The 226,252-nt window shown below is 72.5% G+C and carries 195 protein-coding genes, 1 tRNA gene, 1 pseudogene and 1 riboswitch; of the genes and pseudogenes, 64 read left to right on the forward strand and 133 right to left on the reverse strand.

The window, feature by feature from the left end:
• The 4 genes and pseudogenes from ASE15_RS20525 to ASE15_RS17825 form a co-directional block, all read right to left on the reverse strand.
• Window positions 1–98, reverse strand: a pseudogene (locus tag ASE15_RS20525) (superoxide dismutase); the annotation flags it as partial.
• A 233-nt stretch (window positions 99–331) separates the two neighbouring features.
• A complete protein-coding gene (locus ASE15_RS17815) occupies window positions 332–973 on the reverse strand; it encodes a 1-acyl-sn-glycerol-3-phosphate acyltransferase (protein WP_056648365.1) in 642 nt (213 codons plus the stop codon).
• 162 nt (window positions 974–1,135) lie between these two features.
• A complete protein-coding gene (locus ASE15_RS17820; protein WP_082618581.1) occupies window positions 1,136–2,743 on the reverse strand; it encodes a PQQ-binding-like beta-propeller repeat protein in 1,608 nt (535 codons plus the stop codon).
• Between the two features lie 43 nt (window positions 2,744–2,786).
• The gene (locus tag ASE15_RS17825; protein ID WP_056648357.1) at window positions 2,787–4,010 is read right to left on the reverse strand and encodes an NYN domain-containing protein; all 1,224 of its coding nucleotides are present in this window, start codon (window positions 4,008–4,010) and stop codon (window positions 2,787–2,789) included.
• Between the two features lie 107 nt (window positions 4,011–4,117).
• Here ASE15_RS17825 and ASE15_RS17830 point away from each other — a divergent pair, with 107 nt between their 5' ends.
• From ASE15_RS17830 to ASE15_RS17840, 3 genes are all read left to right on the forward strand, one after another.
• Complete coding sequence (locus ASE15_RS17830; RefSeq protein ID WP_056764826.1) at window positions 4,118–4,816, forward strand: aspartate/glutamate racemase family protein; 699 nt, start codon at window positions 4,118–4,120, stop codon at window positions 4,814–4,816.
• Between the two features lie 350 nt (window positions 4,817–5,166).
• Window positions 5,167–8,514, forward strand: coding sequence for a discoidin domain-containing protein (locus tag ASE15_RS17835; protein ID WP_056764828.1), 3,348 nt, complete (start codon window positions 5,167–5,169; stop codon window positions 8,512–8,514).
• A 129-nt stretch (window positions 8,515–8,643) separates the two neighbouring features.
• Window positions 8,644–12,048, forward strand: coding sequence for a CARDB domain-containing protein (locus ASE15_RS17840; RefSeq protein ID WP_056764830.1), 3,405 nt, complete (start codon window positions 8,644–8,646; stop codon window positions 12,046–12,048).
• Window positions 12,049–12,150: 102 nt separating this feature from the next.
• On the opposite strand, the gene ASE15_RS17845 is transcribed toward ASE15_RS17840, so the two are convergent.
• Window positions 12,151–13,608 (reverse strand): PQQ-binding-like beta-propeller repeat protein, encoded by a 1,458-nt coding sequence (locus tag ASE15_RS17845; protein ID WP_056764832.1) that lies wholly within the window; start codon window positions 13,606–13,608, stop codon window positions 12,151–12,153.
• Between the two features lie 210 nt (window positions 13,609–13,818).
• Window positions 13,819–13,921, forward strand: a riboswitch (SAM riboswitch).
• A gap of 5 nt (window positions 13,922–13,926) precedes the next feature.
• On the opposite strand from ASE15_RS17845, the gene ASE15_RS21695 reads away from it, so the two are divergent.
• From ASE15_RS21695 to metE, 3 genes are read left to right on the forward strand one after another with little or no spacing between them, the layout of a single operon-like run.
• Window positions 13,927–14,052: a hypothetical protein gene (locus ASE15_RS21695; RefSeq protein ID WP_255354355.1), complete on the forward strand. Its 126-nt coding sequence runs from the start codon at window positions 13,927–13,929 to the stop codon at window positions 14,050–14,052.
• Window positions 14,049–15,098 carry a methylenetetrahydrofolate reductase gene (locus ASE15_RS17850; protein ID WP_056648341.1) on the forward strand — a complete coding sequence of 350 codons (1,050 nt, stop codon included), beginning with the start codon at window positions 14,049–14,051 and terminating at the stop codon, window positions 15,096–15,098. The genes ASE15_RS21695 and ASE15_RS17850 overlap by 4 nt, the downstream gene beginning before the upstream one ends.
• 20 nt (window positions 15,099–15,118) lie before the next feature.
• Complete coding sequence (metE, locus tag ASE15_RS17855; RefSeq protein WP_056764834.1) at window positions 15,119–17,485, forward strand: 5-methyltetrahydropteroyltriglutamate--homocysteine S-methyltransferase; 2,367 nt, start codon at window positions 15,119–15,121, stop codon at window positions 17,483–17,485.
• A 222-nt stretch (window positions 17,486–17,707) separates the two neighbouring features.
• Here metE and ASE15_RS17860 read toward each other — a convergent pair whose 3' ends face one another.
• Both ASE15_RS17860 and ASE15_RS17865 read right to left on the reverse strand, forming a co-directional pair.
• Entirely contained in the window at window positions 17,708–17,917 is a 210-nt protein-coding gene (locus tag ASE15_RS17860) for a hypothetical protein (protein WP_056648334.1), read from the reverse strand.
• A gap of 108 nt (window positions 17,918–18,025) precedes the next feature.
• Window positions 18,026–18,274, reverse strand: a complete 249-nt coding sequence (locus ASE15_RS17865; protein ID WP_056648330.1) for a DUF2630 family protein — start codon at window positions 18,272–18,274, stop codon at window positions 18,026–18,028.
• A 232-nt stretch (window positions 18,275–18,506) separates the two neighbouring features.
• Here ASE15_RS17865 and ASE15_RS17870 point away from each other — a divergent pair, with 232 nt between their 5' ends.
• The gene (locus tag ASE15_RS17870) at window positions 18,507–18,776 is read left to right on the forward strand and encodes a GlsB/YeaQ/YmgE family stress response membrane protein (RefSeq protein WP_056648328.1); all 270 of its coding nucleotides are present in this window, start codon (window positions 18,507–18,509) and stop codon (window positions 18,774–18,776) included.
• A 116-nt stretch (window positions 18,777–18,892) separates the two neighbouring features.
• On the opposite strand, the gene ASE15_RS17875 is transcribed toward ASE15_RS17870, so the two are convergent.
• The 4 genes from ASE15_RS17875 to ASE15_RS17885 are packed head-to-tail and all read right to left on the reverse strand — an operon-like array spanning window position 18,893 to window position 21,907.
• Window positions 18,893–19,165 carry a YHS domain-containing protein gene (locus ASE15_RS17875; protein WP_056648326.1) on the reverse strand — a complete coding sequence of 91 codons (273 nt, stop codon included), beginning with the start codon at window positions 19,163–19,165 and terminating at the stop codon, window positions 18,893–18,895.
• 47 nt (window positions 19,166–19,212) lie between these two features.
• Entirely contained in the window at window positions 19,213–21,483 is a 2,271-nt protein-coding gene (locus ASE15_RS17880) for a cation-translocating P-type ATPase (protein WP_056648323.1), read from the reverse strand.
• Window positions 21,484–21,530: 47 nt separating this feature from the next.
• Window positions 21,531–21,686 (reverse strand): hypothetical protein, encoded by a 156-nt coding sequence (locus tag ASE15_RS20980; protein ID WP_157257447.1) that lies wholly within the window; start codon window positions 21,684–21,686, stop codon window positions 21,531–21,533.
• A gap of 8 nt (window positions 21,687–21,694) precedes the next feature.
• A complete protein-coding gene (locus tag ASE15_RS17885; RefSeq protein WP_056648319.1) occupies window positions 21,695–21,907 on the reverse strand; it encodes a heavy-metal-associated domain-containing protein in 213 nt (70 codons plus the stop codon).
• Window positions 21,908–22,194: 287 nt separating this feature from the next.
• Between ASE15_RS17885 and ASE15_RS17890 the strand changes: the two genes are divergently transcribed.
• On the forward strand, window positions 22,195–23,625 hold the full coding sequence (locus tag ASE15_RS17890; RefSeq protein WP_056648316.1) for an MFS transporter: 1,431 nt from the start codon (window positions 22,195–22,197) through the stop codon (window positions 23,623–23,625).
• 220 nt (window positions 23,626–23,845) lie between these two features.
• Here the strand turns inward: ASE15_RS17890 and ASE15_RS17895 are convergent, their stop codons facing one another.
• Window positions 23,846–24,529 carry a rhomboid-like protein gene (locus tag ASE15_RS17895; RefSeq protein ID WP_056648312.1) on the reverse strand — a complete coding sequence of 228 codons (684 nt, stop codon included), beginning with the start codon at window positions 24,527–24,529 and terminating at the stop codon, window positions 23,846–23,848.
• A 475-nt stretch (window positions 24,530–25,004) separates the two neighbouring features.
• Between ASE15_RS17895 and ASE15_RS17900 the strand changes: the two genes are divergently transcribed.
• The 3 genes from ASE15_RS17900 to ASE15_RS17910 all read left to right on the forward strand — a co-directional run bounded on the left by ASE15_RS17900 (window position 25,005) and on the right by ASE15_RS17910 (window position 28,173).
• The gene (locus tag ASE15_RS17900; RefSeq protein ID WP_056648309.1) at window positions 25,005–25,499 is read left to right on the forward strand and encodes an FBP domain-containing protein; all 495 of its coding nucleotides are present in this window, start codon (window positions 25,005–25,007) and stop codon (window positions 25,497–25,499) included.
• Between the two features lie 95 nt (window positions 25,500–25,594).
• Window positions 25,595–26,002, forward strand: a complete 408-nt coding sequence (locus ASE15_RS17905) for a VOC family protein (protein WP_056648305.1) — start codon at window positions 25,595–25,597, stop codon at window positions 26,000–26,002.
• 134 nt (window positions 26,003–26,136) lie between these two features.
• Window positions 26,137–28,173, forward strand: coding sequence for a beta-galactosidase (locus ASE15_RS17910; RefSeq protein WP_056648299.1), 2,037 nt, complete (start codon window positions 26,137–26,139; stop codon window positions 28,171–28,173).
• Between the two features lie 218 nt (window positions 28,174–28,391).
• On the opposite strand, the gene ASE15_RS17915 is transcribed toward ASE15_RS17910, so the two are convergent.
• Both ASE15_RS17915 and ASE15_RS17920 read right to left on the reverse strand, forming a co-directional pair.
• Window positions 28,392–29,732 (reverse strand): glycoside hydrolase family 30 beta sandwich domain-containing protein, encoded by a 1,341-nt coding sequence (locus tag ASE15_RS17915; RefSeq protein ID WP_056764836.1) that lies wholly within the window; start codon window positions 29,730–29,732, stop codon window positions 28,392–28,394.
• A 127-nt stretch (window positions 29,733–29,859) separates the two neighbouring features.
• Window positions 29,860–31,161, reverse strand: coding sequence for an MFS transporter (locus ASE15_RS17920; RefSeq protein WP_200955915.1), 1,302 nt, complete (start codon window positions 31,159–31,161; stop codon window positions 29,860–29,862).
• Window positions 31,162–31,468: 307 nt separating this feature from the next.
• Here ASE15_RS17920 and ASE15_RS17925 point away from each other — a divergent pair, with 307 nt between their 5' ends.
• The 6 genes from ASE15_RS17925 (at window position 31,469) to ASE15_RS17950 (ending at window position 38,596) form a co-directional block, all read left to right on the forward strand.
• Entirely contained in the window at window positions 31,469–32,113 is a 645-nt protein-coding gene (locus ASE15_RS17925; RefSeq protein ID WP_056648294.1) for a TetR/AcrR family transcriptional regulator, read from the forward strand.
• A gap of 156 nt (window positions 32,114–32,269) precedes the next feature.
• The gene (locus tag ASE15_RS17930) at window positions 32,270–33,793 is read left to right on the forward strand and encodes a glycoside hydrolase family 43 protein (protein WP_056764839.1); all 1,524 of its coding nucleotides are present in this window, start codon (window positions 32,270–32,272) and stop codon (window positions 33,791–33,793) included.
• A 76-nt stretch (window positions 33,794–33,869) separates the two neighbouring features.
• Window positions 33,870–34,793: a PhzF family phenazine biosynthesis protein gene (locus ASE15_RS17935; RefSeq protein ID WP_056764841.1), complete on the forward strand. Its 924-nt coding sequence runs from the start codon at window positions 33,870–33,872 to the stop codon at window positions 34,791–34,793.
• Between the two features lie 67 nt (window positions 34,794–34,860).
• Window positions 34,861–36,309 (forward strand): sugar MFS transporter, encoded by a 1,449-nt coding sequence (locus ASE15_RS17940; protein WP_157277275.1) that lies wholly within the window; start codon window positions 34,861–34,863, stop codon window positions 36,307–36,309.
• A gap of 263 nt (window positions 36,310–36,572) precedes the next feature.
• Window positions 36,573–37,286, forward strand: a complete 714-nt coding sequence (locus tag ASE15_RS17945; RefSeq protein WP_056648283.1) for a LytTR family DNA-binding domain-containing protein — start codon at window positions 36,573–36,575, stop codon at window positions 37,284–37,286.
• Entirely contained in the window at window positions 37,283–38,596 is a 1,314-nt protein-coding gene (locus tag ASE15_RS17950; RefSeq protein WP_056648280.1) for a sensor histidine kinase, read from the forward strand. Before ASE15_RS17945 ends, ASE15_RS17950 begins: the two co-directional genes overlap by 4 nt.
• Window positions 38,597–38,872: 276 nt before the next feature.
• On the opposite strand, the gene ASE15_RS17955 is transcribed toward ASE15_RS17950, so the two are convergent.
• The 4 genes from ASE15_RS17955 to ASE15_RS17970 form a co-directional block, all read right to left on the reverse strand.
• Window positions 38,873–39,901: a glycosyltransferase family 2 protein gene (locus tag ASE15_RS17955; protein ID WP_056764845.1), complete on the reverse strand. Its 1,029-nt coding sequence runs from the start codon at window positions 39,899–39,901 to the stop codon at window positions 38,873–38,875.
• Window positions 39,902–39,915: 14 nt separating this feature from the next.
• A complete protein-coding gene (locus tag ASE15_RS17960; RefSeq protein ID WP_235534539.1) occupies window positions 39,916–40,779 on the reverse strand; it encodes a hypothetical protein in 864 nt (287 codons plus the stop codon).
• On the reverse strand, window positions 40,776–43,175 hold the full coding sequence (locus ASE15_RS17965) for a glycoside hydrolase family 3 C-terminal domain-containing protein (RefSeq protein ID WP_056764847.1): 2,400 nt from the start codon (window positions 43,173–43,175) through the stop codon (window positions 40,776–40,778). Before ASE15_RS17965 ends, ASE15_RS17960 begins: the two co-directional genes overlap by 4 nt.
• 102 nt (window positions 43,176–43,277) lie before the next feature.
• Entirely contained in the window at window positions 43,278–43,955 is a 678-nt protein-coding gene (locus tag ASE15_RS17970; RefSeq protein WP_200955890.1) for a hypothetical protein, read from the reverse strand.
• Between the two features lie 820 nt (window positions 43,956–44,775).
• Here ASE15_RS17970 and ASE15_RS17975 point away from each other — a divergent pair.
• From ASE15_RS17975 to ASE15_RS17995, 5 genes are all read left to right on the forward strand, one after another.
• Complete coding sequence (locus ASE15_RS17975) at window positions 44,776–45,213, forward strand: hypothetical protein (protein WP_056764849.1); 438 nt, start codon at window positions 44,776–44,778, stop codon at window positions 45,211–45,213.
• On the forward strand, window positions 45,210–45,626 hold the full coding sequence (locus tag ASE15_RS17980; protein WP_056646861.1) for a hypothetical protein: 417 nt from the start codon (window positions 45,210–45,212) through the stop codon (window positions 45,624–45,626). Before ASE15_RS17975 ends, ASE15_RS17980 begins: the two co-directional genes overlap by 4 nt.
• Complete coding sequence (locus ASE15_RS17985) at window positions 45,623–46,720, forward strand: DUF6545 domain-containing protein (protein WP_056764851.1); 1,098 nt, start codon at window positions 45,623–45,625, stop codon at window positions 46,718–46,720. The genes ASE15_RS17980 and ASE15_RS17985 overlap by 4 nt, the downstream gene beginning before the upstream one ends.
• Complete coding sequence (locus ASE15_RS17990) at window positions 46,717–47,328, forward strand: hypothetical protein (protein ID WP_056764853.1); 612 nt, start codon at window positions 46,717–46,719, stop codon at window positions 47,326–47,328. The genes ASE15_RS17985 and ASE15_RS17990 overlap by 4 nt, the downstream gene beginning before the upstream one ends.
• Before the next feature lie 204 nt (window positions 47,329–47,532).
• Window positions 47,533–48,162, forward strand: coding sequence for a LysE/ArgO family amino acid transporter (locus tag ASE15_RS17995; protein ID WP_056764855.1), 630 nt, complete (start codon window positions 47,533–47,535; stop codon window positions 48,160–48,162).
• Between the two features lie 10 nt (window positions 48,163–48,172).
• Here ASE15_RS17995 and ASE15_RS18000 read toward each other — a convergent pair whose 3' ends face one another.
• The 16 genes from ASE15_RS18000 to ASE15_RS18075 all read right to left on the reverse strand — a co-directional run bounded on the left by ASE15_RS18000 (window position 48,173) and on the right by ASE15_RS18075 (window position 69,197).
• Window positions 48,173–49,006 carry a nucleotidyltransferase domain-containing protein gene (locus ASE15_RS18000; protein ID WP_056764857.1) on the reverse strand — a complete coding sequence of 278 codons (834 nt, stop codon included), beginning with the start codon at window positions 49,004–49,006 and terminating at the stop codon, window positions 48,173–48,175.
• Window positions 49,007–49,188: 182 nt separating this feature from the next.
• The gene (gene pyk, locus ASE15_RS18005) at window positions 49,189–50,613 is read right to left on the reverse strand and encodes a pyruvate kinase (protein WP_056764859.1); all 1,425 of its coding nucleotides are present in this window, start codon (window positions 50,611–50,613) and stop codon (window positions 49,189–49,191) included.
• A 118-nt stretch (window positions 50,614–50,731) separates the two neighbouring features.
• A complete protein-coding gene (locus tag ASE15_RS18010; RefSeq protein WP_056646882.1) occupies window positions 50,732–52,198 on the reverse strand; it encodes a glutamate synthase subunit beta in 1,467 nt (488 codons plus the stop codon).
• Window positions 52,191–56,750: a glutamate synthase large subunit gene (gene gltB, locus ASE15_RS18015; protein WP_056646885.1), complete on the reverse strand. Its 4,560-nt coding sequence runs from the start codon at window positions 56,748–56,750 to the stop codon at window positions 52,191–52,193. The genes ASE15_RS18010 and gltB overlap by 8 nt, the downstream gene beginning before the upstream one ends.
• Before the next feature lie 141 nt (window positions 56,751–56,891).
• A complete protein-coding gene (gene lgt / locus ASE15_RS18020; RefSeq protein WP_056646889.1) occupies window positions 56,892–57,791 on the reverse strand; it encodes a prolipoprotein diacylglyceryl transferase in 900 nt (299 codons plus the stop codon).
• The gene (gene trpA, locus ASE15_RS18025) at window positions 57,788–58,651 is read right to left on the reverse strand and encodes a tryptophan synthase subunit alpha (RefSeq protein WP_056764862.1); all 864 of its coding nucleotides are present in this window, start codon (window positions 58,649–58,651) and stop codon (window positions 57,788–57,790) included. Before trpA ends, lgt begins: the two co-directional genes overlap by 4 nt.
• Window positions 58,648–59,904, reverse strand: a complete 1,257-nt coding sequence (gene trpB / locus ASE15_RS18030; protein WP_056764865.1) for a tryptophan synthase subunit beta — start codon at window positions 59,902–59,904, stop codon at window positions 58,648–58,650. The genes trpA and trpB overlap by 4 nt, the downstream gene beginning before the upstream one ends.
• A gap of 46 nt (window positions 59,905–59,950) precedes the next feature.
• On the reverse strand, window positions 59,951–60,763 hold the full coding sequence (trpC, locus tag ASE15_RS18035) for an indole-3-glycerol phosphate synthase TrpC (protein WP_056646898.1): 813 nt from the start codon (window positions 60,761–60,763) through the stop codon (window positions 59,951–59,953).
• Between the two features lie 196 nt (window positions 60,764–60,959).
• Window positions 60,960–61,364: a DUF2752 domain-containing protein gene (locus ASE15_RS18040; RefSeq protein ID WP_056765011.1), complete on the reverse strand. Its 405-nt coding sequence runs from the start codon at window positions 61,362–61,364 to the stop codon at window positions 60,960–60,962.
• Window positions 61,365–61,413: 49 nt separating this feature from the next.
• A complete protein-coding gene (locus tag ASE15_RS18045) occupies window positions 61,414–61,989 on the reverse strand; it encodes a DUF4190 domain-containing protein (protein ID WP_056764867.1) in 576 nt (191 codons plus the stop codon).
• A 124-nt stretch (window positions 61,990–62,113) separates the two neighbouring features.
• Window positions 62,114–62,371 carry an HGxxPAAW family protein gene (locus tag ASE15_RS18050; RefSeq protein WP_056646903.1) on the reverse strand — a complete coding sequence of 86 codons (258 nt, stop codon included), beginning with the start codon at window positions 62,369–62,371 and terminating at the stop codon, window positions 62,114–62,116.
• Window positions 62,372–62,451: 80 nt separating this feature from the next.
• On the reverse strand, window positions 62,452–63,201 hold the full coding sequence (locus tag ASE15_RS18055; protein ID WP_056764870.1) for a Trp biosynthesis-associated membrane protein: 750 nt from the start codon (window positions 63,199–63,201) through the stop codon (window positions 62,452–62,454).
• Window positions 63,198–64,784 carry an anthranilate synthase component I gene (locus ASE15_RS18060; protein WP_369800643.1) on the reverse strand — a complete coding sequence of 529 codons (1,587 nt, stop codon included), beginning with the start codon at window positions 64,782–64,784 and terminating at the stop codon, window positions 63,198–63,200. Before ASE15_RS18060 ends, ASE15_RS18055 begins: the two co-directional genes overlap by 4 nt.
• Window positions 64,781–65,164 (reverse strand): phosphoribosyl-AMP cyclohydrolase, encoded by a 384-nt coding sequence (gene hisI, locus ASE15_RS18065; RefSeq protein ID WP_056647261.1) that lies wholly within the window; start codon window positions 65,162–65,164, stop codon window positions 64,781–64,783. The genes ASE15_RS18060 and hisI overlap by 4 nt, the downstream gene beginning before the upstream one ends.
• A gap of 203 nt (window positions 65,165–65,367) precedes the next feature.
• A complete protein-coding gene (locus ASE15_RS18070; RefSeq protein ID WP_056647265.1) occupies window positions 65,368–67,203 on the reverse strand; it encodes an ABC transporter ATP-binding protein in 1,836 nt (611 codons plus the stop codon).
• A 92-nt stretch (window positions 67,204–67,295) separates the two neighbouring features.
• Window positions 67,296–69,197: an ABC transporter ATP-binding protein gene (locus tag ASE15_RS18075; RefSeq protein WP_235534542.1), complete on the reverse strand. Its 1,902-nt coding sequence runs from the start codon at window positions 69,195–69,197 to the stop codon at window positions 67,296–67,298.
• A 339-nt stretch (window positions 69,198–69,536) separates the two neighbouring features.
• Between ASE15_RS18075 and ASE15_RS18080 the strand changes: the two genes are divergently transcribed.
• Window positions 69,537–70,256, forward strand: coding sequence for a TIGR03085 family metal-binding protein (locus tag ASE15_RS18080; RefSeq protein WP_056764872.1), 720 nt, complete (start codon window positions 69,537–69,539; stop codon window positions 70,254–70,256).
• Between the two features lie 91 nt (window positions 70,257–70,347).
• Here ASE15_RS18080 and hisF read toward each other — a convergent pair whose 3' ends face one another.
• The 10 genes from hisF to ASE15_RS18130 form a co-directional block, all read right to left on the reverse strand.
• Window positions 70,348–71,118, reverse strand: a complete 771-nt coding sequence (hisF, locus tag ASE15_RS18085) for an imidazole glycerol phosphate synthase subunit HisF (RefSeq protein ID WP_056646912.1) — start codon at window positions 71,116–71,118, stop codon at window positions 70,348–70,350.
• Window positions 71,119–71,121: 3 nt separating this feature from the next.
• Complete coding sequence (locus ASE15_RS18090; protein ID WP_235534543.1) at window positions 71,122–72,048, reverse strand: FKBP-type peptidyl-prolyl cis-trans isomerase; 927 nt, start codon at window positions 72,046–72,048, stop codon at window positions 71,122–71,124.
• A 93-nt stretch (window positions 72,049–72,141) separates the two neighbouring features.
• Complete coding sequence (pafA, locus tag ASE15_RS18095) at window positions 72,142–73,503, reverse strand: Pup--protein ligase (RefSeq protein WP_056646915.1); 1,362 nt, start codon at window positions 73,501–73,503, stop codon at window positions 72,142–72,144.
• Window positions 73,493–74,224 (reverse strand): proteasome subunit alpha, encoded by a 732-nt coding sequence (prcA, locus tag ASE15_RS18100; protein WP_056646918.1) that lies wholly within the window; start codon window positions 74,222–74,224, stop codon window positions 73,493–73,495. Before prcA ends, pafA begins: the two co-directional genes overlap by 11 nt.
• The gene (gene prcB / locus ASE15_RS18105) at window positions 74,221–75,153 is read right to left on the reverse strand and encodes a proteasome subunit beta (protein WP_056764874.1); all 933 of its coding nucleotides are present in this window, start codon (window positions 75,151–75,153) and stop codon (window positions 74,221–74,223) included. The genes prcA and prcB overlap by 4 nt, the downstream gene beginning before the upstream one ends.
• 20 nt (window positions 75,154–75,173) lie before the next feature.
• A complete protein-coding gene (locus ASE15_RS18110; protein ID WP_056764875.1) occupies window positions 75,174–75,365 on the reverse strand; it encodes a ubiquitin-like protein Pup in 192 nt (63 codons plus the stop codon).
• Between the two features lie 144 nt (window positions 75,366–75,509).
• A complete protein-coding gene (gene dop / locus ASE15_RS18115; RefSeq protein ID WP_056765017.1) occupies window positions 75,510–77,153 on the reverse strand; it encodes a depupylase/deamidase Dop in 1,644 nt (547 codons plus the stop codon).
• A 189-nt stretch (window positions 77,154–77,342) separates the two neighbouring features.
• Window positions 77,343–79,034, reverse strand: a complete 1,692-nt coding sequence (arc, locus tag ASE15_RS18120) for a proteasome ATPase (RefSeq protein ID WP_056764878.1) — start codon at window positions 79,032–79,034, stop codon at window positions 77,343–77,345.
• A gap of 158 nt (window positions 79,035–79,192) precedes the next feature.
• Window positions 79,193–80,353 carry a tRNA (adenine-N1)-methyltransferase gene (locus tag ASE15_RS18125; RefSeq protein WP_082618584.1) on the reverse strand — a complete coding sequence of 387 codons (1,161 nt, stop codon included), beginning with the start codon at window positions 80,351–80,353 and terminating at the stop codon, window positions 79,193–79,195.
• 60 nt (window positions 80,354–80,413) lie between these two features.
• Window positions 80,414–81,580, reverse strand: a complete 1,167-nt coding sequence (locus tag ASE15_RS18130) for a site-2 protease family protein (RefSeq protein WP_235534544.1) — start codon at window positions 81,578–81,580, stop codon at window positions 80,414–80,416.
• Between the two features lie 85 nt (window positions 81,581–81,665).
• Here ASE15_RS18130 and ASE15_RS18135 point away from each other — a divergent pair, with 85 nt between their 5' ends.
• Window positions 81,666–82,604, forward strand: a complete 939-nt coding sequence (locus ASE15_RS18135) for a PD-(D/E)XK nuclease family protein (protein WP_056764881.1) — start codon at window positions 81,666–81,668, stop codon at window positions 82,602–82,604.
• 4 nt (window positions 82,605–82,608) lie between these two features.
• Here ASE15_RS18135 and ASE15_RS18140 read toward each other — a convergent pair whose 3' ends face one another.
• Window positions 82,609–83,352, reverse strand: a complete 744-nt coding sequence (locus ASE15_RS18140; RefSeq protein ID WP_082618585.1) for an HAD family phosphatase — start codon at window positions 83,350–83,352, stop codon at window positions 82,609–82,611.
• A gap of 109 nt (window positions 83,353–83,461) precedes the next feature.
• On the opposite strand from ASE15_RS18140, the gene ASE15_RS18145 reads away from it, so the two are divergent.
• A complete protein-coding gene (locus ASE15_RS18145) occupies window positions 83,462–84,382 on the forward strand; it encodes a PAC2 family protein (protein ID WP_082608563.1) in 921 nt (306 codons plus the stop codon).
• Window positions 84,383–84,495: 113 nt separating this feature from the next.
• Here the strand turns inward: ASE15_RS18145 and mshC are convergent, their stop codons facing one another.
• Entirely contained in the window at window positions 84,496–85,770 is a 1,275-nt protein-coding gene (gene mshC, locus ASE15_RS18150) for a cysteine--1-D-myo-inosityl 2-amino-2-deoxy-alpha-D-glucopyranoside ligase (RefSeq protein ID WP_056764885.1), read from the reverse strand.
• Between the two features lie 120 nt (window positions 85,771–85,890).
• On the opposite strand from mshC, the gene ASE15_RS18155 reads away from it, so the two are divergent.
• Complete coding sequence (locus ASE15_RS18155) at window positions 85,891–87,033, forward strand: CorA family divalent cation transporter (RefSeq protein ID WP_235534546.1); 1,143 nt, start codon at window positions 85,891–85,893, stop codon at window positions 87,031–87,033.
• 4 nt (window positions 87,034–87,037) lie between these two features.
• Here ASE15_RS18155 and ASE15_RS18160 read toward each other — a convergent pair whose 3' ends face one another.
• Window positions 87,038–87,898, reverse strand: coding sequence for an undecaprenyl-diphosphate phosphatase (locus ASE15_RS18160; RefSeq protein WP_056646941.1), 861 nt, complete (start codon window positions 87,896–87,898; stop codon window positions 87,038–87,040).
• 195 nt (window positions 87,899–88,093) lie between these two features.
• Here ASE15_RS18160 and ASE15_RS18165 point away from each other — a divergent pair, with 195 nt between their 5' ends.
• Entirely contained in the window at window positions 88,094–89,062 is a 969-nt protein-coding gene (locus ASE15_RS18165; protein WP_056764887.1) for an aldo/keto reductase, read from the forward strand.
• Window positions 89,063–89,065: 3 nt separating this feature from the next.
• On the opposite strand, the gene ASE15_RS18170 is transcribed toward ASE15_RS18165, so the two are convergent.
• Window positions 89,066–89,416 (reverse strand): hypothetical protein, encoded by a 351-nt coding sequence (locus ASE15_RS18170; protein ID WP_056764889.1) that lies wholly within the window; start codon window positions 89,414–89,416, stop codon window positions 89,066–89,068.
• 112 nt (window positions 89,417–89,528) lie between these two features.
• Here ASE15_RS18170 and ASE15_RS18175 point away from each other — a divergent pair, with 112 nt between their 5' ends.
• Window positions 89,529–89,759, forward strand: a complete 231-nt coding sequence (locus tag ASE15_RS18175) for a DUF5703 family protein (protein WP_056646951.1) — start codon at window positions 89,529–89,531, stop codon at window positions 89,757–89,759.
• A gap of 57 nt (window positions 89,760–89,816) precedes the next feature.
• Here the strand turns inward: ASE15_RS18175 and ASE15_RS18180 are convergent, their stop codons facing one another.
• The 6 genes from ASE15_RS18180 to ASE15_RS18205 all read right to left on the reverse strand — a co-directional run bounded on the left by ASE15_RS18180 (window position 89,817) and on the right by ASE15_RS18205 (window position 98,691).
• On the reverse strand, window positions 89,817–91,160 hold the full coding sequence (locus tag ASE15_RS18180) for a M20/M25/M40 family metallo-hydrolase (RefSeq protein ID WP_056647283.1): 1,344 nt from the start codon (window positions 91,158–91,160) through the stop codon (window positions 89,817–89,819).
• A 93-nt stretch (window positions 91,161–91,253) separates the two neighbouring features.
• On the reverse strand, window positions 91,254–92,975 hold the full coding sequence (locus ASE15_RS18185; protein ID WP_082618586.1) for a multicopper oxidase family protein: 1,722 nt from the start codon (window positions 92,973–92,975) through the stop codon (window positions 91,254–91,256).
• A 211-nt stretch (window positions 92,976–93,186) separates the two neighbouring features.
• Window positions 93,187–95,274: a M3 family metallopeptidase gene (locus ASE15_RS18190; RefSeq protein WP_056764891.1), complete on the reverse strand. Its 2,088-nt coding sequence runs from the start codon at window positions 95,272–95,274 to the stop codon at window positions 93,187–93,189.
• Window positions 95,275–95,370: 96 nt separating this feature from the next.
• Entirely contained in the window at window positions 95,371–96,015 is a 645-nt protein-coding gene (locus ASE15_RS18195) for a GNAT family N-acetyltransferase (RefSeq protein ID WP_056646957.1), read from the reverse strand.
• A 125-nt stretch (window positions 96,016–96,140) separates the two neighbouring features.
• Window positions 96,141–97,256, reverse strand: coding sequence for an alanine dehydrogenase (gene ald, locus ASE15_RS18200; RefSeq protein WP_056764893.1), 1,116 nt, complete (start codon window positions 97,254–97,256; stop codon window positions 96,141–96,143).
• A 226-nt stretch (window positions 97,257–97,482) separates the two neighbouring features.
• Entirely contained in the window at window positions 97,483–98,691 is a 1,209-nt protein-coding gene (locus ASE15_RS18205) for an RtcB family protein (RefSeq protein ID WP_056764895.1), read from the reverse strand.
• Window positions 98,692–98,785: 94 nt separating this feature from the next.
• On the opposite strand from ASE15_RS18205, the gene ASE15_RS18210 reads away from it, so the two are divergent.
• On the forward strand, window positions 98,786–99,268 hold the full coding sequence (locus tag ASE15_RS18210) for a YdeI/OmpD-associated family protein (protein WP_157277276.1): 483 nt from the start codon (window positions 98,786–98,788) through the stop codon (window positions 99,266–99,268).
• A 74-nt stretch (window positions 99,269–99,342) separates the two neighbouring features.
• Here the strand turns inward: ASE15_RS18210 and ASE15_RS18215 are convergent, their stop codons facing one another.
• Window positions 99,343–100,602 carry an AI-2E family transporter gene (locus tag ASE15_RS18215; RefSeq protein WP_369800647.1) on the reverse strand — a complete coding sequence of 420 codons (1,260 nt, stop codon included), beginning with the start codon at window positions 100,600–100,602 and terminating at the stop codon, window positions 99,343–99,345.
• Window positions 100,603–100,830: 228 nt separating this feature from the next.
• Between ASE15_RS18215 and ASE15_RS18220 the strand changes: the two genes are divergently transcribed.
• From ASE15_RS18220 to ASE15_RS21280, 3 genes are all read left to right on the forward strand, one after another.
• Window positions 100,831–100,915, forward strand: a tRNA-Leu gene (locus ASE15_RS18220).
• A 289-nt stretch (window positions 100,916–101,204) separates the two neighbouring features.
• Window positions 101,205–101,966, forward strand: a complete 762-nt coding sequence (locus ASE15_RS18230; RefSeq protein ID WP_056764897.1) for a class E sortase — start codon at window positions 101,205–101,207, stop codon at window positions 101,964–101,966.
• Window positions 101,966–102,124: a hypothetical protein gene (locus tag ASE15_RS21280; RefSeq protein ID WP_169834197.1), complete on the forward strand. Its 159-nt coding sequence runs from the start codon at window positions 101,966–101,968 to the stop codon at window positions 102,122–102,124. The genes ASE15_RS18230 and ASE15_RS21280 overlap by 1 nt, the downstream gene beginning before the upstream one ends.
• Before the next feature lie 69 nt (window positions 102,125–102,193).
• On the opposite strand, the gene ASE15_RS18235 is transcribed toward ASE15_RS21280, so the two are convergent.
• From ASE15_RS18235 to ASE15_RS18270, 8 genes are all read right to left on the reverse strand, one after another.
• On the reverse strand, window positions 102,194–102,628 hold the full coding sequence (locus tag ASE15_RS18235; RefSeq protein ID WP_056646968.1) for a VOC family protein: 435 nt from the start codon (window positions 102,626–102,628) through the stop codon (window positions 102,194–102,196).
• A gap of 100 nt (window positions 102,629–102,728) precedes the next feature.
• The gene (locus ASE15_RS18240; RefSeq protein WP_235534550.1) at window positions 102,729–104,123 is read right to left on the reverse strand and encodes an LssY C-terminal domain-containing protein; all 1,395 of its coding nucleotides are present in this window, start codon (window positions 104,121–104,123) and stop codon (window positions 102,729–102,731) included.
• A gap of 43 nt (window positions 104,124–104,166) precedes the next feature.
• Window positions 104,167–106,182 carry an NAD-dependent DNA ligase LigA gene (gene ligA, locus ASE15_RS18245; RefSeq protein ID WP_162259151.1) on the reverse strand — a complete coding sequence of 672 codons (2,016 nt, stop codon included), beginning with the start codon at window positions 106,180–106,182 and terminating at the stop codon, window positions 104,167–104,169.
• 133 nt (window positions 106,183–106,315) lie between these two features.
• Window positions 106,316–106,618, reverse strand: coding sequence for a hypothetical protein (locus ASE15_RS18250; protein ID WP_056764901.1), 303 nt, complete (start codon window positions 106,616–106,618; stop codon window positions 106,316–106,318).
• A gap of 56 nt (window positions 106,619–106,674) precedes the next feature.
• Window positions 106,675–107,610, reverse strand: a complete 936-nt coding sequence (locus tag ASE15_RS18255; RefSeq protein ID WP_235534552.1) for a DNA-3-methyladenine glycosylase — start codon at window positions 107,608–107,610, stop codon at window positions 106,675–106,677.
• On the reverse strand, window positions 107,607–108,257 hold the full coding sequence (locus ASE15_RS18260; RefSeq protein WP_082618587.1) for a methylated-DNA--[protein]-cysteine S-methyltransferase: 651 nt from the start codon (window positions 108,255–108,257) through the stop codon (window positions 107,607–107,609). Before ASE15_RS18260 ends, ASE15_RS18255 begins: the two co-directional genes overlap by 4 nt.
• Complete coding sequence (locus ASE15_RS18265; RefSeq protein ID WP_056764903.1) at window positions 108,254–108,796, reverse strand: RNA polymerase sigma factor; 543 nt, start codon at window positions 108,794–108,796, stop codon at window positions 108,254–108,256. Before ASE15_RS18265 ends, ASE15_RS18260 begins: the two co-directional genes overlap by 4 nt.
• A 64-nt stretch (window positions 108,797–108,860) precedes the next feature.
• Window positions 108,861–109,355, reverse strand: coding sequence for a methylated-DNA--[protein]-cysteine S-methyltransferase (locus ASE15_RS18270; protein ID WP_056764905.1), 495 nt, complete (start codon window positions 109,353–109,355; stop codon window positions 108,861–108,863).
• Between the two features lie 245 nt (window positions 109,356–109,600).
• Between ASE15_RS18270 and ASE15_RS18275 the strand changes: the two genes are divergently transcribed.
• From ASE15_RS18275 to ASE15_RS18290, 4 genes are all read left to right on the forward strand, one after another.
• Entirely contained in the window at window positions 109,601–110,410 is an 810-nt protein-coding gene (locus ASE15_RS18275; RefSeq protein WP_056764907.1) for a metal-dependent hydrolase, read from the forward strand.
• 205 nt (window positions 110,411–110,615) lie between these two features.
• Window positions 110,616–111,587 (forward strand): serine protein kinase RIO, encoded by a 972-nt coding sequence (locus tag ASE15_RS18280; RefSeq protein WP_235534554.1) that lies wholly within the window; start codon window positions 110,616–110,618, stop codon window positions 111,585–111,587.
• A gap of 57 nt (window positions 111,588–111,644) precedes the next feature.
• Window positions 111,645–112,586, forward strand: coding sequence for a Gfo/Idh/MocA family protein (locus ASE15_RS18285; RefSeq protein WP_056764909.1), 942 nt, complete (start codon window positions 111,645–111,647; stop codon window positions 112,584–112,586).
• Window positions 112,583–112,999: a hypothetical protein gene (locus ASE15_RS18290; protein WP_056646986.1), complete on the forward strand. Its 417-nt coding sequence runs from the start codon at window positions 112,583–112,585 to the stop codon at window positions 112,997–112,999. Before ASE15_RS18285 ends, ASE15_RS18290 begins: the two co-directional genes overlap by 4 nt.
• A gap of 159 nt (window positions 113,000–113,158) precedes the next feature.
• Here the strand turns inward: ASE15_RS18290 and ASE15_RS18295 are convergent, their stop codons facing one another.
• Window positions 113,159–113,551: a DUF952 domain-containing protein gene (locus ASE15_RS18295; protein WP_082618589.1), complete on the reverse strand. Its 393-nt coding sequence runs from the start codon at window positions 113,549–113,551 to the stop codon at window positions 113,159–113,161.
• Between the two features lie 50 nt (window positions 113,552–113,601).
• Here ASE15_RS18295 and ASE15_RS18300 point away from each other — a divergent pair, with 50 nt between their 5' ends.
• The 3 genes from ASE15_RS18300 (at window position 113,602) to ASE15_RS18310 (ending at window position 115,177) form a co-directional block, all read left to right on the forward strand.
• Window positions 113,602–114,243: a TetR/AcrR family transcriptional regulator gene (locus tag ASE15_RS18300; protein WP_056764912.1), complete on the forward strand. Its 642-nt coding sequence runs from the start codon at window positions 113,602–113,604 to the stop codon at window positions 114,241–114,243.
• A gap of 198 nt (window positions 114,244–114,441) precedes the next feature.
• Window positions 114,442–114,702: a hypothetical protein gene (locus tag ASE15_RS18305; protein ID WP_056764914.1), complete on the forward strand. Its 261-nt coding sequence runs from the start codon at window positions 114,442–114,444 to the stop codon at window positions 114,700–114,702.
• Between the two features lie 10 nt (window positions 114,703–114,712).
• Window positions 114,713–115,177, forward strand: coding sequence for a GNAT family N-acetyltransferase (locus ASE15_RS18310; protein WP_056764916.1), 465 nt, complete (start codon window positions 114,713–114,715; stop codon window positions 115,175–115,177).
• A 228-nt stretch (window positions 115,178–115,405) separates the two neighbouring features.
• On the opposite strand, the gene ASE15_RS18315 is transcribed toward ASE15_RS18310, so the two are convergent.
• From ASE15_RS18315 to ASE15_RS18345, 7 genes are all read right to left on the reverse strand, one after another.
• Entirely contained in the window at window positions 115,406–116,218 is an 813-nt protein-coding gene (locus ASE15_RS18315) for a hypothetical protein (protein WP_056764919.1), read from the reverse strand.
• A 5-nt stretch (window positions 116,219–116,223) separates the two neighbouring features.
• Entirely contained in the window at window positions 116,224–116,655 is a 432-nt protein-coding gene (locus ASE15_RS18320; RefSeq protein WP_056764921.1) for a hypothetical protein, read from the reverse strand.
• Window positions 116,656–116,716: 61 nt separating this feature from the next.
• Window positions 116,717–120,526, reverse strand: a complete 3,810-nt coding sequence (locus tag ASE15_RS18325) for an error-prone DNA polymerase (RefSeq protein ID WP_056764925.1) — start codon at window positions 120,524–120,526, stop codon at window positions 116,717–116,719.
• Window positions 120,519–122,225, reverse strand: a complete 1,707-nt coding sequence (locus ASE15_RS18330) for a DNA polymerase Y family protein (RefSeq protein ID WP_056647011.1) — start codon at window positions 122,223–122,225, stop codon at window positions 120,519–120,521. Before ASE15_RS18330 ends, ASE15_RS18325 begins: the two co-directional genes overlap by 8 nt.
• Window positions 122,222–123,028 carry a hypothetical protein gene (locus ASE15_RS18335; protein WP_056764928.1) on the reverse strand — a complete coding sequence of 269 codons (807 nt, stop codon included), beginning with the start codon at window positions 123,026–123,028 and terminating at the stop codon, window positions 122,222–122,224. Before ASE15_RS18335 ends, ASE15_RS18330 begins: the two co-directional genes overlap by 4 nt.
• Window positions 123,029–123,320: 292 nt before the next feature.
• A complete protein-coding gene (locus ASE15_RS18340; RefSeq protein WP_157277279.1) occupies window positions 123,321–123,707 on the reverse strand; it encodes a hypothetical protein in 387 nt (128 codons plus the stop codon).
• A gap of 149 nt (window positions 123,708–123,856) precedes the next feature.
• The gene (locus ASE15_RS18345; protein ID WP_162259153.1) at window positions 123,857–126,550 is read right to left on the reverse strand and encodes a discoidin domain-containing protein; all 2,694 of its coding nucleotides are present in this window, start codon (window positions 126,548–126,550) and stop codon (window positions 123,857–123,859) included.
• A gap of 291 nt (window positions 126,551–126,841) precedes the next feature.
• On the opposite strand from ASE15_RS18345, the gene ASE15_RS18350 reads away from it, so the two are divergent.
• Together ASE15_RS18350 and ASE15_RS18355 are read left to right on the forward strand one after the other, a co-directional pair.
• Entirely contained in the window at window positions 126,842–127,387 is a 546-nt protein-coding gene (locus ASE15_RS18350) for a YbhB/YbcL family Raf kinase inhibitor-like protein (protein WP_056647025.1), read from the forward strand.
• Window positions 127,384–127,977 carry a YbaK/EbsC family protein gene (locus tag ASE15_RS18355; RefSeq protein ID WP_056764941.1) on the forward strand — a complete coding sequence of 198 codons (594 nt, stop codon included), beginning with the start codon at window positions 127,384–127,386 and terminating at the stop codon, window positions 127,975–127,977. Before ASE15_RS18350 ends, ASE15_RS18355 begins: the two co-directional genes overlap by 4 nt.
• Window positions 127,978–128,045: 68 nt before the next feature.
• Here the strand turns inward: ASE15_RS18355 and ASE15_RS18360 are convergent, their stop codons facing one another.
• The 6 genes from ASE15_RS18360 to ASE15_RS18385 all read right to left on the reverse strand — a co-directional run bounded on the left by ASE15_RS18360 (window position 128,046) and on the right by ASE15_RS18385 (window position 135,534).
• Window positions 128,046–128,996 (reverse strand): siderophore-interacting protein, encoded by a 951-nt coding sequence (locus tag ASE15_RS18360; RefSeq protein ID WP_056647297.1) that lies wholly within the window; start codon window positions 128,994–128,996, stop codon window positions 128,046–128,048.
• Window positions 128,997–129,113: 117 nt separating this feature from the next.
• Complete coding sequence (locus ASE15_RS18365; RefSeq protein WP_082618591.1) at window positions 129,114–131,270, reverse strand: iron ABC transporter permease; 2,157 nt, start codon at window positions 131,268–131,270, stop codon at window positions 129,114–129,116.
• Entirely contained in the window at window positions 131,267–132,256 is a 990-nt protein-coding gene (locus ASE15_RS18370; protein ID WP_056647031.1) for an ABC transporter substrate-binding protein, read from the reverse strand. Before ASE15_RS18370 ends, ASE15_RS18365 begins: the two co-directional genes overlap by 4 nt.
• Before the next feature lie 104 nt (window positions 132,257–132,360).
• Window positions 132,361–133,227 (reverse strand): ABC transporter ATP-binding protein, encoded by an 867-nt coding sequence (locus tag ASE15_RS18375; RefSeq protein ID WP_082608569.1) that lies wholly within the window; start codon window positions 133,225–133,227, stop codon window positions 132,361–132,363.
• A gap of 87 nt (window positions 133,228–133,314) precedes the next feature.
• Complete coding sequence (locus ASE15_RS18380) at window positions 133,315–134,184, reverse strand: universal stress protein (RefSeq protein WP_056764945.1); 870 nt, start codon at window positions 134,182–134,184, stop codon at window positions 133,315–133,317.
• 72 nt (window positions 134,185–134,256) lie between these two features.
• Window positions 134,257–135,534: an APC family permease gene (locus ASE15_RS18385; RefSeq protein WP_056764948.1), complete on the reverse strand. Its 1,278-nt coding sequence runs from the start codon at window positions 135,532–135,534 to the stop codon at window positions 134,257–134,259.
• Window positions 135,535–135,863: 329 nt separating this feature from the next.
• On the opposite strand from ASE15_RS18385, the gene aspS reads away from it, so the two are divergent.
• Complete coding sequence (gene aspS / locus ASE15_RS18390; RefSeq protein WP_056764951.1) at window positions 135,864–137,177, forward strand: aspartate--tRNA(Asn) ligase; 1,314 nt, start codon at window positions 135,864–135,866, stop codon at window positions 137,175–137,177.
• 69 nt (window positions 137,178–137,246) lie between these two features.
• On the opposite strand, the gene ASE15_RS18395 is transcribed toward aspS, so the two are convergent.
• The 6 genes from ASE15_RS18395 to ASE15_RS18420 all read right to left on the reverse strand — a co-directional run bounded on the left by ASE15_RS18395 (window position 137,247) and on the right by ASE15_RS18420 (window position 143,840).
• A complete protein-coding gene (locus tag ASE15_RS18395; RefSeq protein ID WP_056764954.1) occupies window positions 137,247–138,716 on the reverse strand; it encodes a cation acetate symporter in 1,470 nt (489 codons plus the stop codon).
• A complete protein-coding gene (locus tag ASE15_RS18400; RefSeq protein WP_157257390.1) occupies window positions 138,713–139,138 on the reverse strand; it encodes a heavy metal transporter in 426 nt (141 codons plus the stop codon). Before ASE15_RS18400 ends, ASE15_RS18395 begins: the two co-directional genes overlap by 4 nt.
• A complete protein-coding gene (locus ASE15_RS18405) occupies window positions 139,135–139,884 on the reverse strand; it encodes a LytTR family DNA-binding domain-containing protein (protein WP_056765037.1) in 750 nt (249 codons plus the stop codon). Before ASE15_RS18405 ends, ASE15_RS18400 begins: the two co-directional genes overlap by 4 nt.
• An 86-nt stretch (window positions 139,885–139,970) precedes the next feature.
• On the reverse strand, window positions 139,971–141,179 hold the full coding sequence (locus ASE15_RS18410; RefSeq protein ID WP_056764957.1) for a sensor histidine kinase: 1,209 nt from the start codon (window positions 141,177–141,179) through the stop codon (window positions 139,971–139,973).
• A 167-nt stretch (window positions 141,180–141,346) separates the two neighbouring features.
• Complete coding sequence (locus ASE15_RS18415) at window positions 141,347–141,544, reverse strand: YbdD/YjiX family protein (RefSeq protein WP_369800645.1); 198 nt, start codon at window positions 141,542–141,544, stop codon at window positions 141,347–141,349.
• A 10-nt stretch (window positions 141,545–141,554) separates the two neighbouring features.
• Entirely contained in the window at window positions 141,555–143,840 is a 2,286-nt protein-coding gene (locus tag ASE15_RS18420) for a carbon starvation CstA family protein (RefSeq protein ID WP_056647058.1), read from the reverse strand.
• Between the two features lie 226 nt (window positions 143,841–144,066).
• Here ASE15_RS18420 and ASE15_RS18425 point away from each other — a divergent pair, with 226 nt between their 5' ends.
• Window positions 144,067–145,671, forward strand: coding sequence for an ABC-F family ATP-binding cassette domain-containing protein (locus tag ASE15_RS18425; protein ID WP_056764961.1), 1,605 nt, complete (start codon window positions 144,067–144,069; stop codon window positions 145,669–145,671).
• Window position 145,672: 1 nt separating this feature from the next.
• Here ASE15_RS18425 and ASE15_RS18430 read toward each other — a convergent pair whose 3' ends face one another.
• Entirely contained in the window at window positions 145,673–146,572 is a 900-nt protein-coding gene (locus ASE15_RS18430) for a glycosyltransferase family 2 protein (RefSeq protein ID WP_056764964.1), read from the reverse strand.
• A 140-nt stretch (window positions 146,573–146,712) separates the two neighbouring features.
• Here ASE15_RS18430 and ASE15_RS18435 point away from each other — a divergent pair, with 140 nt between their 5' ends.
• The gene (locus ASE15_RS18435; RefSeq protein WP_056647067.1) at window positions 146,713–147,309 is read left to right on the forward strand and encodes a DUF4240 domain-containing protein; all 597 of its coding nucleotides are present in this window, start codon (window positions 146,713–146,715) and stop codon (window positions 147,307–147,309) included.
• 128 nt (window positions 147,310–147,437) lie between these two features.
• Here ASE15_RS18435 and ASE15_RS18440 read toward each other — a convergent pair whose 3' ends face one another.
• Entirely contained in the window at window positions 147,438–148,034 is a 597-nt protein-coding gene (locus ASE15_RS18440) for a hypothetical protein (protein WP_056647070.1), read from the reverse strand.
• A gap of 354 nt (window positions 148,035–148,388) precedes the next feature.
• On the opposite strand from ASE15_RS18440, the gene ASE15_RS18445 reads away from it, so the two are divergent.
• Window positions 148,389–149,318, forward strand: a complete 930-nt coding sequence (locus ASE15_RS18445) for a ketopantoate reductase family protein (protein WP_200960580.1) — start codon at window positions 148,389–148,391, stop codon at window positions 149,316–149,318.
• 33 nt (window positions 149,319–149,351) lie between these two features.
• On the opposite strand, the gene ASE15_RS18450 is transcribed toward ASE15_RS18445, so the two are convergent.
• The 8 genes from ASE15_RS18450 to ASE15_RS18485 form a co-directional block, all read right to left on the reverse strand.
• Window positions 149,352–149,777 (reverse strand): hypothetical protein, encoded by a 426-nt coding sequence (locus ASE15_RS18450; RefSeq protein WP_056647072.1) that lies wholly within the window; start codon window positions 149,775–149,777, stop codon window positions 149,352–149,354.
• Window positions 149,778–149,783: 6 nt separating this feature from the next.
• Window positions 149,784–150,038 (reverse strand): hypothetical protein, encoded by a 255-nt coding sequence (locus ASE15_RS18455; RefSeq protein ID WP_056647077.1) that lies wholly within the window; start codon window positions 150,036–150,038, stop codon window positions 149,784–149,786.
• Between the two features lie 41 nt (window positions 150,039–150,079).
• Entirely contained in the window at window positions 150,080–151,126 is a 1,047-nt protein-coding gene (gene moaA, locus ASE15_RS18460; RefSeq protein ID WP_082618601.1) for a GTP 3',8-cyclase MoaA, read from the reverse strand.
• Window positions 151,127–151,245: 119 nt separating this feature from the next.
• Window positions 151,246–151,716 (reverse strand): molybdenum cofactor biosynthesis protein MoaE, encoded by a 471-nt coding sequence (locus ASE15_RS18465; protein WP_056764967.1) that lies wholly within the window; start codon window positions 151,714–151,716, stop codon window positions 151,246–151,248.
• Window positions 151,713–152,420: a respiratory nitrate reductase subunit gamma gene (gene narI, locus ASE15_RS18470; protein WP_056764970.1), complete on the reverse strand. Its 708-nt coding sequence runs from the start codon at window positions 152,418–152,420 to the stop codon at window positions 151,713–151,715. The genes ASE15_RS18465 and narI overlap by 4 nt, the downstream gene beginning before the upstream one ends.
• 3 nt (window positions 152,421–152,423) lie before the next feature.
• Window positions 152,424–153,182: a nitrate reductase molybdenum cofactor assembly chaperone gene (gene narJ, locus ASE15_RS18475; protein WP_157277280.1), complete on the reverse strand. Its 759-nt coding sequence runs from the start codon at window positions 153,180–153,182 to the stop codon at window positions 152,424–152,426.
• Window positions 153,179–154,705 carry a nitrate reductase subunit beta gene (gene narH, locus ASE15_RS18480; protein WP_056764974.1) on the reverse strand — a complete coding sequence of 509 codons (1,527 nt, stop codon included), beginning with the start codon at window positions 154,703–154,705 and terminating at the stop codon, window positions 153,179–153,181. Before narH ends, narJ begins: the two co-directional genes overlap by 4 nt.
• A gap of 1 nt (window position 154,706) precedes the next feature.
• Window positions 154,707–158,483: a nitrate reductase subunit alpha gene (locus ASE15_RS18485; RefSeq protein WP_082618593.1), complete on the reverse strand. Its 3,777-nt coding sequence runs from the start codon at window positions 158,481–158,483 to the stop codon at window positions 154,707–154,709.
• 185 nt (window positions 158,484–158,668) lie between these two features.
• Between ASE15_RS18485 and ASE15_RS18490 the strand changes: the two genes are divergently transcribed.
• Window positions 158,669–159,457 (forward strand): metalloregulator ArsR/SmtB family transcription factor, encoded by a 789-nt coding sequence (locus ASE15_RS18490; RefSeq protein WP_056647089.1) that lies wholly within the window; start codon window positions 158,669–158,671, stop codon window positions 159,455–159,457.
• Window positions 159,458–159,585: 128 nt separating this feature from the next.
• On the opposite strand, the gene ASE15_RS18495 is transcribed toward ASE15_RS18490, so the two are convergent.
• The 4 genes from ASE15_RS18495 to ASE15_RS18510 all read right to left on the reverse strand — a co-directional run bounded on the left by ASE15_RS18495 (window position 159,586) and on the right by ASE15_RS18510 (window position 164,748).
• Window positions 159,586–160,890: an MFS transporter gene (locus ASE15_RS18495; RefSeq protein WP_056647091.1), complete on the reverse strand. Its 1,305-nt coding sequence runs from the start codon at window positions 160,888–160,890 to the stop codon at window positions 159,586–159,588.
• 597 nt (window positions 160,891–161,487) lie between these two features.
• On the reverse strand, window positions 161,488–162,339 hold the full coding sequence (locus tag ASE15_RS18500; RefSeq protein ID WP_056764977.1) for an RNA methyltransferase: 852 nt from the start codon (window positions 162,337–162,339) through the stop codon (window positions 161,488–161,490).
• Window positions 162,340–162,484: 145 nt separating this feature from the next.
• Window positions 162,485–163,744 carry a glycosyltransferase family 2 protein gene (locus ASE15_RS18505; RefSeq protein WP_056764980.1) on the reverse strand — a complete coding sequence of 420 codons (1,260 nt, stop codon included), beginning with the start codon at window positions 163,742–163,744 and terminating at the stop codon, window positions 162,485–162,487.
• A complete protein-coding gene (locus ASE15_RS18510; protein WP_082618594.1) occupies window positions 163,741–164,748 on the reverse strand; it encodes a phosphodiester glycosidase family protein in 1,008 nt (335 codons plus the stop codon). The genes ASE15_RS18505 and ASE15_RS18510 overlap by 4 nt, the downstream gene beginning before the upstream one ends.
• 203 nt (window positions 164,749–164,951) lie before the next feature.
• Between ASE15_RS18510 and ASE15_RS18515 the strand changes: the two genes are divergently transcribed.
• Complete coding sequence (locus ASE15_RS18515) at window positions 164,952–165,395, forward strand: hypothetical protein (protein WP_157257392.1); 444 nt, start codon at window positions 164,952–164,954, stop codon at window positions 165,393–165,395.
• Window positions 165,396–165,613: 218 nt separating this feature from the next.
• Here the strand turns inward: ASE15_RS18515 and ASE15_RS18520 are convergent, their stop codons facing one another.
• From ASE15_RS18520 to ASE15_RS18545, 6 genes are all read right to left on the reverse strand, one after another.
• Entirely contained in the window at window positions 165,614–167,548 is a 1,935-nt protein-coding gene (locus tag ASE15_RS18520) for an ABC transporter ATP-binding protein (protein WP_369800648.1), read from the reverse strand.
• Between the two features lie 200 nt (window positions 167,549–167,748).
• Window positions 167,749–169,488: an ABC transporter ATP-binding protein gene (locus ASE15_RS18525; RefSeq protein WP_056647106.1), complete on the reverse strand. Its 1,740-nt coding sequence runs from the start codon at window positions 169,486–169,488 to the stop codon at window positions 167,749–167,751.
• 146 nt (window positions 169,489–169,634) lie between these two features.
• Window positions 169,635–170,408 (reverse strand): TetR/AcrR family transcriptional regulator, encoded by a 774-nt coding sequence (locus ASE15_RS18530; protein WP_157257393.1) that lies wholly within the window; start codon window positions 170,406–170,408, stop codon window positions 169,635–169,637.
• A 128-nt stretch (window positions 170,409–170,536) separates the two neighbouring features.
• Window positions 170,537–171,772, reverse strand: coding sequence for an SPFH domain-containing protein (locus ASE15_RS18535; RefSeq protein ID WP_056764982.1), 1,236 nt, complete (start codon window positions 171,770–171,772; stop codon window positions 170,537–170,539).
• Window positions 171,773–171,842: 70 nt separating this feature from the next.
• Window positions 171,843–172,292 (reverse strand): NfeD family protein, encoded by a 450-nt coding sequence (locus ASE15_RS18540; protein ID WP_056647117.1) that lies wholly within the window; start codon window positions 172,290–172,292, stop codon window positions 171,843–171,845.
• 157 nt (window positions 172,293–172,449) lie between these two features.
• On the reverse strand, window positions 172,450–173,235 hold the full coding sequence (locus ASE15_RS18545) for an ABC transporter ATP-binding protein (RefSeq protein WP_056764985.1): 786 nt from the start codon (window positions 173,233–173,235) through the stop codon (window positions 172,450–172,452).
• A gap of 27 nt (window positions 173,236–173,262) precedes the next feature.
• On the opposite strand from ASE15_RS18545, the gene ASE15_RS18550 reads away from it, so the two are divergent.
• Window positions 173,263–174,102: a hypothetical protein gene (locus ASE15_RS18550; RefSeq protein WP_056764988.1), complete on the forward strand. Its 840-nt coding sequence runs from the start codon at window positions 173,263–173,265 to the stop codon at window positions 174,100–174,102.
• On the opposite strand, the gene glgA is transcribed toward ASE15_RS18550, so the two are convergent.
• Window positions 174,066–175,286: a glycogen synthase gene (gene glgA, locus ASE15_RS18555; RefSeq protein WP_056647127.1), complete on the reverse strand. Its 1,221-nt coding sequence runs from the start codon at window positions 175,284–175,286 to the stop codon at window positions 174,066–174,068. The genes ASE15_RS18550 and glgA overlap by 37 nt on opposite strands.
• 136 nt (window positions 175,287–175,422) lie before the next feature.
• Between glgA and ASE15_RS18560 the strand changes: the two genes are divergently transcribed.
• Both ASE15_RS18560 and serB read left to right on the forward strand, forming a co-directional pair.
• The gene (locus ASE15_RS18560) at window positions 175,423–176,661 is read left to right on the forward strand and encodes a glucose-1-phosphate adenylyltransferase (protein ID WP_056647129.1); all 1,239 of its coding nucleotides are present in this window, start codon (window positions 175,423–175,425) and stop codon (window positions 176,659–176,661) included.
• The gene (gene serB, locus ASE15_RS18565) at window positions 176,654–177,331 is read left to right on the forward strand and encodes a phosphoserine phosphatase SerB (RefSeq protein ID WP_255354362.1); all 678 of its coding nucleotides are present in this window, start codon (window positions 176,654–176,656) and stop codon (window positions 177,329–177,331) included. Before ASE15_RS18560 ends, serB begins: the two co-directional genes overlap by 8 nt.
• Before the next feature lie 91 nt (window positions 177,332–177,422).
• Here serB and ASE15_RS18570 read toward each other — a convergent pair whose 3' ends face one another.
• The 3 genes from ASE15_RS18570 to ASE15_RS18580 all read right to left on the reverse strand — a co-directional run bounded on the left by ASE15_RS18570 (window position 177,423) and on the right by ASE15_RS18580 (window position 179,633).
• Window positions 177,423–177,992, reverse strand: a complete 570-nt coding sequence (locus ASE15_RS18570) for a histidine phosphatase family protein (protein ID WP_322788294.1) — start codon at window positions 177,990–177,992, stop codon at window positions 177,423–177,425.
• Window positions 177,993–178,006: 14 nt separating this feature from the next.
• Window positions 178,007–178,774, reverse strand: coding sequence for an enoyl-ACP reductase FabI (fabI, locus tag ASE15_RS18575; RefSeq protein ID WP_056647143.1), 768 nt, complete (start codon window positions 178,772–178,774; stop codon window positions 178,007–178,009).
• A gap of 130 nt (window positions 178,775–178,904) precedes the next feature.
• Window positions 178,905–179,633, reverse strand: coding sequence for a beta-ketoacyl-ACP reductase (locus ASE15_RS18580; RefSeq protein WP_056764991.1), 729 nt, complete (start codon window positions 179,631–179,633; stop codon window positions 178,905–178,907).
• 172 nt (window positions 179,634–179,805) lie between these two features.
• Between ASE15_RS18580 and ASE15_RS21700 the strand changes: the two genes are divergently transcribed.
• From ASE15_RS21700 to ASE15_RS18595, 3 genes are read left to right on the forward strand one after another with little or no spacing between them, the layout of a single operon-like run.
• Window positions 179,806–180,273, forward strand: a complete 468-nt coding sequence (locus ASE15_RS21700) for a DUF3099 domain-containing protein (protein WP_255354363.1) — start codon at window positions 179,806–179,808, stop codon at window positions 180,271–180,273.
• Entirely contained in the window at window positions 180,266–180,514 is a 249-nt protein-coding gene (locus ASE15_RS18590; protein ID WP_056647148.1) for a hypothetical protein, read from the forward strand. Before ASE15_RS21700 ends, ASE15_RS18590 begins: the two co-directional genes overlap by 8 nt.
• The gene (locus ASE15_RS18595) at window positions 180,511–181,566 is read left to right on the forward strand and encodes an SURF1 family protein (protein ID WP_235534557.1); all 1,056 of its coding nucleotides are present in this window, start codon (window positions 180,511–180,513) and stop codon (window positions 181,564–181,566) included. The genes ASE15_RS18590 and ASE15_RS18595 overlap by 4 nt, the downstream gene beginning before the upstream one ends.
• Window positions 181,567–181,686: 120 nt before the next feature.
• Here the strand turns inward: ASE15_RS18595 and ASE15_RS18600 are convergent, their stop codons facing one another.
• Window positions 181,687–183,285, reverse strand: coding sequence for an ABC-F family ATP-binding cassette domain-containing protein (locus tag ASE15_RS18600; RefSeq protein ID WP_056647151.1), 1,599 nt, complete (start codon window positions 183,283–183,285; stop codon window positions 181,687–181,689).
• Between the two features lie 479 nt (window positions 183,286–183,764).
• Between ASE15_RS18600 and ASE15_RS18605 the strand changes: the two genes are divergently transcribed.
• Window positions 183,765–184,667 (forward strand): neutral zinc metallopeptidase, encoded by a 903-nt coding sequence (locus ASE15_RS18605; protein ID WP_056764994.1) that lies wholly within the window; start codon window positions 183,765–183,767, stop codon window positions 184,665–184,667.
• 175 nt (window positions 184,668–184,842) lie between these two features.
• Window positions 184,843–185,451 carry a dihydrofolate reductase family protein gene (locus ASE15_RS18610; protein WP_056764998.1) on the forward strand — a complete coding sequence of 203 codons (609 nt, stop codon included), beginning with the start codon at window positions 184,843–184,845 and terminating at the stop codon, window positions 185,449–185,451.
• A 141-nt stretch (window positions 185,452–185,592) separates the two neighbouring features.
• On the opposite strand, the gene ASE15_RS18615 is transcribed toward ASE15_RS18610, so the two are convergent.
• Complete coding sequence (locus ASE15_RS18615; protein WP_056647161.1) at window positions 185,593–187,206, reverse strand: FAD-dependent oxidoreductase; 1,614 nt, start codon at window positions 187,204–187,206, stop codon at window positions 185,593–185,595.
• Window positions 187,207–187,549: 343 nt separating this feature from the next.
• Between ASE15_RS18615 and ASE15_RS18620 the strand changes: the two genes are divergently transcribed.
• Window positions 187,550–188,209 (forward strand): Rid family hydrolase, encoded by a 660-nt coding sequence (locus ASE15_RS18620; protein WP_056647164.1) that lies wholly within the window; start codon window positions 187,550–187,552, stop codon window positions 188,207–188,209.
• A 147-nt stretch (window positions 188,210–188,356) separates the two neighbouring features.
• On the opposite strand, the gene ASE15_RS18625 is transcribed toward ASE15_RS18620, so the two are convergent.
• The 8 genes from ASE15_RS18625 to ASE15_RS18660 form a co-directional block, all read right to left on the reverse strand.
• Window positions 188,357–188,704 carry a metal-sulfur cluster assembly factor gene (locus tag ASE15_RS18625; protein WP_056647167.1) on the reverse strand — a complete coding sequence of 116 codons (348 nt, stop codon included), beginning with the start codon at window positions 188,702–188,704 and terminating at the stop codon, window positions 188,357–188,359.
• Window positions 188,701–189,249 carry a Fe-S cluster assembly sulfur transfer protein SufU gene (sufU, locus tag ASE15_RS18630; RefSeq protein ID WP_056647170.1) on the reverse strand — a complete coding sequence of 183 codons (549 nt, stop codon included), beginning with the start codon at window positions 189,247–189,249 and terminating at the stop codon, window positions 188,701–188,703. Before sufU ends, ASE15_RS18625 begins: the two co-directional genes overlap by 4 nt.
• A 93-nt stretch (window positions 189,250–189,342) precedes the next feature.
• Window positions 189,343–190,641: a cysteine desulfurase gene (locus ASE15_RS18635; protein ID WP_056647173.1), complete on the reverse strand. Its 1,299-nt coding sequence runs from the start codon at window positions 190,639–190,641 to the stop codon at window positions 189,343–189,345.
• 74 nt (window positions 190,642–190,715) lie between these two features.
• Complete coding sequence (sufC, locus tag ASE15_RS18640; protein WP_056647175.1) at window positions 190,716–191,480, reverse strand: Fe-S cluster assembly ATPase SufC; 765 nt, start codon at window positions 191,478–191,480, stop codon at window positions 190,716–190,718.
• Window positions 191,481–191,524: 44 nt separating this feature from the next.
• Window positions 191,525–191,866 carry a non-heme iron oxygenase ferredoxin subunit gene (locus ASE15_RS18645; protein ID WP_056647177.1) on the reverse strand — a complete coding sequence of 114 codons (342 nt, stop codon included), beginning with the start codon at window positions 191,864–191,866 and terminating at the stop codon, window positions 191,525–191,527.
• A gap of 10 nt (window positions 191,867–191,876) precedes the next feature.
• Window positions 191,877–193,109: a Fe-S cluster assembly protein SufD gene (gene sufD, locus ASE15_RS18650; RefSeq protein ID WP_056647179.1), complete on the reverse strand. Its 1,233-nt coding sequence runs from the start codon at window positions 193,107–193,109 to the stop codon at window positions 191,877–191,879.
• Entirely contained in the window at window positions 193,110–194,564 is a 1,455-nt protein-coding gene (sufB, locus tag ASE15_RS18655; protein ID WP_056647181.1) for a Fe-S cluster assembly protein SufB, read from the reverse strand.
• 1 nt (window position 194,565) lies between these two features.
• Window positions 194,566–195,465 (reverse strand): metalloregulator ArsR/SmtB family transcription factor, encoded by a 900-nt coding sequence (locus ASE15_RS18660; RefSeq protein ID WP_056647186.1) that lies wholly within the window; start codon window positions 195,463–195,465, stop codon window positions 194,566–194,568.
• A gap of 171 nt (window positions 195,466–195,636) precedes the next feature.
• Between ASE15_RS18660 and ASE15_RS18665 the strand changes: the two genes are divergently transcribed.
• Both ASE15_RS18665 and ASE15_RS18670 read left to right on the forward strand, forming a co-directional pair.
• Complete coding sequence (locus ASE15_RS18665; RefSeq protein ID WP_056647189.1) at window positions 195,637–196,596, forward strand: ABC transporter ATP-binding protein; 960 nt, start codon at window positions 195,637–195,639, stop codon at window positions 196,594–196,596.
• The gene (locus ASE15_RS18670; RefSeq protein WP_056647191.1) at window positions 196,593–197,408 is read left to right on the forward strand and encodes an ABC transporter permease; all 816 of its coding nucleotides are present in this window, start codon (window positions 196,593–196,595) and stop codon (window positions 197,406–197,408) included. The genes ASE15_RS18665 and ASE15_RS18670 overlap by 4 nt, the downstream gene beginning before the upstream one ends.
• 59 nt (window positions 197,409–197,467) lie before the next feature.
• Here ASE15_RS18670 and ASE15_RS18675 read toward each other — a convergent pair whose 3' ends face one another.
• Window positions 197,468–198,229 (reverse strand): hypothetical protein, encoded by a 762-nt coding sequence (locus tag ASE15_RS18675; protein ID WP_056647194.1) that lies wholly within the window; start codon window positions 198,227–198,229, stop codon window positions 197,468–197,470.
• Window positions 198,230–198,409: 180 nt separating this feature from the next.
• Here ASE15_RS18675 and ASE15_RS18680 point away from each other — a divergent pair, with 180 nt between their 5' ends.
• The 3 genes from ASE15_RS18680 (at window position 198,410) to ASE15_RS18690 (ending at window position 201,412) form a co-directional block, all read left to right on the forward strand.
• The gene (locus ASE15_RS18680; protein WP_056647197.1) at window positions 198,410–199,348 is read left to right on the forward strand and encodes a heme A synthase; all 939 of its coding nucleotides are present in this window, start codon (window positions 198,410–198,412) and stop codon (window positions 199,346–199,348) included.
• Window positions 199,349–199,547: 199 nt separating this feature from the next.
• Entirely contained in the window at window positions 199,548–200,582 is a 1,035-nt protein-coding gene (locus ASE15_RS18685) for an ATP-binding cassette domain-containing protein (RefSeq protein WP_056647202.1), read from the forward strand.
• Complete coding sequence (locus ASE15_RS18690) at window positions 200,579–201,412, forward strand: ABC transporter permease (protein ID WP_056647205.1); 834 nt, start codon at window positions 200,579–200,581, stop codon at window positions 201,410–201,412. Before ASE15_RS18685 ends, ASE15_RS18690 begins: the two co-directional genes overlap by 4 nt.
• A gap of 62 nt (window positions 201,413–201,474) precedes the next feature.
• Here ASE15_RS18690 and ASE15_RS18695 read toward each other — a convergent pair whose 3' ends face one another.
• Window positions 201,475–204,654: a BTAD domain-containing putative transcriptional regulator gene (locus ASE15_RS18695; RefSeq protein WP_157277281.1), complete on the reverse strand. Its 3,180-nt coding sequence runs from the start codon at window positions 204,652–204,654 to the stop codon at window positions 201,475–201,477.
• A gap of 239 nt (window positions 204,655–204,893) precedes the next feature.
• Window positions 204,894–205,523 carry a sugar O-acetyltransferase gene (locus ASE15_RS21750; protein WP_056647211.1) on the reverse strand — a complete coding sequence of 210 codons (630 nt, stop codon included), beginning with the start codon at window positions 205,521–205,523 and terminating at the stop codon, window positions 204,894–204,896.
• A 73-nt stretch (window positions 205,524–205,596) separates the two neighbouring features.
• Here ASE15_RS21750 and ASE15_RS18705 point away from each other — a divergent pair, with 73 nt between their 5' ends.
• Complete coding sequence (locus ASE15_RS18705; protein WP_056647214.1) at window positions 205,597–206,169, forward strand: TetR/AcrR family transcriptional regulator; 573 nt, start codon at window positions 205,597–205,599, stop codon at window positions 206,167–206,169.
• A 173-nt stretch (window positions 206,170–206,342) separates the two neighbouring features.
• Complete coding sequence (locus tag ASE15_RS18710) at window positions 206,343–208,637, forward strand: glycoside hydrolase family 3 N-terminal domain-containing protein (RefSeq protein WP_056647217.1); 2,295 nt, start codon at window positions 206,343–206,345, stop codon at window positions 208,635–208,637.
• Window positions 208,638–208,769: 132 nt separating this feature from the next.
• Here ASE15_RS18710 and ASE15_RS18715 read toward each other — a convergent pair whose 3' ends face one another.
• The 13 genes from ASE15_RS18715 to ASE15_RS18775 all read right to left on the reverse strand — a co-directional run bounded on the left by ASE15_RS18715 (window position 208,770) and on the right by ASE15_RS18775 (window position 225,478).
• Window positions 208,770–211,739, reverse strand: a complete 2,970-nt coding sequence (locus ASE15_RS18715; RefSeq protein WP_056647223.1) for a glycoside hydrolase family 48 protein — start codon at window positions 211,737–211,739, stop codon at window positions 208,770–208,772.
• A 250-nt stretch (window positions 211,740–211,989) separates the two neighbouring features.
• Window positions 211,990–212,634: an NUDIX hydrolase gene (locus ASE15_RS18720; protein ID WP_056647226.1), complete on the reverse strand. Its 645-nt coding sequence runs from the start codon at window positions 212,632–212,634 to the stop codon at window positions 211,990–211,992.
• Window position 212,635: 1 nt separating this feature from the next.
• Complete coding sequence (locus ASE15_RS18725; RefSeq protein WP_056647229.1) at window positions 212,636–214,312, reverse strand: CTP synthase; 1,677 nt, start codon at window positions 214,310–214,312, stop codon at window positions 212,636–212,638.
• 207 nt (window positions 214,313–214,519) lie between these two features.
• Window positions 214,520–216,205 carry a murein biosynthesis integral membrane protein MurJ gene (gene murJ, locus ASE15_RS18730; RefSeq protein ID WP_235534560.1) on the reverse strand — a complete coding sequence of 562 codons (1,686 nt, stop codon included), beginning with the start codon at window positions 216,203–216,205 and terminating at the stop codon, window positions 214,520–214,522.
• Window positions 216,202–217,125 (reverse strand): hypothetical protein, encoded by a 924-nt coding sequence (locus tag ASE15_RS18735; protein ID WP_056647232.1) that lies wholly within the window; start codon window positions 217,123–217,125, stop codon window positions 216,202–216,204. Before ASE15_RS18735 ends, murJ begins: the two co-directional genes overlap by 4 nt.
• A gap of 3 nt (window positions 217,126–217,128) precedes the next feature.
• Window positions 217,129–218,202: a copper transporter gene (locus ASE15_RS18740; RefSeq protein ID WP_056647235.1), complete on the reverse strand. Its 1,074-nt coding sequence runs from the start codon at window positions 218,200–218,202 to the stop codon at window positions 217,129–217,131.
• A gap of 85 nt (window positions 218,203–218,287) precedes the next feature.
• Complete coding sequence (steA, locus tag ASE15_RS18745) at window positions 218,288–219,472, reverse strand: putative cytokinetic ring protein SteA (protein WP_056647238.1); 1,185 nt, start codon at window positions 219,470–219,472, stop codon at window positions 218,288–218,290.
• Window positions 219,473–219,477: 5 nt separating this feature from the next.
• Window positions 219,478–221,226 (reverse strand): DNA repair protein RecN, encoded by a 1,749-nt coding sequence (recN, locus tag ASE15_RS18750; RefSeq protein WP_056765054.1) that lies wholly within the window; start codon window positions 221,224–221,226, stop codon window positions 219,478–219,480.
• A gap of 2 nt (window positions 221,227–221,228) precedes the next feature.
• Window positions 221,229–222,230 carry an NAD kinase gene (locus tag ASE15_RS18755; protein ID WP_056647241.1) on the reverse strand — a complete coding sequence of 334 codons (1,002 nt, stop codon included), beginning with the start codon at window positions 222,228–222,230 and terminating at the stop codon, window positions 221,229–221,231.
• Window positions 222,227–223,294: a TlyA family RNA methyltransferase gene (locus ASE15_RS18760; RefSeq protein WP_082618595.1), complete on the reverse strand. Its 1,068-nt coding sequence runs from the start codon at window positions 223,292–223,294 to the stop codon at window positions 222,227–222,229. Before ASE15_RS18760 ends, ASE15_RS18755 begins: the two co-directional genes overlap by 4 nt.
• 2 nt (window positions 223,295–223,296) lie before the next feature.
• Window positions 223,297–223,527 (reverse strand): hypothetical protein, encoded by a 231-nt coding sequence (locus ASE15_RS18765; protein WP_056647244.1) that lies wholly within the window; start codon window positions 223,525–223,527, stop codon window positions 223,297–223,299.
• A 113-nt stretch (window positions 223,528–223,640) separates the two neighbouring features.
• Window positions 223,641–224,657: an HAD-IIA family hydrolase gene (locus ASE15_RS18770; protein WP_056765002.1), complete on the reverse strand. Its 1,017-nt coding sequence runs from the start codon at window positions 224,655–224,657 to the stop codon at window positions 223,641–223,643.
• Window positions 224,654–225,478: a hypothetical protein gene (locus ASE15_RS18775; protein WP_056647251.1), complete on the reverse strand. Its 825-nt coding sequence runs from the start codon at window positions 225,476–225,478 to the stop codon at window positions 224,654–224,656. Before ASE15_RS18775 ends, ASE15_RS18770 begins: the two co-directional genes overlap by 4 nt.
• Window positions 225,479–225,502: 24 nt before the next feature.
• Here ASE15_RS18775 and ASE15_RS21620 point away from each other — a divergent pair.
• The coding region (locus ASE15_RS21620; RefSeq protein ID WP_235534561.1) for a hypothetical protein at window positions 225,503–226,252 on the forward strand (750 nt) is incomplete at its 3' end.

Below are 226,252 nucleotides of genomic sequence, written 5' to 3' on the forward strand. Positions count from 1 at the left end.
TGGTGCTTGGAGTGGTGCAGCTCCATGATGCGGCCGGAGATGTGGGGCTCGAGTGCGCCGTAGTCGTACGACAGCTCGGGAAGGGTGTAGACAGCCATGGTGAGTCCTCTCGTTCGGTGTCGGCCACGCTAGGACCTCAACCTGGGTTGAGGTCAAGTCGGACGCCCCGGGTCGCGGCCGCGGCGGATGGACCCGCTCGGCACGATCCCTGGGGCACGTGGCCCTGCCCCGAGCACATCATGACCGGGCGCGACCTGCACGTCCTTCTCAGGAACGGGCGTGTCCCGGTGGCAGACCGCGGTACGTCAGGTGGCGAGACAGGTGGCGAGACTCAGCTCGCGCGCTGCTGGCCGCTCATCGCGTGGATCGACTCCATGACCTGGTCGGTGAGCTCGCGCCGCGCCTGCGCGGGCTTGCCCGAGGTGATCTGGCGCGCGGGCTCGATGGGCTTGCCGAACTCGACCGTCACGCGGTGGATGCGCGGGAGGCGCGCGCCGACGGGCTGGACCTTGTCGGTGCCCTTGATCGCGACGGGGACGATCGGCGCGTGGCCCGCGAGCGCGAGCCAGGCGACACCGGTGTGCCCCTTGTGGAGCTTGCCGTCGCGCGAGCGCGTGCCCTCGGGGTAGATCCCGAAGGCACCCCCGTTGTTGAGCACCTCGAGCGCGTCCTCGAGCGAGCGCTGCCCGGCACGCGGGTCGTCGCGCTGCACGGGGATGTGGCCGAGGGTCGTGAAGAACCAGCGCGAGACGCGCCCCTTGAGCCCGGTGCCCGTGAAGTACTCGGCCTTGGCGAGGAACGTGACGTGCCGGGGAGCGACGATCGGGATGAGCAGCGAGTCCACGAACGAGAGGTGGTTGCTCGCGAGGATCACGGGCCCGCGCCGGGGGATGTTGTTCAGACCGGTCACGCGTGGCCTCAGGAACGCGTAGGCCAGGAGCGACAGGATCAGCTTCAGCACCCGGTAAGTCATCCGTACATTGTGCACCGACGTGCAGGGGTGCCCGACGACGACCGCCCGCCCGGGCGTGGTGCGCGGTGGCCGCGCGGCGGACCACCGGGGAGAACGCCCGGGATTGCACAGATGTTCACGGCGCCTGGTTCGGCGCGCACCCCGCGACCGCTCAGGGTCTCGTCAACCGAACGCGACGACCGTCCCGTTCTTCGTGCCGAACACGCCGCCACCGACCGCGAAGAGGCTCCACGCGTCGACGGGCACCTGCTCCTCCCACCGTGTGCTCCCGTCGACCACGTCGATCGACACCCAGCGGGACTGCGCGCCGTTGTCCGAGCTGTAGGCGATCGTCAGCCCGCCGCGGCTCGCGAAGGCCGCCGTGACCTGGCCGCTCGCCGTTCCGACCGCGGAGTCCTTCCACACCCACACCTCCTCGCCCGTGGCCGTGTCCACGGCCACCGCGCCCGGGTAGGACGAGATGACGGTCAGATCGCGAGTGACGAGGAGAACCTGGGTGGCGTAGCCCGAGAAGGTCCACAGCTCGTCACCCGCCTCGTCGAGCGCCACGAACCCGGGTCCTCTCCTCGAGAACAGCAAGGGCGGTCCCGTACCGTCCGTCGCGAGGGACTCCATGAGCTCGCCCTCGACGCTCCAGAGCGCCGTCCCGTCGGTGTCCAGGAGCTCGGAGTCGGTCATCCCGGCCCGGACGAGTCGACCGTCACGGATCTGCTGCACGCGGGTCAGCTCCGTGGAGAGGACCGTCCCGTCGGTCGACAGGCTGGCGTTCACGTCGCACCCGAGGAGCATGAGGACTCCGCCCGTCTCGTAGAGCTGCACCACGTCCCAGCCGTCGGCCGACGGGCTGCCCTCCTGGTAGGCCATGCACGAGCTGTCGCCCTCGTCGGACGTGCGCGTGGGCACGGTCTGCGTCCAGCGCACCTCGCCCGTGCGGGCGTCCTCGACGAGCACGACGACGTCACGTCCGTCCCGTACCACCCGCGCCAGGTCACCGGTCGAGAGCACCGCGGCGTTTCCTCGGGCGGGGTCCAGAGCACGCTCGGCCATGGTCCTCCCGTCCAGCCCGAGGACCGTGACCGTGCTCGGGGGGAGCGTGAAGGCCGGGGCGGCCTCCTCTGCCTCGGCCCAGCCCAGGCACGTGACCGACCGCGCGTCGAGGGCGTCGGCCGACGGACCACCAGAGGCGCCGCACTGCACGGACCCCAGGCCGTCGCGCCGCCACGCCTCTGCGCCCGTCGTGCGGTCGTACGCGACGAGCGCGCCCTCGGCGGCGACGACGAAGAGCTCGCCCGCCGCGAGCGGCCAGGCCTCACCGACGTCGACGGTCCACAGCTCGCGCGGTGGTCGCTCGAGCCCGACGACGCCACCGGGCACCGCCCGCAGCAGCGCCTCGGCCTGCCGGGCACGCACCACGTCCACGAGGGTCAGGCCGCCGAGCACCAGGACGAGCGCGGCCGCGACCCCGCCGAGGAGCACGCGTCGGCGCTTCCGGGCCTTCAGGTCGGTCGGCCCGTCCTCATGGGCGGCCCCGTCGGACCCCGACGCGCCCGGCACGGCACCGGCCTCACCTTCCTCGCCCGGCGAACCCGCGGCGACGTCCGCGCCCGGGCGCGCGGCGCCGTCGGGCAGGGGCGTGCCGTGGACTCCTGGCACGCCACCGGGCGCGTCCCAGCCCCCGGGCAGCGGCACGAAGAGGTCGTCACCGTCGTCCAGGTCGTCGACCACCTCGAAGGTGATCGGGCGAGGTTGCTCTCGGCGTCGAAAGGGCACGCCCGGAGCCTAGCTCCCGGGCGTGCCCTCGTGACGGGTCCGCTCAGCGCGACGCGACGGTGACCAGGTAGTCGTCGGCGTCGTCGTCCCAGCGCAGCTCGATCGCGCCCGCGGTCTGCGCGGCCTTGCAGAACTGGAGGAAGCTGCGGTAGCCGAGCGCCTTCTCGCTGAAGTCCGGCCGCTTCTTGCGGAGCTGGTTCTTGAGGCCCGACAGCGGCGCCGAGTCGCCCTGCTCCCCCACGACCGTGCGCAGCAGCGCGAAGTCGTCGCCCGCGTGCCCGCGCTCGGGCAGCGAGACCTCGGGGTCTCCCGTCGCGGGGCCCGCGCTGAGCTGCACCACTCCGCGCTCCTCGAGGTAGCGCAGGAACTCCCCGAAGTTGCGGAAGCCGTAGTCGGCCTCGCTGAACGTGGGGTCCTTGCGCAGCAGGGTGCGCTTGAGCGTCGAGGCCACGACGGCCCCGCTCGACGAGCTCGACAGGTCCGCGAGGGTCTGCGCGACGAGGACCGCGAGGTCCTCGTCCTCGGACGCGGACGACGCGCCGTGCCCGACGGCGGACTCGAGCTCGGCCTCGACGTCCAGCGGGACGGGCGTGGGCTCGGGCAGCGAAGGTACAGGCTCGGTGGCCGTCTCCGTGGCCGATGCGGGCGGCGTCGCGGACCCGCCCGAGGGAGCGGCCGAGGCCTTGCTCGAGGAGCTCGACGAACCCGACGACCTTCCCGAGGACTTGCGCGCCGTGCTGCGGTTCGAGCTGTTCGAGGACCGCTTGCGCTCGACGGGCTCGTCGGGGATCTCGACCCCCTCGAGGCGGTCGTAGAAGAGGAACTCGTCGCACGCAGGCGGCAGCAGCTTGGACGTCGAGTTCTCGACGCCGATCCCGATCACGCGCTTGTTGAGCTCGCGCAGCTTGTGCACGAGGGGCGAGAAGTCGCTGTCCCCTGTGCACATGACGAACGTCGAGATGTACTCGCGCTCGAACGCCATCTCGATCGCGTCGACGACCATCTTGATGTCGGCGGCGTTCTTGCGCGAGGCCCCCATGCGCTGGGGCATCTCGATGAGCTCGACCTGGTGGCGGGTCAGGGAGCGTCGGTCCTCGTCGAAGTAGGACCAGTCGGCATAGGCGCGGCGGACCACGACCCGACCGCGCGCGGCGAGCGCGTCGGCGATCGGCTTGAAGTCGAAGGTCATCCCGCCCAGATGGTCGCGCGCACCCAGCGCGAGGTTGTCGTAGTCGAGGAAGACGGCCAGACGTTCTTCGGTGTCCATGTCCGCCAGGGTATGGCCCGGGCGGGGCGAACGCCCATCCGCCGGGGCGGCCGGGTGGCGGAGCGCGGGGCCTCGTCCGGCCGCGAGCGCCGCGCTAGCATCGGTCGGTGCGCAAGATCGGGCTGCTGGGTGGCATGAGCTGGGAGAGTTCTGCCCTCTACTACGCCGTCATCAACGAGGGCGTGAAGGATCGCCTCGGCGGGCTGCACTCGGCGCGCTGCGTGCTGGGGTCGGTCGACTTCGCCGAGGTCGAGGAGATGCAGTCGACGGGCGACTGGGAGGCCGCGGGCGCGCTGCTCGCCGCCGAGGCCGTGGCGCTGGAGCGCGCAGGTGCCGAGCTCCTCGTCCTGTGCACCAACACCATGCACAAGGTCGCCGACGCGATCGAGCGCGCGGTCGGCATCCCGCTGCTCCACCTCGCCGACGTGACGGCTCAGGCCGTGCTCGCTGCGGGGCTCAGGACGGTCGCCCTCCTCGGGACGCGCTTCACCATGGAGGAGGCCTTCTACCGCGACCGGCTCGCGGGCCACGGCCTCCAGGTCCTGGTCCCCGGCGCCGACGACCGGTCGACGGTCGACCGCGTGATCTACCAGGAGCTCGTGCTCGGCGAGGTGCGCGACGCGTCGCGCGACGCCTTCCGTCGCATCATCGACGAGCTCGCCTCGCGCGGGGCCGAGGGTGTGATCCTCGGGTGCACCGAGATCGAGCTGCTCGTCGGGCCCGCGGACAGCGCGCTCCCGACCTTCCCGACCACGCGCCTGCACGCCGAGGCCGCGGTCCGCGAGGCCCTCGCCCCCCTCGCCTGAGCGCACCGACTTCCCCCCTTCTCGGCCAGTGCGGGCGCGGCCGCGCGGCCGCCCGCCCTGGCGCGCGGGGACATGTTGGGACATGAACCCCCTCTGCGCCAGTTTTCCGACACTTGTTGACGTTTCACCCACCCCTCAGTAGCGTTCTTGCTGAGTTGATGCAAGAACTGAACAGTTGTCTGCTCGAAGTGGAGCAGATGGCTGCAACTCTCGAAGGATCAGCCAGTCGAGCAGCCCGGGATCCCCGGGCCACGCCTGCGCCTTCAGGGCCTCAGCGATGGAGCGAGGCCGGTCTGGCACGGGGCTCGCCCTACCACCGTCACCGTTGACGGGAGATCGAGGACCTACCGATGAGAAGTCCACGCACGTCACTCCGGCTGCTCGCAGCAGCCACCAGCGCCACCCTGCTCCTACCGTTCGCCCTGGCGACGTCGGCCGCCGCGGCTCCCGTCGTCCTCTCGGCGGGCAAGCCCGCCGCGGCGAGCAGCAACAGCTCGCCCTACCTGGCGGGCAACCTCACCGACGGCAACCAGGGCACCTACTGGGAGTCCGCGAACGGCGCGTTCCCCCAGTGGGCGCAGGTCGACCTCGGGTCGGCGGCCTCCGTCGAGGACCTGGTGCTCAAGCTCCCGGCCGGCTGGGGAGCACGGACCCAGACCATCACGCTCCAGTCCAGCACCGACGGCTCGTCGTACAGCACCCTCAAGGCGAGCGCCGCGTACACGTTCGACCCCACCTCGGGGAACACCGTGACGGTCGACGTGCCCGACACGTCCGCGCGGTACGTCCGTGCGAGCGTCTCGGCCAACACCGGCTGGCCGGCCGGGCAGCTCTCGGAGCTCGAGGTCCGCGGGACGGCCGGGACCGGCGGGGGCACCGACCCCGGCGGCCCGGGCACCCCGCCGACCGGCACCGACCTCGCCCAGGGCAAGCCCGTCGAGGGCTCCTCGACCGAGTGGACCTTCGTGGCGTCGAACGCCACCGACGGGAACCCGGCGACCTACTGGGAGGGGGCGGGCGGGCAGTACCCGAGCACCCTCACCGTGGGGCTGGGGTCCGACGTGGCGCTCAGCGACGTCGTCGTGAAGGTGCCTCCGGCGGCCGCCTGGTCGGCCCGCACCCAGACCTTCGAGATCCAGGGCCGGGCCCAGACCGGCGGGGCGTGGACCACGCTCAAGGCCTCGGCCGCCTACCGGTTCGATCCCTCGACCGGCAACTCGGTGTCCGTCCCCGTGAGCGGCACCGCGGCCGACGTCCGGCTGCGCTTCACGGGCAACACCGGTTCGGGCAACGGTCAGGTCGCCGAGCTGCAGGTCTACGGCACCCCGGCGTCCAACCCCGACCTCACCGTCACAGGGGTCACGGCGACCCCGGTGTCCCCGCTCGAGTCGGACGCCATCACCCTGACGGCGACGGTCAAGAACATCGGGACCAAGGCGTCGGCCGCGACCGACGTGGCCTTCACGCTCGACGGGCAGACCGTGACGACCAAGCCCGTCGGGGCGATTGCCGCCGGCGCGCAGTCCGTCGTCACCGCGAGCATCGGCAGCCGGACGGCGGGCTCCTACGCGATCGGGGCCGCCGCCGACGCGGCGAAGACCGTGGTCGAGCAGGACGAGTCCAACAACGCCTACACGCACCCGACCCGGCTGGTCGTCACGGCCGTGCCGAGCTCCGACCTGATCCCCACCCTGACCTGGAACCCCAGCAACCCCGCGGCCGGCAGCACCGTCACGTTCACGGCGACGCTCGCCAACCAGGGCAACATCGCCTCGGCCGCCGGCAGCCACGGCGTGACCGTCACGCTCAGGGACACGGCGACGGGCGCCACGGTCAAGACGCTCACGGGGAGCGTCTCCGGGTCCGTCGCGGTCGGCGCGACCAGCGCGGGCGTGAACCTGGGCACCTGGGTCGCGGGCGACGGCAGCTACGACGCGACCGTGGTCGTCGCGGCGGACGCCCACGAGGTCGCGGCCAAGCAGGCCAACAACACCGCGACGCGGTCGCTCTTCGTCGGGCGTGGCGCGAACATGCCCTACGACACCTACGAGGCGGAGGACGGCGTCGTGGGCGGGGGCGCACAGGTCGTCGGGCCCAACCGGACCGTCGGTGACATCGCCGGCGAGGCGTCGGGCCGCAGGGCGGTCACCCTGAACACGACGGGCGCCTACGTCGAGTGGACCACCAAGGCTCCGACCAACACGCTCGTGACCCGGTTCTCGATCCCCGACTCGACGGGCGGCGGCGGGACCGACGCGACGCTCGACGTCTACGTCGACGGGCAGCTCCTCAAGACCCTCGACCTCACGTCGCGGTACGCGTGGCTCTACGGCAACGAGACCAACCCCGGCAACCAGCCCGGGGCCGGCGGCCCCCGTCACATCTACGACGAGACCAGCGTCCTGCTCGGGACCACCGTCCCGGCCGGCGCGAAGATCAGGCTCCAGAAGTCCGCGAGCAACACCTCCCGCTACGCGATCGACTTCGTCGACCTCGAGCTCGCGACGGCGCAGCCCAACCCGAACCCCGTCGCGTACGTCCAGCCCGCGGGCTTCACGCACCAGGCGGTCCAGAACGCCCTCGACAAGGTCCGCATGGACACGACCGGCACCCTCAAGGGCGTCTACCTCCCGGCCGGCGACTACCAGACCGCGAGCAAGTTCCAGGTCTACGGCAAGGCCGTCGACGTCGTGGGCGCGGGCCCCTGGTTCACGCGCTTCTTCGCCCCGGCGTCCCAGGAGAACACCGACATCGGCTTCCGGGCCGAGGGCACGGCCAACGGCTCGGCGTTCCGCGACTTCGCCTACTTCGGGAACTACACGTCACGCATCGACGGGCCGGGCAAGGTCTTCGACTTCGCGAACGTCAAGGACATGACGATCGACAACATCTGGGTCGAGCACATGATCTGCATGTTCTGGGCGTCCAACATGGACGACTCGGAGATCAAGAACTCCCGCATCCGCAACACGTTCGCGGACGCGCTCAACATGACCAACGGCAGCGCGAACAACCACGTGCACAACAGCTCGGCCCGAGGCACCGGGGACGACTCGTTCGCGCTCTTCGCGGCGACCGACTCGGGAGGCAGCGGACAGCAGGGCAACGTGTTCGAGAACCTCACGTCGACGCTCACCTGGCGTGCGGCCGGCCTCGCGGTCTACGGGGGGCAGGACAACACGTTCCGCAACTTCTACATCGCGGACACCCTCGTCTACTCGGGCGTGACGATCAGCTCGCTCGACTTCGGCTACCCGATGGAAGGGTTCGGCCCCCTGCCGACGACGTTCGACGGCATCACCGTGGTGCGGTCGGGCGGGCACTTCTGGGGCTCCCAGACGTTCCCGGCGGTCTGGCTGTTCTCGGCGTCGAAGAAGTTCAGCGCGATCCGGGTCAACGACCTCGACATCGTCGACCCGACCTACGCCGGGATCATGTTCCAGACGAACTACGTGGGGTCCACCCCGCAGAACCCGTTCCAGGACACGGTCCTCTCGAACGTCTCGATCACCGGTGCCCGCAAGAGCGGCGACCAGTTCGACGCCAAGTCCGGCTTCGGCATCTGGGTCAACGAGGCGGCCGAGGCCGGCCAGGGTCCGGCGGTCGGCTCGGTCACGTTCAACAACCTGCAGATGAGCAACAACGTCCAGGACATCAAGAACACGACGTCGACGTTCACGATCGTCCGCAACCCGTAGCGGCCGATCCCCGACGGCGGGCGGCCGGCCACTCTCCGGCCGCCCGTCGTCGGGCCCCCGGGGTGGTCGTCCCCGACCACCCCGCACCCGGAAGACCGACCCGCCCTGGGCGGGAGATCAAGGACGATCATGAGAACACCGTTGAAGCACCTGGTCGTGGTGAGCACCGCGATCGCGCTCGTCGTACCGCTCGGCGCGGCGGCCGTGGCACAGGCCGCGCCCCCCGCACCGACCAACCTGGCCGTCGGCAAGCCCGTCGCGGCCTCGTCGGTCACGCAGAGCTATGCGGCCTCGAACGCGAACGACGACAGCACCAGCACCTACTGGGAGGGCGCGGGCGGGCAGTACCCCTCGCACCTGACCGTCAGCCTCGGCAAGGACGCCGACCTCGACCGCGTCGTGGTCAAGCTGCCGCCGCCCTCCGCCTGGTCCTCACGGAACCAGACCTTCTCGCTGCTCGGCCGCGCCGAGGGCGCGACGACCTTCACGACCCTCAAGGCCTCGGCGGCCTACGCGTTCGACCCGGCGACGGGCAACAGCGTCGCGATCCCGGTCTCGGCCGAGGTCGCGGACGTCCGCCTCGCCTTCACGGGCAACACGGGGGCGGCGAACGCGCAGGTCGCCGAGCTCCAGGTCTGGGGCACGTCCGACGGGTCGGGCGAGCCGACGCCCGAGCCCACCGAGACCCCCACGGACCCGACCGGGACCAACCATGCCAAGAGCCGGCCTGCCGTCGCCTCCTCGACCGAGTGGCAGTTCGCGGCGGGCAACGCCGTCGACGGGCAGCCGAGCACCTACTGGGAGGGCGCGGGCGGGCAGTACCCCTCGACGCTCGACGTGCAGCTCGCCTCCCCGACCGAGGTCAGCACCGTGACCGTCAGGCTGAACCCTGACGCCGCCTGGGGTCCGCGCACGCAGACCTTCTCGGTGTGGGGCAGGTCCGGGACCGGGTCCTGGCAGCAGCTCAAGGCCTCTGCGGCCTACGCGTTCGCGCCCTCGACCGGGAACACCCGCAGCATCACGGTGGCAGGGAGCGTCACCGACGTGCGGCTCCAGTTCACGGCCAACACCGGCGCGGGCAACGGCCAGGTCGCCGAGCTCGAGGTCTACGGCACCCCGGCCGCCAACCCGAACCTGACCGTCACGGCGGTCGGCGCGACACCGGCCGCGCCCGACGCGACGACCCCCGTCGCGCTCACGGCGACGGTCAGGAACACGGGCGACCGCGCATCGGCGGCGACCACGCTGGACGTCACGGCCAACGGCCAGAAGGTCGGCTCGGCCGCGGTCGGTGCGCTCCAGCCCGGCGCGTCGACCCAGGTCACGGTCGCGATCGGCGCCCGTCCCGCGGGCCAGTACACGATCGGTGCGGTCGTGGACCCGACGAACACCGTGGTCGAGAAGGACGAGACCGACAACGCCTTCACGTCCCCGACGAAGCTCGTCGTGGGCGAGGCGCCCGGGCCGGACCTCGAGATCGTCTCGGTCTCGTCCACCCCGGCCAACCCCGCCGTCGGTGCGGCCGTGACGTTCTCGGTGCAGGTGCGCAACCGCGGCGACCAGCCCGTCCCGGCCGGTTCGGTGACGCGCGTCGTCGCCGGCTCGACCACGCTCAGCGGCACGACGCCGGCCATCGCCGCGGGCGCGACCGTCACGGTCTCCCCGAGCGGCTCGTGGACCGCGACCAACGGCGGGGCCACCGTGACGGCCACTGCCGACGCGACCGGCGTCGTCGCCGAGACGAACGAGAACAACAACACGGGCACGCTCACCGTGACCGTGGGCCGCGGCGCGGCCGTCCCGTACACGACGTACGAGGCGGAGGAGGGCCAGTACACGGGCACGCTGCTCCAGGCCGACCCGCTGCGCACGTTCGGGCACACGAACTTCGCCTCGGAGTCGTCGGGCCGTGAGTCCGTGCGCCTCACCAGCACGGGCCAGTACGTCCAGCTCACCTCGACCAGCGCGACGAACTCGATCGTCGTGCGCAGCTCGATCCCCGACGCCCCCGGGGGCGGCGGCCAGGAGAAGACCATCAGCCTCTACGCGGACGGCCAGTTCGTGCAGAAGCTGACCCTGTCCTCGAAGCACTCCTGGCTCTACGGCACCTCCGACGGGCCCGAGTCGCTGAGCAACACGCCCAGCGGTGACGCGCGTCGTCTCTTCGACGAGTCCCACGCGCTGCTCGGCCGGTCCTTCCCGGCGGGCACGGTGTTCACGCTCCAGCGCGACGCCGGGGACGACGCGGCGTTCTACATCATCGACCTCGTCGAGCTCGAGCAGGTCGCTCCCCCGACCGCCAAGCCCGCACAGTGCACGTCGATCACCGAGTACGGCGCCGTGCCGAACGACGGGCTCGAGGACACGGCCGCCATCCAGGCCGCGGTCACCGCGAACCAGAACGGCGAGATCGAGTGCGTGTGGATCCCGGCGGGGCAGTGGCGCCAGGAGAAGAAGATCCTGACCGACGACCCGCTGAACCGCGGCATGCACAACCAGGTGGGCATCAGCGACGTGACGATCCGCGGCGCCGGCATGTGGCACTCGCAGCTCTACACGCTCCTCGAGCCGCACCTCGCCCCGGGCGTCATCAACCACCCGCACGAGGGCAACTTCGGGTTCGACATCGACGACAACGTCCAGATCTCCGACATCGCGATCTTCGGGTCCGGCCGGATCCGCGGCAACAACGCCCAGGAGGAGGGTGGCGTCGGCCTCAACGGCCGGTTCGGCAAGAACACGAAGATCAGCAACGTGTGGATCGAGCACGCGAACGTCGGAGTGTGGGTCGGTCGCGACTACGACAACATCCCCGAGCTGTGGGGGCCGGCCGACGGGCTGCAGCTCACCGGCATGCGCATCCGCAACACCTACGCGGACGGCATCAACTTCAGCAACGGGACGCGCAACTCGCTCGTCGTCAACTCGACGTTCCGCACCACGGGCGACGACGCGCTCGCCGTCTGGGCCAACCCCTACGTCAAGGACCGCACCGTCGACGTCGCCCACAGCAACGCGTTCCGCAACAACACGGTCCAGCTGCCGTGGCGCGCCAACGGCATCGCGATCTACGGCGGCTACGACAACTCGATCGAGAACAACCTGATCTCCGACACCGCGAACTACCCCGGCATCATGCTGGCGACCGACCACTCCCCGCTGCCGTTCTCCGGGACGACGCTCATCGCCAACAACGGGCTCTACCGCACGGGCGGGGCGTTCTGGAACGAGGACCAGGAGTTCGGTGCGATCACGCTGTTCCCGCAGACGCACGACATCACGGGCGTGATCATCCGCGACACCGACGTCTACGACTCGACCTACGACGGGATCCAGTTCAAGAACGGCGGCGGGAGCATGCCCGACGTCCGGATCTCGAACGTCCGCATCGACGGGTCGCAGAACGGGTCCGGGATCCTCGCGATGAGCGGGGCGCGCGGCAACGCGATCCTGTCGGGCGTCACCATCACCAACTCCGGTGAGGGGGACATCGACAAGGAGCCCGGCTCGCAGTTCGTCATCTCGGGGAGCTGACCGAGGAGCTCGACCGTCGTGCGGTGCCAGGGGGTCCTGGCACCGCACGACGGCGTCGCGCAGCTCGTCGGGTCGACCGCGGGGCCCGGCGGCCCGGCACTCTCATCCCAGCCCGGTGATCGCCGACCGGTCGAACCGCAACCGCCCGTCCGCGGCCAGGAACGCCTCAGGATCCCCGCCGTGCTCCTGGGTCCACCGGACATCGCCCGTCGCTTGGTCGAGCGCCACCACGGTGTATCCCCCCGACGCGGCCGGCCCCACCAGGATCGCCGTGGCCCCGTCGGCGCCGGTGCCACCGACGCGCTGCGGCAGAGCGTCCGAGAGCGGGCCGACGACGCGACGCCACCGCTCGTCGCCCGTCACGGCGTCGAGCGCGACGGTCTCCCGGTCGATGGTCTGCACGATCACGACGTCCGCGGTCCGGACGAGAACCTGCCGCGCCGCGACCTGTGCGGTCCAGGCCGTCGCGCCGCCGGGGTGCAGCGCGAGCAACGCGTCGCCCTGGTCCAGCAGGATCAGGTCCTGGGTCGTCCCGTGGTGCGCGCCGCCCTCGAGCAGCAGTCCCTCGCTCGTCCACCGCACCGTACCGTCTGCCGCCAGGGCGTCGGCCGGGCCCGCCACAGCGGTACCCGACGACCGGAGGAACGTCCCGTCACCCAGCGCGGCAACCGTCGTCAGAGCCAGGGGCTCGTCGACGACCAGGCCGTCGGCGGTCAGGAACGACCAGACCCCGCAGCCGAACACCGTGACCACCCCTGACCGGACCTCGGTCCGCAGGACGCCCCCCACCGATCCCTCGCACGTCCACTCCAGGCCGGACTCCCGCACGGTCAGCCGCTGCTCCCACGCGACCTCGCCCGTCCGCACGTCGGTGGCGCGCACCACGGCCCCTGCCGCGTCCCTGCTCGCCTGGAGCACCACGCCACCGACCCCGACGGTCGGGGTCCCCGCCGCCAGGTCGAGCACGCCGTCGGCCACCACCGAGCCGTCGAGGCTCACGAGCCGGGCGGTCACCTCGTCGGCAGCGGTCTCGAGGCACACGACGAACCTCGCCGTCCCGTCCCCGACAGCGGATTCGGTCGAGCCGGCCGTGGACTCCGTGCTCGCGCTGCAGTCCTGCCCCGCGAGCTCGTCGAGCCGCCAGCTCTCGGTGCCCGTCCCGACGTCGAACCCCGCGAGACCGGAGCGGCCCGGCACCACCAGCAGGTCGTCGACGACGAAGGGCGTCCCGCCGTCGGTCGTGACGCTCCACAGGTCGCGTGGCGCGTGGCTCAGGTCGAGCACGCCGCCGTCGGTCCGCTCGATCGCCTCGTGCGTGTCGTCCTGCGTCGACGCTCTGTCCACGAGCACCACGGCGAGCGCGACCCCGACCGCGGCGACGCCGAGCACGAGGCCCGCGCGCCGACGTCGGGTCTGCGGGGAGCGCCCACGGCGCGCCGGGCGGGCCGGTCCCCCCTGCCCTCCAGCCGGGTCCGGCCCGCCCGGCGCGTCGAGGTCGTTCCCCTCCGCAGAGTCGTCGAGCACGAACGTGACGGTCTGCTGGCTGCGGCGGCGGGGCACGCTCGGAGCCTAGTGGTCACGGACGGGCGCCCCGACCTCCCCCGGGACGACCGACGGGCGTACGTTGGGAGAGCGCCCGCGGGACCGACGGAGCACCGCGCGGGAGTGCGCGAGAACCGCGAAACGGGTCGAATCCGCACCGCCAGACCCTTCTGTCTCACTCTTCGAGCAGATACTGGCTCAGATCATGGATTCCCCCTACGATCGTCAACACCATCCAGAGCGGTCGAGAGTCCTGGCTCGTTGACACCGCAGCAACCCCCCAACGGAAGCCTCCCGCGGGTACGGGTGCTACAGCCAGGTTCGATGGAGCGATTCATGACCGAGGCATCTTTCCGCGCAACCCCGCACCGCGGGGTCCTGTGCACCGTCCACCGCGCCCCGCGCACGGCCACCGTGGTCACCGCCGGCGCGCCCCTCGCCCTCCCGGCGGTCGCCCGATGAGCATCGTCGACCTGGGGCACTTCGGGCACGAGGCACCGCGACCCACGGTGTCGTTCGAGCTCATGCCCCCGCGCCGCCCCGACGCCGCGCCCAAGTTCTGGGAGACCGCGCGCCGGCTCGTCGCGACCTCGCCCGACTTCGTGTCGGTCACCTACGGCGCGGCCGGCACGGACCGCGAGACCTCGCGCCGCGTCATCAGCCAGCTCCTGCACGGCACGCCCGTGCTGCCCATCGCGCACCTGACCTGCGTGGGTGCCTCGCGCGAGGACGTCGAGGACGTCATCACGGACTTCCTCGACGCGGGAGTGCGCAGCTTCCTCGCCCTGCGCGGGGACCCGCCGCGCGACCAGCCCGACTGGCGCCCCGCCGAGGACGGCGTGCGGTCGAGCACCGAGCTCGTGGCCCTGCTGCGCGAGGTCGAGGCCGCGCGCTGCGCCGCGAGCCCGAGCGTCGCGCTGCGCGGCGCGGCCCGCCCCCTGACCATCGCGGTCGCGACGTTCCCCGACGGCAACCTCGCCGCGGGCACGAGCCGCACCCAGGAGGTGCGCCGCCTCTGGCAGAAGCAGCAGGCCGGAGCGGACTTCGCGATCACGCAGCTCTTCTACGAAGCGTCGTCCTACATCGACTTCGTCGCCGAGGCGCGCGCCGCCGGCGTGACCATCCCGATCCTCGCGGGCCTCCTGCCCATGACGGACCCGGCCCGCCTCGCACGCGTCGAGGAGCTCACGGGGGTCCCCGCGCCGCGTCGCGTCGTCGAGGCCCTCGAGGCGGAACCGGACCCGGCCGCGCGCCACGCGCTGGGCATCCGGCACTCGGTCGAGCTCGCTCGCCAGGTCCTCGCGGCCGGCGCGCCCGGCCTCCACATCTACACCTTCAACAAGCACCAAGCCGCTCTAGACCTGCTCGAGGGAGTCGACCTCGGCGGTGGGGCAGCGGGGGACGCCAGCGGCGTCTCGTCCCGCACCCCCGACCTGGCCAGCGGGCCGTGGGTCTCCGGCACTCCCCTTCCCTCCTCCGAGCCTGCCCTGGGCAGCGCATCGGTCTGACCAGTTCAGAGGTATTCACCATGAGTGCACCCACGTTCCCCTCCGGTTCCGTCCTCGGCTACCCCCGCATCGGCCCGCGCCGCGAGCTCAAGAAGGCCGTCGAGTCCTTCTGGGCCGGCAGGACCACGGCCGACGAGCTCGAGGCCACGGCCTCGGCGCTGCGCGTCGCGGCCGCCCAGCGTCTCGTCGACCTGGGCCTCGACGCCTCGTCGGGCGCCGTGCCCGGCTCGTTCTCCTACTACGACCAGGTGCTCGACGTCGTCGCTCTCCTCGGGGCGGTCCCGTCGCGCTTCGCGTCGCTCACCGACGAGAAGGGCGCGCTGGACCTCGCGGGCTACTTCACGGTCGCGCGCGGCGCGGGCGAGGACGCTCCGCTCGAGATGACCAAGTGGTTCGACACGAACTACCACTACCTGGTCCCCGAGATCAGCGAGTCCACGCCGTTCCGCTTCGCGGACGACCGCATCGTGCGCCAGTTCGTCGAGGCCAAGGCCGCGGGCGTCGTGACCCGTCCCGTCGTCGTCGGGCCCGTCACGTTCCTCGCGCTGTCCAAGGCCGCCGACGACAGCGCGCCCGGCTTCAGCCCGCTCTCGCGCCTCGCGGACGTCCTGCCCGTGTACGTCGAGCTGCTGCGCGCCCTGGCCGCGGCCGGTGCACCGTGGGTGCAGCTCGACGAGCCCGCGCTCGTGTCCGACTCGATCGACGTGCCGGCCGCCGAGGTCCACGCCGCGATCACCGAGGCGTACCGGGTGCTCGCGACCGAGCTCGCGGTGGGTACCGAGCGTCCCGCGATCCTCGTGGGGGCACCGTTCGGCGGGCTCGTCGGCTCCGGGCAGGACGGCCTCGACGGCCTCGCTCTCCTGGCCGCGTCCGACGTCGAGGCGATCTCGCTCGACCTCGTCAAGGGCGCCGTCCCGGCGGGCCCCGTCGCGGGCCTCGCGGACAAGACCGTCGTCGCGGGCGTGATCGACGGCCACAACATCTGGCGCGCCGACCTCACCGCGAAGCTCGACGTCCTCGACGCGGTGCGCGGGCTGGGTGCCGGCGCCGTGTCGGTCGGCAGCTCGACCTCCCTCCTGCACGTCCCGCACGACGTCGAAGCCGAGGACTGGACGAACGGCTCGATCGACGCCCGCCTGCGTGACTGGCTCGCGTTCGCCGACCAGAAGGTCGGCGAGATCGCGATCCTCGCCCGGGCACTGACCGAGGGGCGTGACGCGGTCGCCGAGCAGATCGAGGCGTCCCGCGCCGCGGTGGCCTCGCGCGCGGTGGCGAGCGGCGTCGTCGTGCCTGCGGTGCGCGAGCGCGCCGCAGCCCTGACCGAGGGCGACTTCTCGCGCGGCGACTACGCCGAGCGCGCGGCTGCCCAGCAGGCCAAGCTGAACCTCCCGCTGCTGCCGACCACGACCATCGGGTCGTTCCCGCAGACCCCGGAGATCCGCCGGGCGCGCGCGCTCAACGTCAAGGGCGAGCTGTCCGACGTCGACTACACGACCGCGATGCAGGACGAGATCCGCCGCGTGGTCGAGCTCCAGGAGCAGATCGGCCTGGACGTCCTGGTGCACGGCGAGCCCGAGCGCAACGACATGGTCCAGTACTTCGCGGAGAACCTCGACGGGTTCGCCGTCACCGCGAACGGCTGGGTCCAGTCCTACGGCTCGCGCTGCGTGCGCCCGCCGATCCTGTGGGGCGACGTCACGCGTCCCGCCCCCATCACGGTCGACTGGTCGACGTTCACGGCCTCGCTCACCGAGAAGCCGGTCAAGGGCATGCTGACCGGTCCGGTCACGATCCTCGCGTGGTCGTTCGTGCGCGACGACCAGCCGCTCGGCGACACGGCCAACCAGGTGGGCCTGGCGCTGCGCGACGAGATCGCGGACCTCGAGGCGGCCGGCATCGGCATCATCCAGGTCGACGAGCCCGCGCTGCGCGAGCTCCTCCCGCTGCGCAAGGACGACCAGGCCGCGTACCTCGACTGGTCGGTGAGCTCGTTCCGCCTCGCGACCGCGGGCGTCGAGGCCGAGACGCAGATCCACACGCACCTGTGCTACTCGGAGTTCGGCGAGGTCATCGGGGCGATCGACGGGCTCGACGCCGACGTGACGTCGGTCGAGGCCGCGCGCTCGCGCATGGAGATCGTGCCCGAGCTGGCCGAGGCCGGCTACGCCCGCGGGATCGGCCCGGGTGTCTACGACATCCACTCGCCGCGCGTCCCCTCGACCGAGGAGGTCACCGACCTCCTCGAGCTCGCGGTGAAGTCGATCGACTCGCGCCTCGTGTGGGTCAACCCCGACTGCGGTCTGAAGACGCGTCGCTACGAGGAGACCGTGGCCTCCCTCGAGAACCTCGTCTCGGCGACGAACGCGGTGCGCGCCCAGCTCGGCTGACGCTCGGGACACCCGGGGAGGTCTTCGCGGGCTCGAGCCTGCCCGAGGAGAGCGTGGCCACGAAGGTAGGCACTGCCTGAGATCGGCACCGCCTCACATGGACACCGCCCCACAGCGACACCGCCCGCGGCCCCGGCCGCGCGGCGGACGGAAGCCGCCGGGACGGACGAGGGGCCCAGCACCGTGCGGTGCTGGGCCCCTCGTCGTGCGTGCCGTCCGGCGTCAGCGGTCCCGGCCGGCCATCGGGATGAAGCAGCCGAGCGTGACCAGCGCGAGGCCCGCGGAGAAGATCCAGGCGTGGCCCGACTCGACCGTGAAGGCCCACCCGAAGGCGACCATCCCGCCCACGAACAGGATGAACGCCACGAGGAAGCGGGCGACGGCCCCGGCTCGCTCGGTGGCCTCGTTGCGCTGCGTCGTCTGGCTGCTCATGCTCTTCGCTCCGTACTGGTCGTGTCGTTCGGTGGGGTCTCGCGGGGTTCCCCCGCGCGAGCGGGGGGCGTCTGCCCGACGACGTCACGCACGCGAGGCGTCCGGCCGTCAGTCCAGGTAGTGCTCCACCGTACCGGCATCCCGGATCGACGCGGCATCCGGGTCACTCCCGAACTCCCTCGCGGCGTCGCGCTGTCTCAGCAGGTCCCAGCACTGGTCGAGCTCGGTCTCGATCGCGCGGAGCCGCACGTGCTCCTCCGACGCGGTGATCTCCCCACCGGCGAGCTCGTCGCGCAGGCGCCGCTCCTCCGCCACCAGGTCGCCGATGTACTGCCGGATCCCTCGGTCCTCGGTCATTCCCCCACGGTACGACCGGGGCGCGGCGCGCGCCCGACGGGTCGCCCACCGGTGTGCAGTCCGCGCGCACGGGGACGCGCGGTGCCACCGCCGACTGCTCGTCGCAACCCGAATCACCCGGAACGTGACGTGTCCGACGATCTGCGCCATTCGACGTGCGAGCCGCGCGGAACGCTGTCAAGGTAGGTGCTTACCGGCCAATAAGGCACATTCGGGACAAAAGGAGAATGACATGGGCTTCATCGCATTCATCGTTCTGGGACTGCTCGCCGGACTCATCGCTCGCGCCATCCTCCCGGGCAAGCAGACCGGGTCGATCCTCATGACGATCCTCCTCGGCATCGTCGGTGCGCTGCTCGGCGGCTGGCTCGGGAGCGTCCTGTTCTCGGCGCCCCTCGAGGAGTTCTTCTCGATCCAGACGTGGCTGCTCGCGATCGTCGGCTCGGTCATCGTGCTGGGCATCTACGGCGCGGTGCGCGGGCGCAACGGTCGTACCGCCTGACCGACCCGCTCCCCCAGGCCGTCACCGCGCGCTCGTCGCGCCCCGTCCGGCCGCGGTGGCAGAGCGAAGGGCCCGCTTCCTCGTCCTGAGGAGGCGGGCCCTTCGTGCGTCCGCCGCTACGCCACGCCCGCGGCGTACCGGGCGGGGTCCGCGTCGAACGCAGGCCCGCACCCGGCGCAGCAGAAGTAGTACCGCTCGCCCTCGTGGTCGCGATACAGGCCCGCCGCTTCGGCAGCCTTCTTGCTGACCGCGCTCCCGACCATGACCGGGCAGGTCGTCATGTCGTCGCTCGCCGCTCCGGGAACGGTCTCGGAGCCTGTGCCCGCCACGTCCGGGTCGGCCGTGCCGGTGCTGCAACAGCTCGTGGGCGCCGGGGGTTCGTTCGTCATCGTGGGTGATTCCCTTCGTGGTTCCAGTGGGTGTGAGGGTCGGGGCGTCACGGTCTGGCGACGCTCCGGAACCCGCGCAGGCGCAGGCTGTTGCCGACGACGAAGACGCTCGACAACGCCATCGCCGCCCCTGCGAGCATGGGGTTGAGCATGCCGAGCGCCGCGACGGGGATGGCCGCGACGTTGTAGGCGAAGGCCCAGAAGAGGTTGGTCTTGATCGTCCCGAGCGTCTTGCGGGACAGGCGGATCGCGTCGACCGCGCTCCGCAGGTCGCCGCGCACGAGCGTGATGTCGGACGCCTCGATCGCGACGTCGGCACCCGTGCCCATGGCGAGCCCGAGGTCGGCCTGGGCGAGGGCGGGGGCGTCGTTGACGCCGTCACCGATCATCGCGACGGTCTTCCCCTCGCGCTGGAGGCGGGTCACCACGTCGACCTTGTCCTTCGGGAGGACCTCGGCGATGACCTCGTCGATACCTACCTCCGCGGCGATCCGCCGGGCGACGGCCTCGTTGTCGCCGGTGAGCAGCACGGGGGTCAGCCCGATGCCCTTGAGCTGCGCGATCGCCTCGGCGCTCGTCGGCCGGACCGTGTCGGCCACGACGAGGATGCCTCGCGCCCGACCGTCCCACCCCACCGCGACGACCGTCTTGCCCTCGCCCTCGGCGCGGGCCTTGGTGGCGGCCAGACCGTGGCTCAGCTCCTGCGACCACTCGGCGAGCAGCGACTCGCGGCCCACCAGGACGGCATGGCCGTCGACGACGCCCTGCACGCCCTTGCCCTCGACGTTCGCGAAGTCCTCGGGTGTCGGCAGGGCACCGACCTCCTGCGTGGCGCCCTTGGCGACCGCCTGAGCGATCGGGTGCTCGGACGCGTCCTCGAGCGCGCCGGCGAGCCGGAGCAGCTCGGCACGATCGACCCCGGGCTCGACGAGCACGTCGACGAGCGTCATCCTGCCGGTCGTGACCGTGCCCGTCTTGTCCAGTACGACGGTGTCGATCGTGCGGGTGGACTCGAGCACCTCCGGGCCCTTGATGAGGATGCCCATCTGCGCGCCGCGGCCGGTGCCGACCAGGAGAGCGGTCGGTGTGGCGAGCCCCAGGGCGCAGGGGCACGCGATCACGAGGACCGCGACCGCCGCGGTGAACGCCGCGGTCACGGGGAACCCGGCGCCCAGCCAGCCCCCCAGCGTGAGGGCCGCGACCACGATCACGACCGGGACGAACACGCCGGAGATCCTGTCGGCCAGACGCTGCACCTCGGCCTTGCCGGTCTGGGCGTCCTCGACGAGCCGGGCCATCTGCGCGAGCTGCGTGTCCGACCCGATCCGGGTCGCACGGACCACGAGCCGACCGCCCGCGTTCGTCGTGGCGCCGGTGACGGTGTCTCCCGCGGAGACCTCGACCGGTACCGACTCCCCGGTGAGCATGGACTCGTCCACGGCGGACGTGCCGGTCACCACGACGCCGTCCGTGGCGATCTTCTCGCCCGGGCGGACGACGAACTCGTCGCCGACCTGCAGGTCCTCGACGGGGATCTTGGTCTCGACCTCTCCGCGCAGGACCGAGACCTCCTTCGCGCCGAGCTCGAGCAGTGCGCGCAGAGCCGCGCCGGCCTGCTTCTTGGAGCGCTTCTCGAAGTACCGGCCGGCGAGGATGAACATCGTGACCCCGGCCCCCACCTCGAGGTAGATGTTCGCCGCACCGTCGGACGGTGCCAGCGAGAGCTCGAACGGGTGCGTCATGCCCGGGGTGCCCGCGGTGCCGAAGAACAGCGCGTACAGCGACCACAGGAACGCCGCGGAGGTGCCCATCGAGATCAGGGTGTCCATCGTCGCGGCGCCGTGCTTGAGGTTCACCCACGCCGCCTTGTGGAACGGCCAGGCCGCCCACACGATCACGGGCGAGGCGAGCGCGAGCGACGCCCACTGCCAGTACGTGAACTGCCAGGCCGGGACCATGGCCATCGCGATGACCGGCACGGTCAGCACGACCGCTCCGATCAGACGGTGGCGCAGCGAGGTCAGCTCGGGGTCGTCCTCCTCACCTCCTCCTGCGGGTCCTCCGTCCTTGCGCCCGCCTCGGGGCGCGGGCAGGGCGGCGGTGTACCCGGTCTTCTCGACCTCGGCGATCAGCACCGCCGGGTCGTACCCGTCCGGGACCGTGACCCTGGCCTTCTCGGTCGCGTAGTTCACGGTCGCGACCACCCCGTCGAGCGTGTTCAGCTTCTTCTCGATCCGCATCGCGCAGGACGCGCAGGTCATCCCACCGATCTCCAGCTCGACCCCTGTGGTCACGCCCGCGGGCGCTGTTGTGCTCATGTGCAGCTCCTTCTCTCGACTGGTGGGAATGGGTCGGGCCCTTTGGGTCAGGGGCCCTGCGGGTGCGAGACGTCGCCGTGCCCGCCCGTCTCGGTCCCCCCGTTCCAGCCGGCCACGGCACTCTCCGGCACGACGGCGCCGGCGACGCCGAACGCGCTGCCGAAGGCCACGACGAGCCCGAGCCCGTAGAGGGTCAGTCGCACACCGGTCCTCATGCCGATCGCACGGCCGAGTAGCCGGCCTCCTCGACCGCGGCCAGGACCTGCGCGTCGTCGACGGGCTGGGGTCCCGTCACGACGAGCCGACCCGTCTGCGCGCTCACCTGGATGTCCTCGACCCCGGCGACCTGTCCGACCTCCTCGCGGATCGACAGCTCGCAGTGGCCGCACGTCATGCCCGACACCTGGTACTCGTTCGTGGCCATCGCGGAGCCTCCCTCTCGTGAATCGATACCCCCACCGGGTACCTCTGGACCGTGAATGTATACCCCTTGGGGGTATAGCGCAAGCACGACCCTCCCCCGGGGCTCGCGACAGGGAAGCGCCTCGAGCGATCAGCGAGGACTGGACGGTCAGATACCCCTATGGGGTAGTTCCAGGTCGAGCCGGAAGCCGCTCATCAGCGTGTTCGCCCATCCTTGACACCCATACCCCCTATGGGTATAGGTTCTGCGACGCCGGGCCCGCCGGCCGTTCCTCAGGAGGAGAGCTCATGTCTACCCATCCACCCCTGTCGCCGACGAAGCGGTGGCTCGGCCTGGCGTTGATCGCCACGGCGCAGTTCGTCGTCATCATGGACACGTCGATCATCGGCGTCGCGCTGCCGGACATCCAGAGAGATCTCGGGTTCACGCCGGAGTCCTTGTCGTGGGTGTTCAACGCCTACGTGGTCGCGTTCGGCGGCCTGCTCCTGCTGGGCGGCCGCCTCGCCGACGTGTTCGGTGCCCGGAAGATCTTCGCGCTGGGCTGGGTCGTGCTGATCGTCGGATCGATCCTGGCGGGAGCCGCGAGCAGCATCGGGCTCGAGATCACGGGCCGCGCGATCCAGGGCGCCGGTTCCGCGATGATCGCGCCCGCCGCACTGACCCTGCTGATGATGCTCTTCGGCGGGAGCCGTGACCTCCCCAAGGCCTTTGCGGTCTACGGCGCAGCGGCTCCGGTCGGAGGCAGCGCCGGGGTCTTCCTCGGAGGGGTCCTCACCGAGTACGCGAGCTGGCCCTGGGTCTTCTACGTGACCGTGCCGATCGCGGTCCTCGTGCTCGCGTTCACCGCGACGACGCTCCCGCGCACCCCCCGGAAGCCCTCGGGCTCGATCGACGTCGCCGGGGCGCTCACCGTGACGGCCGGGCTCGCTGCTGTCGTCTACGCCGTGGTCAACGCCCCGGAGGTCGGCTGGCTCACCGCACCCACCCTCGGCGTGCTGGCCGGAGGCATCGGCCTGCTCGGCATCTTCTTCGTCATCCAGGCACGAAGCCGCAACCCGCTGCTCCGCCTCGGGCTGCTCCGCGCTCCCCAGCTCGGCGCGGCGAACGGGGCGCAGCTCCTGCTGGGGGCCGCGTGGGTCTCGATGTGGTTCTTCCTGAACCTCTACCTGCAGCAGGTCCTCGGTGCGAGCTCCTTCGCGGCGGGCGCTGCGCTCCTCCCGATGACCGGTCTCGTCGTGCTGGTCATGCTGGCCTGGGCTCCGCGGCTCCAGCAGAGGTTCGGCGCGCGGTCGCTCGTCGTGACGGGCCTCCTCCTGCTGGCGGCCGGACTCGTGTGGCTCTCGTTCGTCCGTCCTGACGGCAGCTACGTGGTCGACGTCCTGCCCGCGTCGCTCCTGGCAGCGCTCGGCATGTCCCTCGCGTTCGTCCCCTCGCTCGGCACCGCCATCAACGCCGCACCCGCGGCCGAGACGGGCGTCGCGTCGGGCCTCGTGAGCACGAGCTATCAGATCGGTTCCGCCCTCGGGCTCGCGGCGCTCACGGCCGTCGTCCACGTCGTCTCCGGTACCGACCCCTCACGGGTCGACCTGACCCAGGGGTACTCCGCGGCGTTCGTCGGGGCGGGAGCCCTCGCCCTGGTCGGAGCGGTCGTGACGGCCGTCGCGATGTCGAGGCCCCGCGTGCCCGTCGCCGCGTCCGACGGAACGATCGGCCGCTAGCCGCCGGCTCCGCGACGAAGGTCGCAGGGCGCCTCGCACGACGGCCGAGCCCGCTCGACGCCGGGGTCCGGGTCCACACGGCAGAGATGCCCGGTGGCCCCGGGCCGCGGCCCCCGCCCGGCCCACCAGGTCCGGGAGCGGGCGGGCGGCCCGCAGCCACCCGCCCGGCCGGGCCACCCCACCCGGCCGGGCCACCCGACGCCAGATCCCCCGAGCAGGGTCACCGTCCTGGGATGTCGCCCGCCCACCCGGCCGCCTGCCGCGTCCGCCCCGCGACGAACGCGACGGTGAGCCCGATGACCAGCGCGGTCGTGTGCCCCACCGCCGTGAAGCTCCGCGCCAGGAACCCGGGGCCGACCCAGTACACGACGACGAACGCGATCCACCACCAGCGCCACCGACGCGGCACCACCACGGTGAGGAACCCCATCACGGTCGCCATGACGTAGCTGACCCCGACGTCGTCGACCCTCGCGACGCCCGGGTTGACGAACCCGTGGAAGATCCCTGTCGTCAGGACCATGGCCGTGAAGACCGTCGCCCCGACGTGCCCCATGAACCCGACCGCGAGCGCCCCGAGCCGACCGACGAAGCGCTGTGCGTAGGCCAGCACCACGAGGAGCTGGACCACCAGGAGCACCTCGCCCGCGCTCGAGATGACGAACGCGCTCGCGAGGAGCACCGAGAAGGGGCGGTCGCGGAGGTTCGCAAGGTTGGTGCTCGTGTCCTCCAGGACCTGGTCGCGGGTCCCCTCGGGGAGGAACCACAGCACGGCCGCGACCACGAGGACCACGGAGCAGTAGGCGATCGCGAGGTCGGCCCGGCGGACGGTACGCCACACGTCGGTCAGCGCGTGGCGCACGAGCTGCGGGGCGCTCGCGCTCCCCGTCGGGGCGTCCGTCATCTCGCCACCGTACGTCGGGGCGGGCCGGCGAGCGCTCCGAGGGTGCCCCCGCCCGCCCGCCGCCCGCGGTCGCCCGGCGCGACCACGACGGAGGGTGACCGATATCCCCTGGGGCTGCTCCGCCGTCGGGCGTACCATCGACGGAGAGCTGTGCCGTGGGACGAGCCCACGGCCACCTGATCTTGGAGCGCATCACGATGCAGCGAGGAAGCGGGGCGGCCGTCCTGGCCTGCTCGGGCGCGGGCCGGACGCCCGCCCAGCACGCCTGACGCCCCACGGCGCCACCCCCGACGGACCGCACGGTCACGTCGGCCGATCGGCGTACCTCGGCGGACGTCCCGTCCCCCGGTGACTTCGTGTCGCCGGACGGACCGGCCCCCTCCTGCCGTCGCTCGACGCACGCACCTGCCGACCCTCGTCGGCCGAGCAGCGCGCCGCGCTCACGACGGCCCCTCCGTACGAGAGTGGTAGAACCATGAACCCCCTGACCGAGAAGCAGATCCGCGCGTCCTTCGTGAACGCCTCGCGCCGTGAGGCGTCCCAGCTCACGCTCCCCTCCGACCTGGCGGACCTGCGCTGGGACCGCCTCGACTACCTCGGATGGGTCGACCGCAAGGCGCCGCTGCGCGCCTACGTCGTCCTGACCGTCGACGACGCCCTGGTGGGTCTCGCGCTGCGCGCCCCCGAGGGCACGGCGTCGCGTCGCCGCGCGGTGTGCGCGTGGTGCGAGGACGTCATCGCGACCGACGACGTGTCGCTGTACGTCGTGCGCCGCGCCGGCACGGCCGGTCGCAACGGCGACACGATCGGCACCCTGATCTGCACGGAGTTCGGCTGCTCCAGGAACGTGCGCCGCAAGCCGACCATCGTCGAGGCCGGGCAGGACCCGGCCGGGCTCGTCGAGCGACGCATCGCGGGCCTGCGCGAGCGGTCCGTGAAGTTCACGCGCGAGGTCCTGCGCGAGGTCTGACCGCGCGCGGTCATGTTTCGCGGGCCGGTGCCGGGCGTCCGGCACCGCCCCGCGGTCGCCACACCCGGGACACCTGTCGCGGCTAGGCTCCCGTCATGCTCCGCCTCGAGAACGCCACGTACCTCGTCCACGACCTCGACGACGCCATCGCCTTCTTCACGGACGCGCTCGGCTTCACGCTGCGCCAGGACGAGACCTTCGAGGGCGGGTGGCGCCGCGTCGTCGTCGGCCCGGGTGCCGGGACCGACGCGGACGGCGAGGGCACGGGCCTGGTCCTTGCCCTCGCGACGTCCGACGACGCGCGCGCCCGCGTGGGGCGGCAGGCGGGCGACGAGGTCGCCTTCTTCCTCCAGACCGACGACTTCGCGGCCCAGCACGCGCGCATGCTCGCGCACGGGGTGCGCTTCCGCGAGGAGCCCCGCCACGAGGCCTACGGGACGGTCGCGATCTTCGAGGACCTGTACGGCACGGCGTGGGACCTCATCCAGCCGCCGCACGCCTGACCTGCCGCACGGTGGGACGCTCTCGCCCGCGGTCACCCCACGGTTTCACTACCGAGTAGATACTCGGTAGTGTCGGTCGTGGTGCCACGGCCCCCGACGACGTGGGGCACCGGCCACGCGACGAAGGGTGAGAGATGGACAAGATCTTCTACGGCACGGCCTACTACGACGAGTACCTGCCGTACGACCGCATCGCCACGGACACGACGATGATGACCGAGGCCGGGCACACCGTGATCCGCATCGCGGAGTCGACGTGGAGCACGCTCGAGCCCCAGCCCGGGGTCCTGGACTTCTCGCACGTCGACCGCGCTCTCGACGCCGCGGCCCGCGCCGGGCTCGACGTGATCGTCGGCACCCCGACCTACGCCGTGCCCGCGTGGCTCGTCGCGTCCTACCCCGAGGTGCTCGCCGAGACGAGCACGGGCCGCGGGCGCTACGGCGCGCGCCAGATCATGGACATCACGCACCCCGCGTTCCGGCTGCACGCCGAGCGCATCATCCGTGCGCTCGTGGACCACACGGCGCAGCACCCCGCGGTCGTCGGCTTCCAGCTCGACAACGAGACCAAGTTCTACGACACCGCGTCGCCCGCGGTGCAGCGCTCGTTCGTCAAGCACCTGCGCACGCTGTTCGACGACGACCTCGGCGCGCTCAACGAGGCGTACGGGCTCGACTACTGGTCCAACCGCGTCGACGCGTGGGAGGACTTCCCCGACGTGCGCGGCACGGTCAACGGCTCGCTCGGCGCAGCGTTCGACCGCTACCGCCGCGGGCTGGTCGACGAGTACCTGGGCTGGCAGGCCCAGATCGTGCGCGAGTACGCGCGCGACGACCAGTTCCTCACGCAGAACTTCGACTTCGACTGGTCGCCCGGCTGGTCCTACGGCCTGCAGCCCGCGGTCGACCACTTCAGCGCGGCGCGGACGGTCGACGTGGCCGGGGTCGACATCTACCACCCCACGCAGTCGCGCCTCACGGGCAAGGAGATCGCGTTCGGCGGCGACATGACCCGCTCGATCAAGGACGGTGCGAGCTACCTCGTCCTCGAGACCCAGGCGCAGGGCCAGATGGGCTGGCTGCCCTACCCGGGCCAGCTCCGCCTCCAGGCCTACAGCCACCTCGCGTCCGGCGCGTTCGGCGTCATGTACTGGCACTGGCACTCGATCCACAACTCGTTCGAGACGTACTGGAAGGGCCTGCTCTCGCACGACCTCGAGCCCAACCCCACGTACGAGGAGTCGGGGGTCGTCGGGCGCGAGTGGGCCGAGCACGGCCAGTCGCTGCTGCACCTGCGCAAGACGAACCGTGTCGCGATCATGGTCAGCAACGAGGCCCTCACCGCGCTGCGCTGGTTCACGCTCGAGACGGGGTTCATCGACGGGGTCTTCGGCTCGTCGATCGGCTACAACGACGTGCTGCGCTGGGTCTACGACGCCCTGTTCGACCTGAACGTCGAGGTGGACTTCGTCCCGCCGCACGTCGAGGACCTCTCCCAGTACGCGATGGTCGTGACACCCGCCCTGTACACGACCCCCGAGTCGACCCTCGCGACGCTGCGCGCGTACGTCGAGCAGGGCGGCCACCTGGTCTCGACGTTCCGCACCGCAGTCGCCGACGAGCACGTCAAGGTCTGGCACGACCGCGCGCCCCACGGGCTCACGGACGTGTTCGGCATGACCTACAACCAGTTCACGACGCCCGACGGCGCCCGCCTCGCCCCCGCAGGCCGGCTCGCCGACGCGGTCGACGGCACGCCCGAGGCCCGGACGCTGCTCGAGCTCCTGCGGCCCGAGGGGGCCGAGGTCCTCGCGACCTACGACCACCCCGCCTGGGGCGAGTACGCCGCGATCACGCGCCACCGCTTCGGTGGGGGCACCGCGACGTACCTCGGCACCATGACCGAGCCCGAGGTCCTGCGCGACGTGCTCGGCGCCCTGCTGCGCGACGCCGACCTGTGGTCGTGGCCCCAGGACCTCGCGGGTCGCGTCACGGTCCGTCGAGGCACCAACAGCCGTGGCCGGGAGCTGACGTACCTGCTCAACTACTCGGCGAGCACGGTCGAGGTCCCGTCCCCGGTCACCGCGACCTCGGTGCTCGACGGCGCCCGGGTCACCGAGGGCGACGTGCTCGCCGTCGGGCCGTGGGACCTGGTGGTCCTCGAGGGCTGACCCCGCCGCGCACGACGCCCGACGGCGAAGGCCGGTCGCCCCTCCTGCGGGAGGGGCGACCGGCCGTCGTGCTCCGCGGCCGTGCCCGGTTTCCGCGGATGTCCGGCCCCCCGCGGGTTCCCGACGCACGGTCAGGTGCACCGTTGCGCAGGGGCGCGCGGCGCCGGGCACGGCTCCGCCCTCCGCCCCGGCGGGGACGGAGGGCGGAGGGTGGCCCGTCAGGCCGGGACGACGAACGTGTTGAGCGAGCGCGGCGCGAGCGTCGCGGTGAACGACCGCGACCCGTCCTCGGGGTCGGTGAACGAGAACTGCTCGGCGCGGTCGAGCGCGTTCTGCACGACCACGGCCACCGAGCCGTCCGGGTTCTCGTAGGCCGACCCCTGGGCCGCGAACCGACCCGTGGTGCCCAGCCGGACGGCGCCGGGGCGCACGCCCGCGCTGTAGTGCTTGAGCACGTAGTACTCCGGGTTCCGGGTGAACGTGCGCGCGGCCGGGTCGACCGTCACGAGCGAGTTCTGCGGCCAGCCCCACGTGCTCAGCCCGCCGGGCTCGAGCGCCATGTTCCAGTACGTGTATCCCGTCGCGCCGTGCTGCAGGTAGTGGCGCACCAGGTGGAAGACGTACTCGGCGTCCTGCCACGCGTTGTCGCCGAACCCGCACTCGGACTCGGTCTGCATGATGTCGAGCTCGGGCCACGCCTCGTGCGTGCGGGCGATCGCGTGCTGCCCGGCCCACTGGTAGCCGACGCCCGCGAGATGACGGCGGGCCTCGTCGTCGAACAGGATGTTGTCGACGAAGCGCGCGTAGTTCGTGAGCTTCTGCCCGGCGGCCGTGAACGCCATGTCCTCGGGGCCGTTGAGCGTGCCCAGGTAGATGTCGACGTCGAGCCCCGACGCCTCGACGACCGGGCCCAGGTGGTCGCGCACGAACGTGCGCAGCTGCTCCGAGCTCCACACGCACGACGGGAACTTCTGGTCCGCGAAGACCTCGTTCTGGATGTGGACCTGGTCCACGCGGATCCCCCGCGCCGCGTACTCCTCCACGAACCGCACGAAGTAGCGTGCGTACGCGTCGAGGTTCTCGGGCGTCATGACGAGCGTGCCGAAGTTGTACGCGGGCGGGTTCTTCATCCACGTGGGCGGGCTCCACGGCGAGCAGTGCAGCACCATGTCGTCCTGGTAGCGCTGCGCCTGGCGGATGTAGGGGATGACCGCCTCCTCGTCGCGCTCGACGCTGAAGTGCTCGAGCGCGAGGTCGCCGGGCACCTCGTCGTAGCTGTACCAGGACGACGCGAAGTCGTTGGCCCCGATCGCCGACCGGTTGACCCGCAGGTTGAGCTCGTCGGGGTGGAAGAGCTCGCGGTAGACCTGCTCCTGGTCCGCCTCCGAGAGCGAGGAGATCGCGCGGTACCCGAGCTCGTTGAACGTGCCGCCGAACCCGCGGATCGGTCGGCCGCGCGCACCCGTCAGGGTCAGTCCGCGGTCGGCCGTCGCTCCGGGGGTGGGCTCACCTCCGTCCTGCCAGCGTGCGTCGTCGGTCGAGGTCACCCAGGTGGTCACGTCGTTCTCCTCAGGGATCGGGCGGGGCGGGCCCAGCGGGCCCGAGCGGGCAGAGCAGTGGTGCGGCAGTGGTGCGGCAGTGGTGCGGCAGTGGTGTGGCGGTAGGGCGTGGCGGGAGCGGGCAGGCTCAGCGCACGCTCTTGATGCGCGTGATGAAGAACGCGCCGAGCAGGGCCGCGACGATCGAGACCGGGAAGACGAGCGAGTAGCTACCGGTCGCGACCACGAGCGCCGAGGTGACGAGCGGGCCGACGGTCTGCCCGGCCGTCGTCGAGAGGTTGAGGATGCCGAGGTCCTTGCCGGCCTCCTCGTCGTTCGGGAGGACGTCGACGTTGAGGGCCTGGTCCACCGAGGTGTAGACGCCGTAGCCGAACCCGGCGATGCCCGCGAACAGGAACATGCCCATGGGCGAGGGCCAGATCCACGGCATCGCGATACCCACCGCGAAGAGCACGCTCGAGACCACGACGGGCAGCTTGCGGCGCCCGATCCGGTCCGAGATCGGCCCTGCGACCACGGCGCCGAGCAGCGAGACGACGAGCAGGATGCCGGACATCGTGGCGATCGTGACGGCCGACTCCGCGACGGTCTGACCCACGTGGTCCTGCACGATGTAGAGCTGGTAGGCCATGATCATCTGGTAGCTGACCAGCATGAACAGGCGCCCCGCGAACGCGAGATAGAAGTCCGGGGCCTTGCGCGGCGGACGGAACGAGAGCAGCAGCTCCTTGAGCCCGCCGGCCGCGGGGGGCAGGTCCTGTGCCGAGCGCTCGCGCGGCCAGACGACGAGCGCGACGACCGCGCCGCCGATCATGAAGGCGCCACCGAGCACGAACCCGGGCACGGCGTTGGTGATGAACAGCGCGCCGACGAGCGAGCCGAGCGGGGCACCGGCCGCGAGGCCACCGCCGTAGAACGCGGACATGGTGCCGCGCAGGCTCTTGGGCACGCGGTCTGCGAGCACCGCGACCGCGGGGGCGAGCATCATGTTGAGGCCGACCATGCTCAGGCAGTAGGCCAGCGTGATGAGCCCTGCGCTGGGCAGGAAGCCGACCAGGGTCAGCGAGACGCCGCCCAGGACGGCGCCGCCGAGGATCCAGGGGGCGCGGCGGCCGAACCGGCTGCGCGTGCGGTCCGAGAGGTTGCCGAACACGAGGTTCGACACGAGCGAGACGATCGCCGTGATCGCGCTGATCGACCCGAGGAGGGTCTCGGGCGACTCGACGCCGATGTCCCGCAGACGCTGGGGCAGGAGGACGGCCGCGACGATCTGGAGGCCCACGATCCACAGGAGGCCGAACGCCAGGAAGCCGGCGCCGAACCGGAGGACGCGGCCGCGCGTCAGGGGGCGCCCGGTGTCGGGAGCAAGATCCTCGGTCATGCTCTGCGCCGAGGGGTCGTCCACCGTGACGACGGGGTGTGCATCCATGTCAACCTTCTTTGGTCGAGGCAGCTCGTTCTGCCGTTGGCGCGGGGTCGGACAACTCCACGCCGAGCCGTCGATACCCGGTACGGAAGAGCCTTACCGAGTACCTACTAGATAGAAGGGAACGTAGGACTCCCCCGGCGAGGCTGTCAACTCCCCGAGCGCCCCGAGGTGCCCCGCGGAACGGCCGGCTCCACATCGCGAGACACCCGCCGTCACCCGGCTCTCCACAGACGGCCGGGCGCCGCAGGGCCCACCTCCGCGGCCCCCTGCCCTCGGCCCTGACCTGCGGGTGCGCTAGCGTCAGGGAATGCCCAGCACCACGCAGGAGACCCCTCGCCGCCGCGTCCGCCTGACCCCTGACGAGAGGCGTGCGCAGATCCTCGAGGCCGCCGCGCGGATCGTCGCCGAGAAGGGCTTCTACGGTCTGTCGCTCCAGGACGTGTGCGACGCCGTCGGGCTCTCCCAGCCCGGCCTGCTGCACTACGTGCGCAACAAGGAGGGGCTGCTCCAGCTGCTCGTCGAGCAGCGGTACGACCGCCGCTTCGACCCCGACGACTTCATCGCGACGGGAGACCCCGCCGCGACCCACCCCGACGGCGTCTCGCTCCCCGCGTACCTGCGCTACCTGGTGCGGAACAACGCGCGCACCCCCGAGCTCATCCGCCTCTACATGGTGCTCGGCGCCGAGGCCGCCTCGCCCGAGCACCCGGCCCACGAGTACTTCTCGCAGCGCCCCGACGGCGTGTGGTGGCTCTACTCGCAGACCACCTGGCGCCTGCCCCCCGAGGTCGGGCCCTGGGAGGACCAGCGCGGCCTGGTCGAGATGTGCATCGAGGCCATGGACGGGGTCCAGGTCCGGCTCTTCCGCGACCCGCCGGTCGAGCTCGAGGACCAGTGGGCCCGGTTCGAGCAGGTCCTGTTCCCCTCGCCCGTGTGGGACGACTACCGCTGAGGAGCCGCACACCAAGCGTTACCGGTCGGTAGGCTTTCGGGGTACGCTACCGAGTAACCACTCGGTAGGAATTCAGGTCGAGGTCGACCGTGGCACGTCGCCGACGACGGTCGGGCTCACGCCTGCGCCTGCTCCCCACCACCGAAGGACCGCTCCGTGCGCAATCCCCTGATCCCTGGCTTCCACCCCGACCCCAGCGTGTGCCGCGTGGGCGACGAGTACTTCATCGCGACGTCCACGTTCGAGTACCTCCCGGGCATCCCGATCTTCCGGTCGACCGACCTCGAGCACGTCGAGCTCCTGACCCACGTCGCGGTGCGCGACGGTCAGCTCGGCACGACCGGCGTGCCGACCGGCGGAGGCACCTGGGCCCCCACGATCCGGCACCACGACGGCAAGTTCTACCTGGTCGTGCCGGACATGATGGGCACGGGGCGGGGCAACGTCCTCTTCACGGCCGACGACCCGGCCGGCCCGTGGTCCGACGGGGTCGTCATGGACGTGTTCGGCATCGACCCCGACATCGCCTGGGACGACGAGGGCACGTGCTACATCACCATGTCGGGCCTCGGGTTCGAGGAGGACGGCACGGCGGTCCACCTCGGCATCACCCAGGTCCGGCTCGACACCGAGACAGGGGCCGCGCTGAGCGAGCCGCGCCCGCTGTGGTCGGGCACGGGCGGCATGTTCCCCGAGGCGCCGCACCTCTACCAGGTGGGCGACCACTGGTACCTCATGATCGCCGAGGGCGGCACCGAGCGCGGGCACGCCGTGACGATCGCGCGCGGCCCGTCGCCCGAGGGGCCGTTCGAGGGGTGCCCGCACAACCCGCTCGTCACGGCGCGCGGTTCCGACCGCCCCGTGCAGAACACGGGCCACGGCGACCTGGTCCAGCTTCCCGACGGTTCGTGGGCCATGATGCTGCTGGGCACGCGCCCGCGCTCCATGACGCGAGCGTTCGCCCCCATGGGCCGCGAGACCTTCATCACCCCCGTGACCTGGGACGACGAGGGGTGGCCGCACGCCGAGCCCGTGGTGCTCGACGAACGGCACGAGCCGGTCGAGCACACGGTCACCTTCCCGTCCGACGCGCCGTCGTCGCTCGACGGGTTCGACGGCGAGGTCGTCGCCGTGCGCGCCTTCCCCCGGGACGTCGCCGACCTGGAGGCCCGCCCGGGGTGGGCCCGGCTGCGCGGCACGGGCGAGGGCATGGAGGCGACCCACCCGACCTTCCTGGGGATCAGGCAGGTCACCGAGGCCTGCACCGTGACCACGACCGTCGACGTCTCCGAGGGCGCGGGCGGCCTGTCGATGCGCTACGACGAGAGCTCGCACCTCGACCTCGAGGCGACGACCGACGTCGTGACCCTGACGATGACGGCCCGCGGCCTCGCCCAGTCCTGGAGCCGTGAGCGCACCAGCCCCGACGAGCCGGCGCGCCTGCGCATCGTCGCGGACCCGCCGCTCGTCGGCAAGGCCGTGCTGGGCGCCTCGTGCGACCGCCTGCGCGGCGAGGTCTGGGAGGACGGCGGGTGGGTCGAGGTCGGCGGGGTCGACGGCGCGTTCCTCTCCTCGGACTTCTGCGAGTCGTTCACCGGTCGGGTCGTGGGCCCGTACGCCCGCGAGGGCGTCGTCGACGTCGCCGAGATCGCGTACGCCGGTCAGGACGTCGTGCGCTGAGGCACACGACACCCGCGCCGGGTCGGCGGTTGCCGACCCGGCGCGCCGACGCGGGCCGGGCGGTAGCGTCGGACGCATGACCCTTCCGCCCCGGAACCGCCCGTTCTCGCAGGTCGACGTCTTCACGACGACCCCCTACCGGGGCAACCCGGTCGCGGTGGTGCGTGACGCCGTCGGGCTGGAGGACGACCAGATGGCCGCGTTCGCCCGCTGGACCAACCTCTCCGAGACCACGTTCCTGCTCCCCCCGTCCGCCGAGGGCGCGGCCGCGGGAGCCGACTACCGCCTGCGCATCTTCACGCCCGCGGGCGAGCTCCCGTTCGCGGGGCACCCGACGCTCGGCTCGTGCCACGCGTGGCTCGCAGCGGGCGGGACGCCGCGCGAGCCGGGGGTCGTGGTCCAGGAGTGCGGGATCGGCCTGGTGCCGCTGCGCCGCGATGCGTCGTCCGCCCCGCCCGACGGCGGAGCCGCCCCGGGTGGTCGGCTCGCCTTCGCGGCGCCCGGCCTCCTCACGGACGAGCCCGTCGACCTCTCGACCCTCGCTGCGATCACGCGCGCGCTCGGTCTCGAGGCGCGCGACGTCGTCGACCACCGGTTCCTCGACAACGGGCCCGGGTGGCGCGTGCTCCTGCTCGGCTCGGCCGAGAAGGTCCTCACCCTCGACCCCGACTTCACGGGGCTGGGCGACCTGGCGATCGGCGTCGTCGGGCCGTACGCCGCGCTCGGCGACGGGCGCTACGACGGACCAGACGGCGCGGCGGTCGAGGTGCGCGGCTACGCGCTCGACATGGGCATCCCCGAGGACCCGGTCACGGGAAGCCTCAACGCGGTCGTCGGGCAGTGGCTCATGCCCGACGGGCTGCTCCCGCAGGCGTACGTCGCGAGCCAGGGGACGGCGCTCGGGCGGGCCGGGCGCGTCCACGTGACGCGCGACGACTCGCAGACGGTGTGGGTCGGCGGCGACGCCGTGACGTGCATCGAGGGGACCGTGCTGCTCTGAGCCCGGCGTCGTCCCGCCCAGGGAAACAGTGAGAGAGCGCGATCCCACGCGGCATAGAGTTCATCCAATGTCAGGAAACCTTGCAGTCGGTCGCGCCCGCTGGTCGTTGATGGCGCTCTTCGCGCTCTTCGGCATCGTGGGCACGAGCTGGATGACGCGGCTGCCCTCGATCCGCGACGCGCTCGGGGTCTCCTCGGCCCAGCTCGGGCTGATCCTCATCGTGGGCGCGGTCGGCGCCCTGTTCGCGGTGGTCTCGACGGGCGCGATCGTGTCCCGGTTCGGCAGCCGCAGCACCCTCGTGGCGGCCACGGCCCTCAACCTCGTGGCCCTGCTGCTCGTCGCATGGGGCACCGCGGCGGGCAGCGTCGGCATCTTCGCGGTCGGCGCCTTCCTCAACGGCGTGAGCGGTGCGCTCATGAACGTGCCCATCAACCTCAACGGCGCGCTCGTCGAGCAGCAGGTGGGGCGCGCGATCCTGCCGCACTTCCACGCGGCCTTCTCGATCGGTGCGGGCGCGGGCGCCCTCGTGGGTGCAGCGTTCTCCGCAGCCCACATCCACATCTCGGTGCAGCTCGTGATCGTCACGGTCGCGGTCGCGGTCGCGCGCGCCGTGACGATCGGACCCGCGACGGTGTTCGCTCCCGAGCGTCGGGCCGGTGCCACGACCACGCCGGGCGTGAGCCCGGCCGACCTCGAGCACGACCTCGCCGAGTCCCCCGCGGGCGGTGCGACCGAGCCCGCGGTGTCGGGGGCCGTCGTCGACGCGGCGGACGGCGCGTCCGGCGCGGAGGCATCGCGAGCCGCCGCCGGAGCCGCCTCGGCCGGTGCGACCGGGGGCTCCGACGGTGGCAGCACCGCCCGAGGCGCCCGGGACGTCCGGGCCACGGCGCAGAAGCCGCCCCGGCGCGGCGCGGGCATGCGCTCGGCCCTGTCCGCGTGGCGCGAGCCGCGGACCATCCTCATCGGCCTGGTCCTGCTGGCTTCGTCGCTGTCCGAGGGGTCGGCGGGCAACTGGCTCTCGATCGCCATGGTCGACGGTTTCGAGGTGCGCGAGGCGGTGGGCGCCATGGCCTACGGGACGTTCGTGGGTGCCATGACCGTCTTCCGCTTCGCCGGGACGGGCCTCATCGACCGGTTCGGTCGCGTCACGGTGCTGCGTGCCTCGGGCGTCTCGGCCCTCGTGGGCCTCCTGCTGTTCGGCCTGGCCCCGCAGATCTGGCTCGCATGGTGCGGGATCGTGCTGTGGGGCTGCGGCGCAGCCCTGGCCAACCCGATCGCGATCGCCGCGGCGTCCGACGACCCGCTGCGCTCGCCCGCACGCGTGTCCGTCGTGACGTCGTTCAGCTCGTTCGCCCAGCTCACCGCTCCCCCGGTGCTGGGCCTGCTCGCCGACGAGATCGGGGGCCGCTACGCACTCCTGACCATCTGCGCGGCCATGGTGCTGAGCCTCGCGCTCGCCGGTCAGGTCAGGCCGCTGCCTCGTGAGGCCAGGTCGCTCGTGCCCGAGCGCGCGTGACCGGGCCCGGGCGACTCGTGGTGCGCACCGCCGGAGCGGCCGGGCCTGCCGGGGTTGTCGGGCCCTTCGGCGGTGCCCGCACACCGCCCGACGACACGGTCTGACGGCCACTTCGGCGGGAGGCGCCGCACCCGGCGCGACGTCGGCCGCCCCACCGCCGAGCATCACCTCATGAGATGCCCGAATCCGCCTGTTCGCACGGATTCCAGCCCGTCCATGCTTGGTATCTTGGGGGGTCACCCCAGAGGAGGTCGAGCAGTCCAATGATCCGCATCGGCGTGGTCGACGACGAGTCGGCGAGCAGGCAGATCGTGCTCGATCACCTCGATCGCTACCAGGCGGAGAACGACGTGACGTTCGACGTCCGCACGTTCACCGACGGACGCGAGCTCGTCACGGGGTATCGACCCGAGTTCGACATCCTGTTCCTCGACGTCCAGATGAACGACCTCGACGGCCTGGACACCGCCCGGCACATCCGCACGCTCGACACGCGGGTCGTCATCGTGTTCGTCACCAACATGGCCCAGTACGCGATCCACGGCTACGAGGTCGACGCCCTGAGCTATCTCGTCAAGCCCGTCCCCTGGTTCGCGTTCTCCCAGGAGCTGCGCCGCAGCATCGAGCGCGTCCGGCGCAGCGGGACCGACTCGGTCATGCTGACCGTGAACGGCGAGCTGGCCCGCGTCGACCTGCTCGACGTCGTCTACGTCGAGAGCATCAAGCACCGGGTGGTCGTGCACGCGGTCGACCGGACGTACTCGTTCACGGGCACCCTCAAGGCGTTCGAGGCCGACCTCGGCGAGAAGGGGTTCTTCCGGAGCAACAGCTGCTACCTGGTGAACATGCGCCACGTGACGGCCGTCAAGCAGAGCACGTGCGTCATGCTCGGCGGGGACGAGCTCCAGATCAGCCGCCCGCGCAAGCGCGCGTTCCTCGATGCGCTCGCCGACCACGTCGGAGGGCACGTCGCGTGATCGGGGATCTCCCGACCGACATCCCCCGCGGTTTCACGGCCTTCGCCGAGTGGTCCGCGTGCCTCGTCTACATCCTGCTCCTGCGCAAGCGGTTCACCCCGCCGGTCCTGGCGCTGTCCCTCGGCCTGGGCCTGGGCCTCCTGTGGGCCGTCCAGACGTTCGCGGACGGGCTGCCGATCGCCCTGTGGACAGCCGGCATGGCGATGGCCGTGGCCGCGATGTTCGGCGTGGTCGTGGTGTGTGCCGACGTCTCGACGCGCGAGGCCGGGTACTTCACGGCGCGCGCGTTCGTGCTCGCCGAGCTGGTCGCGTCGCTCCACTGGCAGCTCTACAGCTATGCCGTGGACCAGGGCTTCACGGGGGTCGGCATCCAGGTGGGGCTGCTGGTCCTGGTGTACGGCGCGGCCTTCACCGCGGCCTACCTCATCGAGCGGAGACACTTCCCGCCCGACCAGCGACTCGAGGTCGACCGGCGCGGCCTGCTGAGCGCAGCCTCGATCGCCGCCGTCACGTTCCTCATGAGCAACGTGAGCTTCGTGAGCTCGAACACGCCGTTCAGCGCGCAGTTCGGTCCCGAGATCTTCTACATCCGCACGCTCGTCGACCTCGCGGGGTACGTCGCTCTCTATGCGCAGCAGGGGCAGCGGCTCGAGCTCCAGCGCGCGGTCGAGGTCGAGGCGATGAACCGGATGCTGCGCTCCCAGCACGAGCACTACCTGCACTCCAAGCGGAACATCGACATCGTCCACCGCAAGTACCACGACCTCAAGCACTTCGTCACGGCGATCCGGTCGGAGAACGACCCGGACGCGAAGGCGTCGTACCTCGACCAGCTCGAGGAGAGCATCCAGGGCTACGGGGCCCAGGTCGAGACGGGGAACCCCGTGCTCGACACGATCCTGACGTCCAAGACGGCACAGTGCGCCGAGCTCGGGATCACCCTGACGTGCGTGGTCGACGGCGCGGCACTGTCCTTCATGGACGCCATGGGACTGAGCGCGCTGTTCGGGAACGCGCTCGACAACGCGATCGAGAGCAGCGCGACCCTGCCGGACCCGGAGAACCGCCTCGTCCGCGTCGCGGTCTACACCCAGAACTCGCTCGTCCTGGTGCGCTTCGAGAACTACCACGTGGGCGACCTGGAGTTCGACGACGGGATCCCGCGCACCACCAAGGGCGACGCGCTCAACCACGGGTACGGCCTGCGGAACATGCGCCAGGTCGTCGAGGGCTACGGCGGGTCCCTCACGGTGCACGCGGAGTCCGGGTGGTTCGTGGTGCGGGCCCTGATCCCGCTCCCCGAGCGCTGAGGTCCGAGGCCCCTGATACGGGGCCGGGTGCCCAGGTGCCCAGGAGCCCAGGTCTCCTCCTCCGAGAGGAGGGTGGTGTTTTCGTGTAGCCACCACAATGGTGGTGGCTACACGAAAACACCACCGGGGGATCTCCTGCTGTCCGCCGGCCAAGGTCCCCACGCGTGGGCGTGCCGTCAGTTGAAGCCGATGACGCGTTGGGCGGTCTTGTAGGCCAGGACGGAGATGCCGCGTCCGGGGCGTCCGGGCAGGTTGGAGATCTGGTGCAAGGTCNCGTCAGTTGAAGCCGATGACGCGTTGGGCGGTCTTGTAGGCCAGGACGGAGATGCCGCGTCCGGGGCGTCCGGGCAGGTTGGAGATCTGGTGCAAGGTCGTGCGACGCAGGCGCCGGTACAGGGCGGGGTCCTGGGTGCGGACCTCGGCCCAGAAGGTGTCCTTCTTGGCCAGGGACTGGGGSGTKCCCGAGCGCAGCAGCAGCATCGAGGAGACCATGCTCACGATGTTGATGTAGTGCAGCATGTAGCGCTGCARGGCCCGGGGAGCGCTAGGGTCGGCGCGCACCGCGCGCAGGTGGTTCATCATGGCGCGGTTGATRCGCAGCTGTTGATCCACCCGCGAGATCATGACGTCCTCGTTGACGGACTGGTCCGCGCGCCCGATGTAGTACCGGTACAGGTCCACGTCSAGGTAGTACAAGGTCCGCACCGCGGGCAGCGGCGCGTAGGCGTAGAGGTTGTCGACGTAGAACGAGTGCTCGGGCAGGACCAGACCCACCTCGCGCAACAGGTCGGTGCGGTAGATCAACGAGTGCATCAAGATGTACTGCGACTTACGGAAACGTCCGACCTGGTCCCAGCCCATGACCCGGTTCCTGGGCAGCGCGTTGGTGTAACGCACCGCGGTCTTCTTACGCTTGTCGACCTTCTCGTAGACGAAGTTCGAGACCAGCACGTCCACCCCGGTCCCGGCCGCGGCGAACCCGCCCAACGTCTCCAGGACCCGGCGGTAGGCGTCCAGGTCGAGCCAGTCGTCAGAATCCACGATCTTGATGAATCGCCCCGACGCGTGCCCGAGCCCGGTGTTGATCGCCGCCCCGTGCCCACCGTTGACCTGATGGATCGCGGTCACCACCCCCGGATACGCGTCCGCGTACCGGTCCGCGACCTCCCCCGTGGCATCGAAGGACCCGTCGTTCACGATCAAGATCTCGACCAGGTCACCACCAGGCAACAACGACTCGATGCACCGCTCCATGTACGCCGCAGAGTTGTAGCACGGCACCACGATCGTCAACAGCTTGCTCATCAGGACAACACTCTTCAGACTTCCTGGCCCGCACGGGCCGACGACACATCCACCCCAGCAGACCCACCAGGCCCAGCCGGGTCAGGCATCTCAGCGGGCTCGGGCTCACGCTTGAAGATGACCTTGAAGATCGGGAAGAACACCCAGAAGGATAGAACGGCGTTGATCATCATCGTGACCATGTCGGCCACCGTCTCCCCCGTCTTACCCATCCCCCACGTGTCGATCAACAGCTCGTACACCGGCGCCTTGTACCACCCCTGCAACGCCGCCGCCGCGAACGTGATCACCACGTACGCCACCGTGTACCAGAACGCCGCCCGCCAGATGTTCGTGTTCGACTTGAACGTCACGTTGCGCTGAGCGAAGAAGTTGATCACCTGCGCGATCAACAACGTCACCTGCACCGCCAAGAAGTACGCCAACCCACCCCCACCCTCAGGCAACCCACCCGCGGCATAGTCGAACAGGTAGAACGGCGACCCATCCGGATTCGACCCCACCGCCAACACCTGAAAGCTCGTGTCCACCAACGACGTCATCCCGAACACAGCCTTGAACGCCGGCATCAACGCCAGCTGCAACACCGTCACACCATTGCTCAACACGAAGAACACCACGAACTGAGCCAACCCCGGCCGACGCTCCGCGAACGACGACCACCCCACCCGCAACCGACCGAACGCCGTCACACCATTGCTCAACACGAAGAACACCACGAACTGAGCCAACCCCGGCCGACGCTCCGCGAACGACGACCACCCCACCCGCAACCGACCGAACATCCGGGGCTTGCCCCCGGAGAGCGGGGTCTGGGCCGTGGTCGTCGACGTCGTCTCCGGGGTCGGCGTCGGGGCCGCCTCCGTCTCGCCGCTCATCGGCGCGCCAGCTCGGAGCGCATGCGGCGGGTGGACCGTCGGTTCCGGAAGAACGCCGAGACGAGGTCTCCGACGCCCCGGAAGAAGCGGCCGTTGACGATCGTGACCAGCGCGGCGGCCATGTCCATGCTCACGGCGCCGTTCGTCATCTTCGCGATGGCGCGGAACGGCATCCCGCGCAGGAACAGCAGGTTCAGGTCGGGGGTGCCCTTGGCCTCGGCGCGGGCGATCCGTCGCGCCAGCTCGCGGTATGCGAGCCGGGCCAGGGGGCTGCGCGCGTGCTCCAGGTCCGACAGGGGGCTGTTGACCCCGAGCGGCCCGGTCGCTCGGCCCCTGGCTGCCAGCGGGCGACCCAGGAGGGAAGCGAACACGTCGTCGGGCACGTCCGTGACCGCACCGGTCCGGTACTGCTGCGGCACGGCCGTCGCGGCAGCGCCGGGAGCGGTTCCCGTCAGGACGTGCTCGGCCGCGAGCAGCACGGTCTCGACGTCGGAGCCGACCTCGAGGGACCACGTGCCGCCCTCGGTCTCCCAGGTTCCCGTCGCCGTCGAGAAGTGGCGGAAGGTGAAGCGGTCGAACGCGATGCGCACGCGCTGAGACTCCCCCGGCTCGAGGTGGACCTTCGCGAAGCCCTTGAGCTCGCGCACGGGGCGGTGCACGCCGTCGGTCTCCCGTCGGCCCACGTACAGCTGCGCGACCTCGGCTCCCGCGACGTCCCCCGTGTTGGTCAGGGTGAACGTCACGCCCTCGGCGTCGACCTCGAGGTCCGCGTACGCGAACGTGGTGTAGCTCAGCCCGAACCCGAACGGGAAGGCCACCGGCGCACCGACGCTCGAGTAGTAGCGGTAGCCCACGTAGGGGCCTTCGCGGTACTCGGCGTCGACCCCCTCGCCCGGGTAGTAGCGGTACGTCGGGGTGTCCTCGAGCCGGACGGGGTACGTCTCCGCGAGGCGACCGGACGGGTTCACCGCACCGGTCAGCACCCGGGCCACCGCCTCGGCGCCCCCCTGCCCGCCGAGGTAGCCGTGGACCAGGGCGGAGCACTGCGAGAGCCAGGGCACCTCGACGACCGAACCTGCACTGAGGACGACGACGATCCGGCTCGTGACCGAGGAGATCCGCGCCAGGAGCTCGACCTGGCTCGAGGGAAGCCGCAGGTGCGAGCGGTCCTGGCCCTCGGACTCGCTGATCTCGTCGAGCCCCAGGTAGAGCAGGACGACGTCGGCCGACCGGGCCGCGTCGACGGCCTCGGCGACGAGCGTCGGGTCCGACGCCCCGCCGCGCGTGAAGCCCTGTGCGGTCGCGACGACCTCGAGGTCGGAGCCGGCGAGCGCGTCGAGCGCCGTCGTGAGCCGGGTCGGGTTGACGACCGAGGAGCCGGCCCCCTGGTAGCGCGGCGTGGACGCGAAGTCGCCCACGACCGCGACCCGGGTGCCCGCGGCGAGCGGCAGGATACGGTCCTCGTTGCGCAGCAGCACGGCGCTCTGCTCGGCAGCGGTGCGCGCGAGCTCGTGGTGGGCGTCAGGGTCGACCTCGCGGCTCGCTCCCCCGATCCGGCTCACGAGGACCTTCATCTCCTCGACCCGCGCGTCGAGGTCGGCCAGGTCGAGGTCGCCTCGACCGACTGCGTCCACGATCTGCGCGGCGGAGTCGAGCCCCGGCGACGGCATCTCGAGCGTCCCGCCGCGACGCACGGCCTCGACCGCGTCGTTGCCACCGCCCCAGTCGGTCACGACGGCCCCGTCGAACCCCCACTCGTCGCGCAGGACCTGCTGGAGCAGGAACGGGTTCTCGTTGGCGTAGGTGCCGTTGAGCAGGTTGTAGCTCGACATGATCGAGTACGGCGCGGACTCACGGACGACGACCTCGAAGCCCGTCAGGTAGATCTCGCGCAACGTCCGCTCGTCGACCACGGAGTCGCTCGTCATGCGACGCAGCTCCTGGCTGTTGGCCGCGAAGTGCTTGGGGCAGGCCGCGACGCCGCGCGACTGGATGCCGCGCACGTAGCCTGCCGCGAGACGTCCGGAGAGCAGCGGGTCCTCGGAGAAGTACTCGAAGTTGCGCCCGCACAGCGGGCTGCGCTTGACGTTGAGCCCCGGACCGAGGAGCACGTCGACCCCTTGGTCGGCGGCCTCGGCACCGAGCGCCTCACCCACGGACCGCGCGAGCTCGGGGTCCCAGCTGTTGGCGACCGTGGCCGCGGTCGGGAAGCAGGTCGCGGGCTGCGAGGCGCCGAGACCGAGGTGGTCGGCCGAGCCCGTCTGCTTGCGGACGCCATGAGGCCCGTCGGACAGCCACAGCGTCCGGATCCCGTGCCGCGGTACCGCACGTGTCTCCCAGACGCTCTCCCCGCTCAGGAGTGCGGCCTTCTCGAGCGTCGTCAGTTCTTCCGTCATGGTCTGCTTCCGTTCGCCCCGCGGCACGTGTGCGGCTCGCGGGTGTACTGGTGTGGTTCTGTCTCGCCTGCTCGTCCGGACGGTCCGGCGCCGGGACGGGGACTACGTCGCGTGGGCAGGGACCCGCTCGACGGCGTCCGGCACCGGGCCGGAGTCGCCGTCACCGTCGCTACCCGGCCCGGGCTCCTGCCTGAAGATGATCTTGAGGATCGGGAAGTACACGACGACCGAGATCAGCGCGTTGACGATCATCGTGACGACGTCGGCCCCGGCCTCCCCCGTGCTGCCCCAGCGCTCGACCATGAACTGGTAGATCGGGTCCTTGTAGAACCCTTGGAGCGCTGCGGCGGCAAAGGTGATGACCACGTACGCGACCGTGTACCAGGCCGCCGCGCGCCAGATGTTCGTGCTCGACTTGAAGGTGATGTTGCGCTGGGCGAAGAAGTTGATGACCTGGGCGACGAGCAGGGTGATCTGCACCGCCAGGAAGTAGGCGAGCCCCCCGCCGCCGTCCGGCAGCGCCCCCGCCGCGTAGTCGAAGATGAAGAACGTCGAGCCGTCGGCATTCGTGTTCACGGCGAACGCCTGGAACGACTGCTCCACGAGCGGCGTCATCGTGAAGATCCACTTGATCAGCGGCATGAGCGCCAGCTGGAGCACGGTCATGCCGGTGCTCAGGAGCGAGAAGACGACGAACTGCGCGACGGCCGGACGCCTCTCCGAGAAGTCGTTCCACGACCTGAGCACGCGCGTCTCCCTGATGCCGTTCGGTCTGTCCACCTGCGTGTCTCCTTCGACTGTCCACGAGCTGTCGCAGGGACGAGGCCGCTCGCCCTCACCGTCGATGCGGAGAAGGCGTGGACGACGTCCCGGGTCGCGACCACCTCCGCGCAGGGCTGCGACGCCCGACGACCGGTGGGTGGCGCCCGAGGGCGACTGGTAACGAACTCATCACAGCCCACACCCGCCGAGGCGCCGAGCCGGTTTGCATAACCTGTCGGTTCTGGCGCACAAACTGTCGCGCGCCCCGGCCGGGGACCGACCAGCGACGCGTCCTCCTGGGGCCGGGCGCAGGGGAACCACGGCGGTGCGGGGAAGCCGTCGGAAGCCGGGCTCGGGGGATCGTCCGGCTCACCGACAGGCCGACCGGCCTGGTCCTGGTGGCGTTCGGGAGCCGGCCTCGCCGTGGGAGCGCGTCGCGCCGCCCGCACGTGGGAGCGGCGGTCGCCGCGGGCCGCTCGTGCGCAACCGACAGCGGCGCCTTCCGGGGACCCCCTGCTCCCCCGGAAGCGCCGCGCGGGCGCGCTCGGACGGGACGCACGACCCCCAAGGCCTCGACCGTCACGAGCTACGACACCCGTACTCTACTGACGGCAAAGTCGCCTCGAGGTCGAAGTTCCCGCAGATGAGAGAGCTCTCATGTGAACTGCACCACATCGTCACGAACGGTGCCCCTGATCCCCGTCCGCACCCCACGCACGTCCACCCAGCCCAGCCCGCGCGGCACCGGACCGGTCGCGGCGAGCCCCGCCGTCGGGCCTGTGAGATCTCTCCCTGCGGAGTGCGACCAGCACCCGCCCGTTCCTGGGACAATCGAGTGGTGACGACACACGAGAACCCTCCGGGCGAGCGGCTCAGCCGCGCGTTCCAGCACCGACTCAACGAGCTCTTCGCGACCCGACAGCGTGCCGGACGCGGCGCGACCAACCGCGAGGTCGCGAACTGGATGACGGAGCACGGCTACGCCGTCAAGGAGGCCTACCTCAGCGCGCTCCGCGGCGGCCACCGCACCTCGCCCTCGCTGCGCATCATCGAAGGCCTCGCGGCGTACTTCGGCGTCGAGCCCAAGGACCTCCTCGACACGGGAGAGGACCCCAAGAAGGAGCTCCGGCTCGCCCTCAACGACCACGGCGTCGAGGCCTTCGCGCTGCGCGCCGAGGGCCTGTCCGCGGAGAACGTGCGCGCCGTGACCCAGCTCCTGGACCAGATGCGCCGGATGCAGTCGCTCCCGGCCGTCGATCCCGTCGACGAGTCGTGAACGAGCATCGCACCCGCCTGACCGCGGCAGGACTCGACCGAGCCCGCAGCATCGACGACGCCCGGCGCATCGTCGCGACCCTGCGCGAGCGGCCCATCGACGTCGTCGACGGCCCACTGGGCGAGGGGATCTCGGGGATGTGGCTGAGCATGCCCGACGGCGAGAAGATCATCGTCAACTCCGAGGCGACCCTGTCCGAGCGCCACCGGCACCACATCATCGCGCACGAGCTGGTCCACATCCTCGACGCGTGCGACGACCCCGACGCCCCGCCGCCCGGACCCCAGCGGCGCAACCGCTACGAGGACCCGGTCGAGCACCGTGCCGAGTCGATCGCGAGCGAGCTCATGATGTCGATCGAGGCCACGGGCGGTGTCGCCCACCGCCTCGCCGGCATGGAGCGGTACCGGTGACCCTGCTCGCCTTCGCTCTCTTCGCCGGGGCCGCGCTCTGGACGGCTCTGCGCCACCGATCGCAGCACCGCGGGGACTACGCCCTGACCTGGGGGCTCGCGCTCGTGGCCGCTGCCTCGGCGCTGCGCATCAGCCAGGTCGAGTCGTTCCTGCTCGAGCACGCGCCCCCCGGCGCCCACGAGCTCGCCAAGCACGCCCTGCTCGTCGCCGGCTGCCTGTGCATCGCGGCGTGGGTCCAGGGCACCCAGGGGCCTCGGCCTCGTCCGACGTACCTCGCCTCGGGGATCGTCGGGGTCGTCGGGGTGCTCGTGCTCGTCTTCGCGCTCAACGGCCCGTGGGAGCGGCAGGACTTCGACCTGCAGACCGGCGGCAAGCCCTGGATGGCCCTGTACTGGGCCGCGTACTACGGGGCGTTCCTCTGGGCCACGGCGACGTTCGGCGTCTCGACCGTCCGGAACCGGCAGGACCGTCCCCGCAGCGACCGCTGGGGCATGGACCTCGCCGCCGCGGGTGCGTTCGTCGGGGTGCTGTGGGCACTCCTGAGCGCCGTCAACATCGTCCTGCAGGAGCCGGGGGCGATCGAGCAGTACCGGCTCCTCGGGATCCGCACGCGGTACCTGATCGCGGCGTCGAGCATCCTGCTCACGCTCGGGATCATGGGGCACCTGCTCTCGGCCGCTCGGACCCGGCGACGCCGCCGGGCCGACCTGAGCGCGCTGCACGCGCACCTGGTCGACGCCGTCGCGGAGTCCCGCCTGTCGTCCGTGCGCCCCGAGGTCGCCGAGTACCACCGGACCATCGAGATCATGGACGCGCTCGCGACGCTGGCCCGCTACTCGGCCCCCCAGGACGCCGCGCAGGTCCGGACCCTGGTCGGCGACGCGCCCGAGCCCGTGCTGCGGGCGCTGCAGATCGACCTCGCCGCGACCCGGCGCGGCATGGACGAGCGACCAGAGGTCCCCGCGGACTGGAGCGCCTGGGCCGAGGACGACCACGCCCTGCGCCACCTGGGCAGGGCGTTCCGTGAGCAGACGAGCGAGAAGCGCGCGGTCGTGCTCGCCGGAGTCCTCGGCACCGAGCAGGAGCCGCGATGACGCCCCCGGCCGGAGCGGCGGTCACCGCTGCCCCACCCCGCTGGGCCGTCGTCGTGACGGAGGTCCTCGCGCCGGGCTACACGGTCGCGGCTCTCGTCCTGGCCGCGGCCCTGTACGCGTCGCCCGGTCTGGCCGGCGCGCGCTACGTGGTGCTCGCGGTCCTGCTCTGCGGCGGGCTGCCCTACCTGTTCGTCCACGGGCTCGCGCGGGCCGAGGTCCTGGAGTCCCGTCACGTGCGCCCCCGGGCCCAGCGCCTCGTGGTCTTCGCGGGGCTCCTCGTCATCGAGGTCACGGCGATCCTCGTCCTGCACCTCGCGGGAGCACCTCCCCTGCTCCCCCGGCTCCTCGCGGCCTACCTCGCGGGGATCGTCGCGATCGCCCTGGTCACCCCGTTCGTGCGCGCCTCGGTGCACACCGCCGTGTTCTCGGTCGCCGCGGGCGTCTCCACGGCCCTGTCCTGGTGGCTGGCGGCCGCGCTCCTGGCCGTCGCGGTCGTCGTCGGGCTCTCCCGCCTCGCGGTGCACGACCACTCCCGCCGCGAGGTCGTGACGGGACTCGTGCTCGGCGCCTCGGTGGGGGCCGCGGCCGCCGCGGCTCTCCTCGGCTGACGTCCCGCGCGGCACCGGCAGCACGCCCATTCCGGACAGGTACCGGACCTCACACGGCGAGCCGATATCCCTTGACCTTCCCCGTACTGCGCGCGATCCTCGATCCATGCCGACGACGCCCCTCCTCGTGCCGCTGCCCGCCGCGACCACGCGACCAGCGGGCAGGCAGCAGGAGCTCCGGCCCCGGCGACCTCGCCCGGTGCCATGACGAGCGCACTGCTCGCCGGGCTCGTCGCGGGCTACGCGATCGCCATCCCGGTGGGCGCGATCGCCGTCTACCTCGTGACGCTCACCGCCCGCACACGTTTCGCGGTCGGGGCGGCCGCGGGCCTCGGCACCGCGACGGCCGACGGCATCTACGCGACGGTCGCGGTCGTCGCGGGGGCCGTCGTCGCCCCGCTCGTCGCAGCCGTCCGCACGCCGCTGACCTGGGCGTCGGTCGCGGTCCTCGCCTTCCTCGCGTGGCGCACGTTCCGCCCCGCGCTCCAGCGCGTCCTGCCCGACGGCGCCACGCCCCGTCCGGCGACCGCCGACACCACTCCCGTGCGGGCCTACGCGACGCTGCTCGGCCTCACCCTGGTCAACCCTGCGACAGTGATCTACTTCGCCGTCCTCGTGGCCGGTGGCGCGCTGAGCCCCGACGCGACGGGCGCGGAGCGAGCGGTCTTCGTGCTCGCGGCGTTCGTCGCGTCCGCGAGCTGGCAGATGCTCGTCGCCGGTGGTGGCGCTGTGCTCGGGCGCGCCCTCACGAACGACACCGGCCAGCGCGTCACCGCTGCCGTGGGCGGCCTGGTGATCCTCGCGCTCGCGGTGCACCTGGCGCTCGGGGCCTGACGCGAGGGCGTCAGGCCCCGACGAGGTCCGCCGGAGCGAACGTCCGGACCGCAGCCCGGAAGTACTGCTCTGCGCGCTCGCGCGCCTCGCCCCGCGAGCACTGCGCTTCTTCGAGACCTCGCGTCCCGCCGTGCGCGAGCTCGAGCTCCTCGGTCACGAACCGGCCGATCGCGGCACCGGCCGTTCCCGTCCCCATCTCGCGGGTCACGGCCTTGAGCGCGACGAGCTCGCCGACGGCATCCTGCACGGTCGACGAGGCCTCCCCCTGCGCGAGCAGGGTGAGCAGGTCGAGGGGTGGGTTGCTCGCGTCCGGGTGGACCCGCAGCCACCGCAGCACCGCGGCGGGCCGCAACGCGTAGAAGACCTTCTTGAGGGAGACGTCACCGCCCTCCCACCGGTCGCGCTGCCGACTGCCGAGGTACGCGTAGTGCCGGACCAGGGCTCCACGGTCGACGACGTCGGAGGCGAGCGCCCGCAGACCGTCGCGGAAGTCCTCGTCGCCGCGATACACGATCCCTGACTCCAACCACTCGACGATCGTCGCGTTCCCCTTCACCAGGAGCGGCACCGCCTTGACGAGGTCCCAGCCGTTGACGTCGAGGACCGCGTCGAGCGGGGTCTCCAGGACGTCGCGGCGCGGCCACGGCCCGAGGTAGTCCTCGGGAGCGCGGACGTACACGAACCGGCAGTCGTAGTCGCTGTCGGGCGACGGGAAGCCCCACGCCCTGCTCCCGCTCTCGACCGCCCACGGGATCGCGACGCGCTCGGTCACGGTGAGGGTCTCGAGGCGGTCGTCGATCGAGGCGACCACCGCGGGGTCGAGAGACGAGGGGAGGAAGCGCATCCCGGGAGACTAGCCGCTGCGCGCGCCGGCTCCCCAGGCAATTCTCGGGGGCCTTGTCGGTCGGTCCTGTCGGTGGAGCATCGCCCGAGCATGCCCTCCTTCCGCAACGACGAGGCCCCGGTGGCCGGTCGCGCGAGGAGCGCAGCCGGCCACCGGGGCCGTCGTCGAACTGTCAGCGCGGATCAGACGTCCGTGCTGTCACCGATCCGGTGCACGAGGATCGAGTTCGTCGTGCCGGGCTGGCCCACCGGGGCGCCCGAGACAACGACCACGAGGTCGCCGACCTCGGCGAGGCCGTTGGCCTGCAGGGTCGTGTCGACCTGGCCGACCATCGCGTCGGTGTTCGCGACCTCGGGCACCTGGTACGACTGGGTGCCCCACGTGAGCGACAGGACGTTGCGCACGTGCTCGCGCGGCGTGAACGCGAGCAGCGGGATCGACGAGCGCAGACGCGACATGCGTCGCGCCGAGTCGCCCGACTGCGTGAAGGTCGCGAGGTACTTCGCACCCAGGACCTCACCGATCTCGGCAGCGGCACGCGTGATGGCGCCACCGCGCGTGTGCGGGGTCGAGCCGAGCGGCGCCATGCGCTCACGGCCGGCTTCCTCGGTCGCCTCGATGATGCGGGCCATGGTCTCGACCGTCAGGATCGGGAAGTCGCCCACGCTCGTCTCGCCCGAGAGCATGACGGCGTCGGCCCCGTCGAGGACCGCGTTGGCGCAGTCCGACGCCTCGGCGCGCGTGGGGCGCGGCGAGTTCGTCATGGACTCGAGCACCTGCGTCGCCACGATGACCGGCTTGGCGTTGCGACGAGCGAGCTCGACGATGCGCTTCTGCACGAGCGGGACCTGCTCGAGCGGGAGCTCGACCGCGAGGTCACCACGGGCGACCATGACGCCGTCGAACGCGTCGATGATCTCCGCGAGGTTCTCGACGGCCTGCGGCTTCTCGATCTTGGCGATGACGGGGACCGAGCGGCCCTCCTCGTCCATGATCGTCTTGACGTCGTCGAAGTCGGCCGCAGAACGGACGAACGACAGCGCGATGATGTCCGCACCGAGGCGGAGCGCCCAGCGCAGGTCGTCGCGGTCCTTCTCGGACAGCGCCGGCACGGAGACCGCGACACCCGGCAGGTTCAGACCCTTGTTGTTGGAGACCGGTCCGGCCACCTCGACACGGGTGACGACCTGGGGGCCCTCGACCGCGGTGACGCGGACGAGCACCTTGCCGTCGTCGATCAGGATCGGGTCGCCGACGCGCGCGTCCCCGGGCAGACCCTTGTGGGTCGTGGAGACGAGCTCCTTGGTGCCCACGACGTCCTCGGTCGTGATCGTGAAGGTGTCGCCCTCGTTGAGCCAGTGCTTCTCGTCGCCGCCGAAGCGACCCAGGCGGATCTTGGGCCCCTGGAGGTCGACGAGCACAGCCACGGAACGGCCCGATGCCGTCGCGGCCTCGCGCACGCCGTGGTAGACGGCCTCGTGCTCCTCGGCACTGCCGTGGCTGCGGTTGATCCGCGCCACGTCCATCCCGGCGTCGACGAGCGCCCGGAGCTGTTCCTTCGACTCGGTCGCGGGTCCGATGGTGCAAACGATCTTTGCTCTGCGCATTTCTCCAGCCTCGTTGTTCCTTCGTGTCCGGCGGAACCGGACCGCCTCGGGCCCCTGCCTGGGCCCCGTCTCCACCCCGGACGTCCTCGCGGACGCCGGGGCGCGTCTCACACTCTTGTCATGCTCTCAGCGACACGGTCGATGCGCGCACCGGGGCAGGGAGCTCGGTGCGTCCCTGCAGGTACGCGTCGGCCGACGCGGCCGCGGCACGACCCTCGGCGATGGCCCACACGATGAGCGACTGCCCGCGTCCCGCGTCACCGGCGACGAACACGCCGGGAACGGTGGTCGCGAAGTCGTCGCCGCGTGCGACCAGGCCACGAGCCGTGAGCCCGATCTCCGACTGCGCCGAGAGCGTCTGGGTCTCCGGTCCCGTGAAGCCCATGGCCACGAGCACGAGATCGGCAGGGATCTCCTTCTCGGTGCCGGCCTTCGGGACGCGACGCCCGTCCGGGAGGTACTCGGTCTCGGCGACGCGCAGGGCGCGCACCCGACCGTCCTCGCCCGCCAGGAAGTCGACCGTCGACGCCAGGTAGGCCCGCTCGCCCCCCTCCTCGTGCGAGGAGGAGACCTCGAAGAGGATCGGGTCGGTCGGCCAGGGCTGCGTCGCCGAACGCTCGAGCGGCGGCCTCTTGCCGATCGCGAGCGTCGTGACGCTCGCCGCCCCCTGCCGGAGCGAGGTGCCCAGGCAGTCGGAGCCGGTGTCGCCGCCACCGATGACGATCACGTTCTTGCCCGTCGCGAGGATCTGGTCCTCGACCACGCCGCCCGCGACCACCGTGTTGGCCTGGTGCAGGAACTCCATGGCGAAGTGCACGCCGGGGAGGTCGTTGCCCGGGACCTGCAGGGCACGCGGGACCGTCGCGCCGGTCGCGAGGACCACGGCGTCGAAGCGACGTCGCAGCTCGTCCCAGGTGATGTCCACGCCGATCTCGACGCCCGGGCGGAAGCGGGTGCCCTCGGCCTCCATCTGCGCCAGGCGACGGTCGATGTGCAGCTTCTCGAGCTTGAAGTCCGGGATGCCGAACCGCAGCAGACCGCCGATCGCCGCGTCACGCTCGTAGACGACGACCGTGTGACCGGCACGGGTGAGCTGCTGGGCCGCGGCCAGGCCCGCGGGCCCCGAACCGACGACCGCGACCGTCGACCCCGTCAGACGCTGCGGCACCTGCGGCGTGACCAGCCCGCGGGCGAACGCCTCGTCGATGATCGAGACCTCGACGTTCTTGATGGTCACGGCCGGCTGGTTGATGCCGAGCACGCAGCTCGACTCGCACGGCGCCGGGCACACACGTCCCGTGAACTCCGGGAAGTTGTTGGTCTCGTGCAGCCGTTCGCTGGCCTCGGCCCACTGGTCGCGCCAGACCAGGTCGTTCCACTCGGGGATGAGGTTCCCGAGGGGGCAGCCCTGGTGGCAGAACGGGATGCCGCAGTCCATGCAGCGGCCCGCCTGCTCCTTGAGGAACGGCTGCCCCTCGACCAGGTGCTCGTGCACGTCGCGCCAGTCGCGCAGCCGGACCTCGACCGGACGGTTGGGCGGGAGCTCGCGCTCCCGCACCTTCAGGAATCCACGGGGATCAGCCACGAGCCACCTCCAAGATCTGGTCCCACACGCCGGGAGCGGCGGGGTCGAGCCCGTCGAGCTCGGCCTGCGCGAGCGCCTTGCGCACGCGGGCGAACTCGGCGGGCAGGATGCGCGTGAAGCGAGCACGCGCAGCGTCGAAGTCCTCGAGCAGCTCGGCCGCGACCGTCGAGCCCGTCTCCTCCAGGTGCGTGCGGACCAGGCCCTCGACGAGAGCCGCGTCCGCGTCGTCGAGCGGGTCGAGCAGGAGCTCGCCCGTCGCGACCGCAGCGGTGTTCATGGCCGCGGGCCGCAGGTCCAGCACGTAGGCCGTCCCTCCGGACATGCCCGCGCCGAGGTTGCGTCCGGTCGGGCCGAGGATCAGCACCGCACCACCGGTCATGTACTCGAGCCCGTGGTCGCCCACCCCCTCGACGACGAGCGTCGCCCCGGAGTTGCGGACCGCGAAGCGCTCGCCCACGAGCCCGCGCAGGAGGATCTGCCCGGACGTCGCGCCGTAGCCGATGACGTTGCCCGCCACGACGTTGCTCGACCCCGTGAGGACTGCCGAGCGGTCCGGACGGACGATGATGCGTCCACCCGAGAGGCCCTTGCCCACGTAGTCGTTCGCGTCGCCGAAGAGACGCAGCGTGATGCCGCGGGGCAGGAACGCCCCCATGGACTGACCGGCGGACCCCGTGAGGGAGACGTCGATCGTGTCGTCGGCCAGCCCCTCGCCGCGGTACCGCTTGGTCACCTCGTGACCGAGCATGGTGCCCACGGTGCGGTTGACGTTGCGGATCGGCAGGGCGATCCGGACCGGCTCGCGGTTCTCCAGGGCGTCGGCGGCCAGCGTGATGAGCTGGTTGTCGAGCGCCTTGTCGAGGCCGTGGTCCTGGGTCGTCGTGTTGCGCAGCGACGAGCCCTCGAGCGGCTGAGGCTTCTCGAGCACGGGCGCGAGGTCGAGACCCTGCGCCTTCCAGTGCTCGATCGCCTGCCGGGTGTCGAGCGCCTCGACGTGGCCCACGGCCTCCTCGATCGACCGGAACCCCAGGCGTGCCAGGTGCTCGCGCACCTCCTCGGCGATGAACTCGAAGAAGTTCACGACGAACTCGGGCTTGCCCGTGAAGCGTGCCCGCAGCTCGGGGTTCTGGGTGGCGACGCCCACCGGACAGGTGTCCAGGTGGCACACGCGCATCATGACGCAGCCGGAGACGACCATGGGAGCGGTCGCGAAGCCGAACTCCTCGGCACCGAGCAGCGCACCGACGACCACGTCGCGGCCCGTCTTCATCTGCCCGTCGACCTGCACCACGATGCGGTCGCGCAGGTTGTTCAGCACGAGCGTCTGCTGGGTCTCGGCCAGGCCGAGCTCCCACGGGGTGCCCGCGTGCTTGAGCGAGGTCAACGGGCTCGCGCCCGTGCCGCCGTCGTGCCCCGAGATGAGGACGACGTCCGCGTGCGCCTTGGACACACCGGTCGCGACCGTCCCCACGCCGAACTCGCTCACGAGCTTGACGTGCACACGAGCCGACGGGTTCGCGTTCTTGGCGTCGTGGATGAGCTGCGCCAGGTCCTCGATCGAGTAGATGTCGTGGTGCGGCGGCGGCGAGATGAGCCCGACGCCCGGCGTCGAGTGCCGGGTCCGGGCGATCCACGGGTAGACCTTGTGCCCGGGCAGCTGACCGCCCTCGCCGGGCTTGGCACCCTGGGCGAGCTTGATCTGGATGTCGTCCGCCGCGGTCAGGTACTCCGACGTGACGCCGAACCGGCCCGAGGCGATCTGCTTGACCTTCGAGCGACGCTCCGGGTCGTACAGACGCTCCGGCTCCTCGCCGCCCTCGCCCGTGTTCGAGCGACCACCCAGGCGGTTCATGGCGATGGCCAGGGTCTCGTGCGTCTCGGCCGAGATCGAGCCGTACGACATGGCGCCCGTGTTGAAGCGCTTGACGATCTCGCTGACCGGCTCGACCTCGTCGATCGAGATCTCCGGGCGCTGACCGTCCTTGAACTCCAGGAGCCCGCGCAGCGTCATGAGACGCGTCGACTGGTCGTCGACGCGCTGCGTGTACTGGCGGAAGATGTCGTACCGGCGCTCACGCGTCGCGTGCTGCAGCCGGAAGACCGTCTCCGGGTCGAACAGGTGCTCCTCGCCGTCACGGCGCCACTGGTACTCGCCGCCCGTGGTGAGACGGACGTGCGCCTGATGGTTGCCCGAGGCCGGGTAGGCCTCGGCGTGACGGGCCGCGACCTCGGCCGCGAGCACGTCGAGACCGATGCCTCCCAGACGGCTCGTGGTGCCTGCGAAGTAGTCCGCGACGAGCTCGTGCGACAGACCGAGCGCCTCGAAGACCTGTGCCCCGCGGTACGAGGAGATGGTCGAGATGCCCATCTTGCTCATGACCTTCAGGACGCCCTTGCCGAGCGCCTTGATGAGGTTCTTGACCGCCTTCTCCGGCTCGACCGTGACGAACCCGGACTTGGCGAGGTCCTCGACGGACTCCATCGCGAGGTACGGGTTGACCGCCGCGGCGCCGTAGCCGATGAGGAGCGCCACGTGGTGCACCTCCCGGACGTCCCCGGCCTCCACGACGAGCGAGACCTGGGTACGGGTGTGCCTGCGCAGCAGGTGGTGGTGCACCGCGCTCGACAGGAGCAGCGACGGGATGGGCGCGAGCTCCTGGTTGGAGTCGCGGTCGGAGAGCACGATGAAGCTCGCGCCGTCGGCGACGTGGGCGTCGACCTCGGCGAAGATCTCCTCGAGCCGCGCGTGCAGAGCCTCTCCCCCGCCGCTGACGGGGTAGAGCCCCTTGACCGTGACAGCCCGGAAGATGCCCTCGAGGCCCGGGTCGCGGTCGACGCGCAGGATCTTCGCGAGCTCGTCGTTGTCCAGCACCGGGAAGGGCAGGATCAGCTTGCGCGCGTGCAGCGGGCTGTCGTCCAGGAGGTTCGGCTCAGGACCGATCGCACCGCCGATCGACGTGACCAGCTCCTCGCGGATCGCGTCGAGCGGCGGGTTGGTCACCTGCGCGAACATCTGCGTGAAGTAGTCGAACAAGAGGCGAGGACGGCTGGACAGCACCGCGATGGGCGTGTCCGTCCCCATCGCGCCGAGCGGCTCGGCGCCCGTGCTCGCCATGGGGGTCAGCAGGATCCGCAGCTCTTCCTCGGTGTACCCGAAGGCGCGCTGACGACGCTGGACCGAGGCGGGGCTGTGCGCCACGTGCTCGCGCTCGGGCAGGTTCTCGAGGTAGACCGAGTTCTCGGCGACCCACTGCGCGTAGGGGCGCTGGGCGGCGAGCTGGCCCTTGACCTCCTCGTCCTCGATGATCCGGCCCTGACCGGTGTCGACGAGGAACATGCGCCCCGGCTCGAGGCGCCCCTTGCGGACGATCGTGGCCGGGTCGAGGTCCAGGACGCCGGCCTCGGAGGCCAGGACGACGAGGCCGTCCTCGGTCACCCAGTAGCGCCCCGGGCGCAGCCCGTTGCGGTCCAGCACGGCACCGATGAGGGTCCCGTCGGTGAAGTTGAGGCAGGCGGGCCCGTCCCACGGCTCCATGAGCGTGGAGTGGTACTCGTAGAAGGCTCGGCGGTCCGGGTCCATCTCGGCGTGGTTCTCCCAGGCCTCGGGCGCCATCATGAGGACGGCGTGAGGCAGGGAACGGCCCGAGAGGTGCAGGAGCTCGAGCACCTCGTCGAAGCTCGCCGAGTCGCTCGACCCCTCGGAGCACACGGGCAGCAGCGGGGCGAGGTCGCCCAGCTTGTCGCTCGCGAGCATGCCCTGACGCGCGGCCATCCAGTTGCGGTTGCCGCGCACCGTGTTGATCTCGCCGTTGTGCGCGATCATGCGGAACGGCTGCGCGAGCGGCCAGGACGGGAACGTGTTGGTCGAGAAGCGCGAGTGGACGAGCGCGAGCTCGCTCGCGTAGCGCGGGTCCGAGAGGTCCGGGAAGAACGGCTCGAGCTGCGCGACGGTCAGCATGCCCTTGTAGGTGAGCGTGCGGGACGACAACGAGGCGAAGAACAGACCGAGCTCGTGCTCGGCGCGCTTGCGCAGGCGATAGGTGCGCCGGTCCAGGTCGAGCCCGGACAGCTCCCGCGTCAGGTCCGCCACGACGAGCTGGCGGAACGTCGGCATGGAGGCCCGCGCGCTCGGCCCCACGAGGTCGGCGGTCACGGGGACGTCGCGCCACGCGAGGACGACGAGTCGTTCCTCGGCCGCGATGGCCTCGACCTGTCGCACGACCTCGGCGGCGGCCTCCGCGTCCTGGGGAAGGAAGGCCATGCCGATCGCGTAGTGCCCGGCCGGCGGGAGGTCCACGTCGACCACGTCCCGCACGAAGGCGTCGGGGATCTGGGTCAGGATGCCTGCCCCGTCTCCGCTGTTCTCCTCGGCGCCGACGGCGCCGCGGTGGTCCAGGTTGAGCAGGGCCGTGAGCCCCGCGTCAACGATGTCGCGTCCGGGTGTGCCGCGGAGCGTCGCCACGAAGGCGACGCCGCACGCGTCGTGCTCGGCCACAGGGTCATACAGGCCCTGTGCCGAAGGCGCAGCAGCCCGGTGCAGCGGCGTGGTCATCAACACCGTCCTCACAGGCGCCCGGCCATGGGCCGGGCTTTGATCCAACTTGGGGGATTGTGGGACTTCATCGGCCCAACGGACATGACTGAACCATCTGGACGGTTGTCCAGCGGGTTCGCCTATGAAAAGACGGGTGCCTCAGTGACCTGGGTCGGGTCGGCCAGCACCTGCCTGCTCGGGCTCCGCAGCATCGAGCGATACTGTCTCTTCGCGCCCTGGGTGTCGGCGCCCGATAACGATAAACGCTATCAACGCACCGACTCCGACCAGGATGGAGGTCCAGACGTTCAGTCGGAGGCCGAGCACCAGCTCGGCCGTGTCGATGCGAAGCATCTCGATCCACACGCGGCCAAGCGTGTAGAAGAGAACGTACAGCCAGAATACCCGACCATGACCCAACCTGAAGCGACGGTCGAGGTAGATGAGCAGGAACGCCGCAGCGACGTTCCACAGGAGCTCGTAGAGGAACGTCGGGTGGAACAGCGTCCCGGACTCGTAGCCTGCCGGGAGGTACTGGTCGGAGATCTGCAGACCCCACGGGAGCGTGGTCGCGCTGCCGAACAGCTCCTGGTTGAACCAGTTGCCGAGCCGGCCGATCGCCTGGGCGAGCAGCAGCCCTGGTGCGAGCGCGTCGGCGAACGCCGCGAAGCTCACCTTCTGGCGGCGGCAGCCGATGTAGGCACCCACCGCGCCGAGCGCGATGGCCCCCCAGATCCCGAGGCCGCCGTCCCAGATCCGCAGCGCCTTGAGCGGGTCGCCGTCCGGTCCCCAGTACGGGTCCGGCGTCGAGATGACGTGGTAGAGGCGCCCGCCGACGATCCCGAACGGCACGGCCCAGAACGCGATCTCCAGGACGTCGTCGGGGTCGCCGCCGCGCTCGGCCCAGCGCTTGCGGGTGAGCCACACCGCGACGGCGATACCGGCGAGGATCGCGAGCGCGTAGGCGCGCAGCGGGAAGGGCCCCAGGTACCAGGTGTGCTGGGACGGGCTGGGGATCGAGGCGACCAGCGGCCCGACGGCGGACACGAGCCCGTTCATGACGTCACCTTCCCGGAGGTCTCGTCGCTCGACCGAGCGGAGCGGACGCCGTGCGCGAGGTCGCGAGCGACCTCGCGCACCTTCTCGAGCCGCTCCTCCCAGGGCTCGTCGCCCAGGAGCGGGCGGACGAACGCGGAACCGACGATCACGCCGTCGGCGTAGCGACCGACCTGCGCGGCCTGCGCGCCGGTCGAGACGCCGAGACCGACGCACACGTGCTCGCCGCCCGCTGCCCGCGTCGCCGCGACCAGCTCCTCGGCCTTGCTGCCGACCTCGGACCGGACCCCGGTCACGCCCATGGTCGAGGCCGCGTAGACGAAGCCGCGCGAGGCAGCAGCCGTGAGGCGCAGGCGCTCGGGGGTCGAGCTTGGGGCGACGAGGAAGACCTTGTCGAGACCGTGGGCGTCCGCGGCTGCGATCCACTCCCCCGCCTCGTCCGGGATGAGGTCTGCCGTGATCAGCCCGGCGCCACCGGCCGCGGCCAGGTCGCGTGCGAAGCTCTCCACGCCGTAGCGCAGCACCGGGTTCCAGTAGGTCATGACCAGGACCGGCACGCCCAGCGCAGCCACGGCCTGGACGGCCGTGAAGACGTCGCGGACGCGCGTACCGGCCTCGAGCGAGTGCTCGACCGCCCGCTGGATGACGGGACCGTCCATGACGGGGTCCGTGTAGGGCAGGCCGAGCTCGATGATGTCGACGCCGGACTCGACGAGCGCCTTCGCGACCTCCACCGTCCCCTCGACGCTCGGGTAGCCCACGGGCAGGTAGCCGATGAGGGCAGCGCGCCCCTGGGCGGACAGCTCCTCGATCAGCGCCGCGGTGCGATGGGGCGCCTGGACGCCTCCGACGGTCGCGCTCACAAGCTGCTCCCTTCGCCGTCGACCACGGTGTCCGCGTCGATCAGGTCGAACCACCGTGCCGCCGTCGCGACGTCCTTGTCCCCGCGCCCGGAGAGGTTCACCAGGATCACGGTGTCCTCCTTGCCCGCGGCCCGTGCCTCACGGCCGATCCGCAGCGCACCGGCGAGCGCGTGCGCCGACTCGATGGCCGGGATGATCCCCTCGGTACGGCACAGGAGCCGGAAGGCCTCCATGGCCTCGACGTCCGAGACGGGCTCGTAGGTCGCTCGGCCCAGGTCGTGCAGCCACGAGTGGGCCGGGCCCACGCTCGGGTAGTCCAGCCCGGCCGAGATCGAGTGGCTGGGCAGGGTCTGCCCGTCCTCGTCCTGGAGCAGGTAGGACCGGGCACCGTGGAGCACCCCGGGAGCGCCCCCGCTGAACCGGGCCGCGTGCTTGCCCGTCGAGACGCCCTCTCCTCCGGCCTCGAAGCCGTAGAGCGCCACGTCCTTGTCGTCGAGGAACGCGTTGAACAGGCCGAGCGCGTTCGACCCGCCGCCCACGCACGCCGCGAGGGCGTCGGGGAGCCGACCGATCCGGTCGAGGATCTGAGCGCGCGCCTCCTCGCCGATGATCCGGTGGAAGTCGCGGACCATCTCCGGGAACGGGTGAGGGCCGGTCACGGTCCCCAGCAGGTAGTGCGTCGAGTCGACGTTCGCGACCCAGTCGCGCAGCGCCTCGTTGATCGCGTCCTTGAGCGTGCGCGAACCGATGGTCACCGGGACCACCGTCGCGCCGAGGAGCCGCATGCGCGCGACGTTGAGCGCCTGGCGCTCGGTGTCCTCCTCGCCCATGTAGACCACGCACTCGAGGTCCATGAGTGCGGCGGCCGTGGCCGTGGCGACACCGTGCTGCCCGGCCCCTGTCTCGGCGATCACGCGCTTCTTGCCCATGCGCTTGACGAGCAGGGCCTGCCCGAGCACGTTGTTGATCTTGTGCGAGCCGGTGTGGTTGAGGTCCTCACGCTTGAGGAACACCCGCGCTCCCCCGGCGTGCTCCGCGAAGCGGGGCACCTCCGTCAGGGGGTTGGGGCGGCCCGTGTACTCGCGGTGGAGCCGGGCGAGCTCTTCCTGGAACGTCGGGTCGACGACCGCCTTGCGGTACTCGGCCTCGAGCTCGTCGAGCGCGGCGATCAGCGCTTCCGGGACGAACCGTCCGCCGAAGTCCCCGAAGTACGGGCCCTGCTGGTTCTGCAGGGAAGGTGTTGCGTCGGGCACGCGGCCTGACCTCCTCGGTGCGGGATCTACGTTGTCTGGGGTGGGATCAGGGCCGGACGGACCACAGGGACGGGTGCGAGCCCGCCGCCACGAGGTCGGCGACCGAGGCGCGCGGAGCGTCGTCCGTGACCAGGGCCTCGCCGACGAGGACGGCGTGCGCCCCCGACCGTGCGTAGTCCATCACGTCGTGCGGTCCGCGGACACCCGACTCGGCGATCCGGACCAGCTCGTCCGGGATGGCCGGGGCCAGTCGTGCGAACGTGGTCCGGTCGACCTCGAGCGTCTTGAGGTCGCGCGCGTTGACCCCGATCACCCGGGCACCCGCGTCGATCGCGCGCGTGACCTCGTCGAGCGTGTGCACCTCGACGAGAGCCGTCATGCCGAGCGAGTGGACCCGCTCGACGAGCGACGTCAGCACCGTCTGCTCGAGGGCCGCGACGATCAGCAGGACGAGGTCCGCGCCGTGGGCCCGAGCCTCCCAGACCTGGTACGGGGTCACGACGAAGTCCTTGCGCAGGACGGGGATGTCCACCTTGGCACGGACCGCGTCGAGGTCCGCGAGGCTGCCGTTGAAGCGGCGCTGCTCGGTCAGCACCGAGATGACGGCCGCGCCGCCCTTCTCGTACTCCGAGGCGAGCGAGGCCGGGTCCGCGATGGCCGCCAGGTTCCCCTTGCTGGGGCTCGACCGCTTGACCTCGGCGATGACAGCGACAGCGTCCTCGGCCTTGAGGCGGCTGACGCAGTCGAGGGCGCCGGGCGCGCGGGCGGCGCGCTCCTTCAGCTCGTCCAGGGTGGTCTTCGCCTGGCGCTCCGCAAGATCCTCGCGGACTCCCGCGACGATGTCCTCCAGAACCGTCATGTGATATCTCCCCGTGCTCGTCGTCGACTCCGTGCCAGCTCAGGTACGCGGGTCCGCTGCCGCGACCGTGACGAGTCGTCTGCAGCGTCTCTCCGCGAACCATTGACAGGGAGATACCTGCCATCGTAGGGCCGCCCGAGAGTGACCAGGGACACGTGTCACCCCGCGAGATGCGCGCCAGACCCTTGACGACCTGTCAGGACGGCCCGAGGAACGGCACCATCGCGGGGATGTTCCGCGCGACGCCGAAGCCCACCAGGACCACCAGGGCGGCGACGCCCGCCCACGCGGGCACCGCTCGGGCACGGGTACCGGTCCAGGCTCGACGCAGCCACAGGACCCAGGCCACGACGAGGAACGGCACGACGACCACCCACAGGGGGTTCATGGCCCAGGCCCCGGCGATGTCGCCCGTCGCGAGGTCGTGGGTGGCCCGCAGCCCCCCGCACGCGGGGCAGGCCCAGCCCGTGAGCGCCAGGAGGGGGCACAGCGGATAGCCGCCCTCGTGCGGGTCCACGAGCGCGAGGACGAGGGTCGCCCCCGCGACGACGCCACCGGCGACGAGCGGCGCTACGCCGGCTCGCCACCGGCCGACGGGCACGGCAGACGTCCCCGCGGGCTCACCGCCCACGGGGCCCGCCGCTCGCGGCTCAGCCGTAGTACCCCTCCTGGAAGCCGGCCTGGAAGTCGGGCGAGGCGACGATCGCGATCACGAGGATCAGGCCGAGGACCGAGAGCACGATCCCGACCCAGCCGAGGATCACTCCGGCGAGCGCAAGACCACCGTTGTTGGCCTCGCCCGCCGCCACGGCCCGCTTGGCCTTGCTCCCGACGATGACCGCAGGGATCCCGGTGAAGAATCCGCAGGACAGGACGATCGACGCGATGCCCAGCACGAACGCCCAGATGCCCAGGTCGTTGCGGGGGAAGAACCCGTAGGCACCGCCGGGTACCGGCGCGGCGCCGTACGGCGTGGCGCCGTAGGGCGGCTGTCCAGGTGCACCGTACGGCTGCTGCGGGGCAGCGTAGGGCGGCTGCTGCGCGGGCGCACCGTACTGCGGGTACCCGCTGTCCGGCGTGCCGGGCGCCGGGGCGCCGTAGGGAGACGGGCTCTGCTGCGGGTAGCCCGGGTACGCGGGAGGTACCGGGCCCTGCTGGCCCGTTCCCTCGGGCTCCTCGCCGGCGGGACGGTACGGGTCCGTCGGAGGGGTGGGGGGATAGCTCATGGGACGTCTGCTCTCTGCTGGGAAGGCCGGGTCGCGCCCGGGTCTACCGGTGGTACGGCACGCGCCCCGCACCCCTGGGGGTGCGCGGCGCGCGGCGACGGTCCGGGCTCTCGCCCAGGCGACGTCAGCTCTGAGCGGCCTTCGGCTGGCCGTAGCCCATGTTGCGCAGGACCAGGCCGCCGACGAGCGCGAGCGCGACGACACCCATACCGACCCAGAACATCCACACGGCGGCGATCGCCACGGCGACCCCGGCGACGACCGCACCGACGATGATGCCGATCATGGTGAACCACGCCGCCACGGTGTGACCGTGGTTCGTGGGAGGTGCCGACGGCGGCAGGTAGGAGATCTCGGTGGTCTGCGGCGTCTTCTCGGCCATGGGGGGTGTGCCTTTCGTCAAGATGTGCGTCCAGCCTATCGGACGTCGGTCGGTCTGTTCGTGCGGACGGGAGGTGATGCTCAGCGGTCTGTGGGGTCCTCGCCGCGGGTCAACGAGTCCCACGTCTCCTGCTCGTCGGGCTCGTCGGCGGGTGCCACCTCGGTGCGCCCTGCCGCCTGGGCCGCCGAGGCCGTCGTCGCGGGGCTCGAGGGGGTGCCCGTCCCGGCCGCGACGGCGGACGCCGCGGGTCCGTCGACGGGCGTCCCGGCGTCGGGCCGGACGATCTCGTGGCGCGCGGACACGCGCCCCCACGTGGGCGAGGAGACCGCGGCCCACACGGCCGCGAGGACCACCAGCACGCCGACCGCCAGCGCCACCGCGGGCCAGGGCGTGAGCGTCACGGCGCTCGTCATCTCGGTGACGCCGGTCGCCTCGGCGACCGCCGACGTCGCTGCGGGCACGGGGTCGCGCAGGATCGCGGCGGCCGACGCGCTCACGACGACGCCGCTCGCTGCGGCCACGACCAGGACGACCCAGCGCCCGACCCGGCCCACGAGTCCCAGCGCCAGGGCGGCGGCCACGACGACCAGGGCCCCCGCGCCCACTCCCGGCGCCGCCGTGGTCCCGGTGACGTGCACCTGGACGTCGGCGTCGAGGGCCGTCGCCCCCGAGGTGCGCAGCCACGTCGGGGCGGCCGCCGCGAGGGCGCCGGCACCGAGCACGAGCAGCAGCAGGATCGCGCTGCGGCGGGCGAGCCGCCACGAGCGGGGCGTCCGGGCCGCCCCTGCGGCCGGCTGGGCGGCGGGCACGGTCGCTCCGGGGCCGCTCACGCCAGGCTCCGCAGCCGAGCGGCCAGCTGGACGGCTCGGACCGCCGCGGCGGCCTTGTTGCGCGACTCCTCGTACTCGAGCGCGGGCACCGAGTCGGCCACGATCCCACCCCCGGCCTGGACGCTCGCACGTCCGTCGCGGATCAGGGCGGTGCGGATCGCGATCGCCATGTCCATGTTGCCGTCGAAGTCGAAGTAGCCGACCGTCCCGCCGTAGATCCCGCGCGAGGCGGGCTCGAGCTCGTCGATCAGGGCGATGGCCCGGGGCTTGGGCGCGCCCGAGAGCGTGCCCGCGGGGAACGTCGCGCGCAGCACGTCGAGCGCCCTGGCTCCCTGACGCAGCGTCCCGACCACGGTCGAGCACAGGTGCATGATGTGGCTGAAGCGCTTGGTCACCATGAACTCGACGACCTCGACCGAGGCCGGCTCGCAGACCTTCACCAGGTCGTTGCGCGAGAGGTCGACGAGCATGAGGTGCTCGGCACGCTCCTTGGGGTCCGCGAGGAGCTCCTCCCCCAGCGCGACGTCCTGCTCGGGCGTGGCACCGCGCGGGCGCGACCCCGCGATCGGGAACGTGACCACGTGCCCGTCGTCGACCTTGACGAGCGTCTCGGGGCTCGAGCCGACCACCGCGAAGTCCGAGCCGTCGGCGTCCGTGAGCTGGAAGTAGTACATGTACGGGCTCGGGTTGATGGTCCGCAGGGCCCGGTAGACGTCGAGCGGCGAGGCCGGGCAGTCCAGGTCGAGCCGCTGCGAGATCACGATCTGGAAGACCTCGCCGTCACGGATCGCGTCCTTGCCCGCGAGCACCGCGGTCTCGAACTCCTCGCGCGTCGAGCGGAACTCGAGCTCCGGCTCGGCGACGTCCGCGACCACCGCGGCCGACGATCCTCCCCCGGTCCCCGCCACGAGCTCGCGCTGCATGCGGTCGAGGCGCGAGACCGCGTCGGCGTACGCCTCGTCGACGCGCTCGTCGGTGTCGTCGAAGTTGATCGCGTTGGCCACGAGCCACACGCTGCCCTCGCGGTGGTCCACGACCGCGAGGTCGGTCGCGAGGCACAGCGTGACCTCGGGCACGCCCAGCTCGTCGGGTGCGTTCGCGGGCAGCGTGGGCTCCCAGTGACGCACGACGTCCCACCCCAGCGCACCCGCGAGTCCGCCGGTCAGGGGCGGCAGCCCGTCGATCGCGGGGGTGCGCAGCGCGTCGAGCGTCCGCTCGAGCACGTCCACGACGTCGCCCGTGGTCGGGACGCCCGCGGGCACGTCTCCGGTCCAGACGGCCTGGCCGTCGCGGGCCGTGAGCGTCGCACGCGACGCGACCCCCACGAACGAGTAGCGCGCCCAGCTTCCGTCGACCTCGGCGGACTCCAGCACGAACGTCCCGGGCCGCCCCTGCGCGAGGGTGCGGTACAGGCCCACGGGCGTGACGTCGTCGGCCAGGAGGCGGCGCACCACCGGGACCACGCGACGCGAGGTCGCGAGCGCACGGAAGCCCTCGACCGCGGGCCAGGTCTCGCCCCAGGGCAGGCCGGCCGCAGGGACCACGGGGGCGGTCGGGTCGATCGGGGGCGTCGAGCCGGTCACAGCGTCTTCTCCTCGGAGGTCTCGTTCTCGGGGCGGTGGCCCACCGCAGCGCCCAGGTCGCCGCCGGCCTCGAAGCACGTGCGGGCGCCCGTGTGGCAGGCCGCGCCCACCTGGTCGGCACGGACCAGGAGCGCGTCACCGTCGCAGTCGATCGCGACGGACTTGACCCACTGCGCGTGGCCCGACGTGTCGCCCTTGCGCCAGTACTCCTGCCGCGAGCGCGACCAGAAGGTCACGCGTCCCGTCGTCAGCGTCCGGCGCAGCGCCTCGTCGTCCATCCAGCCGAGCATGAGCACCTCGCCCGTGTCGTGCTGCTGGACGATCGCGGCGACCAGCCCGTCCGCGTCCCGCTTGAGACGGGCGGCGAGCGGTGCGGGCAGCGTGTCGGCGACGTCGCGGGCCCCCTCGGCGGCGAGGGGCTGGTCTGCGGGGACGGGCTGGGCGGTGTTATGGGGCACCCGAGAATCCTGCCAGATCCCCAGGGTCCCCGGGTCCCCGTCCCGCTCAGCGGTCCGGGCTGCCCGGGAGGCCGTCCGTCCGCCGGGACCGTCCCCGTCGGGGGCCCGCTCGCCCCGCTGCTCGGTCATCGGGTCTGCGCGACCCAGGACGCGTGCATCGAGGCGTAGACGCCGCCCGCGGCCGCGAGCTCGGCGTGCGGCCCGACCTCGACCACGTGGCCCGCGTCGACGACCACGACGAGGTCCGCGGCCTCGGCGGTCGAGAGCCGGTGCGCGATCGTGATGGTGCTGCGTCCTGCGGTCAGCGAGTCGAGGGCTCGGGCGATACGCACCTCGGTCGCGGGGTCGACCGCGGACGTCGCCTCGTCGAGGACCAGCAGGTCGGCCTCGGCGAGGTACGCACGGGCGATCGCGACGAGCTGTCGCTCGCCCGCGGACAGAGCCTCACCGCGCTGCCCGACGGCGGAGCCCAGCCCGTCCGGCAGGTCCGCGACCCAGTCGGTCAGGCCGAGCTCGGCGACCGCGGCGTCGATGCGGTCCGCGTGCCGGGCCGCGGTCTGCGCCGGGGTCTCGCCCGTGCCCGCCTCGTCCGGGGCACCCGGGGCACCTGCCGACGTGTCCCGCACGCCGTAGGCGATGTTCTCGGCGAGCGTCCCGTCGAACAGGAACCCCTCCTGCGGGACGAGGACCACGCGCTCGCGCAGGCTCGCCGCCGACAGGTCGCGCAGGTCCACCCCGTCGAGCCGGACCGCGCCGGACGTGGGGTCCATGAGCCGGGTGACGAGCTTGGCGATCGTCGTCTTGCCCGAGCCCGTCGCGCCCACGACCGCGACCGAGGTACGGGCCGGGAAGTCGAGGTCCACGCCGTGCAGCACCTCGGGGCCGTCGGGGTAGGCGAACCGGACGTCCTCGAGCCGCACGTGCGCGGGGCCCCGGGGAGAACGCACGCCCTGGGCGCCCTTGTCGACCACCTGGACGGGAGTCTCGACGACGGCCAGCACGCGACGCCAGCCCGCGACGGCGTTCTGCAGCTCGTTGAGGATCTCGGTGGCCATCTGCACCGGCCCCGTGAAGAGCTGGACCAGGAAGAGGAACGCGAGCAGCTGACCCGCGGTGATGGACCCGTCGATGCCGAGCAGCGTGCCGACGACCACCACGACGGCCAGCACGAGGTTCGCGACGAGCACGCCGCTCGAGAAGACCGTCGAGACGAGCACCTGCGCGCGGACCATGCCCTTGCGCGTGCTCTCGACCGCGGCGTCCACGCGGCGCGCGGTGCGCTCCCCGACGCCGTACGCGCGGATCGTCTCGGCACCCACGACCGACTCGGAGATGGCCCCGAGCATCGCGCCGACGCGCTCGCGCAGCGCCGTGTAGGCGCCGTTGACGCGGCCCTGGGCGGGGCGGAGGATCAGGAAGAGCGGCACGAAGCAGGCCCACACGAGCAGCGTGAGCTGCCACGAGTAGAACGCCATGAGGAGCGTCGCGGCACCGATCTGCAGCACCGAGACGAGCAGCATGATGCCGCCCCACTGGACGAACAGCGAGATGGTGTCGACGTCGCTCGTGACGCGCGAGACCAGGGCCCCGCGACGCTCGGTGCTCTGCGTGAGGACCGAGAGGTCGTGCACGTGCCGGAAGGCCCGCACGCGCAGGCTCGCGAGCCCCGCCTCGGTCGAGCGGAAGAGCCGGACGTTGACGAGCGCCGAGCACAGCCCCGCGACCACCAGGACGAGCGCGGCGGCACCGACCAGCAGCGCCACCCGGCTCGTGTCGGGACCACCCGGGGCCATGATGCCGCTGTCGACCGTCTGCTGGACGGTGATGGGGACGACGATCCGCCCGAGGGCCGCGACGACGGCCAGGAGCAGCGTTCCCCAGATGCCCACGAGGATCTCTGGCGACATCTGGACGCCCTTGCGCAGGGTCGCGAAGACGCCCAGCGAGCTCGCCGAGGCGATCCGGGCGCCGGTCGCGTCCTCGACGACGACCTCGGGCTTGGCCTTGGCCCCGCGGCGGCGGCCGCGAGCCGACGTGGGTGTGGTGGTGGTGCTCACTCGGTCACGGTCCCTTCCTCGGCGTGGCGCACGATCTCGTCGGTCTCTTCCTGCTCACGGCGTTCGACGTCCTCCCGGTCGCCGCGGCTCGCCGTCCCGTCGAGCCCGTCCGGCCCGTCGAGCTCCTCCGCCTCGGCCTCGGCCCGGCGCTCGGCCTCGCGCTGGTAGGCCGTGGCGAGCTCCCGGTAGCCCGCGTCGCGGGCGAGCAGCTCGGTGTGCGTCCCGACGTCGACCACGCGCCCCGACTCGACGTGGACGACCTGGTCCGCGAGCGCGACGCTCGACATGCGGTAGGCGACCATGACGACCGTGGGGTGCTCCGCCGTCGGGCCCTGAGCCGTAGGGCCCTCGCCGCGCAGGCCCGCGAGGATCTGCTGCTCCACGCGCGGGTCGACGGCGGAGGTCGCGTCGTCGAGCACCAGCAGGCGCGGGGAGCGCACCAGGGCGCGCGCGATCGCGAGCCGCTGACGCTGCCCGCCCGACAGGTTCGAGCCGCGCTCGCCCAGGGGCGAGTCGAGACCACCGGGCAGGCGGGAGACGACGTCGTCGACCTTGGCCAGGCGCAGCGCGTCCCACACCTGCTCGTCGGTGGGGCCCTCGCCCTGGTCCGCGAGCGTCACGTTGGAACGCACCGTGTCCTCGAAGATGAAGGTCGACTGCGCGACGAGCGCGACCTGACCCGTCAGGTCGGACGCGAGCGCCTCGCGCACGTCCACGCCGTCGATGAGCACCCGGCCGCGCGTGGGGTCGGACAGGCGCGCCAGGAGCGAGACGAGCGTGGTCTTGCCCGCGCCCGTGGGCCCGACGACCGCGACCGTGCGGCCCGGGGCCAGGTCGAGCTCGATGTCGTCGAGCAGCGTGACGTCGCGGCCCCCCGCTCGCACGTCGACGCCCACGCCCTCGAACCGCACCGCGGCACCGCCCGTCGCGGCGGGCAGCCGCTGCTCGCCCGCGACCGGGATGCCCGGCGCGTCGAGCACGCTCGCGATGCGCTCGTAGCCGACGAGCGCGCGCGGCAGCTCGCCCAGGACCCAGCCGAACGCACGGACCGGGACGGCCATGATGGTCAGCAGGTAGGCGGCCGTCACGACCTCGCCCGTGTCGACCGCACCGGCCGCGACGCGCGCGGCCCCCACGCCCAGCACCAGGAGCGTGCCGAGCGAGGGCAGGAGCTCGATGACCGGGTCGAAGAACGCCCGCACGACGCCCACCCGGACGTTGGCGGCCCGCAGCTCGTCGGTCCGCGCGGCGAAGCGCTGCTCCTCGCGGGCCTCGGTGCCGAGCGACTTGACGAGCAGGGCGGCCTCGAAGCTCTCGTGCGCGACGTCCGAGACCTCGGCCCGCAGCTGCTGCGCGTGCGTGATCGCGGGCGACATGTACTTCTGGAACACGACGTTGACCACGATCGCGAGCGGGATCACGACCAGAGCGGCGCACGCGAGCCACACGTCGATGCGGAAGAGCATGACCGCCGACACGCCGATCATCACGACCACGCCGAGCGCGAAGGGCAGCGGGTTGAAGACGCCCGTGGCCGCCTCGACGTCGGAGTTCGCGTTCGACAGCAGCTGGCCCGCCGGGTGCGCCCGGTGCCACGACATGGGCAGGCGCAGGTACTGGTGCGTGACCGCGGTGCGGTGCCCGGCCTGGATGTTCGCGTAGCCGTAGCCCGCGAAGATGCGGCGGCCGGCGACCGTGAGCGCGAGCGTGAGCGCGATCGCGACCAGGACGAGGCCCGCGACCCACAGGTCGTCGCGCGCGTCCGCGTCGCCTGCGAGCGCCGGGACGACGACCTCGTCCGTCACGCGGCCGACCGCGAGGCTGATGAGGACCGTTGTCGCGCCGAACAGCGCGGAGGCCGTGATCGCCAGGACGTAGACGCGCCACTCGGACCGCATGCCGCGCCCCATGAGCTGGAGCGAGCGGCGGGTCCGCGAGCCGGTCAGGGCGTGCCGTTCGCGCGCTGCGGGCCCGGGGGACGTCCCTGGTCCATCGGCTGCGCCACGTCCCGCGGACGGCGCACGGCCGGGACGGGAGGCTCCGCCGGTGGAGGAGGGCTGGTGCGGGCTGGCGCCGTCCGGACGGCCGGGCGCTGCGCCGGTGGGCGCGTCCTGGGTCCGAGGCGTGGTGTTCGTGGGGGTGCTCCGTCGCGCGGACACGGACGATCCTCGTCTTTCGTGGGGGTTGGCACGATCTTCTCACACGGGACACTCCGTCCCGCGTGCGAGCATGGCCTGATGCAGCCCACCGCCTGGCACGCCCACGAGCGCGCCTCCCTCGTCCACGCACTCACCCAGGCCGGCCCCGACGCCCCGACCCTGTGCGACGGGTGGCAGACACGTCACCTCGCGGCACACATGATCCTGCGCGAGCACCAGCCCTGGACCCAGGCGGGCGCGAACGGCGGCCCGCTGCACGACTGGTCCGACTCCAGGCTCCAGGACCTCGCGGCGACCGCGCTCGCACCGGGTGGGTACGCCGCGCTGCTCGCGCGCATCGAGCAGGCGCCCGCCTCGTGGAGCCCGTGGTCGTGGGCCGGGAACCTCGTGAACCTCGTCGAGTACTTCGTGCACACCGAGGACGTGCGGCGGGGCACCTGGGCCGGAGGCCCAGGAGGCGCCGGCGCTGCGGCCGACCAGCCGCGCGACCTCTCCCCCGGGCTCGAGGACGCCCTGTGGGCGCAGCTGCGGCGCGGCGCGCGCCTGTTCTACCGGCGGTCCCCGGTGGGTGTCGTGCTCGTGGTGCCCGGCGGCCCGCGCCTCGCGGTCAAGGCCCCGCCGACACGGCCGACCGACGACGGCCGTCTGCCCGGCACGGTGGTCGTCACGGGCGAGGTGGGCGAGCTCGTGCTCCACGCGTTCGGCCGAGGCCTCCACGCGGGTCTGACCCTCCAGGGCGACGTCGCCGACCGTGCGGCGCTCGACGCCGTGGTGCCGGGTCCGCGCTCGGGCGAGTGACGCCGTCGGGCGCTCTGCTCGTTCTGCCTCCCCGGGTGCGGGGGGCGCGTGGGGCGCGCCGGGACCTCCCGGCGCGCCCCACGACCGGACCTCAGCGGACCAGGACGCCCGCTTCGCGCATGTGCGCCTTGACGTCGCCGATCGTCAGCGTCCGGAAGTGGAAGACGCTCGCCGCGAGGACCGCGTCGGCCCCTGCCTGAGCCGCCTGCGCGAAGTGCTCCGGGGTGCCCGCTCCTCCGCTCGCGATGAGCGGGACGCTCACCTCGGGGCGCACGGCCGCGAACATCTCCAGGTCGAACCCGCTCGTCATGCCGTCGGCGTCCATCGAGTTCAGCAGGATCTCCCCCGCCCCCAGCCGCGCCGCGCGCGCGGCCCACTCGACGGCGTCGATGCCCGTGCCGCGGCGGCCGCCGTGCGTGGTCACCTCGTAGCCCGACTCGGTGCGGGTCTCGCCGGTCACGCGACGGGCGTCGACCGAGAGCACGAGCACCTGGCTGCCGAACCGGTCCGCGATCTCCGCGATGAGCTCGGGACGGGCGATCGCGGCCGTGTTGACGCCCACCTTGTCCGCGCCCGCGCGCAGCAGCTTGTCCACGTCGTCCGTGGTGCGCACACCGCCCCCGACCGTGAGCGGCACGAAGACCTGCTCGGCCGTGCGCCGCACCACGTCGTACGTGGTCTCGCGGTTGCCCGACGACGCCGAGACGTCGAGGAACGTCAGCTCGTCGGCCCCCTCGGCGTCGTAGCGGGCCGCGAGCTCGACCGGGTCGCCCGCGTCCCGCAGGTTCTCGAAGTTGACCCCCTTGACGACGCGACCGGCGTCGACGTCCAGGCAGGGGATGACACGGACCGTGACCGACATGAGCTATTGACCTTCCGTCTGACCTTCGGAGCCCGGGGTCTCGTCGACCACCGGGAAGTGTGCGTCCAGGACGTCCACGACGTAGACCAGGGTCTCGTCCGCGTACGGCTTGGCGGTCCCCGCGTAGGCGAGCGACGGGGGGACGACCAGCAGCACCTGGCTGCCGACGCTCTGCTCGAGCAGGCCCTGCTCCCACCCCTCGATGATCTGGCCGATGCCGACCATGGTCGAGGCGGGCAGGGCCCCGGGAGTCCAGTTCGAGTCGACGACCTCGCCCGTGGACCACGCGACCCCCGTGAAGCGGACCGTGATGACCTGGCCCGCCTCGATCTGCACGCCGCCGCCCCGCACGAGAGGCTGGACGATCAGGTCGCCCGGCGGGGCCGTGCCCGCAGGCACCTCGACCGTCGGGGCGCCCTCGGCGTCGAGCGTCACGACCGGGAGCCCCTCGACCGGCGCGACCGCCTCCCCGCTCGCCCGGGAGGGCAGCACGTCGATCACGAGCACGACCGGGACGTCGTCCGTCTCCTCGAGGTACAGGACGCGGGCACCGACGCGCTGGCCCGCCAGCGCGTCGACGACCGCCGACCCGAGGTCCTCGTCGGTGAGCTCGTGCGGCGCGGGAGCGTCGATGAACGTGCTCTGGATCACCGACCCGTCGCGCCCGTCGACCGCGTACATGTTCAGGAGCACCGGCTGTCCCTCGACGAGGGCCTCGCCCGTCCCGGGCACGAGGACCTCGGACCGCGTCTCGGGGATCGTCAGCGGCTGGTCGAACGCGACCACGGGGGGCTCGCCGAGCAGACCCGAGACCGTGACCTCGGTGTGGGCGGGAGCCGCGTTCCCCGTCGGTTCGGCGCAACCGGCGGCGGACACCGCGACCAGCAGGCCCAGGACGACGGCCGCAGACCGGCGGGACACACGACGCACGACGCTCCTCGGGCGGACGGGACAGGGAGCCACCACCTTAACGGTGGAGGCTCCCCGGCCGGTGCTCGGTCCGTCCCGCGGGCGGACCGCTCGTCACATCGACTCGATGAGCCGCTCGACCCTCTCGTCGACGTTCTGGAACGGGTCCTTGCACAGCACCGTGCGCTGCGCCTGGTCGTTGAGCTTGAGGTGCACCCAGTCGACCGTGTAGTCGCGCCGGGCCTCCTGCGCCTTGCGGACGAAGTCGCCCCGCAGCTTGGCGCGCGTCGTCTGGGGCGGGACGGCCGTGGACTCGAAGACCTCGAGGTCGGTCGTGATCCGCTCGACCATGCCGCGCGCCGCGAGCATGTTGTACAGGCCCTCGGTGCGCGAGATGTCGTGGTAGGCGAGGTCGAGCCGCGCGATGCGCGGGTCGTCGAGCTCCAGTCCGTGCTTCTCCTGGTAGCGCCGCAGGATCTTGAGCTTGATGACCCAGTCGAGCTCGCGGTCGACGAGCGAGAGGTCGTCGGTCTCCAGCGCCCGCAGCCCGCGCTCCCACAGGTCCAGGACCTGCTTGACGACGGGCGTGGGCGTCTCGTTCGCGTCGACGTACTCCTTGACCCGCTGGAGGTACTCACCCTGCAGGTCCACCGCGGTCACGGTGCGCCCGTTCGCCATCTGCACGGGGTGACGGCCCGTCATGTCGTGGCTGATCTCGCGGATCGACCGGATGGGGTTCTCGAGCGCCATGTCCCGCATGGGCACCCCGGCCTCGATCATGCGCAGGATCAGGTCGGTCGCCCCGACCTTGAGCATGGTCGTGGTCTCGGCCATGGACGAGTCCCCGACGATCACGTGCAGGCGCCGGTACTGCTCGGCGTCGGCGTGGGGCTCGTCGCGCGTGTTGATGATGGGGCGCGAGCGCGTGGTCGCGCTCGAGACCGACTCCCAGATGTGGTCCGCGCGCTGCGACAGCGCGAAGATCGCCCCGCGCGGCGTCGCGAGGATCTTGCCCGCCCCCGTGAGCACCTGGCGCGTGATGAGGAACGGCACCAGCACGTCGGAGAGCCGGGAGAAGTCCCCCTGGCGGCGCACGAGGTAGTTCTCGTGGCAGCCGTAGGAGTTGCCCGCCGAGTCGGTGTTGTTCTTGAACAGGTGGATCCGGCCGGGCAGGCCCTCGTGCTCGAGCCTCTCCTGGGCGTCCGCGACGAGCCCCTCGAGGATGCGTTCGCCGCCCCGGTCGTAGGCCACGAGCTGGCGTACGTCGTCGCACTCGGCCGTCGCGTACTCGGGGTGGGACCCGACGTCGAGGTACAGGCGAGACCCGTTGCGCAGGAACACGTTCGACGACCGGCCCCACGCGACGACCTTGCGGAACAGGTAGCGCGCGACCTCGTCCGCGGAGAGCCCGCGCCCGTCGTCGGACGCGCACGTCACGCCGTACTCGGTCTCGAGACCGAAGATCCTACGGTCCATGCGGAGCCTCCTCTGGCTTCTGCTCGAGCAGTCCGGACAGCACCGTGCCGGTCAACCGGCGGAACGCCCGCCGGGGGCGCGTGCGGTCGAGCACCGCGACCTCGAGCTGGCTCGCGGGGATGGCCTGCTCGCCCTCCGGGGCGTCACGCGCGTCCGCACCCCCGAGCGTCGACACCGCGAGGCGCAAGACCTCGGGCAGCGTCATCCCGGGGTGCCACGCCTCGCCCAGGTCTCGGCCGAGCTGCTCGGCCTGGCCGCCCATCACGACGAACCCGGTCTCGTCCGCGACCGACCCGTCGTAGGACAGGCGGTAGATCTGGTCCTGCGCGGGGCTCGGGCCCACCTCGGCCACGACCAGCTCGACCTCGAGCGGCTTGGACTCGGTCGTGAAGACCGTGCCGAGCGTCTGCGCGTAGGCGTTCGCGAGCCCCCGCGCGTTGACGTCGGCCCGGTCGTAGGAGTAGCCGCGCAGGTCGGCGTAGCGCACGCCCGCGACCCGCAGGTTCTCGAACTCGTTGTACTTGCCCACGGCCGCGAACGCGATGCGGTCGTAGATCTCCGAGATCTTGTGCAGCGACCTCGACGGGTTGTGCGTCGCGAACGCGATGCCCTGGTCGTAGGCGAGCACGACGACCGAGCGGCCGCGGGCGATGCCCTTGCGCGCGAAGTCCGCCCGGTCCTTCATGAGCTGCTCGGGCGAGACGTAGAACGGCATGCTCACTGTGCGTCACCTCCCTGTCCTGCGGTCCGTGGCGCCCGGGGGCGCGCGGCGCGGTTCCCGTCGGCCTGCTCGGTGCGCTCGGTGACGATCTGCGCGGCGACCGCGGCGAGCTCGTCGTCGGGCACGCGCCGGTACCCGTCAGCCGTCACGGTGACGACCACGGGCCAGATCTGCCGGACGGCGTCGGGGCCGCCCGTCGCCGAGTCGTCGTCGGCCGCGTCGTAGAGCGCCTCGACCGCGACGTGCACCGCTGCCTGGGCGTCGAGCCCCGGGTGCCAGCGCTTCTTGAGCGAGCCGCGGGCGAAGACCGAGCCCGAGCCCACGCTGTGGTGGTCCCGCTCCTCGTAGCGCCCGCCCGTGACGTCGTACGAGAAGATGCGGCCCGTCCCGCGGTCCAGGTCGTAGCCCGCGAACAACGGCACCACGGCCAGCCCCTGCATCGCGAGACCGAGGTTCTGGCGGATCATGGTCGAGAGCCGGTTCGCCTTGCCGTCGAGCGAGAGCAGCGCGCCCTCGATCTTCTCGTAGTGCTCGAGCTCGAGCTGGAAGAGCCGCACGAGCTCGACGGCGATCCCGGCGGTGCCCGCGATGCCCACCGCGGAGAACTCGTCGGCAGGGAAGACCTTCTCGATCTCGCGGTTCGCGATCATCGAGCCCATCGTGGCGCGGCGGTCGCCCGCCATGACCACGCCGACCTCACCTCCCGAGCCCGCAGGCCCGGCGTCCCCGAAGGTCAGGGCGACGATCGTGGTCGCGTGGGGCGCGAGCTGGGCCCCCGACCCGGCGGCGGCGTGCCCCGTGGCCCCGGCCGCGCCGGCCCGGTGGGACGGCAGGAGGTCGGGGGCGTGGTTCGCGAGGAACTCCACGAACGACGAGGAGCCCGGGGTGGTGAAGGCGTGCGGCAGACGCCCGGAGAAGTCCATGGTCATCAGCTCCCGGCCCCTCTCGGCTACTCGCCGCCCTTCTGGACGAAGCCCCTGACGAAGGACTCGGCGTTGGACTCGAGGACCTCGTCGATCTCCTCCAGGAGCGAGTCGACCTCCGCGTCCCGGCTCTGCGCCTGCGGGGCGACGGGCGCGGGCGCCGCGTCGTCGTCGGGACGGCGGTCCTCGTGCGATGCGCTGGTGCGTTCCTGGGCCATCTTCGCCTCCTGGGTGTGTCGATCCTGCTGACGTGCGGTGCTGACGTGCCTTGATGCGGCGGACCCGCAGTGCACGGGGACCGCGTCTTCTCGAAGCCTAGGCTCTCCGGCCGGGTCCGCGCCGGACCGCGCCGTGGGCGCGAGTCATCGGGACGTCCCGGACAGGCCCGTGAGCAGCGCCCCGGCGTCCTTGCTCGCCTCGAGCAGCGCGCCGATGTGCGCCCGGGTCCCGCGCAGCGGGTCGAGCATGGGGACGCGCTGGAGCGAGGGGGCCCCCGCGACGTCGAAGATCACCGAGTCCCAGCTCGCGGCCGAGACCTCGTCGCCGAACCGCGCCATGACCTCTCCCCGGAAGTACGCCCGGGTGTCCTCGGGCGCGTGGTGGACGGCCTGGGAGACCGCGCGCTCGTCGACGAGCCGCTCGGCAGCCCCCGCCGCGAGCAGCCGGTGGTAGATGCTGCGCTCGGGGCGCACGTCGGACCACTGGAGGTCCATCGCGGCGAGCCGCGGGTGGTCCCAGTCGAGGTGGTCGCGCCGACGCAGGCGGTCGAGCAGACGGAGCTTGGCGACCCACTCGACCTCCCGGGCGCAGGACGCCGGGTCCGTCCCGAGGCGGGACAGGACCGAGTCCCAGCGGTCCAGGACGGCGCGGGTCTCGTCGTCGAGCGTCCCCAGGTGCTCCGCGGCCCGGCGGGCCACGTCGGCATAGACGCGCTGGACCTCGAGCGCCGTCAGGCGCCGCCCGTCCGCGAGCAGGAGCGGCGCCGTGAGGTCGAGGTCGCGGCTGACCTTCTGCACGTCGGACACCGGGTCGTGCAGGCGCAGGGCTGCGAGCTCGGCGCGCAACGAGGCACCGGAGGCCCCCTCGACCGCGGAGAGCGCGTCGAGCTGCTCGACCACGAACAGCACGAGGGACGTTGTGCCGAGCTTGAGGTAGGTCGCGACCTCGAACAGGTTCGCGTCCCCGATGATCAGGTGCAGGCGGCGCCAGCGCTGGCGGTCGGCGTGCGGCTCGTCGCGCGTGTTGACGATGGGGCGGCGCAGGGTCGTCTCGAGGCCGACCTCGGCCTCCATGTAGTCGGCCCGCTGCGAGAGCTGGAAGCCCGCCTCCTGGCCCACGGAGCCCAGGCCGACGCGACCCGAGCCCGTGAACACCTGACGTGTCACGAGGAAGGGCGTGAGCAGCTCGACGAGCGTCGCGAACGGCACGGCCCGGTCCACGAGGTAGTTCTCGTGCGTGCCGTAGGACGCGCCCTTGCCGTCGACGTTGTTCTTGTAGAGCGCGACCTCCGACCCCGGGACGGCGCCCAGCTCGCGCGAGGCCGCGAGCATGATGCGCTCGCCCGCGACGTCCCAGCAGACCGCGTCGGTCGGGTTCGTCACCTCGGGCGAGGAGTACTCGGGGTGCGCGTGGTCGACGTACAGCCGCGCACCGTTCGTCAGGATGACGTTCGCGGCGCTCGGGTCGTCGTAGTCCTCGTGCGTGGGCCGAGCGACCTCCTGGAACGACGCGGCGCCCGCCGGGTCCCGGGGCACGGGGCCCGACGGCGCGGGCCGGGTCGGGTCGTCCGTCAGCAGCGAGGGGTGGGCCGCGGCGCGCTGGAGGTGGAAGCCCCGGGCGTCCTGGAGCGGGTCCTCGTCGTCGTAGTCCCAGCGGGCCTTGCCGCGGGCTCCGTCCGCGCGGGCCGCGAGCGCCCGGTAGGTGGTCACGACCTGGCTCGACAGGAGCATCGGGTTCGCCTGCGGACGCCCCGGTTGCAGCACGCCGTACTCGGTCTCGATCCCCATCACGCGTCGCACGGTCACGAGCACCACCCTATGCCGGGGTCCCGACGGCGGGGCGGGCTGTCCACGGCTCGGCGACCGCCGTACCCGGGCCGCCCCGGGTGCGCCACCCCGGGCGCGCGCCAGGCCCGACGGCGGGCTGCGCCGTCGGGCCTGGGCGTGCTGCGTGGCGCCTCGCGCCGGCACCCGTGTCTACAGGTACTGCCCGGTGCTCGTGACCGTGTCGATCGTGCGCGCCACGGTCCCCGCCCCGTCGCCCTTCTTCTGGACGATCGTGCGGATGAAGACGATGCGCTCGCCCTTCTTGCCCGAGATGCGCGCCCAGTCGTCCGGGTTGGTGGTGTTCGGCAGGTCCTCGTTCTCCTTGAACTCGTCGACGCACGCCGCGAGCAGGTGCTCGACCCGGATGCCGCGCTGACCGGTCGCCAGGAGGTCCTTGATCGCCGACTTCTTGGCGCGGTCCACGACGTTCTGGATCATGGCCCCCGAGTTGAAGTCCTTGAAGTACAGGACCTCCTTGTCGCCGCTCGCGTACGTGACCTCGAGGAACTGGTTCTCGTCCTCCTGGGAGTACATGCGCTCGACCACGCTCGTGATCATGGCGTCGATCGCCCCCTGGGCGCTGCCCCCGTGCTCGGCGAGGTCCTCGGGGTGGATCGGCAGGTCGGTCGTCAGGTACTTCGCGAAGATCTCCTTGGCGCCCTCCGCATCCGGTCGCTCGATCTTGATCTTCACGTCGAGACGACCGGGCCGCAGGATCGCCGGGTCGATCATGTCCTCGCGGTTGGACGCGCCGATGACGATCACGTTGTCGAGGCGCTCGACGCCGTCGATCTCGCTCAGGAGCTGGGGCACGATCGTGGTCTCGACGTCCGAGGACAGCCCGGTGCCGCGCGTGCGGAACAGCGACTCCATCTCGTCGAAGAAGACCACGACGGGCGTGCCCTGCGAGGCCTTCTCCCGGGCGCGGGCGAAGATCAGCCGGATGTGGCGCTCGGTCTCCCCCACGTACTTGTTGAGCAGCTCGGGGCCCTTGACATTGAGGAAGTAGCTCTTGGCGCCGTCCGGGTCCGAGGCGACCTCCTCGCCCGCTAGCTCGCCCGCCGCGGCCCGCGCCTTGGCGACCGTGTGCGCGAGCGAGTTGGCCACGGCCTTGGCGATGAGCGTCTTGCCGCACCCGGGAGGCCCGTACAGCAGGACGCCCTTGGGCGGGCGCAGCCCGTGCTCGCGGAACAGGTCCGGGTGGCTGAACGGCAGCTCGACCGCGTCGCGGATCTGCTCGATCTGCGGGCCCAGGCCGCCGATGTCCGAGTAGTCGATGTCCGGGACCTCCTCGAGGACCAGCTCCTCGACCTCGGACTTGGGCACGATCTCGAACACGAAGCCGCTGCGCGTGTCGATCGTGAGCGAGTCGCCGATGCGCAGGGGCGCGTCGGCGAGCGAGCCCGCGAGACGGACCACGCGCTCCTCGTCCGAGCGCCCGACGACGAGTGCACGGTCCGAGCCCAGGAGCTCCTTGACGGTCACGAGCTCCCCGACCTGCTCGTAGCCGCCCGCCGAGACCACGGTCATGGCCTCGTTGAGCTTGACCTCCTGGCCGGGGTGCAGCGTCGACAGGTCGAGGCTGGGGCTCGCGCCCACGTGCATCTTGCGGCCCGCGGCGGAGACGTCGACCGTCCCGTCCGGGTGGGCCCCGAGGAAGACCGCGTACGTCCCGGGCGGCTTGGCGAGCTCGTCGATCTGACGCTTGAGGTCGATGATCTGGTCCCGCGCCGCACGCAGCGCCTCCGCGAGCCGCTCGTTCTTGGCCGACAGGATCGCCTGCTGGCGTTCGCCGTCACGGTTCGGGGTCTGTCCAGGTGTCAGTCCAGGTGTCTCGGTCATCCGGCTTCTCCCTCTCGCCTGGCGCCGTCAGGAGGTCGTGCGGTCGACCCCGTCACCGGCGCGTCACCGACCTCCGGCAGCCCGGTGATCGAGGCTCGACCTTACGCACAAGACCTGGGCGGCCGCTGCAGGGACACCCCTGCTGAGACCGTCGTTCCTCAATCGTTGTCGACGGCGTCCGAAACGTCCAGGGTGTCCGCGGGGGCGTCGTCCTCGACGAGGGCCGCGACGTCCGCGGCCTCGTCCTCGGGGGCCGGCACGAGCGGCTGGCCCGTGCGCGGGTCGAGCTGGGGGCCCTGGCCCACGTCGCGGCGCACGCGGCGCACGCGCTTGTCGGAGACCGACCGCTCACCCAGGTCCTCGGGCGTCCACTCCTCCGCGACGGGGTACGAGCCCTTGGCGGGGCGACGCTTGCGCAGCGGCGCGACCGTGCCGTCGGCCAGGCGGCGCGCCGTGAGCAGGAAGCCCGTGTGCCCGACCATGCGGTGCTGCGGGCGCACCGCGAGGCCCTCGAGGTGCCAGCCGCGGACCAGGGACTCCCAGGCCGACGGCTCGGCGTAGCGCCCGTCGGCACGCAGGTCCTCGGCGAGGCGCGAGAGCTGGGTCGCGGTCGCGACGTAGCAGATCAGCACGCCGCCTGGCGCGAGCGCGTCGGCGACCGCGTCGAGGTTCTCCCAGGGCGCGAGCATGTCGAGCACGACCCGGTCGATCGAGCCGTTCTCCGCGACCTGGGGCAGCACGTCGGACAGGTCGCCGACCGAGAGCTCCCAGGCCGGGTGCTCACCGCCGAAGAACAGCTCGACGTTGCCGCGCGCGATCGCGGCGAAGTCCTCGCGGCGCTCGATCGAGTGCACCGAGCCCTGGTCGCCGACCGCGCGCAGGAGCGACATGGTCAGCGCGCCCGAGCCGACGCCGGCCTCGATGACGCGCGCGCCGGGGTAGATGTCGGCCATCGCGACGATCTGGCCCGCGTCCTTGGGGTAGACCACGGCCGCGCCGCGCGGCATCGACAGGACGTAGTCGGCCAGCAGCGGGCGCAGCGCGAGGTACTCGATGCCCGCGGTGTTGCGCACGACCGAGCCCTCGGGCAGGCCGACCAGGTCCTCGTGGTTGAGGTAGCCGCGGTGCGTGTGGAACGTGGCGCCCGTCGCGAGCGTGATGGTGTGCAGGCGCCCGCGCGGGTCGGTCAGCTGGACCTTGTCGCCCAGCCGCAGGGGGCCGCGGCGCACGTCGGCACCGGTAGCCGCGGGGGCCGGCGAGGCGGGGACGTCGCTCGGGGCGGACGGGGCGGGCGCGTCGTGCGTGGGCTCTTGGGTCACGGGCGACCATCCTAGTCGGGCCGCCCGGGGCGGGAGTCCCGTGGGCGGGCCGCGGTCCCCTCAGCGCCCGCGCGCGGCCTGGAGCGCCGCGACGACGTGACTCACGTCGAGCAGCCCGACGACGCGCCCGGCGTCCGTCACCACGAGCAGGGGCGCGTCCCGCGTCGCGGAGGCCACGGCGTCGAGCATGGCCTGGCCCGCGAGGTGCACGTCCACCTGCGCGGTGGGCGGCAGCCCGACGGCGACCGCCCCGACCGGGGTCAGCGGCGCCTGGGCGGGGGGCACGGCCGCGACGGCCGCGGGGTCGGCGTAGGCCACGGGGTGCCCGAGCGTGTCGGTGAGCACGACGTGTCCCGCGCCCGCCCGCTGGGCGGCCGCGACGGCGTCGGACACCGTGGTGGCCACGGGCACCGCGACGGCCGGGTACGCGAGCGAGGCGACCGTGAGACCCGCGACCGCCTCGCGCGTGCGGCCGTTGGTGATCGCGGCCCCTGCCCCGGACCACAGGAACGCACCGATCAGCGCGGACCACGCGACCGTGAAGAAGTCCACCTGGTACCCGTTGAGCAGGGGCCAGCCCAGGGCCCACACCACCACGCCCACGGCCATGACGCGCCCGACCCAGCCCGCGACGATCGTGCCCCGGGTCCGGGACCCCGTGACGGCCCAGACCGCCGACTCGAGGATCTGTCCGCCGTCGAGCGGCAGGCCCGGCAGCAGGTTGAAGACGCCCACGAACGCGTTGGAGAACGCCGCCGCGTACAGCAGCAGGGCGGGGACGGTCATGGTCGGCTGCGCCTGGAACGCGAACCAGCACACGACCGCGAGGAGCAGGTTCGTCAGCGGGCCCACGACCGAGATGAGGATCCCGTCCAGGGGACGTCGCGAGGTCCCCGAGTAGGCGGTGTGCCCGCCCCAGATCGTCACCGCGAGCTCGGTGACCTCGTGGCCCCGCGACTTGGCGACCACGGCGTGGGCGACCTCGTGCAGGAAGACCGAGACGAACAGCAGCAGGACGAACACGAACGAGACCAGGTAGATCCCCACGCCCAGGCCCGGCGCGAAGCTGCGCACGGTCGGGGCGAACAGGAGCGTCAGGACGGCCGCGGCGAGGAACCACGAGGGCGTGAGGATGACGGGCGCGCCCGACACCCGGCCGATGACCCAGCCCTTCGTCAGGCGCGGGTCTCGGGGGGCGCGACGGGCCGGTGCCGGGGTGGTCTCCACGTCGACACCCTATGTCGGTCACCTGTGCCGAACCCGTGCTGTGGGCCGTGGCGGCCGTGTGGGCGTCGACACGTAGGCTCGACGCATGACGTCCCTCGCCCCCGACCTCGTCGGCACCGACTCCCCCGACGTGACGGTCGAGCCCGTCGGCGACTCCCCCCGTGAGCGTCGGCGCCCGGCGCTGTCGCCGTCGCGGGCGAACGACTTCATGCAGTGCCCGCTGCTGTTCCGGTTCCGTGTCGTGGACCGGCTCCCCGAGCCGCCCAGCGCTGCGGCCGCGCGCGGCACCCTGGTCCACTCGGTGCTCGAGCGGCTGTACGACGCCCCGGTGGGCGAGCGCACGCTCGCGGCCGCCCAGGCCATGGTCCCGGGCGAATGGGACCGCCTCCAGGAGGCCGAGCCACGGTACGCCGAGCTCTTCGCGGGCGCCGGCGAGGCGGGCAGCGCGCCGGAGGGCGCGGTCCAGGAGTGGCTCGAGGGCGCCGGGAACCTCCTGGGCACCTACTTCACGCTCGAGGACCCCAACCGCCTCGAACCGGCCGAGCGCGAGATGTTCGTCGAGACCCAGCTCGAGGACGGCCCGCTCCTGCGCGGCATCGTGGACCGGCTCGACGTCGCCCCGAACGGCGCGATGCGGGTCGTGGACTACAAGACGGGCAAGACTCCCCGGCCCCAGTACCAAGGCTCGGCGCTGTTCCAGATGCGCTTCTACGGCCTGGTGCTGTGGCGCGAGCGGGGTGAGATCCCCAAGATGCTCCAGCTCGTCTACCTGGGCGACGGCCAGGTGCTGCGCGCAGAGCCGCAGGAGGCGGACCTCCTGGCGGTCGAGGAGCAGGTGCGGACGCTGTGGTCCTCGATCACGCAGGCTGCCCGCAGCGGGCAGTGGGCCCCGCGCAAGACCCCGCTGTGCGGGTGGTGCGCGCACCAGGCCCTGTGCCCGCAGTTCGGCGGCACGCCTCCGGAGGTTCCCGAGGGCGCGATCGAGCTGACGCTCGGGATCGCCCCGGAGGCGGCCGCTTCCTAGCCCGTCAGTCCTCGATGAGGTCGATCACGTCGCCCGCGAGGATGCGCGAGAGCATGTCGACGTCGACGAGCGCGAGCGACGGCGTGCGGCTCAGCCCGGGCAGGACCGGCACGGGGACCACGGCCTCGACACCGAGCGTCGCCGCGCCGGCGGCCTGCGCCGACCCGATGCCCGTGGGAGAGTCCTCGATCGCCACGCAGCGGGTCACGTCGACGCCCAGCCGCTCGGCCGCCACGAGGTACGGCTCGGGGTGCGGCTTGCCGTGCGTGACCTCGTCGCCGCACACCAGGGTCTCGAACGACCCGGGCGGGGTCATGCCCACGACGGGCTCGGCGAGCGAGCGGTAGGACATGGTCACCAGGGCGCACGGCACGCCGCGCTCCCGGAGCTCGGCGAGCAGCTCGCGCGCACCGGGCTGCCACGGGACCTCGACCTCGACCTGCTCGATCACCCGCGAGATGAGGAAGTCGATGATCTGCTCGGAGGGCAGGTCGACGCCCGCGGCCTGGAGGATCGTGGCCGACTCGGTCAGGGGGTTGCCGACCATCTGCAGGGCCTGCTCGTGCGACCAGGTGCCGCCGTGCGCCTCGACGAGCTCGTGCTCGGCGGCGATCCAGTACGGCTCGGTGTCGACGAGCGTGCCGTCCATGTCCCACAGGACGGCTTGTGGCAGTGCGAGCGCCTCGCGAGGGGCGCTGTCGGTACGGGTGAGATCGGGTGCTTCCAGGGGGTTCAACGCATTCTCCATGCTCGGGGGGACGGTTCGTGGCCGTCCCCGCCACCTTAGCCCGCGTGCTGGCGAGGCCCGCGAGCACGTGCTGCCCGGTCCGGTCGCTCACGCGGCCTAGGCTGGGACGATGAACGAGACCCCGGAACCGATCGACCCGGCCGACCTGCCCGAGCCGACCACCCCGGCCCTGCCTCCGTCGTCCGCCGACGAGCCTCGACAGGCCGTGATGCTGGCGGCGTTCGAGGGGTGGAACGACGCAGGGGGCGCAGCGACCGCCGCGCTCCTGCACCTGCACGACGTCTGGGGCGCGGAGGAGATCGCGGCGATCGACCCCGAGGAGTACCACGACTTCCAGGTCAACCGCCCGGTCGTGACCACCTCGGACGACGGCCGACGGGAGATCACGTGGCCCACCACGACCGTGACCGCGGTGACCGTGCCCGCCAGCGGGCGACGCGTGGTCCTGGTGCACGGGATCGAGCCGTCGATGCGCTGGCGCACGTTCTGCCGCGAGCTGCTCGACATCGCCGAGCGCGAGGGGGTCACGACCGTCGTGACGATCGGCGCGCTGCTCGCCGACGTGCCGCACACGCGCCCCATCCCCATGACGGCCACGTCGGAGAGCGTGGGCCTGCGGGCTGTCCTCGACGTCGAGCAGAGCTCGTACGAGGGCCCCACGGGGATCGTCGGTGTGCTCCAGCACGCGGCCGCCGAGCGCGGCATGCAGTCGGTGTCGTTGTGGGCGGCCGTGCCGCACTACGTCGCGAACTCGCCGTCCCCCAAGGCCACGCTCGCGATCCTGGCGCGGGTCGAGGAGCTCCTGTCGGACCCCGTCCCGCTGGGCGACCTGCCCGAGGAGGCCGTGGCCTGGCAGCACGGCGTCGACGAGCTCGCGGCCGAGGACGCCGAGATCGCCGAGTACGTGCAGCAGCTCGAGGAGGCCAAGGACACGGCCGAGCTGCCCGAGGCGAGCGGCGAGGCGATCGCGCGCGAGTTCGAGCGCTACCTGCGCCGCCGCGACAACGGGTCGGGCGGGCCGCTGCCCTAGCGAAGGCCCCGGGCAGCGAGGCCCAGGACGACTGCGGCCCGCGGCACCTCCCTCAGGGGAGGCGCCGCGGGCCGCGGCGTTCACGGCCGGCTGCACCGGCCGTCCGGCAGGCTCTAGAGACGCACCCCGAGCAGGGCGTTGACCATCCGCGAGATCACGCCGGGGGCGCCCTCGGTGTCTTCCGAGGTGTCCCGGCCCTCCGCGAGCGAGACGTCGGCCCACGCGTCGACGGCCGCGAGCGCCGTGGGCGCGTCGAGGTCGTTCGCGAGGGCCTCGCGCACCGCGGCGAGGGTCGCGTCGGCGTCGGGTCCACCGTTGCCGGACACGGCCGAGCGCCACCGCTCGAGGCGTTCGACGGCGGCCGGGAGGTCGGCGTCGGTCCACTCCCACTCGGAGCGGTAGTGGTGCGCGAGGAGCGCGAGGCGGATGGCCATGGGGTCGACGCCCGTGGCGCGCAGGGCCGAGACGAACACGAGGTTCCCGCGGGACTTGCTCATCTTCTCGCCCTGGTAGGCGACCAGACCGGCGTGCACGTGGTTGCGCGCACCGAACCCGTGGTCGAGCAGGCGGTCGTGCGAGGTCGACATCTCGTGGTGCGGGAAGAGCAGGTCGGCGCCGCCGCCCTGGATGTCGAAGGGCAGGCCCAGTCCGTCGCGGGCGATGACCGCGCACTCGATGTGCCAGCCGGGGCGTCCGGTGCCGAGGCTCGCGCCGTCCCACGAGGGCTCGCCCGCGCGCTCGCGCCGCCACAGCAGCGGGTCGAGGGGGTCCTTCTTGCCGTCGCGCTCGGGGTCTCCCCCGCGCTCGCCGAAGAGCCGCACCATGTCGTCGCGGCTGAGCCGCGAGACGGCGCCGAAGCGCGCGTCGGCGCTCAGGTCCGCGTACACGTCGCCCAGCTCGGGGGCGTCACCGCCCGCGCCGGGCTCGACCGGGACGCGGTAGGCGAAGCCGTCCTCGATGAGCGCCTCGACGGCCTGGACCACGTCCGGGATGGCCTCGACCGCGCCGCGGTACACCTCGGGGGGCACGACGCCGAGGGCCGTCATGTCCTCGGCCAGCAGGGCCGTCTGCTCGACCGCGAGGTCCCACCAGTCCACGCCCGTCGCGGTCGCGCGCTCGAGCAGCGGGTCGTCGACGTCGGTCACGTTGGACGCGTACGTCACGGCATGACCTGCGTCGCGCCAGGCGCGGTTGAGGAGGTCGAAGCCGACGTAGGTCGCGGCGTGCCCGATGTGGGTCGCGTCGTACGGGGTGATCCCGCAGACGTACATGGTCGCGGTGTCCCCCTCCGCGGCGACGACGAGCTCCCCGGTGGTGCTGTCGTGCACCTGGATCGGGAGGCCTCGGCCGGGCAGGGACGGGATCTGGGGCATGGGCCAGCTGTGCACGCGACAACCTTAACCGCGAACGGTCACCCGGGTTTCGCGGTGCCCGCGGGTCGAGGTGCCCGACGACGAGGGCGCACCCGCCCCGGTGGCGCGCCCGCGCCGTCGGGCCAGAATGCAGGGGTGAGCCAACCCACACGACCTGACGACCCCCGTCCCACCGGAGGACGGCCCGAGGAACCGGGCTCCCCGCGCTCGGAGCCCCCCCGGTACAAGGAGCTGTGGGTCGAGGGGCCCGACGGGCGCGTGACGCCCGTGTCCCGCCCCGGGGACGGGTCCGGCCGGTGGGCGGACGCCGAGGACTCGCCGGGCAGCAGCGGGAGCCCGGGCAGCGGCGGCGAGACCTCGGGCACCGACCCGGGCGGCGCCCGCTGGTACGAGGTGCGCACGCTCGAGGACTTCGTGAGCGCCGCGGACGCGCTCGGCGTCGGGCTCGCGAGCCAGGTGGGCCGCGGGCACCTGCCGGTCCACGTGCGCCACGTCAAGCACCCTCTGGCGCACGTCGAGCACATCGGGATGGACTGGCTCCTGGTCGTCACGCCCACCGTGTCGTTCTCCGAGGAGGACCGTCAGGTCAGCACGGGCAGCTTCTGCCTCCTCGTGGGCCCCGACGTGGTCGTCACGGTCGAGAAGGGCACCGCGGGCGTCCACGACCGCATGCGTGAGCACCTGACAGGCCCGTCGCACGGACGCAGCACGGGGTTCCGCCACGTCGCGGAGGAGGCCCTGTTCGCGCTCGTGTCCACGTCCTCGGACGTCGAGCTCGCGCTCGGCGACGCGGTCGCCGAGGTCGAGAAGATCGTGTTCGAGACCAGGCGGCGCACCGACCCGGTCCTGCCCATCTACGACCTCAAGCGCGAGATCACCGAGGCCCGTCGCGCGCTGCTGCCCATCACGGCCGAGCTCCCCGAGCTGGTCTCGGGCAGCGCCCGCTCCCGCATCACGTTCGACAAGCGGCTCATGGAGCGCCTCGTGTCGACCGTCGAGCGGATCGACCGCCACCTCGACGCGCACGACGACCTGCTGTCCGACATGCTCTCGGTGCACCTGTCCCAGGTGTCGGTGCGCCAGAACGAGGACATGCGCACGATCAGCGCCTGGGCCGCGATCCTCGTGTTCCCCACGATCGTGGGCGGGATCTACGGCATGAACTTCGACCACATGCCCGAGCTGCACTGGACCCTGGGCTATCCCCTGGCCATCGCGATCATGGTGCTCGGCTGCTTCGGGCTCTACGGCGCGTTCAAGAAGGTCGGCTGGATGTAGCGGGTCAGGCGAGCGGCTGGAGCACACCGACCGTGAGCAGGACCACGACGACCGCCGCGAGCACGAGCCGGTAGATCACGAACGGCTTGTAGCTGAACGTCGAGACGATCTTGAGGAACGCGATGATCACGAGGTAGCCCACGACGAACGCGACCAGGGTCGCGATGAGCGTCGCGCCGAACCCGGGAGAGCCCGGGACGGGCTCGCCCGTGACCGACTTGGCGAGCTGGTAGAACCCCGAGCCCAGGACCGCGGGGATCGCGAGCAGGAACGAGTAGCGGGCCGCGGCCTCTCGCGTGAAGCCCATGAGCAGGCCCGCCGTGATGGTGCCGCCCGACCGGGACACGCCGGGGACCAGGGCGAGCGCCTGCGCCAGCCCGAACCCGACGGCCTGGCGCGGGGTCAGCTCGTCGAGCGTGCGCGTCTTGGCGCCGACCCGGTCCGCGAACCCGAGGAGCAGGGCGAAGACCGTCAGGGTGAGGGCCGTGATGTACAGGTTGCGCAGCGACGCCTCGATCGCGTCCTGGAACGCCAGGCCCAGGACCACGATGGGGATCGAGCCGAGCGCGATGAACCACGCCATGGCCGCGTGGTGGTCGTGCTTGCCCATGCGCGAGCGCCAGTCGCTGCCGTGGGCGCCGCGCAGCGACCGCCACCAGGCCGAGCAGATCGTGGCGATGTCGCGCCGGAAGTAGATGATCACAGCGGTCTCGGTACCGATCTGGGTGATCGCCGTGAAGGCCGCCCCCGGGTCGGCCGAGCCGATGAGCTCACCGACGATGCGCAGGTGCGCGCTCGAGGACACCGGCAAGAACTCGGTCAGGCCCTGGACGAGGCCGAGGAGGATCGCTTCCCACGCATTCACGAGCGGTCACGATACCCGCCGTACCGCCGCTCCCCTGGACCGACAGGCCTCGCGGGGACGACCGTCGCCGAGCCGTCACGTGCCGGCCGTCTCCAGGACACCGCCCGGACACGTCCGCGCAGAGCGACGGACCTCACCCTGGCGACGCGCGCCACGTCCGGGCGGGGCGCGCCCCTGGCCGGTAATCTGCCGCGCATGGAACTTCGTCAGCTCGGTCGTACCGGCCTGCGCGTCTCACCCCTGGGCCTCGGGACCATGACGTGGGGCCGCGACACCGACGAGATCGACGCCGCGGAGCAGCTCCGCGACTTCGTCGACGCCGGGGGGAACCTCGTCGACACCGCCGCCTCCTACGGGGGCGGCGACAGCGAGTCGATGATCGGTTCGATCCTCTCGGGCAAGGTCGACCGGCGCGACGTGCTGCTGTGCACCAAGGCAGGCATCCGGACAACGGCCGACGGCAACGCGGTCGACGCCTCGCGCGGCGCGCTGCTCGACTCGCTCGACGCCTCGCTCGAACGCCTGGGCACCGACCACGTCGACCTCTTCCTGGTCCACACGCCCGACCCGCGCACGCCGTTCGCCGAGACGCTCTCCGCGCTGCGGCTCGCGGTCACCACCGGACGTGCGCGCTACGTGGGCCTGTCCAACCACCCGGGGTGGGCCGCCGCACGGGCCGCCGCGTCGCTCGACGCGCACGGCGACGTCGGGCTCGCCGCGGTCGAGCTCGAGTACTCGCTGCTCCAGCGCGGGATCGAGCGCGACGTCGTGCCTGCTGCGACCGAGATGGGGTTCGGGGTGCTCGCGTGGTCACCCCTGGGGCGCGGGGTCCTCACGGGCAAGTACCGCAGCTCGCTGCCCGCGGACTCGCGCGGTGCGTCCTCGCACCTCGCCGGGTTCGTGCAGCCCTACCTGGACGGCGAGTCGTCGGGGATCGTGGAGGCCGTGGCCACGGCCGCGAACGGCCTGGGCCGCGCGCCCCTGGACGTCGCCCTGGCCTGGCTCCTCGAGCGGCCGGCCGTGTCGAGCGCGATCGTCGGTGCGCGCACCCCCGCGCAGCTGCGCGCGTCGCTCGCGGCCTGCGACCTCGAGCTGCCCGACGCGGTGCACTACGCGCTCGACGACGTCAGCGCCCTGCCGCTCGGGTACCCCGAGCGCTGGTGAGGGTCAGCGGCTGACCCCGTCGGTCAGGTCGACCTGGTCGAGCTCCTCGTCCTGGTCGTCGAAGTCCTGCTCGCCGTCCTCGTCACCCTCGTCGTCCTCGTCGTCTCCGTCGTCTCCGTCGTCTCCGTCGTCTTCACCATCGTCCTCGTCGTCGTCCTCGGCGAGGTAGAACGGGGTGGCCTCGCCGTGCACCTGGGCGAGCGCCTCGTCGTACACCTCGTAGGCGTCGGCGAGCACGTAGTAGGCGTCGTCGACCGCCGGGTCGTCCTCGCCACGGCGAGCGGCGACCGCGGTGTAGTGGGCCTCGAGGGCCGCGATGAATCGATCGAGAGCGGCGCGCGGGTCAGCGGTCATACCCTGACGGTAGACCTGAGCGAGGCACAATGGCACTCGGAATCCCTCGGCGGGAGGGTGAGGTACGGCTCACCGCTCCCCCGGCTCGGAACGAACGCGTGGACGGTGACGGATGACGAGCACGACCCCTCGGCAGCGGACCGGCTGGGCCGAGAACGGCGGCCAGTACGAGTACCGGGTGCTCACGATCGACCGGTCGGTGAGCCGCCACGACGCGGTCCGCCTCCTGACCGACGAGGCCGAGCACGGGCACTGGGAGCTCGAGCGCACGCGCCTGTACGTGGGCGGTGAGCGGCGCGTGTGGCTGCGCCGCAAGATCATCCGGGTGCGCTCGACCCTCTGAGACTCCCGACCGGCCGCCCCTGCCCGCCGGGCTCGCCGACGAGCAGGGATCGTCGCGTCAGCAGGTCCGCAGCAGGCGGTCCAGGACGCGCACGCCGAACTTCAGGGACGCGACGGGCACGCGCTCGTCGACCCCGTGGAACATGCCCGAGAAGTCCAGGTCCGCGGGGAGCTGGAGCGGGGCGAACCCGTAGCCCGTGATGCCGAGCCGCGCGAGCGACTTGTTGTCCGTCCCGCCCGAGAGCGTGTACGGCAGGACCGTGGCACCCGGGTCCTCGGCGTGCAGCGACGCGATCATGGCGTCGACCAGGTCGCCCTCGAAGGGCACCTCGAGCGAGATGTCGCGGTGGATGGGCTCGATCCGCACGTGCTCGCCCACGAGCCCCTCGATGACCGCGAAGCCCTCGTCCTCGTGGCCCGGCAGCAGGCGCGCGTCGATCGCGGCCTCGGCACGCCCGGGGATGACGTTGGCCTTGTAGCCGGCACCGAGCTGAGTGGGGTTGGACGTGTGGCGGACGGTCGCGCCGACGAACCGCGAGGCCGGGCCGAGGGCCGCGACGAGCGCGTCGATGCTCGCCTCGTCGCGGGGGTCGTAGGGCAGGTCGGTCAGCTCGGCCACGCCGCGCAGCAGCGCGTCGACCGTGGGCGTGATGGTGTACGGCCACTGGTAGGCGCCGATCCGCGCGACCGCGGCCGCGAGATGCGTCACGGCGTTGTCGGCGTTGACCTGCGAGCCGTGCCCGGCGCGTCCCTCGGCGACGAGCCGGAGCCAGGCGATGCCCTTCTCGGCGGTCTGGAGCAGGTAGGCACGCTTGCCGTCGATGTCGACCGAGAAGCCGCCGACCTCGCTGATGGCCTCGGTCGCGCCCTCGAAGATCTCGGGGCGGTGGTCCACGGCCCAGCTCGCGCCGTACGTGCCGCCGGCCTCCTCGTCGGCGAAGAACGCCACGACGACGTCGCGCGCGGGCTTGCGTCCCTCACGGACCATCTGGCGCACGACCGCGAGGATCATCGCGTCCATGTCCTTCATGTCGACCGCGCCGCGCCCCCACAGCAGCCCGTCCTTCTCCTCGCCCGCGAACGGGTCGACCGACCAGTCGGAGGCCTGGGCGGGCACGACGTCGAGGTGCCCGTGCAGGACGAGCGCGGGCCGCGTGGGGTCCTGACCCGGCAGGCGCACGACGACGCTCGCGCGCCCCGGCGCGGACTCGAACAGCTCGGGGCTCAGCCCGACCTCGTGGAGCGAGGCCATGACGTACTCGGCCGCGGCCCGCTCGCCCGGGCCGGACCCGTCCCCGAAGTTCGACGTGTCGATGCGCAGCAGGTCCTGGCAGATGCGCGCGACCTCCTCCTCGGCGGTCGGGTGGGCCGGGGGGTTCGCGGAGTGGGCGTGGCTCGTCATGGCCACACCGTACCCGGTGGGTTCGCCGCCCTCGAAGCGTTCGCGAGGTGTCTCGTCCCGCGAACGCACGAGCGCCCGGGATGTGGTCAGACCTCAGCCGTGGTGTCCCTCGCCGGTGAGCGGCGAGCGCCGCGGACCGGTCCCGCCGCGCGGCGGATCGTCGGACGCGGACGCGTGACCGCCCTCGTGCCCGACGTCGTCGCTCACCTCGGGCAGCACGTCGCCCGGGGCGGGACGCCCCGCCGTACCGGGGGCTGCCGCCGGATCGACGACCACGAACTGCCCCATCATCCCCTGGTCCTCGTGGCGGAGCAGGTGGCAGTGGAACATGTAGGGGTGCTCGGCGTCGGGCGTGGTGCCGAACGTGACCAGGAGCCGGGTGATCCTGCCGGGGCGGACGTAGACGGTGTCCTGCCACCCGTCGAGCTCGAGGGGCGGCGCCTCGCCCGAGACGTCGAGCACCTGGAACTGGGCGTCGTGGACGTGGAAGTTGTGCGGCGAGTCGTCGAGGCTCGTGACCTCCCAGACCTCGGTCGCGCCGGCGTCGACGACCTCGTCGATCCGGCGCAGGTCCATGTCCTGGCCGTTGATCGAGGTGCCCGAGAGCTCGAAGCGGCGCGTGACGCTCGCGCTCGCCGCATCGGCGGCAGGAAGGCTCGCAAGGCGCGCGGGCACGGGCTCCGAGGGCGTGAGCCGGTCGGCCGCGCGCAGCTCGAGCACGTCGAGGGTGTCGTCGCCGCCCGCGAAGCGCGCGGTGAAGGCGTTCGCGCCGAGCTCCTGCGGGAAGCTGCGCAGCACGGGCCGTTCACCGGGGGCCAGACCGACGACGATCTCGGCCCGGTCGCCCGGCGAGAGCTGGAGGCGGTCGGTCGTGACGGGCGCGTCGAGCAGGCCGCCGTCCGAGCCGACCACCTGGAACGCGCGGCCGTCGTCGAACCCGAAGTCGTAGACGCGCGCGTTGGACCCGTTGAGCAGGCGCAGCCGGACCTGCTCGGTCGTGACGTCGAGGTAGGGGTTCGCCGTCCCGTTGACCAGGACCACCGAGCCGCGCACGCCCGTGCTCGACAGGAAGGGGTCGGCGTCGTCGAGCCTGCCGTCGGGGTGGAACTTCTTGTCCTGGACCACGAGGGGCACGTCGTCGACCCCGTACTCGTGCGGCAGGGCGTCCTGGACCGCGGCCTCGGGCGTGCCCGCGGGCTCGTCGAGCAGGAACAGGCCGGCCAGGCCACGGTAGACGTGGTCGGCCGTGCGTCCGTGCAGGTGCGGGTGGTACCAGAGCGTCGCCGCGGGCTGGGCGATCGTCCACGTCGGGGACCACGTCTGCCCGGGGTCGACCTGCTGGTGCGGCCCGCCGTCCATGACCGCGGGCAGCTTCATGCCGTGCCAGTGCAGCGTGCTCGTCTCGGACATCGAGTTCGTCACGTCGATGCGGACCTGCTCGCCGCGGGTCGCGCGCAGCGTCGGCCCCAGGAACGTCCCGTCGACGCCGAGCGTCGGGGTGAGCCCGCCCTGCCCCAGGTCGGTCTCGCCCTCCTGCAGGTCGAGCGAGAACACGCGGACCCCGTCCTCGAGGCTCGACCCGGCGAGCGGCGGGATCGCGAGCGGGCGCGTGAACTCGACCTCGCCAGCGGTCGAGGTCGCACCCCGGGAGAACGCGAGCGCGACGCCCGCGGCGATCCCGCCGACGACGAGGGCGACGAGCGCCACCACGACGACGACCCAGCGGCGCCGACGGCGAGGCACGGGCCGGGTGGGCCCGGCGCCCTCCGCGGGGGTCGCGGGGGTGGCGGCGTCGTCGTCAGGCAGGACGGTCATGTCGGTCGCAGGGCTCCCAGGTCAGGTCGGTGCGGACGGCCCCGCTCTCGGCGGGCCGCCGGGGCGGCTCGCCTCCAGGCTAGGGAGGGCACGCCGTCGGGCACATCGGGGGTCTCCCCCACCCCTGCCCTGAACCGACCCTGGCTCGCTCCGGGCGCCCGGGCGCCGAGGTGGACCCGTGCGTGGGTCCACCTCGGCGCAGCGAGGACGACTACGCGTCGAGCCCGCGACGCGTCAGGAGCGGGGCGATCTCCGGGTCGCGGCCGCGCAGGTCCGCGAACGCGACCATGGGGTCGACCGAGCCGCCGCGCGCGAGCAGCTTCTTGCGGAACGCGTCGCCGTTCGCCCGGTTCAGGCCGCCGTTCTCCTCGAACCAGGTCACGGTGTCGGCGTCGAGCACCTCGGACCAGATGTAGGAGTAGTAGCCGGCCGAGTAGCCGCCGCCGAACACGTGGTTGAAGTACGTCGTGCGGTAGCGGGGCGGCACGGGCGCGAACCCGACGCCGGCCGCGTCGAGCGCCGCGGCCTCGAAGGGCAGGACCTCGTCGACGCTCGTGGGGACCTGCTCGGGGGCGAGCTGGTGCCAGGCCTGGTCCAGCAGCGCGGCCGCGAGGTACTCGGTCGTCCCGAAGCCCTCGTTGAACAGGCGCGAGGCCAGCATGGTCTCCACCCACGCGGCAGGCATGGGCTCGCCCGTGACGTGGTGGACCGCGTAGGACGTGAGGATCGTGGGCTCCCAGGCCCACATCTCGTTGACCTGCGAGGGGTACTCGACGAAATCGCGCGGCACCTCGGTGCCCGACTGCGACGGGTAGCGCACGTCCGAGAACAGCCCGTGCAGCGCGTGGCCGAACTCGTGGAAGAGCGTGATGACCTCGTCCCACACGAGCAGCGTGGGCTCGCCCGCCGGGGGCTTGACGATGTTGAGGTTGTTCACGACGACGGGCGGCTGGTCGAGCAGGTGGTTCTGGTCGACCAGGTTGTTCATCCACGCGCCGCCACGCTTGGACTCGCGCGTGTAGAAGTCCGCCAGGAACAGCCCGAGCCCCTGGTCCTGCTCGCCGACCGGGCCGTCGAAGACCTCGAACACGCGGACGTCGGGGTGGTAGCCCACCAGGTCGGAGCGCTCGGCGAACGAGATGCCGTAGAGCAGGTTCGCGGCCTTGAACACGCCGTCGGTCACGACGCGGTCGAGCTCGAGGTAGGGACGCAGCGCGGCGTCGTCGAGCGAGTAGCGCTCCTTGCGGACCTGCTCGGCGAGATAGGCCCAGTCGGACGCGCGCAGCTCGGCGTCGTCGCCTGCCTCGCGGGCGAGCGCGACCTCGAGGTCGCCGGCCTCGCGGCGCGCGTTGGCGACCGCGGCCGGGGCCAGGCGCGAGAGCATCGCGTTGACGGCGCCGGTCGTCTTGGCCGTGGCGTCCTCGGCGATGTACGCCGCGTGGTGGTCGTACCCGAGGAGGCGGGCGTGCTCGGCGCGCAGGCGCGCGAGGTCGATCACGATCTGGCGCGTGTCGTTGTCGTCGCCCGTCGCGCCGCGCGTCATGGACGCCTGCTGGACGCGCTCCCGGGTCTCGCGGCGCGCGAGCGACGCGATGACGCCCTGCTGCGTGGGCAGCTGCATCTCGAGGAGGTACTTGCCCTCGTGCCCGCGCGTCGCGGCCGCTGCGGCCGCCGCGGCGATCGCGTCCTCGGGCAGGCCCTCGAGCTCGGCGGCGTCGTCGACCAGGACGCTCGCGGCGTTGGCGCCCGCGAGGAGCTTGCGGCCGAACGCGGCCTCGAGCGAGGTCAGCTTCCCGTTGAGGTCGCGCAGGCGGTCCTGGTCCGCGGCGTCGAGCTCGATGCCCGAGCGGCGGAAGTCGACGAGCAGCGTGTGCAGGAGCCAGGCCGTGTCGGCCTCGAGCGTGAGGTCGCCCGCGTCGACGGCGTCCTGGAGCGCACGGACGCGCGCGTACAGGCGGGCGTCCATGTAGATCGCGTCGTGGTGCGCCGAGAGCTCGGGAGCGATGGTCTCCTCGATGTCCTCGAGTCCCGGCGTCGAGTCGGAGCTCGCGACGTTGTAGAAGACCGTGACCGCACGGGTCAGGAGCCGGCCCGCGGACTCGAGGGCCTCGAGCGTGTTGGCGACCGTGGGCGCCTCGGGGTTGGTGACGATCTCCTCGATCTCCGCGCGCTCGGCGTCCATGCCGGCGCGCAGGGCGGGGAGGTAGTGCTCCTCGCGGATCGTCGTGAAGTCGGGGAGCTGGTACGGGAGGGTGGACGCCGCGGCGAAGGGGTTGGCCGGGTCGAGGGTGCTCGTCATGCGTCCTATCTTCGCCCGACGCGCGCCGTGGTCACGACACCATTCCCGGCGTGGTCGCCCTCGACCGTGCGCCGACCGTCCGCCCGGACCCGCTCGTCACGCCCGTGGCGCCGGCTCCCCCGCACCCGCGTCCGCCCCCACGCGGTCCCCTGCCTCGGCGGACGGCCACGGCTCGACCGGCTCGCGCGGGTCGCCGGCGAGGAGGGTGCCGATCCACGCGTCGCGGCGCACGCCCCGCTGGACGCCGAAGCCCCGCACCGTCCCCTCGACGCGGAACCCGAGCCGCCACGCGACGCGACGCGAGGCCCAGTTGCCCGTGAACGCGGTCCAGACCATGCGTGCGAGCCCGAGCCCCTCGTCGTCGAACGCCCAGTCGGTCACGATCCGCCCGGCCTCCGTCATGAGTCCCTCGCCGCGCGCCTCAGGTGCGAGCCAGTACCCGATCTCGGCCGACCTCTCGGGGGTGGGCGAGGTGTCCATCGCGAGCCCCACCATGCCGAGGACCGGCCCCTCGGGGGCATCTGGTCGGCGGATCGCCCACGTGTTCCCACGGCCGGTGCGCCACGACTCGGGCACGACCTCCTCGATGAACGCCGCCGCGTCCGCCCGCGTGTACGGGCTGGGCACGGTGGTCCAGGCGGCGATCTCCGCGCCCTGGCAGAGCTCGGTGATGCGGTCCACGTCCGCGGCGGTGGGCATCGCCAGGTGGACGTGCTCGTTGGACAGGACGAAAGGCTCCATCCGGACAGCATGCCACTCGGCGTGCGGGGCCGACAGGGCCTTGTCCGCCCGGGCGACCGAGGCCCCGGCGGGTCACGCGGCACGGCTGGTCCTCGCGCCGCTCCGCTGCGCCCCTGACGCCCAGGTCACTCCCCCAGGACGTCCTCGGCGCGCGTCCAGGGCAGGCCGAGCGCCGCGCCCACCTGCTCGTTGACCAGGGTCCCGGTCACGGTCGACAGCCCGTTGCGCAGCAACGGGACCGTGCGCAGCGCTCGCGTCCCGCCGTCGGCGAGGAGCGCGAGGTAGGGCAGCGTCGCGCTCGTCAGGGCGTGCGTGCTGGTCACGGGCACCGCACCCGGCATGTTCGCGACGCAGTAGAACGTCGAGCCGTGCACCTGGAACGTGGGGTCGTCGTGGGTCGTGGGCCGGGTGTCCTCGAAGCAGCCGCCCTGGTCGACCGCGATGTCGACGAGGACCGACCCCGACCGCATGCGCGCCACGAGGTCGTTCGTCACGAGCCGCGGCGCCCGGGCCCCCGCGACGAGGACCGCGCCGATCACGAGGTCGGCCCCGAGCACCTCCTGCTCGATCGCGTACGCGCTCGACGCCACGGTCCGCACGTGGCCCGTGAACTCCTGGTCGAGCGCACGCAGGACGGGCAGCGACAGGTCGAGGATCGTGACCTCGGCGCGCATCCCGACCGCGATCTCGGCCGCGTGCCGACCGGCGGTCCCGCCGCCGAGGATCACGACCCGCCCCGGCCTGCTCCCGGGCACGCCGCCGAGCAGCACGCCCGAGCCGCCCGCGGGACGCATCAGGTGATAGGCCCCGACCTGCGTCGCCATGCGCCCGGCCACCTCGCTCATGGGCGCGAGCAGCGGGAGCGTGCCGTCGGGCGCCTGGGCGGTCTCGTAGGCGACCGCGGTCGTCCCCGCGTCGAGCAGCGCAGCCGTGCCGAGGGGGTCGGCGGCCAGGTGCAGGTACGCGAAGAGCAGCAGGTCGTCGCGCAGGAGCGGGTACTCGCTGGGCACGGGCTCCTTGACCTTGCACACGAGCTCGGCGCGCCCCCAGACCTCCTCGGCCGTGCTCACCAGGCGCGCTCCGGCGCCCGCGAACTCCTCGTCGGAGATGGCCGACCCTCGCCCCGCCCCGGCCTGGACCAGGACCTCGTGCCCCGCGGCGACCAGGTGATGGGCGCCCGCCGGGGTGAGCGCGACGCGGAACTCGTTGTTCTTGACCTCGGCTGGAATCCCGATCCTCATGCCGTCAGCGTGTCGCGTGCCGGCCGATCACGCGCGCCGAGCGCCCGAGCGCCAAGGGCTCGGGGCGTGGCAGCGCGTGCGGCACCGCGTCCCGCCGTCCCCTGCCGGCCCGACGGCGGAGCGCACCGTCGCGGGGAAGGTGCGCTCCGCCGTCGGGCCGGGCTGGGGACGGCCCCAGCCCGGCCCCTGGCGAGGACGCCCCGGTGCGAGACGACCCGTGAGCCGGTCAGTCGCCCTTGACGTTGACGATCTGCCGCAGCGTGTGACGCACCTCGACGAGGTCCGCCGCGTCCTGCATGACCCGGTCGATCGACTTGTACGCCGCCGGGATCTCGTCGATGAACGCGTCGGTGTCGCGGTACTCGATGCCCGCCATGGCCTCGCGCAGCTGCTCGTGCGTGAAGGTCTTGCGCGCCTTGCTCCGCGAGTACTCCCGTCCCGCGCCGTGCGGCGCGGAGTCGAGCGCGAGCGGGTTCCCCTTGCCCACGACGACGTACGACGCGGTGCCCATGGACCCCGGGATGAGCCCCGGGTCCCCCTCGCGGGCACGGATGGCCCCCTTGCGGGAGACCCACACGTCCTTGTTGAAGTGGTGCTCGCGCTCGGTGAAGTTGTGGTGGCAGTTGATGCGCTCGGCCTCCTCGACCGGGGCGAGCCCCGACCAGGCGTCGAACGCGGCCACGACGCGGTCCATCATCTCCTCACGGTTGAGCAGCGCGAAGTGCTGGGCCCACCGCAGCTCGCGGACGTACGCCCAGAACTCGTCGGTGCCCTCGACGAGGTACGCGAGGTCCTTGTCCGGCAGGTCGATCCAGTACCGGGTCATGAGCTCGCGCGCGACCGCGATGTGGTGCTGCGCGATCTTGTTGCCGACCCCGCGCGACCCCGAGTGCAGGAAGAACCAGACCCGGTCCTCCTCGTCGAGGCTGACCTCGATGAAGTGGTTCCCGGACCCCAGCGACCCGAGCTGCAGGCGCCAGCTCCCCGCGTACCGTGCAGGGTCGAAGCCTGCCTTGTCCGCGAGCGTCTCGAGCTCGGCCACGCGCGCCTCGGCCGTCTCGGTCAGGCGCTGGTTGTAGGAGCCGGCGCTCGTGGGCACGGCCTTCTCGATCGCGAGCCGCAGGTCGCGCAGCGCTGGCCCGGCGACGTCGCCGGCCGTGTACTGGGTCCGGACCGCGACCATGCCGCAGCCGATGTCGACGCCGACCGCGGCGGGGATGATCGAGCGCAGCGTGGGGATGACCGAGCCGACGGTCGCACCCAGGCCCAGGTGGGCGTCGGGCATGAGGGCCAGGTGCGGGTAGACGAACGGCATGGTCGAGGTGCGCTCGGCCTGCTCGCGGGCGCCGTCGTCGAGGATCGAGGCCCAGCTCCAGAGGGTCGTGGTCAGGCGGGTCGCCGCGTTCTTCGCGGTCGCCCGGGTGTTCGTGCTCATGGCGAGAACTGTGGCAGGTCGCCGCGAACGGCGGCGACTGATTTGCGCGACGAGTCCGGGTGCCGTGGCCGCACGGCGGGGCTAGCGTCGGAGCGTGCCCACCTGGACGAACCCCGGCCTGCTCGAGTTCGACGCCGTCATCACCCGGTCCTCCGAGCGCGGCGCGGGGTCGTTCGTCGCGTTCCCGGGCGACGTCTCGGAGCTGTTCGGGACCAGGGGGCGTGTCCCGGTCGTGACGACGATCGACGGCGTCCCGTACCGCGGCTCGCTGGTCACGTACGGCGGACCGCACCTGCTGGGCGTCCTCAAAGCGGTCCAGGAGCAGATCGGCAAGGGGCCGGGCGACACCGTGCACGTGCGCCTCGAGCTCGACGACGCGCCCCGCGTGGTCGCCCTGGCCCCCGACGTCGAGGCCGCCCTCGCGGCCGGCGGCGTGCTCGACGCGTTCCGGGCGATGTCGTACTCGCACCAGCGCGAGTACGCGGCGTGGGTCGAGGACGCCAAGCGCCCCGCGACGCGGGTGGCGCGCATCGACCGGACGGTCGAGCGGGTGCGGGCGGGGCTCCGCCTCAAGTAGGCGGGCTGTCCGCACGGGGTGGGCTGCGTCGTCGGGCTGGGCTTCCTGGTCGCTGCCCGACGACGGCACGCACCTCAGGCGTCGGCCGTCGCCTCCTTGTCGTTGGTGCTCCCTCCGTTCGAGGAGCGCTCACGCCCGGACAGGGCGATCTCCTTGGCCGTGGGGATCTCGTCCTCCATGGGCGGGTCCTTGCGGCGCAGCTTGCTGAAGACCGCCCAGGCGACCGCGACGAGAGGGACCGAGACCACGGCGCCCAGGATGCCCGCGATGAACGTTCCCGACGTGACCGCGAGCGCGACCACGACAGGGTGCAGCGAGACCTGTTTGCCCATGACGAGCGGCTGGAGGATGTGGCCCTCGAACTGACCGATGAGCGCGATGAAGATACCCACGAGGGCCGCGTTCACGACCCCGTTCGCCGCCAGCGCGACGACCATGGCGATGACCATGGCCGCGGGCGCACCGATGAGCGGGATGAACGCGCCGATGAACACCAGGACCGCGAGCGGCGCCGCGAGGGGGACCCCCAGCACGACGAGCACTATCGCGGCGAGGATCCCGTCCGCGAGCGCGATGATGACCGTCCCGCGGGCGTATCCCGAGAACGTGTACCAGCCCGCCCCGCCGGCCACGGTCCACGTCTCGCGCGACCGCGCGGGGAGCTGGTTGAGGAACCAGGTCCACATGTCCTTGCCCCGGGCCAGGAAGAAGATGGTGCAGAAGATCGCGAGCGCGAGGACCGCGAAGGCCTCGAACACCGAGCCCGCACTCGCCGCGGCCTGGCTCGCGATGTCACCGCCGTGCTCGGTGATCCACTTGCGGCCGTTCTCGATCCAGGTGTCGACGTCGTCGGCCGTGATCGTCACGGGCAGCGGGCCGTGCTCCAGGAAGTCGAAGATCTTCTCGATGCCGGTGTTGAACTGGCCGGCCAGCTTGTCCCACTGTCCCGCGACCGAGGTGATGACGTAGGTCAGCAGGCCTCCCAGCACCAGGAACGCCGAGAGCAGCGCGAGAGCGGTGGCGAGCCCGCGCGGCATGATCTTCGCGTACCAGTCGGTCACCGGGCGCAGGACCGAGGTGATGACCAGGGCCAGGAAGACCGCGATGAACACGATCTGCACCTGGGCGGTCGCGTAGAAGATCACGCCGATGCCCGCGATCAGCAGCAGGAGCCGCCAGGACCACCCCGCGCTCGTGCGCAGCCAGGCCGGGACGGTGTCGTCGTAGCCGACGACCGACGGGTTCCGCCGTGCTCCCGCGACCTTGCGCGCCGCGGGACTGGCGCCGGCCAGGTGCTTGACCGAGGCCGAAGGACGATCACCCCCGCTCCCCACGCTCGACGACGAGGCGCCGTCCTGTCGTGCGTCCTTGTCCTCGGCCACGAGCACCCCATCCCACTGACGATCCGGTTGGTGAAACCAGCCCTGACCTGCACCGACCGGTGCGCGGGGACCAGGGCCGCTCCCCAGTCTGCCCCACGGACCCGATGCACGCTTGGTGCCCGAAACGTGTTATGTTTTTCCCCGCAAGGCCCCCGGCGGGAACGCCGGGACCTGACACCTGTCCGGGTGGCGGAATGGCAGACGCGCTAGCTTGAGGTGCTAGTGCCCTTTATCGGGCGTGGGGGTTCAAGTCCCCCTCCGGACACTCGTTGAGACAGTGGCGGAATGGCAGACGCGCTAGCTTGAGGTGCTAGTGCCCTTTATCGGGCGTGGGGGTTCAAGTCCCCCTCCGGACACTCGTTGAGACAGCGAACAGCGGAGCGGGTCCAGGGCAACCTGGGCCCGCTTCGCTGTTTCTGCCCGCCCCCCCCTGGCCCGGCCCTTCAACTGCGACGACGGGCCTTTCCACCCTCCGTGCACGGGCCCCGGCTCGCCCGGACCGACTAGGCTGTGGACTCGATCCGCGCCGCGGTCACGACCGGAGAAGAGGGCTTGTGAGGCACACCAGCAACCGAACGCACGGCCGTTCCGGCGGCGGGGCCGTCTCTGCGGCCTTCGGGGTGCTGGGCGAGCTGCTGATCACCCTCGGCGTAATCTTCGGCCTGTTCGTCGTGTGGCAGCTGTGGTGGACCACGGTCCAGTCGAACCAGGCCGCGCAGACCATCATGACCCAGTTCCAGGAGACCCTTCCGGAGGCCCCGCAGGTCGCGGGCGAGCTGCGCACCGACGCACCGCCCGTCCCGGAGGCCGTGGCAGAGGGCGAGACCATCGGCGCCCTCGTCGTCCCCGCCTGGTACGGCAAGACCGACAACACCATGCCGATCGTCCAGGGCACCACGACCGCGCTGCTCAACAAGGCCGTCGCCGGTCACTACACGCAGACCCAGCAGGTCGGCGAGGTCGGCAACTTCGCGCTCGCCGGGCACCGTCGCACCTACGGCAACTCGTTCCGGTTCGTCAACGAGCTCGTCGAGGGCGACCAGGTCATCGTCGAGACCGCGACCACCTGGTACGTGTACGAGGTCACGGGCCACGAGATCGTGCTCCCGAGCCAGGTCGACGTCATCGCCCCCGTGCCGAACCAGCCCGGCGTCGAGCCCACCGAGCGGCTCCTGACCCTCACGACGTGCCACTCCCCCACCCTGGGAGAGTTCGGCAACTCCCACCGCTGGATCACCTACGCGAAGTTCGTCGGCTGGATGGACCGTGCCGACGGCATGCCCGAGCAAGTCCTCAACGACCCAGGAGTGCAGTGATGTACGGGTGGATCTTCCGGCACCTGCCGGGCAACCGCTTCGCCAAGGTCGTCCAGTCGCTGATCCTGGTCGCGGCCGTGGTGCTCGTGCTGTTCACGTGGGTGTTCCCGTGGGTCGCCGAGACGTTCAACGTCAACGGCGACCCGAACTTCGACTAGAGCGGCTATCGCCGGACGCGGCACCGACTCGCCGGGTCAACAGGGCACGGGTCGCCTCTGAGCCGCGGCTCAGTCGAGACAGAACTCGTTGCCCTCGACGTCCTGCATCACGATGCAGGACTCCTCGTCCTCGTCGGCCGGCAGCAGGCGCACGCGGGTCGCGCCGAGCGCGACCAGCCGCGCACACTCGGCCTCGAGCGCCGCGAGGCGCTCGGCGCCCACGAGCCCGGTGCCGACCCGCACGTCGAGGTGCACGCGGTTCTTGACGACCTTGCCCTCGGGGACGCGTTGGAAGTAGAGACGCGGCCCCACCCCCGTGGGGTCCTGGCAGACGAACGCGGCCCCTCGGTCCGCGGGCGGCAGAGAGCCGGCGAAGTCCTCCCAGGTGGCGAACCCCTCGGGTGGCGGCGGGACCACGTAGCCCAGCACCTCGCACCAGAAGCGGGCGACGCGCTCGGGATCCGCACAGTCGAAGGTGACCTGGAACTGCTTGACCTCTGCCATCGGGCCACGATATCCACGCGTCCCTCGTCGAGCACGGCCGATCGCCTCGCGACACGCCAGCGACACGCCAGCGGAACGGCACTGGCACGAGCCGGGACCGTCACCCGACGGCGGGCACCACGGGCGCGCGCCGGCGTTCTCGCCGGAGCCGCCGTTCCGTCCGCTCGTCCCGCGTGTAGGCCGCGGCGTCCCTGCTCGAGAGCGTGAGCAGCACCAGGATGTCCAGCGCGACGGTCAGCAGCGTGGAGCGGAGCGTGATCTGGTCCCCCGACACCGCCCACCCCACGAACGATGACGTGGTGCTGATCGCGGCCAGCACCATGACCAGGGCGCGCGCCCAGGTCCGACCCTTGAAGACCCGCCATGCCAGGAAGAGCTGGAACAGGGCGACGAGCGAGAGGAGCACCACGACCACGACCAGCAGGGGGCCCGACGCCTCGTCGAGGTCCTGCTGCGTCACGTCGCCGCCCAGGAACAACGACCTCAGCGTCTGGTCCCAGTGCAGCGCGAGGTTCGCGAGCCAGATCATGTCCGCGACGACGCCCAGCACGACGAGCAGCGCGCCGGCCGTCGTGGCGGCCGGACGGCGAGGCTTCTGCGCGGCGCGGTCCGCGACTCGTTCGGCAGGCGCTGCCACCGCCCGGACGTCGACCACGGGAAGGTCGCCGTCGGTCCTGATCGCGTCACCGCCGCCGTTGCGCGCGTGATAGCCCGTCGAGAAGTCCTCGATGACCTCGACCTGGACGCCGACGTCGGCTCCCTCGAGCGTGGCCACGACGTGGTCGCGCTCCTGGTCCGTGTCCGCCTCGATCTTGTGCGTGACCTGGAGCGTGAAGAGCGAGAAGCCCACGGACCGGTCGTAGGTCCCGGCCGCGAGCCAGTCGACACGACGCCCCCCGGGCAGCGGCCAGTCGGGCGGGCACCGCCAGAACCGGATGTGGTGCCGTCGCGACGGGTTGCCCTCGACCTCCTGCTGGTACGCGAAGTCCTGCTGGCGCCCGAACAGGAACAACGGGCTCACGGGAGCCTGGTCGTAGCTGCGCCTGCTCAGGGTCGCCGCGACGATCCGCCCGCTCGAGGCCAGCGTGACGTCGTCCGCGACCGTCCACCCCGCGGCCTCCATCGCGGCACGCACCTGGCCCTCCTCGCCCAGCAGGGCAAGGTTGACGGGGTCGCCCAGCAGGCCGTTCGCGGTCCGGGTGCGACCGATGAAGTACTCGGGCACGTAGAGCGTCGTGAGGATGCGGTGCAGGCGTGGCAGGGCCAGGTACGCGATCACGAGCCACACCGCGACGACGTAGAGGACCGTGAACCAGCCGATGTGGATCGACTCGCTCAGCACGAGCCACGCGAGCCACACCGACGCGAGGCCCGCGAAGACGAAGAAGAAGCCGTCCCCGAGCTCGACGAGCCGGTGGCTCACGCGGCGCCGCGGCGCCGGGCCGGTGGCCGGGACCACGGGGCCGACCGCGTCGGGTGCGCTCTGGCGGGTCACGATCCCACCCTAGGGCGCAGGGCGGGAACGGGCCGGGCGAGCGCTACCCCACCATCTCCAGGAACTCCGCGGGCGTCACGATGCGTACCCCGAGGTCCGTGGCCTTGACGTACTTGCTCGAGGTCGAGGGCTCCGAGACGAGCAGGCTCGTCGCGGACGACACCGACGAGGACGCCTTGCCGCCGTTGGCCTCGACGAGCTCGGCGACCGTGGTCCGCGAGTAGCCGGGGACGGCGCCCGACACCACGACGGTCATGCCTGCGAGCGGCAGGGCCACCGTGTCCTCCGGGTCCGGCGCGGTGCCCGTGTGGACCCCCGCGGCCGCCAGTCGTCCGAGGACCCCTCGGGCTTCGAGGTCGTCGAGCCCTTCACGGATCGCTGCGGCCCGGATGGGTCCGATCCCGTCCACGGCCGCCAGGTCCAGGGCGGTCGCGGCGCGCAGCAGGTCGAGCGTGGGGATGGCCGCCGCGAGGCGGCGTCCCATGGTCCGCCCGGTCATGCGGATGCCCAGCGCCGTGATGACCCGGTTCCAGGCCGCCCCCTTGGCCCGCTCGATCTCCGCGGCGATCTTGACGGCGTTCTTGGCGCCCAGCATGCGGCCCTCGCCGAGCGGCAGCGACGTGAGGGTCTCGACGTCGAGCGAGAAGAGGTCCGCCACGTCCGCGACCAGACCCTGCTCCACGAGCGACTCGACGATCTCCGTGCCGATGCCCTCGATGTCCAGGGCGTCACGGCTCACGGCGTACCGGATCGTCGCGCCGACCGACAGGCTCGGGTCGGTCGAGCGCCACAGCAGCGTGCTCTTGTCCCACTCGCCGCCGTTCGGGTCGGTCGCGGGCGGGGTCCAGGGCGTCGAGTCGGCCGGACGCTCGTCCAGGACCACGGACTCGATGTACGGGATCACGTCGTTGGCCCGCTTGATGACGACCGTGTCCCCGACGCGCACGTCCTTCTCGAGCATCCAGGTCGCGTTGTGCCCGGTCGCGAACGTGATGGTCGTGCCGCCCACGAACACGGGCTCGACCTCGACGCGGATCGCGAGACGCCCCGTGCGACCGACCCCGGTCGTGATCGCCACGACCCGGGTAACGGCGGTCTCGGCCTCGTACTTATAGGCGACGGACCATCGCGGGGTGCGCGACCCGGAGCCGAGCCGCTCACGGTCGGCGTCGAGGTCCGCCTTGACGACGATCCCGTCGATGGGGAACCCGAGGTCCGGGCGCCGCTCGGCGAGCGCGGCCACGGCCGAGCGCACCGCGACCGTGCCCGGCTCCCCAGTCAGGACCACGGGCTCGCCGCCCGCGAGCCACGGGGCCAGCGCGCGGGCCGTGCCGATCCCGGCCTGCTCGACCACCGTGAGCCGGGCGCTGTACGACGGGTCCGCCACGGTCGCCGGGGAGCCGTCCACGGGCACCACGTCGTACGCGGCGAACGTCAGGAGCCCCGCGTAGGCCGCGTCACCCTTGCGCAGGATGCCCGCGGCGGCGTTGCGCGGGTTGACGAACGACGCCCCGCCCAGCGCGGCCCGGGCGGTCTGCGCCGCGGGGAACCGGGCGTCGGCCATGAACACCTCGCCCCGCACCTCGACCGAGAGGTCCGCTCCCACGAGCCGCGCGGGCAGCCCGTCGATCTCGAGCCGTCGGACCCGCTCGGTCACGTCCTCGCCGGTGCGTCCGTCACCGCGCGTGGCGACCAGGTCGAGGCGTCCGGCGCGGTAGAGCGCCCGGATCGCGAGCCCGTCGAGCTTGGGCTCGACGACGACCGGGCCGTCGATCGCGAGCACCAGGGCGTCGAGCGCGTCGAGCGTGGGTGCCTTGTCGAGCGAACCCATCATCGTGGGGTGCTCGACGTCGCCTCCCGCGGACTGGCCCGCTGCCACGGCGTCGAGCAGGTCGGCGAACTGCCCCGCGAGCGAGGGGTCCGCGGCCACGGCGATGCGCAGCTGCTCGATGCCCGAGTCGTACTCGGCGTCCGACATCCTGAGCTCGTCGGTGTCGTAGTAGGCGCCGGCGGCGGCGCGCAGGCTCTCGGCCAGCGCGGTCAGGTCGGTGTCGCTCATCTGCATGCCCTTCGCGTGTGCGTGCTCGCACCCTCGTGCCGGGCCGGTCGGCCCGCGGGGTGCAGTCTTGCGCACGCCACCCACGCGCGCCGGTCGCCGCTCCTCCCGGAGGACCGGCGACCGACGAGCCGGGTCAGACCGAGCAGTCGCAGACCGGGTTGAACTCGACGACCTGGTCGCCGAGCTCGGGGTGCGCCCAGGCCTGGGCCTCCGCGAGGGAGGCGAACCGGCGTCCGGCGAGCCGCCCGTTGGCGAACAGGACCCCGGCCTCGATCTGGTCGCGCACGTCGTCGTCCGCGCCGCTCGTCGTCTCGGGTCCGGCCGTCGTCTCGGGTCCGGCCGCTCCCCCGTCAGGCGTCCGACGGCGCACGTCGTCGTCCGCCGGGTCCTGGTCCGGCGCGTCGAGGTCCGGTGCGGTGTGCGTCGTGGTGCTCATGGTGCGTCCCTCCCGAGGGCCGAGGCTTCCTCCAGTATGGCTCCGGTCGCGAGGCGTCAGTAGGCCGTGTGCGTCCAGAGGTGGAACAGCGCGTAGGCCCGGACGGGCGCCCAGGCCTCGGCCGTCCGCGCGGCCGCACGTGCGTCGATCCCGCCGAGCGCCTTGCGGAGCACGAGGTCCCCCGGGACGAACCCGTCGCGGTCCCCCAGGACCTTGACCGAGAGGTAGTCGACGGTCCACGGCCCCACCCCCGGCAGGGCGAGCAGCCGCGCGCGGGTGTCCGCGAGCGCCGCGGGGTCGTCCGCGACGTGGGGCCCGAGCACGAGCCCGTCCGCGCAGGCCGCGGCGAGCGCGAGCAGCGTGCGGGTCCGGGCGCCCGTGATCCCGACGGCGGACTGCAGCTCCGCGGCCCGCGCGCCGGCGAGCGTGTCCGGGTCGGGGAACAGGCGCAGCCCGTCTGCGCCCGCGACGTCGCCCTCACGGCCGTAGGCTCCCGCGAGCCGCCCCGCGAAGGTCCGGCACGCCGCGAGCGAGACCTGCTGGCCCAGGACGGTCGTGACCGCGGCCTCGAACCCGGACGGGTGCCCGACGACGCGCAGTCCCGGCCGCTCGGCGAGCAGGGGCGCGAGCACCGGGTCGGCGCCCAGGACGGTGTGCACGGTCGCGAGGTCGGCGTCGGCGTCGAACCACCGGGCGACCAGCGCGCGGACCGCGTCCGGGTCCCCGCCGTCCCCGCGCACCTCGAGCGTGTCGGGCGTCAGCCGCACGGTCGTGGCCACGGTTCCCGAGCCCGTCTCGACGAGCCGGGTCACCTCGCCGCGTCCGGCGTCGACGCGGTCGACGCCGGGCACGGCGTGCGCGACGAGCGTCGCGAGCGCCGAGGTCGCGTCGAAGGGCCGGACCACGGGGACGTGGCGCGTCCAGGACCCTGCCCTGTCCCCGGGCGCGCCGGCCTGCGGGGCCGTCGTGACGCCGTCGGGCAGGGGGGTCACGCCGCGCTCTCCAGGGCGAGCAGCAGGCGCTTGGCCTCCGCGCCCCCCGCATAGCTGCCGCTCGTGCCGTCCGAGCGCACGACCCGGTGGCACGGGACCACGAGCGGCAGCGGGTTCTTGGCGCACGCCGTGCCCACGGCCCGCACGGCGCGCGGGCTGCCCGCGGCGACCGCGACCTGGGCGTAGGACGCGGTGCGCCCGTAGCCGATGTCGCGCAGGTGGGTCAGCACCTCGCGCCGGAAGGGACCCGAGGCCATGCTCAGGTCGAGCGGGAGGTCGAACGCGCGGCGCTCGCCCGCGAAGTACTCGTCGATCTCGGTCGCGAGCCGGTCCAGGCGCCCGGGGGCGCGCAGGACGCGCGGGCTCACGGTGCGGGCGATGCGGTCGAGCACGGCGTCGTGCCCCTCGACGTCGAACGCGATACGCACCACGCCCTGGTCGGTCGCGGCGAGCAGGAGCGTGCCCACGGGCGTGTCGAGCGTGCGGTAGGCGACGTCGAGCAGGCCCGACGACGCAGCGTCCGCCGCGAGGCGGTCGTGCAGCCGCGAGAGCGCGGCCCGGGAGTCGTCGTCGGGCGCGGCGCCGCGGTCGAGGTCCCTCCCGAGGGAGGCGAGCAGGTCGGTCGGACGGGGCGAGGTGTCGCTCATGAGGCACTTCCCTTCGAGGTGCGGGCGGGCGAGGGGGCCGGTGACGAGGAGCGGGCGGCCGGATACGTGCGCCGCAGCGCCGCCATGCCGTCCGAGGCGGCGCGGCGTGCGGCCTCCGCGCTGCCTCCGAGGATCGACGCGACCTCCTGGTACGGCAGGCCGGCGACGTGGTGGTAGGCCACGGCCTGCCGCTGCTTGGGCGGCAGGGCCGCGAGCGCCCGCCACAGGTCGTCGTCGCCCTGGTCGATGCGTCGCCCGGGGATCCCGTCGCGGCTGGGCTCGTGGAGCAGGTCGGCGACGTCGGGCACCGCGATGGGTGCGCGGGCGCGCCGCCGGGTGACGTCGATCGCCTTGCGGTGCGCGATCGTCACGAGCCAGGCCTCGACGTTGGCCCCCTCGTCGAGGCGCGGGTAGGCCGTGAGGGCGGACAGGAAGGTCTCGGACCAGGCGTCGTCGGCGTCCACGGGGCCGAGGACCGCACGGCACACGCGCAGGACCGTGGCGCCGTGCTCGGCGACGACGCGTTCGAAGGGCTTCACGTCCGGTAGACGCACCGCACGCCCAGGACGTGAGGTGACCTGTGCCGCAGGACGCGAGAGGCCATCAGAACAGCCGGCTGGCTCGGGTCTCGTCGGACTCCTCGAGGGCGAGCAGGAACTGCTTGCGCTCGATCCCGCCCGCGTACCCGGTCAGGCTGCCGTCGGCGCCGATGACCCGGTGGCAGGGCACGACGATGCTCAGCGGGTTCTGGCCGTTGGCCGACCCGACCGCGCGGGCCAGGTTCCTGTCGCCGAGCGCGAGCGCGAGGTCCCCGTAGGAACGGGTCTCGCCGTAGGGGATCTGGGCGAGCAGCGCCCAGACCTTCGTCTGGAAGCCGTCGCCGACCGGGGCGAGCTCGAGGTCGAACGCGCGTCGTGTGCCGGCGAAGTACTCGCCGACCTGGACGCGGACCTCCTCGAACGCGTCGTCGTCGCGCTCGCCGAACGTCTCGCCCGTGGGGCGACGCTTGTGGGCGTCGAAGTACAGGGCCCGGAGCCCGTCCGCGCCCCCGATCGCCGTGAGGTCGCCCACGGGCGAGCCGAAGACCGCGTGGCGCACGGTCCGCCCCGGGCGAGCGGGTTCGGACGGCTCCGGGCGTTCCAGCAGATGCGACAACGGTGTGCCTCCGGTCCGGTGCGTGCGTGCAGGCCTGGTGTCGGTGTGTCCCATGCACTGTAGACGCCAGGGTCTGACAGGACGTGAGGTCGGGTGTGGGTGCCTGCCGGGTAGGGTGTGCTGTCGCGTGGGACAGACCGCGCGAACCGCTCGTGCGGGACGAACACGACTGACGGGACGAACGCATCATGATGGGTGGCCACCACGCCGCCTGCGGCGCGGCCGCATGGGTGGCGGTCACCTCGACCGCCCCGTACACGCTCGGGATCTACCCCGTCTCGGACGTGGGCGTCATCACCGGCGCGATCGTGTGCGCCGGTGCTGCCCTGCTGCCCGACGCGGACCACCACTCCGGGACCATCGCGCACTCGCTGCCGCCCGTGTCCGAGGGCGTCGCGAACGTCGTCGAGACCATCTCGGGCGGCCACCGCCGCGGCACGCACTCGATCCTCGGGATCGCGGTCTTCACGGGCCTCGCCTGGCTCGCGGGGCTCGTGACGATCGAGTCGGACACGTTCGGGACCGTCGCGATCGGCGCTGGGTTCGTGGCGATCCTGCTCGTGGCGTTCGCGCTCAAGGCGCTCAAGCTCACGCGCGGGGGCAAGCTCGGTCCATGGATCGGGTCGGTCACGATCGCGGTCCTCATCGCGCTGCTCGCCCCCGAGGAGTGGAACTGGCTCCCGGTCGCGGTCGGGCTCGGCGTCACGGTCCACATCATCGGCGACGTCATGACCACGGGCGGGTGCCCGCTGCTGTGGCCCATCACGTTCAAAGCCCCTCGCTGGGTGCGGCGCACCAACGTGCTCAACGACATCTGGCGTCCGGGCGGGAACTTCGCGCTCCCGGTCCTCGGGAACGCCGGGTCGGTGCGCGAGTGGCTCCTGCTGATCCCCGTCAGCGCGTACGCCGTGGTCGGCGTCGTGTGGTCCCTGCTGACCCAGATGGGTTTCGACACGAGCGGCACGTACACGCTGCTCGTGCAGTCGTTCGGCGGCTGAGCGGAAATACCGTTGCCTGCCCTCGCCACCGGGTGCGAGGGTAGGCACGTCCGCCGGAGAAGGTCCGGCGCGAGCGCGAGGCCTCCGGGCCGCGAGAAGGAGGAGGTGACGTGATGACCGTCGTCGTCGTTCCCCACGCCTCCACCTTCCCGAGGAGCCCCGGCCTCTGACGCCCGGCTCCTCACCTCACCCGAGGAGCCCCACCGTGCACGAGCACACCGACCTTCCCGCACTCCCCCGCTTCGCCGGCGCGTTCGGAGCGGAGGCGTACGCCGCCTTCCACGACGAGTTCGACGACGCCTCACACGGCCGCCCCTTCCCGGGCGACGTGGCCCAGGACGACGCGCCCGACCTCGACCCGGACCTCGACCCCGACCAGCGCTGGTCCACGTGGTCGAGCGTCGAGAAGGGCATGCGCGGCCCCGACCCCCGCCCCGAGTGGGTCGTGACCGCCGACGCCGCGATCGACACCGAGCTCGGCGTCCTCAAGACGGGCAAGGAGGCCGACGTCTTCCTGCTCGAGCGGGCCGTGCCCGACGAGCCGGGCCAGTTCTCGCTGCTCGCGGCCAAGCGGTACCGCAGCTCCGAGCACCGCGCCTTCCACCGCGACTCCGCGTACGTCGAGGGACGTCAGGTCCGGCGATCGCGCGACCGTCGCGCGATCGAGCGCAAGTCCTCGTACGGACGCGAGGCCGCGGCCGCCCAGTGGGCCAACGCCGAGTTCGCGGCGCTGTCGATGCTGTGGTCTGCCGGGGCCCCCGTCCCGTACCCGGTCCAGATCGACGGGACCGAGATCCTCATGGAGTTCGTCGGGGAGCACGCGAGCACGGGCCAGGCCGACGGTTCGCCCGCGAGCCGGGTCGCGGCCCCGCGTCTGGCGCGCGTCCGGCCCGACGTCGGCACGCTCGAGGCCTACTGGGACCAGCTCCGCGGCGCGATGGGTGTCCTGGCGGCCCACGGGTACGCGCACGGCGACCTCTCGCCGTACAACGTCCTGGCCCAGGGCGAGCGGATCGTCATCATCGACCTGCCGCAGGTCCTCGACCTCGTCGCGAACCCGCACGGCACCGACCTCCTGATGCGCGACTGCCGGACCATGTGCGCGTGGTTCCGGTCACGGGGGCTCGACGTCGACGAGGGCGAGCTGTTCGCCGAGCTCATCGCGCAGGCGTGGTGAGGTCTCCAGGACGCAGGGACGGGTGACCGGGCGCCGACCGTCCGCGAGAATGACCGGATGACCCAGAACGTCCGTGTCGCGCTCGTCGGGCTCGACTCCTCGCACGCCGACCACTACGTGCGCCTGCTGAACGTCGAGCAGCGCTTCCCGGGGGTCCGGGTGACCGTCCTCGCGGACGGCTCGCCCGGGCGCGTCGCGGAGCTCGCCGCGGCGAGCACGGCGGCGGGCGCACGGGTGCGGCCCGGTGGGCCCGACGACGTCACGTCGGTCGATGCCGTGATCGTCGCCCACCGCGCGGGCCGGCTCCACCGCACGGCGGCCCTGCCCTTCGTCCGGGCGGGGCTGCCCGTGCTGGTCGACAAGCCGTTCACCGCCTCGGTCGCGGACGCCGAGGAGCTCGTGGCCGCGGCACGCGCGAGCGGGGCGGTGCTGTTCTCGTGCTCGGCCCTGCGCTTCGTGCCCGGCGTCTCGCGGCTGCGCGCCGAGGCGGCCGGGCTCGGGGAGGTCACGGGCCTGACGGTCACCGGCCCCGCCGACCCCGGGTCGGCGCACGACGGCTTGTTCTTCCTGGGCATCCACCTCGTCGAGACGGCCCGCGCCCTGCTGGGCGGCGACGCCGGCCTCGCGTGGGGGGAACCCGCCGTCGGGCGGGACGAGGACGGCGTGACCGCGACCGTGAGGGCGACCGCGGACGGGCGCGACGTCGTCGTGCGCCTGCGGTTCGTGGACCCGGCTCTGCACCCCGCGCAACCGTTCCACACGGTGGTGACCACGACGGGCGGGTCCGTCGAGGGCGAGCTGGAGGTCGGGCCGGACTACCTCGAGCCGGTCCTCGCGCACTTCCTGGCGCAGGTCGCCGGGACGGCAGCGTCCGAGGCGTCGGACGGGCTCGTCGGGCCTGTCGCGCTGCTCGCCGCGATCACCGCGATCACCGCGGGACTCGAGGGGCCCGCCCATCTCGTGCCGGGCGAGCCCGCCGCGCCTACCGTGAGGGGATGACGACCCCCACCAGCGACGCGACCGCCTACGACCACGACGACGTCCAAGCCTTCCTCAACTCGTACGGCGTGGCGCTCGCGGCCGGCGACCTCGACACGATCGCGGAGACGTACGCGTTCCCTGCGCTGGTCGTGACCGACGAGGCCTCGGTCCTCATCAGCGACGCCGAGACCGTGCGCGAGTCCTTCCGCGGTGCGGCAGAGAGCTACCGCGAACGCGGGCTCGTCGGCGCGGTCGCGCAGATCCGGTCCCTGGGGACCACGAGTGCCGGCCTCGTGTGGGTCGACGTGCGCTGGAGCTACCGCGACGAGTGGGCGGGCGAGGCCGACACCGAGAGCTTTCGCTACCTGCTGCGGCGCGGCCGGGACACGTTCCAGATCTGCGTCGTCGTGCCCGTGGACCCGTTGGCGTGAGGGCTGCGTCGTGCGGTGAGGCGCGGAGGAACGGGCCGGGCCGGGCCAGGAGGTGCCGGGCCGGGAGGGGTGCTGACGAGCGAGGTCGGCTGAGCGGGAACGGTGCGCGCTGAGGGTGAGCCGATCCCGCTCGGCGCACACCCCTCGTCGGCGATCCCGCTACGGACGGACGGAGAAGCCCGAGAGGTCCGGGACCACCCACCTCCCGTCGGCGCGTCCGAGCTCGATGACTGCCGGGACCGTCCGACCGTCCATCGGGAAGGCACCGAGGATCCGCGGGACCGGGGCGCCGACTCCGTCGGCCGGTACCCACGCGACCTCGATGCCCTCGTCCGCGAGGGAGTCCTCGTCGATCACGGCCAGGACCAGCGGGATCGAGGCGTCGGCGTACGGGCCGTGCAGGACCGACGGCAGGCCGGACAGGGTCGTCGCATGCACGAACCCCGCGACCTCGTACAACGTGTTGCGCGTGGCGACGTTGTACTCGCCGAAGCGCTCGCAGGCCTCCCAGTCGTCGCTGAAGGCGACGTGCAGCACTCTGTGTCCAACCACCGGCGTTCTCCTTGCGTGCGATAAATGAAACGTGACCGTATCATTAACGCATGACGACGACGGACGACGGATCGACGAGACCTCCCGCGACGCGCGGCCCTGGGCGCCCACGCAAGGGCGAGCAGGCAGCCCGCCGCGCCGAGCTGCTCGACGTCGCGACGCGGCACTTCGGCGCTCGCGGGTTCGACGCCACGACGATCGAGGCCGTCGCGAAGGAGGCCGGCGTGACCAAGCGGACGATCTACCAGCAGTTCACGGACAAGGCCGGGCTCTTCGTCGCAGCGGTCGAGAGCCTGCACGCGCACGAGCGCGAGGCCCAGCCCGGCGGCGAGGACCTGGAGGCGCTCGCGACCCGGATCGTCCACACGCTGCACAGCGACCAGGCCGTCACGCTGCACCGGCTCGTCATCGCCGAGGCACCCCAGTTCCCCGACCTCGCCGCGACGTTCTACGCCCGGGGGCCGGCAGCCTCGATCGAGGCTCTCGCCGCGGCGCCGGGCGGACCGCTCGGCGACGGCGCGGCCAGCAAGGACGCACGGCCCTGGGCCGAGGTCCTGTACACGCTCCTCCTCGGCGAACCCCACCGGCGACGGCTGCTCGGGCTGCAGGGAGCTCCCACGCTCGCGCAGGCACGCGACCACGCCCGGGGAGCGATCCAGGTCGTGAGGGGTCCTGAACCCCCTGCGCCCTGACCTCCCGCGTGACGGCCCGCGACGTGCACCGAGCCCGTCGGGGATCGCGACGCGTCTCGATCCCCGGACTCTGCGGAGCCTGGAGGTCGACACGGGGCCTGTCGGCGATAGGGTCGACCAGCACCCCGCCGGCGACCGCCCCGCACGGAGCGAGGCCCGCCGGAGCTTCCCCCACCGAGAGCGAGATGCAGGACACCCATGACCCGCCGACGACTCCTCTGGCTGGCTGCCATGAGCCCCTTCGTGCTCGCCTCGGGCGGCGCGGCCGTCTACGCCCTCGTCGTGCTGCTCACGCAGGGCCCGGACGCCGAGGTCTGGGTACCGAGCCGGGGCGACGCGTCCGCTGCCTCGTGGATCGCCCTGATCATGTACTCCGTCCTCACTGCACTCACCGTGAGCATGGTGTGGTCGCTGTCGGCGGGTGCGGACCGCGCACGACCGGGCGCGTCTGCGGGCTAGGCTCGACGCCATGATCCTGCGCGCCTACGACGAGTCCGACGCGGAAGCGACGCTCCGCGTGTTCCTGCGCGCGGTGCGTGTCACGGCGAGCAAGGACTACTCGCCCGAGCAGATCGCGGCCTGGGGCTCGGACGACATCTCGCTCGACGTCTGGGCGGTCAAGCGCCTGCAGACCGACACGGTCGTCGCGGTCGAGGGCGACGAGGTCCTCGGGTTCAGCGACGTCGACGACCGCGGGTACGTCGACATGATGTTCGTCGATCCCGCGGTGACCCGCCGCGGCGTCGCCTCGGCGCTGCTCGACCACGTGACGCGCACCGCCCGGGCTCGCGGCGCCGTCGAGCTCACGACGTACGCGAGCCTCACGGCCCGCCCCTTCTTCGAGAAGCACGGGTTCGTCGTGGTCGAGGAGCGCCAACCCGTGCTCCGCGGGGTCTCGCTGACGAACTTCCGCATGCGCAAGCCGCTCGCCTGACGGTCACGGCCTGCGGTTGGCTGCCGAGCACGAGGTTGTGGCCGTTCTGGCGCCCAGAGCGACCACAACCTCGTGCTCGGCCTCACGGGGTCGCTCGAGACGCCGGCCGGGCCCTGGAGATCGGGGCCAAGCGGGGTGGGCCGCGTCCGGCCGATCGAGATGCGGCCATTGGGGGTTCTTCCGGCGAGACGACCCCCGTCAGCCGCATCTCGATGGCCCGGACCCGCGTCACAGCACCCTGAGCCACGCCCGGTCCTCGACGGTGCGGTCCACGGCTCCTCGCCGGACCTTCACCGTCTCGAGATCCGTCAGCTCGTCCAAGACATGGGCGTTGTCCAGGGTGCCGCTCCGGTGAAGGACGAGTCGCCGCAGCCTCGAGCACGCTGCCAGGGGCCTCAGGTCGAGGTGCTGCTCGAGCCCCGCGTCCTCCCGCGGGAGGATGGTGAGCCCGCGGAGCCTCGGCAGGGCTGCGATACCGTCGAGGCTACGGGCCCCTCCGTCCATCAGGGTGAGCCTTTCCAGAGGGATCTCACCCTGGGCCGAGAAGTCCCAGCCGGGGTTGGCCGCCCGATTGTCGGCGGTGACGAACGCGCTCCGCAGCGTGGCGCACCCCTCGAAGATGCTTGACGAGAACCTCGTCGCACTTTCCAGACCACAGTGCTCGAGCACCGGCGCGGACGACAGGGCCTCTACCTGGTCCTGTGCGAGCGTGAGGCTGCGCAGTCGTTGCGCCCGAGCCAGGTCGAGCTCTGCGTGGAGTCGCCCCTGCACGTGAAGGATCTCGAGCCCGCCGACGATGCTCGCCGGGACCGCCCCGACGGGCCGAGGGCTCACGATCTCCAGGTACCGCAGCAGTCCGAGGCCTTCCACCCAGTTCAGCGGAAAGACCCGGCGCGTACCTCGCGGGGGCCTGATCGAGAGTCCGTCGACGTCTCGGGCCCGCATCCACGCGAGATCTTCGGTCGTCGGTTCGTCGTGGACCTCGCCAATCCGACAGGGGCGCTGCCCGTCGTACGCGGCCGCGGGGCGCAGCGACGGCACCCCTGTCAGCCCGCCTGCTCGACCAGCACCGACATCGCCACGGCCGCCCCCGTGTCCGCCTCGACGGTGACGCCATGGCCGAGGCGCAGGTCCATCTCGTCCCCGGTCGTCAGTGCGACGTACCCCGTGTCACCGCGCCGGAACCCGCACGAGACCGTCCCGAGGGGGACACCGTCGACCGCGACGTGCGCGTCGCCGTCGCCCTCGCACGTGACCGCCACGGTGAGCGGCGCAGCGCTCGGTGCCTTCGCCCCGTCCGCGAGCGCGCCGGGCTCGACCGTCAGATCGATCGCGGAGCGCCCGATCGAGGACACGAACGCGACGCCCGACGTCAGGTCGCCCTGCGCCTCCAGGAGATCGTCGGGCGTGACGGGGGTCGCCCCGCACCCGGTCAGCAGGACGAGGGTGGCGACGGTCCCGGTCAGGAGCGCGGGCATCGGTCGACGGCGGGTGCGTGCAGGTCCGGTCCTCATGGGCCCCGAGTATGCCAGCGAAGGTCTACTGGAAGTCCCGCGACCGGGACGCGACCTGCAACGACAGCGGCGCGAGGTGCTCCGCGAGGAGGTTCGTGGCGCCGTCTGCCCGTTCGAGGCGCCCCCGCACCACGAGCGCGGGCGACGACCGCGCGACCCGCCGGAACCGCTGCCACAGGCCGGGCGTGCAGATGACGTTGAGCAGACCCGTCTCGTCCTCGATCGACAGGAACGTCACGCCGCCCGCCGTCCCGGGGCGCTGGCGGTGCGTGACGACGCCGCCCACGGCGACGCGCGACGGCGGGTGCGGCCTGGTACCCGGTGCCTCGCCTGCCGCACGCTCGGTCTCACGGGCGCGCTCGATCTCCTGGGACACCGCGATCGCCCCCGCGACGGTGAGCACCCCGGCCCTGCGCAGCCCGGGGCGCACGTACTGGGTCGGGTACGAGTCGGTCGAGACGCCCGTGGCCCACACGTCCGCGACCGCGGTCTCGACCTCGCTCATGCCCGGCAGCGTGGGCGCCTCGACCCCGACCGAGACCCCCGGCAGCGTGTCCGGGCCCTCCTGGGCGAGCGCTCCCGCGGCCCACAGCGCCTCGCGCCGGGCCACGCCCAGGGGTTCGAGCGCGCCGCCCGTCGCGAGCGCCTCGAGCTGGGCCGTGGTCAGGTCGACGCGACGCACCAGGTCGCGCAGGTCCGTGAACGGTCCGTCCGCACGCGCCGCGACGATCGCCTCCGCGACCGGGTCTCCCACCCCGCGCACGCTCCCCAGCCCCATGCGCACCGCGAGGGACAGGTCGGGGTGCGGGGCGCCGTCGGGCGGGGCGGGAGAGCGCGGGGCGAGGGGACCACGTCGGGGCGCGGCGCCGTCGGGCCGCACGTCCCTGCCCGACGGCGTCCCCTCCGTCGCCGCCCGGCTCGCCGGCACGCGAGGCAGCCGCTCGACCCCCGCCTTGACGCCCGACGCGTTGACGTCCGGGCGCAGCGCCGTGACCCCGTGACGGCGCGCGTCCGCGACGAGCGACTGCGGCGAGTAGAACCCCATGGGCTGCGCCGCGAGCAGGCCCGCGTAGAACGCGGCCGGGTGGTGCACCTTGAGCCACGCGCTCGCGTACACGAGGTACGCGAACGAGTAGGCGTGCGACTCGGGGAACCCGAAGTCCGCGAACGCCTTGAGCTTGTCGAAGATCTGCTCGGCGACGTCCGGGGCGACCCCGTTCCTCGCCATGCCCGCCAGGAGCCGCCCGTGCAGCGCCTCCATGCGCTCGACCGACCGCTTGGACCCCATCGCGCGGCGCAGCTGGTCGGCCTCGGCCGCGCTGAAGCTCGCGACGTCGATCGCCATCTGCATGAGCTGCTCCTGGAACAGGGGCACGCCCAGCGTCTTGGCGAGCGACTTCTCGAGCAACGGGTGCAGGTACGTGACCTTCTCCCGTCCGCGCGCCCGGTTGATGTACGGGTGCACCGAGCCGCCCTGGATGGGGCCGGGGCGGATGAGCGCGACCTCGATCACGATGTCGTAGAACGTGCGCGGCTGCAGGCGCGGCAGCGTCGCCATCTGGGCGCGTGACTCGACCTGGAACACCCCGACCGTGTCCGCCGCGCACAGCAGGTCGTAGACCGCGGGGTCCTCGTCGGGCAGCGAGTGCAGCTCGAGGTCCAGGCCCTCGTGCTCGGCGATCAGCTCGAACGCTACCCGGATCGCCGTGAGCATCCCCAGGCCCAGGAGGTCGAACTTCACGAGCCCCGCGTCCGCGCAGTCCTCCTTGTCCCACTGCAGGACCGTGCGCCCCTCCATGCGCGCCCACTCGGCCGGGCACACCTCGATCACGGGGCGGTCGCACATGACCATGCCGCCCGAGTGGATGCCGAGGTGCCGGGGCAGACGCAGCATGCGCTCCGCGAGGCTCAGCACCGGGGCCGGGATCTCGCCCTCCTCGGCGGCCGACGGCGGCCGGTGGGCGGGCACGACGTCGTGCGGGTCGTCGGAGCGCAGCGTGGGGTCGTCCCGCCGGTCCGCGTCGTCGTGAGCCAGCGGGTCGACGACGCGACCCGACAGGTCCGGGGTCCAGTCGGGGTGACCCGCGTGCGGGCGGTCCGGACGCTGCGGTGACGGGCTCTGCCGGCCCTGCTTGCCCTGCCGGGGTTCGCCGGTCCCCCAGACCTCGGCCGTGCGGGCGTCCTTGGCCGCGGTGCGGGTCACGACGACGGGCGGGCCGGCGGGCGTCGCGGCCGCCCCAGCCGGGGCCTTGGTCGAGGCCCCCGCCGGGGCTCCAGCCGGGGCCGCCCCGTGCGCACCGCGCCGGGCGATGGCACGCTCCCGGGCCGCCCGGTCCGCCGCGGGGCTCGCCGGGTCCGGCCCCCGCAGCGACCCCCACCGCTCGATCGACTTGCTCCACGCGTCCTGCTGCCCGACGTCGTGCCCGAGGGCCCGCGCGGCGTCCCGCACCGCGGACTTCGGTCGGTAGGAGATGACGTTCGCGACCTGCGCCGCGTGCGTGCGCCCGAACCGCTCGTACACGTACTGGATGACCTCCTCGCGGCGCACCGACTCGATGTCGACGTCGATGTCCGGCGGCCCGTCGCGCTCGGGCGCGAGGAAGCGCTCGAACAGCAGACCGTGCTTCACGGCGTCCACGGCCGTGATGCCGAGCGCGTAGCAGACGGCCGAGTTCGCGGCCGAGCCGCGCCCCTGGGCGAGGATGCCGCGCGCGCGGCAGAACTCCACGAGGTCGTAGACGATGAGGAAGTACCCGGGGAACCCGAGCTGCTCGATGATCCCGAGCTCGTGGTCGATCTGGTGCCAGGCACCGGGCTCGTGCTCGGCGTCGCGCGGGCCGTAGCGGTCGGCGGCGCCCCTCTCCACGAGCACGCGCAGCCACGACCTCTCGTCGTGCCCCTCCGGGACCGGGTACGGCGGCAGCTCGGGGGCCACGAGACGCAGGTCGAACTGGCACTCGGCGCCCAGCTCCGCGGCCGTGGCCACGGCCTGCGGGTGGCGGCGGTGCCGGTCGAGCATCTCGGCTGCCGAGCGCAGGTGCGAGGTGGGGGCTCCCGGCAGCCAGCCGTCCATGTCGTCGAGCGACGACCGGGCGCGCACGGCCGCGAGCGCCCCCGCGAGGGGTGCGTCGCGGGGACGTGCGTAGTGGACGTTGCCGGTCGCGACGAGCGGCAGGCGGGCGTCCGCGGCCAGCCCGGCGAGCGCGTCGCACAGGTCGCTGTCGCGGGGGTCGCCCGAGTCGGTGATCTCCACGGCCACGTTGTCCGGGCCGAAGACCTGGACGAGCCGGTCGAGCTCACGGCGAGCGGCCTGCGGCCCCTCGGTGAGCAGCGCCGAGCGCACCGCGCCCTTGCGGCAGCCCGTGAGGACCAGCCACTGGCCGCCCGACTGCTCCCCGAGCTGGTCGAGCCGGTAGTCGGCCGCGCCCTTGCGACCCGTCGCGAGGTGCGCGGTCGCGATCGCGCTCGACAGGTTGCGGTACCCGTCCGGGCCGCGGGCCAGGACGAGCAGGTGGGACGCCCGCGGGTCCGGCACGCCCGTGGGCGCGTCCAGGACGGGGGCCGCGCCGGGGGTCGGCGCGACGGGCAGGTGCAGCTCGGCACCGAACACGGTCGGCAAGGACACCGCGCGCGCCGCGGTCGCGAAGCGGACCACGCCGTACAGGCCGTCGTGGTCCGTCACGGCGAGCGCCGACAGGCCCAGGTGCGCCGCCTCGGCCGCGAGCTCCTCGGGGTGGCTCGCGCCGTCGAGGAAGCTGAACGCCGAGTGCGCGTGCAGCTCGGCGTAGCGGGGCGCCCCGCCCGCACGGGCACCCGAGCCGGTGGGCCTAGTCATAGACCGCCTCCACGGTCCAGCGCCCCTGGGCGCTCGCGAGCAGCACGCCCCGGCCGTCGTCGAGCAGCACCTGCAGGTACGCCCGCCGGCGCGGCGCCTGGCTCCACCACCGTTCGGCGAGCGGCCACGGCCCGGCCCAGCCGAGCACGCGGGCCGAGCGCGGACGTCCCGACTCCCACCGCACGGTCGCGGGCGGTGCGCTCATCGCGAGGCGCACGTCCACGCGGACGGGCGCTCCACCGTCGTCCAGGACGCTGACGTCCTCCGGGACGTCCAGCACGAGGGCCGGCGCGGGCTCGGGCAGGCGCCCCGGCCACGGCAGGTCCGCGCGCCGCGGCGCAGGGGCCGCGTCGCCCCACGGGGCGAGGTGCACCTGGTCGTGGACGTCGCGCCCGCCCTGCGTGACGACGCTCAGCACACCGTCCCCGCCCAGGAGGCCCTGGACACGGCCCAGCGCGCGCTGGGCGCGCGCGTCCTCGCCGCTCGACGCGCCCCACAGGCGCGGCTGCTCGACCCCCGCGGCCACGACCTCCTCCGCCGTGATCGCGAGCCGCACGAGCGGCGAGGGCCGGTCCTCGGGCAGGTCCGGCGGGTCGTCGTACGCCACGTCGCCGTCCGGCCCGGTCCCCCGAGCCCCCCGCCGCGGACCTCGTCGTCGCTGCTGCTCCTGGCGCTGTCGCTGCCCCAGTGCGACGCGCGACGCCGTGAGCCACCCCTCGAGCTGCCAGCGCACGCGGTCGGTGATCCGGGCCGCGGTGAGCCCGCCCATGGCCCCGTCGTCGCAGCGCCAGGTCCGTTCGAGCTCGCGCCCGTCCTCGGTGCGGGCCGTGATGCGCAGCCGACCGCACGACGACGACCGCTCGACGAGCTGGGCGTGCAGGTCCTCGGCGAGGCGCCGGGCCGCGAAGGTCGCGACGTCGACGCGCTCGGCGGGCGGGTCGAGCTCGCACTCGACGGCCACGTCCGCCTCGATGCGGCGCCTCGCGGGCGGGCGCAGGTCCTCGCCCTGGGCCAGGCGCTGGGCCCACGCACCCAGGTCGCCGAAGCGGGACAGCACGCTCGCGGCGGGCAGGGCCGCGAGGTCCGCGAAGGTCCGCAGCCCGAGCCGTCCCAGGAGGTCGACGAGCTGCGCGACGGGCTGGGCGTCACCCACGACGACGTGCGCGAGCTCGCCCAGCGGGCGCGGGGCGAGGTAGGCGCGCGAGGTCCCGGCGGGCACGACCGACGAGGCCCGCGCCGCGAGCACGGCCGCGAGGATCCCGTCGGCGACGCCGACCTGGCTCTCGTGACCCGTGTCCCGCGCGACCCGCTCGACGAGCACCTGGGCGAGGCGCTCCTCGGTGCCGTGGTAGCGCGCGGGGCCGCCCGAGGGCAGGAGCAGCAGTCCCGGGCGCGCGACCTCGATGCCCGCGACCACGGTCTCGGCCGCGAGCGCGACGGGCTCGAACTCGCGCGCGTCGCGGCCGTCGTCGGCGTCGAGCAGCTCGATCTCGGGGCAGCACTCCTGCGCCCGACGGCGTCGCATCCCCCGGCGCACGCCCTGCGCCCGGGCGGTGGCCGAGACCGCGAGGACCCGACGGCCGTCGTGCGTGGCAGCCGGCACGTGCGCGGGGACCTGGGCCGACCCCATGGCCGCGACGACCGGCCAGTCCGGCACCCACAGGACCGCGGTGCGGGTGGCCGTGGCCTCGGTGCTCATCCGACGAGCCGGAGGCCGGGCGGGGTCTTCTCGACCTGCCGCGGGTTCTTCACGGCGTGCGCGCGCAGCGGCAGCTCGACCTGGCGCTCGATGCTGCGGGCCGCCCCGGCCCGCCCGCTGCGCTCGACCGTCAGCCGGCGCCGGCGCAGGTACCCGGCGCCCTGGTCCATGCCCGACCACGTCCCCGCGCGGACCGTGAGGACCACGTGCGCACCGGCCCAGGGCTGCGCCGCGACGAGCAGGTTGCCGCGCTCGCGGGCACGCGAGGTCAGGCGACGGCGGTCGGCGTCGGTCAGTGCGGCCTGCGGCCCGACCACGACGACGTCGATCCCGTCGAGCAGGGCCGCGACGGCGGCCGCGGCGTCCGGTCCCGGGGACGGGACGAGCGCGACGCGGCCGAGGTCGATCCCGGCCTCGGCCGCCGCGAGGACGCCGAGGCGGGGGAAGCCGACCATCGCGGTCCAGGCCCCCGTGCGCGAGGCCTCGGACAGCAGCGCGAGCAGGAGCGAGGTGGAGCCGTCGACCACCACGGCGGTACCGCGCTGGAGCCCGCCGAAGGGCAGCAGGCCGGACAGCTCCTCCGGGACCGGCAGGAGCTTCTCCTCCCCCGTGGCCCCCGGCGCCCGCCGGGCAGAGAGCTCGGCGCGGCGCAGCACCGACCGGGCGAGCAGGGCCCGCTCGGCGTGCGTGGAACCTGCAGGGCGTGCGGGCGCGAGGGGATCGGGGACCTCGGTCGCCGCGCGCGCAGCGGTGACCGCGGAGCTGCCCAGGACCTCCAGGAGGGCGTCGTCGACCAGGGTCATGACACCTCCTGCACGCTCGAAAGACATTCGAACAGGTGTTCGAACACTTCCAGTACACGCCCTCGCCGAGGGGGTGTCAACTCGCCCGGGCCGCTCCGCACAGGGGGTCAAGTGGTGGTTGATAGTTCGACGAGTGCGCAACTATCGACCGGACATCCGGGCATTCCAGAAGCCTCACTCGCCACTTCACCCTTGGTCGGAGATCGGCGCCGTTCCAACGATTCCAGCCCTTCGCGCGCGGCACGGACGAGGCCAGACCCTCAAGCAGCGCTCGAGAGAACGACGACCGACGTCACTCGGGGCGCGGAAGGGCCCGGATCGCGAGCATCGCATAGACCCCGACCGCGACGAGGCCGGCGAGGACCCCCAGGACCGTGAGCACGGTCGGCCCCTCGTCGAAGAACGTCCGCCAGGTCCCGAGCGCGACCCCCACCCCCGTGAACAGCCCCAGGAGGACGAACGCGGCCCGCTCCCCCGAGAGCGGTCCCCCACGGCGCACCGTGATCGCGATGCCGAGCGCTGCCACGAGGGCCAGGGCACCGAACAGCTCCACGGCGATCGTGGTGTCGTGGATGAAGTACCCCCTTCCTCGCCGCTGACTCATCAGCACGATGGGGGCGATGACCGCCAGGATGATCAGGACGACGCTCTGCGTCGTCCCCTTGCGTCGCTTGTGCACCCGCACATGGTGGCAGACGTCGCACCGACGGCACCCTCGTGTCCTCTGAGCCCGCCCGGCGGCTCTCGGCGGACCTGGGCGGACGGCACGACGACCGAGGGGTCCGGCCCGTGCGGGCCGGACCCCTCGGTCGTCGTGCTCGGCAGGCGTCAGCCGCAGGCGGCACCGGTGAACGGGACCTCGACGGAGCCCGCCTGCTCGGGCGAGCCCGCCGGGGCGACGTCGACGACGGCCGTGCCGCCCTCGACACCCACGGCACGCGTGCTGAACGCCACGTGCGCCCGCTTCTCGGGCGAGAGCGCGGAGAAGCTCCGGCTGCCGTACGGCGTCGTGACCACGAGGTCGACGGGCACCACGTCGTCGTTGACGACGTCGACCGAGACCTGGGCCCGCCCTGCCACGCACCGCACGGTCGCGGTGGCGGTGACCTGTGCCTCCTCGGCAGGCGCCGCCCCCCGCACCTCGAGGTCGTAGAGCGACAGGTACGGGCTGAGGCTCTTGGTCGTCGTCGTCACCCTGACGTACCGCGCGGTGGTCGCCGCGACGGTCAGGACGTCGGTGCGCGCACCACCTGCGAGCCCGGTCCTGGTCACCAGAGGCGACCAGGACGCGCCGTCCTGCGACACCTCGACACGGTAGGCCGTCGCGGACGCGGCCTCCCAGCGCAGCGTGATCTCGTCGACCGTGCGGGCCGCGCCGAGGTCGACCTGGACCCACGGCTGTGCGCCGTAGTCGGCCGACCAGCGCGTCGAGGGGTCACCGTCGACGACGTTGGCCGCCGTCATGGTCGTCCCCGCCTCGACGCCCGAGGCCGTCGCGACGGCACCCAGGGCAAGGTCCGGACGGCCGAGGACGCTCAGCCGCCACGCACCGACCCCGTCAGGACCGCCGACGACCGCGCTCAGCCGGACGTACCGGGCCTCCTGGGCGGAGAACGTCGCCCGGTCCACCCCCGCCCCGGTCGCGTTGCGGTGCCGGGACGCCCGCGTCCAGGTCGACCCGTCGACCGAGACCTCGACCGTGTAGCTCGCCGCTGCCGCCGCGGTCCAGTCGACCTCCACGGCGCCGACCGTCTGCACCGACCCCAGGTCCACGGTGAGCGAGGCAGGCTCGGTCGACCGGGTGCTCCAGCGCGTGGTCGTCTGGCCGTCCGTGAGGTGCTCGGGACCATTGCCCTCGTCCGAGGACGAGGCCGTCACGGTCGCACCGTGGCTCAGCTCGCCCGCGAGCTGGCCGCCCCGCGTGAAGTCGACCACCTCGATGCCGGGACCCAGGCCCAGGGTGCGGGTGAGGGCAGAGAACTGCGCGAACGTGAGCTCGGGCGTCGCACCGTCCCAGGTCTTCTGCGCGATCGTCGGGAAGGACAGCTCGACCAGGCCGTGCACGTCCTGCTGCGAGTAGTCGGCGTGCACGAGGTCGTTCCAGACCGCGAACATGGCTCCCTCCGCGGCCCCCTCGGGCACGGTCTTGTTCCCGGTCTTGTTGGGCGCCCAGGACGAGTAGAGCCACTGGTTGTTCAGCCCGTTGCCGTGGTAATAGCTCGCGAACGGGACGACGTACAGCGTCGAGTCGTCGGTGTTGAGGAACCGGTAGCCGTCGGCGTACGCCGACTCGATCGAGTACCAGCCGCCGTTCCAGGAGTTGATCGTGACGTCACGGTCGTACCCGTTCGCGTTGCCGTGCATCTGGGTGAAGCTGCCCCACGCGCGCGGATGCTTGCCGAGGCTGCGGACGTGGGCAGCCATGGTGTTGAAGTAGTCCCGGAAGAGCGCGGGCGACGCGTAGTACTCGTCGACGCCCATGTGCACGTCGGGTCCCTCGAACCACGGTGCGAACTCGGTGAAGATCGACTTCATGACGGCCGTCGCCTCGGGCTTGCTCAGGTCCAGGTGGTCGGAGTTGCCGCCGTTCGTCCCGAGCTCGGGCTTCCACCGGACGACCGAGCGCGCATGGGCCGGCCCCTCGATCTCGGGGATGATCGTCACCGCGTGAGCCGCCGCGGTGTCCTCGAAAGACTGCCAGTCCGCGCGGTCGTAGGCGCCGTCGGTCGACGCGAGGCCCGCGAACGCGGGGTTGTCCGACTCGAGCCGGAAGCCCGCCTGGGCGTTGGCCCAGTTGCCGCCCGCCGGGCTGATCTCGTTGTCCATGAGGTGGATCTGGAACTCGTTGAGCTTGAACCAGCTCATCATCGAGATGTAGTCGCGGACGAACTCGGGCGTGAAGAAGCGCCGCCCCACGTCGAGCATGAACCCGCGCGAGGCGTAGTCCGGCCAGTCGACCGACTCCCCGACGGGCACGCTGCCGCGACCCGGGCTCTGGACGAGCACCTGCAGGAAGCTCCGGGTCCCGTAGAAGGCGCCCTGCTCGGTCGGTGCGGTCACGGTGAGACGCTCGGGGTCGACGTCGAGGACGTACCCCTCCTCGGCGAAGCGCTCGCCGCCCGCGGCATGGACGAGCCCGGGATCGACGACGAGGACGATGTCACCGTCGTCCGGCGCCGCGTCCAGGGCGACGGGGACGGTGCGGGCGGTGAGCTCGGCGATGTCCGTCGCGACCTGCCGGCCCATCTCCTCGAGCGCGGCGGGGACGACGATCCGGGTCGAGGCGTCGAGATCGAACGAGCCGCTGCCTCCCGTCCACTCCTTGAGCGTGGGGACGACCGCGGGCTTGGCGTTGGTGGCGTCGGCCGCGGCGGGAGCCGTCAGGGCGACGCTCCCGGCAGCCGTGCCGAGCGCGAGGGCGAGGGCGGTGGCCGAGGCGACCGTCCGCCGTCGGGCAACGGACGGCCCGCGTCCGGGCAGGAGCCCCCTGGCGGGGCTCACGGGTGGTGGAACTGCGTGCATGGCGACCTTCTCTCTGGTCGGCGATGCGCCCGGGGGTCTGCCGGGACCGGTGGCGATCGACGCTCGTGACATGGCATCTGTGGCACTCACTGCGTGGCCCGAGGATCGCCCGGGCAGTCCTCAGATTTGCGGGTGATGACGGAGTTTGTCAATAGCGGGGCCTAAACGCGCACAAACCTGCAACGTGTGGTTTCCTGGGGAGGACAAGTGGGACGCATCACCGGCCGGCGCCCGCCCGTGCCGACCCCACCACCCCTGGCTCCTCGCCGTCCCACCGGGCACGATGGGACGATGAACCTCGCCGACCGCCCCCTCGCCCCCGACCCCTACTCGCTCCTGCCCCAGGTGCCGCGCTTCACGGTCACGAGCGACGACGTCGTCGACGGCGAGCCCATGGCGCGCACGCACGCGGCCGACGGCGACAACCGGTCGCCCGAGCTCTCCTGGAACCACTTCCCCGCGGCCACCCGCTCGTTCCTCGTGAGCTGCTTCGACATGGACGCGCCGACCCCGGCGGGCTACTGGCACTGGACCGTCGTCAACGTGCCCGTGCCCACCGTGACCCTCGCGCAGGGCGCGGGGTCCCCCGGCGGCGGCTACCTCCCGCCGGGAGCCGTGCAGACCCGGCACGACGGCGGAGGGCCGGGCTACCTGGGTGCCGCACCCCCGCGCGGCGACAGACCGCACCGGTACGTGTTCGCGGTGCACGCGCTGGACGTCGAGACGCTCGACGTCACCCCCTCGACGACCGCGACCGCGGTCGCCATGAACGCCGTGTTCCACACGATCGGGCGCGCGACCATCACGCCGACCTACCAGGTCCTGGTCGACGCATGAGCCGCCCCACGAGCGGCCCGCTCGCCCTCCCGACGCTCGGCGACCTCGACTGGGTCCCGGCGACGAGCCGGCCCGAGCTCCTCGCCCCCTCGGTCGCCGCGGCGCTCGCCCGGTGGGCCGAGCAGGACCCGCGCGTCGCCGAGCAGGTCGCGGTCGTCGAGATCGACCCGGACCTCGCCGACACCGCGACGCTCAACGCCGCCCACGACCTTCCCCCGGCGGCCTCCGCGAACTGCGTCCTGGTCGCCGGGCGACGCGGGGGCGACGAGAGGATCGCCGCGGCGGTCGTGCGAGCCACGACCCGGGCCGACGTGAACACGCGCGTGCGGTCGCTGCTCGACGTGCGCAAGGCGTCGTTCCTGCCCATGGACCGCGCGGTCGCCGAGTCCGGCATGGAGCACGGCGGGATCACCCCGATCGGGCTCCCCGACGGGTGGCGCGTGCTGCTCGACGCGGCCGTCGCCACGGACGGCGAACCCGCGCTGATCGGCAGCGGGCTGCGCCGCTCCAAGCTGCTGCTGCCGGGCGCGCTGCTCGCACTGCTGCCCGGGATCGAGCTGGTCGAGGGGCTGGGCGTGCCGGTGGGGTGAGCGAGGACGCGGGTTCCCGCGGCGAGGGGGTGCGGGCGCTCGGCCCGGCGGCGCGGCACCCTCGAGCCTCAGCCCTCGGCGCGGCCCTCTCGCCAGTAGCCCATGAACGCGACCGACCGGCGGTCCACACCGCGCTCGGACACGAGGTAGCGCCGCAGCGTCTTGATGACCGACGCCTCGCCCGCGAGCCACGCGTAGAGCTCGGCGCACGCGACGAGGGGCGCGCCGTCGTCGTCCACGGGGACCTCCCAGAGGATGCCGGTGTCGATGTCGACGTCCTCGAGCTCGGCCACGTCGCCGGCCCCGTCGGCGCGCCGCTCGAGCCCGCGCGCGGCGCACGTGAGCGAGTGGGTCGCCCCGCACACGTTGCGCTCGAGCAGACGGTCTGCCGCCTCACGGACCGCGGGGACGAGCAGGTCGCCGTGGGCGCGCCCCTCGCGGGCGAGCCAGGTGACGTTCACGCCGGCGGGCGCCGTGACGGGCAGGACGTCGCCCGCATGCGGGACCTCGAGGAAGACCTCGCCGACCTCGTCCGCAGGCAGGGCCCCCAGGATCGAGGCGATCGCGGGGACAGCGGTCTCGTCGCCCGCGAGGAGCAGCGCGTGGCTGCGGACGGGGCGCGAGAACTCGACCCCGCCGTGCGCGCCCGTCCACAGCCCGTTGGGGCCCAGCAGGACGACCTCGGTGCCGGGGCGCGCCGCGAGCGCCCACCGGGACGCGGGGCCGGCGTCGCCGTGCAGGACCAGGTCGACGTCCACCTCGGCGAGCTCGGGGCGCACCGCGCGCACGGTGTAGGTGCGCAGCGGGTTGCGACGCTCCTCGGGCTGGGCACGCCAGGCGGCGTACCACTCGCCCGTGCGGTCGAGGTGCTCGTAGCCGCCGTCGGCCGCGGGCAGGACGAGCTTGATGCGCTGGTCCAGGCCGTTGTCGGCGAACTCGTGCAGGTCGTGGCCCGTGAAGGTCACGCGCAGGAAGCTGGGAGCCAGACGCTCGACCCGTCGCACCTGCACGTCGAACATGCGGAACGGGGAGATCTCCTGCTCGGTCACGACACTGGTCTGGCTCACGTAGGCGAGCCTAACCAAACATCGGGCCCGGGTGAACCCCCGGACCCGCACCTGTGGCCGGGATCACTCTCACGCCTCGCGGCCTCGGCCGCGCCACAGGAGCCACACGAAGTACGGCGCACCGATGAGCGCGGTCGTCAGGCCCGCGGGGATCTGGGCAGGCGCGATGACCGTGCGTCCCACGGTGTCGGCGACGCTCACGAGGACGGCCCCGAGCAGCATCGAGACCGGGATGACGCGACCGTTGCGGGAACCGACGAGGGCACGCGCGGCATGCGGGGCGACGAGCCCCACGAAGCCCACGACGCCGACCGCGCAGACCGCCGCCGCGGTCAGGACCGCGCTCGCGCCCAGGAGCAGCAGGCGCGTGCGGTCGAGCCGCAGGCCCAGGACCCGCGGGGTGTCCTCGTCGAGCGCCAGGACGTCCATCTCGCGCCGGTGGAGGACCGCGACGGGCACGACCACGAGCAGCGCGAGCACGACGGGGACCACGTGCTCGAGCGTGCGCCCGTACGTGGACCCGGACAGCCAGGTGAGCGCGAGGTTGAGGTTCCACGGCGCCACCACGACGATCACGAGCGTCGTCAGGGCCGTGGCCCCCGCGCTCATGCCGATGCCGATGAGCACGAGGCGGTCCGAGCTCAGCCCGCCCCGGTAGGCCAGGCGGTAGACGATCGCGAACGTCCCGAGCGCGCCGACCACGGCCGCCGCGGACATGCCCATGATGCCGACGCCGGGCACGAGCAGGACGACCGCGACGGCCCCCAGGCCCGCACCCGCGGTCACGCCGAGCAGCCCCGGTTCGGCCAGCGGGTTGCGGCACACGGCCTGCACCACGGTTCCCGCCAGCCCCAGGGCGGCACCCGCGAGGATCGCCGCGAGCGCACGCGGGAAGCGCTGGTCGAGCACGAAGGAGACCTGCTTGCCCGCCCGGTCGGCGGCCCAGTTGAGGACGTCGCCCGTGAGCAGGAGCCGGTCGCCCAGCAGGAGCGCGGCGATCGTGGCCGCGACCAGGAGCGCGACCAGGACGGCCGTCACGACCAGGGTCCGACGCGCGGTGCGCGGCCGGACGGGCGCGGCCCGGGTCCCCGCGGCGGGGCCCGAGTCCTTGAGGCGGCGCGCGAGCCACACGAGCGTCGCGGCGCCGAACACGGTCGTGATGACGCCCGTCGGGACCGCGACACCGTAGGTGCCGGGAAGCACCAGCCGCAGCAGGACGTCGGCACCCAGGATGACGATCACGCCCGCGATCCCCGAGAGGGGGATGAGCACGCGGTGCCGGTTGAGCCCCGGCACCTTGCGCGCCACGAGGCGCACGATCACCGGGGCGCACAGGCCGACGAACCCGACCGGGCCCGCGACCGTGACCGCCGTCGCGGACAGCAGGACCGCGAGCAGGATCGTCACGACGCGCGTGGCACGCACGTCGATCCCGAGGACTGTCGCGGTGTCGTCCCCCAGCGCCAGGAGGTCCAGGCGGTGGGCCACGAGGATCAGGCCGCCGAGGCCCACGACCACGAGCGGGGCAGCGAGCGCGACCTGCGACGTGCCGGACTGGACGATCGAACCGCTCCCCCACGCGAAGAGGCCCATGGTCTCCTGCTGGAACAGCACGAGCAGCACGGTCGTCAGGGAGTGCAGGGCCAGGGTGATCGCGGAGCCCGCGAGGATCAGCCGGGTCGGCCCGGCGGCACCACCGCGGGCCAGGACGAGCACGAGGCCCGATGCCGCGAGGCCACCGACCAGCGCGAGGGTCCCCGAGAGGTAGAACGGCAGCGTCACGCCGATCACGGCCGCGCCCACGACCGCGACGTAGGCGCCCGCGTTGACCGCGAGCGTGTCGGGCGAGGCGAGCGGGTTGCGCGCCACGGACTGCAGCGCGGCTCCGGCCGCACCGAGCGAGACGCCCACGAGCAGGCCCGCGAGCAGGCGGGGCAGTCGCGAGGCGACCAGGACGGCCGCGACGGTCCGGTCCGTGTCGCCGGCCTCGCCGCCCACGACGAGCCTCAGCAGGTCGCCGAGCCCGACGTCGGCCGTCCCCTGCGTGAGGTGGATCGCGGCCAGCACCAGGACGACGAGGATCGCGACGACGAACGCCGAGGCGACCGTCAGGCGGAACCGGACGCGCGAGCGCCCCGGGGGAACCGGCGGGGCCAGGAGTCCCGAGGCGTCGTCCGGGACCTCGTTCCGGGCCGTCGAGAGCTCCCCCGGGGCGCTCGTGCTCACTGGGTCAGTGCCGCGACGAGCGCGTCGACGTAGGCGCCCGCCGAGGCCGGGCCGCCGAACATCCAGATGCCGTCGGGGATGCGGTGCACGTCACCGGCCGCGACGAAGGGGAGCTGCTGCCAGATCGCGTTGTCCTTGAGGCCGTCCGCGAACGGGTCTGCCTCGGAGTCGCTCGCGGCGTAGACGAACTGGACGTCGCTCAGCGCGGTCAGGCCCTCGACGTCGGTCTGCGCGAGGCCGTAGTCGGGGTCGCCCTCGCCGGTCCACGCGTTCGCGAGGCCCAGCTCGGCGCCGATCGCGCCGAGGAACGAGCCGGGCGTGTACATGCGCACCGAGACGGTGCCGTTGTTGACCCAGCCGTCGGCCATGACGTACGAGGCGCCCGCGACGCCGGCCTCGTCGAGAGCCTTCTTGCCCTCGGCGACCTTGGTGTCGAAGCCCGCGAGCAGCTCGGCGCCCTCGTCCTCGGTGCCCGTCGCGGTCGCGAGCGTCTCGACGGTCTGGCGCATGTACCCGATCGGGTCGGTGCCGTCCGAGCCGCGCAGCGTCACGACGGGCGCGATGTCCGCGAGCTGGTCGATCACGTTGTCGGGCGTGTCGGTGGTGACGGCGATGAGCTGGGGCTCGAGCGCCGAGATCGCGTCGAGGCTCGGCTCGCCGCGCATCCCGACGTCCGGGGTCGACGCGTCGAGGGGCACCGAGGTGTCCCAGGTGTTGTAGCCCTCGACGTCGGCCTGACCCACCACGTCCACGCCGAGCGCGAGCAGGTTCTCGGTGAGGCCCCACTCGAGCGAGACGACCTCGGTCGCCGGGGCGTCGAGCGTCTGCTCGCCGCGCTCGTCGGTGAACGTGACAGGGCCCGCGTCGGAGGCTGCGGTCGCGTCGGCCGAGCCGGCGTCGGCCTCTTCCGTGGTGCCGCACGCGGTGAGGGTGAGCGCTGTCACGAGCAGGACGGCGGGCAGGCCGGTCCGGAGGGTCGTTCGCATGGGGGTCCTGTGTCCTTGAGGTGCGGCCCGCGCCGTGGCGGCGTCGGGCTCGGTGGGCCACCGCGCGGGGGTGCGCGGCGGCACGGGGTTCGTCGGCTCGGTCGTCAGGGGACGGCGACGAGCCTGCGGGTCGTGTGCCGCCCGACGGGCGCGGTCTGCACCGTGCCCGTCAGCGGGTCGTGCGTGACCTCGATGCGGATGCCGTAGGTCTCGCTCAGGGCGTCGGCCGTCAGGACGTCCACGGCCTCGCCCGCGGCGCGGACGACGCCGCGCTGGAGCAGGACCACGTGGTCGGCGACCGCAGCCGCCTGGTTGAGGTCGTGCAGCACGACGCCCACGGCCACGCCGTGATCGTCCGCGAGGTCGCGCATCAGGTCGAGGATCTCGACCTGGTAGCGCAGGTCCAGGTAGGTCGTGGGCTCGTCGAGGAGCAGCACGCCCGTGTCCTGCGCGAGGCACGTCGCGAGCCACACACGCTGGAGCTCGCCGCCCGACAGCTCGTCGACGCCGCGTCCCGCCATGGCCGCGACGCCCGTGACGTCCATGGCCCAGGCGATCGCGCGGGCGCCGTCGGGGTCCGTGGAGCGGAAGCGTGCCCGGTGCGGGTGGCGCCCGTACCCGACGACGTCGCGCACGCTCACGCCGTTGGGCGTGGGCCTGCTCTGCGAGAGCAGCGTCACGCGGCGCGCGAAGTCCTTGGGGTGCAGCGCGAGCGCGTCGGGGACGTCGGGCAGGCTCACGGTGCCTGCGAGCGGCTTATGGAGCCGGGCGAGCGAGCGCAGGAGCGTCGACTTGCCGCTCCCGTTGGGCCCGATCAGCGCGGTGACCTGTCCGGGGAGCAGTCGCAGCGAGGCGTCGTGCACGACGGCGTTCCCGTCGTACCCGAGGCTCAGCCCGGCACCGGCGAGGGCCGGTCGGGCGGGGTCCTGGGCTGCCGTGGCGTCGTCGGCTCCCGGTAAGGTCTGGCTCACAGAGGTGAGCCTAACCAAACATCTGGACCGGGTGAAACCCTCGGACCCGAAGATGTGGTCGGGATCACTCGAGAAGGGCGGTCGCGCTCAGCGCACGATCGTCACGGGACAGTGCGCGTCACGCACCAGCGCGTGGCTCACCGATCCCAGGACGAGAGCCGCGAACCCTCCCCTGCCGCGTGAGCCCACGACGAGCCGCTCGGCCCCCTCCGAGGCCCTGACCAGCGCGGGGGCCGGGTAGGCCTCGACCGTCTGTCCCTCGACCTCGATGCCCTCGAACGCCTCGCGCACCTGCGCGAGCGCCGCGGCGAGCTGCCGCTCGGCGCCCTGCTCGGCACGCTCGCGCGGGAACTCCGCAGCGACGTAGCTCTCGAGATGAGCCGAGGCCCGCGTCCACCACGCGACCACCACTCGCAGGGACGCCTGCCGCGCGACGGCCACCTCGGCCGCGTGGAGCAGCGCGTCGGTCGAAGCCGCTGACCCGTCGACCCCCACCACGACGGGCAGGTTCACGTCGCGCAACGCCTCGACGTCGCCGTGCACCACGACGACCGGGCAGTGCGCGTGCGCGGCGACCGCGAGCGCCACCGAGCCGCCGAGCTCGCCGCGCACCCGCCCGTGGTCCCCGGAGCCGACGACCACGACCGAGGCGTCGAGCGACGCCCCGACCAGGGTCGCCGCAGGGGTCGTGTACTCGACGGTCGCCGCGACCTCGAGGTCCGGCTCGACCTCGAGCGCCGTGCCACGGCCGCGGTCCGCGAGCGCCCGGGCTCCGGACTGCGCGTCGTCCCCTCCGCCCGGCAGCGAGGGTTCCAGGTGGGAGTCGTGCGCGTCGCGGGCGAAGACGACCTCGAGGTGGGCGCTGCGCCGTCGGGCTTCGCGCGCAGCCCAGCGCACCGCAGAGGTCGCCGAGGGCGACCCGTCATACCCGACAACGACCGGTCCGACGCTGGACATACGTCCATCGTCACCCCGCGGGCGTCCTGGCGCGAGGGCTGGGACGTCGCGACCGGACGCGTCGCAGCCGGTTCATGGGCTGGGCGTCCGCCCCGCGACGGCCCGGACGACGGCTCGTCCGGCCAGCCCCACGAGGAGCACCGCCCCACCCGCGAGCACGGACGCCGGCGGGAGCGAGGCGGCGAGCACCACGCACCCGACGAGTCCCAGGACCTGGAGGACGCGGGGCCGGCGACGGTCGTCGGGCCCCTGCGTGAGGGCCGCGAGGTTGGCGACCGCGTAGTACGTCAGCACCGCGAAGGACGAGAACCCGACGGCCGTGCGGAGGTCGGCGACCAGGACGAGGACGACGAGGACGACCCCCAGCACGGCCTCGGCGCGCGCGGGCACCCGGTGGACCGGGTGCACCACCGCGAGCGGGCGCGGCAGGTCGCCCTCCCGCGCCATCGCGAGCGTCGTCCGCCCCACCCCGGCGACGAGCCCCAGCAGCGCTCCCCCGCAGGCCGCGGCGGCGCCGACCCGCACGATCAGGTCCCCGCCGGGCCACCCGGCCGCGCCGACGACGTCGGCGAGCGGCGCCGTCGAGCCGGCGAGGCCGTCCACGCCGAGCGCCCGCAGCGCGCCGACCCCGACCACCACGTACACGACCACCACGATCCCGAGCGCGAGCTGGATCGCACGCGGGATCGTGACCCGCGGGTTCCGCACCTCCTCACCGAGCGTCGCGATCCGTGCGTACCCGGCGAACGCGAAGAACAGCAGTCCCGCGCTCTGGAGCACCCCGTACGCCCCCAGGGGTGCTCCCGCCCCCGGCGCGGACCCTGCGACGGGGGCCTGCCACGCGACGACGACCACGAGCACCAGCACGAGCGCCGTCACGGCGACCAGGAGGCGCGTCACCTGGGCCGTGCGGGTCACGCCCCGGGCGTTGACGGCGACCAGCGCCACGACGACGAGCGCGGCCACGGGTCGCTGCGCGCCGGGGGCGGCATAGGCCGCGAAGGTCAAGGCCATGGCCGCGCACGAGGCCGTCTTCCCGACGACGAACGACCACCCCGCGGCGAACCCCCACCACGGTCCCAGGCGTTCACGCCCGTACGCGTAGGCCCCGCCCGACGTCGGGTAGCGAGCCGCGAGCTGCGCCGTGGACGTCGCGTTCGCGTAGGCGACCAGGGCCGCGAGCGCGAGCCCCGCGAGGAGCCACCACCCGGCCGCGGCGGCCGCCGGGGCGAAGACCGCGAACACTCCGGCGCCGAGCATCGAGCCGACGCCGATCACGACGCTGTCGGCCAGCCCCAGGCGCCGGGCGAGCGGGGCGGGCCGAGGGGGCTGGGCGGGCTCTGCGGTCATGGTGCGACCGTAGCGAGAGCGGGTGAACGGGAGGTGCCGCGCACGCTGGGTGCATGGTTCGGCTGCGACACGCCCGGCGAGTCGCAGCCGAACCATGCACTCGACGTCCGCCCGGAGAATTCCCGCGACGAACGGATGCACCGTGGGTAGGGTCGGAACCGGTGGACGTGAGGCGTGACGACCCTCGGCCCGGCTCTCGCAGCGCGGGCGGACGTCCCCCCGCGCGTGCGGCGTACCGACGAGAGGCCGGGACCTCCCGGCGAAGGAGTGGTGGCACAGCGACCTAGCCCCCGCCCGCTCCTCCCGGGCCTTCGCCTGCTGGAGGAACCATGAGACCACCCACCCCACCCGTCGCGCTTCCCGGCTCCCGCACCCTCGCCGCCGACCTCTCCTCCGTGCCGCCCGGCACGTCCGTGACGCTCCGCGGCTGGGTGCACCGCCGCCGCGAGCTCGCTGCGGTCACCTTCCTGGTCCTGCGCGACCGGTCGGGCCTCGCCCAGGTCGCCGTGCGCGCGAGAGACGGACAAGACCTGCCGCCCGAGGAGACCGTGGTCGAGGTGACCGGGGTCGCCACGGCGAACGCCCAGGCGCCTGGGGGGATCGAGGTCACCGCGCCGACCGTCGTCCCCCTGACCGACCCGGCCAGGACCCCTCCCGTCGAGCTGTGGCGTCCTGCGCTCGACGTGGCGCTGCCGACCCTGCTCGACCACGCGGCGGTCGCGTGGCGCCATCCCGCCCAGCGCGCCCGGTGGGAGGTCGCGGCCGCGTCGCTGCGGGGCTTCCGGGAGGTGCTCGACGCGCAGGGGTTCACCGAGGTCCACTCTCCCAAGATCGTCGCGTCGGCGACCGAGTCGGGGGCGGACGTGTTCGCGGTCGACTACTTCGGCGGTCCCGCCTTCCTGGCGCAGAGCCCCCAGCTCTACAAGCAGCAGCTCGTCGGGGTGTTCGAGCGCGTGTACGAGGTGGGGCCGGTCTTCCGCGCCGAGCCGCACGACACGGTCCGCCACCTCGCCGAGTACGTCTCGCTCGACGTCGAGCTCGGGTTCGTGCACGACCACCGCGACGTGCTGCGGGTGCTGCGCGACGTCCTGGCGGGCATGGTCGCGGGGGTGCACGAGCTCGCGGCAGGAGCGGTCGCGGCCCAGGGGTTCGAGGTCCCGGTCGTGCCCGACCAGATCCCGGTGATCCACTTCGCCGAGGCCCTGGCCCTGGTCGGCGCGCCCGCGGACGAGCCCGACCTGGCCCCCGAGCACGAACGCGCCCTGGGGAGGTGGGCGCTCGCCGAGCACGGCAGCGACTTCCTCGCCGTCGAGGGCTTTCCGATGGCCAAGCGCCCCTTCTACACGCACCCCCAGCCCGACGACGCGCGGTGGAGCAACAGCTTCGACCTGCTCTTCCGCGGTCTCGAGCTCGTCACGGGCGGGCAGCGGCTGCACCGGCACGCGGACTATGTCTCAGCGATCACGGCCCGTGGCGAGGACCCGGCCGCGTACGCGACCTACCTCGAGGCGTTCGAGCACGGCATGCCGCCGCACGGCGGGTTCGCGATCGGCCTCGAGCGCTGGACGGCTCGCCTGACGGGGGCGGCGAACGTCCGGGAGGTCACGCTGTTCCCGCGCGACCTGCACCGGCTCGTGCCCTAGCCCGGCGCCCGACGTCGAGTGCATGGTTCGGCTGCGACACGCCCGGCGAGTCGCAGCCGAACCATGCACTCAGCGGTCGGGAGCCCGCTCCGGCACGTGCAGCCGCCGCAGGAAACGGTCGGTGCGAGGCTGCGGCCCGCGCCGGTCGCGCAGGGACACGACGACCGTCGTGGCGGTCGCGAGCGGGATCGTCCAGGCCGCGGGCTGGGCCAGGAGGCTGCGCGCGAGCCCGTCGCCGGGCCCCAGCGCCGAGGTCACGAGGAGCGCGACCGCGCACAGCGCGCTCCCGACGACCATGCCCGCGATCGCGCCGCGCGCCGTGAGCCGACGCCACCACACACCCAGCAGGATCGTCGGGGACAGCGCCGAGGCCGCGAACACGAACACCGTCCCGACGCTCGTGACGAGCCCCTGCGGGATGGTCACGAGCGCGAACGCGAGGGGGACGATCGTGCACGCGACCGCGGACCAGCGGAACGAGCGGACCGTGCCGCCGAACAGGTCCTGGCTCACGACCCCCGCGAGCGAGACCACGAGCCCCGAGGACGTCCCGAGGAACGCCGCGAACGCCCCGGCGATCACGAGCGCCGAGAGCAGCTCGCCGCCCAGGCCGGGCACGAGGCGCGCGGGCAGCACGAGCGCCACCGTGTCGGCGACGCCGGGCTCGGCCAGGTCGGGCGCGACGACCCGGGCAACGAGCCCCATGGTGCTCGAGACCATGTAGAAGACGCTGATCATGACGATCACCACGACCGTGGTCCAGCGCGCCGAGACCCCGTCGGGGCTCGTGTAGAAGCGCACGAGGACGTGCGGCAGTCCGATCGTGCCGAGCAGGAGCGCAAGCAGCAGCGAGACGGTCGTGTACGTGTCGTAGGAGCGTGGCCCGGCCTCGGGCGGGAAGACCTGGGCCGGGTCGAGCGCCAGGTCCTGCCCGCCGAGCACGACCAGCAGGAAGACCACGGGGATCGCGAGCGCCGTGAGCTTGACCCAGAACTGGAACGCCTGGACGAACGTGACCGAGCGCATGCCGCCCGCGGCGACCACGGCGCTCACGACCGCGGCGACCCCGACCGACCCGACCCACGGCGGCACGGGGGCCACGGTCGTGATGACGAGCGCGGCGCCATGGAGCTGCGGGACGACGTACAGCCACCCGATGACGAGCACCAGGACGCTCGTGACGCGCCGGGCGGCGAGCGAGTCGAGGCGTGCCTGGACGAAGTCGGGGATCGTGTAGGCCCCGCTGCGGCGCAGCGGCCCGGCCACGAACAGCAGCACGAGCAGGTAGCCCGCGGCGTACCCGACGGGGAACCAGAACGCCTCGGCCCCGGAGAGCAGCACGAGCCCGGACAGGCCCAGGAACGTCCCGGCCGACAGGTACTCGCCGCTGATGGCCGACGCGTTCCACACGGGCTGCACGGTGCGCGAGGCGACGAAGAAGTCGCTCGTGGTCCGCGAGATGCGCAGCCCGTAGAACCCGATGAGCCCGGTCGCGAGCAGCAGCAGGCCGACCGCGACGAGCGGCAGCGCCGAGGTCACTCGTCCTCCACGAGGGCGCGGAAGCGTCGTTCGTTGCGCGCGGCGGCGAGCGCGAACACGAGCGCGAACGCCGCGATGACCGGGTAGAACCCGTAGGCGTGCAGGAGCCACGGGAGCGGCACGCCCAGCAGGTGCACGTCGCCCAGCGTCGGCACGGCGCTCATCGTGACCGTGAGCAGCGCGACGACGGCCAGGAACGACACGACGCACGCGAGCGCGAGCCGCAGCTGCGCCCGCGCGAGGCTGCGGGCGTACACGGCCGCGGGTTCGCTGCCGCCGTCGGGCCCGGAGGTCTCCGCGCCCAGGGGCGTCACGCTGCCCGACGGCGCCCGCTCCCCCGGGTGCGTCGCGGCGGCCAGGTCGGCGGCCGGTTCGTCCGTCGAACGGACGACGACCCGCGGCGGGGGCTCCTCGGTGCTCACGGACGTCCTCCGGGACGGCCGAGGAGCGCGTCGCGCACGGCCGGGGCCATGCGACGGCTCACGGGGACCTCGTGCCCCGCGACGACCACGACGGGGTGCGCACCGCCCAGGCGGACCGCGGTCACGGCCGAGCGGTCGACGAGGTAGGAGCGGTGCACGCGCAGGAAGCCCGCGGCCGCCCAGCGTTCCTCGAGGTCGGAGAGGGGCTCGCGGACCAGGTAGCTGTCGCTGTCCGTCACGAGGCGCGAGTAGTCGCCCTGCGCCTGGACCCACCGCACCGCGGAGCGCAGCACGACGCGCGTCGTGGTCCCGACCGTCACGGCGATGGTCTCGTCGGCCGGGGCACGGGCGTCGGGCACCGTCCGGCCCGCGTCCCGCAGCGGGGCGCGGCCCCCGGCCGCATGACCCGCGACAGCGCGCTCGACCGCCCGAGCCAGGCGTTCGCGCCGCACGGGCTTGAGCACGTAGTCGACCGCCTCGACCTCGAAGGCCTCGATGGCCCGGGCCTCGTCGGCCGTCACGAACACCACGGCGGGCCGCACCGAGAACCGCGACAGCGCGCGGGCGAGGTCGAGCCCCGTGAGGCCGGGCATGTGGATGTCGAGGAACGCGACGTGCACGGGGTGCTCGGACAGCCAGCGCAGGGCCTCGGACCCCGAGGCGACGCCGTGCACCGAGCGCACGTGCGGGTCGCGCCGCAGGAGCTGGACCAGCTCGTCGAGCACGGGCCGTTCGTCGTCGGCCACGAGGACGTCGACGCCGTCTGGCCGACGGACGCCGCCCGGGCTCCCGGCCGGCTCGCCGAATCCGGCGGCCGCGGGGACGTCGTCGTTCACGGCCTGCTCACCTCGGTCTCGTGCTGGGGCTGGGACTTGGGCACGCGCATCCGCACGAGGGTACCCGCGCCCTCGTTCGTCTCGATCTCGAGCGCGTGCTGGTCGCCGTAGAGCTGGCGCACGCGCGTGTCGACGTTGCGCAGCCCGACGTTGGTCGCGCGCGAGCCCGACGCGAGCAGGGCCCGCAGCGTCTCGGGCGACATCCCGACGCCGTCGTCCTCGACCGTGATCTCCGTCTGGGTGCCCTCGTCGCGCGCGCTGATGACGATCGTGCCCCCGGCCTCGCGCGGTTCGAGGCCGTGCCGGACCGCGTTCTCGACGAGCGGCTGGACGCTCAGGAACGGGATGACGGTCGAGAGCGACTCGGGCGCGATCTGGAGCGTCACGGTGAGCCGGTCGCCGAACCTCGCGCGCTCGAGCTCGACGTACGAGTGGATGCTGTGCAGCTCGTCCGCGAGCGTCGTGAAGTCGCCGCGCCCCCGGAACGAGTAGCGCGTGAAGTCGGCGAAGTCGAGCACCAGGTCCCGTGCCCGCTCCGGGTCGGTGCTGATGAACGAGGCGATCGCGCCGAGCGAGTTGTAGATGAAGTGCGGGCTGATCTGGGCGCGCAGGGCGCGCAGCTCGGCCTGGGCCAGCGCGGTGCGCGAGGCCTCGAGCTCACCGAGCTCGAGCTGGGCCGCGCACCACTGCGCGACCTCGCCCGTGGCGCGCACGAGCGGCGGGCGCACGCGCGCCGCGAACGCGACCACGGCGCCGGCCACGGTTCCCCCGGCGAGCACGGGGGCGCCCACGGCCTCGAGCGGACCGTCCGGCGAGGGCGTGCCCGACGACGGCTCGCGGCCCCCGTAGACCTGTCGCCTGCCCGTCTCGACGGTCCGCGCCCCCACGCGCTCGGCCTCGGCCAGCAGGTGGGCCGGGCCGTCGAGGGCCACGACGCCGTCCGCCGTCACGACCGCGAGCGCGTCGCAGCCCAGCAGCGCACGCAGGTGGCGCGCTGCTCGGCCGACGTCGTCGCCCTCGAGGCCGTCACGCAGGTGCGTGGCGGCGCGCGACGCGAGGTGCAGGGTGCGGAACGTCGCGCGCTCCGAGTCGCTGCCGAGCTCGCGGGTGCCGCGGGCCAGCCGCCAGGCGAGGACCAGCGCGCCCGTGAGGAGGACGCCGACGACCAGGCCGACGACGGCACCGGTGAACGCGGGTCCGGACATGTCGAGATCCTCTTCCGGAAAGTCGCGGGGCAAGGGCCGGTACGGGCGGGCACGGCGGTGACGCCGGGCCGGGAGGGCCTACCACCGCAGGTGGGCGGCCCTCCCGACGATATCGCCGTCGTGCCCCTCGCCGTGGCGAGAGGGCGACCGTCGCCGTCCTCTTCGGCTCAGCAGCAGCGGGCGCCGGGGTTGCGGTCCTGGTCGTCCATGCGCTGGCGCCAGAACTGGCGCTCGGTCAGGACGGGGACGTCGGGCCCGTGCGCGGCGCGGCGGTGCTCCACGTACACCCGGTACGCGTCGTCGCCCATGAGCTGGCGGACGTACCAGGCCGCGCCCCTCGCCGCGCGGGCGAGCGCGTCGCGCACGGGCCCCACGTCAGTGCCCCGCGCCCGAGGACACGGGCCGCTTCTCGGGCGGGAGCTGGGCCCACTCGGCCTCGATCTCCTTCTCGGTCGCGGTCGTCAGGAGCCCTGCGGGCGCGAAGCGGCGCGAGGCCACGGGCTCGTCCTCGTGGTTCTCCCCTCCGCCCGCACGCAGCGCCTTGACGGTCGTCACGAGGGCCGCGACCATCACGACGATCGCGAGGACCACGAAGATGATCGACAGCGTGCCCTGGACGAACGTGTTGCGCACGACCGCCTCCATGGCCTCGACCGAGGTCGCGGTGCCGAACGAGGTCTCGCCCGCGGCCAGGGCCTCCTTGAACGCGTTGTGGTTGGCCCAGTAGCCGACCGCCGGGACCGGCGAGAAGATCTTCTCGAACGACGCGGTGATGGTCACGACCGCGGTGAACGCGAGGGGCAGCGCGACGATCCAGAGCCAGCGGAAGTACGACCGTCCGCGCTTGGCCACGATCGCCAGGACGACCGCGAGCGCGATGGCCGCGAGGAGCTGGTTGGCGATGCCGAACAGCGGGAAGAACGTGTTGATCCCGCCGAGGGGGTCGGTCACGCCGAGGTAGAGGATGCTCCCCCACCCCGCGACCATGACCAGGGTGCAGAACCACACGCCGGGGCGCCACGACACGTCACGGAACCTGGGCACGACGTTGCCGAGCGAGTCCTGGAGCATGAAGCGCGCGACGCGCGTCCCGGCGTCGACGGCCGTGAGGATGAACAGCGCCTCGAACATGATCGCGAAGTGGTACCAGAAGCCCATCATCGAGGCGCCGCCGAACAGCTGCTGCATGATGTGCGCCAGGCCCAGCGCCAGGGTCGGGGCGCCACCCGTGCGGGACACGATGGACTCCTCGCCGACGGCCGCCGCGGTCGAGGACAGCATGTCGGGCGTGAGGTTCACTCCGGCCAGGCCGAGCGAGTTGACGAACGCGACCGCGCCCTCGATGGTCCCGCCCGTCGCGGCGGCCGAGGCGTTCATGGCGAAGTAGATGCCGCGGTCGAGCGAGATCGCCGCGACGAGCGCCATGATCGCGACGAACGACTCCATGAGCATGCCGCCGTACCCGATGAAGCGCGTCTGACGCTCCTTCTCGAGCAGCTTGGGCGTCGTGCCCGAGGCGATGAGCGCGTGGAAGCCGGAGAGAGCGCCGCACGCGATCGTGACGAACAGGAACGGGAAGAGCGACCCGGAGAACACCGGGCCGGTCTCTCCGCTCGCGAACTCGCTGACCGCGGGGACCGAGATCTCGGGGCGCACGATCACGATCGCACCCGCGAGCATCACGATCACGCCGACCTTCATGAAGGTCGACAGGTAGTCGCGCGGTGCCAGGAGCAGCCACACGGGCAGGACCGCGGCGATGAAGCCGTAGATGATGATGCCGATCGCGATGGTCGTGCGGTCGAGGTGGAACAGGTCCGCGCCCCACGGGGTGTTCGCGACCCAGCCGCCGCCCACGATCGCTGCCATGAGGAGCACGAAGCCGATGATCGAGACCTCGGTGATGCGCCCGGGGCGCAGGTAGCGCAGGTAGACGCCCATGAACAGGGCGATCGGGATGGTCATCGCGACGCTGAAGACGCCCCAGGGGCTCTCGCCCAGGGAGTTCACGACCACAAGCGCGAGGATCGCGACGATGATCAGCATGATGAGCAGCGACGCGACGATCGCGGCCGTGCCACCGATGCGCCCGAGCTCCTGGCGGGCCATCTGACCGATCGTGCGCCCGCCGCGACGCATCGAGAAGAACAGGACGACGTAGTCCTGCACGGCCCCCGCGAAGATGACGCCGACGATGATCCAGACCGTGCCGGGCAGGTAGCCCATCTGCGCCGCCAGGACCGGGCCCACGAGCGGGCCGGCGCCCGCGATCGCCGCGAAGTGGTGCCCGAACAGCACCCGGCGGTCGGTCGGGACGTAGTCCTTGCCGTCCGAGCGCACCTCGGCGGGCGTCGCACGGCGGTCGTCGGGGCGCGTGATGTACCGCTCGATGACCTTCGAGTAGAAGCGGTAGCCGATGAGGTAGCTGCACACCGCGGCGAACACGAACCAGATGGCGTTGACGGTCTCGCCGCGCACGAGCGCGAGCATGACCCAGGCCACGCCCCCGAGCAGCGCGATCCCGGTCCACAGCGCGACCTTCTGCCAGCTCCAGCGGGGCGCGAGGGCGGACTCGGGGACCGCGGTGGGCGGAAGGGTCGGGTCGGGCGAGAGCCCGTCGTCCGGGGCGGCCTCCGCGGTCGATCGGATGTCTGTGGTCATCGGTTCTCTCTCCCTCAGGTCGCGTCGTTGCGTCCGACCGGGAAAGGCTAGGGACACCGCAGGCCCGTGATCCACGTCACGTCGACGGGCGGTCGAGGTGTGCGACGAGCGGTAGGTCACGTGCGACGAACGGTTGCCGTACGGCAGCCCGCAAGGGTGCGGACAGCCCGCCCGCGTAGTGTTCGGGGTCGTGCCGACGTGCGGCACGGAGCCCGAGAGGACCCCTGTGAGCCTGATCCGCCTGAACGCCGTGAGCATGCAGTTCGACGACAAGGTCGTGCTGCGCGACGCCTACCTCAAGCTCCGCGAGGGCGAGCGCGTCGGGCTCGTGGGCCGCAACGGCACGGGCAAGACGACGTTCCTCGAGCTCATCCTGGGGCGCAAGGAGCCCACGGCCGGGACGGTCGACGTCAACCTCGGGGTCACGATCGGGTACTTCTCGCAGTTCTCGGAGCTCGCGGGCCACCGCAGCGCGGCCGAGGAGCTCAGCGCGTTGTTCGCCGACGTCCACGCGACGCAGGAGCGCCTCGACGCGATCGGCGAGCGGATCGCCGAGCCCGACCTCATGGACGACGGCGGCGACGAGATGACGCGGCTCCTGACCGAGCAGGCCGACCTGTTCGAGCGCATGGACGCGATCGACGGGTGGTCGTACGAGAACACGATCGACACGGTCCTCACGCGCCTCGGGTTCGACGCCGAGCGCCGCGACCTGCCCGTCGACCAGCTCTCGGGCGGTTGGCGCAACCGCGCGGCGCTCGCAAGGATCCTCGTGCAGCGTCCCGACGTGCTGCTGCTCGACGAGCCCACCAACTTCCTCGACCTCGACGGCGTGCGCTGGATCGAGAACTGGCTCCAGACCTACCCGGGCGCGGTGCTCGTGGTCTCGCACGACCGTCAGTTCCTCGACGGGGCCGTCAACCGGATCGTCGAGATCGAGAACCGCCGCCTGCACGAGTACGAGGGCGGGTACTCCGACTACGTGCACGCCAAGCAGTCGCGCCTCAAGACCATCGAGCGCCAGTTCGCGCACGAGGAGGAGCTGCTCGCGTACGAGGTCGAGGCCAGCGACGCCCGCAAGCAGGCCGCGAAGGACAAGAGCCGCGGGCTCAAGCGCAAGCTCGCCGACATCAAGAAGCGCCAGGCCCCTCGCCCGGTCGACCAGATCATCACCACGATCTACGCGGACCTCCACGTGAGCGAGCGCCTGGTCGAGGTCGAGGGCCTCACCAAGGGGTTCGGCGGTGACCCGTTGTTCAGCGACCTGACGTTCGCGCTGCACCGGGGCGACCGCGTGGCCGTCGTCGGGGCGAACGGGTCCGGCAAGTCGACGCTCCTCGACGTGCTCACCGAGGTCGTCCCGCCCGACGCCGGGCAGATCACCTGGAAGAAGAACTCGACGTTCGTCTCCTACAACCAGGTCGTGGCCGACCTCGACCTGGACGACACGGTCGCGCACGCCGTCAGCGCGGCCCCGGGCACGCTCGCCTACTCCGCGACCAAGAAGAACGTCAACCGGTTCCTGACGATGCTGCAGTTCTCCGAGATGGAGCTCAAGCAGAAGATCGGCACGCTCTCGGGCGGGCAGCGCGCCCGTGTCGCGATCGCGCAGTGCCTGCTGTCGGGCGCCTCGGTGATCGTGCTCGACGAGCCGACCAACCACCTCGACCTCACGAGCGCACAGGTCATGGAGCGCGCGCTCGCGCACTTCCCCGGTGCTGTGGTCGTCGTGAGCCACGACCGCTACTTCATCGACAAGGTCGCCGACCGCCTCCTGACGTTCGACGGCGCGGGCGGCGTCGACGAGACGGCCGCGAGCGGCGCTCTCTGACTCAGCCCTCCGGGACGGAGGCGGCGGTCCGGGCCGTCGGCGCACCGGCGCTCGCCGCCCGGGCGGTCGCGATCCGCACGACCGCGGCCATGCCGCCGTCGCCGTAGGTGGCGTCGTCGACCGGGACCTCCGGGTGGTCGAGCACCAGCTGCTCCCAGGCGTCGAGCCGCGCGATCGACGCCGCCTCCTGGGCCAGCAGCACCGCCCGCAGGTGCTGTTCGAACAGGGGGCGGTGCCGGTCGACCAGGTGACCGTAGAGCGCGATCCGCTTGTCCATGCTGCGCACGTTGGCCGAGGTCGGGGACGTGCGGTACTCGACGAGCGCCTCGGGCACGATCTCGATCCGGCCGCCCGCCGCGAGCAGCGCGAGGAAGAAGTCCCAGTCCTCGAACCCGTCCCGCATGCGCTCGTCGTAGCCTCCGGCCGCGCGCCAGCGGTCACGGCGCAGCATCACGGTGGCCGGAGAGGCGTTGCGGTGGAGGAAGTCGACCGCCGCTCCCCCGGCGGGGCGGGCGACCGCGTGGGCGACGCCGTGCATGCGCAGCCAGGACGAGGCGCCGACGACGTCGGCATCCTCCTCGAGGAGGGCTGCGGTCCGCTCCACGAAGGTCTCGGCCAGGTGGTCGTCGCCGTCCAGCACGACCGCGAGCTCGGTGGTCAGCCGGGACAGCCCGGCGTTGCGGGCCGCGCTCACGCCCGCGTTCTCCTGGCGCAGGACCTGCACCAGGCCGTCGGCGCGGAGCGCGTCGAGGACCGCGAGCGACCGTGCGTCCGTCGAGCCGTCGTCGACCACGACGACCTGGTCGGGTGCACGGGTCTGCCTCAGCACCGACTCGACGGCCTCTCGCACCAGGTCTCCCTGGTCGAACCCGGTCACGACCACGCCCACGGTTGCTCGCACGCGACGATGCTAGCGGCTACCCACCGCACGTCGGTGGCCTCCCCTTGAGCGCGGGCGTGACGGCGCCGACCAGGCGCTCGGCAGGCGCGCGTCAGGTGCACGCCGGGTGCATGTCAGTGGTGGCCCCTACATTTCCCGCCATGGACCACGACACCTTCTGGCAGCTCGTCGACGACGCTCGGACCCGCGCAGGGCAGGGGGCCGACGACCGCGGCGCGCAGGACGACCCGCTTCCCGGCACGCTGACCGCCCTGCTCGTCGAACGGCTGGCGCCCGACGAGATCCTCGCGTTCGCGGCCGTGGCCGACGAGATGAGCGCAGCCGCCTACGCCTGGCCCGTGTGGGGCGCTGCCTACCTGATCGAGGGCGGGTGCAGCGACGACGGGTTCATGGACTTCCGCGACGGGCTCGTGCTCGCAGGGCGAGACGTGTTCACCCGCACGGTCGCGGACCCGGACTCTCTCGCCGAGCACCCGGTCGTCCTCGGCATGGGCGGGGAGGGCGACGGCTGGTTCGGGTACGAGTCGCTCGACTCACTCGTGGGCGAGGCCTGGACGCGGGCGACCAGCCGCGACGACGAGGCGTACTACGCGGCGCGGGCGGCAGGGGCATCGTCGCGCGACGGTGAGGACAGCGAGGAGAGTTCTTCGTCCGACCCGAGCGGCGAGAGCTGGGACTTCGACGACGAGGACGAGAACCGCCGTCGGCTCCCGCGCCTCGCGGCGCTCTTCGACTGACCTGCGCCCCACGGCCAACGCCGGCCGGTCGGTCGGTCGGTCGGTCGTTCAGGACGGCTCGGCAGCCGGCGGGCCGGTGGCCGAGGCGGGGTGGCACAGGGCTGAGCCGGTCGGGATCCGGCCCAGCCCTAGTCGATCCCGGAGTCCTGCTCGTCGGCGTCGGACGCCGGCGCGAGCCCGCCCAGGATCCCCGCCGCCGCACCGAGCACCAGTCCCACGCGTGCGTGCGGCGCGCGCACCCCGCGAGCGCGCAGGCGCTCACCCCACCGGTAGGCCACCTTCTCCCCCACCACCGCGAGCGCCGTCGTGACCCCGAGGACCACGACGGCCCCGGTGGCGACAGCGGTCCTCCCGGCGGGAGTGATCTCGACGGGCGTCAGCCCGTGCAGCGTGTTGTCCGGGACCTCGCCCGAGTCGCCCTCGCCCGGGGCGGCTGCGCCCGCGACGGACGCGGGCCCGCCCACGCGCGCGTCGTCGTCGCGCCCGGGCTCGCGCACCGTGTCGCGCAGCCGCCGGACGCCCTCGAGCGCCTGCCGGCCTTCCTCGGTCCGCAGCAGCAGGGCGATCCCGGACACCCCGCACACGGTCTTGAGCAGGGCCCGGGTGCTGCGCCGCTCGACGAGGTCGGGCACGCTGTACCACGCGGCCGTCACGAGACCGTAGACCGCAGCCGAGCGCGCGTCGAACGTCCATGGGCGGATGGTCTCGGTCCGGTTCTCCTGCATCGCTCACGTCCCTCGCTGTGCGTCGTCCGCACGTCGTCCGTCCCGGGCACGCGTCGATACCTGCGCACCGGTATGCGCCCACGGGCTGTCGTGTAGGCACCAACGAGGCACCCGCACGGATCGTTCCACCGACACGCCGCCCGGCCCCGCCCACACGGTGCGCGCCGGCTGGTCCGTTCACGCGGCGCACGCCCGACCCGTCCGTCCACGCCGTGACGCCAGCGCCGGGTGACCGCGCCGAGCGCGCCGGCGCCGGGTCGTGACGACCCTCACTCCCCCAGGGACCGCGCCTCGCGCCGGGGTGACGCCCCGGCGTGTTCTCCTGGGACCTCGATCGTCAGGACGAGGGAGACCGTGGTGGGACAGGACGTGGCAGGGATCGTGGACGAGGCGGAGAGCACGGACCGGACGAGCGTCGCGGTCCTGGGCGCCGGTGGGGTCGGAGGGCTCGTCGGCGCGCTGCTGAGCCGTGCGGGCGACGACGTGCGGTTCGTCGCTCGTGAGACGACGGCCGAGTCGCTGAACGAGCACGGCCTCCGGGTCCGGAGCGGGCTGCTCGGGGACTTCGACGTCCCCGTCCGGGCGACGACGCACCTCGGTTCCCCCGTCGACGTGCTTCTCGTCGCGGTCAAGCAGACCGGCCTGGCGGACGCCCTGGACCTCGTCCCCCGGGAGGTCCTCGGGGACGGGGTCGTCGTGCCGCTCCTCAACGGCGTCGAGCACCTGGACGTGCTGCGAGCCCGCTACGGCTCCGAGCGCGTCGTGCCTGCGACGATCCGGGTCGAGTCGACGCGCATCGCCCCGGGAGAGATCGTGCACGGCAGCCCGTTCGTCGAGATCGACCTCGCGGCGGGCGACGTGCCCGTCGAGGCGGTCGAGTCGGTGCGTGCCCTGCTCGCGGGCGCGGGCATCACGACGACCGTGCGTGCCGACGAGCCGGCGCTCGTCTGGGCCAAGCTCTCCTTCCTGGCCCCGCTCGCCCTGCTCACCACGCGGTACGCGGCGACCATCGGCGAGGTGCGCACGACCCACCGGTCCGAGCTCGAGACGCTCGTCGCCGAGGTCGCGGCCGTGGCGGCGGCCTCAGGCGCTCCCGCGGACCCCGCTGCTTCGCTGGCCCTCTACGACAGGTTCCCCGCGGGCGCGCGGTCCTCGATGGAGCGCGACGCCCAGGCGGGGCGTCCCCTCGAGGTCGACGCGATCGGCGGCGCGGTCGTGCGCGCGGCGAGCCGCCTCGGGGTCGCGGTCCCGCTCACCTCGCGGCTCGTCGCCGAGCTCGGCTGACCGCCGGTCAGGATCCGTCGGGCGCCCGTCCGGCTACCAGTCGGCGGGCACGACCCAGTGCCGCGGCGCCGCCTCGTGCTCCAGGAGCCTGGCCTGGACCTGCTGGCAGTGCAGTTCCCTCCGTTCGGCCGTGAGCCCGTCGAGCCACGCGACGTAGCGCCGCTCGAGGCGCCGGAACCGCGCTCGCCCGAGCGCCAGGACGACGACCGAGACGAGCCAGGGGGCCGTGAGCAGCACCGCGGCGATGCTCACGGCCGCCGGGACCGTCAGGACCGGGTGGGCGCGGAGCCCGCACCACAGGACCACGACGGCCACGGCGAGCTGGCTCACGCTCGCCGCGAGCAGCCACCCGCTCGTGACCGGGCCGTGGAGCCCCCCGCGCCGGTGACCGCACGGCACGAACGTCGCGGCCGGCGCGTCGAGCGGCGGGAAGCGCTCGTGCGTCGGAGCGCTCTGCACGTCGGCTCACCCACCCGCGAACGGCGGGAGCACGTCGATCGTCACGGGCTCGGCGACGGGGGTGGCGGCGGACTCCGGGCGCAGCGCGCGCCCGTCCTGGAGGTAGGACGAGACGACCTGCACCCGGCGCATCGCCTCGCCGTGGCGTCGCGCGCTCGCGCGGAGGGCGGCGGCCGGGCTCTCGGTCTCGATCACCTCCTCGTCCAGGCCGTTCGCCGCGGCGCGGGCCGCGGCGTAGTAGCGCAGGGTGATGGCGGGCATCTCGGTGCTCCTTCTCGTAAGCGGGTCGGGGGAAGGGTGGGTCAGCCGCCGATCGCGGACATGCCGCGGGCGGGCTGCTCGAAGCCGGCGGTGCCGACGGTGTGGCCGGCAGCCTTGGCCCGGACCGCGAGGCCGAGGGCCTGCGCGATCCGTTCGTCGTCGCCGCCCGTGCGCAGGATCGTGCGCAGGTCGGTCTCGTCACGGGCGAACAGACAGTTGCGGAGCTGGCCGTCGGCCGTGAGCCGGATCCGGTCGCACGCCCCGCAGAAGGGCCGCGTCACCGACGCCACGATCCCCACGACGGCGTCGGTCCCGTCGACCCGCCAGCGCTCGGCGGGCGCGGCGCCGCGCGTCGGCACCGGGACCAGGTCGAACTCCCCGGTGAGCGAGGCGAGCACCTCGTCGGCCGTGACCATTCCCTCGCGGGTCCAGGTCCGGCCCGCGTCGAGCGGCATCTGCTCGATGAAGCGCAGCTCGTAGCCGCGCTCGAGCGCGAACCGCAGGAGGTCGACCGTCTCGTCGTCGTTGACCCCTCGCACGAGCACGGCGTTGAGCTTGGTGCCCGTGAAGCCTGCCCGGTCGGCCGCCGCGAGCCCGTCGAGGGCCCGCCCGAGCCGGTCCCGGCGGGTCAGCCGCGCGTATCGCTCGGGGCGCAGGGTGTCGAGCGACATGTTGAGGCGGCCGAGCCCCGCCGCGCGGAGCGGCTCCGCGAGCGCCGCGAGGCGCAGCCCGTTGGTGGTCATCGACACCTCGGGGGCACCGGGGAGCGCGGCCAGCCCGGCCACGATCTCGACGATGTCGGGCCGCAGCAGCGGTTCGCCACCCGTGAGGCGGATCTCCTCGATCCCGTGGCGCAACGCCACGGCCGCGACCCGTGTCATCTCGGCGACGGTGAGAAGCTCGTCGGAGGGCAGCCACGGCATGCCCTCGGCGGGCATGCAGTAGGTGCAGCGGAGCGAGCAGCGGTCGGTCAGCGAGATCCGCAGGTCGCGGTGGCGGCGCCCGAACCGGTCGACGAGCCCGGGAGCGTCTCGTCGGTCCGCGTCCGACGGCCGGTCCGTGCCCGACGGCGCCCCTCCCCCGGGCAGTGCGTCTCCCGACGGCGTCGCGCGCCCGGGGACCGCACGACCGGACGCGACGTGCTCGGCGGGCGCGGCGCCGTCGGGCAGGAGATTGCCGACCGTGCGCTCGACCGCGGGCGCGAGGCTCACAGCGCCCCGACCCACTCGTGCGTGCCGTCGGCGAAGACCTGCCGCTTCCACACGGGCAGCGCCGCCTTGACCTCCTCGACCAGGTCGCCGCACACCGCGAAGGCCTGGGCGCGGTGCGCCGAGGACACGGCCGCGACGAGCGCGACGTCGCCGACCGCCAGGTCGCCCACGCGGTGGGACACCGCGACCCGGACCGCGCCCGAACGGGCCGCGACCCGCGCGGCGATCTCGCCGATGATCCGGTCGGCGTCGGGGTGCGCCTCGTAGGTGAGCGCGGCCACGGAGCGGCCGTCGTCGTGGTCGCGCACCACGCCAGCGAACGTCACGACCGCCCCGGCGTGGGCCGAGGCCACCGCGCGCTCGTGCTCGGCCACGTCGAGGACGGACTCCCCCACGCCCGCGAGGACCACGAGCGCGTCGGCCGCCACCTCGGTGCCCGCGTCCGCAGGGAGGCCGGCCGCGCTCATGCCCGCACCTTGCCGCGCCCCGGCGCCGCGGAACGCTGCCGGTAGACCACGTACGGCCGGGCCAGGTACGCCACGGGCACCGACCACACGTGCACGAGCCGCGTGAAGGGCCAGATCGCGAGGAGCAGGCACGCGAGCACCGCGTGCCAGCCGTAGACCGCGGGCGCCGCGGTGATGAGCGACGGGTCGGGCTGGAGGACGAACAGCTGGCGGAACCAGACCGAGACCGTCCCCCGGTACTCGTAGCCCGAGCCGAACACGTTGATCGCGACGGTCTGCCACATGCCGACCCCGATCTCGACCGTGAGCAGGGCGTACAGGACCCAGTCCATGGGGGTCGTGACCACGCGCACGCGGTCCGAGACGTAGAACCGCCGCAGCAGCAGGATCACGAGGCCCGCGCACAGCACGACCCCCGCGACGGTCCCGGCCGCGACCGCGACGACGTGGTACGTGTGGTCCGAGATCCCGAGGGCCCGGGTCCACGACGTCGGGATCAGGAGCCCCGCGGCGTGGCCGAGGATCGCGAACAGCGCCCCGAAGTGGAACAGGGGCGATCCCCAGGCGAGCCAGCGCTTCTCGAGCACCTGGCTCGTGCGGGTCGTCCAGCCGAACTGGTCGTTGCGGTACCTCCAGACGTGCCCCACGACGAAGATCGCGAGGCAGACGTACGGCAGCACCACGAAGAGGAGGGTGTCCCACATGAGTCAGCGTCCTTCCGGGGCGCAGGTGAATTCCGGGGGGCCGAACGGCGCGCCGGGCGTGTCCGTCCAGCTCGCTCCCCCGTAGGGCATCGAGGCGATCTCGAGCCCCGCGTCGTCGGTGGGCGGTCCGCTGAGCGCGAGCTGGTCGACCTCGTCGCGCTGGTGGTCGGTGACCGGACCCAGGAGGTCGCTCACGGCCTCGAGGACCTCGCGGTAGTGCGAGCCGCGGTCGGCGAGCGAGCGCCGGATGAGCTCGATCCCGCCACGGTGGGTCCGCAGCGGTGCCTCGCCCGCCCCTGTCCCGGCCCGCGAGGCGAACTCGAGCACCATGGGCAGGTAGTCGGGGAGCTCGGCGTCGTCGGGGGCGAAACCGCACGCGCGGTAGCGCTGCTTGAGCGCGAGCAGCGCCATGCCACGCTGGCGCGTGTCGCCGTGGAGGTAGTAGCTGAGGAACAGCGACGACTTGCGGCGCAGGTCGAACGTCTCGACGTAGTGGGCGCGCGCGGCGCGCGGCTCCGTCCGCGCGTGCTGGTCCCAGAACGCGCGCAGGTGCGCGGCCGGGGCCGAGTCGGGCAGAGCCGCGACGGCCGCGGCCAGCTCGTCGGCGTCGGCGTACCAGGCGTCGTCGGGGTAGGCCAGCAGGATGCTGGCGAGGGCGAGGACGTCGGACCGGGCGGGGACCTCGACGAGGTTCTTGCGCCGCGAGCGCCGCAGGAGCGGGACGAACGCGCGCCTGCCCGACGGCGGAGCCTGGGTCGTCATGACGGCCTCCGGACCTGCAGGGGCACCGAGACGGGTCCGCCGCGCGTCGCGGCCGCGCTCATGCCGGGTCCGCCCGGGTTGTCGAGCGAGCAGCCCGAGGCCCACGAGGCCATCTCGGCCGCGTCCTCCTTGTGCGCCGCGGGGATCACGTAGCGGTCCTCCATCTTGGCGATCGCCAGGAGCCGGTACAGCTCCTCGACGTCCTCGGCCGTGTACCCGACCTGGTCGAGCAGGGCCTGGTCGACGTCGCCGTCGAGCGTGCGCCGACGCATGTGGCTGCGCATCGCGGCGAGCTTCATGAGGACCCCCGCGACGACGTCGACGTCCCCGGCCGAGAAGAGGCTCGCGAGGTACTCGAGCGGGATGCGCAGCGACGCGATGGTGTGGAACACGTCGTCGGCGTCGGCGTCGTCCTTGCCGAGCTCGGTCGTGACGTCCAGGACAGGTGAGAGCGGCGGCACGTACCAGACCATGGGCATGGTGCGGTACTCGGGGTGCAGCGGCAGCGCGACCTTGAACTTCTGGATGAGCTTCCAGATGGGCGAGCGCTGCGCCGCGCCGATCCAGTCCTCGGCGATGCCGGCCGCCCGTGCCGCCGCGATCACCTCGGGGTCCGTGGGGTCGAGGAAGACGTCGCGCTGGGCGTCGAGCAGGTCCTTCGGGTCCTCGACGGACGCCGCGGCCTCGACCGCGTCGGCGTCGTAGAGCACGAGGCCGATGTACCGCAGCCGCCCGACGCACGTCTCGGCGCACACTGTCGGCTGGCCCGCCTCGATGCGCGGGAAGCAGAACGTGCACTTCTCGGCCTTGCCCGTCTGGTGGTTGACGTAGACCTTCTTGTAGGGGCAGGCCGAGACGCACATGCGCCACCCGCGGCACTTGTCCTGGTCGACCAGCACGATCCCGTCCTCGACGCGCTTGTACATGGCCGACGACGGGCAGGCCGAGACGCACGCGGGGTTCAGGCAGTGCTCGCAGATCCGCGGCAGGTGGAACATGAACGTCTGCTCGAACGAGAGCTGGACCTTGTCGACCATCGACGCGAGGTTGGGGTCCTTCGACGCGATCTGCGGCGAGCCGCCCAGGTCGTCGTCCCAGTTGGGCCCCCACGTGATCTTCATGTCCTTGCCCGTGATCGCGCTCTTGGGCCGGGCCACGGGGATCTGCGGCGAGTTCGCCGGCGCGGAGATCAGCTGGTCGAAGTCGTACGTCGCGGGCTCGTAGTAGTCGTCGAGCCCTGGGAGGTCGGGGTTCGCGAAGATCGACGCGAGACGGCGCAGCCGCCCGCCCGAGCGGAGCCGGAGCCTTCCCTTGCGGTCGAGCTCCCAGCCGCCGTGCCACCGGTCCTGGTCCTCGTACCCGCGCGGGTACCCCGTCCCGGGCTTGGTCTCGACGTTGTTGAACCACACGTACTCGACGCCGTCGCGGTTGGTCCACGTCTGCTTGCACGTGACCGAGCACGTGTGGCACCCGATGCACTTGTCGAGGTTCATGACCATCGCTACCTGCGACATGACCCGCATCTCAGTACTCCACTTCCTGGTTGCGCCGACGGATGACCGTGTACTCGTCGCGCTGGTTGCCGGTCGGCCCGTAGTAGTTGAAGGCGTAGGTGAGCTGGCCGTACCCGCCCAGGAGGTGCGTGGGCTTCATCATGATCATCGTCAGCGCGTTGTGGATGCCCCCTCGCTTGCCCGAGGCCTCGGCCTTGGGCACGTCGATGTTGCGGTCCTTCGAGTGGTACATGTAGACCGTGCCCGTGGGCATGCGGTGCGAGACCACGGCCCGGGCCACGACCACGCCGTTGCGGTTGACCGCCTCGATCCAGTCGTTGTCCGCGATCCCCGCGGTCCGCGCGTCCTCCTCGGAGATCCAGATCGTGGGGCCCCCGCGCGAGAGCGCGAGCATGTACGGGTTGTCCTGGAACTGCGAGTGCATGGACCACTTGGAGTGCGGGGTCAGGTAGCGCACCGTGACCTCGGTCGAGCCCGGCTCGCTGAAGCCCTGGTGACCGAAGTGGCGTGCCATGTCGAGCGGCGGCCGGTAGACCGGGAGCTGCTCGCCGAGCTCGGTCATCCAGTCGTGGTCGACGAAGAAGTGCTGGCGCCCCGTGAGCGTGTGCCACGGCTTGAGCCGCTCGACGTTGACCACGAACGGCGAGTAGCGCCGGCCGCCCTGCTCGGAGCCCGACCACTCGTAGCTCGTGAAGACGTTCTGCGGACCGGTCAGGGTCTGGGCGAACGTGACCTGGCGGTCGTGGTTCTCCTCGGCCAGGTCCGCGAGCGGCTTCCCGACCCGCTTCTCGAGGGCCTTGAAGCCCGCGACCGAGACCGCACCGTTGGTCGTGCCGGACAGCGCGAGGATCGCCTCGCACATGTGCGCCGCGGTCTCGAGCGACGGACGGCCCTTCGCGACGCCGTCCTTGCGCACGCCGTTGGCCTTCGCGAGGAACTCGACGGCCTGCTCGGGCACGACCGTGACGCCCTTGGTCGTGGTCCCGACCTTCGAGATCAGCGGCCCGACGGCGCGCATCTTCTCGGCGATCTGGGTGTAGTCGCGCTCGATCACCACGAGGCGCGGCATGGTCACGCCCGGCACGGGCTCGCACTCGCCCTTGCGCCAGTCGAGGACGACGCCTCCGGGCTGGGCCATCTCGTCCGGGGTGTCGTGCGTGAGCGGGGCCGCGATGACGTCGGTGCGGGTGCCCAGGTGGATCTTGGCGAGCTCGGAGACCTTGTCGGCGAGCCCCAGGAACGCGTCGTAGTCGGTCCGGGCCTGCCAGGGCGGCGCGATGGCAGCGTTGAGGGCGTGCACGAACGGGTGCATGTCCGTGGTCGAGATGTCCTGCTTCTCGTACCAGGTCGCGGCCGGGAGCACGACGTCGGCGAACAGCGAGGTCGAGGTCATGCGGAAGTCGATGTTGGTCAGCAGGTCGAGCTTGCCCTCGGGGGCCTCGTCCCGCCAGACGACCTCCTCGGGGCGACGCTCGGGCGGTGTCTCGTGCGCCCTCAGCGACGAGTCGGCGCCCAGCAGGTGCTTGAGGAAGTACTCGTTGCCCTTGGCCGAGTTCCCGATCAGGTTGGCCCGCCAGACCGTCAGGACGCGCGGGAAGTTCTGCGGGTCGTCGGGGTCCTCGACCGCGAACTTCAGAGCGCCGCTGCGCAGCTCGGACACCACGTGGTCGGCGACCGGCACGCCAGCGGCCGCGGCCTCGTCGCACAGGTCGAGCGGGTTGCGGTCGAACCCGGGGTGCGAGGGCGTCCAGCCCATGCGGGCGGCCTGGGTCAGGCAGTCCATCATGCTGCGGTCCTTGAGGGTGCCCGGACCGGTCGGCGAGGCGAGCTCGTCCGCGCCGAAGCCCTCGTAGCGCCACTGGTCGGTCGCGGTGTACCAGAACGCCGTGCCGGCCATGTGGCGCGTGGGGCGCTGCCAGTCGAGCGCGAAGGCCATGTGCTGCTGCCCCGTCACGGGCCGCGCCTTCTCCTGCCCGACGTAGTGGGCCCAGCCACCGCCGTTGACGCCCTGGCACCCGGTGAGGGTCAGGAGGGCGATGAACGTCCGGTAGATGGTGTCCGCGTGGTACCAGTGGTTCGTACCCGCGCCCATGATGATCATGGACCTGCCCTTGCTCACCTCGGCGTTGCGCGTGAACTCGCGCGCGATCCGGGTGCACTGCTCGGCCGGCACCCCGGTCAGGGCCTCCTGCCAGGCCGGGGTCCCGGGAGACTCGGCGTCGTCGTAGCCCGTGGGCCACGCGCCGGGCAGCCCGTCGCGCCCCACGCCGTACTGCGCCATGAGCAGGTCGAACACGGTCGTCACGAGGCGGTCGCCCACGCGGATCGCCGGGACGCCGCGCAGGACCGAGGAGCCGCCCTCGGTCGCGCCGACGTCGAAGCGCGGCAGCTCGACCACGACCCCCTGCGCCTCGGCTCCCGCGTGCGTCAGGCCCAGCAGGCTCAGCGCCGGGTCGTGGTCCTCGAGGTCGAGGTTCCAGCGCCCCACGCCGTCCTCGGTCCACCGGTCGGCGAGCGTGCCGTTCGGCACCGTGAGCGCGTCGGCGGCCGTGTCGAGGAAGACGGGACGGAACTCGGGGCGCTGCCCCGTCGCCCCCGCGACGGGCAGCCCGTCCAGGTCGGCTGCCGTGAGGAACTTGGCGGGCCGGAAGACCGGGGCGGCTCCGCCGTCGGGCAGCGTGCCCTCCTGGCCTGCGCCCTGGCCGCCCTCCCCGGGAGCCTCGTCGAGCGTGACCAGGAACGGCGCGTCCGTGTACGTGCGCGAGTAGGCCTCGAAGTACGGCACCTGGCGGTCGCGGTAGAACTCGGTGAGCAGCACGTGGCCCATGGCCTGCGCGAGCGCGCCGTCCGTGCCCGGAGCGGGCGCGAGCCAGTCGTCAGCGAACTTCACGTTGTCCGCGTAGTCGGGGCTGATCGCGACGACCTTGGTCCCCTTGTAGCGGGCCTCGGCCAGGAAGTGGGCGTCGGGCGTGCGCGTCACCGGGACGTTCGAGCCCCACATCATGATGTAGCTCGAGTTCCACCAGTCGCCCGACTCGGGGACGTCGGTCTGGTCTCCCCAGATCTGCGGGCTCGCGGGCGGCAGGTCCGCGTACCAGTCGTAGAAGCTCAGCAGCGTCCCGCCGATCATCGACAGGAAGCGGGTCCCGACCCCGAAGCTCGCCATCGACATGGCCGGGATCGGCGTGAAGCCCACGCACCGGTCCGGCCCGTACGCCTTGATCGTGTAGACGTGGGCCGCGGCCATGATCTCGGTCGCGAGCTCCCAGTCCGCACGGACCAGGCCACCCTTGCCGCGGGCGCGCTTGTAGAGCGTCGCCTTGAGGGGGCTCTCGACGACCTCGGCCCATGCGAGCACCGGGTCGCCCAGGCGGCAGCGCGCGTCGAGGTACATCTCGAGCAGGACACCGCGCACGTACGGGTAGCGCACTCGCGACGGCGAGTACGTGTACCAGGAGAACGAGGCGCCGCGCGGGCAGCCGCGCGGCTCGTACTCGGGGCTGTCGAGCCCCGTCGTCGGGTAGTCGGTGCCCTGGTGCTCCCAGGTGATGAGGCCGTCCTTGACGTACACGTCCCACGCGCACGACCCCGTGCAGTTCACGCCGTGGGTCGAGCGCACGACCTTGTCGTGCGCCCAGCGGTCCCGGTAGAACCGGTCCCACTCCGAGGGGTTCGTCTCGATCATGGCGTGCGCCGAGTCGAACACCTCCGTCTGGGGGAAGTGGCTGCGCGTCGTGAGCAGCTTCTTCATCAGGGGCGACATGGCCGCCTGGTCGTCGATGGTCATGGCGAGAGCTCCTCGGGGACTGCGTGGGGGGCGTTCAGCGCACGGGCTACGGAGGCACCCGAGGGGGTGCTCCGTGCGGCGGACCGACCGCGCGTGCGAGAGTTGTCGTGCCGAGCACAGCGGGCGGGGGCAGCCCTGCGGCTCGGGACCAGAGATCCAGGAACGGGAAGAAGTGGGGCGAGCACGTGCCCAGACAGCACGTCAACGGTGGGTTCGACGGCACGACGGGTCGCAGCAACCACGGCGGACGGCGGACGCACGTCATCCAGCTGCTGCGCGACTCCAAGACGCCGGTGTCGGTCAAGGACGTCGCCGAGGAGGTGGGCGTCCACCAGAACACGGCGCGGTTCCACCTCGAGTCGCTCGTCGACTCGGGCCTGGCCGAGCGCACCCAGCAGACCCGGACGACACCCGGCCGGCCCAAGGTCCTGTACCGCGGCACCCTGCCCAACCAGACGCACGAGCGGGCCCAGGCCTACCGCCTCCTGGCCGAGGCACTGACGACCGCGGTCGCGGACAACGTGCCGGACGCGGGCGCCGTGACCTACGCCGTGGGACGCACGTGGGGCCGGAACCTCACCGAGCCGCCCGAGCCCGACGAGGCCATCGACGAGCACGAGGTCTCGGCCCGGCTCGTGTCCAAGCTCGACGCGCTCTGGTTCGCCCCCACGCTGGGCGGCGAGCCGTCGGCGCAGGTCGCGTCGCCGGGCGGCGCGGGCATGGACGCGCTCGTCCTCAACAACTGCCCGTTCGTCGCGACGGCCCGCTGCACCCCGCAGGTCGTGTGCTCGCTGCACGCGGGGTTCATCAACGGCGCGCTCGCCGAGCTCGGGTCGAGCCGGCGGGCGACCGCCCTGGTCCCCCAGTTCGGCGAGCACCACTGCGTCGCCCGCCTCGAGACCGTGGACGTGGGACGCCACGACGAGGCCGCGCAGATCCCGATCCTCGTGGCGGGCCGGGTCGCCCCCGCCTGACCGGGGTGCTCCCGGCCGGGGTACTTCCTGCGTGGCCGCACCCGGCGTGACCGCCCCCGGCCGGGCCTCGCCCGAGGGGGCGAGGCCGGGCGCGGGGTGTGCCGGACGCACTGCTGACGGGCACACGGTCAGCTCTTGGCCTCGGCGCCGGGGCGTGCGTAGAAGTGCCAGGCGATGCCTGCGCACAGGAGCGCGTAGGCGATGATCCCGCCGAACACGGCCGTCCTCGGCAGATAGTTGAACAGCATCGAGAACAGGAACGGTCCGAACGCGGCGATCGCGGCCGTCCAGCCGATCACGCCACCCGCCTGACGGGCCGGGAAGATCATGGGCATCTGCTTGAACGTCGCGGCGTTGCCGACCCCGCAGAAGAAGAAGATCAGGACCATCCCGGTCATGAAGATCGGGAGGCTGGGCGTCTCGCCGTCCGCGACCGTGACCTGGCCGAACAGCACGAGCCCGGCCGAGGCCGCGACGCCGATCCCGGACACCACGGTCCAGACGCCACCGCCGAAGCGGTCGCAGAGCGGCCCCCAGCACATGCGGGCGAGCGAGCCGACGAGCGCGCCGAGGAAGACCCAGGTCAGGTACTCGGGGCCGAACTGCTGCTTGAGGAGCATGCCGAACGTGCCGGCGAGCCCGGAGAAGATCCCGAACGTGAGGACGTACTCCATGGTCATGAGCCAGGTGTGCTTGTTCTGGAAGATGTCGAACTGCTGCTTGAGGTTGGCCTTGACCGGCACCGACTTGAGCAGGGTCCAGGCGAGCACGACACCGACGACCGCGAACGGGATGAAGATGAGCCCGGGGTTCTGCAACCAGACCTGGCGCGGCTCGGCGTTCTGCGGGTGCGCGAGCTGGCCGGCGAGGCCGAACATCCCGAACCCGATGGCCCACGGGACGACGAACTGGACGACCGAGACGCCGAAGTTCCCGATCCCTGCCTGCAGACCAAGGGCCGTGCCCTGCTTGCTCTTGGGGAAGAAGTACGACGTCGAGGGCATGTAGCCCGAGAAGACGCCGCCGCCGAGGCCGGCTGCCAGGGCGAGCGCGACGAGCAGCGCGTACGAGGGCTGCGTCGGGAGCATCACGACCCAGGTCCACCCGACGAACGGGATGATCATGAGGAGCGCGGACAGCGTCAGCATCTTGCGGGTGCCGAGCATGGGCGGGAGCATCATCCAGACGATGCGGAGCAGGCCGCCCGTGAGGCCGGGCATGGCGAGCAGCCAGTACGACTGGCTCTCGCTCAGGTCCCACCCGGTGACCGTGCCGAGCGTGGGGATGAGCGCCCCGGGCAGGTACCAGATGATGAACGCGAGCATGAGGTTGAACGTCGTGACCCAGAGCGTGCTCCAGGCGACCTTCGAGTCCCAGCGCTGGGGGTCGTTGGGGTCCCAGTCGAGGAGGTCGCGGCGCGCGTCGGTGCTCACCTGGTGTGCTGGTCTGGGGGCTACGTCGGCTGTGACCACCGGGTGTCTCCGTCCGAGAAGTGGGGCTGGGGGCACCCACAACATATGGACGAGTTCACTCGTGCGTACCGGGACCTAGGTCCCGTCGCGGCGCCCTTGGTCCCGAACCGGGACAGCGGCGTCGACAGCCCTCTGACCTGCGGACTTGGCCGTCCGAGGCGTTGTTGTGGATCAACTCGGGCGGGCTCGTCCCCCGTGGCCCCGTGGTGCCCGACGGCGGGCCGCGCCAGGCGCGCGGGCGCCGGTCGGAGCGGGTCGTTTCGCCCGAAGAACGGCGGTCGGCCGAGGGGCGCCGTGACAGGCCCTCGACTTTGTGCTTTCCGTCACAATCGACGTCCTGCGAGGTCAGGAAGCGTGATCCAGTCTGCCGCCGGGGCTGGTTCCCGGGTGCCCGACGGCGTCGCGCACCTCGAGCGGGGCCTCGTCTGAGCGGCGGTCAGCCCGCCAACCCCGGGTGTGCTTTCTGGGGAGCCACCACAATGGTTGCCAGCTCCGTGGAAGCACCGCCCGCCCTCACGACCCGGCGCGGCCCACGGGACTGCGCCACTCGGGCGACCACTACGCGCGCGTCGCCCAGAACACCACGGCCGCCGACGCCGCGACGTTGAGCGAGTCCACTCCCCCGCTCATCGGGATCTTCACGACGTGGTCCACGGCCGTGAGCGTCGAGCGCTGCAGCCCGTGGCCCTCGGTCCCGAACACGAACGCCGACCTCTCGTCGCCGCGCGCGACGTACTCGTCGAGCGTCAGCGAGTCGTCCGACAGCGCGAGCGCCGCGACCGTGAACCCGTGCTCGCGCAGCTCCTCGACGCCCTCCGGCCACGACTCGAGCCGCGTCCACGGCACCTGGAACACCGTCCCCATCGAGACCCGCACGCTGCGCCGGTACAACGGGTCCGAGCAGCGCGGCGACACCAGGACGGCGTCCACCCCGAGGCCGGCCGCCCCGCGGAAGATCGCGCCCACGTTGGTGTGGTCGACGATGTCCTCCAGGATCGCGACCCGTCGTGCGCCCTGCCCGTCGCGGGCGGTCGTGAGCAGCTCGTGCACGCTCGGCAGGACCGGTCGGTGCATCGCGGACAGCGCGCCACGGTGCAGGTTGAAACCGGTGATCGACTCCAGGATGGCGGGCTCGGCGATGTACACGGGCACGGGCTCGCCCGTCCCTCCGGGCCCGTCGTCCAGCCCGACGGCGGAGATCGCCTCCTCGAGGCCCGAGAGCCACTTCTCGGCCATGAGGAACGACCGCGGCCGGTGCCCGGCACGGAGCGCCCGGTGGATCACCGTAGTGCTCTCGGCGATGTACATGCCCTTCTCCGGCTCGTTCTTCGAGCGGAGCTCGACGTCCGTGAGGTTCGTGTAGTCGGCGAGCCGAGGGTCGGCCGGGTCGGTCACGTGGATGATCTGCACGCTCAGATTCTCCCGCACCGACGGAGGCCGGTCGGCATCGGGCGACGACCGGCCCCTCCTGCACCGACCCGGCTCCGTGCTCGGTGCTCGGTGCCCCACCTGCGCCGAGCACGAGGTTGCGGTCGTTCTGACGACCTTCGCGACCTCAACCTCGTGGTCGAGCGCGCGGAACCTCGTGCTCGGTGACCGGCCGCACGGCGGCAGCGACGCTCCCGCTCGCTCCGGACCGTCGGGACCGTCCGACCACCGGAGCACCGTCCGGAGTGCCGTCCGGTGCGGTCCGGACTATCTGGGTCGCGGGCCCCGTCGTGTCCGTCGGCACCCCCGGGCGGAACACCACGCGCCTCTGCACCTGATAGCTCGTCGCGAACAGCAGCACCTCGGTCACGACCTTGGCAGGCAGCAGCGCGAGCCCCAGCCCGGTCAGACCCCAGAGCGCCCCGTACCCGGCGGCCAGCAGCCCTACCGCGAGCGCCGCGTACCGCAGCGCGGCCCCCCGTCCATGACCGCGGCCGCGCCCGCTGTCGCCCGCAGCACCAGCACCAGCACCAGCACCAGCACCAGCACCAGCACCAGCACCAGCAAACACCCGCCGGTTCACCACGAAGTTCACGGCCCCGCTGACCCCGCGCGCACCCACGACGGACACCAGCAGGGACCCGGTCACGGCGTCGAGCACGAGCAGGGCCGCGGTGTCGATCCCGAACGCGAGGAGCGACGACAGCGAGAACGCGAGCAGCGGCGCGTAGATGCGGGCCGAGTCGGCGAGGGGCCGGAAGTGCGAGGACGCGTTGTCGTCGAGGTAGATGGTCTCGATCTCGACCTCGACCACGGGTCGCCCCTCGCGCGCCGCGGCCAGCAGCACGTTGAGCTCGTACTCGTACCGGTCGCCGCGCACGTCGAGGAGCCACCCGATCATCGAGGCGGGGTACCCGCGCAGGCCGGTCTGGGTGTCCTGGACCCGTAGCCCGGTCGCCGCGTGGAACAGCCACCGGGTCACGGTGTTGCCGAGCCGGCTGCGCACGGGCACGTCCCCGGCGAACGCGCGCGCCCCGAGGACCATGACCCCCTCGCCGGCGGACACCCGCTCCCCGACCCGCAGGACGTCAGCGACGCCGTGCTGCCCGTCGGCGTCGGCGCACACCACGTCCTGGCCGGGCCAGCGCCGCGCGACCTCGGCGAACCCGCGCCGCAGCGCCGCGCCCTTGCCGCGATTGGCGGCGAACCCGACGACGACCGCCCCGACGCGAGCGACGTCGTCGAGCACGGGGCGGAACCTCGGCCCGCTGCCGTCGTCGACCACGACGATCCCCTGCACAGCGCCCGTGGCACGCAGCTCGGCGACCAGCCGCACGAGCGTCGAGTCCGGCTCGTAGGCCGGGACCAGCACGATCACGGCCGTCACTCCCCGACGTACAGGATGTCGGAGGTGCCCCGCTCGGCGCCGCGGCCGAGGGGGTCGTTGACGAGCTCGCCGTCGTAGTACATGGTCGACGAGCCGCCGCCGTCGAGGTTGTACGCGGTCGTGGCCCCCAGGCCCTGCATGATCTCGGCGAGCCCGGTCATGGTGACGCCGCGGCTGTACCCGGTGCTGCGTCCGTCGACCACGACGAAGACCAGGTGGTTCGCGTCGATCACGCCCACGGCGGTGCGGGGCTGCTCGCCCTGGATCGAGTGGTTGCCGACGTTGGTGTCGACCTCGACGCCGTCGATCCCGTCGACGACCTCTCCGTCGTCGAGCAGCGCGGGCCCGAACGACAGCGTGTTCCACACGCCCACGTCCACGAGCTCCTGGGCGGTCGTGGTCGTCTCGTCGTAGATCTCGACGGTCCCGTCGCGGTAGAACGCGAGGCCCTCGCGCGCGCCTTCGTCGCGGTAGACGACGCCGTTGCGGATCACGATGCCCGTGGACCGGAACCCGTAGTAGTCGCCGTTGATCGCGAAGAGCGCGGCGTTGTCGGCCGCGATGTCGGAGGTCTTCTCGGTGATGTTCTCGCCGTACGCGTCCTGGGCGAACGCCGAGCGCAGGTCGGTCGCGTCCCCCAGGACGACGTCCGCGACGTAGTACGTCACGGTGTCGTCCCCCGTCCCCTCGACGACCTGGCGCACGCTCACGCTCGTCCCGTCGGAGGCCGCGCTCGTGCCCGCGCTCGAGGTGCCCGACGACGTCGCCGCCTCCGCGGAGCCGCTCGCCGAGGCCTGGCTCGCCTCGTAGGCCGAGACGTCGGCGATCTCGACGTGCTCGACGACGAACCGGTCGAGCGCCCAGGCGGTCGTCCCGCCGAGGGCCAGGGTGAGCGCCAGCCCGCCGGCGAGCAGTACCCGTCGTCGGCGCCGTCGGGGTGTCGGCGCGACGACCGAGGGCTCGGGGGCGGACGAGGTGCTGGGGTGCGGTTCGTGGAAGGTCATGCCTCCGGTCTACGGACCCGGTGTGTGCCCTCCGCAGGTGCCGGCTGAGGGGTCGCTGTGAGGCCCGACCTGACAGCACCGCGTGATCCCGATCACGAGGGATCGCTCCCAGGAGGACCTCGGAATGAGACGTCGCTCACTCTTGGACATCCGTCCCCCTTATGCATACTTTCACCCGGGTTCCCGCGTGATTTCATGGATCCATGAGAAAGCAGATGCTGGCACTTGCGGCTGTGGGCGCTATCGCGCTCCTGAGCGCGTGCGCGACCGACACGGCAACCGACAGCGGTTCCTCGCCCGACGAGACCCCCACGGGCGCCACGAGCGCCGAGGTGTGCGCGAAGTACTTCGACGGCGGTGACCAGTCGCTCGCGCAGCGCGTCACCGACGAGCTCGAGTACGACATGACCGCCCTCACCGAGGACGAGTCGAACGCCATGCGCAGCACCAACATCCAGCTCGAGGCCGTCCTGCGCCTCGCTGGTCCGGAGGACGCCAACGCCCTCATCAGCAGCATCAAGACCCCGTTCCAGATGGCCGACGACCTCTTCAAGGGCACGGGCGACAGCATCGACACGACGGGCGTCACCGAGGCCGTGGCCGAGCTCGAGTCGCTCTGCGCCGGCGCGGGCTACACCGCTTCCTGACGCTCCACCCCAGATCACGCCCGCGACCCGGGCGACACCTCGAACGCCGGTCCCGCCCAGAAGGCGGTGCCGGCGTTCGTCGTCCGACGGCACGGGGCCTGTCACACCGGTACGGGCCCGTCACACGGCGAGGCCCCGGCGACGACGTCACCGGGGCCCCACGGGTCACCGCCTCAGGCGGTCACCCTCACGCGTCACCGCCTCGCACGGTCACGAGGTCACCGGGTCATCTCGCCCTCGACGGCCTCCTCGACCGCCGCGGCCGCGAACTGGCTCTCGTAGAGCCGCGCGTACGCGCCGCCCTTCTCGATGAGCACCTCGTGGTTGCCCATCTCGACGATCGCGCCGTCCTCCATGACGAGGATGACGTCGGCGTCGCGGATCGTCGACAACCGGTGCGCGATCACGAACGAGGTCCTCCCGGCACGCAGCGCGTTCATGGCCTGCTGCACGAGCACCTCGGTCCGGGTGTCGACCGAGCTGGTCGCCTCGTCGAGGATGAGGATCGCCGGGTCGGCGAGGAACGCGCGTGCGATCGTCAGGAGCTGCTTCTCGCCCGCGCTCACGCCCGAACCCTCGTCGTCGATCACGGTCGCGTAGCCGTCGGGCAGCGTGCGCACGAACGGGTCCACGTGCGTGGCACGCGTCGCCTCGAGGAACTGCTCCTCGGTGACCTCGACGCCGTCGGGCACGCCGTAGCGCAGGTTCTCCTCGATGGTGCCCTTGAAGAGCCAGGTGTCCTGCAGGACCATGCCGATGTTGGACCGCAGCCCGTCCCGGCTCATGGTCCGGACGTCGACGCCGTCGAGCGTGATGCGCCCGCCGTCGACCTCGTAGAACCGCATGATGAGGTTCACGAGCGTCGTCTTGCCGGCTCCCGTGGGTCCGACGATCGCGACGGTCTGGCCGGGCTCGGCCACGATCGACAGGTCGTCGATCAGCGGGCGGTCGGGCACGTAGCGGAACGAGACGTCCTCGAACGCGACCCGGCCCTGCACGTCCGTGACGACGGCCGCGGGCGAGGGGTCCGGGGACTGCTCCTCGGCGTCGAGCAGCTCGAACACGCGCTCCGCGGAGGCGACGCCCGACTGCAGGAGGTTCATCATCGACGCGATCTGCGTGATGGGTTGCGTGAACTGGCGCGAGTACTGGATGAACGCCTGGACGTCACCCAGCGACAGGGTTCCCGACGCGACGCGCAGGCCGCCGACCACGGCCACGATCACGTAGTTGAGGTTCGCGACGAAGCCCATCGCGGGCTGGATGATCCCGGAGATGAACTGCGCCTTGAAGCTCGCCTCGTAGAGCTCGGCGTTCTCGGTCTCGAACGTGTCGACGGCCGTCTGCTGGTGGCCGTAGACCTTGACGAGCGCGTGGCCCGTGTACATCTCCTCGACGTGCGCGTTGAGGCGCCCGGTCGCGGCCCACTGCTTGATGAACTGCGGCTGCGAGCGCTTGGCGATCAGGGCCGTGACGAGCACCGAGAGCGGCACGGTCACGAGCGCGATGACCGCGAGCAGCGGCGAGATCCAGAACATCATGGCGAGCACGCCGACCACGGTCAGGACCGAGGTCACGAGCTGCGACAGCGTCTGCTGGAGGGTCTGCGCGACGTTGTCGATGTCGTTGGTGACGCGGCTGAGGACCTCGCCCTTCTTCTGCCGGTCGAAGTACGACAGCGGCAGGCGACCGAGCTTGGCCTCGACCTCGGCGCGCAGGCGGCGCACCGTGCGCTGGACCACGGACGTGGTCACGCGACCCTGGATCCACCCGAACAGGAAGGACCCGACGTAGATCGCGAGGACCAGCAGCAGGATCGTGCGCAGGGCCGCGAAGTCGATGCCCTGGCCGGGCACGACGTCCATGGCCGCGAGCATGTCGGCCTGCGTGCCCTGGCCGTTGGCGCGCAGGTTCTCGACGGCCTGCGCCTTGGTCACGTCCGCGGGCATCTGCGAGCCGATCACGCCCGCGAAGATCACGTTGGTGCCGTTGCCGAGGAGCTTGGGGCCCAGCACGGCGAGGGTCACGGACAGGATCGACAGGACCGTGATGACGACGACGGCGAGCCGCTCGACACGCAGGTAGCCCGCGAAGCGCTTGAGCGAGCCCGTGAAGTCCATGGCCTTCTCGGTGGGCATGCCCATGCCGCCCATGGGGCCGTGGCCGCCGCCCTGCGGGCGTCCCTTGAGGCGTGTGGTGGACAGGTCGGGCTTGTCGCCCGCAGCGTCCACCCCGTCCTGGGGTTCCGGAGCGTCGTGCGTCGGCGCGCCGTCCTGCACACCGCCCGACGACGTCACGAAGGTCTCGGCGTTCTTGTCGCCCGGGTTGTCGCCAGGGCGGGGGGTCTGGGTGCTCATGCTGCCTCCTGCGCCGAGAGCTGCGAGTACACGATCTCCTGATATGTCTCGCACGTCTCCAGGAGCTCGTCGTGGGTGCCGGTGCCGACGATGCGCCCGTGCTCGAGCACGACGATCTGCTCGGCGTGGCGGATGGTCGCGACCCGCTGGGCGACCAGGAGGACCGTGGCCTCGCGGGTGCGGGGTGCGAGCGCGAGCCGCAGGGCGGCGTCGGTCGCGTAGTCGAGGGCCGAGAACGAGTCGTCGAACAGGTACACGCTGGGCTTGCGCACGATCGCCCGGGCGATCGCGAGCCGCTGGCGCTGGCCGCCCGAGAAGTTGGTGCCGCCCTGGGACACAGGGGCGTCGAGCTGTCCTTCGAGATGCTCGACGAAGTCGCGGGCCTGCGCGACCTCGAGCGCCTCCCAGACCTCCTCGTCGGTCGCGTCCTCCTTGCCGTAGCGCACGTTGTCGCGCACGGTCCCGGAGAACAGGTAGGCCTTCTGGGGGACGTAGCCGATCATCGACCACAGGTCCTGGAGCGCGACGTCGCGGACGTCGGTGCCGTCGATGCGGACCGAGCCCTTGGTCGCGTCGAAGAGCCGCGGGACGAGCTGGAGCAGCGTCGTCTTGCCCGATCCCGTGGACCCGATGATCGCGGTCGTGCCGCCGGGACGCGCCGTGAACGTGAGGTCGTGGAGCACGGGGTCCTCGGCACCGGGGTACCGGAAGTCGACGTCCTCGAACGTGATGACTCCGGTGCGGTCCTCGCGGGGCGCCAGGCGGACCGGCGTCGGGGACTCGACCACGGTGGTCTCGGTGTCGAGGACCTCGCCGATGCGCTCGGCCGAGACGGCCGCGCGCGGGACCATCATGAAGATCATGGTCGACATCATCACGGCCATGAGGATGTACATGATGTAGCTGAGGAACGCCGTGAGCGCCCCGATCTGCATCCCGTCCTGGACGCGGTACGCACCGAACCACAGGACCGCGACGCTGGTCGCGTTCATGACGAGCATGACGGTCGGGAACATCAGCGCCATGAGCTTGCCGACCCGCAGCGACGTGTCGTAGAGCCGGTCGTTGGCGACCGCGAAGCGCTCCTCCTCGCGACGCTCGCGCACGAAGGCCCGGATGACGCGGATACCGGAGATCTGCTCGCGCAGCACCCCGTTGATCGCGTCGATGCGCTTCTGCATCTTGCGGAAGTACGGCACCATGCGCGAGATGATCAGCCCCACGACGACCCCGAGCACGGGCACCACGACCAGGAGCAGCGCCGAGAGCTCGACGTCCTCCTGGAGCGCCATGATGACGCCGCCCACGAGCATGATGGGCGCCATGACCATGATGGTGAAGCCCATGAGCACCACCATCTGGACCTGCTGGACGTCGTTCGTGGTGCGGGTGATGAGCGACGGGGCACCGAGCACACCCATCTCCTGCGCGGAGAACGACTGGACGCGCGTGAAGAGCCCGTTGCGCACGTCGCGCCCGAACGACATGGCGACCTTGGCGCCGAAGTACACCGCGACGATCGCGCAGATCACCTGCCCGAGGCTGATCGCGAGCATGACGCCCCCCGTGCGCATGATGTAGGCGGTGTCGCCCTGCGTGACGCCCTTGTCGATGATGTCGGCGTTGAGGCTGGGCAGGTAGAGGGTCGCGATGGTCTGCACGAGCTGGAGCACGAGCAGGATCGATATGGGCGTCCAGTACGGGCGGAGGTAGGTCTTCAGGAGACGTTGGAGCATCTGGGGTGTCCTGTCGGAGGTGGGGGCGGGGCGAGCAGGTCTCAAGGTGCCCGACGGCGGAGCGCACGTCGAGCGATTTCGGCGACCTCGGCGAGAGGTCCAGCATGCGACGCCGCGGTGAGGTCCGCGACGGCAGGCCGGGCGCCTCAGGCGAGCGACGCCGTCGGGCCCGGGGCTGCAACGTGCGGGTCCGGCGGACGGACCGCCGCGTGGGGCGGGCCTACCGCGTGGGGCGGGCCCGCGCCCTGGCACGGCGCCTCGAGGACGCCGTGGAGGAACACGTCGACGATCTGGGTCGCGTCGAGCGGCCCGTCCTGGAACAGCAGCGGGCTCGCGTGGCCGTGCACGAGGAAGAAGAAGACGCTCGCGGCCACGCGGGGCTCGGTCCGCAGCTCGTCCGCGTACGGGACAAGGCTCGCCTCGATCGCCTCGACGATGTCCTGGACGGCCGACATCCGGGCGTCGCGGTGCGAGTCCGGGCCCTGCTTGCCATGGTTGCGGTGCACGTCGTCCCGGTGGCGACGGCGGGCGTCGCCCCCCGGACCGCCCGGCGGGCCGCCCCGGTCCCCCATGACCTGATGGGCGACCTGGACGATCTTGGCGGTCGCGCGCTGGCTGTCCTGGATCAGCTCGGCCAGGGCCGTGAGGGTCTCCGCGAGGGACCCGCGGTCGGCCGTCTCGCTGATCGCGCGCACGAGCGGCGCCGGGTCGAGCGCGGCCACGAGGGCCGCGTGGATCAGCTCGTCCTTGTCCTCGAACGCGCGGAAGAGCGTGCCCTCGGCGACGTCGGCCGCCTGGGCGATCTGCCGAGTCGTCACGGCCGAGCCGTAGCGCGCGAGCAGGGGGACGGTCGCGGCGGCGATCGCCGCGCGGCGGTCGTCACGGCTCATGGGTCGGGCGCGGCCCGAGGGGGTGCTCACGCCCTCGACCCTAAATGAGTGAGCACTCACTCGTCAAGGTTGCCCGACGCAACCAGATGCACGGACGCCCGAGGGGGCGCCGCGAGCGCGGCGCCCCCTCGGGCGTACGGTCCTGCTGTGGTGATGCCCTACGGGCGATCCTCCGGCGTCCCCTCGCCGGGCTCCGGCGCGTCGGTCGGGACCGCCGGCGGACCGAGCGGGCGCGGCGACGCGGTGCCCGGCTCCGGGGCCGGGGCGAAGCGCTGGCCGGGGCCCCCGGGGCGCTGCCCGCTCTCCGCCTGCGGGTCGAACGGCAGGCCCGAGTGCGTGCCCGCGCTCGTGGCGTCGGCCGTCGCGGCCTCGGCCTGACGACGGGCCTCGGCGAGCGCCTCGGCCGGGTCGACCAGTGCCGGGGTGCCGAACTTGACGCGGTCCCGGTCGCGCTCGCGGCGCGCCGCCTCGGAGGGCTCGTACCCTTCGCCGGACGGCGTGGGCGCACCGCCGCCGAAGCCCTGCGCGATGGATCCCAGCGCCGCGGTGAACTCGGTGGGGACGACCCACAGCTTGCTCGCGGTGCCGTCGGCGATCTTGGGCAGCATCTGCAGGTACTGGTAGGCGAGCAGCTTGGGGTCCGCGTCGCCCTCGTGGATCGCGTCGAAGACCTGCAGGATGGCCCGCGCCTCACCCTCGGCGTTCAGGATCGCGGCCTGCGCGTTGCCCTCTGCGCGCAGGATCGCGGCCTGCTTCTCGCCCTCTGCGGTCAGCACCTGGGACTGCTTGATGCCCTCGGCCGTGAGGATCGTGGCGCGACGGTCACGCTCGGCGCGCATCTGCTGCTCCATGGAGCCCTGCACGCTCGCGGGCGGGTCGATCGACTTGAGCTCGACGCGGTTGACGCGCACGCCCCAGCGCCCCGTCGCCTCGTCGAGCACGCCGCGGAGCTGGCCGTTGATCTGGTCGCGGCTCGTGAGGGTCTGCTCGAGGTCCATGGAGCCGACGACGTTGCGCAGCGTGGTGACCGTGAGCTGCTCGATGCCCTGGATGTAGTTGGCGATCTCGTAGACCGCCGACTTGGGCTCGGTGACCTGGAAGTAGATGACCGTGTCGATGCTGACCACGAGGTTGTCCGAGGTGATCACGGGCTGCGGGGGGAACGAGACCACCTGCTCGCGCAGGTCGACACCCGCACGCACGCGGTCCACGAACGGGATCAGCAGGTGCAGACCGGGCTCGAGCGTGCTCGAGTAGCGACCCAGCCGCTCGATGATCAGCGCAGTGGCCTGCGGGACGATCCGCACCGCCTTGACGAGCGCGATGATCACGAAAAGCAGGATCAGCCCGAGCACGATGTAGACGGCGATCATTCCGGGTTCTGGTTCAGTCATCGATCTTTCTCCTGAGGATGCTTCTCGGCGGAAGGGCGGGGCGGACGGAGCGACGGCTGGACGGACGGGCTCAGACGGTGTGGCTGTCGGAGGCGACCGACTGCACCACGGCCGTGGCCCCGTCGATGCGGACCACACGGACCTCGGTACCGGTCGCCAGCTCGGGCGACCCGTCCACGGTCCGGGCGCTCCAGATCTCGCCCTGGAGCTTGACGCGGCCGCCCAGCTCGGTCACCCGGGACACGACGACGGCGGACCGACCCACCTGGGCGGCGGCGCCGGTCTCGGTGAGCGGCATGCGGTGACGCAGGTGGCGCAGCAGCCACGGGCGCAGCGAGAACAGGAGAGCGGCCGAGACGACCGCGAAGGTGATGATCTGCAGCCACAGGGGACCGCCGGCCGCGTTGACCCCAGCGGCTGCGAACGCTCCCCCGGCGAACATGATGAGCACCAGGTCGAGCGAGATGATCTCGATCAGGACGAAGAGGAGACCTGCTCCGACCCACCACAACCAGTCCATGACGGTTCCTTCCGTCGTGCGGCTCGTCCTGCGCGTCGTGGACGCGTCGACATCACCTGCGTTGACACCACCTGCGTTCTTTGCCCAGATTTTACCGGAAGAACGAGTTCCGTGCACCTATCGGGCGTGTCGGACGCGGGGCGTCCGGGGCCGCGCGTCAGCGCGCTGCGCGCGCCATCCAGCGACCGCCGCCGTGCGCGACGAACAGGGGCAGCCCGAACGCCTCGCTCAGGTTCTCCGCCGTCAGGACCTCGTGCAACGGACCGGCGCGGTGGACGCCGCCGTCCTTGAGCAGCAGGACGTGCGTGAAGCCCGGCGGGATCTCCTCGACGTGGTGCGTCACGAGGACCAGCACGGGCGAGGCAGGGTCCGCAGCAAGCTCCGAGAGTGCCCCGACGAGCTCCTCGCGCCCGCCCAGGTCCAGGCCGGCGGCGGGCTCGTCGAGCAGCAGCAGCTCCGGGTCGGTCATGAGCGCGCGGGCGATCTGCACGCGCTTGCGCTCACCCTCGCTCAGCGTGCCGAACAGTCGGTCGGCCAGCGGCAGCACGTCGAAGGCCGCGAGCAGGTCGTCGGCACGCTCGGTGTCGAACTCCTCGTACGTCTCCGTCCAGCGGCCCGTGACGCCGTAGGCCGCGGTGACCACCACGTTGCGGACGGTCTCCGAGGCCGGGATCTGCTCCGCGAGCGCCGCGCTCGCCAGGCCGATGCGGGGCCGCAGCCCGAACACGTCGGTGCGGCCCATCCGCTCGCCGAGCAGGTCCGCGCTGCCCGCGGTGGGGTGCATGCGTGCTGCCGCGATCTGCAGCAGGGTCGTCTTGCCCGCGCCGTTGCGGCCCAGGATCACCCACCGCTCGCCCTCGTTCACCTGCCAGTCCACGGAGTCGAGGATGGTCTTCGTGCCACGGCGCACCGTGACTGCCTGCAGGTCCAGAACCGAGCTCATGGGACACGACCCTATAGGTTGGCGGACGTGGAATCCCACTCTGCCCTCGCGCTCCCCCGTACCGTCGTCCTCGCCCTGTGGTCGCAGGCGCTCGGCCCGCAGGCCGACGAGCCGGTCGATCCCGACGGCCCCGGCACGGCCCTCGTGCGCCGCGCGGTCGCCGCGGTGCGGCTCGACGACGAACCGCACACGGTCGAGGGCGACGGGACGGCCTCGACCCTGACCGACCTGGTCGCCCGCTGGACCCGTTCGCGGTTCGAGGTGTGCGCGGTGCTGCCGGCCCCCGGCGACCCGCTCGGCGTGCCGTCGGTCGTGAGCGCCGACGCGACCGACGCCGAGGAGTGCCTGCTCGTGCAGTCCCCCGAGGGCGCCTGGGCGCTCGTGCCCGAGGTCACGGCGTTCGGGAGCGTCTACGAGACGGGGCACCTCGTCACGTGGCGCATGACGCCCGTGCCGACGTGGCGCACCCAGGTGCTCGCCGCCGTCGGGACCCTCGCGGACGCCGAGCGCGACCTGCGCGTGGCCCTGCTCACCGCGACCGAGGCCCTGGCCTCGCTCGACGTCGCCCGCTGGCGCGAGGACGCGGCCGAGACGATCGCGTCGCTGCGGTCCACGACTCCCCCGGACTGGCCGCTGCCCGCGGCCCGCTCGGAGTCGGACGCGCGCCGCGTGCGCGTGCTCGCCCAGGCCGCGCGGCTGCGGGCCATCGTGGACCTGGCCACGGCCGACGACGGCGGCGCGGTCAACCTCTGGCAGGCCGACCAGCGCTCGACCGCCCTGCGCGAGGTCGACCGTGCCGCGCGGCGGGCCATGTCCGCCGCGACGGCCCGCTACGCGGCGGGACCGGACCCGAGCACGCTGCGGTAGACCTCGAGCGTGCGGTCCGCGATCGCGTCCCACGCGAAGTGCTCCTCGACGCGCGTCCGGGCCGCTCGACCCATCTCGCGCGCCCGCTCCGGGTCGGAGACGACCGCGACGAGCGCAGCGGCGAGGTCGGCGACGAACGTGTCCGGGTCCACGGGCGTGCCCGTCCCGTCGTCGACCTGCTCGATCGGGACCAGGTGGCCCGTGACGCCGTCGTCGATGACCTCGGGGATGCCCCCGGTCGCCGAGCCGACGACGGGCAGGCCCACGGCCATGGCCTCGAGGTTCACGATCCCCAGCGGCTCGTAGACCGAGGGGCACACGAACACGGTCGAGGCCGCCAGGACCGCCACGAGCTCCTCGCGCGGGAGCATCTGCTCGATCCACACGACCCCGGTGCGCTGCTCGGCGAGGCGCGCGACGGCCTCGCTCACCTCGGTCGCGATCTCGGGGGTGTCGGGTGCGCCCGCGCACAGGATCAGCTGGACCTCCGGAGGGAGCTGAGCGGCCGCGCGCAGCAGGTACGGCAGGCCCTTCTGGCGCGTGATGCGCCCGACGAAGACCACGGCCGGGCGCTCGGGGTCGATCCCGAGGTCGCGGACCACGCGGTCCGCCGCGGCGACCTGCGCCTCGGAACCGGGGCGACGCCAGCCGTCGAGGTCGATCCCGTTGTGGACCACGTGCACCTTGGCCGGGTCGACGTCCGGGTAGCAGCGCAGGATGTCCGCGCGCATGCCCGCCGAGACCGCGATGATGCCGGCCGCGGCCTCGTAGGCCGTCTTCTCGGCCCAGCCCGACAGCGCGTAGCCGCCCCCGAGCTGCTCGGCCTTCCACGGTCGCAGCGGCTCGAGCGAGTGCGCGCTGAGGACGTGCGGGATCCCGTGCAGGAGCGAGGCCAGGTGGCCGCCGAGGTTCGCGTACCAGGTGTGCGAGTGCACGAGGTCGGCTCCTGCGACGTCGTCGGCCATCGCCAGGTCCACGCCGAACGTCCCCAGCACGGGGTTCGCCGAGGAGAGCGAGCCGGGCACCGAGTACCCCGTGACCCCCTCCTCGCTGCGGGGTCCGTCGAAGCTGCGCACGCGCACGTCGATGCGTTCGCGCAGCACACGGGACAGCTCGGCGACGTGGACGCCCGCGCCTCCGTAGACGTAGGGCGGGTACTCACGGGTCAGCAGGTCGACTCTCACGCGGCACACGCTAGCGCGCTCGGCAGGGCCCGTGCGCACGGCAGGCCGCCCGCGACGCTCTCGCACCGCGAATCACCCGCGACCAACACGTGGTTCGGTCCCCACGAACACCGGCCGAGGCCATAAGGTTCTGCCCATGGCCGCCCCACGTGTCCTCGCAATCGTCCTCGCCGGTGGCGAGGGCAACCGGCTCATGCCGCTCACCGCCCACCGCGCCAAGCCGGCCGTCCCGTTCGGCGGTATCTACCGCCTGGTCGACTTCGCGCTGTCGAACCTGGTGAACTCGCACTACCTGCACATCGTCGTGCTGACGCAGTACAAGTCCCACAGCCTCGACCGCCACATCACCAAGACGTGGCGCATGTCGTCGTTGCTCGGGAACTTCGTCGCGCCGGTGCCGGCGCAGCAGCGGGTGGGCAAGCACTGGTACCTCGGCAGCGCCGACGCGATCTACCAGTGCCTGAACATCATCGAGGACGAGCGCCCCGACATCGTCGTGGTCGTCGGTGCGGACCACGTGTACCGCATGGACTTCTCCCAGATGGTCGACGCCCACATCGCGTCGGGGGCCGAGCTGACCGTCGCGGGCATCCGCCAGCCCATCTCGATGGCCGACCAGTTCGGGGTCATCGACACGGACCCCGAGGACCCCACCAAGATCCGCGCGTTCCTCGAGAAGCCGACCGACCCGGTCGGGCTCGCGGACTCGCCGCTCGAGGTCCTGGCGTCCATGGGCAACTACGTCATCAACGCCGACGCGCTCGTCGCGGCCGTCACGGCGGACGCGACCGACCCGGACTCGCGCCACGACATGGGCGGAGACATCGTCCCGGCCTTCGTCGCGCGCGGCACGGCCGGTGTCTACGACTTCATCCGGAACGACGTCCCGGGCTCCACGGACCGCGACCGCGACTACTGGCGCGACGTCGGGACGCTCGACGCGTACTACGACGCGAACAAGGACCTCATCTCGATCACGCCGGTCTTCAACCTCTACAACGACGAGTGGCCGCTGCACACCGGGTACGTGGGCCTGCCGCCCGCGAAGTTCGTCCACTCGGGGCAGGGCCGCCTGGGTCACGCCGCGGACTCGCTCGTCTCCCCCGGCGTCATCATCTCCGGAGCCACCGTGGTGGGCTCGGTCCTGTCCCCCGGCGTCTACCTGCACTCCTGGTCGTCGGTGTCCGACTCCGTCCTCATGGACGGGGTCCAGGTCGAGCGGCACGCCCAGGTCCACCGCGCGATCCTCGACAAGAACGTGATCGTCACCGAGCGCGCCCGCATCGGGCTCGACCCGGCACAGGACCGCGCCCGTGGGTTCACCGTCACCGAGTCGGGCATCACCGTCGTCCCCAAGGGAACCATCGTTGAATAGCACTGCCGCCCGTCCTGACGTCTCGACCCGCCGGCTGGTGGTCATGGACGTCGACTCGACCCTCATCACGCAGGAGGTCATCGAGCTCCTGGCGGACCACGCCGGGACCCGCGAGCTCGTCACCGAGGTCACCGAGCGCGCCATGCGCGGCGAGATCGACTTCGGCGAGTCCCTGCGCGAGCGGGTCGCGACGCTGGCCGGGGTCCCGGTCAGCGCGTTCGAGGACGTGCTCGAACGGGTCACGCTCACGCCCGGCGCCCGCGAGCTGGTCGCCGAGCTCCAGGGCCGGGGCTGGACCGTGGCCCTGGTCTCCGGGGGCTTCGAGGAGATCGTCGCCCCGCTGGCCGCGAGCCTCGGGATCACGCACTTCCGGGCGAACCGGCTCGAGGTCGTGGACGGCCTGCTCACGGGCAGGACGACCGGCCCCGTGATCGACCGCGCGACCAAGGAGGTCACGCTGCGCGAGCTCGCCGCCAGCGAGGGCGTGGACATGGCGGACACCGTCGCGATCGGCGACGGCGCGAACGACCTCGACATGATCGGCGCGGCCGGGATCGGGATCGCGTTCGCGGCCAAGCCCGTCGTGGTCGCCCAGGCACCCTTCTCCGTCCCGGGTCCGCGCCTCGACGCGGTGCTGGAGATCATCGACGCATCGCGCCGGACCGCCTGAGGATCACCCCGGACCGCGCGCAGGTACGACGAAGCCCCTTCCTCCCGTCGATCGGGTGGAAGGGGCTTCGTGCTTCGCGCGGTGCGCGCCTTCAGCTCGAGGGACGCCCGACGTACGACAGGTTCGCGACCGCGCCGTCCCACTCGCCCCACGGGGTCGAGGACTCCAGGACGCTGTACGTCGCCGTGGGGACCCCCACCCGGACCTGGGCGAGCGCGCCCGAGTCCGAGCCGGGGCCGGCCAGGTGCGCCGCGGTCGCTGCCATGGTCGGCTCGTGACCGACCACCAGGAGCGTGCGCACCCGGGAGTCGGCCCCTCGGACCATGTCCAGCACGTCCCGCACGCCCGCGGCGTACAGGGTGTCCGTCACCACGACCTCCGGGGCGACGTCACCCAGGTGCGCCGCGAGGAGGTCCCACGTCTGGCGCGTGCGCAGGGCAGAAGAGCACAGGACGAGCTCGGGGACGAGCGCGGAGTGCGCCAGCGCGGCACCGACCCGGCCGGCCTGACGCCGGCCGTTGAGCGCCAGCGGGCGCAGGACGTCGTCGACTCCGCCGGCAGGCTCCGCCTTGGCGTGCCGGAGCAGCACCAGGCGGTGCGTACCGCCCGCCGCCCCGGAACCGGCGGCGTCGGACGCCACCGACGATCTGCCGTCTCGCACGTTCGCCCCTCTCGTCACAGCCCCATGGCGTGCACGCCGCCGTCGACGTGCACGATCTCCCCCGTGGTCGCCGGGAACCAGTCTGACAGCAGCGCGACGACCGCGCGTGCAGCGGGCTCCGCGGTCAGCTGGTCCCAGCCGAGCGGTGCGCGCGTGGGCCAGCCGTCCTCCATCTGCTCGAACCCGGGGATCGACTTCGCCGCGGTGGTGCGGATGGGGCCCGCGGAGACGAGGTTGGTGCGGATCCCCTCCGGGCCGAGGTCGCGCGCGAGGTAGCGGTTCGCCGACTCGAGCCCGGCCTTCGCGACGCCCATCCAGTCGTACACGGGCCACGCGAACTGCGCGTCGAACGTGAGCCCGACGACGGCACCACCGTTGGTCATGAGCGGCTTGGCGGCCACGGCGAGGGACTTGTAGGAGAAGGTCGAGACCTGCAGCGCGGTCGCGACGTCCTCCCAGGTCGCGGAGAGGAAGTTGCCGCCCATGACACTCTGGGGGGCGAAACCGATCGAGTGCACGACGCCGTCGAGCGTGTCCACGTGCTCGCGGACCGCGTCGGCCAGGCCTGCCAGGTCCTCCTCGTTCGTCACGTCGAGCTGGACGACGGGCGCCTCGACCGGCAGACGCTTGGCGAACGCCTGCGTGAGCTTCATCTGGCGACCGAACGAGGAGAGCACGACCGTGGCCCCCTCCTCCTGCGCGAGCCGGGCCGCGTGGAACGCGATCGAGGAGTCGGTGAGGACGCCGGTGATCAGGAGCTTCTTGCCTTCGAGCAGACCCATCAGATTCTTCTTCCGTTCTTTCGTCGTGCGCTGCTTGAGCGTACTCATGGACGACCTGCCCGGGGTAGTTCTCGGGGGTCGTGCGGTGTGTCGGGGAGCACGCGTGCTCCCCGACGACGTCAGGTGGTGGTCAGTGCCCCATGCCGAGGCCGCCGTCGACCGGGATCACGGCGCCGCTGATGTAGCCCGCGTCGGGGGACGCGAGGAACTGCACGACACCCGCGACCTCGTCGGCCTGGGCGAAGCGTCCTGCGGGGATGTTCGCCTTGTACTGCTTCTGGCGCTCCTCGGGCAGCTCGGCGGTCATGGCCGTCTCGATGAAGCCCGGGGCGACGACGTTGGCCGTGATGCCGCGACCACCGAGCTCGCGCGTGATCGAGCGGGCCATGCCGACCAGCGCGGCCTTCGAGGCCGAGTAGTTGACCTGCCCGGGGCCGCCGTACAGGCCCACGACCGAGGAGATGAGCACGATGCGGCCGCGCCGCAGGCGGATCATGCCCTTGGAGACGCGGCGCACGCAGCGGAAGGTCCCCGTGAGGTTGACGTCGATGACGGACTCGAACTCGTCGTCGGTCATGCGCATGAGGAGCTGGTCACGGGTCACGCCCGCGTTCGCGACGAGGACCTCGACCGGGCCGAGCTCGGCCTCGATCGTCGTGAAGGCCGCGTCGACGGCCTCGGTGTCGGTGATGTCGCCCACGACGCCGAACACGCCCTCGGGCAGGTCGCCGCTGCGGTAGATCGTCGCGACACGGTCACCGTTGGCGACGAACCGCTCGGCGATCGAGCGGCCGATGCCCCGGTTGGCGCCCGTGACGACCACGGTGCGCGGGCTGGGGGAAGCGGGGGCTTCGGACACGACATCTCCTCGTTCGGGTGGCCTGGGAGGCGTCGTCCGCGGCGGGGATTCCCCCGCTCGTCCGGCACGTCGCCGCAACGACCGTACCGCGAGCGCCCGACGGCGTGCGCGCAGGGACCATCACAGGCGACCGGGGTCCTTTGTCGGGTTCCGACAAACGTAGGATGGAGGGGTGAGCAGCAACAACAAGGTGCCGAGCATCTCGGACGCACCGGAGTCGCTCGCGCAGGACCAGGCCCGGCGCACCAAGCGCTACCTCATCCAGATGGGGATCCGGCTCGTGTGCTTCCTCGCGGCCGTGATCGTCCACGGGTGGTTCTCGTTCGTCCTGATCGGGGCCGCGATCGTCCTCCCGTACGTCGCGGTGCTGCTCGTCAACGCCGGGCGGGACCAGCGGACCTACGACGTCTCGCCCATGGAGCGCCTCCAGGTGGAGGCCGCCCCCGACCACCCGAGCCTCGGGCGCGTCGTCGAGCTCGACGACGAGGGCCGGGTCCGCCGTGAGGACCCCGACTCCCCCGCCGCCCCGGACGCCCCCGTCCCGCCGTCGACCGGCGAGCCTTCCGACCGGTCCGCCGCCGGCCCCGCCACTGACCGACCCACCGACCGACCCACCCAGCAGGAGCCGCACGATGGTTGACCTCCTCCACCTCGCCGACCCCGTCGACGAGGGTGAGCTGTTGTGCAGCGCCAAGGGCTGCCGCGCCGAGGCGGCGTGGGGCCTGCTGTGGAACAACCCCAAGCTCCACACCCCCGAGCGTCGCAAGGTGTGGCTCGCGTGCGACGACCACCGCGAGCACCTCGAGACGTTCCTGGGCGCCCGGGACTTCTGGAAGCAGACCGTGCCGGTCGCCGACCTGGAACGTCGGCCCGAGCTGTGACGCCTCCCTCCCCCGAGTTCCCGGACGCCCCGGTGACCCCTGAGCCGCCGAAGCCCCCTGAGACCTCGGGACCGCGGGCCCGCACCCCCGACGCGGCCGAGCTCGCCCGGGACGTCGCGCGCGACGCCAAGGCCGAGCCCCGGACGGTCCGCCAGTGGATCACGCTCGCGCTCGGCGTCCTGCTCGTGGCGGCGCTCTGCGTGCTCGCGGGCCGCTGGCAGTGGCACCGGTACGAGTCGCGATCGGCCCAGATCGAGATCATCGAGTCCAACTACGACGCGACGCCGGTCCCGCTCGCTGACGTCCTGCCGGGGCCGGGCGCCGAGCTGGACCCGCAGCGGGTGTGGCAGCAGGTCACGCTCGAGGGCAGCTACGTCCCCGAGGCGAGCGTCCTGCTGCGCAACCGTCCGGTCGGCAGCAAGGCCGGGTTCCACGTCCTGGTCCCGTTCGTCACCGAGCCCACCGACGGCAGCGAGCCGGTCGTCATGGTCGTGGACCGCGGCTTCGTCCCGCTGGGCGCCGACGCGAGCGCACCCGACGAGGTGGCCGCTCCGCCGTCGGGCCGCGTCGAGGTGACCGTGAGCCTGCGCGCCGACGAGCCCGCGTCGAGCCGCGACGCACCCGACGGGCAGGTCCAGGCCATCAACACGGCCCAGGTGCTCGCCGAGGGGCCCGACGGCGGCGCGTGGGCCGACGGGATGACCGTCGGCGCGTACGGCTCGCTCCGTGCCGAGGACCCGGCCCCCGCGGCCTCGCTGCGGGCCCTGGCCGTCCCGGACACCGATCCCGGCTCGCACCTGTCCTACACGTTCCAGTGGTTCGTGTTCGCGGCGGGCGCGATCGGCGGCTTCCTCATCCTGATCCGCCGCGAGAAGCGCGAGACCGTGACCGCGGGAGACCTGCTCGGCGAGCAGCGCGCCGCGGGCCGGACCCCCGGGGAGCCCGCTCCCCGGCGTCGGCGCGGGCCGACCGCCGAGGAGGAGGAGGACGCCCTCCTCGACGCCCAGGCGGCCGCGCACGAGCCCTCCGCGCACGACGACGCACGGACCTGACCGCCGCACCACACCCGCAGCGTCCGCCGCACCGACCCGCCCGCCGGGAACGACGAACGGCCCGCCTGCTCCTCGGAGCAGGCGGGCGTGTCGCTGCAGGTACCGGTGGCTACCGGTCGATCAGGCCAGCGAGATGAGCTCGGCGTAGGAGTCGTTCCACAGGTCCTCGTCGCCGTCGGGCAGCAGCAGGACGCGCTCGGGAGAGAGCGCCTCGACCGCGCCGTCGTCGTGGGTGACCATGACCACGGCCCCCTCGTAGTTCTTGAGCGCGTCGAGGATCTCCGCCCGCGAGGCCGGGTCCAGGTTGTTGGTGGGCTCGTCGAGGAGCAGCACGTTCGCACCCGACACGACGATGGTCGCGAGCGCGAGGCGCGTCTTCTCCCCACCCGACAGCACGTGCGTGGGCTTGTTGGCGTCGTCGCCCGAGAACAGGAACGAGCCGAGGACCGAGCGCACCTGCGTGTCCGTGAGGTCCGGCGCCGCGTGGCGCAGGTTCTCGACGACGGTCACGTCCATGTCCAGGGTGTCGTGCTCCTGGGCGTAGTAGCCCAGCTTGAGCCCGTGCCCCGCGATGACCTCACCCGTGTCGGCCTTCTCGACGCCCGCCAGGATGCGCAGCAGCGTCGTCTTGCCGGCACCGTTGAGCCCGAGCACCACGACCCGGCTGCCACGGTCGATCGCCAGGTCGACGCCCGCGAAGATCTCCTGCGACCCGTAGGACTTGGACAGCCCCTCGGCCGTGATCGGGGTGCGCCCGCACGGGGCGGGGGTCGGGAAGCGCAGCTTGGCGACCTTGTCGCTCACGCGCTCGCCCTCGAGGCCCGAGAGCATGCGCTCGGCGCGCTTGATCATGTTCTGCGCGGCCACGGCCTTGGTCGCCTTGGCGCGCATCTTCTCGGCCTGCGCGAGCAGCGTGCCGGCCTTCTTCTCGGCGTTGGCGCGCTCGCGGCGACGCCGACGCTCGTCGGTCTCGCGCTGCTCGAGGTACGCCTTGTAGCCCAGGTTGTACTGGTCCAGGACGCCGCGGTTCGCGTCGAGGTAGAAGACCTTGTTGACGGTCGCCGAGAGCAGCTCGACGTCGTGGCTGATGACCACGAACCCGCCCGAGTAGTTCTTCAGGTAGTCGCGCAGCCACAGGATCGAGTCGGCGTCGAGGTGGTTCGTCGGCTCGTCGAGCAGGAGCGTCTCGACGCCCGAGAACAGGATGCGTGCGAGCTCGATGCGGCGGCGCTGACCACCCGAGAGCGTGTTGAGCGGCTGCGCGAGGATGCGCTCGTCGAGGCCCAGGTTCGAGGTGATGCGCTGCGCCTCGCTCTCCGCGGCGTACCCGCCAGCGGCCGTGAAGCGCTCCTCGAGCTTGGGGTAGCGGTCCATCGCGGCCAGGTGCGTGTCCGCGTCGGCGCTCGCCATCTCGCCCTCCGTCTCGCGCATCTTGCGCACGAGGACGTCGAGCCCGCGCGCCGAGAGCACGCGGTCCATCGCGATCACGTCGAGGTCGCCCGTACGGGGGTCCTGCGGCAGGTAGCCGACCTCGCCCGTGCGCACGATCTGCCCGGCCGTGGGCTGGGTCTCCCCCGCGAGGGTCTTCGTCAGGGTGGTCTTGCCCGCTCCGTTGCGACCCACCAGACCGATCCGGTCTCCGGCAGCGATGCGGAAGGACGCCTCGTCCAGCAGGACGCGGGCGCCGACGCGCAGCTCGACGGCATGGGCAGTGATCACAGAGAGTTCCTCCGGCGGGGTCGTGGGGTGTCCAGGAGTCTTGCCCGGCGCGGGACCGCGCCGTGTGCGAGACACAAACGCCACCGATTCTAGTGCCGCGCGGCTGCGGACGGAACGGGATTTCGCGGGCTGGTCCGTCACAGTGGGTGGGCCGCGTGCGGACCGGACCGCCGCGGGGGCCGTACTGCTCTGTTCCTGGTCGGGTCGCGGGTGCCGAGAACGAGGTTGCGTTCGTTCTGAGCCCTGAAACGACCGCAACCTCGTTCTCGGCGGCCACCTTCCCTGCCCGACGACGTCGCTCCCCTCCCAGGACGAGCCGCGCCCGGGCGCGGCGAGAGCGCGCCGCGGGCTGCGCCGTCGGGCAGCGAAGGGCGGCCCCCCGCCGACGGCTCCCGCGCACGGCGAGCCACACCGGGGCATCGCCGACCGGACAGCGCCCGCAGGGCGCCGTGACCTGCGGCGACGGGTAGCGTTGACCTGTGACGTTCAACGAGGGTGGTTCTTTCGAGGGCGGCCGTGTCCGCAAGGGCGGCCGTGGCAAGGGTCCTGCGATCGCGGGCGGCGGCATCGCGGCCGTGCTCGTGGCGGTCGTGGTCGCCCTGCTCAACGGCGGCGACCTGGGCAGCGTGCTCGGGGCCGTGGGCGAGCAGGTCCAGTCGACCAGCACCGAGGACACGGGGCAGCAGCAGTTCGTGGAGGAGTGCACGGTCGAGCAGGCCAACACCGAGCGCGAGTGCCGGCTGTCCGCGACCGCACAGTCCCTCGACGCCTACTGGGCCGAGGCGCTGCCCACGCAGGTCGGGGTGGCCTACGTCGTCCCTGACGTCGTGAGCTTTCCGGGCTCGACGCAGACCGCGTGCGGCGCGGCGACCAGTGCGGTCGGGCCGTTCTACTGCCCGCCGGACCAGACCGTGTACATCGACGTGTCCTTCTTCGACGAGCTGCGCGACCGCTTCGGCTCCTCGGGCGGGAGCTTAGCCGAGGAGTACGTCGTGGCGCACGAGTTCGGTCACCACATCGAGCAGCTCTCGGGGGCCATGTCGTCCGCGGACCGCTCGGGCACCGGACCCGATTCCGACTCGGTGCGCATCGAGCTCATGGCCGACTGCCTCGCGGGCATGTGGGCGGGGAACGCGGCCACGACGATCGACCCAGACCGCGGGGTGCCGTTCCTCCAGGAGATCACCCCGGACGAGCTGAAGGATGCCCTCTCCGCAGCCTCGGCCGTGGGCGACGACCGCATCCAGGAGTCCGCGACCGGCTCGGTGAACCCCGAGGCGTGGACGCACGGATCGAGCGAGCAGCGCCAGCGCTGGTTCATGACGGGCTACGACGGCGGGTCGTTCCAGGACTGCAACGCGCTCGAGGCGTCGACGCTCTGAGCGGTCCCGTTCCCGCTCACCCTGACGGCGGTCGTCGGACCGTCCGTGAGCGCCCGGCGCACGTGCACCTCCGACCGACCGATGAGTTCTCGGTCGCGCAGCCGTCTCACGAGTGAGACCAGGCCGCCGTCGAGCGGCATCACTGCACGGGAGCACCGAGGACGGGGACGGACCGATGGCTGAGCTGCTCGTGGACTTCATCACCTCGCTCGACGGCTACGCGTCGGGCGAGGGCTGGCCCGGGTTCTGGGGGCTCGAGGGCCCTGAGTACCTCGCGTGGCTCGAGGAGCAGCCCGAGGTCACGTACCTCATGGGCGCGAACACCTACCGGCTGATGTCGGGCTTCGCGGGCGGGCAGATGCCAGCGGGGACCGGCGAGTTCACCGCAGACGAGGAGGCGTCGGTCGACGAGCTCACGGCGGCGCGGAAGGTGGTCTTCTCCAGCACGCTCACCGAACCGTTGACGTGGGCCAGCTCCACGCTGGTGCGCGGCGACGCGGTGGAGACCGTCCGCGCCATGAAGGCCGACGAGAACGGGCTCCTGAGCACGATCGGCAGCCTCAGCGTGGCGCGGACGCTGCTGCGGGCGGGGCTCGTCGACCGGTTCCGGGTCGGGATGTTCCCCGTGATCACCGGTGCGACCGGAGCCGAGCGGATCTACGACGGCTATCCAGACGTCGCCCTCGAGATGATCGACCACCGCACCTTCGACACCGGGATCCACATCGTCGAGTACCGCCCACGCGTCCTGGAGCACCCACCTCTCCTGCCCGCCGACGGGTGAGAGCGCCAGGTCGGACAAGATTCCGGCGATCCCGGCGCACGGGCTCGGAGCCCGTACCCAGGGCTGACGAGCCTGCCTCGGGCGGCGAGCCGCGGTCCGGGGCCCTCGGGCGAGCCGAGGACCCCGGACCCCTTCACCGCGTCAGCTCGACATGACGCGCTGGTGGAGGTTCTGCACGGCGTACCGCGCCGACCAGAACGCACCGTGCTGCCAGGCGGAGATCTCGGACATCCAGTCCCCCGCGAAGTAGACGTTGCCCGCGCCCTGCTGGAGCTGCTTGAAGCGCGCGGACTCGGTGTTCGGGTACGCCCAGGCGCCCTCGATGTACGGCACCTTGTGCCACGCGATCGAGAACGAGCTCTCGAGCTCGGTCCGGTACTTCTCGCCGTGGATCTTGACGCCCTGCTCGACCGCGCGCAGCTCGCGCTGCTTGGGCGCCATGTCCGCGTAGGCCCGCGCGTTGGCCCCCGTGTTGTAGTAGCCGACGACGAGCCCCTTGCGCTCCCCGTACCCGTAGGACGGGTACCAGATGTGGGCCAGGTCCATGTCGGTCTCGGTGATGCCGCCGTAGATGCGGTGGTCGTCCTCCCAGAAGCGCGACCGGTACTGCAGGCCGATCTTGCCCGCGGGTGAGCCGACCGCGAACTCGCCCAGCGCCGCGTCGATGTCCGGGCCCCAGTTGGTGCTCCAGCGACGCATGAGCCCTGCCGGGGCGGACACGATCGCGAAGTCGGCGTCGATCTGGCGGGCCTTGCCGTTCGCCGCCGTGTAGGTGACCTTGACCCCGCGGCTCGTGTTCTCGACCCCGGTGACCGGTGAGTTGAAGAGCACGTTCTGCTTGCCGATGGCGCGCACGAAGTACTCGTAGGTCGTGTCCATGCCGCCCTTGGGCTGGAACATGAGCATCGACTGCTCCCAGTTGATCTCGAACGGGAAGTACTGCCCCACCTTCGAGGCGAGCACCTCCGAGACCGTGCCCGGTCCGGGCAGCGGCGTGCCGTGCTCGTTCCACGCCGTCGGGTAGACCGAGTACCCGCGGTTGCTCCCGCCCTGGTACTTCCCGTCGGCCGTCAGCGACCCCCAGCTGCGCAGGAAGGACCGCAGGTTCTCCTTGTCCGCAGCGGTCAGCTTCTGGTCGAGCGCACCCTGGTCGGCCGCCATGCTGAGCAGCTCCGAGGTGTAGCCGAACACGTCGGCCTTGGCCGTGCGGTACCGGACCGGGTTGCCCGGGGTCGCGCCCGAGCGCTCGTTGTAGAGGTAGGCGTCGGCGTTGGCGTTGGTGAAGACCTCGTACGGCACACCCAGCTCGCGCAGGTAGTCCATGGTCACCATCCACTGAGCGATGCGACCGGCGCCCGCGTTCATGTACGTGCCGTCGGAGAACCGGGCGGTCTGCTTGACGCCGTTGATGTCCGTCTCGGAGTCGCCGTTGCGTATGGTCAGCGTCCGGCCGCCCGCACGGTGACGGGCCTCGAGCACCGTCACCCGGTATCCGGCCTTCTGCAGCTCGTACGCCGACGCGAGCCCGGCGGGCCCCGCACCGACGACCACGACCTTCTTGGCGGAGCGCCCGGTCAGCGAGAAGTCGCTGCCCCTCGGGGGCGTCCAGGACTCGTTCCGCGGCTGCGCCGCGGCCGTCGGGGCGAGCCCGACGGCGCCCATCGTCGCGAACATGACACCGGCGCTGGAGCCCACGCCGACTGCCTGGAGGAAGTTGCGGCGCGAGACGCCGGAGGAGCCGTTTTCTGAGACCACGATGCCCTACCTCTCATCTGTCGGTCTGACGGACGGGGGTCCACGGCCGCGAGCGCCGGGTGCCGCCGCCAGCACCGTGCGTGACGCTAGGCGCCTCAGGTTCCCTGGACGGTTCCTCGGCGTTTCCTGACAGTTGCGGGGGGTAACAAGTCTGTTTCGCGAGGTTCCTGTCGGATGCCCTCTGCAGGCGGATCCGGCGATACGAGGCATCGGCCCGACTTCAGCCCGAACCTCGGCGTTCATCGCGCCGAAACGGCACCTCACTACGGTCCTCGCCATCCGGTACCCACCGGACCGACACGTGCCAGGCGCCCCGCGCGCTGCACCGCCACTGGAGGTCCTCATGAAGAACAGCGTCAAGATCATCGCCGCGGTCGTCGTGACCGCAGCCGTCGCCGTCCCGGGCACCGCCTACGCGAAGGGCAAGCTCTTCGAGCCCGCGCCGACCGAGGCCGTCTCGTTCATCACGGGTGACACGGCCTCGATCGCCGACGGCGTCGCGATCGGCAAGAACGTCTCCTGGTACAAGTCCTCGGGACTCGGTCCGTCGGCGATGAACACGGCCCCCGGCGTGTCGGCCGAGGCCCGGTACATCCCGACCGACGTCTTCCCGGGAGGCCAGCTGCCGGCCGGGGTCACCCTCACCGAGGCCCAGGGCATCAACGCCCTCATGCGCATCGGTGAGAACCTCACGAAGGCCGGGCTGTCCTACGAGGACGTCGTCTCGATGCGGGTCTTCCTCCAGAACCCCGAGGGCGAGGCGAAGATGGACTTCGCCGGGTGGAACCGGGCGTACCGGCAGTTCTTCGCCAACACGAACCTCGCGACGGGCGCGACGCTCGACGTCCAGCTCGGCTCCGTGACGACCAAGCCGATGGTCGTCAACGAGGCGCGTCCCTCGCGGTTCGCGCTCGAGATCGAGAACCTGCCGGTCAACGGCTGGCTCGTCGAGGTCGAGGTGGACGCCGTCTACCCCGGGACGAACCACAAGCACTCGAAGTGACGCCGGGCGCCGCCGCTCGCGCCGGGTGGCCGGCTGCCGCCGAGCCCGTCCCCCGGCTCGCGGTGGCGTGAGCCGGTGAGCACGTCGAAGGGGCCGCCGTCCCGGGAGGAACGACGGCCCCTTCGACGCAAGTCCCTGAGGCGGGCGTCAGACGTTGAAGCCCAGCGCGCGCAGCTGGTCCTTGCCGTCCTGCGTGATCTTCTCGGGGCCCCACGGCGGCATCCAGACCCAGTTGACCCGGAAGCCGTCGATCAGCCCGTCGAGGGACTGCGCCGTCTGGTCCTCGATGACGTCCGTGAGCGGGCAGGCCGCCGACGTGAGCGTCATGTCGATCACGGCGTGGTTGTTCTGGTCGACCTGGATGCCGTAGACGAGCCCGAGGTCGACGACGTTGATGCCGAGCTCGGGGTCGATGACGTCGCGCATGGCCTCCTCGACGTCGGCCGCGGTCGGCGGGGTCGGTGCCGCAGAGGCGGCGGGGGTCTCGGTCGTCATCGGTTCTCCTGGGGGGACTGCGGGGACAGAGGGTGGTCGAGCGAGGGCTGAGAGGCGGTGCCCGGGCCCGCGAGGACTCCGGACGTCGCCAGGGTGTCACGCAGCGCGGCCCAGCCGAGCAGGGCGCACTTGATACGCGCGGGGTACTGCGAGACGCCCGTGAAGACCGTGGCGTCACCCAGCTCGTCCTCGCGCTCGTCGTCGAGGCCCTTGCCGCGCGACTGCATGAGCTGGCGGAAGAGCTCGCCGAGGTGCTCGGACTCCGCGACGGGGGCTCCGGTCACCAGGTCGGTGAGCACGGACAGCGAGGCCTGCGAGATGCTGCAGCCCTGACCCTCCCAGCTCACGCGCGAGATCGTGGGGGCCGCGGGGTCCGCGGTGTTGAACTCGACGCGCAGGGTGACCTCGTCACCGCACGTGGGGTTGATCTGGTGGGACTCACCGTGCAGGTGCCCCTCCGCGAGCTCCACGAAGCCGCGCCCGTGCGGGGACTTCGCGTGGTCGAGGATGACCTGCTGGTACATCTGCTCCATCGAGCTGCTCATTGCTGGGGTCCTGCTCCTTCGGTGCATCCTGCGGTTCGCTGGAAGGCGGGGGCGAGACGGGTCGCGCCCACGGTCGACGTGGACGTGCGCGCGTCAGTCCACTGAGAAGAACGCCCGGACCCCCGCCAAACCTTCCCGGAACGCCGTGACGTCCTCGGACGTCGTGTACACCGAGGCCGAGGCGCGCGCCGTGGCGGCGACCCCGAACCGTCGGTGCAGGGGCTGGGCGCAGTGGTGACCGACCCGCACGGCGATGCCGGCGTCGTCGAGCACCTGGCCCACGTCGTGGGCGTGGACGCCCTCGACGACGAACGAGACGACCGCGAGGCGGTCCTCGGGCGTCCTCGGACCGATGACCCGCACGCCCGGGATGTCCGCGATCCGGAGCAGCTCGACCGCGAGGTCGTGCTCATGGGCCGCGACGTTCTCCATCCCGAGCTCTTCGAGGTACTGCGCCGCGACACCGAGGCCGACGATCTGCGCGACGGCCTGCGTGCCGGCCTCGAAGCGCTGCGGCGGCGGCATGTACGACGCCTCCGTCATGGTCACGACCTCGATCATGGAGCCGCCGGTCGTGACCGGGGGCAGCGCCTCGAGCAGCTCACGCCGCCCGTAGAGCGCGCCGATCCCCGTGGGGCCGAGCATCTTGTGGCCCGAGAACGCGGCGAAGTCGACGTCCAGGTCGTGCAGGTCGACCGGCAGGTGCGGCACGGACTGGCACGCGTCGAGGAACGTGAGCGCCCCGACCTCCTTGGCCCGCGCCACGATCGGCGCGACCGGGGTGATCGCGCCCGTGACGTTCGAGGCGTGCGTGAACGCGACGACGCGCGTGCGCTCGGTGATGACCGAGGCCGCCTCGTCGACGCGGATGCGCCCCTCGTCGTCGACACCGAACCAGCGCAGCACCGCTCCGGTGCGCGCCGCGAGCTCCTGCCACGGCACGAGGTTCGCGTGATGCTCGGCCTCGGTCAGGACGATCTCGTCGCCCGGCGCGAGGGCGAAGCGGCGGGCCGCCTCTCCCCCGCGACCGATCGTCGCGTTCGACAGCGCGTACGTCACGAGGTTGATCGCGGCCGTGGCCCCGGAGGTCCACACGATCTCGTCGGCGTCCGCCCCGACGAAGCGCGCGACCGCGGACCGGGCGTCCTCGAACGCCTCGGTCGCCTCCTCCGCGAGCTGGTGCGCACCGCGGTGCACCGCGGCGTTGCGCTCCTCGTAGAAGTCGACCTCGGTGTCGAGGACGACCTGGGGCTTCTGCGACGTGGCGCCCGAGTCGAGGTAGACGAGCGGACGGCCACCGCGCACCGTGCGGGCGAGCAGCGGGAAGTCGGCTCGCACGGCGGCGAGCTCGGTGGCGCTCAGCCCGGCCCGCACGGTGTCGGTGGTGGTCATCGGAAGTCTCCTCGGGTGTGTCAGGTGCCCGCCGGCGGACCGGCGGGCGGGAGGCCGACGGGCGGCCGGCCGGGTCAGGCCGTGGCCGCGCCGGTCAGGAAGCGGTCGTAGCCCTCGTTCTCGAGGCGGTCGGCGAGCTCGGGGCCGCCCTCCTCGGCGATGCGGCCGTCGACGAACACGTGCACGAAGTCCGGCTTGATGTATCGCAGGATGCGCGTGTAGTGCGTGATGAGCAGCACGCCGACGTCGGTGCTCGCCTTGGCGCGGTTGACGCCCTCCGAGACGATGCGCAGCGCGTCGACGTCGAGGCCCGAGTCGGTCTCGTCGAGGATCGCGATGCTCGGCTTGAGGAGCTCCATCTGCAGGATCTCGTGGCGCTTCTTCTCACCACCGGAGAAGCCCTCGTTGACCGAGCGCTCGGCGAAGGACGAGTCCATGCGCAGGTTCTCCATGGCGCCCTTGACGTCCTTGACCCACGTGCGCAGCGCAGGGGCCTCGCCGTCGATCGCGGTCTTCGCGGTGCGCAGGAAGTTCGAGACGGACACGCCCGGGACCTCGACGGGGTACTGCATGGCGAGGAACATGCCGGCGCGGGCACGCTCGTCGACCGTCATCGCGAGGACGTCCTCGCCGTCGAGCGTCACGGTGCCGCTCGTGATCGTGTACTTGGGGTGACCGGCGATCGAGTACGCGAGGGTCGACTTGCCCGAGCCGTTGGGGCCCATGATCGCATGGGTCTCGCCGCTGTTGATGGTCAGGTCGACGCCGCGCAGGATCGGCTTCGGCCCTTCCTTGGTCTCGACGCTGACGTGCAGGTCGCGGATCTCCAGAGTGGACATGTGGTGTTCTCCAGTATTCGGAAAGTATCGAGAAAGTTCAGGGGTCAGGACGGGGAGACGGTCTGGTCGATGTCGACGAGCACGCGCTCGCCGTCGATCGTGACCGGGTAGACGGGCACAGGGCGCATCGCGGGCAGCGCGGTCGGCATGCCGGTCCGCAGGTCGAACTGCGAGCCGTGCAGCCAGCACTCGATGAAGCAGCCCTCGACCTCGCCGTCGGACAGCGAGACCGCGCCGTGGGAGCAGATGTCCGAGATGGCGTGCCAGTTCCCGTCGCCGTCGCGGACGACCGCGACCTCCACGGGGCCCTTCTCGCCCTCGAGCTCCACGCGCAGCGCCTCCTCGGGCGCCACGTCGTCGGTCATGCAAGCAAGCTGTGCAGTCATGCGGGTCCGGTCACCGGCCTTCGATGACGCTCATCGACTTGGCGAGCTCGGCCTCGATCGAGGTGAGCAGACGCTCCTCGACCGACGGGACACCGATCTCCTGGATGAGCTCCGCGAAGAAGCCGCGGACCACGAGGCGACGGGCGTCGGCCTCGGGGATGCCACGGGCCTGCAGGTAGAAGAGCTGCTCGTCGTCGAAGCGACCGGTCGCCGAGGCGTGCCCGGCACCCTCGATGAGGCCCGTCTCGATCTCGAGGTTCGGCACCGAGTCGGCCCGCGCGCCGTCCGAGAGGACGAGGTTGCGGTTGAGCTCGTAGGTGTCGGTGCCCTCGGCCTCGGTACGGATCAGCACGTCGCCGACCCAGACCGTGTGCGCGCCCTCGCCCTGCAGCGCGCCCTTGTAGGTGACGCGCGACTTGCAGCTCGGGACAGCGTGGTCGACGAAGAGACGGTGCTCCTGGTGCTGGTCGGCGTCCGCGAAGTACAGGCCGACCATCTCGACCTCGCCACCGGTGCCGGTGAACTCGGCGTCCGGGGTCACGCGCACGACGTCGCCGCCGAACGTCACGACGACGTGCTTGAGCTTGGCGTCGCGGCCGATGCGGGCGCGGTGCGAGCTCGCGTGCACGGCGCCCGCGCTCCAGTCCTGGACCGACACGACCGTGAGGTGCGCGCCGTCCTCGACGACGATCTCGACCGTCTCGGTGAGCGTCGCGGAGCCCACGTGGTCGATGACCACGACGGACTCGCTGTGACGCTCGGCCTGGATCAGCAGGTGCGTCGCGGTGGGCTCGTCGGACAGGCCCTCGATGCGCACGGACGTGACCTCGCTGGCCACGGCCTCGGCCGGGATCGTCACGACGGTCGCCTCGGCGAACGCGTTCCACGCGGTCACGGCGGTGCGGTCGCCGGGGACGCCCGCGCGGCCGAGCCGCTCGTCGTCCCGGCCGACGATCTCGACCGTGACCTCGGGGGCGTCGACCACGGTCGTGCGCACGCCGGCGCTGCCGAGCTCGGCCGCGAACAGCGGGGCGAGGCGCGGGACCGGCGAGAAGCGCCACTCCTCCTCGCGCCCGGTGGGCACGGTGATGACGGTCGGATCGAACGAGGTGATGCGCTCGGCGCGGGATCCCTGCGGCGTGCCGCCGACCCCGTGCGAGTGAGCGCCGTCCTGGACGGCCTGCGTGTGGTCCGTGCTCAGGCCGATCGGCTCGGTCTCTGTGGTGCTCGCAGTAGTAGTCATTTAGCCGACGGACCCTTCCATCTGCAGTTCGATGAGGCGGTTGAGCTCGAGCGCGTACTCCATGGGCAGCTCGCGCGCGATGGGCTCGACGAACCCGCGCACGATCATGGCCATGGCCTCGGTCTCTGCCATGCCTCGGGACATGAGGTAGAACAGCTGGTCCTCGCTCACGCGCGACACGGTCGCCTCGTGACCCATCGAGACGTCGTCCTCGCGGACGTCGACGTACGGGTAGGTGTCGGACCGGGAGATCTGGTCGACGAGCAGCGCGTCGCACAGAACGGTGGAGGCGGAGTGCTCCGCTCCCTCGAGGACCTGGACGAGGCCACGGTAGGACGTGCGTCCACCGCCGCGCGCCACGGACTTCGAGACGATCGAGGAGGACGTGTGCGGGGCCGCATGCACCATCTTGGCGCCCGCGTCCTGGTGCTGGCCCTCGCCCGCGAACGCGATCGACAGCGTCTCGCCCTTGGCGTGCTCGCCGAGCAGGTAGATCGCGGGGTACTTCATGGTGACCTTGGAGCCGATGTTGCCGTCGACCCACTCCATGGTCGCGCCCTCGGCCGCCGTCGCACGCTTGGTGACGAGGTTGTACACGTTGTTCGACCAGTTCTGGATGGTCGTGTACCGCACGCGGGCGTTCTTCTTGACGATGATCTCGACGACCGCGGAGTGCAGCGAGTCGCTCGAGTAGATCGGGGCGGTGCAGCCCTCGACGTAGTGCACGTACGAGCCCTCGTCCGCGATGATCAGCGTGCGCTCGAACTGGCCCATGTTCTCCGTGTTGATGCGGAAGTAGGCCTGCAGCGGGATCTCGACGTGGACGCCCGGGGGGACGTAGACGAAGGAGCCGCCGGACCACACGGCCGAGTTGAGCGCGGCGAACTTGTTGTCACCCGAGGGGATGACGGTGCCGAAGTACTCCTGGAAGAGCTCGGGGTGCTCGCGCAGCGCGGTGTCGGTGTCGAGGAAGATGACGCCCTGCTTCTCGAGCTCCTCGTTGATCTGGTGGTAGACGACCTCGGACTCGTACTGGGCCGCGACGCCCGCGACGAGGCGCTGCTTCTCCGCCTCGGGGATGCCGAGCTTGTCGTAGGTGTCCTTGATGTCCTCGGGCAGGTCGTCCCACGAGGTGGCCTGCTTCTCGGTGGATCGCACGAAGTACTTGATGTTGTCGAAGTCGATGCCCGACAGGTCGCTGCCCCAGTTGGGCATGGGCTTCTTGTCGAACAGGCGCAGGGCCTTGAGCCGGTAGTTCAGCATCCACTCGGGCTCGCTCTTGAGCGCCGAGATGTTGCGCACGACCGCCTCGGAGAGGCCACGCTGCGCGGTGGCACCGGCGTCGTCCTTGTCGTGCCAGCCGTAGCCGTAGGAGCCGATCGAGGCGATGATCTCCTCGTCGGACTGGCCGGTGCTCTGGGACACGCCAGCGGTGTCCTGGGTGGGAGCGCTCATGTCATTCCTTCCACGTTCCGTCGACGACGGAGGGGGGCGGTGGGGCGGTGGTCGATGAACCTGTCGGTTCGGGGTGTCGTGCTGGGGGGTGCGCCGGGGCGCGCGGTCCGCGCGCGGTGGCGCGACGTCCGGTGGTCTCGTGCCCGACGGCGTCGCTCGCCTCGGGTGCGCGGGTCACCGCGGGGAGCACGGGGACGTTGGTGGTGCACGCGTGCCCGCCGCCCGCGAGGGTCGCGAGCCGCTGGACGTGCGAGCCGAGGAGCTGGGAGAAGACCTGGGCCTCGGCGTCGCAGAGCTGGGGGAACTCCTCGGCCACGTGCTGGACCGGGCAGTGCCCCTGGCAGAGCTGGACGGTCGCGGTCCCGGCGACGGGGCGCACGCTCGCCGCGAACCCGTCCTCGGCGAGGACCGCGGCGAGCTGCTCGGCGCGGCCCGCGACGTCGTCGGCCGTGATGCGGGGCGCGTAGCGGTCCGTGAGCTCCTCGAGGCGACGACGCGCGAAGTCCTCGACCGCGTCCTCGCCCGCGACGTCGCGCAGGAAGCGCAGGGCCTGGGTCGCGAGGTCGGGGTAGGCCCCCGAGAGCTCGGACTGGCCCCGGTTCGTCGCGACGTAGTGCCGTGCGGGGCGTCCGCGCATGCCCGTGGTGGTGCCCGAGTCGTGGACCGAGATGAGGCCGTCGGTCTCGAGCTGCGCGAGGTGGCGGCGGACGCCTGCGGGCGTGAGGCCCAGGTCCGTCGCGAGCGAGGCGGCGCTCACGGGCCCGTCGGTCACGATGAGCGAGAGGACGCGCTCGCGCGTGGTCCCGTCACCGTCGAGGGCGACGTGGGATGCGTCACTGCCGAGCGCGACGGCGGGCAGCGAGCGGGGGGCTGCACCCGACGTGCGTGCATCGTGCGTCATGCCTCACCTCCACGTCGTCCGGCCTGCTGGGATCCGCCTCGCCTGGTCCGCGGGCGCGCAAGAGCCCCGGGGACAGGTCGATATAGGTAACAGTCTCATGCGCTAAATGGTCCGACGCAAGCAAGGCGTACCTCACAGCGGGCCCCAGGCGGCTCCCCTACAATCGCCACCGTGCCCGACTCCCCCGCCGTCGTCCTCCAGGACGTGGTCAAGCGTTATGACGGCCGGGCGGTCGTCGACCACCTGAGCCTGACCGCCTCACGAGGCGCCGTGACCGCCGTCCTCGGCCCCAACGGGGCCGGCAAGACCACCACGATCGAGTGCTGCGAAGGGCTGCGTGCCCCGGACGCGGGCGCCGTGCGGGTGCTCGGGCTCGACCCCCTGCTGAGCGCACGCGACCTGCGCCCGCGCGTCGGGGTCATGCTCCAGGACGGCGGCCTGCCCACGGGCGTGCGCGCGCTCGAGATGCTGCACCACGTCGCGTCGATGTACGCGAACCCTCGCGACGTGGCGGAGATCACGGAGCGCCTGGGCCTCGCGAGCTTCGCCCGGACCACGGTCCGACGCCTGTCGGGCGGTCAGCGGCAGCGCCTCGCGCTCGCCGCGGCGATCGTCGGCCGCCCCGAGGTCGTGTTCCTCGACGAGCCGAGCGCGGGCATGGACCCCCAGAGCCGGCACGCGGTGTGGGAGCTCGTGCGCGAGCTGCGCGCGGACGGCGTCGGGATCGTCCTGACGACCCACCTCATGGACGAGGCCGAGGACCTCGCGGACCACGTCTACGTCGTGGACCACGGGCAGGTCATCGCCTCGGGCGCGACGGCCGACCTGCTGCACGCGGGCCCGTCCGCGGACGGGAACCGCACGCTGCGCCTCGAGGCGCGCGCGGGACTGGACGTGGAGGCGCTGGCCCGGCGCGTCGAGGCAGGCCCGACGACGTCGCCCACCTCCGCGTGGACCGTGACCGAGACGCAGCCCGGCTCGTACAGCGTGACCGGGCCGGTCGACCCGTCGACCGTCGCGGTCGTGACCGCCTGGCTCGCGGACGAGAGCGCGCTCGCCTCACGCATCACGATCGGCCGCCGCACCCTCGAGGACGTCTTCCTCGACCTGACAGGACGAGAGCTCCGATGACCGACCAGACGACGACCGGCCCGGTCGCCGAGCGGCCCGCCCCGACCGACGGGGCGGCCCTCGCGGACGGCGCCGCCCCCGCGTGGCGGCGGGTCGCGTCGCAGACGGCGTTCGAGACGCGCATGATCCTGCGCAACGGCGAGCAGCTGCTCGTGACGATCATCCTGCCCGTGATGCTGCTCGTGGGCCTGGCCCGCACGACCTTCATCGACCTCGACACGCAGGGGTACTCGCGCATCGACTTCGTGACGCCCGGCGTCCTGGCCCTCGCCGTCATGTCCACGGCCTTCACCTCGCAGGCCATCGCGACGGCCTTCGACCGGCGCAACGGCGTCCTGCGCCTGCTGTCCACGACGCCGCTGGGCCGGGGCGGGCTGCTCGCGGGCAAGATCCTCGGGGTGCTCGCGGTCGAGGTCGTCCAGGTCGTCGTGCTCGGTGGGGTCGCGCTCGCGCTCGGATGGTCCCCGGACCCGGCCGGCATCCTGCCGGCCCTGCTCGCGGTGCTGCTCGGCACCGCGGCGTTCACGAGCCTCGCGCTCCTGCTCGCGGGGACGCTGCGCGCCGAGGGCGTGCTCGCGGTCGCGAACCTGCTGCTGGTCCTGCTGACCGTCGCGGGAGGCGTGCTGGTCCCGGCCGCGCAGCTCCCCGGGGCGCTCGAGCAGGTCGCGCTGCTGCTGCCCTCGGGCGCGCTGGGCGAGGCCATGCGCGGCGCGCTGCTCCTCGGCGAGGTCCCGGCGTTCTCCGTGGTCGTGCTGCTGGGGTGGACCGCGGCGCTCGGCTGGGGAGCGGGCAAGCTGTTCCGCTGGCACTGAGTCCGTCGCCCGGCGCCGGGAGCACCCCGGCCATCGGCTCACCGTGGGACGGACCCGCATCACTCGAACCGCCACGTGCCGGCAGTCTCCCCGCCCGCGGACGGGAGGCGCACCTGTGCCAGTGCCGTCGCCCAGGCCGCCTCGTCGACCGCGGTCCCGGTGCACTCGAAGGCCACGTAGGTGCTCTCGCGCAGCCCCTCGCCGGTGTACAGGCGCGTCCACACCGACCGGACCAGGACACGACTGCGCACGACCGTGCCTGCGCGCTCGACGGTCCACTCCTGCACGGCCGCGTTCGTCCCGCGGGGCTCCCCCGGGCTGCCGTCGGCCACGAGCACCTCGGAGACGCTCGACGGGTCGCTCGCCCGTTGCTCGCGAGCCATGAGGTCTGCGAGCGCGACGAGGGAGATGTCCCGCTCCGCAGCGACCTGGTCCTCGTCGGGCACGCTCGTCGCGGTGCTGGACACGGTGCACCTGCCGGTCGATCCGAGCGTCGTCCAGCCGGCGCGTGACGGGAAGGCGCTCGCCGAGGTGAAGCCCTCGGGGCGGACGACCAGGGTCGCGGTCCGGTCGAAGGATCCGGCCGTCCCCGCCCCGGCACCGGCATCCGTCCCGGACTCCTCGCCGACCGTCTGCCCGGGAGCCGCGTCACCGCCCGCCTCCTCGTCGGTCGTCCCGGTCCCTCCCGAGGCGGGCGAGGTCTCACCCGCGGCCGGGGTCTCCTGCGGGTCCGCTCCTGGCGTGCAGCCGGCCAGCACCAGCAGGGCGACCGCGAGCGCTCCGATCCCCTGGATGCGGCGAGCAGGTCGGGAAACGGTCACGAAAACCCCCTGGAATGTATCGAAAGGTCCCGTGAGGGTATCGAAATGGCCATGATCCGTCGGGAACGACGCACCGTCCCGTCACGGTTCCCTTCCGGCGGTCTCCTGCGGGCCAATCTCACACCCGCACGGGTCCTCGGCGATTGAGGGCCGCACTGTCCCCGCGGCTACCTTTGGACGGTGAGCAGCGCAGAACTCGCCCCGGTACCCACCTCGCCCGCCTGGTACGCGAAGGTCGACCGCTTCCGCCGCTGGACCCGACCGGTCCTCGTCGCGAACCTCGTCGGCCAGATCGGCATCATCGTCACGGGCGGCGCGGTGCGTCTGACCGGGTCCGGCCTCGGCTGCTCGACCTGGCCGCTGTGCGAGCCCGGGAGCTTCACGCCCGAGTTCCACTCGGCGATGTCCATCCACCCCCTGATCGAGTTCGGCAACCGCACGCTCACGGGTGTCGTCGGGATCATCGCGCTCGCGGTCCTGGTGCTCCTCTGGACGGACACGACGCGTTCCACGTCGTTCCGGCGGGCGAGCTCGCTCCCCCTGATCGGGGTGGCCCTGCAGGCCCTCATCGGCGGCGTCACGGTCCTCCTGCACCTGCACCCTGCCGTGGTCGGTGTCCACTTCCTCGTCTCCGCCGCGCTCGTGGCGGTCTCGGCGTACCTCCTGTACCGCTCCGGCGAGGGCGACGGGCAGCCCACGGCCGCCGTGGACCGGCGGACCACGCTGGTCGGCCGGGTCCTGGCCGTCCTGGCCGTCCCGCTACTGGTCCTGGGTGTCCTGGCGACAGGCTCGGGCCCGCACGGGGGCGACGACGAGGTGGCCTACCGCTTCTCCCTCGACCCGGCGCTCATCAGCAAGGCGCACGCGGCCTCGGTGTGGCTCTTCCTCGTCGTGCTGGTCGTGCTGACGGTCATGGTCCTGCGTCAGGCCACCGCCCCTGCCCGTGCCCGCAAGGCCGTCCTCGTGCTCGTCGGGGTGACGCTCCTCCAGGGGCTGATCGGCTACGTCCAGTACTTCACGGGACTGCCCGAGATCCTGGTCGCCGCGCACATGCTGGGCGCCGGGCTCCTCATCACGTCGCTCACCTGGACGCTGCTCACGCTCCGCGTCCGCGCCTGACGCTCACCACCTGTCGCTGCCGCCCGCCGTCGCGCCTGGGCCGCAGGACCGAAGAGGGCCGTCGTTCCTGCGGGAACGACGGCCCTCTCTCGCTCCCCTCACTCCCCCCGACTCCCGCGGCAGCGGCATGACAGGGCCGTGACACCGGCGTGACAGGCCCCTCCCGGAGGCTGGACCCACCAGCAACCAGGAGGAATCCATGACCCACGAATGGGCGGTCGAGGCACACGGCCTCGTCAAGACGTTCGGCGACAACCGGGCGGTCGACGGCGTCGACCTGAGCATCCGCACCGGCTCGGTGTACGGCGTGCTCGGCCCCAACGGCGCCGGCAAGACCACCACCATCAGCATGCTCGCCACGCTCCTGCGCCCCGACGCCGGCGAGGCCCGGGTCTTCGGGCACGACGTCGTCCGCGAGGCGCAGGTCGTGCGCCAGCTCATCGGCGTCACGGGCCAGTACGCCTCGGTCGACGAGACGCTCAGCGCGACCGAGAACCTCGTGATCTTCTCGCGCCTGCTCGGCCTCGGGCGCGCCGAGTCGCGACGCAAGGCCGCCGACCTGCTCGAGACCTTCGGCCTGACCGAGGCCGCGACGCGTCCGCTCAAGAACTTCTCTGGCGGCATGCGCCGCCGTCTGGACCTCGCGGCGAGCCTCATCGCCCAGCCTCCCCTGATCTTCCTCGACGAGCCGACCACGGGCCTGGACCCGCGCACGCGCGCCCAGATGTGGGACACGATCCGTGAGCTCGTCGCGACGGGGTCGACGGTCGTGCTCACGACCCAGTACCTCGACGAGGCCGACCAGCTGGCCGACCGGATCGCGGTCATCGACCGCGGGCGCGTCGTCGCGGAGGGCACGGCCGACGAGCTCAAGGACGCGGTCGGGAACCAGTCGCTCCAGCTCGGGCTGGTCGCGGCCGCGGACCTGGGGTCGGCCCTCGACATCGTCGAGGCCACGTTCGGCGTGCCCGCGACGACGTCCCCCGAGGCCCGACGCATCACGGTGCCCGTGACGGGTCCCGACGAGGTCACGGACCTGCTGGTCCGGCTGCGCGAGGCCCGCATCGGCGTCGACTCGATCAGCATGGACAAGCCGAGCCTCGACGAGGTCTTCCTGACCCTCACGGGTCACGGCGTCGCGGCCGAGGAGCCGGGCGCGGACGCCACCCCGAGCCCCACGGGCGGCGCGCCCGTACCGACCACCGGCACCACGCGAGAGGCGGCCCTGCGATGACCACGACCCTCACTGCTCCCCGGGAGCAGATCCAGGCCGCGACCGACCGCGACCTGACGAACCGCACGAGCCTCGGGCAGACGGTCCGCAACACGTTCACCATGGCGTACCGCGGCATCCTCAAGATCCGTCGGACGCCCGAGCAGCTCGTCGACGTGACGCTCCAGCCCATCCTGTTCACGCTGATGTTCACGTACATCTTCGGCGGCGCGATCGCGGGCGACGTCGTGAGCTACCTGCCCACGATCATCCCGGGCATCCTCGTCCAGACCGTCATCACGACGTCGGTCGTCACGGGCGTCCAGCTCCGCGAGGACATGGACAAGGGCGTGTTCGACCGCTTCCGCTCGCTGCCGATCGCGCGCATCGCGCCGTTGTCGGGGGCGCTGCTCGCGGACACCGTCCGGTACGGCATCGCGACGACGCTCACGTTCGCGATGGGCTACGTCATGGGCTACCGCCCGGCGGGCGGCCTGGGGTCGGTAGTCCTGGCGGCCCTGCTCGTGATCGTGTGCTCGTGGGCCGTGAGCTGGATCTTCGCGTTCTTCGGGGTGGTCGCACGCACCGCGTCGAGCGTCCAGGGGATCTCGATGATCGTCCTGTTCCCGCTCACGTTCCTCTCGAACGCGTTCGTCCAGCCCGAGACCATGCCGGGCTGGCTCCAGGGCTTCGTCAACCTCAACCCGGTCTCGCACCTGGTCACGGCGGTCCGGGAGCTGACGAACAACGGCGTGCTCGGTGCGGACGCCGTGATCTCGCTGCTCGGCGCCGCGGTCATCGTCGCGGTCTTCGCGCCGCTCACGGTACGGGCGTACATGCGCAAGGCCTGAGCGTCGCGCTCCACCACGGACGGGCGGTGCCCCGGCGGATCCCGCCGGGGCACCGCCCGTCGTCATGCCGTGGGTCGGGTCCAGGGGCCGGTGCGCAGGATCTCCATGACCCGGCCGGGCAGGTCGTCGTGCGCCAGCCGCCCGACGGCGTCGCGCACATCGTCTACGCGCGCGTCACCGTGCAGGGTGCGCGCCCACGCGACGTGGTCCGGCGTGCGGAGCGAGGGCACGTCCTGCCGGGCTCCCATGCGCTGCGCGAGCTCGAGCAGGACGAGCCCGTCGTCGACCCGGCCGAGCCCGGGCGACGACCACAGGTACGCCCCGAGGGCGAGCGCCGCCGTCCCGAGGACGGGGTAGTCGACCATCCCCGGAGCGGCGCGGTGCCCGGCGATCATGCGCACGCGGATCTCGCGGGCCAGCCGCTCGGCCTGGGGAACGGGCAGCGGGTCCGGGTCCCACGGCCCGGTCGTCCCGGGGGCGGGCAGCACGATCGTCGACAGCCACCCCGCAGCGAACATCGTGTACCAGGGCGAGCGCCGCGGAGGCCCGCTCCCGACCGAGGCGTTGGCCGCCTCGAGCTCGGCCAGGGCACGCGCGTGGTCACCGCGCGCAGCGGCGATCTCGGCCAGGCCGGCATGCCCGATCGAGCGCAGCTCGTGCGCGGTCCCACCCAGCCCGGACGGCACGGGGTCGTCGTCGGTCTCGACGAGCGAGGTGAACAGCGGCTCGGCCTCGGCGATGCGCCCGACGAGGACGAGGTTCGTCGCCTCGAGCCAGTCGAGCTGGCGCAGGTCCTCGTCCGCGTGCAGCCGGCCGAGCCCCTCGCGGGCACGGGCGACCCACTCGAGCGCCTGGGCGGCGTCGCCCTGCTCGCTCGCGAGCTGGGCGCGGAAGAGGGCCGACGTCGCTGCTCCCCACGTGTCCTGGGCGCGGGTCGCGAACCCGTGCGCGACGGTGACCTGCGCGATCGCCTCGTCGAGGCGTCCGGCGTTCTCGGAGAGCTGGGCGCTGAGCAGGTGGGTCACGAGCGCGACGAACGGGTCGGGCGACCCGTGGAGCTCGGCGAGCCGCGGTCCCATGCCGAGCGGGTCGCCCGCGTCGGCCAGGAGGTCGGTGAGCGCGGCGGCGCGCGAGCCGATGTCGGCGTCGCGGTGGAGACGGCGCAGCCGGGCCGCTGCTCGGACGCCGGTCGCCGGGTCGCCGTTGGGCGTCGAGGCCGTGAGCAGGAAGAGCACGATGCCCGCCTCGCGCGTGAGCTGCTCGGCGGGAACGTCCGGTGCGCCCCGCACGGCCCGACCCTGCCAGCCCGCGACGACGCGCAGCACGTCGCGGCCGAGCCCGACGACCTCGGTGTGGGCCCCGCGCAGGGACCAGTGCAGGCCGAGCGCATGGAAGACGGGCAGGACCACGTCGGGCCGGTCGGCCGCGAGCGCCGTGCGCAGCACGTGCAAGAGGTTCTCCTGCTCGACGCGCAGCGCGAGCATCGCCGGGACCTGCGTGGGTCCTTCGAGGCGGGCGACCTCGCGGCGCGCGAGGTGGACGGCCCACCGGTAGGTCGCCTCCTGGGCGGTCTCGCGCTCCCCGGCCTCGTCGAGCGTGAGCGCGCCGAACTCGCGCACGGTCTCGAGCATGCGGTAGCGCGCGGTGTGGCACAGGGGCTCGTCGGTCACGTTCAGGAGGGACTGGTTGACGAGCGCCTCGACGTCGTCGAGCCCGACGGCGGAGGCCTCCTGCGCGGTCTGCGCACCGAAGCCGTCGGGCAGCAGGGACAGGCGGCGCAGCAGCTCCTGCTGGGGGGCGGTAAGGAGGTTCCAGCTCCAGTCGATGACGGCGTGCAGCGTCCGGTGGCGGGCGGGGGCGCCCCGGTCGCCCGTGGTGAGCAGGGCGAAGCGGGCGTCGAGCCGGCGCTCGATCTCCTGCACCGAGAGCGTGCGCACGCGCGCCGCCGCGAGCTCGATCGCGAGCGGCAGACCGTCGAGGTGGGTGCAGAGCCGGTCGACGACGTCGTCGGGCAGGTCGGCGCCGGGGCGCGCCGCGAGCGCGCGGGCGCGGAAGAGCTCGACGGCGGGCCCCACGCCACCGTCCACGGAGCCGGCCGTGGCGAGGGGGTCGAGCGGGTGCACCTGCTCGCCACCGACCTGGAGGGGCGAACGGCTGGTCGTGAGGATCGTGAGCCCGGGGACCACGGCGAGCAGCTCGGCAGCCCAGCGGGCGGCCTCTTCCACGACGTGCTCGCAGTTGTCGAGCACGAGCAGGGTCTCGGTCTCCCCGAGGCGGTCGGCGACGAGCTCGTGGACCTCGGTGCGCGCGACCTGGTCGCCGAGCCGCAGACCGCGCGTGTCCCGGATCTCGAGCGCCGACGTGAGGGCGAGGCCGATGTCCTCGCCCGTGCGCACGCTCGCGAGCTCGACGACCGCGACGAGCGGGGTCGTCCCGACCGACCGGTGGGCGACCTCCTGCACCACGCGTGTCTTGCCCATGCCACCCGGCCCGAGCACCGTGACGAGCCGGGACCGCGCCAGGAGGCCGAGGATCGCGACGACGTCGGCCTCGCGGCCGACCAGGGCGTTGGGCGCGGCGCGCAGCCCGAGCGCCGTCCCCCGCCGGGGTGCGCGGGGTGCGGGCGAGGAGCCCGCGGCCTGCAGGATCCGGGTGTTGAGCGCGACCAGGTCCGCGCGCGGGTCGGTCCCCAGCTCGGTCGCGAGCCGGGTGCGCAGGGCGCCGAACGCGCGCAGGGCGTCGGCCCCGCGCCCCGTCCCCTCGTAGGCGAGCAGGAGGGCAAGGTGCGCGTCCTCGTCGAGCGGAGCGCGCTCGACGGCCCGCTCGGCCCACCCGACCGCGGCCTGGTGGTCGCCCGCGGCGAGGAGCGCGTCGAGCAGGGTCTGCTCGGCCTCGGCCCGGCGGTGCTCGGCCGTCGCGACGAGCTCCTCGCCGACCGGACCGCCGAGCAGGTCGAGCAGGTCGTCGCCGGGTTCGCCCCGCCACAGCTCGAGCGCGGCGCGCGCCGACTCGACGGCCTCGTGGGAGTCCCCCGCCGCGAGCGCCTCCGCGGCGTGACGGGTGCGCTCGCGCGCGACGTCGAGGTCACTCTCGGTGCGCAGGGAGTAGCCGCCGGGCCCCGAGACGAGCAGGCCCTCGGCCAGCGCCGAACGCGTGCGGGAGACGAGGCTCTGGAGCGCCGCGCGCGGGTCGGCAGGTTGCTCGTCGGGCCACAGGTCGGAGACGAGCGTGGTGGTGCTCACGGTCCGCCCCTGCGCGAGCACGAGCGCGACCACGAGGGCTCTCGCGCGGGCGCTGGAGGGGGCGACGGGAGTCCCGTGGCGCCCTTCGACGACTACCGGCCCGAGGACGAGGGCGCGAGGGCGCGGGACCGACGAGGACACCCGCCCCACTCTAGTGCGCGCCCCACCTCCGCCGAGGTGCGCCGACCGCGCGAGGGACCCGACGGCGTCGGGTCCCTCCCGCGTCCGGTGCGGGCCCCTCAGGCTCCGTCGACCGGCACGCCCGCGGCGACCGCAGCGCGAGCCTGGTCGTCGACCGGGCGCAGCACCCGGCAGGGCGAGCCGACCGCGACCACGCGCGGCGGGACGTCGCGCGTCACGACGCTGCCCGCGCCGACGACAGAGCCCGCGCCGATCGTGACCCCGGGCAGGATGACGACGTTCGAGCCGATCCAGACGTCGTCCTCGATGCGCACGGGCAGCGAGAACTGGGTCCCGTCGCGGCGCGCCTCGGGCTCGACGGGATGGCCCGCGGTGCTCACGGTGACGTTGGGGGCGAACATGACCCGGTCGCCGATGTGGATGTCGGCGTCGTCGACCAGCACGAGGTTGAAGTTGACGTAGACGTGGTTCCCCACGTGGACGTGCGAGCCGTAGGACACGCTGAGCGGCGGCTCGACCCAGACCCCCTCCCCGACGGTCCCGAACAGCTCGCGCAGGATCCGCCCGCGCTCCTCGACCTGGCTCGGGCGCGAGTGGTTGAAGTCGTACGCGAGCTCCTTGCCCGCGACCCGCTCGGCCTCGAGCTGCGCGAGCCCCTCGCCGTAGTCCACGTAGGGCTCGCCCGTGTTCATCCGCGCCCGGACGGTGCGGTACTGCTCGGTCGTCATCGGCTTCTCCTGGTCGTTCGGTAGTCGTCCGACGCTACCGGTCGGCAGCGCGGGTCACGCATAGGATCGTCGGGTGGCGAGGGACGGCGTGTACGCAAAGGGACGGCTCAAGCGCGAGGAGATCCTCGACGTCGCGCTCGAGGTCTTCGCCGACGAGGGGTACCGCGGCACGAGCCTGCGGACCGTAGCGGCGCGCTGCGGCCTGACGGTCGCCGGGGTCATGCACTACTTCGACTCGCGCGAGGACCTGCTCACCCAGGTGATCGTGCGCCGCGACCAGACGGGGCGCCCCATCTACCACGACGCGCCGCGCACCCTCGCGGAGAACGTCAAGGGCAACGCCGAGCGCCCCGGCCTGGTCGAGCTGTTCGTGTCGCTCACGGCAGCGGCCCACGACCGCGAGCACCCGGCCCACGAGGTCCTGGCCCACCGCTACGCGGGGCTGCGTGCGACGCTCAGCGCCGACGTCGTGGAGCGGCAGGAGGCCGGTGAGCTCCCGTCCCACCTGGATCCGGACGCGATCGCGCGCCTGATCATCGCGACGGCCGACGGCGCACAGCTCCAGTGGATGGTCGACGACGAGGCCCGCCTCGAGGGTCCGCTGAGCACGCTGCTGTACGACGTGCTGGGGCTTCCGCGCCCCTGAGCCTCGACGGGCGCCCGGCCCGCGCGCACCCCTCACCGCTGCTGCCCTCCTCGGCCGTCATGACAATTACCTATCAGTGTATGGTTTTCTCGAACCGTCCGACGACTGCCTGCTCGGATCGATTCGACCGCACCGTTCGCGCCACCGTCGTCGTCTCCGAAGGGACCCCGCACATGTCCGACCTCCTGCCCTACCAGGACCCCTCGCGGCCCGTCGCCGAGCGCGTCGCCGACCTCGTCGGGCGCATGACGCTCCCGGAGAAGGTCGGGCAGATGATGCAGCTCAACGCCGCCGACGGTGTCGAGCGGCTCGTGAACGAGGTGCACGTCGGCTCGATCCTGCACACGTCCCCCGAGAACGCGCTGCTGGCGCACGAGCTCACGTCGCGCAGCCGCCTGCAGATCCCGCTGCTCATCGCCGAGGACTGCATCCACGGGCACTCGTTCTGGCTCGGTGCGACGATCTACCCGACCCAGCTCGGCATGGCCGCGACCTGGAGCGCCGAGCTCCTCGAGCGCGTGGCCCGGGCCACCGCGGTCGAGGTCGCCGCGACGGGCATCCACTGGACCTTCTCCCCCGTGCTGTGCATCACGCGCGACCTGCGCTGGGGCCGCGTGAGCGAGACGTTCGGCGAGGACCCGTTCCTCATCGGCGAGCTCGCGTCCGCGATGGTCCGGGGCTACCAGGGCGACGGGCTCGACGACCCGACGGCGATCCTCGCGACCGCCAAGCACTTCGCGGGCTACTCCGAGACCCAGGGCGGGCGCGACGCGACCGAGGCCGACATCTCGCGCCGCAAGCTGCGTTCCTGGTTCCTCCCGCCGTTCGAGCGCGTCGCGCGCGAGGGATGCCGGACCTTCATGCTGGGCTACCAGTCGATGGACGGCGTGCCGATCACGGTCAACGAGTGGCTGCTCAGCGACGTGCTCCGCGGCGAGTGGGGGTACACCGGCACCCTCGTCACGGACTGGGACAACGTGGGCCGGATGGTCTGGGAGCAGCACATCCAGCCCGACCACACGCACGCGGCCGCGGCCGCGGTGCGCGCCGGGAACGACATGGTCATGACCACGCCCCAGTTCTTCGAGGGGGCCCAGGAGGCCGTGCGCCAGGGCCTGCTGGACGAGGCTCAGCTCGATGCCGCGGTCGCTCGCATCCTCGCGCTCAAGTTCGAGCTCGGCCTGTTCGAGAACCCTCGTCGCCCCGACCCGGAGCGCCAGGCCCAGGTCGTCGGCTCGTCCGAGCACGCCGACCTCAACCTCGAGGTCGCACGCCGCTCGCTCGTGCTGCTCACGAACGACGGGACGCTCCCCCTCGACGGCGGGCTCGTCGCGGGACCGGACGGCCGCGCGGCCGCCGCGAGCGCCGGCGCCCCGACCCGGCGGATCGCAGTCGTGGGACCCAACGCCGACGACCCGCACACCCAGCAGGGCGACTGGGCCGGGGCGTCCGGGCAGGTCGACTGGCTGCCCGACGGCCACCCGCGCGAGATGACCCAGACCGTGCTCGACGGCTTCCGGGACCACGTCCCCGCCAGCTGGGAGGTCACGCACGCCCGCGGCGCGGACATCCTCACCCTGGTCCCGGACCCCGAGGGCGAGCTCTTCCCCGACGGGCAGCCGCGCCCCCAGGTCGTCCAGCCCGCCGAGCCCGACGCGGCCATGATCGCCGAGGCCGTCGCGTCCGCCCGCGACGCCGACCTCGTCGTCGCGGTCGTGGGTGACCGCATCGAGCTGGTCGGCGAGGGCCGCTCGACCGCGACGCTCGACCTCGTGGGCGCGCAGGTCGCCCTGCTCGACGCGCTCGCAGAGACCGGCACGCCGCTCGTCGTCGTGGTCGTGGCCTCCAAGCCCCTCGTCCTGCCGCCCTCGGCCCGGGACGCCGCGGCGATCGTCTGGGCCGCGAACCCCGGCATGCGCGGCGGGCGAGCGGTCGCCGAGCTCGTCCTGGGGCTGATCGAGCCCTCGGGCCGCCTGCCCCTGTCGTTCGCGGAGCACGTCGGGCAGCTGCCCGTCTTCTACAACCAGCTCCCGGGCCAGCACGGCACGCGCTACGCCGACCTCACGCAGCGCCCGCCCTTCGCGTTCGGCGAGGGCCTGAGCTACACCACGGTCGAGTACGCGGACCTCTCGGTCCTCGACGCCGTGGTCGGGCGCGAGGACACCGTCCGGGCGCAGGTCACGGTGAGCAACACCGGGACCCGGCCCGCGCGCGAGACCGTCCAGGTCTACGTCCGGGACACGGTCACCTCGGTCACGTGGGCCGAGAAGGAGCTCAAGGCCTACCGTCAGGTCGACCTGGCACCGGGCGAGTCCCAGGTGGTCGACCTCGAGGTCGCCGTGGCGGACTGCACGCTCGTCGACGCCCAGGGGCGTCGCGTCGTCGAGCCCGGGGCGTTCGAGCTGCTGGTCGGCCCGTCGTCGCGCGACGAGGTCCTGCTCGTGGGCGAGTTCACGGTCAAGGGCTGAGCCGGGCGCCCCGCCGGTCAGGCGGCGGGAGCGCAGGGGCACGACGAGGGCCCGACGGCGGTACGCGCCGTCGGGCCCTCGTCCTTCCTCGCAGGGCGGCGCACGGGACGAGCGCCACCACCGACCGTCAGGTCACGGCGCGGCGCACGTGACCGACGCGCTCGTCGGCGGGGTGCCCGTGCCGATGAACCCGAACGACGTCGAGCCCCCGGCTGCGAGACTGCCGTTCCACGACAGGTTGCTCGCCGTGACGACCGAGCCGGACACGGTGTGCGAGGCACCCCAGAGCTGGCTGACCGCGGCGGGGGCGAGGTCCCAGCGCACGGTCCACCCCGTGACGGGGGCGTTGCCCGCGGACACGGTGACCTCGCCCTGGAATCCTCCCGACCACGAGCCGGTCGTACGGTAGGCCGCCGTGCACGCCCCGGTCGGCACGGGTGCTGTGGTCGCCGAGACGGCCGTCGAGCGCGCCGAGACGTTCCCCGCGGCGTCGCGCGCCGCGACGCTGAACGAGTACCCGGTCGCGGGCTGCAGGCCCGTGACGGTGTGGCTCGTGCCCGCGACCGTCGCGACCTTGACCGTGCCCTGGTAGACGTCGTACCCCGTGACGCCGACCGCGTCGCTCGACGCGTCCCAGGTGAGCGGCACGGACGTCGTCGTCACGGTCCCGGCTCGCAGCCCCGCAGGGGCGGAGGGCGGGGTCGTGTCGGCGGTCGGAGGCCGGGTCGTGGCCGTCACGGGGCTCGACGGCGCGGACAGGTTGCCCGCCGCGTCGCGCGCCTTGACCGCGTAGACGTATGCCGTCGCCGGCGACAGGCCCGTGTCGGTGAAGATCGTCCCGGTCGCGGTCCCGACCACGACACCGTCGCGCAGGACGTCGTACCCCGTGACACGCACGTCGTCGGTCGACGAGGTCCACGTGAGGGTCGCGCTCGACGAGGTCGTCGACGCGACGGCGAGCGCCGTCGGCACGGTCGGCGCCGTGGTGTCCTCACCGGCAGGCTCGCCGAAGAACCGGTCGTAGCTCGCGAGCGCCACAGCCACCGCGGACTGCGCCCAGAAGCGGTGGTACCGGAACGCGGGCGCCTCTCCCCCGTCGAGGTAGGCCTGGACCTTGGGCCAGTCCGGGTCGTCGCGGTAGAAGCTGCGCAGGTCGAGGAAGCTCACGCCGGGCTCGATCTCGTCGCCGTTGGGCATGGTGCCCTGCCACCCGGACGGGACGTAGACGCCGTCTCCGGTCGTCGTGGTCAGCACGTCGTCGAAGCGCTTGTAGTCCTCGCGCACCTCGACCGCCGAGACGCCCTTGTCGTCGCGGTTGTGCTCCCAGATCGAGTCGAGCAGGGACTTGGCGACGGCCTGGGCCTCGTCGTCGTGCGCCGCTGCGGCGTAGTGGATCAGCGTCCCGGCGAGCGCCGCGGCGACGCCGACGTCCTGGCCGTGCGAGATCACCTCGACGTGCAGGCCGGAGTTGTCGCCCGGGTTCGCGGCGTCCCACGCGTCGGGCGCGCCGGTCCAGCGCAGGGTCGAGGGAACGGCCCAGTCGGCGCCGCCCGTCGCCTGCGTGTTCGCGATCGCCCACGGGACCCACCTGTCGAGCAGCGCCTTGGCCTGCGCGTCCCCCGACTCGTGGTAGAGCTGCGCGACACGCTCCATGGACCAGACCTGCATGCCGAACCACTGGTTCGAGGGCGGGTCGCTGTAGACGGGCGCCTCCTGGTAGGCCATGCCGTAGAAGGTCGGCGTGCCCACCGGCGGCGTGCCGTAGGCACCGCCCCAGCTGTTGGTCGCCCCGCCCGCGATCCCGCCCTCGTCGGACTGGAGCCACTGGTAGAACTCGAGCTGACGCTCGAGGCTCGTGGACCAGTCGTCGACGGCGGTCGGCGACTGCGGCTCGAGGGCAGGCGACGTGGACAGCGCCCACGCGGCCATCGGGTTCTGGTAGCCGAAGTGCGCGTGGCTGGACCCGATGCGCCATGCCCACCCGGCGGCCGGGTCGAGCGCCCCGCCCCACGCGTAGTACCAGGACATCAGGTAGTGCGCAGAGTTCTTGCCCGTCCCGGCCGGGCAGCTCGGGGACGTGCAGCCCGGCTGCTTGAAGTACTTGTCGAACATCGCGTAGCGCAGGTAGTCGCCCATCTTCGCGGCCTTGGCCACGGTCGCCGCCACCGCCTCCGGCTGCCCCTGCTCGGTCGCCCAGGTGTGTGCCCAGTAGGCGGCCTCGACCGCACGCGCGTCGGCGTCGGACGCGTTGGTGTACTTCCACTGCTTCGCGTAGCTCGAGTCCCCGGTGAACAGGTCGAGGAAGCCGTTGGTCCCGCCGAACGAGAAGTCCTCGCACGACGGCTGCGGCACGGTCTCCCAGACCGACTCCTGCGTCCCGCGCTGGAACGTGTTGATGTACGACGTGCCCTCGCTGTCGGGCCCCAGGAGACAGCCCGCTCCGGGCGCCGCGCCGAACCCGTAGGTGTTGTCGACGTCCGCGAGCCAGTGCATGCCGTAGACGTCCGAGGTCCCGTACGTCGCCTTGAGCTCGTTCGCGAGCGGGTCGACCCCGGACCGGACCCCGCTGTTCAGGGCGGCCGGGTACTTGCTCGGGTGGTCGTACTCCGCGGCGTAGGTCGCGGGGCTCTGGGGGTTGTAGAACGAGTTGGTCGGCTGGTCCTCGTGCTGCGGGATCATGTACGTCTCCATCGTCGCCCAGGCGTCGTTGAAGCTCGTCCAGTCCGCGGTGGCACGGCCGTAGGCCGCCTCGAGCCAGAGCCAGAAGCTGTACGCCTCGGACGTGGTCTCGTGGCCGTGGTCGGGGGCCTCGACGATGAGGGTCTCGACCGAGTGGTACGGGATGCCCTGCGGGCTGAAGTAGCCGTTCGCGGGGTCGTGGATCTCGTCGTACATCTCGAGGAAGCGCTCGGCGTACTCGGAGCTGACGGCCACGCGCGGCGCGGCGGTCGCGGTGCTCACCGTCGTGCTCGCGCGGGGCGCCCCCTCGGCTGCGGGGGCCGCGCCCGCGGGCTGGACCGCGGCGAGGGCGAGGAGCGACAGCAGCGCGGCGCCGGCCGTCGAGGCCGCCGCCCGTCTGTGCCGCCGGAGGGATCGTGACATCTGACTACCTCTCTGGGTGACGTCGCGCCCGGGGGCCGCGCTCGTCCGCGGGACGGCGTCGTCCTCGCGGGCTGGAAGCGCTCCCACATCGTCGGTGATGCGGGGCGACACACCTGGACACTGCGGCCGGCGGGGCACGGGGTCAACGCACCTAAACCTTTCGGTCCACGGGCGCAGGCCCGAGGTGCGACGAGGGCCCGACGGCGCGTGACGCCGTCGGGCCCTCGTGTGCTGTTCCGCGGTGCGCGCCTCAGGCGCGGGGGTCTCCCCCGCGCCGCTCGGGCCACGGGCTGTCCGCGGGGCGCAGCGACGACCACCCGGTCGCGCGCGCGGCAGCAGCCGCCAGGACCCCGACGACGGCCGACGGGTTGTGCAGGTCCCCGGCCAGGACCGCGGACACCGCCTCGTCGAGCGGGACCCAGCGCAGCTCCATGCCGAGCTCCTCGGCCTCGCGCGCGTGGCGCTCGGCCGCAGGCACCTCGGAGAGGTCCCGCGCGAGGAAGACCCGCAGGGCCTCGTTGCTGCCGCCCGGGGTCGTGTAGTAGTCCGCGAGGACGTCCCAGCGTGCGGCGCGCAGGTCGGTCTCCTCGAGCAGCTCGCGCGCGGCCGCGACCTGCGCGTCCTCGCCGTCCACGTCGAGCAGGCCCGCCGGCGGCTCCCACAGCTCGCGCCGCACCGGGTGACGGTACTGGTGCAGGAGCAGGACCCGCTCGTCCTCGTCGAGAGCGACGATCGCGACCGCCCCGGGGTGGTCGACGAACTCGCGCGTCACCACGCCGCCCTCGCCCAGGTCGACCTGCTCCGAGCGCAGGTCGAAGATGCGTCCCGCGTGCAGGACGCGCGCCTCGCTGACGTCCCGGGCGACCGGGACGTCAGCGAGCGGGCGGACCGTCACCTCAGGCCGTCCGAGCCTCGAGCGCCGCCGCGACCAGTCCCGCGAACAGCGGGTGGGCGCGCGTCGGACGGCTCTTGAACTCGGGGTGCGCCTGCGTGCTCACGTAGTACGGGTGCACGTCCTGGGGAAGCTCGACGAACTCGACGAGCGAGGAGTCGGGCGAGGTGCCGGAGATGACCAGGCCGGCCTCCTCGAGCTGCGCGCGGTAGGCGTTGTTGACCTCGTAGCGGTGGCGGTGACGCTCGGTCACCGACTCCGCGCCGTAGGTCGTGGCGACCACGGAGCCCGGCGTCAGCGCGGCCTCGTACGAGCCCAGGCGCATGGTGCCGCCCAGGTCGCCAGCACCGTCGACGATCGCGAGCTGCTCCTCCATCGTGGCGATGACCGGGTTCTTGCTCTCCGGGTCGAACTCGCTCGACGACGCGTCCTCGATGCCGAGCACGTTGCGGGCGTACTCGATGACCATGGACTGCAGGCCCAGGCAGATGCCGAGCGTCGGGATCCGGTTCTCGCGGGCCCAGCGCAGCGCGCCGAGCTTGCCCTCGATGCCGCGCACGCCGAACCCGCCCGGGACCAGGATCGCGTCGGCGCCACCGAGCGCGTCCGCGGCCCCCTCGGGCGTCTGGCACTCGTCGGACGGGACCCACCGGATGGTGACCTTGGCGTCGTTGGCGAAGCCACCCGCACGCAGCGCCTCGGTCACGGACAGGTACGCGTCCGGCAGGTCGATGTACTTGCCGACGAGCGCGACCTCGACCTGGTGCTCGGGCTGGTGCACGCGCTCGAGGAGCTGCGACCACCCGTCCCAGTCCACGTCGCGGAACGCGAGACCCAGGCGGCGCACGACGTACGCGTCGAGGCCCTCGGAGTGCAGCACGCGCGGGATGTCGTAGATGCTCGGGGCGTCGATCGCGTTGACCACGGCCTCGTTGTCCACGTCGCACATCAGCGCGATCTTGCGCTTGACGGGCTCGGGGACCACGCGGTCCGCGCGCAGGACGATCGCGTCCGGCTGGATACCGATCGAGCGCAGGGCCGCGACCGAGTGCTGCGTGGGCTTGGTCTTGAGCTCGCCCGACGGGCCGATGTACGGCACCAGCGAGACGTGCAGGAAGAAGACGTCGTCGCGGCCCAGCTCGTGTCGGACCTGACGGGCGGCCTCGAGGAAGGGCTGGGACTCGATGTCGCCGACCGTGCCGCCGATCTCCGTGATGATCACGTCGACGTCCTCGCCCGCCTGGGCGCGCATGCGCGACTTGATCTCGTCGGTGATGTGCGGGATGACCTGCACCGTGTCGCCCAGGTACTCGCCACGACGCTCCTTGGCGATGACCTGCGAGTAGACCTGGCCCGTCGTCACGTTGGACGAGGCCGGGAGCTCGACGTCGAGGAAGCGCTCGTAGTGCCCGATGTCGAGGTCCGTCTCGGCGCCGTCCTCGGTCACGAAGACCTCACCGTGCTGGAACGGGTTCATGGTGCCGGGATCGACGTTGAGGTAGGGGTCGAGCTTCTGCATCGTGACGCGCAGGCCACGGGATCGGAGCAAGCGACCCAGGCTCGAAGCCGTCAGCCCCTTACCGAGAGAGGAGGCCACGCCGCCGGTCACGAAGATGTGCCGGGTGCTGTGGTCCGAGCGGCCGCCGTTGACGGCGAGGGGTCTGTTCAGGTGATCTGCCACGGAACTCCATGCTATCAGCGACTTGTCGGGGGCGCTCCGGATCCAGCGTGGGATGACTCTCAGTCGGGCGCTCGTCCACCAGTCTGCGCCAGGTGCCGGCGGTGTGCCGGACGACCGCGGAGGCACGCGGTCCCGACGGCGGAGCCCACCGCTCCGGTCGACCGAAGGGGCAGGTCGGTCAGCGACCGACCGACGAGCTCCCCACGACTAGCTCGGGTCCGCGACCTTCGGCGCGCTCCCCCGGCCGCGACGCGCCAGCCCGACGACCGACGACCTGTCCGCGACCAACGCCAGCCCGACGACGAGCACGGCCGCGACCAGCGCGACCCCGACGCCCACGGCGAGCGCCACGGCGACGTGCGCGTCGTCGGGCAGGAGGGCCGCGCTGAGACCCCGGCCTGCCGCACCGCCGAGCGCCACGCCCACGACCAGCACGGCCAGCGTGCGAGGCACGCCGCGCACCGCCTCGGGGCCCGCGTGGCGGCGCACCGCGAGCAGGAGCAGGAGTCCCGCGACGCTCATGCCCACCGCGGTCGCGAGGCCGAGGAGCGCGAGCACCCGCACCTGGTCGCCCTCCCCGAGCGTCGCAGGGCCTGCGACGGCCAGCAGCGCGACGACCACCCAGCCGGTCGCGGTCGCCGCGACGGCCGCGCGCTGACGGTCCAGGACGTAGAGCGCCCGCGACAGGTGCAGGATCAGCGCGAAGCCCACGATGCCCGGCGCCATCGCTGCGGTGGCCGTGCCCAGGCCCTCGACCGATGAGCCGGCGACGACGGCGAAGACCGACTCGACCGCAGCAGAGGCCGCCACGAGCGCGGCCACCCCCACGCCCGAGACGAGGAGGATGGTTCGCGTCGTCGACGCCAGCAACCTGCTGAAGAGCTCGTGGCTCCCCTGGGCGACGTGCTCGGCCAGGCGCGGGAACGCGCTCGTGGCGAGCGGGAACGCGAGCACCGCGTACGGCAGCAGGTAGACCTGCTGCGCGTAGAAGTACGTCGGGAACGTCTCCTCGGGACCGAAGTTGTTGGCCGCGTACATGGCCGCGAGCACCGACACCTGCTGCGCGACGAGCGCCCCCACCCCGGCGAACGCCAGGTTGCGGGCCCGGACGCCCTCGCCGCCGGGGAAGCGCAGGGTCGGGCGCAGCCGCGTCCCGGTTCGGGCGACGGGGACGACCAGAGGCAGGGCCAGCGCCGCGACCCCGAGCGTCGTCCCCCAGCCCAGCCAGGCGATCGCGTCCGTGGACAGTGCAGCGACGTCCGCCTGGTTCCCGTCGGCCATGCCCGCGAACACCAGATACACCGCGATGACCACGACGCTCGACACGAGCGGGGCGAACGCCTGCCAGAAGAAGCGCTTGTGCGCCTGGAGGATCCCGCCGAGGATCACCGCGAGCCCGTACAGGGGGATCTGCAGGGCGAACACGCGCACGAACAACGCCGTGACGTCGATCAGGTCAGGGTGCTTGTCCATCAGCACGTGCGCGATGGGGTACGCCAGGGCCGCGAGCAGCGCGCCGAGCGGCACGAGGACCAGGAGGGTCCATCCCAGCAGCGCCGACGCGATCCTGGACACGTCGACCCGTGCGCCTCGCGCGATGGGACCGGCGAGCAGAGGCACGACCGCGCCCGCGAGCGCGCCGCCCGCCGCGACCTCGAACAGGACGTTGGGCAGGATGTTGGCCGACGTGTAGGCCGCACCGATGCCCTCGGTCCCGACCGCGGACGCCATGACGAGCGAGCGGGCGAAGCCCACGAGCCGGCTCGCGATCGTCACGGCCGTGATCATGAGGGCCGCGCCCGCGAGCGTCTGCGTCCCCGCACGCACCCGGGAGGTGCGCGCGGGGCGTGGCGCGGGCGCGGTGTCCTGGCCCGGCGTCACGTCCTCGCTCAAGCCGGTGCGTCCTGACCGGACGACGGCTCGTCGACGGACGAAACCGCGGACGGGGCCGACGGCGTCGGGCGAGCGGCAGGTGCCGCAGGACGCCGTCCCCACTGGTCGAACCGGCGCAGCAACGGGTTGCCGTCGATGACCTTCGAGAAGCTGACCTTCTCGCTCGCGACGTTGAGTCCCAGGACCCCGGCGAGCGCGAGGAGACGCACGGCCCGCGGCGTCCCGAAGGCCACCTGGGTGCCCACGAGAGCACCCAGGGCGTTCGCTCCCCCGTCTCCGAGCATGTCTCGCTCGCTCAGGTCGCCGGGGGCGGCGGCCACGGCCGCACCGAGCACGGCGCCCGACGTCGCGCCGACCGGCGTCACCACGAGAGGCAGCGCGAGCGCCGCCCCCGCCTTGAGCGCGCGCCCGGGACGCAGGTCGAGGAGGTTGAAGAGGTTGGCGCTGAGCGCCACGATCGAGCCGTTGACCGCGACGTCGGTCAGGTAGCCGAACGTGGACCCGGTCCTGCGCGTGCCGACGAAGGCTGCGGCGAGGGACGTCGTCCCGATCCCGAGGACCTTGAGGCCCCCCGTGGTCACCTGGCCCTTCAGGAGGGCGCCGACGTGTCCCTTGATGCCCTTGGTTCGCGTCGAGGGGTCCTCCGCGAGGTCGTCGACCAGACCGAAGGCTCCGCCCCCGGCGGTCGCGAGCGCGGTCGCCGTCCGGGTGCGGGCGTCGGGTCCCGCGACGAGAGCGCCCGCGACGAGGCCCGCAGCCACCGCGGGCCCCTCGAGCAGGCTGATGGGTTCGCCCCGGTGGTTGGTGCGCGTCCACCGGTCAGGCCCGCCCGGCGAGACCGTGTCCAGCACGCTGCGCGCTCCACCCGTCACGACGGCCGACACGACGCCTGCGCCGAGGGCGCGGAGGAAGGTGCCCATCGATCAGCCCTCGGTCGTCTCGTTGGCGGCGCCGGCGCCGTCGGTGCCGTCCGTACCCTCGGTGCCGAGCGACGTGTCGGCCGCCCCTGCGGGCGTGCGGTCGACCGGGGGAAGCTGGACGGACGGCGGGATGACCGCGGTCGCGCCCTCCTCGAACCCGAACTGACCCACCTTGTCCCCGATGCGGGCAGCGAGGGCGAGCGGGACGGAGATCTGGCCGGCCGGGGCCTCGATGCCGCTCACGGTCGACAGGACGGCCGCGAGGTCGCCGTCGGCCGTGATCGTGGAGATCAGGTCGCCGGGCACGGGCGTCGAGCCCGCGACGAGCGAGCCCTCCGAGCGCGCCTGGGCCGCCTGCGCGAGCAGGACCTCGATCGAGACCGCGTAGGTGTCGGCCTCCTCGGTCGCGGTCCCGGTCGTGGTGTCGGTCGCCGGGGCGACCTTGCCCTGGGGCGCGAGGAGCAGGACGACGTCCGCAGGGACGTCCTGCTCCTGGACGACCTCGATGAGCTCGGCCTGGGCGAGCTTGAGCTCGATCTGGACCGCCTCGGGGGTGCGCTCCTCGGGTGCCGCGAGCTGCTTCGCCGTGAGGGACGTCGCGAGCCCTGCTGCCAGCTTCTCGTCCGTCCCGGACTCCGTGACCCCGGTCACGAGGTCGGTGATCTCGGTGGCCGTCGCCTTGCGCGCGTCCTCCTGCTTCTTGTCGGTCCACGCACCGTTGAGGCGGACGTGCCCGACGATGCTCGCGCCGGCGCCCTCGAGCTGCTCCTGCACCGCCTCGAAGCGGTCGCCGTCGACGTCGCCGAGGTCCACCACGGCGACGCGCCGGTCCTGGAGCGTGCCCGCGACGAGCTGCGGTCCCGAGGCCACGATGAACTCCTGGTCGTCGGCGACCTTGAGGTTCGTCGCGTCGAGCTGGTCGCGCAGCTCGTTGCGCTCGAGACGCAGCTGCTCGACCTGCCCGGTCAGCTGGTCGCCGATCGCGCCCTGCAGCGGTCCGGCACCCAGGATGATCCCGACCGCCAGCGCCAGGAAGACCGAGATCAACGAGACGATGTGGTACCTGAAGTCGATCACTGTGCTGTTGCGTCCTTCGTGTCCGTGCGGGGCGACGTGCGGGCGGCGCGCGTCAGGGAGGTGGTGGGAGCGTAGGGTCCGGGGCTCATGCGCCCCCGAACAGTGCGCCGATCCACGAGGTGAAGTCGTCGAAGCGGGCACCGATGATGCCGAAGACCGTCTGCCCTGCGGCCGTGGACCACATCGCCATGATCACGGCGAAGAGCCCGGCGAGCGAGAGCAGGGTCAGCTGGAGGTTGGAGATCCGGTGCTGGTAAAGGCGTGAGACGCCCTTGGCGTCGACGAGCTTGCCGCCCACGCGCAGGCGCGTGAGGAACGTGCTGGCCATGCCCGAACGGCCCTTGTCGAGGAACTCGACGAGGGTCGCGTGCGTGCCGACCGCGACGATCAGCTCGGCTCCCTTGTCGTCGGCCATGAGCATGGCGATGTCCTCGCTCGTGCCCGTCGCCGGGAAGACCACGGGCTCGACGCCGAGCGCCTGGACGCGTTCGAGGCCGGGAGCCTTGCCGTCACGGTAGGCGTGCACCACGATCTCGGCGCCGCACGCGAGCGCGCGGTCCGAGACGGAGTCCATGTCGCCCACGATCATGTCGGGCTTCCAGCCCGCGTCGATGATCGCGTCCGCGCCGCCGTCCACGCCGATCAGGATCGGCCGGTACTCCTTGATGTAGGGGCGCAGCGTCGCGAGGTCCTCGCGGTAGTGGTAGCCGCGCACGACGATCAGGACCTGACGGCCCTCGATCACGGTGCGGATGTCCGGCACGCCCACGCCGTCGAGCAGGAGCTCGCGCTCGCGACGCATGTAGTCCATGGTGTTCTCGGCGAAGCGCTCGATCTCCTCGGAGAGCCCCGCGCGCGCCTCGTCGAGGCTGACCGCGATGGTCTCGGAGGTCTGACGGACGCCCTCTGCGAGCAGGTCCTCGCCCGCGAACACCTGGCCGTCCTCGAGGCGCAGCTCACGCCCGTCGGAGATGCTCATGATGCCGCTGCCGAGGTCGTCGATGAGGATGATCCCGGCGTCGACGAGGATCTCCGGGCCCAGGTTCGGGTAGCGCCCCGAGATGGACTTCGCAGCGTTGAGCACCGCGAGAGGCTTGGCGGTGACCAGGGCGTCCGCCGCGACGCGGTCGATGTCGAGGTGGTCGATCACGGCGACGTCACCGGGCTTGAGCCGCTTGGTGAGCGCCTTGGTGCGGGCATCGACTCGTGCGGGGCCGCTGGTTCCCGGCTCCGTCACGTCGGACGTGGATCTGCGCAGACTGATTCTCATCGCGGCTATCGTCCCACGACCGAGGACTCGAGCAGTTCGAGCGCGTGCTGACGGGCCGCGTCCGACTCGTCCTGGCCGGAGAGCATGCGCGCCAGCTCGCGGACGCGCTCCTCGCCCGTGACCTCGTGCACGCCCGTGACTGTGACGGGATCGGCTCCGTCCGCGCCGCCGTGCGACTTGGTCACGACGAGCTGGGAGTCGGCGAACGCGGCCACCTGCGCGAGGTGCGTCACGACGATCACCTGCGCCGACCGCGCGAGCGACGCGAGCCGTCGACCGACCTCGACCGCAGCGCGACCGCCGACGCCCGCGTCGACCTCGTCGAACACGAACGTGGGCAGCGGTGCGGCGGCGTCGGTCCCGGCGTCGGCGCCCGACGTGGCCAGCGCGACCTCGATCGCGAGCATGACGCGCGAGAGCTCACCGCCCGAGGCCCCCTTGCCGAGCGGGCGCGGCGGCGAACCCGGGTGCGGGACGAGCGAGAGGGTCACGACGTCGGCGCCCCACGGGCCCGGCTCGTCGGCGGGCGTCACGTCGACCTCGAGCCGCGAGCCGCCCATGGCCAGGCCCGCGAGCTCCTCGGTCACGGCGTGCGCGAGCCGCTCGCCGGACTCGGTGCGTGACGCGGTGATGCGCGCGCCCAGCGCGGACAGCAGCGCCGTGAGCTCGTCGGCGCGCTCGGTCATCGAGCGCAGGCGCTCTCCGCCGTCGTCGAGGTCCAGCAGACGCAGCCCGGCATCGCTGGCCCAGGTCAGGACGTCGTCGATCGTCTCGCCGTAGGTACGGGTCAGGGCGCTCAGCGCGGCCAGGCGCGTGTGCGCCTGCTCGAGGCCCCCGGGGTCTGCCTGGAGGTCCTCGACGTAGCCCGAGACCTCGGTCGCGATGTCCGCGAGGGCGTACCCGACCCCGGCGATCCGTTCGACGAGACCGGTGAGGCTCGGGTCGAGGTGGCTCGCGGTCTCGAGCGCGCGACGCGCCCGCTCGACGGCGGAGGTCGCGTCACCGGGGACGTCGCCCCCGTCGAGCGCGTCGTCGCCGACGATCGCGTCGTGCGCGGCCTGCGCCCCGAGGCGCAGCTCCTCGGCGTTGCCGAGGCGCGCGACGAGCGACGTGAGCTCGCTGTCCTCGCCCGGCTGGGGGTCCACGCGCTCGATCTCGGTGAGCCCGATGCGCAGCAGCTCGGCCTCGCGCGCGCGCTCCTGGGCGCGCGTGGTCAGGTCGGCGATCTCCTCGAGGAGCCCGCTGCGCTCGGTCCACGCGGCGCGGTACTCCTCGAGGAGCACCGCGTGGGCGCGGCCGGCGAACGCGTCGAGGGCTGCGCGCTGGTGGCTGGGGGTCCGCAGCCGGAGCTGGTCGGCCTGCCCGTGGACGGTCACGAGGTCGTCGGCGATCTCTGCGAGCACGCCCTGGGGCACGCTGCGTCCGCCCAGGTGCGCGCGCGAGCGGCCCTCGGCCGCGACGGTGCGCAGGACCACGACGGTCCCGTCGTCGTCGACGCTGCCGCCTGCCTCGTCGATCCGCTGCCCGACGGCGTCGCGCCCGCTCACGCGCAGGCGCCCCTCGACCACGGCACCGGTCGCGCCGGGGCGGACGGTGGACGGGTCCGCCTTGCCGCCCATGAGAAGGCCGAGGCCGGTCAGGACCATGGTCTTGCCCGCGCCCGTCTCGCCCGTGATGACGGTCAGTCCCGGGTGCAGGGGGACGCGGGCGGAACGGATCACGCCCAGGTTCTCGATCGAGATCTCCTCGAGCACGGTCACTCCCCCTTCGGGTCGGGTGCGGTCGGGTGCCCGCCGTCGGGCCGCTTGGCCGCGTCGACGGCCGCGGTCGCGGCCTGGCGTGCGACGCGGGCGGCCTCGGCGGCGTCCTCGGCCACCCGACCGCGCCACCCCACGACCGGCAGGGAGAACTTGGAGACCAGCCGGTCGGTGAACGGCGCGGTGCTCAGGCGGGCGAGCCGGATCGGCGAGTCACCGCGCCGGACCTCGACACGCGAGCCCGCGGGCAGGTCGATGCGACGGCGCCCGTCGCACGTGAGGACGCCCGGGCCTGCGGAGCGCTGCAGCAGCTCGAGCGCGAACGTCGACGAGGGCCCCACCACGAGGGGCCGGGCGAACAGTGCGTGCGCGGCGAGCGGGACGAGGAGCATGGCGTCGACGTCGGGCCACACGATGGGCCCTCCGGCCGAGAAGGCGTGCGCCGTGGACCCGGTCGCGGTGGACATGACGACGCCGTCGCAGCCGAACGAGGACAACGGGCGGCCGTCGACGCCGATCGCGACCTCGATCATGCGCTCGCGGGACGCCTTCTCGACCGTGGCCTCGTTGAGGGCCCAGCCGACGCGCGGCTCGTCCTCGCCGGGCAGCGTGACACGGACCTCGAGGACGCCTCGTTCCTCGACCACGTAGTCGTGCGCGGCCAGGCGCTGGACCGCGGCGTGCAGCCCTTCGCGCTCTGCCTCCGCAAGGAAGCCGACGTGCCCCAGGTTCACGCCGAGCAGCGGGACGCCGGTGCCGTGCGTGAGCTCGGCCGCGCGCAGGATGGTGCCGTCACCGCCCAGGACCATGACGACCTCGGACTCGGCGACGCCCTCGCGCGTGCGGAGCTGGGCCATGTGGTCGCCGAACGTCTCGGCGAGGTCGTCGTCGTGCAGCCCGACCTCGAAGCCCGCGTCCTGGAGCTCCTTGACCGCCTCGTGCAGCGCGACGACCGCCTCGGGTCGTCCACCGTGCGTGACGATCAGCACTCTCCTGGTCACAGGGCTCCTCCGGTCGATCGGTGCTGGTCCGTGCCGGCGGCACGGTCCACGTGGTCGGTCGCGCGGTCGCGGGGCGACGACTGGTCGCGTGGTCCGGCGTGGTCGCGTGGCGACGACTGGTCGCCGGGCGCCGTGTGCGAGTCTGTCAGGTCGGCGGGCCGGACGCCGTCAGGTTCGGCGGGTTCACCGATCAGCGCGACGAGAGGCCGCTCGCCGAGCGGCGAGCGGACTGCCTGTTCGACCGCGTTCTCGAGCGCGGCACGGTGGGCGTCCTGGTGGGCACCACCTGCCACGTCGCCGACGCGCGGGTCGGGGCGCAGCCACAGGAAGAACTCCCGGTTGCCGCTGGGGCCCGGCAGCGGGCTCGGGATCACGCCGAGCGGGCGCAGGCCCAGACCCTCGGCGTCGAGCGCCACGTCGAGCACGGCACGCGCGTGCAGCGCCGGGTCGCGGACCACTCCCCCGGTGCCCAGCCGTTCGCGGCCGACCTCGAACTGCGGCTTGACCATGAGGAGCAGGTCGGTGCCGGGGCCGACGACCGCGGCCACGGGAGGCAGCACGAGTCGCAACGAGATGAAGGACAGGTCCGCGACGACGACGTCGGGCGTCACGTCGACGTCGTCCGGGGTCAGGTCGCGCACGTTGAAGCCCTCGCGGACCGAGACGCGCGGGTCGTCCCGCAGCGAGGGGACGAGCTGGTCGTGCCCGACGTCGACGGCCACGACCCCGCGCGCCCCCCGGCGCAGCAGGACGTCGGTGAACCCGCCGGTCGAGGCCCCGAGGTCGAGCCCGTAGGCCCCCTCGATACGGGGAGCCAGATCGGGTGTGCGTGCCCGGACGGCGTCGAGCGCGCCGGCCAGCTTGAACGCGGCACGGGACGCGTACCCCTGGTCGGCGGGGTCGGGGTCGACCAGGATCTCCTGGTCGGGCCGGACGGGCAGGGAGGGTTTGGCCACGACGCGTCCGTCGAGACTGACGCGTCCGGCGTCGATCAGCTCGGCGGCACGCCCGCGCGAGCGGGCGAGCCCGCGGCGGACGAGCTCGGCGTCCACGCGTGCGCTCACGCTCAGTCCTCCGCGTCCGCGAGACGGTCCTGCAGTGCCTCGTGGATCGCGTCGAAGACGGTGACGTGGTGCTCGAGGGGCGCGTCGGTCAGCTCGTCGAGCCGGCCGAGGGCCGCGGTGACCGCGTCGTGGGTGGTCTCGTCGCCCGACGGCGTCGCACCGGTCCGCACGTCTCCGGGGGTGGGGACGGGGGTCGGGGTGGGAGCGCCGTCGTCGACGGTGTCCTGCGCCATGCGTGTTCCTCCAGTCCGTGTCCAAGGTCGGGTGCGTCGCACCGGTGGGGTGGAGCGCGGCGGGAAGCCGCACGTCACCGCACCGGTGCAACGCTACCGGTCAGGACAGGATCTCAGGGGTTACCGACAGCGAGCTCGGGGACGGTGTCCGCATCCACCGTGCCGCCTGCGTCGACCGTCGCCCAGGCTGCGCCGCACGCGGCACGGATCAGGTCGACGCCCTGGGGACCCGTCAGCTCGAGCGCGCCGTCGGTCACACGCGCGGCGGACGAGCCGACCGTCCACCAGCCCTCGGCGGCCTGGACCGGTGCCTCGTGGGGCTCCAGGAGGCTCAGGAGGTCGGCGCCGATGTAGTGCGGGCGCAGGCCGGGTTCGGCGAGGACCGCGTCGCGGCCCCCGTTGACACCGGTCAGGACGTGCAGGCCCGGGTACCCGCCCGAGCGCGCACCGGCGAGGTCGGTGTCGAGACGGTCACCGACGACGAGGGGGGACGACGCCCCCGCCCGCTCGACCGCGAGGTGGTACATGGTCGGCGAGGGCTTGCCCGCGCTCGACGGCTCGACCCCCGTGGCTGCCTGGACGGCCCGCACGAGCGAGCCGTTGCCGGGCGCGAAACCACGAGCAGTGGGCAGCGACAGGTCGAGGTTGCTCGCGACGTGCCATGCGCCCCGCTGGATCGCGTACGCGGCCTCGGCGAGCTGTGCCCAGCCGAGCTCGGGCGCGAAGCCCTGCGCGACCGCGACGGGCTCCTCGTCCGCGCTCTCGACGATCACGAAGCCCGCGTCGTGGACGGCCGTGAAGAGGCCCGCCCCGCCGACGACCAGGACCCGAGCCCCCGGCTCGAGCCGGGTCCGCAGGAGCGCGGCGGCGGCCTGAGCGGCCGTCATGACCTCGTCCGAGGACGTGGGGATGTCCAGCTCGGTGAGCTGGGAGGCGACCGACTGCGGCTCGCGCGAGGCGTTGTTCGTCACGAAGACGAGACGCATGCCCGCGGCACGGGCCCCCCCGAGGCCGGTGGCGGCATTCGGGATGGGCTCGTGGCCGCGGTAGGCGACGCCGTCGAGGTCGACGAGGGCCAGGTCGTAGCGTTCTGCGAGCGGGATGTCGCTCGCGATCAGCCCCAGGCTCACTTGGTCTCCTCGTCGTTCTCCGTGCCCGACGCCGCAGCGTCCGTCTCGTCCGTGGGCGCGGCCTCGGTCTCGGGGCCGTCGGAGGCCGACGACGTGTCGGTCTCTTCCTCGTCGGACGTGTCGGTGTCCGCGTCGGAGGCTTCGTCGGTCTCGTCCTCGTCGATCTCGACCGCATCCTCGGTCAGGTCGTACACGACCACCTCGTCGTCGAGCGACGTGCCGAGCGCGGCAGCCAGTGCGCGCGGGTCGACGTCCGCGAGGATCGCGGCGGCCTCCTCGAGACGACCTGCAGCCTCGAGGACGCTGGCGCGGGCCTGGAGGACTCGCAGTGCGAGGTCGCCCTGCGCCTCGGCAGCGGGGATCTGGTCGAGGACCGCCAGAGCGGCCTCGAACTCACCGAGGTCGGCACGAGCACCGCTCACGACGAGCGCGAGCTCGGTACGACCGTGCGCGTCGAGCGTGCTCGCCTCCTCGGAGGCGGCAAGGGCGAGGGCGCGCTCGGGGCGCTCGAGGCCTCGCTCGCAGTCGGCCATGATAGGGAGGTGCTCTGAGGACCCGTTGAGCCGGCGCACGGTACGCAGCTCACGCAGGGCCTCGGCGTAACGGCCCGTCTGGTAGGCCGTCAGGCCCGCAGCCTCACGCACCACGTCGACGCGGCCGGCACGACGGACGGCGGCCTGAGCGTGCTCGTAGGCAAGCTCGGGGTCCGTGTCGATCAGCTTGCCGGCCATGACCAGGTGGCGTCCGACGACCGTCGCGTTCTCCTTGCTCAGGGTGCGCAGACGCCCGCGCACGTCACGGTCGAGGTCCGAGAACTGCACCGCCTCGTCGATCTCCGGGCCGGCATGACGCTGGTCCTGGGGAGGACGCGACTGACGCTCACCCTGGTCGGCCGAACGCTGGAGGCGGTCACCGTAGCTCTTGCGCTCGCCACCGCCGGACTGGGGGCGGTCACCGTAACTCTTACGCTCGCCACCACCGGACTGGGGACGGTCACCGTAGGAGCGACGCTCACCCGAGCCGGACTGGGGACGGTCRCCATAGGAGCGRCGCTCRCCCGAGCCGGAAGACTGCGGACGGTCGCCATAGCTCTTGCGCTCGCCACCACCGGACTGGGGACGGTCRCCRTAGCTCTTGCGCTCGCCACCACCGTAGGAGCCGCCGCCGGACTGGGGACGGTCACCATAGGAGCGACGCTCACCCGAGCCGGAAGACTGSGGACGGTCGCCATAGGAGCGGCGCTCACCACCACCGTAGGAGCCGCCGCCCGACTGGGGACGGTCGCCATAGGAACGGCGCTCGCCCGAGCCCGAAGACTGGGGACGGTCACCGTAAGAGCGGCGCTCGCCCGAGCCCGAAGACTGCGGACGGTCACCATAGCTCTTACGCTCACCACCACCGTAGGAGCCGCCGCCCGACTGGGGACGGTCACCGTAGGAGCGGCGCTCACCACCACCGTAGGAGCCGCCACCGGACTGCGGACGGTCACCGTAGGAGCGGCGCTCACCCGAGCCCGAGGACTGCGGACGGTCGCCATAGGAGCGACGCTCACCACCGCCGTAGGAGCCGCCACCGGACTGGGGGCGGTCGCCGTA

Source organism: Oerskovia sp. Root22 (assembly GCF_001429135.1).
Taxonomy (GTDB): domain Bacteria; phylum Actinomycetota; class Actinomycetes; order Actinomycetales; family Cellulomonadaceae; genus Oerskovia; species Oerskovia enterophila.

What these genes read in the sequence shown, in the direction of transcription:
- ASE15_RS17925 (WP_056648294.1), top strand. Translation starts at nt 31,469, where the DNA reads ATGCCCAGCACCACGCAGGAGACCCCTCGCCGCCGCGTCCGCCTGACC.
- ASE15_RS18330 (WP_056647011.1), bottom strand. Translation starts at nt 122,225, where the DNA reads ATGAGCACCGAGGCCACGGCCACCCGCACCGCGGTCCTGTGGGTGCCG.
- ASE15_RS18360 (WP_056647297.1), bottom strand. Translation starts at nt 128,996, where the DNA reads ATGTTCGACGTGCAGGTGCGACGGGTCGAGCGTCTGGCTCCCAGCTTC.
- ASE15_RS17990 (WP_056764853.1), top strand. Translation starts at nt 46,717, where the DNA reads ATGACGCCCCCGGCCGGAGCGGCGGTCACCGCTGCCCCACCCCGCTGG.
- ASE15_RS18170 (WP_056764889.1), bottom strand. Translation starts at nt 89,416, where the DNA reads ATGACCGCTGACCCGCGCGCCGCTCTCGATCGATTCATCGCGGCCCTC.
- ASE15_RS18080 (WP_056764872.1), top strand. Translation starts at nt 69,537, where the DNA reads ATGCAGCCCACCGCCTGGCACGCCCACGAGCGCGCCTCCCTCGTCCAC.
- sufU (WP_056647170.1), bottom strand. Translation starts at nt 189,249, where the DNA reads ATGAGCAGCTCGATGGAGCAGATGTACCAGCAGGTCATCCTCGACCAC.
- ASE15_RS18190 (WP_056764891.1), bottom strand. Translation starts at nt 95,274, where the DNA reads ATGACGAGCACCCTCGACCCGGCCAACCCCTTCGCCGCGGCGTCCACC.
- steA (WP_056647238.1), bottom strand. Translation starts at nt 219,472, where the DNA reads ATGAGAATCAGTCTGCGCAGATCCACGTCCGACGTGACGGAGCCGGGA.
- ASE15_RS18305 (WP_056764914.1), top strand. Translation starts at nt 114,442, where the DNA reads ATGACCCGCCGACGACTCCTCTGGCTGGCTGCCATGAGCCCCTTCGTG.
- sufB (WP_056647181.1), bottom strand. Translation starts at nt 194,564, where the DNA reads ATGAGCGCTCCCACCCAGGACACCGCTGGCGTGTCCCAGAGCACCGGC.
- ASE15_RS18320 (WP_056764921.1), bottom strand. Translation starts at nt 116,655, where the DNA reads ATGCCCGCGCTCCTGACCGGGACCGTCGCCACCCTCGTCCTGCTGACC.
- ASE15_RS18420 (WP_056647058.1), bottom strand. Translation starts at nt 143,840, where the DNA reads ATGACCACAGACATCCGATCGACCGCGGAGGCCGCCCCGGACGACGGG.
- ligA (WP_162259151.1), bottom strand. Translation starts at nt 106,182, where the DNA reads ATGAGCGACACCGACCTGACCGCGCTGGCCGAGAGCCTGCGCGCCGCC.
- ASE15_RS17995 (WP_056764855.1), top strand. Translation starts at nt 47,533, where the DNA reads ATGACGAGCGCACTGCTCGCCGGGCTCGTCGCGGGCTACGCGATCGCC.
- ASE15_RS21695 (WP_255354355.1), top strand. Translation starts at nt 13,927, where the DNA reads ATGACCGAGGCATCTTTCCGCGCAACCCCGCACCGCGGGGTCCTGTGC.
- arc (WP_056764878.1), bottom strand. Translation starts at nt 79,034, where the DNA reads ATGACCGAGACACCTGGACTGACACCTGGACAGACCCCGAACCGTGAC.
- ASE15_RS18145 (WP_082608563.1), top strand. Translation starts at nt 83,462, where the DNA reads ATGAACGAGACCCCGGAACCGATCGACCCGGCCGACCTGCCCGAGCCG.
- ASE15_RS17895 (WP_056648312.1), bottom strand. Translation starts at nt 24,529, where the DNA reads ATGACGGACGCCCCGACGGGGAGCGCGAGCGCCCCGCAGCTCGTGCGC.
- ASE15_RS17910 (WP_056648299.1), top strand. Translation starts at nt 26,137, where the DNA reads ATGGACAAGATCTTCTACGGCACGGCCTACTACGACGAGTACCTGCCG.
- ASE15_RS18635 (WP_056647173.1), bottom strand. Translation starts at nt 190,641, where the DNA reads ATGACCACCACCGACACCGTGCGGGCCGGGCTGAGCGCCACCGAGCTC.
- prcB (WP_056764874.1), bottom strand. Translation starts at nt 75,153, where the DNA reads ATGACCATGGACTTCTCCGGGCGTCTGCCGCACGCCTTCACCACCCCG.
- ASE15_RS18350 (WP_056647025.1), top strand. Translation starts at nt 126,842, where the DNA reads ATGAACCTCGCCGACCGCCCCCTCGCCCCCGACCCCTACTCGCTCCTG.
- pyk (WP_056764859.1), bottom strand. Translation starts at nt 50,613, where the DNA reads ATGCGCAGAGCAAAGATCGTTTGCACCATCGGACCCGCGACCGAGTCG.
- narJ (WP_157277280.1), bottom strand. Translation starts at nt 153,182, where the DNA reads ATGACGACCCAGGCTCCGCCGTCGGGCAGGCGCGCGTTCGTCCCGCTC.
- ASE15_RS18620 (WP_056647164.1), top strand. Translation starts at nt 187,550, where the DNA reads ATGAAGAACAGCGTCAAGATCATCGCCGCGGTCGTCGTGACCGCAGCC.
- ASE15_RS17920 (WP_200955915.1), bottom strand. Translation starts at nt 31,161, where the DNA reads ATGGATGCACACCCCGTCGTCACGGTGGACGACCCCTCGGCGCAGAGC.
- ASE15_RS18300 (WP_056764912.1), top strand. Translation starts at nt 113,602, where the DNA reads ATGACGACGACGGACGACGGATCGACGAGACCTCCCGCGACGCGCGGC.
- ASE15_RS18670 (WP_056647191.1), top strand. Translation starts at nt 196,593, where the DNA reads ATGACCGACCAGACGACGACCGGCCCGGTCGCCGAGCGGCCCGCCCCG.
- ASE15_RS18180 (WP_056647283.1), bottom strand. Translation starts at nt 91,160, where the DNA reads ATGACGAGCCACGCCCACTCCGCGAACCCCCCGGCCCACCCGACCGCC.
- sufC (WP_056647175.1), bottom strand. Translation starts at nt 191,480, where the DNA reads ATGTCCACTCTGGAGATCCGCGACCTGCACGTCAGCGTCGAGACCAAG.
- ASE15_RS18535 (WP_056764982.1), bottom strand. Translation starts at nt 171,772, where the DNA reads ATGACTGAACCAGAACCCGGAATGATCGCCGTCTACATCGTGCTCGGG.
- ASE15_RS18185 (WP_082618586.1), bottom strand. Translation starts at nt 92,975, where the DNA reads ATGACCGTCCTGCCTGACGACGACGCCGCCACCCCCGCGACCCCCGCG.
- ASE15_RS17880 (WP_056648323.1), bottom strand. Translation starts at nt 21,483, where the DNA reads ATGAGCACAACAGCGCCCGCGGGCGTGACCACAGGGGTCGAGCTGGAG.
- ASE15_RS17815 (WP_056648365.1), bottom strand. Translation starts at nt 973, where the DNA reads ATGACTTACCGGGTGCTGAAGCTGATCCTGTCGCTCCTGGCCTACGCG.
- ASE15_RS18690 (WP_056647205.1), top strand. Translation starts at nt 200,579, where the DNA reads ATGACCACGACCCTCACTGCTCCCCGGGAGCAGATCCAGGCCGCGACC.
- ASE15_RS18710 (WP_056647217.1), top strand. Translation starts at nt 206,343, where the DNA reads ATGTCCGACCTCCTGCCCTACCAGGACCCCTCGCGGCCCGTCGCCGAG.
- ASE15_RS18370 (WP_056647031.1), bottom strand. Translation starts at nt 132,256, where the DNA reads ATGCGAACGACCCTCCGGACCGGCCTGCCCGCCGTCCTGCTCGTGACA.
- fabI (WP_056647143.1), bottom strand. Translation starts at nt 178,774, where the DNA reads ATGGGTCTGCTCGAAGGCAAGAAGCTCCTGATCACCGGCGTCCTCACC.
- ASE15_RS18310 (WP_056764916.1), top strand. Translation starts at nt 114,713, where the DNA reads ATGATCCTGCGCGCCTACGACGAGTCCGACGCGGAAGCGACGCTCCGC.
- ASE15_RS18715 (WP_056647223.1), bottom strand. Translation starts at nt 211,739, where the DNA reads ATGTCACGATCCCTCCGGCGGCACAGACGGGCGGCGGCCTCGACGGCC.
- ASE15_RS18345 (WP_162259153.1), bottom strand. Translation starts at nt 126,550, where the DNA reads ATGCACGCAGTTCCACCACCCGTGAGCCCCGCCAGGGGGCTCCTGCCC.
- ASE15_RS18560 (WP_056647129.1), top strand. Translation starts at nt 175,423, where the DNA reads ATGGCCGCCCCACGTGTCCTCGCAATCGTCCTCGCCGGTGGCGAGGGC.
- ASE15_RS17905 (WP_056648305.1), top strand. Translation starts at nt 25,595, where the DNA reads ATGCTCCGCCTCGAGAACGCCACGTACCTCGTCCACGACCTCGACGAC.
- ASE15_RS18000 (WP_056764857.1), bottom strand. Translation starts at nt 49,006, where the DNA reads ATGCGCTTCCTCCCCTCGTCTCTCGACCCCGCGGTGGTCGCCTCGATC.
- ASE15_RS18455 (WP_056647077.1), bottom strand. Translation starts at nt 150,038, where the DNA reads ATGCCCGCCATCACCCTGCGCTACTACGCCGCGGCCCGCGCCGCGGCG.
- ASE15_RS17850 (WP_056648341.1), top strand. Translation starts at nt 14,049, where the DNA reads ATGAGCATCGTCGACCTGGGGCACTTCGGGCACGAGGCACCGCGACCC.
- ASE15_RS18765 (WP_056647244.1), bottom strand. Translation starts at nt 223,527, where the DNA reads ATGGCGCAGGACACCGTCGACGACGGCGCTCCCACCCCGACCCCCGTC.
- ASE15_RS18290 (WP_056646986.1), top strand. Translation starts at nt 112,583, where the DNA reads ATGACGACCCCCACCAGCGACGCGACCGCCTACGACCACGACGACGTC.
- sufD (WP_056647179.1), bottom strand. Translation starts at nt 193,109, where the DNA reads ATGACTACTACTGCGAGCACCACAGAGACCGAGCCGATCGGCCTGAGC.
- ASE15_RS17865 (WP_056648330.1), bottom strand. Translation starts at nt 18,274, where the DNA reads ATGACCGAGGACCGAGGGATCCGGCAGTACATCGGCGACCTGGTGGCG.
- ASE15_RS18325 (WP_056764925.1), bottom strand. Translation starts at nt 120,526, where the DNA reads ATGACTAGGCCCACCGGCTCGGGTGCCCGTGCGGGCGGGGCGCCCCGC.
- ASE15_RS18250 (WP_056764901.1), bottom strand. Translation starts at nt 106,618, where the DNA reads ATGAGCACCACGACGCACACCGCACCGGACCTCGACGCGCCGGACCAG.
- ASE15_RS18515 (WP_157257392.1), top strand. Translation starts at nt 164,952, where the DNA reads ATGAGAAAGCAGATGCTGGCACTTGCGGCTGTGGGCGCTATCGCGCTC.
- ASE15_RS17840 (WP_056764830.1), top strand. Translation starts at nt 8,644, where the DNA reads ATGAGAACACCGTTGAAGCACCTGGTCGTGGTGAGCACCGCGATCGCG.
- ASE15_RS18195 (WP_056646957.1), bottom strand. Translation starts at nt 96,015, where the DNA reads ATGGAGCCTTTCGTCCTGTCCAACGAGCACGTCCACCTGGCGATGCCC.
- ASE15_RS18385 (WP_056764948.1), bottom strand. Translation starts at nt 135,534, where the DNA reads ATGACCGCAGAGCCCGCCCAGCCCCCTCGGCCCGCCCCGCTCGCCCGG.
- ASE15_RS18465 (WP_056764967.1), bottom strand. Translation starts at nt 151,716, where the DNA reads ATGAGCGCGGCCGGCCTCCCTGCGGACGCGGGCACCGAGGTGGCGGCC.
- ASE15_RS18335 (WP_056764928.1), bottom strand. Translation starts at nt 123,028, where the DNA reads ATGACCCTGGTCGACGACGCCCTCCTGGAGGTCCTGGGCAGCTCCGCG.
- ASE15_RS21750 (WP_056647211.1), bottom strand. Translation starts at nt 205,523, where the DNA reads ATGACGACCGAGCAGTACCGCACCGTCCGGGCGCGGATGAACACGGGC.
- lgt (WP_056646889.1), bottom strand. Translation starts at nt 57,791, where the DNA reads ATGAACGGGCTCGTGTCCGCCGTCGGGCCGCTGGTCGCCTCGATCCCC.
- ASE15_RS17860 (WP_056648334.1), bottom strand. Translation starts at nt 17,917, where the DNA reads ATGAGCAGCCAGACGACGCAGCGCAACGAGGCCACCGAGCGAGCCGGG.
- ASE15_RS17945 (WP_056648283.1), top strand. Translation starts at nt 36,573, where the DNA reads ATGATCCGCATCGGCGTGGTCGACGACGAGTCGGCGAGCAGGCAGATC.
- ASE15_RS18045 (WP_056764867.1), bottom strand. Translation starts at nt 61,989, where the DNA reads ATGAGCTATCCCCCCACCCCTCCGACGGACCCGTACCGTCCCGCCGGC.
- narH (WP_056764974.1), bottom strand. Translation starts at nt 154,705, where the DNA reads ATGCGGGTCATGTCGCAGGTAGCGATGGTCATGAACCTCGACAAGTGC.
- ASE15_RS18235 (WP_056646968.1), bottom strand. Translation starts at nt 102,628, where the DNA reads ATGGCAGAGGTCAAGCAGTTCCAGGTCACCTTCGACTGTGCGGATCCC.
- ASE15_RS18485 (WP_082618593.1), bottom strand. Translation starts at nt 158,483, where the DNA reads ATGACCATCGACGACCAGGCGGCCATGTCGCCCCTGATGAAGAAGCTG.
- ASE15_RS18140 (WP_082618585.1), bottom strand. Translation starts at nt 83,352, where the DNA reads ATGGAGAATGCGTTGAACCCCCTGGAAGCACCCGATCTCACCCGTACC.
- ASE15_RS17900 (WP_056648309.1), top strand. Translation starts at nt 25,005, where the DNA reads ATGAACCCCCTGACCGAGAAGCAGATCCGCGCGTCCTTCGTGAACGCC.
- pafA (WP_056646915.1), bottom strand. Translation starts at nt 73,503, where the DNA reads ATGGACCGTAGGATCTTCGGTCTCGAGACCGAGTACGGCGTGACGTGC.
- ASE15_RS18685 (WP_056647202.1), top strand. Translation starts at nt 199,548, where the DNA reads ATGACCCACGAATGGGCGGTCGAGGCACACGGCCTCGTCAAGACGTTC.
- ASE15_RS18050 (WP_056646903.1), bottom strand. Translation starts at nt 62,371, where the DNA reads ATGGCCGAGAAGACGCCGCAGACCACCGAGATCTCCTACCTGCCGCCG.
- ASE15_RS18540 (WP_056647117.1), bottom strand. Translation starts at nt 172,292, where the DNA reads ATGGACTGGTTGTGGTGGGTCGGAGCAGGTCTCCTCTTCGTCCTGATC.
- ASE15_RS18510 (WP_082618594.1), bottom strand. Translation starts at nt 164,748, where the DNA reads ATGACCTTCCACGAACCGCACCCCAGCACCTCGTCCGCCCCCGAGCCC.
- ASE15_RS17875 (WP_056648326.1), bottom strand. Translation starts at nt 19,165, where the DNA reads ATGACGAACGAACCCCCGGCGCCCACGAGCTGTTGCAGCACCGGCACG.
- ASE15_RS17890 (WP_056648316.1), top strand. Translation starts at nt 22,195, where the DNA reads ATGTCTACCCATCCACCCCTGTCGCCGACGAAGCGGTGGCTCGGCCTG.
- ASE15_RS18625 (WP_056647167.1), bottom strand. Translation starts at nt 188,704, where the DNA reads ATGACGACCGAGACCCCCGCCGCCTCTGCGGCACCGACCCCGCCGACC.
- metE (WP_056764834.1), top strand. Translation starts at nt 15,119, where the DNA reads ATGAGTGCACCCACGTTCCCCTCCGGTTCCGTCCTCGGCTACCCCCGC.
- ASE15_RS18175 (WP_056646951.1), top strand. Translation starts at nt 89,529, where the DNA reads ATGACGAGCACGACCCCTCGGCAGCGGACCGGCTGGGCCGAGAACGGC.
- dop (WP_056765017.1), bottom strand. Translation starts at nt 77,153, where the DNA reads ATGGGGATCGAGACCGAGTACGGCGTGCTGCAACCGGGGCGTCCGCAG.
- ASE15_RS18735 (WP_056647232.1), bottom strand. Translation starts at nt 217,125, where the DNA reads ATGGGCACCTTCCTCCGCGCCCTCGGCGCAGGCGTCGTGTCGGCCGTC.
- narI (WP_056764970.1), bottom strand. Translation starts at nt 152,420, where the DNA reads ATGTGGGACACCCTCCTCTTCGTGGTGCTGCCGTACGTCTGCCTCGCG.
- ASE15_RS17960 (WP_235534539.1), bottom strand. Translation starts at nt 40,779, where the DNA reads ATGAGCGGCGAGACGGAGGCGGCCCCGACGCCGACCCCGGAGACGACG.
- ASE15_RS17835 (WP_056764828.1), top strand. Translation starts at nt 5,167, where the DNA reads ATGAGAAGTCCACGCACGTCACTCCGGCTGCTCGCAGCAGCCACCAGC.
- ASE15_RS18520 (WP_369800648.1), bottom strand. Translation starts at nt 167,548, where the DNA reads ATGGGCGGCATGGGCATGCCCACCGAGAAGGCCATGGACTTCACGGGC.
- ASE15_RS18275 (WP_056764907.1), top strand. Translation starts at nt 109,601, where the DNA reads ATGATGGGTGGCCACCACGCCGCCTGCGGCGCGGCCGCATGGGTGGCG.
- ASE15_RS17870 (WP_056648328.1), top strand. Translation starts at nt 18,507, where the DNA reads ATGGGCTTCATCGCATTCATCGTTCTGGGACTGCTCGCCGGACTCATC.
- ASE15_RS18075 (WP_235534542.1), bottom strand. Translation starts at nt 69,197, where the DNA reads ATGCGGTCCGAGTGGCGCGTCTACGTCCTGGCGATCACGGCCTCCGCG.
- ASE15_RS18525 (WP_056647106.1), bottom strand. Translation starts at nt 169,488, where the DNA reads ATGCTCCAACGTCTCCTGAAGACCTACCTCCGCCCGTACTGGACGCCC.
- aspS (WP_056764951.1), top strand. Translation starts at nt 135,864, where the DNA reads ATGAGACCACCCACCCCACCCGTCGCGCTTCCCGGCTCCCGCACCCTC.
- ASE15_RS18285 (WP_056764909.1), top strand. Translation starts at nt 111,645, where the DNA reads ATGACCCAGAACGTCCGTGTCGCGCTCGTCGGGCTCGACTCCTCGCAC.
- ASE15_RS18380 (WP_056764945.1), bottom strand. Translation starts at nt 134,184, where the DNA reads ATGTCCAGCGTCGGACCGGTCGTTGTCGGGTATGACGGGTCGCCCTCG.
- ASE15_RS18410 (WP_056764957.1), bottom strand. Translation starts at nt 141,179, where the DNA reads ATGTCCGGACCCGCGTTCACCGGTGCCGTCGTCGGCCTGGTCGTCGGC.
- ASE15_RS18110 (WP_056764875.1), bottom strand. Translation starts at nt 75,365, where the DNA reads ATGGCCCAGGAACGCACCAGCGCATCGCACGAGGACCGCCGTCCCGAC.
- ASE15_RS18355 (WP_056764941.1), top strand. Translation starts at nt 127,384, where the DNA reads ATGAGCCGCCCCACGAGCGGCCCGCTCGCCCTCCCGACGCTCGGCGAC.
- ASE15_RS18165 (WP_056764887.1), top strand. Translation starts at nt 88,094, where the DNA reads ATGGAACTTCGTCAGCTCGGTCGTACCGGCCTGCGCGTCTCACCCCTG.
- ASE15_RS18135 (WP_056764881.1), top strand. Translation starts at nt 81,666, where the DNA reads ATGACGTCCCTCGCCCCCGACCTCGTCGGCACCGACTCCCCCGACGTG.
- ASE15_RS18610 (WP_056764998.1), top strand. Translation starts at nt 184,843, where the DNA reads ATGGCTGAGCTGCTCGTGGACTTCATCACCTCGCTCGACGGCTACGCG.
- ASE15_RS17885 (WP_056648319.1), bottom strand. Translation starts at nt 21,907, where the DNA reads ATGGCCACGAACGAGTACCAGGTGTCGGGCATGACGTGCGGCCACTGC.
- ASE15_RS18645 (WP_056647177.1), bottom strand. Translation starts at nt 191,866, where the DNA reads ATGACTGCACAGCTTGCTTGCATGACCGACGACGTGGCGCCCGAGGAG.
- ASE15_RS18205 (WP_056764895.1), bottom strand. Translation starts at nt 98,691, where the DNA reads ATGAGCACGAACACCCGGGCGACCGCGAAGAACGCGGCGACCCGCCTG.
- ald (WP_056764893.1), bottom strand. Translation starts at nt 97,256, where the DNA reads ATGAGGATCGGGATTCCAGCCGAGGTCAAGAACAACGAGTTCCGCGTC.
- hisF (WP_056646912.1), bottom strand. Translation starts at nt 71,118, where the DNA reads ATGTCGGTCACGGTCCGTGTCATCCCCTGCCTGGACGTCGACGCCGGT.
- trpC (WP_056646898.1), bottom strand. Translation starts at nt 60,763, where the DNA reads ATGACGGTTCTGGAGGACATCGTCGCGGGAGTCCGCGAGGATCTTGCG.
- gltB (WP_056646885.1), bottom strand. Translation starts at nt 56,750, where the DNA reads ATGACCACGCCGCTGCACCGGGCTGCTGCGCCTTCGGCACAGGGCCTG.
- ASE15_RS17935 (WP_056764841.1), top strand. Translation starts at nt 33,870, where the DNA reads ATGACCCTTCCGCCCCGGAACCGCCCGTTCTCGCAGGTCGACGTCTTC.
- ASE15_RS18545 (WP_056764985.1), bottom strand. Translation starts at nt 173,235, where the DNA reads ATGAGCTCGGTTCTGGACCTGCAGGCAGTCACGGTGCGCCGTGGCACG.
- ASE15_RS18440 (WP_056647070.1), bottom strand. Translation starts at nt 148,034, where the DNA reads ATGCAGGAGAACCGGACCGAGACCATCCGCCCATGGACGTTCGACGCG.
- ASE15_RS17940 (WP_157277275.1), top strand. Translation starts at nt 34,861, where the DNA reads ATGTCAGGAAACCTTGCAGTCGGTCGCGCCCGCTGGTCGTTGATGGCG.
- ASE15_RS17965 (WP_056764847.1), bottom strand. Translation starts at nt 43,175, where the DNA reads ATGACGGAAGAACTGACGACGCTCGAGAAGGCCGCACTCCTGAGCGGG.
- ASE15_RS21280 (WP_169834197.1), top strand. Translation starts at nt 101,966, where the DNA reads ATGTACGGGTGGATCTTCCGGCACCTGCCGGGCAACCGCTTCGCCAAG.
- ASE15_RS18660 (WP_056647186.1), bottom strand. Translation starts at nt 195,465, where the DNA reads ATGACGCACGATGCACGCACGTCGGGTGCAGCCCCCCGCTCGCTGCCC.
- ASE15_RS18590 (WP_056647148.1), top strand. Translation starts at nt 180,266, where the DNA reads ATGGTTGACCTCCTCCACCTCGCCGACCCCGTCGACGAGGGTGAGCTG.
- ASE15_RS18435 (WP_056647067.1), top strand. Translation starts at nt 146,713, where the DNA reads ATGGACCACGACACCTTCTGGCAGCTCGTCGACGACGCTCGGACCCGC.
- ASE15_RS18260 (WP_082618587.1), bottom strand. Translation starts at nt 108,257, where the DNA reads ATGAGCGACACCTCGCCCCGTCCGACCGACCTGCTCGCCTCCCTCGGG.
- ASE15_RS17825 (WP_056648357.1), bottom strand. Translation starts at nt 4,010, where the DNA reads ATGGACACCGAAGAACGTCTGGCCGTCTTCCTCGACTACGACAACCTC.